192 protein-coding genes, 9 pseudogenes and 1 riboswitch (1 of these 202 cut by a window edge) are annotated in these 198,801 nt (G+C 32.8%); of the genes and pseudogenes, 83 read left to right on the plus strand and 118 right to left on the minus strand.

Annotated elements, in window-relative coordinates:
• The 6 genes from ACQKNR_RS06990 to ACQKNR_RS07015 all read left to right on the plus strand — a co-directional run.
• A protein-coding gene (locus tag ACQKNR_RS06990) for a DUF1835 domain-containing protein (RefSeq protein ID WP_427316426.1) crosses the window boundary here: on the plus strand, nt 1-162 show its end. Its footprint begins 843 nt before the window's first position; the window shows 162 of its 1,005 coding nt (coding positions 844-1,005); its start codon lies off the left edge, out of view; its stop codon occupies nt 160-162.
• Between the two features lie 146 nt (nt 163-308).
• Complete coding sequence (locus ACQKNR_RS06995; protein WP_427316428.1) at nt 309-713, plus strand: hypothetical protein; 405 nt, start codon at nt 309-311, stop codon at nt 711-713.
• Between the two features lie 160 nt (nt 714-873).
• Nucleotides 874-2,109 carry a cytochrome P450 family protein gene (locus ACQKNR_RS07000; protein ID WP_427316430.1) on the plus strand — a complete coding sequence of 412 codons (1,236 nt, stop codon included), beginning with the start codon at nt 874-876 and terminating at the stop codon, nt 2,107-2,109.
• A 268-nt stretch (nt 2,110-2,377) separates the two neighbouring features.
• Nucleotides 2,378-3,661: an MFS transporter gene (locus tag ACQKNR_RS07005; RefSeq protein WP_427316431.1), complete on the plus strand. Its 1,284-nt coding sequence runs from the start codon at nt 2,378-2,380 to the stop codon at nt 3,659-3,661.
• Complete coding sequence (locus ACQKNR_RS07010; RefSeq protein WP_427316433.1) at nt 3,651-4,280, plus strand: Vat family streptogramin A O-acetyltransferase; 630 nt, start codon at nt 3,651-3,653, stop codon at nt 4,278-4,280. The genes ACQKNR_RS07005 and ACQKNR_RS07010 overlap by 11 nt, the downstream gene beginning before the upstream one ends.
• Before the next feature lie 74 nt (nt 4,281-4,354).
• Nucleotides 4,355-4,510 carry a DUF1540 domain-containing protein gene (locus tag ACQKNR_RS07015; RefSeq protein ID WP_000046091.1) on the plus strand — a complete coding sequence of 52 codons (156 nt, stop codon included), beginning with the start codon at nt 4,355-4,357 and terminating at the stop codon, nt 4,508-4,510.
• 101 nt (nt 4,511-4,611) lie between these two features.
• Here the strand turns inward: ACQKNR_RS07015 and ACQKNR_RS07020 are convergent, their stop codons facing one another.
• A complete protein-coding gene (locus tag ACQKNR_RS07020) occupies nt 4,612-5,109 on the minus strand; it encodes a helix-turn-helix transcriptional regulator (RefSeq protein ID WP_427316435.1) in 498 nt (165 codons plus the stop codon).
• Between the two features lie 140 nt (nt 5,110-5,249).
• Here ACQKNR_RS07020 and ACQKNR_RS07025 point away from each other — a divergent pair, with 140 nt between their 5' ends.
• The 6 genes and pseudogenes from ACQKNR_RS07025 to ACQKNR_RS07050 all read left to right on the plus strand — a co-directional run bounded on the left by ACQKNR_RS07025 (nt 5,250) and on the right by ACQKNR_RS07050 (nt 12,216).
• Nucleotides 5,250-6,464, plus strand: a complete 1,215-nt coding sequence (locus ACQKNR_RS07025; RefSeq protein ID WP_427316437.1) for a cytochrome P450 — start codon at nt 5,250-5,252, stop codon at nt 6,462-6,464.
• Between the two features lie 112 nt (nt 6,465-6,576).
• The gene (locus ACQKNR_RS07030) at nt 6,577-7,155 is read left to right on the plus strand and encodes a cysteine dioxygenase (RefSeq protein ID WP_427316439.1); all 579 of its coding nucleotides are present in this window, start codon (nt 6,577-6,579) and stop codon (nt 7,153-7,155) included.
• Nucleotides 7,156-7,330: 175 nt separating this feature from the next.
• Entirely contained in the window at nt 7,331-8,182 is an 852-nt protein-coding gene (locus ACQKNR_RS07035; RefSeq protein WP_427316441.1) for a Cof-type HAD-IIB family hydrolase, read from the plus strand.
• A 472-nt stretch (nt 8,183-8,654) separates the two neighbouring features.
• The gene (locus ACQKNR_RS07040; protein ID WP_427316443.1) at nt 8,655-10,442 is read left to right on the plus strand and encodes an ATP-binding protein; all 1,788 of its coding nucleotides are present in this window, start codon (nt 8,655-8,657) and stop codon (nt 10,440-10,442) included.
• Nucleotides 10,443-10,561: 119 nt separating this feature from the next.
• Nucleotides 10,562-10,780 (plus strand): annotated as a pseudogene (gene lepB, locus ACQKNR_RS07045) (signal peptidase I); the annotation flags it as partial.
• 257 nt (nt 10,781-11,037) lie between these two features.
• Nucleotides 11,038-12,216 (plus strand): macrolide family glycosyltransferase, encoded by a 1,179-nt coding sequence (locus ACQKNR_RS07050; protein WP_427316445.1) that lies wholly within the window; start codon nt 11,038-11,040, stop codon nt 12,214-12,216.
• Nucleotides 12,217-12,265: 49 nt separating this feature from the next.
• On the opposite strand, the gene ACQKNR_RS07055 is transcribed toward ACQKNR_RS07050, so the two are convergent.
• Nucleotides 12,266-12,946, minus strand: a complete 681-nt coding sequence (locus tag ACQKNR_RS07055; RefSeq protein WP_427316447.1) for an aspartate/glutamate racemase family protein — start codon at nt 12,944-12,946, stop codon at nt 12,266-12,268.
• A gap of 153 nt (nt 12,947-13,099) precedes the next feature.
• Nucleotides 13,100-13,215, plus strand: a riboswitch (SAM riboswitch).
• A gap of 139 nt (nt 13,216-13,354) precedes the next feature.
• On the opposite strand from ACQKNR_RS07055, the gene ACQKNR_RS07060 reads away from it, so the two are divergent.
• The 4 genes from ACQKNR_RS07060 (at nt 13,355) to ACQKNR_RS07075 (ending at nt 16,641) form a co-directional block, all read left to right on the plus strand.
• Entirely contained in the window at nt 13,355-13,903 is a 549-nt protein-coding gene (locus tag ACQKNR_RS07060) for an ECF-type riboflavin transporter substrate-binding protein (protein WP_427316449.1), read from the plus strand.
• 10 nt (nt 13,904-13,913) lie between these two features.
• On the plus strand, nt 13,914-15,614 hold the full coding sequence (locus ACQKNR_RS07065) for an ABC transporter ATP-binding protein (RefSeq protein WP_427316450.1): 1,701 nt from the start codon (nt 13,914-13,916) through the stop codon (nt 15,612-15,614).
• A complete protein-coding gene (locus ACQKNR_RS07070; protein WP_427316452.1) occupies nt 15,607-16,407 on the plus strand; it encodes an energy-coupling factor transporter transmembrane component T family protein in 801 nt (266 codons plus the stop codon). Before ACQKNR_RS07065 ends, ACQKNR_RS07070 begins: the two co-directional genes overlap by 8 nt.
• Before the next feature lie 135 nt (nt 16,408-16,542).
• Nucleotides 16,543-16,641, plus strand: a complete 99-nt coding sequence (locus tag ACQKNR_RS07075) for a YjcZ family sporulation protein (RefSeq protein ID WP_016115012.1) — start codon at nt 16,543-16,545, stop codon at nt 16,639-16,641.
• Nucleotides 16,642-16,751: 110 nt separating this feature from the next.
• On the opposite strand, the gene ACQKNR_RS07080 is transcribed toward ACQKNR_RS07075, so the two are convergent.
• Nucleotides 16,752-18,059 (minus strand): LytS/YhcK type 5TM receptor domain-containing protein, encoded by a 1,308-nt coding sequence (locus ACQKNR_RS07080; protein WP_427316454.1) that lies wholly within the window; start codon nt 18,057-18,059, stop codon nt 16,752-16,754.
• A gap of 41 nt (nt 18,060-18,100) precedes the next feature.
• The gene (locus ACQKNR_RS07085) at nt 18,101-18,982 is read right to left on the minus strand and encodes a protein kinase domain-containing protein (RefSeq protein WP_427316456.1); all 882 of its coding nucleotides are present in this window, start codon (nt 18,980-18,982) and stop codon (nt 18,101-18,103) included.
• A 127-nt stretch (nt 18,983-19,109) separates the two neighbouring features.
• On the opposite strand from ACQKNR_RS07085, the gene ACQKNR_RS07090 reads away from it, so the two are divergent.
• The 15 genes and pseudogenes from ACQKNR_RS07090 (at nt 19,110) to ACQKNR_RS07160 (ending at nt 35,051) form a co-directional block, all read left to right on the plus strand.
• Nucleotides 19,110-19,619, plus strand: coding sequence for a GrpB family protein (locus ACQKNR_RS07090; protein ID WP_427316458.1), 510 nt, complete (start codon nt 19,110-19,112; stop codon nt 19,617-19,619).
• Between the two features lie 115 nt (nt 19,620-19,734).
• Nucleotides 19,735-20,265 (plus strand): hypothetical protein, encoded by a 531-nt coding sequence (locus ACQKNR_RS07095; RefSeq protein ID WP_427316460.1) that lies wholly within the window; start codon nt 19,735-19,737, stop codon nt 20,263-20,265.
• A gap of 12 nt (nt 20,266-20,277) precedes the next feature.
• Nucleotides 20,278-20,952: a response regulator transcription factor gene (locus ACQKNR_RS07100; RefSeq protein WP_427316462.1), complete on the plus strand. Its 675-nt coding sequence runs from the start codon at nt 20,278-20,280 to the stop codon at nt 20,950-20,952.
• Entirely contained in the window at nt 20,949-22,364 is a 1,416-nt protein-coding gene (locus ACQKNR_RS07105; RefSeq protein ID WP_427316464.1) for a HAMP domain-containing sensor histidine kinase, read from the plus strand. The genes ACQKNR_RS07100 and ACQKNR_RS07105 overlap by 4 nt, the downstream gene beginning before the upstream one ends.
• A gap of 116 nt (nt 22,365-22,480) precedes the next feature.
• Nucleotides 22,481-23,470, plus strand: a complete 990-nt coding sequence (locus ACQKNR_RS07110) for a zinc-binding dehydrogenase (RefSeq protein WP_427316466.1) — start codon at nt 22,481-22,483, stop codon at nt 23,468-23,470.
• A gap of 247 nt (nt 23,471-23,717) precedes the next feature.
• Nucleotides 23,718-24,317 (plus strand): undecaprenyl-diphosphatase, encoded by a 600-nt coding sequence (locus ACQKNR_RS07115; protein ID WP_427316468.1) that lies wholly within the window; start codon nt 23,718-23,720, stop codon nt 24,315-24,317.
• Between the two features lie 342 nt (nt 24,318-24,659).
• Nucleotides 24,660-26,798: a penicillin-binding protein gene (locus ACQKNR_RS07120; RefSeq protein WP_427316470.1), complete on the plus strand. Its 2,139-nt coding sequence runs from the start codon at nt 24,660-24,662 to the stop codon at nt 26,796-26,798.
• Between the two features lie 600 nt (nt 26,799-27,398).
• Nucleotides 27,399-27,680: pseudogene (locus ACQKNR_RS07125) on the plus strand (MFS transporter); the annotation flags it as partial.
• A gap of 770 nt (nt 27,681-28,450) precedes the next feature.
• The gene (locus ACQKNR_RS07130) at nt 28,451-29,155 is read left to right on the plus strand and encodes an alpha/beta hydrolase (RefSeq protein ID WP_427316472.1); all 705 of its coding nucleotides are present in this window, start codon (nt 28,451-28,453) and stop codon (nt 29,153-29,155) included.
• Nucleotides 29,156-29,236: 81 nt separating this feature from the next.
• Nucleotides 29,237-29,704, plus strand: a complete 468-nt coding sequence (locus ACQKNR_RS07135) for a DUF1453 domain-containing protein (protein ID WP_427316474.1) — start codon at nt 29,237-29,239, stop codon at nt 29,702-29,704.
• 79 nt (nt 29,705-29,783) lie between these two features.
• Complete coding sequence (locus ACQKNR_RS07140) at nt 29,784-30,290, plus strand: DUF3189 family protein (protein ID WP_427316476.1); 507 nt, start codon at nt 29,784-29,786, stop codon at nt 30,288-30,290.
• A 199-nt stretch (nt 30,291-30,489) separates the two neighbouring features.
• Nucleotides 30,490-31,296 (plus strand): DegV family protein, encoded by an 807-nt coding sequence (locus ACQKNR_RS07145; RefSeq protein ID WP_427316478.1) that lies wholly within the window; start codon nt 30,490-30,492, stop codon nt 31,294-31,296.
• A 447-nt stretch (nt 31,297-31,743) separates the two neighbouring features.
• The gene (locus ACQKNR_RS07150) at nt 31,744-31,959 is read left to right on the plus strand and encodes a hypothetical protein (protein WP_427316480.1); all 216 of its coding nucleotides are present in this window, start codon (nt 31,744-31,746) and stop codon (nt 31,957-31,959) included.
• A gap of 459 nt (nt 31,960-32,418) precedes the next feature.
• Nucleotides 32,419-33,642, plus strand: coding sequence for a MerR family transcriptional regulator (locus ACQKNR_RS07155; RefSeq protein WP_427316482.1), 1,224 nt, complete (start codon nt 32,419-32,421; stop codon nt 33,640-33,642).
• Between the two features lie 113 nt (nt 33,643-33,755).
• Nucleotides 33,756-35,051, plus strand: coding sequence for an MFS transporter (locus ACQKNR_RS07160; RefSeq protein WP_427316484.1), 1,296 nt, complete (start codon nt 33,756-33,758; stop codon nt 35,049-35,051).
• 59 nt (nt 35,052-35,110) lie between these two features.
• Here ACQKNR_RS07160 and ACQKNR_RS07165 read toward each other — a convergent pair whose 3' ends face one another.
• Nucleotides 35,111-35,827: a hypothetical protein gene (locus tag ACQKNR_RS07165; RefSeq protein ID WP_427316486.1), complete on the minus strand. Its 717-nt coding sequence runs from the start codon at nt 35,825-35,827 to the stop codon at nt 35,111-35,113.
• A gap of 506 nt (nt 35,828-36,333) precedes the next feature.
• Between ACQKNR_RS07165 and ACQKNR_RS07170 the strand changes: the two genes are divergently transcribed.
• Entirely contained in the window at nt 36,334-37,134 is an 801-nt protein-coding gene (locus ACQKNR_RS07170; protein WP_427316488.1) for a GNAT family N-acetyltransferase, read from the plus strand.
• 45 nt (nt 37,135-37,179) lie between these two features.
• Nucleotides 37,180-38,055, plus strand: a complete 876-nt coding sequence (locus ACQKNR_RS07175) for a glycerophosphodiester phosphodiesterase (protein ID WP_427316489.1) — start codon at nt 37,180-37,182, stop codon at nt 38,053-38,055.
• 294 nt (nt 38,056-38,349) lie between these two features.
• Here the strand turns inward: ACQKNR_RS07175 and ACQKNR_RS07180 are convergent, their stop codons facing one another.
• Nucleotides 38,350-38,811, minus strand: a complete 462-nt coding sequence (locus tag ACQKNR_RS07180; protein ID WP_427316491.1) for a DUF2306 domain-containing protein — start codon at nt 38,809-38,811, stop codon at nt 38,350-38,352.
• Nucleotides 38,812-38,970: 159 nt separating this feature from the next.
• On the opposite strand from ACQKNR_RS07180, the gene ACQKNR_RS07185 reads away from it, so the two are divergent.
• Nucleotides 38,971-39,501, plus strand: a complete 531-nt coding sequence (locus tag ACQKNR_RS07185; protein WP_427316493.1) for a DUF4269 domain-containing protein — start codon at nt 38,971-38,973, stop codon at nt 39,499-39,501.
• Between the two features lie 46 nt (nt 39,502-39,547).
• Here ACQKNR_RS07185 and ACQKNR_RS07190 read toward each other — a convergent pair whose 3' ends face one another.
• On the minus strand, nt 39,548-40,981 hold the full coding sequence (locus tag ACQKNR_RS07190) for a PLP-dependent aminotransferase family protein (protein ID WP_427316495.1): 1,434 nt from the start codon (nt 40,979-40,981) through the stop codon (nt 39,548-39,550).
• A gap of 153 nt (nt 40,982-41,134) precedes the next feature.
• Between ACQKNR_RS07190 and ACQKNR_RS07195 the strand changes: the two genes are divergently transcribed.
• The 11 genes from ACQKNR_RS07195 to dnaN all read left to right on the plus strand — a co-directional run bounded on the left by ACQKNR_RS07195 (nt 41,135) and on the right by dnaN (nt 50,119).
• Nucleotides 41,135-42,046 carry a DMT family transporter gene (locus tag ACQKNR_RS07195; RefSeq protein ID WP_427316496.1) on the plus strand — a complete coding sequence of 304 codons (912 nt, stop codon included), beginning with the start codon at nt 41,135-41,137 and terminating at the stop codon, nt 42,044-42,046.
• 186 nt (nt 42,047-42,232) lie between these two features.
• A complete protein-coding gene (locus tag ACQKNR_RS07200) occupies nt 42,233-43,156 on the plus strand; it encodes a nucleoside hydrolase (protein ID WP_427316498.1) in 924 nt (307 codons plus the stop codon).
• Between the two features lie 76 nt (nt 43,157-43,232).
• Complete coding sequence (locus ACQKNR_RS07205; RefSeq protein ID WP_427316500.1) at nt 43,233-43,691, plus strand: GNAT family N-acetyltransferase; 459 nt, start codon at nt 43,233-43,235, stop codon at nt 43,689-43,691.
• 30 nt (nt 43,692-43,721) lie between these two features.
• Nucleotides 43,722-44,060, plus strand: coding sequence for a divalent cation tolerance protein CutA (cutA, locus tag ACQKNR_RS07210; RefSeq protein ID WP_427316502.1), 339 nt, complete (start codon nt 43,722-43,724; stop codon nt 44,058-44,060).
• A gap of 25 nt (nt 44,061-44,085) precedes the next feature.
• A complete protein-coding gene (locus ACQKNR_RS07215) occupies nt 44,086-44,532 on the plus strand; it encodes an NUDIX domain-containing protein (protein ID WP_427316504.1) in 447 nt (148 codons plus the stop codon).
• 199 nt (nt 44,533-44,731) lie between these two features.
• Nucleotides 44,732-44,998 carry a heterocycloanthracin/sonorensin family bacteriocin gene (locus tag ACQKNR_RS07220; protein WP_427316505.1) on the plus strand — a complete coding sequence of 89 codons (267 nt, stop codon included), beginning with the start codon at nt 44,732-44,734 and terminating at the stop codon, nt 44,996-44,998.
• Nucleotides 44,999-45,101: 103 nt separating this feature from the next.
• Entirely contained in the window at nt 45,102-46,130 is a 1,029-nt protein-coding gene (locus ACQKNR_RS07225; protein WP_427316507.1) for a serine hydrolase domain-containing protein, read from the plus strand.
• 432 nt (nt 46,131-46,562) lie between these two features.
• Entirely contained in the window at nt 46,563-47,771 is a 1,209-nt protein-coding gene (locus ACQKNR_RS07230; RefSeq protein ID WP_427316509.1) for an L-lactate MFS transporter, read from the plus strand.
• Between the two features lie 108 nt (nt 47,772-47,879).
• The gene (locus ACQKNR_RS07235; protein WP_427316511.1) at nt 47,880-48,296 is read left to right on the plus strand and encodes a GNAT family N-acetyltransferase; all 417 of its coding nucleotides are present in this window, start codon (nt 47,880-47,882) and stop codon (nt 48,294-48,296) included.
• A 218-nt stretch (nt 48,297-48,514) separates the two neighbouring features.
• On the plus strand, nt 48,515-48,958 hold the full coding sequence (locus tag ACQKNR_RS07240) for an NUDIX hydrolase (RefSeq protein ID WP_427316513.1): 444 nt from the start codon (nt 48,515-48,517) through the stop codon (nt 48,956-48,958).
• A gap of 30 nt (nt 48,959-48,988) precedes the next feature.
• Nucleotides 48,989-50,119, plus strand: coding sequence for a DNA polymerase III subunit beta (gene dnaN / locus ACQKNR_RS07245; RefSeq protein WP_427316515.1), 1,131 nt, complete (start codon nt 48,989-48,991; stop codon nt 50,117-50,119).
• A gap of 111 nt (nt 50,120-50,230) precedes the next feature.
• Here the strand turns inward: dnaN and ACQKNR_RS07250 are convergent, their stop codons facing one another.
• Nucleotides 50,231-51,193 carry an MBL fold metallo-hydrolase gene (locus tag ACQKNR_RS07250; RefSeq protein WP_427316517.1) on the minus strand — a complete coding sequence of 321 codons (963 nt, stop codon included), beginning with the start codon at nt 51,191-51,193 and terminating at the stop codon, nt 50,231-50,233.
• A 293-nt stretch (nt 51,194-51,486) separates the two neighbouring features.
• On the opposite strand from ACQKNR_RS07250, the pseudogene ACQKNR_RS07255 reads away from it, so the two are divergent.
• Nucleotides 51,487-52,204 (plus strand): annotated as a pseudogene (locus tag ACQKNR_RS07255) (LAGLIDADG family homing endonuclease).
• Between the two features lie 156 nt (nt 52,205-52,360).
• A complete protein-coding gene (locus ACQKNR_RS07260; RefSeq protein WP_427316519.1) occupies nt 52,361-52,756 on the plus strand; it encodes a RidA family protein in 396 nt (131 codons plus the stop codon).
• Between the two features lie 730 nt (nt 52,757-53,486).
• Here ACQKNR_RS07260 and ACQKNR_RS07265 read toward each other — a convergent pair.
• The 5 genes and pseudogenes from ACQKNR_RS07265 to ACQKNR_RS07285 form a co-directional block, all read right to left on the minus strand.
• Nucleotides 53,487-54,302, minus strand: coding sequence for a YwqG family protein (locus ACQKNR_RS07265; RefSeq protein ID WP_427316521.1), 816 nt, complete (start codon nt 54,300-54,302; stop codon nt 53,487-53,489).
• A 78-nt stretch (nt 54,303-54,380) separates the two neighbouring features.
• Nucleotides 54,381-55,484: pseudogene (locus tag ACQKNR_RS07270) on the minus strand (DnaJ family domain-containing protein); the annotation flags it as partial.
• Nucleotides 55,485-55,589: 105 nt separating this feature from the next.
• Nucleotides 55,590-55,955: a hypothetical protein gene (locus tag ACQKNR_RS07275; RefSeq protein WP_427316523.1), complete on the minus strand. Its 366-nt coding sequence runs from the start codon at nt 55,953-55,955 to the stop codon at nt 55,590-55,592.
• Between the two features lie 260 nt (nt 55,956-56,215).
• Nucleotides 56,216-56,587, minus strand: a complete 372-nt coding sequence (locus ACQKNR_RS07280; RefSeq protein WP_427316525.1) for a YxiJ-like family protein — start codon at nt 56,585-56,587, stop codon at nt 56,216-56,218.
• A 12-nt stretch (nt 56,588-56,599) separates the two neighbouring features.
• A complete protein-coding gene (locus ACQKNR_RS07285; RefSeq protein WP_427316527.1) occupies nt 56,600-57,451 on the minus strand; it encodes a patatin-like phospholipase family protein in 852 nt (283 codons plus the stop codon).
• Nucleotides 57,452-57,630: 179 nt separating this feature from the next.
• Between ACQKNR_RS07285 and ACQKNR_RS07290 the strand changes: the two genes are divergently transcribed.
• On the plus strand, nt 57,631-58,008 hold the full coding sequence (locus ACQKNR_RS07290) for a PH domain-containing protein (RefSeq protein ID WP_427316529.1): 378 nt from the start codon (nt 57,631-57,633) through the stop codon (nt 58,006-58,008).
• Nucleotides 58,009-58,128: 120 nt separating this feature from the next.
• Here ACQKNR_RS07290 and ACQKNR_RS07295 read toward each other — a convergent pair whose 3' ends face one another.
• The 5 genes from ACQKNR_RS07295 to ACQKNR_RS07315 all read right to left on the minus strand — a co-directional run bounded on the left by ACQKNR_RS07295 (nt 58,129) and on the right by ACQKNR_RS07315 (nt 61,916).
• Nucleotides 58,129-58,602, minus strand: coding sequence for a GNAT family N-acetyltransferase (locus tag ACQKNR_RS07295; RefSeq protein WP_427316531.1), 474 nt, complete (start codon nt 58,600-58,602; stop codon nt 58,129-58,131).
• A gap of 1 nt (nt 58,603) precedes the next feature.
• Nucleotides 58,604-59,125 (minus strand): YfiT family bacillithiol transferase, encoded by a 522-nt coding sequence (locus ACQKNR_RS07300; RefSeq protein WP_427316533.1) that lies wholly within the window; start codon nt 59,123-59,125, stop codon nt 58,604-58,606.
• A 16-nt stretch (nt 59,126-59,141) separates the two neighbouring features.
• Nucleotides 59,142-59,669, minus strand: coding sequence for a GNAT family N-acetyltransferase (locus ACQKNR_RS07305; protein WP_427316535.1), 528 nt, complete (start codon nt 59,667-59,669; stop codon nt 59,142-59,144).
• Between the two features lie 63 nt (nt 59,670-59,732).
• Nucleotides 59,733-61,055, minus strand: coding sequence for an FAD-dependent oxidoreductase (locus tag ACQKNR_RS07310; RefSeq protein ID WP_427316537.1), 1,323 nt, complete (start codon nt 61,053-61,055; stop codon nt 59,733-59,735).
• An 81-nt stretch (nt 61,056-61,136) separates the two neighbouring features.
• Nucleotides 61,137-61,916 carry an undecaprenyl-diphosphate phosphatase gene (locus ACQKNR_RS07315; RefSeq protein WP_427316539.1) on the minus strand — a complete coding sequence of 260 codons (780 nt, stop codon included), beginning with the start codon at nt 61,914-61,916 and terminating at the stop codon, nt 61,137-61,139.
• Nucleotides 61,917-62,048: 132 nt separating this feature from the next.
• On the opposite strand from ACQKNR_RS07315, the gene ACQKNR_RS07320 reads away from it, so the two are divergent.
• Nucleotides 62,049-62,255 carry a hypothetical protein gene (locus ACQKNR_RS07320; protein WP_427316541.1) on the plus strand — a complete coding sequence of 69 codons (207 nt, stop codon included), beginning with the start codon at nt 62,049-62,051 and terminating at the stop codon, nt 62,253-62,255.
• A gap of 58 nt (nt 62,256-62,313) precedes the next feature.
• Here the strand turns inward: ACQKNR_RS07320 and ACQKNR_RS07325 are convergent, their stop codons facing one another.
• The 10 genes from ACQKNR_RS07325 to ACQKNR_RS07370 form a co-directional block, all read right to left on the minus strand.
• Complete coding sequence (locus ACQKNR_RS07325) at nt 62,314-62,694, minus strand: nucleotide excision repair endonuclease (protein ID WP_427316543.1); 381 nt, start codon at nt 62,692-62,694, stop codon at nt 62,314-62,316.
• A 77-nt stretch (nt 62,695-62,771) separates the two neighbouring features.
• Nucleotides 62,772-63,335, minus strand: coding sequence for a GNAT family N-acetyltransferase (locus ACQKNR_RS07330; protein ID WP_427316545.1), 564 nt, complete (start codon nt 63,333-63,335; stop codon nt 62,772-62,774).
• A 152-nt stretch (nt 63,336-63,487) separates the two neighbouring features.
• Entirely contained in the window at nt 63,488-64,060 is a 573-nt protein-coding gene (locus tag ACQKNR_RS07335) for a hypothetical protein (RefSeq protein ID WP_427316547.1), read from the minus strand.
• Nucleotides 64,061-64,255: 195 nt separating this feature from the next.
• Nucleotides 64,256-65,686 carry a PQQ-dependent sugar dehydrogenase gene (locus ACQKNR_RS07340; protein ID WP_427316549.1) on the minus strand — a complete coding sequence of 477 codons (1,431 nt, stop codon included), beginning with the start codon at nt 65,684-65,686 and terminating at the stop codon, nt 64,256-64,258.
• Nucleotides 65,687-65,886: 200 nt separating this feature from the next.
• On the minus strand, nt 65,887-67,002 hold the full coding sequence (locus ACQKNR_RS07345) for an NAD(P)/FAD-dependent oxidoreductase (RefSeq protein WP_427316551.1): 1,116 nt from the start codon (nt 67,000-67,002) through the stop codon (nt 65,887-65,889).
• Nucleotides 67,003-67,128: 126 nt separating this feature from the next.
• Nucleotides 67,129-67,782 (minus strand): YdeI/OmpD-associated family protein, encoded by a 654-nt coding sequence (locus ACQKNR_RS07350; protein ID WP_427316553.1) that lies wholly within the window; start codon nt 67,780-67,782, stop codon nt 67,129-67,131.
• 293 nt (nt 67,783-68,075) lie between these two features.
• Complete coding sequence (locus ACQKNR_RS07355) at nt 68,076-68,843, minus strand: arylamine N-acetyltransferase family protein (RefSeq protein ID WP_427316555.1); 768 nt, start codon at nt 68,841-68,843, stop codon at nt 68,076-68,078.
• A 231-nt stretch (nt 68,844-69,074) separates the two neighbouring features.
• Nucleotides 69,075-69,578 (minus strand): MepB family protein, encoded by a 504-nt coding sequence (locus ACQKNR_RS07360; RefSeq protein WP_427316557.1) that lies wholly within the window; start codon nt 69,576-69,578, stop codon nt 69,075-69,077.
• Between the two features lie 119 nt (nt 69,579-69,697).
• Complete coding sequence (locus tag ACQKNR_RS07365; RefSeq protein ID WP_427316559.1) at nt 69,698-70,066, minus strand: DUF4180 domain-containing protein; 369 nt, start codon at nt 70,064-70,066, stop codon at nt 69,698-69,700.
• A 167-nt stretch (nt 70,067-70,233) separates the two neighbouring features.
• Nucleotides 70,234-70,911 (minus strand): HAD family hydrolase, encoded by a 678-nt coding sequence (locus ACQKNR_RS07370; RefSeq protein WP_427316561.1) that lies wholly within the window; start codon nt 70,909-70,911, stop codon nt 70,234-70,236.
• 651 nt (nt 70,912-71,562) lie between these two features.
• Between ACQKNR_RS07370 and ACQKNR_RS07375 the strand changes: the two genes are divergently transcribed.
• Together ACQKNR_RS07375 and ACQKNR_RS07380 are read left to right on the plus strand one after the other, a co-directional pair.
• Complete coding sequence (locus tag ACQKNR_RS07375; protein WP_427316563.1) at nt 71,563-72,228, plus strand: response regulator transcription factor; 666 nt, start codon at nt 71,563-71,565, stop codon at nt 72,226-72,228.
• The gene (locus ACQKNR_RS07380; protein WP_427316565.1) at nt 72,221-73,693 is read left to right on the plus strand and encodes an ATP-binding protein; all 1,473 of its coding nucleotides are present in this window, start codon (nt 72,221-72,223) and stop codon (nt 73,691-73,693) included. The genes ACQKNR_RS07375 and ACQKNR_RS07380 overlap by 8 nt, the downstream gene beginning before the upstream one ends.
• 515 nt (nt 73,694-74,208) lie before the next feature.
• On the opposite strand, the gene ACQKNR_RS07385 is transcribed toward ACQKNR_RS07380, so the two are convergent.
• The gene (locus ACQKNR_RS07385) at nt 74,209-75,282 is read right to left on the minus strand and encodes a patatin-like phospholipase family protein (RefSeq protein WP_427316567.1); all 1,074 of its coding nucleotides are present in this window, start codon (nt 75,280-75,282) and stop codon (nt 74,209-74,211) included.
• Between the two features lie 381 nt (nt 75,283-75,663).
• Between ACQKNR_RS07385 and bla the strand changes: the two genes are divergently transcribed.
• Nucleotides 75,664-76,599 (plus strand): class A beta-lactamase, encoded by a 936-nt coding sequence (bla, locus tag ACQKNR_RS07390; RefSeq protein WP_427316569.1) that lies wholly within the window; start codon nt 75,664-75,666, stop codon nt 76,597-76,599.
• A gap of 243 nt (nt 76,600-76,842) precedes the next feature.
• Here the strand turns inward: bla and ACQKNR_RS07395 are convergent, their stop codons facing one another.
• The 6 genes from ACQKNR_RS07395 to ACQKNR_RS07420 form a co-directional block, all read right to left on the minus strand.
• Nucleotides 76,843-78,003 (minus strand): Ger(x)C family spore germination protein, encoded by a 1,161-nt coding sequence (locus ACQKNR_RS07395; RefSeq protein ID WP_400531396.1) that lies wholly within the window; start codon nt 78,001-78,003, stop codon nt 76,843-76,845.
• Complete coding sequence (locus tag ACQKNR_RS07400) at nt 77,990-79,468, minus strand: spore germination protein (protein WP_400485245.1); 1,479 nt, start codon at nt 79,466-79,468, stop codon at nt 77,990-77,992. Before ACQKNR_RS07400 ends, ACQKNR_RS07395 begins: the two co-directional genes overlap by 14 nt.
• 56 nt (nt 79,469-79,524) lie before the next feature.
• The gene (locus ACQKNR_RS07405; RefSeq protein WP_427316571.1) at nt 79,525-80,604 is read right to left on the minus strand and encodes an endospore germination permease; all 1,080 of its coding nucleotides are present in this window, start codon (nt 80,602-80,604) and stop codon (nt 79,525-79,527) included.
• 576 nt (nt 80,605-81,180) lie between these two features.
• Nucleotides 81,181-81,867 carry an ABC transporter ATP-binding protein gene (locus ACQKNR_RS07410; RefSeq protein ID WP_427316573.1) on the minus strand — a complete coding sequence of 229 codons (687 nt, stop codon included), beginning with the start codon at nt 81,865-81,867 and terminating at the stop codon, nt 81,181-81,183.
• 11 nt (nt 81,868-81,878) lie between these two features.
• Nucleotides 81,879-83,309: an ABC transporter permease gene (locus tag ACQKNR_RS07415; protein ID WP_427316575.1), complete on the minus strand. Its 1,431-nt coding sequence runs from the start codon at nt 83,307-83,309 to the stop codon at nt 81,879-81,881.
• A gap of 351 nt (nt 83,310-83,660) precedes the next feature.
• A complete protein-coding gene (locus tag ACQKNR_RS07420; protein WP_427316577.1) occupies nt 83,661-83,804 on the minus strand; it encodes a hypothetical protein in 144 nt (47 codons plus the stop codon).
• A 194-nt stretch (nt 83,805-83,998) separates the two neighbouring features.
• Between ACQKNR_RS07420 and ACQKNR_RS07425 the strand changes: the two genes are divergently transcribed.
• Entirely contained in the window at nt 83,999-84,955 is a 957-nt protein-coding gene (locus tag ACQKNR_RS07425; RefSeq protein ID WP_427316579.1) for an alpha/beta hydrolase, read from the plus strand.
• 112 nt (nt 84,956-85,067) lie between these two features.
• Here the strand turns inward: ACQKNR_RS07425 and ACQKNR_RS07430 are convergent, their stop codons facing one another.
• From ACQKNR_RS07430 to ACQKNR_RS07470, 9 genes are all read right to left on the minus strand, one after another.
• Complete coding sequence (locus ACQKNR_RS07430) at nt 85,068-86,522, minus strand: pyridoxal phosphate-dependent decarboxylase family protein (protein ID WP_427316581.1); 1,455 nt, start codon at nt 86,520-86,522, stop codon at nt 85,068-85,070.
• A gap of 55 nt (nt 86,523-86,577) precedes the next feature.
• On the minus strand, nt 86,578-93,588 hold the full coding sequence (locus tag ACQKNR_RS07435; protein WP_427316583.1) for an amino acid adenylation domain-containing protein: 7,011 nt from the start codon (nt 93,586-93,588) through the stop codon (nt 86,578-86,580).
• 32 nt (nt 93,589-93,620) lie between these two features.
• Entirely contained in the window at nt 93,621-94,598 is a 978-nt protein-coding gene (locus ACQKNR_RS07440; RefSeq protein ID WP_427316585.1) for a SagB/ThcOx family dehydrogenase, read from the minus strand.
• 815 nt (nt 94,599-95,413) lie between these two features.
• Nucleotides 95,414-97,984 (minus strand): type I pullulanase, encoded by a 2,571-nt coding sequence (pulA, locus tag ACQKNR_RS07445; RefSeq protein ID WP_427316587.1) that lies wholly within the window; start codon nt 97,982-97,984, stop codon nt 95,414-95,416.
• A 488-nt stretch (nt 97,985-98,472) separates the two neighbouring features.
• Nucleotides 98,473-100,176 carry a M4 family metallopeptidase gene (locus ACQKNR_RS07450; protein WP_427316589.1) on the minus strand — a complete coding sequence of 568 codons (1,704 nt, stop codon included), beginning with the start codon at nt 100,174-100,176 and terminating at the stop codon, nt 98,473-98,475.
• An 895-nt stretch (nt 100,177-101,071) separates the two neighbouring features.
• Nucleotides 101,072-103,024 (minus strand): bifunctional metallophosphatase/5'-nucleotidase, encoded by a 1,953-nt coding sequence (locus ACQKNR_RS07455; RefSeq protein ID WP_427316591.1) that lies wholly within the window; start codon nt 103,022-103,024, stop codon nt 101,072-101,074.
• A gap of 967 nt (nt 103,025-103,991) precedes the next feature.
• Nucleotides 103,992-104,507, minus strand: a complete 516-nt coding sequence (locus ACQKNR_RS07460) for a DinB family protein (RefSeq protein ID WP_427316593.1) — start codon at nt 104,505-104,507, stop codon at nt 103,992-103,994.
• Nucleotides 104,508-104,668: 161 nt separating this feature from the next.
• Nucleotides 104,669-104,950 (minus strand): FtsK/SpoIIIE domain-containing protein, encoded by a 282-nt coding sequence (locus tag ACQKNR_RS07465; protein WP_427317011.1) that lies wholly within the window; start codon nt 104,948-104,950, stop codon nt 104,669-104,671.
• A 36-nt stretch (nt 104,951-104,986) separates the two neighbouring features.
• Nucleotides 104,987-105,475: an AraC family transcriptional regulator gene (locus ACQKNR_RS07470; protein WP_427316595.1), complete on the minus strand. Its 489-nt coding sequence runs from the start codon at nt 105,473-105,475 to the stop codon at nt 104,987-104,989.
• A gap of 437 nt (nt 105,476-105,912) precedes the next feature.
• Here ACQKNR_RS07470 and secY point away from each other — a divergent pair, with 437 nt between their 5' ends.
• Nucleotides 105,913-107,217, plus strand: coding sequence for a preprotein translocase subunit SecY (secY, locus tag ACQKNR_RS07475; RefSeq protein ID WP_427316597.1), 1,305 nt, complete (start codon nt 105,913-105,915; stop codon nt 107,215-107,217).
• A 379-nt stretch (nt 107,218-107,596) separates the two neighbouring features.
• Here secY and ACQKNR_RS07480 read toward each other — a convergent pair whose 3' ends face one another.
• The gene (locus ACQKNR_RS07480) at nt 107,597-108,514 is read right to left on the minus strand and encodes a DMT family transporter (RefSeq protein ID WP_427316599.1); all 918 of its coding nucleotides are present in this window, start codon (nt 108,512-108,514) and stop codon (nt 107,597-107,599) included.
• 148 nt (nt 108,515-108,662) lie between these two features.
• On the opposite strand from ACQKNR_RS07480, the gene ACQKNR_RS07485 reads away from it, so the two are divergent.
• On the plus strand, nt 108,663-110,093 hold the full coding sequence (locus tag ACQKNR_RS07485) for a PLP-dependent aminotransferase family protein (protein ID WP_427316601.1): 1,431 nt from the start codon (nt 108,663-108,665) through the stop codon (nt 110,091-110,093).
• Nucleotides 110,094-110,231: 138 nt separating this feature from the next.
• Here the strand turns inward: ACQKNR_RS07485 and ACQKNR_RS07490 are convergent, their stop codons facing one another.
• The 7 genes from ACQKNR_RS07490 to ACQKNR_RS07520 all read right to left on the minus strand — a co-directional run bounded on the left by ACQKNR_RS07490 (nt 110,232) and on the right by ACQKNR_RS07520 (nt 116,377).
• Nucleotides 110,232-110,897, minus strand: coding sequence for a type 1 glutamine amidotransferase family protein (locus ACQKNR_RS07490; RefSeq protein ID WP_427316603.1), 666 nt, complete (start codon nt 110,895-110,897; stop codon nt 110,232-110,234).
• Nucleotides 110,898-111,220: 323 nt separating this feature from the next.
• Nucleotides 111,221-111,847, minus strand: a complete 627-nt coding sequence (locus ACQKNR_RS07495; protein ID WP_427316605.1) for a class I SAM-dependent methyltransferase — start codon at nt 111,845-111,847, stop codon at nt 111,221-111,223.
• 295 nt (nt 111,848-112,142) lie between these two features.
• A complete protein-coding gene (locus tag ACQKNR_RS07500) occupies nt 112,143-112,640 on the minus strand; it encodes a DUF421 domain-containing protein (RefSeq protein WP_427316607.1) in 498 nt (165 codons plus the stop codon).
• Nucleotides 112,641-112,706: 66 nt separating this feature from the next.
• Entirely contained in the window at nt 112,707-113,564 is an 858-nt protein-coding gene (locus ACQKNR_RS07505) for an NAD-dependent epimerase/dehydratase family protein (RefSeq protein ID WP_427316609.1), read from the minus strand.
• Nucleotides 113,565-113,749: 185 nt separating this feature from the next.
• Nucleotides 113,750-114,628, minus strand: a complete 879-nt coding sequence (locus ACQKNR_RS07510; RefSeq protein WP_427316611.1) for an SDR family oxidoreductase — start codon at nt 114,626-114,628, stop codon at nt 113,750-113,752.
• 10 nt (nt 114,629-114,638) lie between these two features.
• Nucleotides 114,639-114,986: a carboxypeptidase regulatory-like domain-containing protein gene (locus ACQKNR_RS07515; protein ID WP_427316613.1), complete on the minus strand. Its 348-nt coding sequence runs from the start codon at nt 114,984-114,986 to the stop codon at nt 114,639-114,641.
• Nucleotides 114,987-115,006: 20 nt separating this feature from the next.
• The gene (locus ACQKNR_RS07520) at nt 115,007-116,377 is read right to left on the minus strand and encodes a PLP-dependent aminotransferase family protein (protein WP_427316615.1); all 1,371 of its coding nucleotides are present in this window, start codon (nt 116,375-116,377) and stop codon (nt 115,007-115,009) included.
• Nucleotides 116,378-116,504: 127 nt separating this feature from the next.
• Here ACQKNR_RS07520 and ACQKNR_RS07525 point away from each other — a divergent pair, with 127 nt between their 5' ends.
• Nucleotides 116,505-117,443, plus strand: coding sequence for a DMT family transporter (locus ACQKNR_RS07525; RefSeq protein WP_427316617.1), 939 nt, complete (start codon nt 116,505-116,507; stop codon nt 117,441-117,443).
• A 17-nt stretch (nt 117,444-117,460) separates the two neighbouring features.
• Nucleotides 117,461-119,152, plus strand: a complete 1,692-nt coding sequence (locus ACQKNR_RS07530; protein WP_427316619.1) for a M3 family oligoendopeptidase — start codon at nt 117,461-117,463, stop codon at nt 119,150-119,152.
• Nucleotides 119,153-119,273: 121 nt separating this feature from the next.
• On the opposite strand, the gene ACQKNR_RS07535 is transcribed toward ACQKNR_RS07530, so the two are convergent.
• The 20 genes and pseudogenes from ACQKNR_RS07535 to recQ all read right to left on the minus strand — a co-directional run bounded on the left by ACQKNR_RS07535 (nt 119,274) and on the right by recQ (nt 134,957).
• Entirely contained in the window at nt 119,274-120,467 is a 1,194-nt protein-coding gene (locus ACQKNR_RS07535) for a macrolide family glycosyltransferase (protein ID WP_427316621.1), read from the minus strand.
• 93 nt (nt 120,468-120,560) lie between these two features.
• Nucleotides 120,561-121,238, minus strand: coding sequence for a formylglycine-generating enzyme family protein (locus ACQKNR_RS07540; RefSeq protein ID WP_427316623.1), 678 nt, complete (start codon nt 121,236-121,238; stop codon nt 120,561-120,563).
• A gap of 60 nt (nt 121,239-121,298) precedes the next feature.
• Nucleotides 121,299-121,805 (minus strand): DNA topology modulation protein, encoded by a 507-nt coding sequence (locus ACQKNR_RS07545; protein WP_427316625.1) that lies wholly within the window; start codon nt 121,803-121,805, stop codon nt 121,299-121,301.
• The gene (locus tag ACQKNR_RS07550) at nt 121,802-122,728 is read right to left on the minus strand and encodes a phosphotransferase enzyme family protein (RefSeq protein ID WP_427316627.1); all 927 of its coding nucleotides are present in this window, start codon (nt 122,726-122,728) and stop codon (nt 121,802-121,804) included. Before ACQKNR_RS07550 ends, ACQKNR_RS07545 begins: the two co-directional genes overlap by 4 nt.
• A gap of 25 nt (nt 122,729-122,753) precedes the next feature.
• A complete protein-coding gene (locus ACQKNR_RS07555; RefSeq protein ID WP_427316629.1) occupies nt 122,754-123,140 on the minus strand; it encodes a DUF2809 domain-containing protein in 387 nt (128 codons plus the stop codon).
• Between the two features lie 65 nt (nt 123,141-123,205).
• Nucleotides 123,206-123,913 carry a class I SAM-dependent methyltransferase gene (locus ACQKNR_RS07560; RefSeq protein WP_427316631.1) on the minus strand — a complete coding sequence of 236 codons (708 nt, stop codon included), beginning with the start codon at nt 123,911-123,913 and terminating at the stop codon, nt 123,206-123,208.
• Nucleotides 123,914-123,934: 21 nt separating this feature from the next.
• Nucleotides 123,935-124,288, minus strand: coding sequence for an MmcQ/YjbR family DNA-binding protein (locus ACQKNR_RS07565; protein WP_427316633.1), 354 nt, complete (start codon nt 124,286-124,288; stop codon nt 123,935-123,937).
• Nucleotides 124,289-124,303: 15 nt separating this feature from the next.
• Nucleotides 124,304-124,675 carry a GNAT family N-acetyltransferase gene (locus ACQKNR_RS07570; protein WP_427317013.1) on the minus strand — a complete coding sequence of 124 codons (372 nt, stop codon included), beginning with the start codon at nt 124,673-124,675 and terminating at the stop codon, nt 124,304-124,306.
• A gap of 68 nt (nt 124,676-124,743) precedes the next feature.
• A complete protein-coding gene (locus tag ACQKNR_RS07575; protein WP_427316635.1) occupies nt 124,744-125,160 on the minus strand; it encodes a GNAT family N-acetyltransferase in 417 nt (138 codons plus the stop codon).
• 34 nt (nt 125,161-125,194) lie between these two features.
• Nucleotides 125,195-125,566 carry a hypothetical protein gene (locus ACQKNR_RS07580; protein ID WP_427316637.1) on the minus strand — a complete coding sequence of 124 codons (372 nt, stop codon included), beginning with the start codon at nt 125,564-125,566 and terminating at the stop codon, nt 125,195-125,197.
• On the minus strand, nt 125,563-126,339 hold the full coding sequence (locus tag ACQKNR_RS07585; RefSeq protein WP_427317015.1) for a serine hydrolase: 777 nt from the start codon (nt 126,337-126,339) through the stop codon (nt 125,563-125,565). Before ACQKNR_RS07585 ends, ACQKNR_RS07580 begins: the two co-directional genes overlap by 4 nt.
• Before the next feature lie 152 nt (nt 126,340-126,491).
• Nucleotides 126,492-127,004, minus strand: coding sequence for an N-acetyltransferase family protein (locus ACQKNR_RS07590; protein WP_427316639.1), 513 nt, complete (start codon nt 127,002-127,004; stop codon nt 126,492-126,494).
• A gap of 74 nt (nt 127,005-127,078) precedes the next feature.
• A complete protein-coding gene (locus ACQKNR_RS07595; RefSeq protein WP_427316641.1) occupies nt 127,079-128,086 on the minus strand; it encodes an HAAS signaling domain-containing protein in 1,008 nt (335 codons plus the stop codon).
• On the minus strand, nt 128,073-128,420 hold the full coding sequence (locus ACQKNR_RS07600; RefSeq protein ID WP_427316643.1) for a PadR family transcriptional regulator: 348 nt from the start codon (nt 128,418-128,420) through the stop codon (nt 128,073-128,075). Before ACQKNR_RS07600 ends, ACQKNR_RS07595 begins: the two co-directional genes overlap by 14 nt.
• Nucleotides 128,421-128,590: 170 nt before the next feature.
• Entirely contained in the window at nt 128,591-128,923 is a 333-nt protein-coding gene (locus ACQKNR_RS07605; protein WP_427316645.1) for a DUF952 domain-containing protein, read from the minus strand.
• An 89-nt stretch (nt 128,924-129,012) separates the two neighbouring features.
• The gene (locus ACQKNR_RS07610; protein WP_427316647.1) at nt 129,013-131,082 is read right to left on the minus strand and encodes a HelD family protein; all 2,070 of its coding nucleotides are present in this window, start codon (nt 131,080-131,082) and stop codon (nt 129,013-129,015) included.
• 240 nt (nt 131,083-131,322) lie between these two features.
• Nucleotides 131,323-131,610: a hypothetical protein gene (locus ACQKNR_RS07615; protein WP_427316649.1), complete on the minus strand. Its 288-nt coding sequence runs from the start codon at nt 131,608-131,610 to the stop codon at nt 131,323-131,325.
• Between the two features lie 331 nt (nt 131,611-131,941).
• Nucleotides 131,942-132,210 (minus strand): annotated as a pseudogene (locus ACQKNR_RS07620) (class I SAM-dependent methyltransferase); the annotation flags it as partial.
• A gap of 226 nt (nt 132,211-132,436) precedes the next feature.
• Complete coding sequence (locus ACQKNR_RS07625) at nt 132,437-132,814, minus strand: gamma-glutamylcyclotransferase family protein (protein WP_427316651.1); 378 nt, start codon at nt 132,812-132,814, stop codon at nt 132,437-132,439.
• Nucleotides 132,815-132,839: 25 nt separating this feature from the next.
• Complete coding sequence (gene recQ / locus ACQKNR_RS07630) at nt 132,840-134,957, minus strand: DNA helicase RecQ (protein WP_427316653.1); 2,118 nt, start codon at nt 134,955-134,957, stop codon at nt 132,840-132,842.
• Between the two features lie 164 nt (nt 134,958-135,121).
• Here recQ and ACQKNR_RS07635 point away from each other — a divergent pair, with 164 nt between their 5' ends.
• The 4 genes from ACQKNR_RS07635 (at nt 135,122) to ACQKNR_RS07650 (ending at nt 137,706) form a co-directional block, all read left to right on the plus strand.
• Complete coding sequence (locus ACQKNR_RS07635; protein ID WP_427316655.1) at nt 135,122-135,274, plus strand: hypothetical protein; 153 nt, start codon at nt 135,122-135,124, stop codon at nt 135,272-135,274.
• A gap of 581 nt (nt 135,275-135,855) precedes the next feature.
• Nucleotides 135,856-136,479, plus strand: a complete 624-nt coding sequence (locus ACQKNR_RS07640; protein WP_427316657.1) for an acetylglutamate kinase — start codon at nt 135,856-135,858, stop codon at nt 136,477-136,479.
• A 282-nt stretch (nt 136,480-136,761) separates the two neighbouring features.
• The gene (locus ACQKNR_RS07645) at nt 136,762-137,118 is read left to right on the plus strand and encodes a cytoplasmic protein (protein ID WP_427316659.1); all 357 of its coding nucleotides are present in this window, start codon (nt 136,762-136,764) and stop codon (nt 137,116-137,118) included.
• Nucleotides 137,119-137,253: 135 nt separating this feature from the next.
• Nucleotides 137,254-137,706, plus strand: coding sequence for a hypothetical protein (locus ACQKNR_RS07650; RefSeq protein ID WP_427316661.1), 453 nt, complete (start codon nt 137,254-137,256; stop codon nt 137,704-137,706).
• A 51-nt stretch (nt 137,707-137,757) separates the two neighbouring features.
• On the opposite strand, the gene ACQKNR_RS07655 is transcribed toward ACQKNR_RS07650, so the two are convergent.
• A complete protein-coding gene (locus tag ACQKNR_RS07655; protein ID WP_427316662.1) occupies nt 137,758-137,946 on the minus strand; it encodes a hypothetical protein in 189 nt (62 codons plus the stop codon).
• 1,072 nt (nt 137,947-139,018) lie between these two features.
• Between ACQKNR_RS07655 and ACQKNR_RS07660 the strand changes: the two genes are divergently transcribed.
• The 4 genes from ACQKNR_RS07660 to ACQKNR_RS07675 all read left to right on the plus strand — a co-directional run bounded on the left by ACQKNR_RS07660 (nt 139,019) and on the right by ACQKNR_RS07675 (nt 144,412).
• Nucleotides 139,019-139,981 carry an AAA family ATPase gene (locus tag ACQKNR_RS07660; RefSeq protein WP_427316663.1) on the plus strand — a complete coding sequence of 321 codons (963 nt, stop codon included), beginning with the start codon at nt 139,019-139,021 and terminating at the stop codon, nt 139,979-139,981.
• Nucleotides 139,981-141,195, plus strand: coding sequence for a DUF58 domain-containing protein (locus ACQKNR_RS07665; RefSeq protein WP_427317017.1), 1,215 nt, complete (start codon nt 139,981-139,983; stop codon nt 141,193-141,195). The genes ACQKNR_RS07660 and ACQKNR_RS07665 overlap by 1 nt, the downstream gene beginning before the upstream one ends.
• Nucleotides 141,192-143,420 (plus strand): transglutaminase TgpA family protein, encoded by a 2,229-nt coding sequence (locus ACQKNR_RS07670; protein ID WP_427316665.1) that lies wholly within the window; start codon nt 141,192-141,194, stop codon nt 143,418-143,420. Before ACQKNR_RS07665 ends, ACQKNR_RS07670 begins: the two co-directional genes overlap by 4 nt.
• Nucleotides 143,421-143,863: 443 nt before the next feature.
• Nucleotides 143,864-144,412, plus strand: coding sequence for a site-specific integrase (locus tag ACQKNR_RS07675; RefSeq protein ID WP_427316667.1), 549 nt, complete (start codon nt 143,864-143,866; stop codon nt 144,410-144,412).
• Between the two features lie 24 nt (nt 144,413-144,436).
• Here the strand turns inward: ACQKNR_RS07675 and ACQKNR_RS07680 are convergent, their stop codons facing one another.
• Entirely contained in the window at nt 144,437-144,886 is a 450-nt protein-coding gene (locus ACQKNR_RS07680; protein WP_427316669.1) for a DUF6884 domain-containing protein, read from the minus strand.
• Between the two features lie 292 nt (nt 144,887-145,178).
• Between ACQKNR_RS07680 and ACQKNR_RS07685 the strand changes: the two genes are divergently transcribed.
• Nucleotides 145,179-145,367: a DUF4017 family protein gene (locus ACQKNR_RS07685; protein WP_427316671.1), complete on the plus strand. Its 189-nt coding sequence runs from the start codon at nt 145,179-145,181 to the stop codon at nt 145,365-145,367.
• A 153-nt stretch (nt 145,368-145,520) separates the two neighbouring features.
• Here the strand turns inward: ACQKNR_RS07685 and ppaC are convergent, their stop codons facing one another.
• The 3 genes from ppaC to ACQKNR_RS07700 all read right to left on the minus strand — a co-directional run bounded on the left by ppaC (nt 145,521) and on the right by ACQKNR_RS07700 (nt 148,053).
• The gene (ppaC, locus tag ACQKNR_RS07690) at nt 145,521-146,450 is read right to left on the minus strand and encodes a manganese-dependent inorganic pyrophosphatase (protein WP_427316673.1); all 930 of its coding nucleotides are present in this window, start codon (nt 146,448-146,450) and stop codon (nt 145,521-145,523) included.
• A 161-nt stretch (nt 146,451-146,611) separates the two neighbouring features.
• Nucleotides 146,612-147,277 (minus strand): lytic polysaccharide monooxygenase, encoded by a 666-nt coding sequence (locus ACQKNR_RS07695; RefSeq protein WP_427316675.1) that lies wholly within the window; start codon nt 147,275-147,277, stop codon nt 146,612-146,614.
• 272 nt (nt 147,278-147,549) lie between these two features.
• A complete protein-coding gene (locus ACQKNR_RS07700) occupies nt 147,550-148,053 on the minus strand; it encodes an N-acetyltransferase family protein (RefSeq protein WP_427316677.1) in 504 nt (167 codons plus the stop codon).
• A 136-nt stretch (nt 148,054-148,189) separates the two neighbouring features.
• On the opposite strand from ACQKNR_RS07700, the gene ACQKNR_RS07705 reads away from it, so the two are divergent.
• The 3 genes from ACQKNR_RS07705 to ACQKNR_RS07715 all read left to right on the plus strand — a co-directional run bounded on the left by ACQKNR_RS07705 (nt 148,190) and on the right by ACQKNR_RS07715 (nt 149,794).
• The gene (locus ACQKNR_RS07705) at nt 148,190-148,828 is read left to right on the plus strand and encodes an HD domain-containing protein (RefSeq protein WP_427316678.1); all 639 of its coding nucleotides are present in this window, start codon (nt 148,190-148,192) and stop codon (nt 148,826-148,828) included.
• Nucleotides 148,829-148,933: 105 nt separating this feature from the next.
• Nucleotides 148,934-149,452, plus strand: a complete 519-nt coding sequence (locus tag ACQKNR_RS07710) for a GNAT family N-acetyltransferase (RefSeq protein ID WP_427317018.1) — start codon at nt 148,934-148,936, stop codon at nt 149,450-149,452.
• A gap of 69 nt (nt 149,453-149,521) precedes the next feature.
• Entirely contained in the window at nt 149,522-149,794 is a 273-nt protein-coding gene (locus ACQKNR_RS07715) for a hypothetical protein (RefSeq protein WP_427316680.1), read from the plus strand.
• A 220-nt stretch (nt 149,795-150,014) separates the two neighbouring features.
• Here ACQKNR_RS07715 and ACQKNR_RS07720 read toward each other — a convergent pair whose 3' ends face one another.
• The 6 genes from ACQKNR_RS07720 to ACQKNR_RS07745 all read right to left on the minus strand — a co-directional run bounded on the left by ACQKNR_RS07720 (nt 150,015) and on the right by ACQKNR_RS07745 (nt 157,226).
• Nucleotides 150,015-151,505 (minus strand): alanine/glycine:cation symporter family protein, encoded by a 1,491-nt coding sequence (locus ACQKNR_RS07720; RefSeq protein WP_427316682.1) that lies wholly within the window; start codon nt 151,503-151,505, stop codon nt 150,015-150,017.
• Between the two features lie 153 nt (nt 151,506-151,658).
• On the minus strand, nt 151,659-153,143 hold the full coding sequence (locus ACQKNR_RS07725) for an aldehyde dehydrogenase family protein (RefSeq protein ID WP_427316684.1): 1,485 nt from the start codon (nt 153,141-153,143) through the stop codon (nt 151,659-151,661).
• 16 nt (nt 153,144-153,159) lie between these two features.
• Nucleotides 153,160-154,056 carry a 4-hydroxy-tetrahydrodipicolinate synthase gene (gene dapA, locus ACQKNR_RS07730; RefSeq protein ID WP_427316686.1) on the minus strand — a complete coding sequence of 299 codons (897 nt, stop codon included), beginning with the start codon at nt 154,054-154,056 and terminating at the stop codon, nt 153,160-153,162.
• A 22-nt stretch (nt 154,057-154,078) separates the two neighbouring features.
• Nucleotides 154,079-155,020 carry a proline racemase family protein gene (locus ACQKNR_RS07735; RefSeq protein ID WP_427316688.1) on the minus strand — a complete coding sequence of 314 codons (942 nt, stop codon included), beginning with the start codon at nt 155,018-155,020 and terminating at the stop codon, nt 154,079-154,081.
• The gene (locus ACQKNR_RS07740; protein ID WP_427316689.1) at nt 155,017-156,054 is read right to left on the minus strand and encodes a proline racemase family protein; all 1,038 of its coding nucleotides are present in this window, start codon (nt 156,052-156,054) and stop codon (nt 155,017-155,019) included. Before ACQKNR_RS07740 ends, ACQKNR_RS07735 begins: the two co-directional genes overlap by 4 nt.
• Nucleotides 156,051-157,226 (minus strand): NAD(P)/FAD-dependent oxidoreductase, encoded by a 1,176-nt coding sequence (locus ACQKNR_RS07745; protein ID WP_427316691.1) that lies wholly within the window; start codon nt 157,224-157,226, stop codon nt 156,051-156,053. Before ACQKNR_RS07745 ends, ACQKNR_RS07740 begins: the two co-directional genes overlap by 4 nt.
• A 181-nt stretch (nt 157,227-157,407) precedes the next feature.
• Here ACQKNR_RS07745 and ACQKNR_RS07750 point away from each other — a divergent pair, with 181 nt between their 5' ends.
• The 4 genes from ACQKNR_RS07750 to ACQKNR_RS07765 all read left to right on the plus strand — a co-directional run bounded on the left by ACQKNR_RS07750 (nt 157,408) and on the right by ACQKNR_RS07765 (nt 160,974).
• On the plus strand, nt 157,408-159,069 hold the full coding sequence (locus ACQKNR_RS07750) for a sigma-54 interaction domain-containing protein (protein ID WP_427316693.1): 1,662 nt from the start codon (nt 157,408-157,410) through the stop codon (nt 159,067-159,069).
• A gap of 71 nt (nt 159,070-159,140) precedes the next feature.
• The gene (locus ACQKNR_RS07755; RefSeq protein WP_427316695.1) at nt 159,141-159,413 is read left to right on the plus strand and encodes a (2Fe-2S)-binding protein; all 273 of its coding nucleotides are present in this window, start codon (nt 159,141-159,143) and stop codon (nt 159,411-159,413) included.
• Nucleotides 159,410-159,742 carry a (2Fe-2S)-binding protein gene (locus ACQKNR_RS07760; protein ID WP_427316697.1) on the plus strand — a complete coding sequence of 111 codons (333 nt, stop codon included), beginning with the start codon at nt 159,410-159,412 and terminating at the stop codon, nt 159,740-159,742. The genes ACQKNR_RS07755 and ACQKNR_RS07760 overlap by 4 nt, the downstream gene beginning before the upstream one ends.
• Complete coding sequence (locus tag ACQKNR_RS07765) at nt 159,739-160,974, plus strand: NAD(P)/FAD-dependent oxidoreductase (RefSeq protein WP_427316699.1); 1,236 nt, start codon at nt 159,739-159,741, stop codon at nt 160,972-160,974. Before ACQKNR_RS07760 ends, ACQKNR_RS07765 begins: the two co-directional genes overlap by 4 nt.
• A gap of 108 nt (nt 160,975-161,082) precedes the next feature.
• Here the strand turns inward: ACQKNR_RS07765 and ACQKNR_RS07770 are convergent.
• The 4 genes and pseudogenes from ACQKNR_RS07770 to ACQKNR_RS07785 all read right to left on the minus strand — a co-directional run bounded on the left by ACQKNR_RS07770 (nt 161,083) and on the right by ACQKNR_RS07785 (nt 163,250).
• Nucleotides 161,083-161,543: pseudogene (locus ACQKNR_RS07770) on the minus strand (hypothetical protein).
• 52 nt (nt 161,544-161,595) lie between these two features.
• Entirely contained in the window at nt 161,596-162,108 is a 513-nt protein-coding gene (locus ACQKNR_RS07775; RefSeq protein ID WP_427316701.1) for a DUF6609 family protein, read from the minus strand.
• 396 nt (nt 162,109-162,504) lie between these two features.
• On the minus strand, nt 162,505-162,813 hold the full coding sequence (locus tag ACQKNR_RS07780) for a YxcD family protein (RefSeq protein ID WP_427316702.1): 309 nt from the start codon (nt 162,811-162,813) through the stop codon (nt 162,505-162,507).
• Nucleotides 162,801-163,250, minus strand: coding sequence for a hypothetical protein (locus ACQKNR_RS07785; protein ID WP_427316704.1), 450 nt, complete (start codon nt 163,248-163,250; stop codon nt 162,801-162,803). Before ACQKNR_RS07785 ends, ACQKNR_RS07780 begins: the two co-directional genes overlap by 13 nt.
• 257 nt (nt 163,251-163,507) lie before the next feature.
• On the opposite strand from ACQKNR_RS07785, the gene ACQKNR_RS07790 reads away from it, so the two are divergent.
• Nucleotides 163,508-164,272, plus strand: a complete 765-nt coding sequence (locus ACQKNR_RS07790) for a DUF1836 domain-containing protein (RefSeq protein WP_427316706.1) — start codon at nt 163,508-163,510, stop codon at nt 164,270-164,272.
• A gap of 217 nt (nt 164,273-164,489) precedes the next feature.
• On the opposite strand, the gene ACQKNR_RS07795 is transcribed toward ACQKNR_RS07790, so the two are convergent.
• From ACQKNR_RS07795 to ACQKNR_RS07805, 3 genes are read right to left on the minus strand one after another with little or no spacing between them, the layout of a single operon-like run.
• Entirely contained in the window at nt 164,490-165,329 is an 840-nt protein-coding gene (locus ACQKNR_RS07795; RefSeq protein ID WP_427316708.1) for a metallophosphoesterase family protein, read from the minus strand.
• Between the two features lie 42 nt (nt 165,330-165,371).
• Nucleotides 165,372-165,866: a GNAT family N-acetyltransferase gene (locus ACQKNR_RS07800; RefSeq protein ID WP_427316710.1), complete on the minus strand. Its 495-nt coding sequence runs from the start codon at nt 165,864-165,866 to the stop codon at nt 165,372-165,374.
• 36 nt (nt 165,867-165,902) lie between these two features.
• Entirely contained in the window at nt 165,903-167,018 is a 1,116-nt protein-coding gene (locus tag ACQKNR_RS07805; protein ID WP_427316712.1) for an HD domain-containing protein, read from the minus strand.
• Nucleotides 167,019-167,293: 275 nt separating this feature from the next.
• Here ACQKNR_RS07805 and ACQKNR_RS07810 point away from each other — a divergent pair, with 275 nt between their 5' ends.
• A complete protein-coding gene (locus ACQKNR_RS07810; RefSeq protein ID WP_427316713.1) occupies nt 167,294-167,899 on the plus strand; it encodes a DedA family protein in 606 nt (201 codons plus the stop codon).
• A 63-nt stretch (nt 167,900-167,962) separates the two neighbouring features.
• Here ACQKNR_RS07810 and ACQKNR_RS07815 read toward each other — a convergent pair whose 3' ends face one another.
• Nucleotides 167,963-168,415: a DinB family protein gene (locus ACQKNR_RS07815; RefSeq protein ID WP_427316715.1), complete on the minus strand. Its 453-nt coding sequence runs from the start codon at nt 168,413-168,415 to the stop codon at nt 167,963-167,965.
• Nucleotides 168,416-168,564: 149 nt separating this feature from the next.
• Here ACQKNR_RS07815 and ACQKNR_RS07820 point away from each other — a divergent pair, with 149 nt between their 5' ends.
• Nucleotides 168,565-168,789, plus strand: coding sequence for a hypothetical protein (locus ACQKNR_RS07820; protein WP_427316717.1), 225 nt, complete (start codon nt 168,565-168,567; stop codon nt 168,787-168,789).
• A 38-nt stretch (nt 168,790-168,827) separates the two neighbouring features.
• Here ACQKNR_RS07820 and dltD read toward each other — a convergent pair whose 3' ends face one another.
• From dltD to ACQKNR_RS07855, 7 genes are all read right to left on the minus strand, one after another.
• Nucleotides 168,828-170,009 carry a D-alanyl-lipoteichoic acid biosynthesis protein DltD gene (dltD, locus tag ACQKNR_RS07825; protein ID WP_427317020.1) on the minus strand — a complete coding sequence of 394 codons (1,182 nt, stop codon included), beginning with the start codon at nt 170,007-170,009 and terminating at the stop codon, nt 168,828-168,830.
• A 270-nt stretch (nt 170,010-170,279) separates the two neighbouring features.
• Complete coding sequence (locus tag ACQKNR_RS07830) at nt 170,280-170,807, minus strand: GNAT family N-acetyltransferase (protein WP_427317022.1); 528 nt, start codon at nt 170,805-170,807, stop codon at nt 170,280-170,282.
• Between the two features lie 121 nt (nt 170,808-170,928).
• Nucleotides 170,929-172,551: a peptide ABC transporter substrate-binding protein gene (locus tag ACQKNR_RS07835; protein ID WP_427316719.1), complete on the minus strand. Its 1,623-nt coding sequence runs from the start codon at nt 172,549-172,551 to the stop codon at nt 170,929-170,931.
• Nucleotides 172,552-172,571: 20 nt separating this feature from the next.
• Nucleotides 172,572-173,573 carry an NlpC/P60 family protein gene (locus ACQKNR_RS07840; protein ID WP_427316721.1) on the minus strand — a complete coding sequence of 334 codons (1,002 nt, stop codon included), beginning with the start codon at nt 173,571-173,573 and terminating at the stop codon, nt 172,572-172,574.
• 44 nt (nt 173,574-173,617) lie between these two features.
• Nucleotides 173,618-174,664 carry a dipeptide epimerase gene (locus tag ACQKNR_RS07845; RefSeq protein WP_427316723.1) on the minus strand — a complete coding sequence of 349 codons (1,047 nt, stop codon included), beginning with the start codon at nt 174,662-174,664 and terminating at the stop codon, nt 173,618-173,620.
• 148 nt (nt 174,665-174,812) lie between these two features.
• The gene (locus tag ACQKNR_RS07850; RefSeq protein ID WP_427316725.1) at nt 174,813-175,139 is read right to left on the minus strand and encodes a DUF3870 domain-containing protein; all 327 of its coding nucleotides are present in this window, start codon (nt 175,137-175,139) and stop codon (nt 174,813-174,815) included.
• Between the two features lie 299 nt (nt 175,140-175,438).
• The gene (locus tag ACQKNR_RS07855) at nt 175,439-175,795 is read right to left on the minus strand and encodes an FtsB family cell division protein (protein ID WP_427316727.1); all 357 of its coding nucleotides are present in this window, start codon (nt 175,793-175,795) and stop codon (nt 175,439-175,441) included.
• Nucleotides 175,796-176,079: 284 nt separating this feature from the next.
• Here ACQKNR_RS07855 and ACQKNR_RS07860 point away from each other — a divergent pair, with 284 nt between their 5' ends.
• Nucleotides 176,080-177,006, plus strand: a complete 927-nt coding sequence (locus ACQKNR_RS07860) for an aldo/keto reductase (protein WP_427316729.1) — start codon at nt 176,080-176,082, stop codon at nt 177,004-177,006.
• A 24-nt stretch (nt 177,007-177,030) separates the two neighbouring features.
• Here the strand turns inward: ACQKNR_RS07860 and ACQKNR_RS07865 are convergent, their stop codons facing one another.
• Both ACQKNR_RS07865 and ACQKNR_RS07870 read right to left on the minus strand, forming a co-directional pair.
• On the minus strand, nt 177,031-177,627 hold the full coding sequence (locus ACQKNR_RS07865; RefSeq protein ID WP_427316731.1) for a DJ-1/PfpI family protein: 597 nt from the start codon (nt 177,625-177,627) through the stop codon (nt 177,031-177,033).
• Nucleotides 177,624-178,115, minus strand: a complete 492-nt coding sequence (locus ACQKNR_RS07870; protein WP_427316733.1) for an ankyrin repeat domain-containing protein — start codon at nt 178,113-178,115, stop codon at nt 177,624-177,626. Before ACQKNR_RS07870 ends, ACQKNR_RS07865 begins: the two co-directional genes overlap by 4 nt.
• 185 nt (nt 178,116-178,300) lie before the next feature.
• Between ACQKNR_RS07870 and ACQKNR_RS07875 the strand changes: the two genes are divergently transcribed.
• Nucleotides 178,301-178,732 (plus strand): cytidine deaminase, encoded by a 432-nt coding sequence (locus ACQKNR_RS07875; RefSeq protein WP_427316735.1) that lies wholly within the window; start codon nt 178,301-178,303, stop codon nt 178,730-178,732.
• A 260-nt stretch (nt 178,733-178,992) separates the two neighbouring features.
• Here the strand turns inward: ACQKNR_RS07875 and ACQKNR_RS07880 are convergent, their stop codons facing one another.
• From ACQKNR_RS07880 to ACQKNR_RS07900, 5 genes and pseudogenes are all read right to left on the minus strand, one after another.
• Entirely contained in the window at nt 178,993-179,223 is a 231-nt protein-coding gene (locus ACQKNR_RS07880; protein WP_000789036.1) for a hypothetical protein, read from the minus strand.
• 160 nt (nt 179,224-179,383) lie between these two features.
• The gene (locus ACQKNR_RS07885; RefSeq protein ID WP_427316737.1) at nt 179,384-179,884 is read right to left on the minus strand and encodes an invasion protein; all 501 of its coding nucleotides are present in this window, start codon (nt 179,882-179,884) and stop codon (nt 179,384-179,386) included.
• A 234-nt stretch (nt 179,885-180,118) separates the two neighbouring features.
• Nucleotides 180,119-180,382, minus strand: coding sequence for a hypothetical protein (locus ACQKNR_RS07890; protein WP_427316739.1), 264 nt, complete (start codon nt 180,380-180,382; stop codon nt 180,119-180,121).
• Nucleotides 180,383-180,524: 142 nt separating this feature from the next.
• Nucleotides 180,525-181,077, minus strand: a pseudogene (locus ACQKNR_RS07895) (shikimate kinase).
• A gap of 114 nt (nt 181,078-181,191) precedes the next feature.
• The gene (locus tag ACQKNR_RS07900; protein ID WP_427316741.1) at nt 181,192-181,953 is read right to left on the minus strand and encodes a class I SAM-dependent methyltransferase; all 762 of its coding nucleotides are present in this window, start codon (nt 181,951-181,953) and stop codon (nt 181,192-181,194) included.
• A gap of 204 nt (nt 181,954-182,157) precedes the next feature.
• On the opposite strand from ACQKNR_RS07900, the pseudogene ACQKNR_RS07905 reads away from it, so the two are divergent.
• A pseudogene (locus ACQKNR_RS07905) lies at nt 182,158-182,433 on the plus strand (hypothetical protein).
• A gap of 81 nt (nt 182,434-182,514) precedes the next feature.
• Here ACQKNR_RS07905 and ACQKNR_RS07910 read toward each other — a convergent pair.
• The 3 genes from ACQKNR_RS07910 to ACQKNR_RS07920 all read right to left on the minus strand — a co-directional run bounded on the left by ACQKNR_RS07910 (nt 182,515) and on the right by ACQKNR_RS07920 (nt 186,535).
• Nucleotides 182,515-184,311 (minus strand): Xaa-Pro dipeptidyl-peptidase, encoded by a 1,797-nt coding sequence (locus ACQKNR_RS07910; protein WP_427316743.1) that lies wholly within the window; start codon nt 184,309-184,311, stop codon nt 182,515-182,517.
• Nucleotides 184,312-184,518: 207 nt separating this feature from the next.
• A complete protein-coding gene (locus ACQKNR_RS07915; RefSeq protein WP_427316745.1) occupies nt 184,519-185,895 on the minus strand; it encodes an ATP-binding protein in 1,377 nt (458 codons plus the stop codon).
• Nucleotides 185,888-186,535 carry a response regulator transcription factor gene (locus ACQKNR_RS07920; RefSeq protein ID WP_427316747.1) on the minus strand — a complete coding sequence of 216 codons (648 nt, stop codon included), beginning with the start codon at nt 186,533-186,535 and terminating at the stop codon, nt 185,888-185,890. The genes ACQKNR_RS07915 and ACQKNR_RS07920 overlap by 8 nt, the downstream gene beginning before the upstream one ends.
• A 121-nt stretch (nt 186,536-186,656) precedes the next feature.
• On the opposite strand from ACQKNR_RS07920, the gene ACQKNR_RS07925 reads away from it, so the two are divergent.
• On the plus strand, nt 186,657-187,073 hold the full coding sequence (locus tag ACQKNR_RS07925) for a hypothetical protein (protein ID WP_427316749.1): 417 nt from the start codon (nt 186,657-186,659) through the stop codon (nt 187,071-187,073).
• A gap of 48 nt (nt 187,074-187,121) precedes the next feature.
• Here ACQKNR_RS07925 and ACQKNR_RS07930 read toward each other — a convergent pair whose 3' ends face one another.
• The 7 genes from ACQKNR_RS07930 to ACQKNR_RS07960 all read right to left on the minus strand — a co-directional run bounded on the left by ACQKNR_RS07930 (nt 187,122) and on the right by ACQKNR_RS07960 (nt 193,411).
• Nucleotides 187,122-187,619 carry a DinB family protein gene (locus tag ACQKNR_RS07930; RefSeq protein ID WP_427316751.1) on the minus strand — a complete coding sequence of 166 codons (498 nt, stop codon included), beginning with the start codon at nt 187,617-187,619 and terminating at the stop codon, nt 187,122-187,124.
• Nucleotides 187,620-187,718: 99 nt separating this feature from the next.
• Nucleotides 187,719-188,177, minus strand: coding sequence for a GNAT family N-acetyltransferase (locus tag ACQKNR_RS07935; RefSeq protein WP_427316753.1), 459 nt, complete (start codon nt 188,175-188,177; stop codon nt 187,719-187,721).
• Nucleotides 188,178-188,258: 81 nt separating this feature from the next.
• On the minus strand, nt 188,259-188,933 hold the full coding sequence (locus tag ACQKNR_RS07940) for an HAD hydrolase-like protein (RefSeq protein WP_427316755.1): 675 nt from the start codon (nt 188,931-188,933) through the stop codon (nt 188,259-188,261).
• Between the two features lie 19 nt (nt 188,934-188,952).
• Nucleotides 188,953-189,654 (minus strand): 5'-methylthioadenosine/adenosylhomocysteine nucleosidase, encoded by a 702-nt coding sequence (locus tag ACQKNR_RS07945; RefSeq protein ID WP_427316757.1) that lies wholly within the window; start codon nt 189,652-189,654, stop codon nt 188,953-188,955.
• 71 nt (nt 189,655-189,725) lie between these two features.
• Nucleotides 189,726-190,424 carry a WecB/TagA/CpsF family glycosyltransferase gene (locus tag ACQKNR_RS07950; RefSeq protein WP_427316759.1) on the minus strand — a complete coding sequence of 233 codons (699 nt, stop codon included), beginning with the start codon at nt 190,422-190,424 and terminating at the stop codon, nt 189,726-189,728.
• Between the two features lie 12 nt (nt 190,425-190,436).
• The gene (locus ACQKNR_RS07955) at nt 190,437-192,026 is read right to left on the minus strand and encodes a M3 family metallopeptidase (protein ID WP_427316761.1); all 1,590 of its coding nucleotides are present in this window, start codon (nt 192,024-192,026) and stop codon (nt 190,437-190,439) included.
• A gap of 86 nt (nt 192,027-192,112) precedes the next feature.
• Nucleotides 192,113-193,411 (minus strand): APC family permease, encoded by a 1,299-nt coding sequence (locus ACQKNR_RS07960; protein ID WP_427316763.1) that lies wholly within the window; start codon nt 193,409-193,411, stop codon nt 192,113-192,115.
• 142 nt (nt 193,412-193,553) lie between these two features.
• On the opposite strand from ACQKNR_RS07960, the gene ACQKNR_RS07965 reads away from it, so the two are divergent.
• Complete coding sequence (locus tag ACQKNR_RS07965; RefSeq protein ID WP_427316765.1) at nt 193,554-193,988, plus strand: Lrp/AsnC family transcriptional regulator; 435 nt, start codon at nt 193,554-193,556, stop codon at nt 193,986-193,988.
• Nucleotides 193,989-194,077: 89 nt separating this feature from the next.
• Here the strand turns inward: ACQKNR_RS07965 and ACQKNR_RS07970 are convergent.
• Nucleotides 194,078-195,341, minus strand: a pseudogene (locus ACQKNR_RS07970) (helix-turn-helix domain-containing protein).
• Nucleotides 195,342-195,789: 448 nt separating this feature from the next.
• Between ACQKNR_RS07970 and ACQKNR_RS07975 the strand changes: the two are divergent.
• Nucleotides 195,790-195,993: a hypothetical protein gene (locus tag ACQKNR_RS07975; RefSeq protein ID WP_427316767.1), complete on the plus strand. Its 204-nt coding sequence runs from the start codon at nt 195,790-195,792 to the stop codon at nt 195,991-195,993.
• Between the two features lie 52 nt (nt 195,994-196,045).
• Here the strand turns inward: ACQKNR_RS07975 and ACQKNR_RS07980 are convergent, their stop codons facing one another.
• The gene (locus ACQKNR_RS07980) at nt 196,046-196,906 is read right to left on the minus strand and encodes a DegV family protein (protein WP_427316769.1); all 861 of its coding nucleotides are present in this window, start codon (nt 196,904-196,906) and stop codon (nt 196,046-196,048) included.
• A 225-nt stretch (nt 196,907-197,131) separates the two neighbouring features.
• Here ACQKNR_RS07980 and ACQKNR_RS07985 point away from each other — a divergent pair, with 225 nt between their 5' ends.
• Nucleotides 197,132-197,563 (plus strand): GNAT family N-acetyltransferase, encoded by a 432-nt coding sequence (locus tag ACQKNR_RS07985; RefSeq protein ID WP_427316771.1) that lies wholly within the window; start codon nt 197,132-197,134, stop codon nt 197,561-197,563.
• A 212-nt stretch (nt 197,564-197,775) separates the two neighbouring features.
• Here ACQKNR_RS07985 and ACQKNR_RS07990 read toward each other — a convergent pair.
• On the minus strand, nt 197,776-198,801 hold a 1,026-nt coding region (locus ACQKNR_RS07990; RefSeq protein WP_427316773.1), incomplete at its 5' end, for a BC_2427 family protein.

A 198,801-nucleotide genomic window follows, 5' to 3' on the forward strand; every position in this document is an offset into this window, starting at 1 on the left:
AAGGCTCCGAGAGTAATAGGTGAAGCACTTGGCCTAGTGGAACAATTAGTCGGCGATACGTTTTTAGAATATCGCTTGAAAGAATTAATCAAAGACGAAGTATTTGAATGTATTGGTTCATTAGAAGAGATGCGTTTTTATAGTGTGAAGTTAAGGAAATAATACATGCATTCCGTTTTTGAAAAACTCGTATTTTTAATAATACGAGTTTTTTTGAGCTGAATTTGGGCTATACATTAGCTTCCTATAGAGAGTGTATGACATATGAATGTTAAAGGTCATGAATGAAAAGAAGGTGATTTGTTAAAATGAATAACCAACAAAACTATCCATATGATCAGCAGATGTATTATTACCCGCAACAATACGGATATGAAACTGTAGATGAATGGAGAGATATTGAACAAGAAGATTATAGACCAGATGATGCGGAAGATGCTCCGACATCACCACCACCGTCACAAGCTCCGTCTTTACCGTCTACATTTGCATCTCCAGCACAAGTAGGCAATATGAAATCGTGGATGTGTAACTGTCTAGGAAGATGGGGATATTTAAGGTTACATCGACCTGGTCCTTTCGGAAGAGACTTATGGTTCTTTCCGACGGAAGTTAGAAGAAATGGGGTCTCAGGGTACACATGGCAAGGTGGTCGACGTCGTAAAGTAAGTTACCGTTATCAACAAATTAGTAATTTCATGTGTTTCGCATGATAGGAAGTGAGAGAGTTGAATAAGTTTACTCTCTCACTTTTTTATTTTTCAATATAGGAAGTAAGATTTTGGTTAAAAATTTACAATTTTCATGTTTTTATTGGAGTATAATGCAAATGTTAGGTTGGTTTTCAAAAATAAATGAGAGAGAGGGAATGCAATGTCAATGAAAAATAAAGTTGGCCGAAGAATAGAAGATGGTATTAATTTATCATCTGCTCAGTTTAAAGAAGATGCTTATGAAATTTATAAAGAATCGCGAAAAATGCAACCTATATTATTTGTAAATAAAGTAGAGATCGGTAATGAATGGCTCATTACAAGATATGAAGATGCTCTGCCACTTTTAAAAGATAATCGTTTAAAAAAAGATCCGGCCAATGTGTTTTCTCAAGATCCCATGAACATGTTACGTTCTATTGACAATAGTAATCATTTAACAACGCATATGTTAAATTCGGATCCGCCTAACCACAATCGTTTACGTTCTTTAGTACAAAAAGCTTTTACGCCAAAGATGATTACGCAATTAGAAGGCAGAATTCAGGATATTGCAGATGATTTGTTAAATGATGTCGAGCAAAAAGGTTCATTAAATCTTGTTGATGATTATTCATTCCCTTTACCAATTATTGTGATAAGTGAAATGCTCGGCATTCCAAAAGAGGATCAAGCTAAATTTAGAATTTGGTCTCATGCTGTCATTGCTTCTCCAGTAACGCCAGAAGAAATAAGAGAAACTGAAAAGCAACTATCAGAGTTTATTACATATCTTCAATATTTGGTTGATGTAAAACGCCAAGATCCTAAAGACGATTTGGTTAGTGCTTTAATACTTGCGGAAAGTGAAGGACATAAACTTAGCGCTCCGGAACTATATTCCATGATTATGTTACTTATCGTAGCGGGTCATGAGACGACAGTGAATTTAATAACAAATACGGTATTAGCACTTCTTGAAAATCTGGATCAGCTGCAGTTATTAAAAGAAAACCCTAATTTAATTGATTCCACTATTGAGGAAGGATTACGCTATTATTCTCCAGTTGAGGTTACAACTGCAAGGTGGGCAGCTGAGCCGTTTCAGATTCACGAACAAATGATACAAAAAGGTGACATGGTTATTATTGCATTAGCTTCAGCAAACCGTGATGAAACGGTATTTGAAAACCCAGAAGTATTTGATATTACACGAGTGAATAACCGCCACATCGCTTTTGGTCATGGTAGTCATTTCTGTTTAGGCGCTCCACTTGCTCGGTTAGAAGCAAAAATTGCTATTTCTACTTTATTTAAACGAATGCCTGAACTACAAATAAAAGGTGATCGTAAAAAAATTAAATGGCAAGGCAATTATTTAATGCGTTCTTTAGAGGAATTACCATTAACATTCTAGAATATTTATTTTTAGACATGCATACATAGAAAACGATTTACATAGAGTATGTATGTGTTATTCTAAATTCGAAACGGAAGGGTGAAAACATCCCAATGATCAACTAATTCTATTTGTAAGAGATCTTCGTTAAAAAACGAAATATTCTTCTGAATAGGATTAGTATGTACATTTATAGAAAAGGGATGTATTTCGCACTGCGAATATATAGTCTTTTTATATGATTTGTGCTGCCTCCTGTTCAGAACATGAAATAGGAGGCTTTTCTATGACGACAAATGTAGAAACGAAACAAAATAATGGGGCATCACAAGTATTAAAAAATCGGTTTGTACAAGGAATTCTCGCATCAGCATTATTTTTACAAATTGGAATATGGGTTCGAAACTTTGCGGTTTTGTTGTATGTTATGGAAATGACGAAAGGTGATGCTTTCGCTATTTCAATGATTTCAGTTGCTGAATTTGCTCCGATTTTTATTTTTTCCTTTATTGGTGGAACTTATGCTGATAGGTGGAAGCCGAAGAGGACGATGATTTGGTGTGAAACGTTAAGCGCTATTTCAGTATTCGTTGTATTAATTACACTTATGTTTGGAACGTGGAAAGTCGTGTTTTTTGTGACGCTCATTTCTGCAATTCTATCACAGTTTTCCCAACCATCTGGAATGAAATTGTTTAAACAGCATTTATCAACAGAACAAATACAATTAGCTATGTCTATTTATCAAACGATATTTGCAATATTTATGGTGCTAGGTCCTATTCTTGGAACATTTATCTTTCATAGTTTTGGAATCCATATTTCAATCATCATAACTGGTATCGCATTTTTACTTGCAGCAGTTGTATTGTTATTTCTTCCGAAAGATCTTGAAAATGAAGTTGAAAAGAAAGATATCACACTATTACAGGAAATGCTAGATGGCATAAAGTACGTCAAAAAGAAAAAAGCATTAACTTTGCTGGGGTTATGTTTTATGGCAGCTGGACTTGGCATAGGATTAATCCAGCCACTCGGTATATTTATAGTGACAGAGCAATTAGGTTTACCAAAAGAGAGCTTACAATGGTTACTAACAGTCAATGGTGCGGGAATGATTGTTGGCGGCGCTTTAGCGATGATGTTTGCGAAAAACGTTGCCCCGCAAAAGATGTTAATTATCGGTATGATCGGCCAGGCAATCGGTATTGGTATTATAGGTTATTCCACAAATTTATGGGTGACACTTACAGCACAATTATTTAGTGGTTTAGCTCTTCCATGTATCCAAATTGGTATTAATACTCTCATTATTCAAAATAGCGATACCGATTTTATTGGTCGTGTAAATGGTATTTTAAGTCCGCTATTTACCGGCTCAATGGTAGTAACGATGAGTATAGCTGGTTCATTAAAGGAGATGTTTTCCTTAAGTATGATGTATGAAGGGACAGCTTTACTATTTATAATTGGATTATTATTTATTTTACCTATATACAATTTAAAACCAGTAATAGCTGTAGAAAATGAAATGAATGGTAAAGGAAGTGCTGTACAACATGAATCCTAATCCAAATGTTAAATACCCTATTGAAGGAAATCAAAATGTCCATTTTATAAAAAATACAATAACGAAAGCTAATATACTCGTTGGAGACTATTCATATTATGATGCGAAAGATGGAGAAACATTAGAAGATCGAGTATTACATCATTATGAATTTATTGGAGATCGCCTTATCATTGGAAAGTTTTGTTGTATTGCATCTGGAGTTACCTTTATTATGAACGGAGCGAATCATCGGATGGATGGATTTTCAACTTATCCATTTAATATATTTGGAAATGGGTGGGAGAAGTATACACCTAGTTTGTCTGATTTACCATACAAAGGGGATACAGTTATAGGAAATGACGTTTGGATTGGTATGGATACAACTATTATGCCCGGAATAATAATAGGAGATGGTGCAATAATTGCAGCTAAATCTGTTGTGACTAAAGACGTCGCACCATATACAATTGTTGGTGGAAACCCTGCAAATAAAATAAAGGAAAGATTTTCAAATGCAATAATAGAAGAATTATTGCAAATTCAATGGTGGCATTTTGACATTGAGAAAATAACCGAAAATATCGATGCTATTGTACGAGGGGATATAGAATCATTAAGAAAGCTAAAAAGGTAATAAAAAAATGAATGACAAAGAGTATCACACCTCCGAATTCTGTTAATGATAATAGAACAAGGAGGTGTGATACTATGGCACAGGACGTTTTATGTGAAGTAAACAACTGTAAATTTTGGGCTAACGGTAATAAATGTAGTGCAGATGCAATTTATGTAGTTAGTCATAAAGGGAAACAAGCATCTACAACGGAAGAAACAGATTGCAAAACTTTCGATCCAGAAGTGTAAATTTTTGAAGGGTAGCCAAATCGTGGTTGCCCTTTTATTAATACTATTATTGATAATAAATCTCATTTTCATTCATTGTTTTTAACTTTTCTTTTTATTTTTTATATTTTCTTCATAAGTGATGTAATCCAATTTAATTCATGTTCTATACGTGATTTACTAAATGCAATGACTTCATTAATAAAAGGTGAAGTAACATCTAGGGATTGAATAGCAGTAAACTGTTTATGTAGTACGTCCTGGCGCATTTTCAAAATTTCTTTTCTAGCATCATAATCCAGTTTTTCAAATAGTGCGATACGCACAAGGAATTCAGCATTGTTTGTCGCAAGTTTTTCGGGAAACTCTCTTAACATTTCAGAAAAAATTTCTTCTCCTGTTTCTGTTATGTCGTACATATTTCGGTTTGGTTTTCCAACTTGTGTATGTACTTTTTTCGTTATAGCCCCCATATTCTCAAAGCGACGTAGAGAAGGATAAAGCATGTTATGATTTAATTCAAAATTCTCTCCTAACCGATTTTGAATATTTTTCTTTATTTCATAGCCATGCTTTGGACCTGTCGTTAATTCTGCAAGTAGTAAAATGTCAACATACATAAAAATCCCCCTTATATATTTCTCAAGTTCTCAAATGCAACTTCTGCCTTGGTATATGTTAAAATAACATATGTTAGTTTATACAACTTTGAACTGCCGACCTATCACTTTTATTGTAAAAGAAAAGGGAGGAAAGAACTATGGCTACACCTGAAAATGTTATTTTAGTTCATGAAATTTCAAAGCTAAAAACAAAAGAAGAGTTATGGAATCCGTATGGATGGTATCAATTTATGAGAGATAATCATCCAGTTTATTATGATGCGGAGCAGGATGTTTGGAATGTTTTTTTATATGATGATGTAAATCGGATTTTATCAGATTATCGCTTATTTTCAAGTAGAAGGGAACGGAGACAATTCGCAATCCCTCCTTTAGAAACAAGAATTAATATAAACTCCACTGATCCACCAGAACACCGCAATGTACGTTCGATTGTTTCTAAAGCCTTTACTCCAAGAAGCTTAGAACAATGGAAATCTCGAATACAGGCTGTCGCAAATGAACTTGTACAACAAATAGAAAAGTGTAGTGAAGTGAATATCGTTGAACAGTTTGCTGCACCTTTACCTGTTACCGTAATATCCGATTTATTAGGAGTGCCAACAACAGATCGTAAAAAAATTAAAGAATGGTCTGATATTTTATTTATGCCGTATAGTAAAGAAAAGTTTAATGATTTGGATACAAAGAAAGGGATTGCCTTAAATGAATTTAAAGCATATCTTCTACCGATCGTTCAAGAAAAAAGAAATCAATTAACTGATGATATTATTTCGGATTTAATACGAGCTGAATACGAAGGTGAAAGATTAACAGATGAAGAAATCGTCACTTTTTCATTGGGGCTCTTAGCTGCTGGTAATGAAACAACTACTAATTTAATTATTAATAGCTTTTATTGTTTTTTAGTGGATGCACCTGGGACATATAAAGAATTACGAGAAAAACCAAATTTGATTTCAAAAACGATAGAGGAAGTATTACGGTATCGCTTTCCTGTTACACTAGCCCGTCGGATAACTGAAGATACGAATATATTTGGATCTAATATGAAAAAAGACCAGATGATTGTGGCGTGGGTTAGTGCAGCAAATTTAGATGAGAAAAAATTTCCACATGCTTCTAAGTTTAATTTACACCGAATAGGAAATGAAAAGCATTTAACATTTGGTAAAGGTCCTCATTTTTGTTTAGGGGCACCACTTGCACGTCTTGAAGCTGAGATAGCATTAAGTACCTTTATAAATACTTTCGAAAAAATAGAGTTATCTTCATCTTTCTGTTTAGAAGATTGTATACTGGAAAATGAACAAACATTAAAGTACTTACCTATTCGCTTAAAAACTCAATAAAACGTTCAGCAAGGTACATTTTATTGTACCTTGCTTTTTATTTCTCAATTGTAAAATTTCAGTGTGTGCTATAGTGTGGAAGTGTGCGAAAAAAGAGTAGAGGAGGATGCTTATGTTAAAGTGCAATGGAAGTAAAACGTTTCAAACATTTATTAAAGCTGTAACTGATTTAATAGAAAGTGATTTATTGGAAAAACAAATTGTATGTGAAATTGAAAAATTACTAGAAGAACTTTTAGAAAAGAAGACATGGCTTCCGTTAGAGAAACAGAAGGCGAATTCGGCTCAATATGCACGACACTTACTGTATGAAGATCCCTTGAAACGTTTTGAAGTATTGGCTCTTGTATGGAAAGATGGACAGTCTACACCTTTACATGATCATGATGGTACATGGGGAGTAGAAGGCGTTTTTTCTGGAAGGATAATGGTGCAGAACTTTATACAAACTAAGCAGCTTGGAAATTCACTATTTTATTTAACACATACAGGAAATCTTTATTTGGGAGAAGGCGAAACGGATAAAGTAATTCCACCAGCTGACTGTCATATCCTTGAAATTAGCATAAATGAAAGCGTTATCACTGTTCATATTTACGGAAAATGTTTAGAAAAGTTTAAAGTATATACCCCAACTGAAGAAAAAAACGTGTACTTGTGTGAGACAAAATATATTAGTTATAGTTCATAGTTTAAAATCCAAAGCTTTTTTAAAAAGAAAAGCTTTGGATTTTATTTATAATTATTTCTTGACCTGAAACGCTTTTCATAAATTATAAATAAGAAGTACTTCACGAGAGATTTGTGAAAACGATACCTTATAATCGAATGGAACTCGTGTATTTATAGAAAGTGGTGAAGAAATAATGAAATTAATCGCAATTGATTTAGATGGAACCCTTCTTTCTGGGAATAAAATGATTAGTAGAGAGAATGCAGAAGCAATTCGAAAGTGTCAGGAAGCTGGCCATGTTGTCGCAATTTGTACAGGCCGTTCTATTGTTGATATTGAACGATTATTGTTAGAAGTAAATTTAGAGTGTCCGATTATTGCAGAAAATGGTGCACTTATTTATAAAGATAAGAAAATGATGAAGAGATATCCAATTCAAAATATGCAGGCACTTGAGATTGTAGAATATCTTGAAGAGAATGGCTTGTATTATCAACTTTATACAGATAAAGGTGTATATGTTCCCACATATGGTGTGGAAAGTGTCCGTAGTGAAATTGAGAATGTGAAGAAGTCAAAAACAAATGTTGATTTAAAAGAGTTAGAAACGATTGCAGCATTATACCTTGAGCATACAGCGTTTCATAGTGCGGAAAGTTGTAAACCAATTGTAGAAACAGAAATACATGTGCATAAACTTTTACCATTTTCATATGACATAGAGAAATTAAAAAAATTAAAAGAAACGTTTCTGCATAATACTGATTTAGCAATTACATCTTCGTATTGGCATAATTTAGAGATTAATCACCGAGATGCTCAAAAAGGAAATGGATTATATACTTTAGCAGAACATCTTCATATTCCATTTGAAAATACTGTTGCGATAGGTGATGGCCTAAACGATGTTTCCATGATGGAGAAAGCGAACATATCAATTGCAATGGGGAATGCGGTTGAAGAAATTAAAGCGATGTGTCAATACGAAACGTTAACAAATGAAGAACACGGTGTCGCACATGCTCTATATAAGTATGTTATGTAATAAACAGAAAAAAGAATCCGAATGGGATTCTTTTTTCTGTTTATTAGGGGTAAGGTATTCTATGCGAATCATAGAAGCCTTATTACATTTTATTATATAGAATATATTGGAATAAATGTTTATATTTTTCATAATAATTGTGAAAAATTTATGAACTTTATATTTTTATACCGTAATTAGTGGTCCGTAAGATTCCAAACCCAAAATTCAGAAAAATGAAAAGTGAGATAGGTGAAGGGAGGGCCACCCAGTAAAGCCCATTTGGTGTGAGCCAATATGCACTGGGGAATGGACAATCCTTGACTAATCAAATTTTCACTCTCTACGAATATTAGTTTCTGTTTTTGATTGAAAAATAAAATTTGTTCGAATAATTATTCTACAGCTATATACCTACACCCACATTCTTCGTATAATGGAGAAGTATGAATTTTGAATTTGTATTAATTTTACATATTGAGGTGGAAAAAGAATGAATGCGCGGCTAATGGAACTTATTGATGTGAGTACAATAGAAACCATGGCAAAACAATTTTATAAATTAACCAACATATCACATCAACTTCTTGATGCTGAAAGAGAGTGTGTTTTTTCATTCGGATTGAATGAAGTAAAAAAGAGTCAACTTCCAAAGGTTGAAATCCCCATTTTCTTATACAACCAACATTTAGGATCTTTTGTTGTATGGTCTAAAAAAAGTGAAATATTCAATTGTCAAAAATACTTTGAAATGCTTTCTAATCTTATAGTAGATGGAGTGAAAAAAGGATTTCAAAATAAAAATACAACGTTGCTCACCCGAAAAGAGGAGGAATTACATACGATTTTACAAAACATGCCTGTTATGGTTGATGCGCTTGATTATAATGGAGATTTTGTTCTGTGGAATCGAGAATGTGAAATTGTAACAGGCTATACTGCCGAAGAGATTATCGGTAATTCAAACGCACTTCAATTATTATATCCTGACGATAATTACCGTCACCAAATACAAAATAAATTTTTGAATCGTGGAAAAAATTTCAGAGATTGGGAAATGCACTTAACATGTAAAAATGGTGAGATCAAAACAATCATGTGGTCCAATATATCGGAACAGTTTCCTGTAACAGGATTTAGCTACTGGGCTGTTGGTGTAGATATTACACATTTAAAGGCGATAGAAGAGCAGTTAAAACAGCAAACATCTGAATTAGAATTAATTTTTAAAGCTTTACCAGATTTATGTTTCTTAACAGAAGATGATGGCACAATTATAGATTATAAAGCAGGATCCCCTACAAAATTTTACGTACCCGCAGAAGCTTTTATGGGAAAAAAGTTTTACGAAGTATTACCATCTCCAGTAGCACAACAATTTCAAGAGGCAATTTGCCAAGTGAAGGAAAAAGGAACGAATGTAATTGTAGAATATCCACTTACACTTAATGCAAGTATTGATTTCTTTGAAGCTAGGTGCTTACCATTATTACATGATAAAATTATGATTATTGTACGCGATATAACCGAGCGGAAAAAGACAGAAGAATTGCTAAATAAATCAGATACACTTGCAGCAATCGGTCAATTAGCAGCTGGTGTAGCTCATGAAGTAAGGAATCCATTAACTGTAATTAAAGGGTTTATACAGTTATTCCAAATTAATAAAGAAGATCAAGAAAAATATTTTGATCTTATGCTTTCTGAAATTGAAAGAATAGAAGCAATCCTTCAAGAGTTTCTTTCAATTGCTAAAACAGACGAAATAAATACAGAAAAGAAAAATATTTATCAGATTTTTAAAAATGTCGTATCACTAATTAATACAAAAGCAATTATGACAAATATTCAAGTTGAACTACATACAGATTCCAAAGAAATAATCATTGAATGCTCAGAAAATCAATTGAAACAAGTATTTATTAATATTTTACAAAATTCAATCGAAGCAATGCCAGATGGCGGGAATATTTCAATTCATATGAAAGAAATACATGAAGATGGTGTCATTATTAGTGTAATTGATGAAGGAATAGGAATACCTGAAGAAAGAATTAAGAGATTAGGTGAGCCTTTTTATAGTACGAAAGAAAAAGGTACCGGTATTGGATTGATGTTAAGTTACAAAATTATTGAAAGTCATCAAGGTATAATAAGTATTATGAGTGAGGTTGGTGTCGGGACAACTGTAACTATTTACTTGCCGAAAATTCAGGGGCAACAATCTTTATCAAATTGTGATGATAGACTCATATCAATACGCTCTATTATTAACTCTTAAATCATTAAATACCCAATAACAAAAAGCTGATTTTTTTGTTATTGGGCATTTTTTATATTTACTTTAGTAAACTTTACCTTTGTTTTAATTTCAATTTGGTAAAGTAGTGCATGCAATAGAACCAGTCGTATATAAAGTTAGGTATGTCACAAGTATCAAATCGTTTTTCAAACTTTAGAGAAATAAGAATTCCCTCGCATAAATTATTTGTACTCGGAGATAATCGTAATCACAGTCAGGATAGTAGGAATACGCTCGGACTTATTGATGAGTCAAATATAATAGGTAAAGTAGAAATAGTATATTATCCATTTGATCAAATAAAACGGATAAAATAATTCTATTAAGTAATCACATTTTATAAAAAAATTCATATATTGATAGCATAGGACAAGCCGAACAGCTTGTACCTTACCTCACAGAACACTCCTTATCACGGTTAGGCATCTACTTATGTGGATGTCTTTTTTGTTGATGACTGACAATTATTTATCAACCTAAAGTAGCAAACGTATTAGGACTATTAGTGGCAGATTGCCGGTAAAAATAACAGTATGCTTAATAAAAACTTTGAAATATAAGGAGTGAGAGAGTGGTGCTGAATATTTTAATGGTTAATTTTCCTGCAGAGGGACATGTAAATCCTACTTTAAATTTAGTAAAGGCCTTTACTGAACGGGGTGATAACGTACACTATATTACAACGGAAAACTTTAAGGAAAGGCTTGAAGTTTTGGGAGCTATTGTACATTCTCATCCAGATTTATTAAAAGAAATCTCTATCGAAACTGATTCAACAACTGGATTAAACGCATTTTTTCATGTTCATGTTCAAACTTCTTTATATATTTTAGAAATTACAAAACAATTGTCTAAAAGCATAAATTTTGATTTTGTAATTTATGATATATTTGGCGCTGGAGAATTAGTAAAGGAATATTTACAAGTTCCAGGCATAGTATCCTCGCCTATATTTTTAATTCCACCAGAACTTTTGGAAACCCTGCCTTTTCATCCAAATGCAGAAACACCATTCCAACCTGATAAACTCTCTGAAAAGTTACTTAATCAAATGGAACATGAATTTGGAGTGAAACCAAAGAATTATCTTCAATTTATGAATAATAAGGGAGATATTAGTCTCGTGTATACAAGCCGTTATTTTCAGCCTAATAGTGATTCGTTCGGAGAAAATAATATTTTTATTGGACCGAGTATTTCAAAGCGTAAAAAAAATGTAAAGTTTCCACTTGAATTGCTTATAGGTAAGAAAGTTATTTATATTTCAATGGGAACTCTTCTTGAAGGACTCGAACCATTCTTTAATACTTGTATTGATGCTTTCTCAGATTTTGAAGGGGTAGTCGTATTGGCAATTGGTGATAGAAATGATATTTCTAAAATTAAGCAAGCGCCAGATAATTTTATAATTGCTCCATACGTACCTCAATCAGAAATATTAAGTGAAGCAGATGTTTTTATTACACATGGCGGCATGAATAGCGTCCACGATGCAATTCATTTTAATGTCCCATTTGTGATAATACCGCATGATAAAGATCAGCCTATGATCGCGCAAAGACTAACTGAGCTTGAAGCAGCACATAGATTATTAAAAGAGCATGTTAATGTGCAAACTTTAAAAGAGGCGATAACAGATGTTCTTTCAAATGAAAAGTACGAACATGGCATACGAAAACTTAATGATAGTTTTTTAGAGTGTGGTGGTTCAAAAAGGGCCATTGCAGTTATTGATTCTCTTTTAAATAAATAGTTTGGACAATATAAAAGCATAGAGGCTCCACCTTTATGCTTTTATATTATTATCCAGCAAATTGTACAGCAGTATTTGCATGTAAAAAAGCAGTATCAAAAACAGGAACAGTTAGATCGTTTTGAGAAATGAGTAAAGGGATTTCAGTGCAGCCAAGTAATATACCTTCCGCACCGTTTTGAATTAATGAATTTGTAATTTGTAATAGCTTTTCTTTTGCCGTTTTTGAAATAATCCCTTTACTTAATTCATTTAAAATAACATGATGAATAAAAATTCTTTCCTCGTCATTTGGAATAATTGTCTCAATGTTATAATTTGCTAGTCTTTTTTTGTAGAAATCTTGTTCCATCGTTTGTTTCGTTCCTAAAAGTCCAATACGTTTTATATTATGTTCTACTATTTTTTTAGCACTTACATCACCAATGTGAAGGAGTGGTATTGATATTGCCTGTTCTACTTCTTCAGCAAATAAATGTACCGTATTTGAACACATTAATAAACATTCAGCCCCAGACTTTTCCACTTTTTTTGCAACTGTGATTAATTCATTTTTCACTTCTTCATATTGATGATTTTGTAATAAAGTAGTTACTTCACCAAAGTCCATGCTATATAAAACTAGCTTCGCATTTTGATCGTATTGAGAGAGTGTAAGTGTATTAATATGTTTATAGTATAACGTTGTAGATTCCCAACTCAATCCGCCAATTAAACCAATTACTTTCATTATGCATTCCTCCCGAAACAATTTTGAACTTATTATTTCATAATTCCGATAAGAATACAATGATTTAAATGAACTATTTAATGAAAAATAAAAATAGTTAGAAAAGTGTTGAATTTTTCTCTTCATAGTGCCATAATACAAATTACAAATTAATACTTATCCAGAGAGGTGGAGGGAACGGCCCTAAGAAACCTCAGCAACCCCTATGTAATTTCATAGGAAGGTGCTAATTCCGCAGAGGACACGATGTGTTTTTTGAAAGATAAGAGGATTCTTGAACGTGAAAGAAAATGACCTCTTATGTAAGAGGTCATTTTTTGTTGTATAGAAAGGGAGTGTCGATGCATAATTCATTTTTTTAATAAATATAGAGTAATAAAAGTTTACTAATATGAGAGGGGAATTGTCATGAACAAATTATCAACAAAGTTAGTAGTAGCAATTGGAATTGGAGCAGCCTTATACGGGATATTAGGACTTTGGGGATTTTCTATTGCACCAAATACATTTATTAAACCTGCATTAGCTATATTAACTGTTTTTGGAGCGTTATTTGGTCCATTGGCAGGACTGTTAATAGGTCTTATCGGTCATACCGTAACAGATACGATTGCTGGATGGGGTATTTGGTGGGGATGGGTTATTAGTTCAGGTATTATCGGTTTTACGATGGGGATCATTCAAAAAAGGGTGGGCTTTAGTGTGAAAAACGGGACGTATAATAAGCGTGATATTTCATATTTTGCAGTTGCGGGGTTAGTTGGAATTGTTATTGCTATTTTATTTGCTGGGGCATTCGATATTATTGTGATGGGAGAACCATTTGACAAAATTGTTATACAAATACTAGGTGCAATAATTGCTGATATTATTGTATTTTTAGTTCTTGGATTACCGATTACAATCGGCCTAGCTAAATCAAATAAGAAACATACACATTTAAAAATTGAAAAGTAGGGATATTAATATGCATCCAATTATTTCTTTTGAACAATTCACCTTTCAATACAGGCATGCTGCGCAGCCTACTTTAAAAGACATTACCTTTCATATATATCCTGGGGAAAAAGTACTAATTGCTGGGCGAAGCGGTTCAGGAAAGTCGACATTGGCTCATTGTATCAATGGGCTAATCCCATTTTCTTATGAAGGGATTAGTACTGGCAAATTTTTAATTGCAGGAAAAGATCCAAGGAAAGGCAGTATTTTTGAGCAGAGTAAACATGTAGGAACAATTTTGCAAGATCAAGACGCTCAATTTATTGGTCTGACAGTAGAGGAAGATGTAGCATTTTATTTAGAAAACGAATGTGTTAATCAAGATGATATGAAAAAGATTGTATCAGACTCATTAACAAAGGTAAATATGAATACTTTTCATAAACAAAGTCCACATGAATTATCAGGAGGTCAGAAGCAAACGGTCTCTTTAGCAGGACTGTTAACAACAAAAGCCGATATATTATTGTTTGATGAACCGTTAGCAAACTTAGATCCAGCAAGTAGCTTACATACGATAGAACTCATTAAAGATGTACATGAACAATATAATAAAACAATTGTAATTATTGAACATCGTATAGAAGAAATTTTAAAGCTGAAATTAGATAAAATCATTTTAATTGATGATGGCGTAATTGCTAGGATAGGGACACCAGAAGAGATTTTAGCATCTCGTATATTACCGCGTATTGGCTTAAGAGAGCCTATTTACATAGAAGCACTAAAACGATTAAATTTTGATAGTAATAATGATGTAATATATCCACTTGAAAATCTAAAAAAAGAAAGAGTATGTAACGTTATTAAAGATTGGCTGAAAAAGCAAGTTGTATTAAAAGGTACTACTAAAAACAAGGAATTACTTAAAGTGGAGAATTTATCATTTTCATATCCTAATAAACAAAAAGTATTAAAAAATGTAAATCTTTCGATACGTGAAGGGGAAATTGTAGCACTTTTAGGCCACAACGGAGCTGGGAAATCAACTTTAGCTCATAGTCTTATTGGCATAAATAAAACAAAAAATGCGGAGATTATATTAGGTGGAGTAAATATCAATTCTTGGTCTATAGGTAAACGTGGGGAGCTTATATCTTATGTGATGCAAAATCCAAATCATATGATTACACAACCTACCGTTTTAGAAGAAGTTTCATTTACATTAAAATTAAAAAAGTTTTCTATGGAAGAAATTAAGAATAGAGCAGAAGAAACTTTAAAAATTTGTGGTTTATATCCATTTCGAAATTGGCCAATTCAAGCATTAAGCTACGGACAAAAAAAGAGATTAACAATTGCATTTGTATTAACAACAAATCCAAAACTTATCATATTAGATGAACCGACAGCTGGACAAGATTATTATCATTATAAACAGTTTATGTCGTTTATTAGAAAACTAGCTAAAAAGAGAATATCATTTATTTTTATCACACACGATATGAATCTAGCATTAGAATATGCCGACCGAGCGGTAGTATTACATGAAGGAGAAATCATTGCGGATAATACTGTGTCTACTGTATTAGGACATCAAGAAACGTTACAAAGAGCTAATCTTAGAGCGAGTTCTTTATTCAATCTTATTAAATTTACTGGGATATCACATCCAGAAAAGTTTATAGAACTTTATTTAGATGTTAATAGGAGGGAGGAAGATGCATAATACATACTTTCATCGGATGGATGGAGTAGTTAAATTGCTTTTATTCATATTTTGTATGACACTTACTTTTTTGTTTTTTGATTTTCGTATACTGCTAATTTTATTTCTTATTGGATGTATCGGACTCTTAATTGCTAAAATTCCGTTTCGTAAAATTATTATTGTTTTTACTGTTATCTTTACATTTAGTTTATTAAACTCTGCTATGATTTTATTTATTACACCAACATATGGATCTGAATTAACTGGATCATATACTCCGTTTTTACATATTGGTTATGCGACAATTACATATGAAACATTATTTTATGCAGTTACGCTTTCATTAAAGTATTTTACGTTATTACCTTTTACACTTCTATTTATTTATACGACAGATCCAAGCGAATTTGTGAGTAGCTTAAGTAAACTTGGCATTCATTATAAAATTACATATGCAATAAATATTGCATTGCGTTATATCCCCAACATTCAGTCTGAATATAAAGTTATTAAACATGCGCAAGAAGCAAGGGGAGTAGCTTTTGAAAAAGGAGAAGCAAGTTTATGGATTCGCATGAAAAATCGCATCTTAATTTTTTGGCCTCTAATCATTCATTCTCTAGAAAGAATCGATACGGTTTCAAATGCAATGGATTTAAGAGGGTTTGGAAAGAAGAATAAACGTACGTGGTTCTACAAAAATAAAGCAAAAAGTGGAGATTTCATCGCTTTATTTACAGGTGTTTGTATTTTAATTGTTGCGGTATATTTAAAACTAAATGTATTTCAATCCTTTTGGTATCCATTTTAAAGCACTCGTTTGTGAGTGCTTTTACTTATTTTTATATAGACATGCTCAAAAAAGGGATATACACATAATGTATAATACGAACCAGTTAAAATGATTAACTGCTTATTAGTTTTCAAACCAAAAGGAGGAGAAAATATGAGTTTCGGTGGTTCTTGTGGTTTTGGTGGAGGTTTCGCTTTATTAGTTGTATTATTCATTTTATTAATTATTGTAGGATGCAGCTGCTGGGGCTGAGGGTACTAATTTCTAATTAGTTTCCACAAATGTAAACTAAAAAAACATAGAAGATACTTTTGTATCGATATAAATAAAAAAGGAGCCTTTATGCTCCTTTTTTATTTATATTAAGATAGGGTATTATTATATTTTGGTAATGTGATCATCAAAGTTGTGCCTTTATTAACAACACTTCGGATTTTTAAAGTACCTTGCATCGTTTCAATGATCTTAACAGCAACCATTGTACCTAAACCAGTACCTTTCGTTTTTGTACTAAAATACGGTTCACCGAATCGATTGATTTGCTCTTGTGACATTCCAACTCCGTTATCTTCAATTCGTATGATAACTTTATTATTACTAATAGATGAGGAAATACTTAAGGTACCACCATTAGGCATTGCTTCAATACCATTTTTTATTAAGTTTAAAAAACATTGTTGGAAGTGCTGTTTATTACCAACAATTATTGCCTTTGAGAAATCTTTTGTAATATGTATCGTATTCATATTACATAATGGCAATATCATATTAATGACTCGATTTAACTCTTGTTCTACTGAAATATGATCTAGTTTTTCTGGTGCTGGTTTGGCAAACGTTAAATAATCATCAATAATCTCCTGGGCACGGTTTAACTCTTCAAGTATATGTTCAATATATTCGTTTCTTGATTCAGGAGTTAAGTTTGGTGTTTTTAAAAGTTGTGTAAATCCTTTTATGACAGTTAAAGGATTTCTTACTTCGTGCGATATACTAGCCGCGAGTTGGCTAACAATTTCCATTTTTTCCATTTTAATTAATTTTGAGCGCATAAATACTGCATCTTTTAAAACCTCATTAAAATAAACAATAAATAGCATTAAAGTAGTCGGTAATAGAATGAAATAAATAATATACAAATTATTCACCTCAAAATCTGATAAAGTTAATACAATTACAGTTGTAAATATTGCTAGGAAAAACGTTAAAAACATTGCAGAAACTACTTTAATTTTTCTATTATATGTATTAAATTTTGCAGATGCGAATGCTGTAATAATGAACATTATACCGTAAACAATGACTGTTAACACGTTAAATCCATAAAATAAAAATCTTGTAATTAATAGAATAGTAAATAATATGATACCGACAGGAAATCCACCATAGAGTGTACCAATTATGACTGGAATTTGTCTTAAATCATGAATATAATTTCCATCCATATAAATAGGATATCGCATACATAAAATAAGTGGGATGCTCGTACAAAGGATAATAAGTAGGTTTTTATATTTCTTCAAATGGCGCCCACTATCATATATGAAATAAAAAACAAATATACTACTTAAAATGTAAAGAAGATTATTTAATACGTTTTGATTAATATAAACAAAGTTCATGATATTTGCCTCGTTATTCTGAATTTCCATTACATATGTATTATACATGATAAAAGTATAAACTCTATATTTGTTTGAATCATATAGAGTTATATCTTTTCAGTATGTGACACTTTTAACCACGCTTTATAAAATTCATTAACTGATGCATAACGTTCTTCACGGTTTTCATTTACAGCACGATATGTTACCTCATATAATTCTTTACTTGCTTCCCATTTTATAAAGGAACGATCTTTTTCACCGCCTAAAAGCGCGAAAGCCATCGCCCCCATATTAAATACATTTGTTTTTTCATCAATCATAGCGTTTAGCTCAAATTCCTCAGGAGACATAAAACGTGAGGAACCCCATAATCTTCCCATTTTATTTATGTATGGTTTTTTAGAATATAAATCAATATCACAAATTTTCGTCTCATTTGTATTGAAATTATATAAAATACTACCGTCATAAAAATCTATAGCTATATAGTTTTTCTTTTCTACATATGTATGGAAAGAAAAAATGGAATTCAATGAATGAATTCGTTCCATAACAGATAAATGCTTAAATTTATAAAATGGAGAGTTTGGATTCTTATATTTCTCAGGAGGTGAGAAACTCCAATGCGGATGAAGACATTCACCATCAAACCAATCAAATATTAAAACATATCCATTTTGTACAGGAAAGTGTTCAATTAAAGTTATAAGTGATTCGTGTTTTAATTCATTATAAAGGGGAACTGATTTTTTTAATCTTTCAATAGCGACCTCTGGAATTCCGTTATATGCAATTGTTTGTGCCCCTGCATATTTAATAAATTTCTTATGACCATCTTTTTCTACACCAAAACATATATTACCCGAATCCTGCTGGTCAAAAACTGCAAATACGTTCCCTAATTTTATAAGCCAATCAAAATTATGATATTCTTTTAATTGGAAAGTTACATGATTTAACTGGATTTCAACTGGAATATCTTTCATAAGTTACCTCGCATTTAAAATAATAAAATTCTATATTTCAGTATTCGACATATTTTTTAAAAATCCTATGTTAATAACATGGAATTTTATAAATATAATGATGAACACTTATAAAGAGGGGAATAAAATGGACCAACAAATTGTTATTAAACCATATCAAAAAGACTGGGATAAAGAGTATGTAAGAGAAAAAGAAAAATTCTGTTCTTTGTTAGGACAAGAAATAATCGCTATTGAACATATAGGCAGCACAGCCGTAGAAGGATTAGGAGCGAAACCTCTTATTGATATGATGATTGGCGTAACGGATTTACAAATTACCGAAAAGTGGACTGAAACTCTTTCAAAAATTGGATATGAGTATGTTCCAAAAGAAAGACCTAATTGGCGTTTTTTTAGAAAGGGAAAATGGAGAGCGGGTACCCACCATTTACATGTTTATATTTATAATAGTGAGGAATGGAAAAACAATCTCTTATTTCGAGATTTTCTCATCAATCACGAATGGGCACGAAAGGAATATAAAGAATTGAAAGAAAAACTGGCTATCGTATTTCCTTTTGATCGTGTGTCGTATACAAATGCAAAAGCACCCTTTATTCAAAAAATATTAAAATTAGCTAAGAAAGACTTATAGAAAGTTCAAGTCATTTTGAAATTCTCATTTTATTTTAATCTTTTTTTCATGTTCTTTTCTTTTTTATTTGATAGACTGCTTCTCAAGATTATAAAAAGAGAGGAGATTAAATAAAATGGAGAAAATACTTAGAAATAAATATTTCCATATGTATGTTAAAATAATAGGCATTACAATGATAATTTGTAGTGTAGCATTACTAGTGATTAATGTAATATACGGGAACGTATTAAATGTTAAATGGTTAAATAAGAAATTAGGTTCTTTCGGTGAATATGGAGCAATTTTAGCTGCATCGTTGTGGCTTTTACGTCAAGTATGGCTATTTTTTAAGAAGAAAAATATACTTGGTTTTAAATTGATAAAGGAGTTATATCTTTTCATTAAAAAGTTTCACGTATTAATTGGATATACTGTATTAGCTGTATCGATTACTCACGGTGTTTATTTTTTAATAAAAGGAAGTCGTCATATATTACTAATATATAGTGGTATCTTTTCTCTTTTAACTTTAATCATTCTAGGGTTTATCGGATTTTTTTTACAACATCCTAATAAAAAAACAAAATTGATATTGTATCGAAAAGCACATCAGATCATTGCAATTATATTTGGAATAGGATTACTCATTCACTTAACCGTATAGGAGGAATTACCGTTGCAACACATATTAATTATTGAGGATGAGGAAAGTTTAGCAGATTTTTTAGAATTAGAACTAAAGTATGAAGGGTATAAAGTAGATACTCAACTTGATGGAAGAAAGGGATTAGAAGTTGCGCTTGAAAAGAATTACGACCTTATATTACTTGATTTAATGCTTCCAGGATTGAATGGTCTGGAGGTATGTCGTCGATTAAGAGCAACTAAAAAGACACCCATTATTATGTTGACTGCTCGCGATAGTATTATGGATCGTGTAACAGGATTAGATAGTGGAGCTGATGATTACCTTCCAAAGCCATTTGCAATTGAAGAATTGTTAGCACGTATGAGGGTTATTTTTAGAAGAGAAGAAAATATAGAAAATAAGCCTGTCACATTCCTTACATTCAAAGATTTACAGCTCCAGATTGAATCGCGAACTATTACAAAAGGAAATGAAGAAATTGTACTTACAAATAAAGAATTCGAGCTATTGTTTATGTTTATGAAAAATACTAATCGAGTACTTACCCGTGATGTTTTATTGGATCAAGTATGGGGATATGATGCAATGGTTGAGACGAATATCGTGGATGTATATGTTCGTTATTTACGGAATAAGCTACATAGTTTTGATAAGGAGGAATATATCCAAACTGTCCGAGGTGCGGGATATATAATGAAATGATAAAAAATATGATGTTTCGAATTCGAAATCTACCTATAAAGTGGAAGTTAACACTTTGGTCCACTGCATTAGTATTTATTTTATTCATTTTATATAGTACTTTGCAATTTATAGTAATTAATAAGTGGACTATAGATTATGAACAGAAACAAATAAATAGACAAGTGACAGAAATAGCGGCATATTTCCAAGATAAAAATGATAACCTCTCGAGTAAAACGTTTGAAAATAGTAAAGATTTTCTAAATAATATGATTGATAAGCATCAAATGATTCGTATTATCGACATTAATGGGAAACCGATTGTTTCTGTTTCAAGAGATTTTAATGAAGCTTGGATAAAACCGAAACATGTTACAGAGGATGAATCTTTTATAAAAAGACATCTAGAAGATCGAATATTAGTTGAACGCATACCAATTCAAACAAAAGAGTTTACTGGAACGATTGAACTTACGAAAAACTTAGAGGCTTTTGATCATTTATTAAAAATTATTTTAGTAGTAATGGTTATTGCCGGGATTTGTGGATTGTTGTTTAGCTTTTTAGGTGGGATACTTATAACGAAAAAACTATTATCAAGTGTTCAAAATATAACAGATACGATGAAACGTATTAAGAAAAACGGACTAAATGAACGTGTTCCAATACGAGAAAATAATGATGAACTTGCAAAATTATCATTTCTATTTAACGAAATGATGGATGAAGTAGAAACTTCATTTACACAACAGAAGCAGTTTGTGGAAGACGCATCTCATGAACTAAGAACACCATTAACAATTATTCAGGGACACTTAGCAATGTTAAATCGATGGGGGAAAAATGACCCAGCGGTATTAGATAAATCCCTTCAATCCAGTTTAAAAGAAGTAGATCGTTTAAATAAATTGGTTTCAGAATTGCTAGAACTATCAAGAGCTGAATCTGAACAGATACATCCAATAGCGACTGAGCCAGTCCATGTAAATAGTGTATTAAAACAAGTTACACAAAATTTTGCAGTACTTCAAACTGATTTTCAATTTGATATGAAATTGGGTGGAGATGCAGCATATGTGTCAATGCCATCATCTTACTTAGAACAAATCATTATTATCATAATGGATAATGCAGTTAAATATACAAAAGAAGTTAATAAGTATATTTGCATAGAATCCTGTTTACAATCGGGGGAAGTTAAAATTCGTATAATAGATCGTGGAGCAGGAATACCTGAAGCGGATTTACCTTTTGTTCTTAACCGCTTTTATCGAGTTGATAAAGCGAGAAGTAGAAAGCAAGGGGGCAATGGGCTAGGGTTGTCTATTGCAAAACGAATTGTAGAGAAATACGACGGAGCTATTCAAATAGAGAGTAAAGAAAACGAGGGAACAATCGTTACGATTACAATACCTTGCATCATAAAATAAGTGCTCAAAAGTATTGAAAAGAAGGGATGTTTAGTACAGTTCTTCTTTTTTGTAATCAAATCATTTTGTTTATTTCGAACTTTCTAGTACATTAGGATTATTAAGGGGGAATAAAAATGAAAGCCATTGTACATCAATATAAAACAGGATTTGACGGTGTAGAATTTAAAGTATCATCTGAGGTCACACCTAATGCTGGGGAAGTTAAAGTGAAACTAAAGTCAGCAGGTTTGAATCATCGGGATCTATTTATTATGAATAATAGAAAAGAAATGGCATTACCTTTAGTTTTAGGATCAGATGGTGCGGGTGTTGTTACGGAAATTGGAGAAGGTGTTTCCAATAACATTTTACATACAGAAGTTATTATGAATCCTAGTATTGGATGGGAAAATGCTGCTGAAGTACCGGCGCTACCTGAAGTGTTAGGTGGACCGAAAGATGGAACGTTTGCTGAATATGTTATTGTACCAGCTGAAAATGTAGTGGAAAAGCCGTCATATCTTACTTGGGAAGAAGCAGGTGTTTTATCTTTATCGGCATTAACTGCATATAGAGCGCTTTTTACAAAGGGTAGATTGAAGTGTGGAGAACATGTTTTAATTCCGGGAATAGGCGGTGGTGTAGCTACATTTGCCATGTTATTCGCGAAAGCAATCGGCGCTAAAGTGAGTGTTACATCAAGGATAGAGAACAAAAGAAAGACTGCCGAAACATATGGCGCAGACTTTTCTTTTAATAGTGCTGGAAATTGGGAAGAGAGCTTACAAGGTGAAAAAGTAGATTTAATAATAGATAGTATAGGTCCGGCAACATTCTTCAAATATTTTGATGTATTAAAACCAAATGGGAGAATTGTTAATTTTGGTGCAAGCTCAGGAGATAAAATTGAATTACCGTTACGAGCATTATTTTATAATCAAATTGATATTATGGGAACATCTATGGGTAGTCGCGAAGAATTTAATGAAATGATTAAGTTTATTGAGAGACATAAAATTATACCAATTATTGATAAAGTTTATTCGTTAGAAGAAGCAATTCAAGCGTTAAGCCGGATGGAACAAGGAGAACAATTTGGTAATATTGCACTTCGTATGTATTAAAAAATATGATTTTGCAACTAGTATATTTAAATACATATGTTATGTATTCTATACATGAAAAGTATGTAAATTGTATAATATTAAAGGTATTTCGGCTTTATACATAATTAGCTTATAAAATTAGTTTCATCATTGTAAGATGAATAATCGTAAAATGAGAATTAGATGAGAAAAGCTTAAGCCCATTTTCATAATGATGTTGTATACTGTGTAAATCAAGAACACTTGTATGTAAGGAGAGAGTATTATGAATTACACAGTATTTCAATGGTTTAATCATTTTGCTGGATCGTCCAAGCTGTTAGATACGCTAATGATCGCTATTACAAATAGTGCTGCGTATGTGGCGATTCTGTTTATGCTTATCTTATGGTTCAATAACGGAAAGAAAGAGAATGCAATTAGAAAACAATATACAGTTTTATATACGACGCTTTCAGTTATTATTGCATTACTAGTAAATGTTTTCATTCATGCGGTATATTACCACCCGCGTCCTTTTGTATCACATGATGTACATCAATTAGTACCACATGCAGCAGATTCATCGTTTGTTAGTGATCATTCTGTGCTTGTATTTTCCATTGCGTTCGTATTTATTCTTAGAGGAGAAAAACTTAAATATATCGCACTTATATGGGCAGTGTTAGTTGGCATATCACGTATGTACGTAGGCGTCCATTATCCTTTAGATATACTTGGTGCAGCTTTCTTAACATTTATTACGAGCGGATTAGTAATGCAAAGTACACGCATGTTTGAACCGATAGCGAAACTTGTTTTTAAAATGTATGCGTTGGTAGCAAAGCGAATTCCTTTTTTAGCAAAATATAACCATATAGCTTAGTCTTAAAAAACGACTATGTGTAGATTTAGTTTAAAAAGTTCCCACCTTATATATAGGGGGAACTTTTTTATATTGAATAAAAGAATGGTAGCGAAATTGAGATAACCGCTAATTTTCAATAGGTTATACAACGTTAAACAATCAGATTTACATTTGAATATTCTGTAATTTCATGTACCGAATTTAAAATAGATAAATAAAGAAAAAAATAACGATAGCTACTTGCAGTCTGTTTTAAAGGAGTTAAAAAGAAAACTTCGAAACATATAGTAATGAAAACAAAAACTACATATTTTAAAGCGCATCTTCGCACGAATCAATTACAAAAGAAAGGAGATAAGTATGCATAAACTTCAAACGAATAAAGGCGCTCGATATATGATGATTGCTTTTATTGTTTTGTTTCTTACTATGCTTTTGCGTATATTCTATATACAAGCAGTAGGAGTCGTGCATAATGTAAATGTGAAGGATCTCGCGAATGAACAACATAATAAAAATGGGGTTTTAGAAGCGAATCGCGGCACAATTTATGACCAAACTGGAAAGGTGCTAGTACAAGATTCAACAACGTATCGTGTTGTTGTAAATTTAAAAGGAAAAGATAAAGTAAAAAATAAAGATGAAACCGCGCAACAATTAGCTAATGCGCTTGAAATTGATAAAGAGGACGTATTAAAAAAATTTCATGAGGGACGTACGCAAGTTGAAATTGGAAAAGTTGGTCGGAATTTATCTAGAGAAGTGAAGGAACAAATAACAAAATTAAAAATACCGGGTGTATCTTTTATGCCAGAGAAAGCAAGAGTATATCCAAACGAAGATTTTGCATCCTATATTCTTGGATTTGCTAGACCAGATGATAAGGGGAATACTGAAGGTAAGTTTGGACTTGAAAAAAGTTTGGACAAATATTTGCGCTCTACAAATGGGAATATAGAATATGTAGGCACGCGAAGAGGTATTCCGCTTACAAATGATATAGGTAAAGTAGAACCTGCTAAAAATGGAAATAACGTATATCTTACGCTTGATAAACAAATTAATAGTTTTTTAGAAGAAGCAATGAATAAGGCACAAGAACACTATGATCCTTCTATGTTAGTAGGAATCATTGCTGACCCAAAGACAGGTAAAGTTTTAGCGATGTCTAGTAAACCGAGTTTTAATCCTAATAAAGGAGATATTGAATACTTTTTAAATGATCCAATTGCAAACGCATATGAACCAGGTTCAACCATGAAAGTGTTTACGTTAGCTGCTGCCATTAATGAAGGGGTATATAACGGGAAAGAATATTTTCAATCAGGAAAATATTCAGTTGGTTCAGCAGATATAAAAGATCATAATGGTGGATTTGGATGGGGCTCAATTACATTTGATGAAGGGTTTGAAAGGTCCTCAAACGTAGCCTTTTCTATTTTAGAAGATCAGTTATTGAAACCGAATAAATTTAAGCAATACATGAATAAATTTGGATTCAATCAAAAAACAGGAATAGATTTACCTGGAGAAAGTAAAAATACATTATTATTAAACACACAAATTCAACAAGTTACAACTTCTTTCGGGCAAGGTTCCACAGTAACTCCTATTCAATTAATTCAAGCAGCTACAGCTATAGCAAATGACGGGAAAATGATGCAACCATATATCGTTGATAAAGTTGTAAATCCAGCTAACAAACAAGTTATTATAGAAAATCAACCGAACGAAATTGGAAATCCGATAAAAAAAGAAACGGCAGAGAAGGTAAGAAGCTTAATGGAGCGTGTTATTACGTCTTCAAAAGGAACTGGTACAATGTATAAAGTGGATGGTTATCCGATAGGTGGGAAAACAGGAACAGCACAAATCCCGAATCCTGAAAATGGCCGATATATGGAAGGGAAAGAAAATTATATTTTTTCATTTTTAGGAATGGCCCCGATTGATGATCCGGAGTTAATCGTATACTTAGCTATTAAGCAGCCAAAATTAAAGGGAGACGAGTATGGAGCTCAGCCTCTTGCTGAAATATTTAAACCAGTTATGAAAAATAGTCTTGAATATTTAAAGGTGAAACCATATACAGAAAAACAAATTGCAGATGCAACGAAACGATCTCAATTAAAAGTACAAAATTATGTAGACCAATTGATGGATACAGTAGAGAAAATTGCAGAAAAAGAGAAACTTCAGCCGATAATTTTAGGAGAAGGAAAAATTATGAAACAATATCCACAGTCTGGTGAAGTAATGAGTGAAGGAGATCGTATATTTCTATTAGGTAATAATGCAACAATGCCAAATGTAAAAGGTTGGTCCATGCGTGATATTATGTATTTCTCCAAGCTTTTGAAATTAGAATTAAAAACTTCAGGTACGGGATATGTAACGAGTCAAAGTATTGAAAAGGGACAAGATATACAAGAAGGAGATACATTAGAACTAGAATTAGAACCACCGTTGCAACCGTTAGCAGAGGCGAATACGAATTAATTAAGATTTTGAAAGAGCCAATTAATGGCTCTTTTTTTATTAAAGGTACAAGTAATTTCACGCACCGCATTTTAAGTCATAAAAAATATACTAATTCATAAAGGACTACCGTTCTTTTTATTGAAAACTGATTATTCTGTCTTAATATTTACACTTTAAAATCTCTATTTAGCTGAAAAGGAGTAAAAATTCTTTATTGAACTAAGCCTCTGAGCAACACATCAGAACCTTTTATAAGGGGGGGTGTGACGGGAGCTCTCGTTATAGAGCTAAGGTATAAGCATGAAAAAAATGCAGTACCTGATAAGGTTAATATGGCGACATATTAATAAACTAGGGTGGCACCGCGATGATAAATCTCGTCCCTAAGACTATAAGTCTTGGGGGTGGGATTTTTTTATTGCTTTAAAACAATTTGGAAAGCGGGGGCCTAAAGTGAAAAAAATACTTAAAGATTGGAATATCCTTTATTACTACTGTCCGGAGTTGGTATTGCGAATTTAGGTGTATGGATTTACTTAATAGCACTGAATGTACTTGTCTATAATATGGGTGGCTCAGCCTTAGCTGTTTCCATTTTATATGTGATTAAACCATTATATTGGATTCTTTATTTTATCTTTCTCTATGGCTTATGCAAATACAGGTTTTTATACTTTTTACCAAAATAACGTTCCCGTTCATATGATGGGACGGATTGGGAGTATATATGGACTACTTATTGCCGTGGTAACAATTTTTATTACAATACTGTCCGGTATTGCAACTCAATTTATTTCTATACAACTTGTAGTTATTGTAGGAGCCTTAGTAATGTCACTTATTACTGTCATATTATGTGTGTTTACTTTATTGCCATCACAGTCTAAGGTGTATTTGTGAAGAGATAATAAAGTTGTTTAATTTACAATAAAGGCATTTAAAAAATAATATAGTTGTTTCTGTAGTGCTTTAAGAAAAGAATGTACTTTTTAATAGAATGCATGCTACTAATTTAAGTCTTTAATTTATAGCTGTAGAATAAATAATAATGAATAAAGAGAATGATCAATATATAATTTAAGGAGAACTAATGTACATTTATTTTTAAATGTGAGTTCTAAAAAATAAAAGTCTTTTCTCAATAATTTACATTTAAATTTATACTACTAGAAAGGATCATTGCATAGATAATTGTTCCTTTATTCAACTAAGGGGTGCGATTGTGGCATAAAATAAATAAAAAATAATCAAACTTTATTTCAAATCCACAACGGATGATGGTCCTATTAGCAATGAATTGTATTTATCTTCCTAAGTCTATTAAAACACCATAATCCCCTACTCTTGGTTTAGAAAGTAGGGGATATTTTTTGTAAAAGATTTATCCTTTTTTCTCAAAGCACTACACTACATTTAAAAATCCTTCTTCCACTAACGGTGCAGGTTAGCTCAATAAGGAATCAAAATAAGAGAACTTGTAAGCTTCTGAAGAGGTGGACAAAAAAAGATTTAAAATATAAAGCAGACTATATTATACAGATATAGAAAGATATTATAATTAATTTGTGGTAAGTTATGAATAGTTTGATTTATTTAAACTAAGTAGAAGGATATAAAATGTATGTGATTTTTTGCAAATCCCATACGTCTTATTCTATGGAGGAAAAAATATGCTTAAAGACAATTTTAAAATTAGTAATATTCCCGCAGTTTTATGGGGAGAAAAGAGTGAAAAAATTTTCATTGCAGTACATGGAAATATGTCAAATAAAGAAGATACAGTGATTCAAATATTAGCTGAAAAAGCCAATCGAAAAGGTTATCAAGTATTAAGCTTTGATTTACCTGAGCATGGAGAAAGAAAAAATGATAATACTCCTTGTAAAGTACAGTTTTGTGTTAGTGAATTATCTATAATTATGAATTATGCAAAAGAACATTGGAAAGAAGTAAGCGTGTTTGCATGTAGTATGGGAGCTTATTTTAGCCTTTTAGCTTATCAAAATGATATGCTAAAAAAGGCATTATTTTTATCACCGGTATTTAATATGGAACGAATTATCGAAAATATGATGAAATGGTTTAATGTAACACCAGAGCTTTTGCAAAAAGAAGTGACTATAGAAACACCTATTGGTCAAAAATTATATTGGGATTATTTATGCTATGTAAAAGAACATCCTATTAATACATGGAATACAGATACATATATTATGTATGGAGCCAAGGATGAACTGTGCGAATTTGAAACTATTAACTATTTTACAAAAAAACACAGTTGTGAATTAGAAGTCATGGAAGCAGGTGAACATTACTTTCATACTGAAGAACAGTTGAAAATATTTGAGCAGTGGTTACACAAGCACATCGATTAACAAATTATCGTATTTCAAGTATGAAATGAAAAGAGGCGAATATAATTTTCAAAGGTAAACAAGCATATAGGAGGACTCTAAATGGATATTCTATTTGTAATTCTACTTGTTATTCTTATAATTATATTAATGCAAGGTAAGGAATATAAAGTGAATATTAATCGTATTTGGATCATTCCGGCTTTGCTGTGCTTTGTAACAATCCAGTCCATTCTTCATATGGGACAATTAAATATATTGCAATTACTACTATTCGTTGTAATGCTCGGTATTGGATTGGGTCTTGGAGTTATTAGGGGAAAAGCTTTAACATTTCGATTAGATAGTGAAACAGGTCATGTATTACGAAAAGGAAATTGGTTAAGTACAATTATTCTACTTGTTATTTTAGGTGCAAAAGTTTTGATTAAGCAAAGTATGTTTTCTGGCAGTACGCACCAAACATTAACGGTTGTAACGAATGCCTTCTTATGTATTACATTAGGTACCGTGATTAGTAGACGATATTATATTTGGAAAAAATATAATGAATTAACACAAAAAGCGTAAATACATTCGTCCCTTGTTTAACAACGCTGTGAACGGTAATACTAAATAACATTGAACTTTTACAGCAAGGGATGATAATATGATATTCATTTACACAGACTTCGGCGGTACACATACAACTTCACTAGCTGCAGCTTATCATTTGAATAAATTACCAACTGATCGTAAGCTAACGAAAGAAGAAATTTTAAATGTAGATTACTTCAATAAATTAAAAACAGAAGATATGGGGAAAATCATTTTTCATGGAATAGACGAAAATGGTAATCCTGTATATACGATTGGATGCGGCGCATCAAAAGTCGTTGTACCTGCAATGAAGCATTTAGGAGAGATTTTGCAAAAACATTATGAAAGTCATGAAAAGATTATTTTTTCTAATACATCACCAACAGTACCTTTACCAATGACTTTCGGGGGGCTGTTTTCTAGAAGGTTCCATATCGACTTTATCGGTGTACCGTTACTCGTATGGGGAGCAAAAATTTGCTGTGATAATATACAAAGGCTTGTCAGTTATACGAAAGAAGCTGGGCGGTTGACGAATGATTATGTTGTAATTTTAGAAAATGAAACTTTTAAATAATGTATGATAAAAAGAAAATCGAGCAAATGCTTTGATTTTCTTTTTTATTAGTGAAATAGACAAGAAATAGTCACATTTAATATTCATCCACTATAGCCAAAACAATAAAGTCCTGTTACTATTACAGGGATATTCTCTTTTCATAACATAAATATATAGAAAAATTAGAAAAGAGGAATTGAATTAAGGGAGGAACAACATGAAGCCTGTTGCTTGGATTACTGATAGTACAACTGCGAATTTTACAACAGAAGGAGATAACTTTGTTATCCCAATTGAAGTTATTATTGATGGAGTGTCTTACAAAGATTGTGAAGAAGGTGTACGTGAACGTGTTTATAATGCGTTAAACGAAGGTAAAACTGTCACTACATCACAACCTAATATTGGGGAAATGGTAGAGTTATTTACGAAATGCAAAGAAGAATACGAAGAAGGATTTGCAGTTGCTATTAGCGGAAAAGTAAGTGGAACTTATCAAAATATGAAACTTGCTGCTGAAATGGCAGGGTTCCCTTTAACTGTGTTAGATAGTGAATCGACAAGTTATCCAATGGATGAACTAATTAGAAAAGCGAAATCGTTATACAATGATGGTATGACTTTACAAGATATACACAAAATATTAGTTGATGAAAAAAGAAGACCTTTTCATGTGTTTCCAAAAAGTTTAAAAGGTCTATACGCAAGTGGACGTGTAAAGGGAGTTCAATTTTTACTTGGAAGTTTATTAAGTGTTAACTTGATCCTAGAAGTAAAAGGTGGAGAACTTTTACTTGAAAAGAAAGTGCGCAAAATCCAAAAATGTAGAGAATACATTAAAAATGAACTAGAAAAAGAATTACCAAAAGTACTCCATTTGTTCCATGCCAACGATAAAGATGGAGCTGAAGAATGGATTTCAGATATAAGACAAGCATTCCCTGAAATGGATTTCAAACTATATCCATTGCCAATTTCATTTGCTGTTCATGCAGGTGAAGGAACAATTGCGATTAGTTATTAGCAGCAAAACCCGTGAATCATTCGCGGGTATTTTTATTTAATTAAAATAAAAATGGGACCCTGCCAAATGTCCATCAACTCAAGAAAAATAATTGTTCCAAAAACAGAAAGTGAGCTGACTTTTCAGAGTAACTATCTACACCTGCTTCCTATAACAATTAATACTTCACAATTACATATCTAAATGAGTTCTACAGAAATAGTTGAGATGAATAGAATGGTTATTCAAATCGTACCATTATGGAGACGATCGGAATTAAAAATGTTGAATAAATTTGACAATGAATATCATTTTCATTTAATATGAAGTCGTTACATTTAATTGGACATGATCTTTGTAAAAAAAGTCTACTTTTTTATTAATGTAATAGATTCCCATTAAGGTGTCCCTTTCAAAAAATATCACTGATTTTTTATGAATTTAAACGTAGGAAGGAATAAGATAAAAATGAACTGGAAAAAAGGCGGATTATGGATTGTTATTTTTTTCATTGTAAAAGGAACGATTTCTACACTTTTAATTGTTACAGGTGCTAAATATTTTGATTTATCATACATGCAATTGTTAGTACTAATACTGATTTTATTTCTGATTTCTCTAACAGGTCGTAAATTCCTTTATAGATATAAACAAACCAAAAAGCAAAAAGAGATAAATATATAATAAAGCCCCAGAGACCTTTGGATTTCTGGGGCTTTACTTCGACAGTCTTTTTTATTGAACTAACTGGCAGTTTAGCTACACAATAAATATCACTATTTGGTACAGGTTAGTCAACCTTAAGGCAATAACTATAAGGTCTCTAAAACAAACTAGTGGATCAAACCTATTTGTTGGTTCATCTAAACGGACGAAATTCGCGAAATGTTGGTGCTCTCCCATGCCCGTCAACTTAAGGTTTTGGTGTCCACCCACAATGAAAAAAATACTTTCCTTGAGGTATTAAATGAGGCGTATACTAGTGACACAAGTAACCCTAAAGATTGAGTTATTATTTATGGATCTGATGCATAATTAGCAATTCTAATTCATGCTATAAATAATTTTGTATAGAGAGATGAAAGGATTTTCAAAAATAAAAAAGAAGTATGTATAAACAAATACATAAATGGTAGTGATAGTATGAAAATCAGTAAGTTTGCAGAAGTAAATAATGTAAGTGTAGATACGATTAGACATTATTTAGAACTAGGGCTCATTATTCCTGAAAAAAGGGGAGGTCACTATTTTTTTGACGAGTATTGTCAAAAAGATATAGAACTTATATTAAAGTATAAATGGCTAGGGTTTAGCTTGAATGAAATTAAAGAACTGTTTCTTTATAAAAATTTAGGGAAATCTATAGATTACGAAAAAGATACTTTATATCAATCTTTATTTAAAGTGAAATATGAAAAGTTTGAACATGAAATAAAAACTTTAGAGGAAAGAAAAGATAAATTAAAGGAAACGTTAAATAATTTATCTACAGCAAATGAAATTTCAAATTCAGTTTTAGGGGTAGATTTAAAAGTACTTAATTTGTTTACATGTTTTAAATGTAGCGGAAATTTAACTCTTGAAGATGGCATTATCAATAAGAATCAAATTATTGAAGGAAAGTTAATTTGTAATTGTGGTGAAGAATACTCGATTACTTCAGGGATTTTAACAGCCGGAAAATTATTTAAAGCGTATGAAAGGACATCACTTGAAGATTCTATTTCAAATTATATCCATGAAACAGATACTACTTTTTTGGAAAATATACAAAGAGGCGGAGAATGGGCGAAAAGGAAATTAATACAGCTAAATTTAAATGATAAGATACTACTTGATTTAGGATCGGGTCTTGGGTTCTTTTTACGAAATATTTATGAAGAACTACCAGAGGATTGCTTATATATAGCTGTTGATCGAGATTTGAATAAACTTTTATTTTTAAAAGATGTAATTGAAAGAAGAAACCCGAAAAGAAACATTTTATTTATTTGTGCCGACTTTCTAAACATACCTATTCAGAATTATTCTGTTGATATTGTAATTGATCAGTCAGGTTCAAGTAATTATTGTTTTGAACATGAGGATTTTTTATTATACGAGTTAAATCCCCTTTTTAAACCAGATTGTTATTTATTAAGTTCATTTATTTTATTTAATAAATTCAGCATAAATAGCCAAATTACACCTAGATTTCGAGATAATTTTACGTTTTCAAAAGTTAAGGGAGAAATCCAAAAGCTACAGTTTCATTCCATTGATGAAAGAACTTCTAAATATTTGGAACGAGGCGGAAAATACGAAAATTTCTTTGTCCAAGGAGAAGAAATTTATACATATTCATTTTTCGGAAAAAGATGGGGTTAACCCCATCTTTTTTTATTTTTCTTTTAAAAGTTTTTAATACAAGTATATTGATATTGGGTTGACCCGAGAACTTACACTATACGTAATAAGAAGTTAAGTGGGAGGAATAAGTAATGGGGAATTTACGCATACATTTAGAAAATAAAAAAAACAATCAAGAACTAAGAAATATTTGGCTCTATTCAATTGCGAAAACAGTATCTATATTTGGTAGCTCTATTTATAGTTTCGCGTTAGGATTATATGTTTTACAGATAACCGGATCAGCATTAAATTTCGCGATTACGCTCATATTAGGAACGATTCCTATGATTGTTATGAATCCATTTGCCGGTGTAATCGCAGATAAGGTTGATAAAAAGAAATTAGTTGTTTCTATGGATCTGCTAAATGGAGGGGTATTAATCTCATTTTATATATTTAGCAGTAATTATGGATTAAACTTATTCATCATTTATGCTACTACCTTTCTTATAACGGCATTTACAACATTTTTTGGGATAGGATTAGAATCCGCAAAACCCAATATCGTCTCTAAAGAGAGATTAATGAGTATTAATTCTATAAGTAAAATTATCGATTCTGTATCTTTAATTCTCGGTCCTATGTTAGGTGGTATCGTTTTTGCTGTCTTAGATATAAAAACTTTTATAATTATAAACGGTATTTCATTCATCATTTCAGGCATATTCATAATGTTTATTCACTTTAAATTGTTCGAGCATAACATAAATGAGGAATGTTCAATAAAAGAAATTAATTTTATTAAAGATATAAAGGAAGGATATTCTTACTTAATTGAGAAGGAAACTTTAAAGAATACGTTTAGTATTTTAATTTCACTTAATTTCTTCTTAGGATTTGCTGTAACTGTCCCATTACCATACATAATAAACACGGTTCTCAATCTTAGTGCGAAGCAATTTGGTATAATTCAAGGGACTTTTCCAATAGGAATGATAGTTGGTGCAATAATAGTAAAAAAGATAACTGATCGTTTTTCTTATTCCTATCTTTTGAAAAAAATAAGTTTTATGTTGGCAATTTTTATGATAGTTTCAGGAATTCCTGTTTTATTTAAAAGTATTGAAGTAAATAATTTTGTATACGTTACTATATATTGCATGATTATGTTCTTTTTAGGGCTAATGATGGCGCTAATTGATATCCCTTTAATTTATTTCATGCAAAAAGAGGTTCCTGATAAATATAGGGGAAGAGTGCTCAGTATTGGATTAAGTATAGGTAAAATGATGCAGCCAATAGCACTGGCATTATCAGGTCTATTATTAAATCATATTCCAGCCTACACGCTTCCCATTGCAGGAGGGATAGTATTTCTTATGTTGAATAAGGTTTACTCAAATAAGTTGAATTTAGAAATTCATTCAAAAGATTATAGTGTTTAACGTAACTAAATGATATTGTTACATGTTTAAAAAGCGCAGGATCATCATCCTGCGCTTTTCTATCGTAATTCAGCTGTTTGTCTAATAACAATCTTATCAATATCATCTTCTTCATCGCCAATAAATAACCCTCGTTCTTTTAAATAAGCTTCAAAATATAAATCTGCTTCTGCACGTTCATCATATGGCTTTACAGATAGAACGAAACCTAATTTGTTTTGCTCCTCTAAATGAGAAGTGGAGATGTAGGCCGGTACATTATGGCGTAAAAAGAGTTCTTTAACTGGAATAATCATATCTTTCATTAATTTCGTTAACATACTCATTTCAAACTCGAAATTAAAGCGATCTATACTAGATAAATCAGCAAACACTACACCAATAAAACCTGTATTAAATACTTCTTGATATTCAATGTCTCCTTCATGATTTCCGTAAAAATTCTTTTCGATTAAATAATTTACAAAATAAGCAACGCCGTCACTTTTTTCAAATGGTTTCGTTGAAAGAACAAAACCAATTTTCTTCTGTTTATGTAAATACACACATGACATGTATGCTGAAATGTTATGTTCTTTAAATAGAGAACTTGTTGCTCCAGAGAGACCATCTAAAACGTGATGGACGATTTGGAGTTTTTTACGAGCGAAGTAATAGGATTTCTTTTGTAACTCCAATATATCAATAAAGACAGAGCCGATAAAGCCTGTATTTGAAATAATAGGTGCTTGCTTTTTTCTTCCTCTGCGCTTTGCTGGAGCCATTGTTAAAATCATCCCTTCATGTACAATTAAAATAAAAAGAACGTTTGTTCGTATATTTATATTTTACTATTAAAACGCTATAAAGTAAAGGCTTTTTGGTGAAAAAACAACAAAAAAGACACCTATAAAAGGTGTCTTAAACGCTGTAGGGAATAGGGTTCATCCCGACTATTTATATTATGATACAGAAACAATTTCTTCTGTATCTTCTACATCTAAATGACAGTCCATAGTACGAACATCTTGATCTTCATGACTTCCGAAATAAATAGTAATTTTCATATGTATCGCTCCTTTATTCTAGGAATACCTAAAATAATTACTAGTAATGTTAATATTTATTATATACCACTTTTTTCATTCCGACAACGTTATATCATTTTTAATTCTTTCATACTACAACCTGTCATATAAAGGTGTCAAAAAGGGCGTTTTCAAAGAATAAGTAAAATTTCCTATATGTTATATTTAATATGAGGGGTATTAAATCATTACTTTCTATGAAAGGGGAACAATCGATGAATTATCAAAAGTTACTTATAGATAATTTCAAATATAAAACTTCATATGTTGCTCGTCATGTGCAAGGGATGAGTGTAAAAGAAACGAAAGACTATATTGCCATTGACTGCGGATTACCTGCTGATACATTTAATATTATTACTTTACTAAACAATAATTTAACGGATGGTAGCGAGAAATTATATGAGGCGGTAGAACACTATAATCGAAAGAAATTTCCAATGAGTGTTTGGCTTTGGGATGCGGAGCAAGAGCAGACTATAAAAAGCGAATTAATCAAACTCGGTTTGAAAGAAGCAGAACATAATATTGCGATGGTTGCAGACTTAAAAACAATTTCTCCAACATTAGATATGCCAGTAGGTTTTAAAATACAAAAAGTATCCTCATCAGGACAAATACAAAGATTTGGAGAAACGTTAGCAGATCTATTCGGTACATCAGATGAAGGTATAAATGTACAAGCATTCTATAAGCAAATTTCTTCTTTCGATTTATGGAATAGTGAAAATATGAAACTGTACTTAGGTCTTTATAAAGATGAAGTTGTATCTGTTGGTTCATTAGTATGCACGAAAGATAGTGTTGGTATTTATGACATAGCAACTAAAGAAAAAGTGAGAGGACAAGGATTCGGATCTACTATGTTCAATTTCCTGCTGCAAGAAGCAAAACAACTAAAAGATACTTATTGCGTATTACAAGCTTCATCTGACGGGATCAATATTTATAAAAAGTCTGGCTTTCAAGCTGTAGGAAAAATGGCTGTTTTTGAAAATCGACATTTATTTGAATGAAACACCCAAGCTAAATTTCTTTCGTGTAGGAGTTAACATATCGCTATGAAAAAACAATCTATCATTACAATCGTTTGTTCCTTTATTGTAGTAAGTATATTTGTTTTTTATCAAATAAATGAACATAAACATACAAAAGCTATTATTCAATCAAATCATATAAAAAATATTGCACATAGAGGTGCTTCTGCATATGCACCGGAACATACAATAGCAGCCTATAAATTAGGGCAACAATTGAATGGAGATTACATAGAAATTGATCTCCAAATGACAAAAGACGGACATTTAGTAGCTATGCATGATGAAACAGTAAACCGTACAACAAACGGTACGGGGTTAGTAAAAGAACATACATTAGAAGGAATAAAGCAGCTAAATGCAGGTTCTTATTTCAATGAAAAGTATCCAAGTTTAGCAAAGAAAGAATTTGAAAATGCTAAAGTTCCAACGTTAGAAGAAATAATTGAAACGTTTGGGCATAATGCAAACTATTATATTGAAACAAAATCACCTGATGAATATCCAGGAATGGAAGAAAAGTTATTAGAAATTATTAATCACTACGAAATAAAGGATAAAGTTATTATTCAATCATTTAGTGAAGAAAGTCTACAAAAGATTCATAGCTTAAATGTCAATATACCCCTAGTACAATTATTGTCATATAAAAAAGCAGTTCAATTAAAAGAATCAGAGATAGAAAAGTATAAAACGTACTGCATAGGTCTTGGTATGAATTACAAATATATTGATTCAGCCTATGTAAAGAAAATAAAAAAATATGGATTAGAAGTTCATCCGTTTACAGTAGACAATGAAAAAGACATGAAAAAGTTACTTTCATGGGGCGTCGATGGGATGTTTACTAATTATCCGGATCGTTTACATGCAATATTGGATTTGAAAAGTCATGGATAAAAGTATTATTCTTAAAGAAATAATTTACAGATGTTATTAAAGAGGGGTGCAAGTACTAACGGGTATGAAAATGATAGTTCGTCACCCGGATGGTAACATCATTGGATACATTGATCCGAATTTTAAATAAAATGCGGCAAAGAAACTAAAAAGAATCCAATAAACATATTGGATTCTTTTTAGTTAGTTCTATGCATCCAACTTTAAACAATATGATAATGAATTTCTTTATATATATTAGTACGTATTATTTTTCATAACACTAGTCAGAAAGTAATCAAAATGTAATTAATTTTACCTACGCTTTTTATATTTTTTTGATACACTGGCTACGAGGGGAATACCAATTAAGGTTGGTAAAAACCAAAACCATATTGGCGGAAGTAAATTTATAATGGGAATATGAATGCCGATGTTTACTAATAGTGCGGTAACAGCACCGATATAGGAGCCTAACATACCCCTAATATGGTGGTGGAGCCAATTTTTCCAACGCTTTTTTCTTGCAAGGTAACCATAAATCGCAAATGAATAAGAAAAAATTGCTACATAAAATAAATAGGCGATTTTATCCCAGTTCATAATGGATAGTATTATCGCAGTAATTGTGACAACAACGTAGGATGCATGATATATTTCGCCCCATTCTGTATGTTTGCCTTTCTTTTTTGGAGCAACCATCGCTATAATGCCAGTAATTAAGCATATCGTGCCAAATAATATGTGGATGGTCAAAAGAATATTAAAAATACCCATATTAATTTCTCCTTTTTATTTTTATAGTATTGCAGTATAGGAGAAAAGTTGAAAAATATAGTTAGTTCAGCTTAATATATTGAAATGAAGGTACTTCTAGAACAAATTATTCTTAAATTTAGTGAGACACGTATTACGTGAAATGAAGGAGAGACTTCAATGTTTACATCAATTACATATTTACAATCTGGGAATGACAAGCAACAAAAAGTATATGATGTTTTAAATAAACTAAACATAATGGAGGATTTATCTTTATATAGTCCAGTTCTTTGCGGGACAATCCCTTTAAGAATTGATACTCCTCAATCTGACTTAGATATTGTAATGGAAGTACATAACTTTAATGCTTTTGAACAGGAAATGAGATCTTTATATAGTTCTTATGAAGGATTCAAAATAAAAAAGAAAAAAATTAAAAATACCGAATCGATAAAGGTGAATTTTAAATTCAAAGGTTTTGAATTTGAATTATTCGCTCAACCTAAGCCAGTGCGTAACCAAAATGCATATAAACATATGATTGTAGAGTACATGTTATTAATGCAGTATCCACATATAAGGGAAGAAGTAATTCACTTAAAAGAAAATGGTTTAAAAACAGAACCGGCTTTTGCTCACGTATTAAAGATTGACGGAGACCCTTATGAAGAACTTATCTTAATGGGGCAGGAAATGAGATTGTGGTAAATAGTATACATAAAAAATCCTCTTATAAATAAAAGAGGATTTTTTGTTATGTCATTAGCTTACGAATCAAATCACTCAATATATAAATTCCTCGAGTGATTTGTTCTGGAGAAGCATACCCATACGATAAACGTATACATTGATCTGATTCTTCTTCATAAATACGTCCCGGGTTTAAAAGGACCCCTTTTGATAGTGCCTCTGAAAATAATTTTTTCATCGGAATGTGAGGTACAATCTTTAGCCATATAAAAAATCCGCCACTAGGAATATCCCACGCTGCAATATCTGCACAATACTTATTTAAAGCTTGTACCATCATTCGTCTCCGTTCTTTTAAGTGAATTCTTACATCCGCTACATGATCCTCATAAAAACCTTTCTTTATCCATTCTGCAGCAACTCTTTGGGATAAAGAGCTCGATCCATAGTCTGTTTGCATTTTTATATCTGACAATCTATCAATAACAGGCTCTGGTCCGATGATCCATCCTATTCTAAGTCCAGGGGTAAGTGTTTTAGAGAGACTGCCAATATATAATACATGTCCATGTTTATCTATCGATTTTAAAGGAGCTGGTGGTGGTTCATCAATCCATAACTCGCGGTAAATATCGTCCTCGATGATAGGTAACTGTTCCTTTTCACATATTTTTAATATCTCTTTTCTTCGTTCTTTGGACATTAATATGCCCGTTGGATTTTGAAAACAAGGAATCGAATATAAAATATTTTTCTTTTGACTATATTTAGTTCGTTTTATTAGGTCGTTAGGTAAAATACCGTTATGATCCATCGATATACCAGACAGGTGTATATTTGCTGACTGAAATACATGAAGTGAATATACGTAAGAAGGTTGTTCAAGTAAAACTGTTGATTTTCTATGTAAAAGACCAATTGATATTAATTGTAACGCTTGTAAAGCACCAGAGACGATTAATATAGAATTGGGCGATGCGTGAATTCCAAATGATTTTACGTATGTACTTATTGCTTCACGTAAAGGGAAAAAACCCTTTTGTTCCTCGTATCCGAAATAATCTAATTCCTCACATACGTTTTTCATCAGGGACTGCATAGTTTCTAACGGAAAAAGTTGAGGTGAAAGTTCACCTTTACTAAGATGAATAAGTGTTTTATTTACTTCTGCTTCATTTATTTCTCGTACCATTAACTTGCTTGGTTTATGAATACCAGCCTTCACATATTCACTCCAATCAGGCGGGGGATTCGTCGCTAATAATGACCATGTATTATTCGTTACAATTGTTCCTGCTCCCATTTGTCCTTGAATTAAACCGTCTGCCATAAGTTCTTCTAGCGCAGTTATTACAGTGCTCCGATTTACTTGGAATAATTTTGCTAATTGCCGCTGACTAGGAATTTTACTTCCAATTGGCCATTCTCCGTTTTCAATTTTTTCTTTCATATAGTCTATTATCTGCCGATATTTGGGCAGTTTTTTATTGATTGTCATATAAAAAAACTCCCTCATTCATTTTAAAAATACAAACTGGTTGGTTTTTTCATTAAATAACTGGTTGAAGACATTGTATCAACTATTAAATATGATGAAAAGAAATAATTGGTAATAAGAACATGGTTGATTTATTGGAGAGGGAGTGGAATTATGCATAATAAAAAATGGGATTTTCGAATTATATGTGCTCACGCTTTTACGATTCTTATATGGGGAACTGCTTTTCCAGCGATTCGTATGGGACTTGAATCTTACACGCCTGAACATCTTACTTTACTACGATTGTTAATCGCTACTAGCATACTTCTTTTGTTTTCGTTTATATATAAATTACGTTTACCTGATTTAAAAGATATTCCAGTAATTTTTATATTTGGCGCTTTAGGATTTACTATTTATCATATCGCATTAAACTATGGTGAAAAAACTGTAAATGCTGGATCTGCAAGTTTAATTGTTTCAGTCACTCCTATACTAACGGCAATTCTTGCTTCTGTTTTTATGAATGAAAAAATGAAATTAAATGGTTGGATCGGTGGTGTAATTAGTTTTGTAGGAATTGCTTTAATATCATTAAGTCAAGGAGATTCTATTCAATTGAATAGCGGGGGATTATTTATATTATTAGCAGCGGTTTCAGAAAGTTTATTTTTCGTTTTTCAAAAATCGTATTTAAAAAAGTATGGCTTCTTGCCATTTACGATATATACAATTTTGTCTAGTACTGTATGTATGCTAATTTTTTTACCAGGAATTTATCAAGAAATTATAGCAGCTCCAATTGAAGTGAATTTGAGTGTTATATATTTAGGTGTCTTTCCAACAGTACTCCCTTATATTGCATTGGCATATATTATATCTCATGCTGGTGCTTCTGAGGCAACAAGTTCTCTATATTTAACGCCAGTAACTGCGTGCTTTATCGCTTGGATATGGTTAGGAGAAGTGCCAACTTTTGTTTCGGTAATTGGAGGGGGAATTACTATGCTTGGAGTTTTAATTGCACATTTAACAATTAAAAAAGAAATTGAAAGTGAAAAGTACTGCAATACGGTTAGGTAGATTTGTTAGTCTTTGCAAGAGGTTTAATTGAACCATTTTCATTTGAGTAAGAACTAGTTTGATGCTAGTTCTTTTTATTAATATAATGCTCACTATCAATATTCGTATAAAATTGTATAGTTTAATTTTATTTTTACATATACATGATTATCATCTTCTATTTTCCCTATGAGAGGAGAGCATCTTTTGGAAAAAGTATTATTTTTCGGAGACCCAGGAATTGATGACTCATTTGCCATTATGTATGGTTTACTGCATCCTGAAATTGAAATTGTCGGTATTGTAACGGGATATGGAAATGTTCAGCATACTCATGCCGCACATAATGCTGCGTATATTTTACAGTTAGCAAACAGACAAGATGTGCCTGTGATTAGCGGTGCAACAAAACCACTTACAGAAGAAATTACAACGTATTATCCTGAAATTCATGGTCCAGAAGGATTGGGATCCATCCATGTACCAGAAAGTGTGTTATCCATTCCAATATACAATTTTGGGAGTATTGCTGCGATTCTTGTAAAGTACGGAAAAGATTTAACGATTGTCGATGTAGGAAGGTCTACATCATTAGCGATTGCTTTTAATTTATGGAATGAATTAATGTTAAATGTAAAAGGAATATATTTCATGGGTGGTGTCTTTTTAGAAGCAGGGAATGTTACTCCATTGGCAGAGGCAAACGTATACGGAGATCCTATAGCTAGTAAAATTGTTTTTCAGCAGTCTAGAAATTTATCCATATTCCCTTTAAATGTAACGAACAAAGCTGTTTTAACACCAGATGTATTTAACTATATCCAAGCTAATACAAAGAATCCATTCCAAACGATAATGAAACCAATGTATGACTACTATTTATTCGCATACCAAAAACTCAATCCATTTATTGAAGGGCCATTGTTACATGATGTACTCGCTATAAGTGGACTTGTAAATCCGGATTTTTTTAATTTTGTGCATCGTATAGTGAATGTGGATACTTTCGGAGATACGAAAGGACAAACGTTTGCCGATTTTCGTCATAGCTCGAAATCTGAAGGACCTCGAATAGCTTTAGATGTAGACGCAAAAAAATTTATTCAAGATTTTATAAAAATAATGTTATAAATCACTGTCGAAAAAGGGAATTATTTCACTATGTTGAATATAAAAATACATCCTCTTTATAAAGGAGCTTAAAATATTGAATGTCCAGTTAAAGGTTGTTACAAGAGAAAATTGGGAAGACGCACTAAAGTTGCAAGTTAAAGAAAATCAAATGAAATTTGTCCCATCTGTAGCGGTTTCAATTGCTAAAGTATATATAAAGCCAGATGGTGAGAATGTTGGGTACATACCATTTGCTATATATGATGGTGATCTTATGGTTGGTTTTATTATGCACGCTTATATAAGAGAGACATCAGACATGTATTGGATTAACGGATTTATCATTGACCAAAAGCAGCAAGGAAATGGTTATGGTAAAGCAGCATTAAAGGAAATCATTAATGTAATACAAAATAGATTTAAAGAGTGTAAAGAAATTAGATTAACTGTACATAAAGATAACATCTCTGCAAAGAAACTTTATGAACGTTATGGTTTTCAACCATTAGGACACGATTATGATGGTGAGCAAGTATATCGTTTATTAGTTTAATTTTTATTAAGTAAAGGTGTGAAATGAAATATGCAATTTACAGAAGTAAAAATCGAAGTGTTTATTCCCGAAGAATACATTGTATTATTACGAGATGAATTAAATAAAATTGGCGCTTGCAGAACCGGGAATTATGACAATTGTCTTTCCTATGGCTCTGTTAAAGGGTACTGGAGACCATTAGCTGAGGCATCACCTTTTAATGGGGAGATTGGTCAAATATGTGAAGGGCAAGAATGTAAAATTGAAATAAAGTGTAAACGAGAACTTGTAAAACTTGCTCTTGAAGTCATTAATGAAATCCATCCGTACGAAACACCTATGATCTATATTATCCCGATATTGAATGACTATTTTGAGCAAGTATAGATTGAATGACTAGGAGGAATATTCATTGAAAAGTAAATTCCATCATATTGTACGAGCTGTCATGATAAAAGATGAAAAAATACTAGTTGCAGAATACATAGGACATCACTATTTTTTACCCGGTGGTCATGTTGATATCGGGGAATCTGCAGGAAACGCATTAATAAGGGAGCTACGAGAAGAACTAGGAGTAAAATGCAGTATAAAACAATTTTTAGGAGTCATAGAAAATCAATGGCAAGATAAAGAAGTGCTTCATCATGAAATCAACCACATTTTTGAAGTGGATTCACAAGAGTTGTATATTGATATAACACCAAAGTCTAGAGAGTCTCATTTAGCGTTTCACTGGATAGATTATAATAAAGAGGCTTTAAATACTTATAAAATCATGCCAACGCCTTCAATTAAAGAATTACTAGAAAGAAAATTAAGTGATGAACTATTAAATTGTTGGATTAGTAATTTTTAAGTCACTCTATTTATAGTAAATACGTCCATCAAAAGGATATAAAGAAAATAGGCAAAAAAACAAGGTACATCACCTAATGTAAAGTCATATTTTGTTGATGTACGCATTTAGTCTATAGCCTCGTTTCTACTTTATTTACAATAATATTTAAACTTTAAAATTTGGCCGGAATTTATATTTATAAATGGAGGGTTTCGAAATGGATCAATTTCAACATGAACTACAATCGTTAAACCTTAATGATTATCAATCTGGTAATGTTGTGTATTGGGATCAACAACAAAATCAATATCCATATTACTACATTCAAGACGATGCGCGTCGTTGTGGCGGATGTGGTGGACGCTGTGGTGGCTGTGGCGGCTGTGGCGGCAGATGTGGTGGTTGTGGAGGTCGTTGCGGCGGGTGTGTCGGTTGCGCTGGATGTTTCGGTTGTTTTAATTGCTGGAACTGGTGGATTATTTAAGTATAGTAAATCACTAATATTTCACATGAAAGAAAGGTATAAATACTGTTTCTACTTTTCTTTCATGTTGTTATGTTTAAAAAGTTTAAGGGAGGGTATGTATTTGTACGAATATGAAAAAATAATTTCATGGGTAGAGAATATTAAAAAAGAAAATTATAGTTCAGCAGCGGCACTTTGTATTATAAAAGATAACAAAATTGTACTAGAACATTATAGTGGATATCATTCTAATACAGCTACAAGTAAAAAAGTAACAGCATCTTCACAGTTCAATGTCGCTTCCGCGAGAAAAAGTTATTTAGGATTAATGGTAGCGTATGCGCTTTATGAAGGGAAAATAAACTCTATTGATGATGAGGCAATAAAGTATTTTAAAGACTTCGATCCTTTATTACTCGGTAAAACAACGATAAGACATTTAGTAACTCATTCACACGGTCTAGGAGAAACGGATGACGGTACAATTTTCCGTGAATTTGAACCTGGACAAGCTTGGGCGTATAGAGATATTAATGTGCGAATGATGACACGTCTTATTTATCAGTTATATGACAAAAGTTTTTCTGAATTGTTAAAAGAGCGTGTATTTAAACCTGCTAATTTCCAAGAAACCGGATGGAGAATTCAGCAAGATGAAAATTTAGTTAAAGTTGTAGATAATCCAAATGAAGACGCGATAAGTAAAATCGGTTCAGTAGATGACGGTACTGAAAAAAATCTGTTCGTCTCAGCTAGAGAATTTGCTTATTGGGGTAACCTTCATTTAAATCAAGGGATAATAAATAGTAAACAAATTGTTCCAAAAGAAGTTTTTGAAATTGCTACGAGTTTGCAAAGTCCGGCGTATAAAAATAATAACCTGCCACAAAATGGGGTGTTTTGGTTCGTTCAGAATGAACCTGCACGATTAAGTGAACTTGGTGAACGCGTTCCAAAAGGGTCATATCAAATATTAGGAATTACTGGACCAACCATTTTAGTAATTCCTGAATATAATGTAGTTGTTGCAAAAATGTATAATAAAAGATACAACTATGGCGGTGATAATTACTTATATTATTTACGTGAGTTTAGCAATTTAGTCGCAGATACATTTAGCAGCAGTAAAAATAAAACGATTAGGGCATAATTACTCCTATAACAAAAAGGAGTGAACTAAAATGAAAAAGAAACTATAAAAGATACAATTACAGAACAAAATGCGATTTACAGTGATCCAAAAGATGCAGCTAATATGCAAACTGTACCGCAGCCGAAAGATTTTGAGGAAATCGAATATTAATTTCTTCTCCGACTATTTTATGAAAGAAAGATACGTCTTAAGTCCCATCACATTTTAGAAATCATTTGATAACATATATACATAAGCATTTGAAAATGTCTTATCTTAACAAAGTTTTCTTTAAATATATCTGATATAACCTGCAAAAAGGCACTTCTTAATGAAGTGTCTTTTTGTGTATATGAACTTAATTTCCATTTTTCGCACTGTATCCTGCATTTTATGATGGATATACTAACTGTGAAATTCATATCTAGATAAAAGAAGGGGACAGTTAGTATGAAACAAACTTCTATAAATCCGCTATTAATTGTTCTAGGTACAATTATTATTCAAATTGGCCTTGGAACAATTTATACATGGAGTTTATTTAATCAACCCCTTGTAAGTAAGTTTGGATGGAACCTTAATTCCGTTGCGATAACTTTCTCCATAACAAGTTTTTCTTTATCATTTTCAACCTTATTTGCAGGAAAGTTGCAGCAAAAATTAGGACTTCGTAAACTTATTGCTACTGCAGGTATTGTATTGGGACTCGGCTTAATACTCAGTTCACAAGTTTCTTCATTACCATTACTGTATTTATTAGCTGGTGTTGTTGTTGGTTATGCGGATGGAACAGCTTATATTACGTCACTATCCAATTTAATTAAATGGTTTCCAAATCGTAAAGGGCTTATTTCTGGTATATCTGTTTCAGCATATGGAATGGGTAGCTTAATTTTTAGATATATAAACGGAAATCTAATCGATACTCTTGGTGTATCACAAGCATTTTTATATTGGGGTATTATCGTTTTACTTTTAGTATTAATCGGATCGTTCTTCTTACGTGAAGCAATTGTAAGTAACACCGTAACTGAAACATTACACAATGACTATACTCCGCGTGAAATGATGCGAACGAAGCAAGTATATCTCTTATTTTTTATGCTATTTACATCCTGTATGGGTGGTCTGTATTTAATCGGTATGGTAAAAGACATTGGGGTACAGCTCGTTGGCCTTAGTGCAGCAACCGCAGCTAACGCTGTTGCAATGATTGCAGTCTTTAATACTATAGGTAGAATCATTCTCGGAACGTTATCAGATAAAATAGGTCGATTAAAAATTGTATCTGCAACGTTTATTATTATTGGATTGTCAGTCTTTACTTTAAGTTTTATACCACTAAATTATGGGATATATTTCACTTGTGTAGCAAGTGTCGCCTTTTGTTTCGGCGGTAACATTACAATATTTCCAGCTATTGTCGGCGATTTCTTCGGTTTAAAAAATCATAGTACAAATTACGGAATTGTTTATCAAGGTTTCGGATTTGGTGCACTTGCAGGGGCATTCATTGGAGCACTACTTGGTGGATTTCAACCAACCTTCATTACAATTGGTGTATTAAGTATTATATCTTTCGTTATTTCTATTTTAATCCGTCCACCAGATGTAGAGAAGAAAAAAGAAATAAAACAGTTACACCGAAAAACAGCTTAATTCTAAAAAGAGTCCTTATGCTAGGACTCTTTTTTACTTACTCAGTAAAGACAGGAAAATACAATTATGAAATTGAATAGAAAATATAAAAGGAGCGTGATACTTAAAATGAAAATAGTAAAGCAATGGATACAAAAAGATAGTGATTACATAAGAGAAAAAGTAATTGAATATAATCAAAAATATCTTTCAGATGAAGAAAAAACACCTTCAGAAAAGGTTAGTTTTATAGTAAGAAACGAAAAAGAAGAAATAGTAGGTGGGATAACGGCAATAACATTTTGGCACCATGTACATGTTGATTTCCTGTGGGTTGCTGAAGAATATAGGCAAGCGGGATTCGGAAGCCAATTAATAAAGCTTATTGAAGAATTTGCAATTGAAAAAGAATGTAGGCTGATCAACTTAGATACGTTTAGTTTCCAAGCCCCTGATTTTTATACGAAGCTTGGATATAAAGTAATCGGAGTAAGTGAGGATCATCCGAAAGGACACAATCATTACTATTTAGAGAAAAGGTTATAAAACATATTGAATTTAGAATCAAAAAAATAATTGGAACGTACTTTGAATCATTTTTTCAAAATGCGTTCTTTTATATGTATCAGTAGCTATTGCTTATTACCTATTGAAATAGCAAGTAAATGAAATACTCAACTAACTTATATATATATCAAAACGAGTTAATGTTAGAATGAAATAAAGACAGAAAATTCCTTTTATTAAAATTGAAGGGGGTACATATGAAAAAAGTAAATGTTACATACGCGCTTTTGTACGACAAAACTTACGAAAAGATCTTAATGGTAAAAAACAAAGGGAAAAATGGTTCTTATTACACGTTACCAGGCGGTGCAGTTAAATTTGGAGAAACGTTAGAAGAGGCAGTAATTCGGGAAGTGAAAGAAGAAACAGGGCTAAGTATATCTGTAAAAGGGATTTGTTTCATCAGCGAAGCTTTTTTTGAGGAAAGAGGACATCATGCAATTTTCTTTAATTTTTTAGGCGAAATAACCGGCGGAGATATATTTATATCAAGGCCAAAAGAAATTGAAGAAATTACTTGGATGAAATTACATGTAGCAGCACCGTATTTACGTATACCAAAACATTTACTAGACATTTTACAAAGAAAAGAAACAGTACCTTACATTTTTAATGGAACAATCGTTCATCAATCTTCATAAAAATATCATTTCACATAAGGCGGGGGAAAAATGGAGTTTATCGTTAATCATAAACACTTCACTCAAGCACTTTCAGAAGTAAGTAAAGCCATATCGACAAAAGCTTTAATTCCTATTTTATCCGGTATCAAAATAACAGCAGATCAATCTGGAATTACTTTAATCGCAAGTAACTCGAATATTTTTATCGAGAAATTTATCCCTATTTCAATAGAAGACAAACAAATTGCGACCATCTTAAAAACAGGAACTATTGTTGTACCTGCAAAATATTTCATTGAAATTATAAAGAAAATGCCAAGTGATATAATAATAAAAAGTAAGAATGAGCAAATAATTACCATACAATCAGAAGAAATCATTTTAAACTTAAATGGCTTTTCAGTAAATGAGTTTCCGAATGTACCACGTATAGACAATCATGCAGAAATACAAATAGAAACAGAACAATTGCTTGAAGTGTTTAAACAAACTGTCTTTGCAGTAGCTAAAAATGAATCTAGACCTGTTCTTACTGGAGTACATATAGAGTTAGATAATACTAAATTAATTTGTGCTGCAACTGACTCACATAGACTCGCTATACGTGAAACGCTAATTTCTTCAGATGCAAAAGCAAATTGTATAGTACCAAGTGCAACTATAAGTGAACTTCTAAAACTAATGAACAGCAATTCGGAATACGTATACATCTATCTTTCAGAGAGTCACATTATTTTTACATTCGGCACAACTACGTTATATTCAAGATTAATTGAAGGGAAATATCCTAATATATCTGGTCTCATTCCAAATGAATTTCAAACGGTTATTAACATAGATAGAAAAAAGATTTTACAAGGGGTAGATCGATCAAGTTTATTAGCAAGTGAATGGGCAAATAACAACGTCAACTTAGAAATCATCAACAAATCCACAATTAAAATTTCTTCTAACGCTTCTCAGATTGGTAAAATATCTGAGACACAACAAATAGATGTGATTCGTGGCGAAAAACAATTAAATATATCTTTCGATGGCCGATTTATGATAGATGCTTTAAGAGCAATAAAAGAAGAAACGGTTACGTTAAGTTTTGGTGGTTCTATGAGACCGATATTAATTGAAGCAGGAGAGCAATCTGCAGCAGTACATCTTATATCGCCAGTTAGAGCTTATTAGGAATAAAAGAAGGAAGTACATTATGTACAAGCACACTGTAGAGAAATAAACTTAAATACAAATAAAGAGCGAATCCCTTATAAGAAGGTTCGCTCTTTATTACATTGATTATTAAACTTCTCGCCACCAAGCTGATGAGGGATAACCTGTAGATTTTAACGTAATAGATTCACCAATTTGTGGCGTTGCAACTGTAACTCCTAAACGCTTTGCTTCTTTCGTAACACGTTCAATAGGATCACTCCATTCATGTAACGCTAATGTAAAAGCACCCCAATGAATCGGAAGTAGTAATTCTCCTTTAACGTCAATATGAGCTTGTACCGTCTCTTCTGGCAACATATGAATAGCAGACCATCGTGTATCATATTGTCCACATTCCATTAATGTAAGATCAAATGGACCGTATTTATCACCAATCTCCTTAAAGTGAGGCGCATACCCGCTATCACCACTAAAGAAGATTTTAGTTTCTTGACCAAGGATAATCCACGAACACCATAACGAACGATCTCTATCTGTCATACTTCGTCCTGAAAAATGTCTTGCAGGAGCACATACTAACTTTATAGTGTCAAACGTAATTTCATCCCACCAATTATGCTCACTAATTTTACTAGGTGAAACACCCCACTTAATAAGATAGCGTGCAACTCCCATCGGAACGTAAAAATGCTTCGTGCGATCTTTTAATTCCATAATACTTTTGTAATTTAAATGATCATAATGGTTATGAGAAATGATAATCGCATCAATTTCTTGAAGGTCTTCACGTTCTAAAGAAAAAACGCCACTATAACGTTTACTAGTAAAGACAGGGAATGGGGAAGAGGCATCTCCAAGCATAGGATCTAACAACAGCTTTTTACCTTCTATTTTTAAAAGAGAAGCAGAATGGCCAAACCACGTAACACTCTTTAAAGATTCATTATCTTTATTCGATAAAACGATAGGTAAATTCTTTATAGGCCGCAGCTTTGATTTCATTTTAAAGTAATCAGTCATTAAACCTATAATATCTTTCGGTTTAAAATTCACATCAGTAGGAATTTGATTTATATATTTCTTTTTCATTAGTTCTCCTTTTTACGTTTAACAATATACGTATGTGGTTATTGTAGCTATTTGTAGTTTAAACGATATCATTTTACCTTTCATCTTAAATGCAGTACATTTCATAAATTCGTCAAATTCATTATTTGTATCTATAAAATGTAAACCATATAGCAGCTGAAACAAATTTTAAGCAAATGTAAATTGTTTTAATTAAGTAAAATCCTTCTCGCAATCAACAAAGAACATACGTTTCGTTTTATATTAAAGAAGCAGGTAGATATTTAATCATTTAAAGGAAGGAGAGTTTGTAAATGTATAGGGAAAGTAAAAAGAAGTCAAAATGTAAACTATTAAAATCTGAAATAATTCATCTGTATGCAGAAGGGAAGAGTACCTCAGAAATCGCCTTACTTGCTAACGTGTCAGCTAGATACATCCGTATGGTTTTAACAGACAATAACGTTCCAAGGCGAGCTATAGGTAGTTGGAAGAGAAAGTATGACATAAAAGAAGATTATTTTAAAACTTGGTCAAATAACATGGCTTATATTTTAGGATTTATAGCAGCTGACGGCGTTATATCAAAAGGAAATCAATGTGTCAGTATCTCGCAAAAAGAAAGTGACATTTTAGAAGATATAAAAAAGAACTAAACACAAACCAGCCACTTTACCAAAATAAAAATACAAGTGTATATATGTTAAACATTGTAAATCATTCGATATACAATTTCCATACGTCCCAGATGAATATTTACATCACTTTGTTCGTGGTTATTTTGATGGGGATGGACATGTAAACCCTTATAAATATTTTGTTAGCTTTGTTGGAGGCTCATATAGTTTTATGAACTTTTTTAAAGGCATCCTTGAGAGTAATAAATTCCAATTGAGTTTTGTTGACAAAGAAAAACAATATCGCATATATCTAAGTGGTAAAGATAATGTTAATAAATTTTCAAAGTGGATTTATAAAGATAAAGGATTGTATTTAAAGCGTAAATACAATGTTTTTCAAGAAAAAGAATAAATGTATAGGAATATGTAAGAGTTTAAGGTATTTCAAATATATATACAATACAGAGAGTGTAGGTAGAATATATATGGTATAAAACATTTGAAACTTCAGATTACTTACTGGATAATTGAGTATACACATATAAAATTATTAAAGGAGGAATATACATTGCAAAAGAAATTTTTGAATCCAGAAACCATGCCAGTAACTTTAGGATACTCACATATAGTCGAGGTTAGCAACGCCAAACGGACGGTCTATATATCTGGACAAATCGCAATAAATACTGATGGTCGAATAGTTGGAATTAACGATTTAACTTTACAAACAAGACAAGTTTTTGAAAATATAAAGGCTGCTTTAGAGTCTTCAGAACTAAACTTTAATGATGTTATAAAATTAACATTTTTCTTAACAGACATTTCACAAATGGCCATAGTTAGAGATATCCGTGATCAGTACATCAATACAAACAATCCACCAGCAAGTTCGGCTGTAGAAGTTAACAAACTAATTCACGACGAATTATTAATCGAAATCGAAGCAATTGCTGTAGCAAACTAATATATAAACATATTATTTAATCAATCTCAAAGCAACTTGTTTAAAATTAACGATTAAATAAGTTGCTTTTTATTATTTTAATTAAAAAGCATTTACGGGAATATAAATTATGAATACCAAAGTTATCAAATTACACCGATTCAAAAAACAACGAACTAACCACATACAAACAAAGAAAAGGGGAGTATACCAACAACAACTAATATATAATAAGTTTATTACTTTTTTCTAGTTGACATAATATATATTATAGGCAGTTATAGAAACAAAGTAATCCCGTGTATCAAAAACCAAGTAAACTATACTTAATGAGACGAAACGGAGATTTTTAATGAGATTCATACAAATTCTTTATTACATGAATTTCTGTTATTTTTATTGTTAATTTTACAATCAATCATTTATAGCAATTCAAACTTAAAAAGTTTTGATCAAATCTGTATAATGAATCGCGAATAATTTTTCAGCATAAAAATTATTTATATGAAATAAATTTTTTCTTTATAAATTAATTTATAAACGTATTTTATGAGTTACTTTATAATTTTATTGCTATTTATATGCGTTTTATCAAATGTGCATTTTTTTCGTATTTTTCTACATAAACACTTGACTTCTAGTCTATATAGCATGTGTTATCTTAGTTAACATAACGTTTATTTTTAACGTAAAAAAATCCTCCCCACCTTCAGGAAGATTTTTTAGTTTGCTATTATTTTATTTATATCTTTTAGTAACAATCCCAATTGTAAATGACGTTGGAAAAATCTAGATTTAACAAATCTTCCTTGCGTACAAAGAAATTTGCAACACCGGAATCTCCCCACATAATGTTTAATGAATCGTCTGTATCAATTTGTAACAATAATATATCATGCTGTTGGTATTTTTCTTCCCATTCTCTTGGATCTGTCTGAGTGAAAAACGGATAGCCGCCAATTTTATGTCCTTGATCTTCACATAGTTCATCATATAGTTCACCTAATTCTGTTTCGTTCTCTTCATCAACAATTTCTTCCCAATCAATGTTATCACTAAAAATCTTTTCAAATCGATAATCTCTTGATGTTACTGGTTGATAATCCAATTCAAACTTTAGTTTCGCTACTTGGGGTATGATGAAATGCTCTAATTCTAAAGTGTTTAAATAACTAAAATCAGTAATAACCTTAGTTAAATCTTCTGTAATTGTAGAATGATAAATAATTCGAAAGTCTTTTTGGCTTGTTGGATGATCAAAATCTGCTCCAAAAAGCTCATCATCAGCACTTACGAAAAACTGTAACATGCCGTGTTGAGGTATATATTCAATATGCGGAATTTCTTCAAAGTTTAACTGCGCAAGTAGCATCATAGGTTGTCCATTTGAGTCTGTAGGATGTTCTTGATTTATAGGTAAATACGGATAGCCGCCAAACTTACTTTCAAAAAGAGTTGTCTCGGCTTGCGTTCCAGACACTTTAATATACGGTTTCACGCTTTCTTCTAAAATACTACGATACTGTTCTAGTTCTTTCGGAATTTGAAGTTGATACGTATCCTTCATCACTTTTGCCTCCCTATAGTAACTAATTGAAAACGCCTTACTTAATTATATAGCAAGAGATAACTTAATTGAAAATCGTTAAAAATCCGTTTTCACCCTCGTTTTTTGCGCACTTGGCGGACAAAGTAAATTATGCTCTAAAACCTTTTTATTTATAGTTCGAATTAAATCCGCTGCTTCCGCTGTATTTGTATTTTCTTTTAGTCTTTCTTTTAAATCATCAATTTCTTTTGAAAGCTCAATCCACCTAGGTAAAACGTGATTATTTTTCAATGTTCTATAAAGTTGCTTTTCAGGGTTGTACGAAAGATCTTTATCAAGATTAAGAGGTTTCCCTTTACCAGGTAAATTATCAAAAGTCCCTTTCTTTTCTGCCTGTTTAATGATAGAACTAATATGATCCTCATACGTATAGGACCAAACTTTCTCATCTTTCACTAAAATTTCTTGTTTTTTTAATTTTTTATCTAGTTCTTCTTGATTCATAGATTTTCGCCCCTTTTTATTTTATAGTGTGGTTTTTGTATGTTTCAAAGCTCTTAATCCATCAAATAACTTTTCTCGCCGCCACACACTGTCATGATCGCCTTGAAACTCTTCATAAGTGATTAGTTATCCCTTATCTTTTAAAGCTCTATATAAACGCTTATTAACCGTTAAAAGAGGTTCATTTTCAAGTTGTCCTGTTATCATATGAAATTTAAGATGAGATGCGTTCAGATTACTAGATAAAATCTGATGCTCAGTCCAAGGAACTTTTTCAAATCCATCCTTTTTCCAATGGACGAATTCAGACAGAGACAACACATTGCCCAAAATATAAGGATTTCGAAGTGCTGCATAAAAAGCTGCTAAACCACCACGCCTGAAACCAGCAATTGTTGTATGCTTCGCCTCTTGATATACATGATATCTAGCTTGCAGCCATGGAAGTAATCTAGCTGTTAAAAATGCATTCGCTCTATCGTTATAAGTTAGCTCATCTAACCGATTAACATGATCTATAGCAACAGTAATACAAGGTGGAATTTCTTTTTCGTAGATTAAATAATTGAGCGTTCTTTCGATTGAAAGATTTTTAATAAACGACTCCCCATCAAACACAATGAGAAGTTCTTGAAGGTGTGAAGTGTGAGAATAATCATGAGGTATATAAATATGAATCTTACGTGTATTATTTAAATTTCGATATTATTATCCAAGAGCCTTGCTACACTTTTTTGTAATAAGGCTCTTTAAATTCATTTCATTCATATTGAACTAATAAAATATATGTAGTTAAATGAGTTATTTATTAGAAAGTTTATCAATTGCTTGAATAGAAAGTTCCAACGCTTTTATTCTTCTTTCTAAAAGCGTTCTTTGAGGACTCCCAGCCCTTGACTTATCATAAATCTTTTCGATTGATGGAAGCAAACCAATAAGAACATTTCGAGCTTCTGCTAAATCTTCCTGAGTATAATGATGAGTTTCTTGATTCCAAACACTTTCTAACATCTCTAAGCCGATACAAACAGCTTTGAGTCTTTTTTTCACTAAAGTAGTGTTTGAGCCTTTTTGAGTCATCTGTGACAAGGCATTTTCAAGTTTACGGATTGTTGACTGTAAAGATTTTACTGATTCTACTTTATCTACATTTGATACATTTTCCATGTTAAAACTGTCCCTTCTTCGTTTTTTAAATTATTTTTCTTGATATTTGATAATATCATTAAGAAGCGGATTTTACTCGAAATATTTGAGTTGGGCATTAATTTAAAGGAAAACAGCTACCAAACTTCTCTCTCCTCCCCTACATCATTCTATATGTACTTCTTTTTCTTCATTAGAATTCCTATATAAATAAGTTATTAATATTGAATGTTTTATGAACAAAAAAACGCACAAGCAATGTAACCTGTACGTTTTTATCTTTATTCAGTAAGGTAATAAAGTAATAATTTCCGGGCCTTCTCATAATTCATGAAATCGCTATACAAAATGGGATACTTCACAATTTCTGTTTCTATAAAACGATATTGCGGAAACCATTCAAAAAACGATTTCCTTAACCACTTTATTTGCTGAAACGAAATATTCTTTTCTTTTTTATTTAATACAGAATTTAAAGTTGCTGCTGTATGCATCCAATAATGATTAAAATCAGCATTTATCACGTCATCTTCTGTAAATTTACTTTTTAAGTCTCGCTGCAATTTTCGTGTATCGCGATAAGGAAACGGTTTATGCAGTGGCCTATGCAATTTCATCAATTCATTAAAAATAATTTCTTTTCCTAATATCAACTTTCCACCCCTTTATTTCTCCATCCAATTTAATAAGTTCTTATAATGATGTTGAGCATCGTTATACCCAAGGTTATATAGATTAACGAGCTTTTCCTTATTTCTTTCTATTCCACTTATCGGAAGCTGTACACTTGGCTGAATTACATAAAAATTATCTTTTTGTTCCTTATGATTCATATAAGATATCGTTTCATTATAAAAACGATAATGTTCTACTAAAGACTCTGCTATTTTTGGATATTTTCTATATAAAATTTTAGCCAATCCAGACAATTTATTACGCTGCTTTTCGTATCCATCTGGCTTTGTCATAATAACAACGTTCTTTTGATAACCATCTTTTTGTGCTTTAAAAATGGGAATAGGATCTATAATCCCTCCATCTAACAATTTTCGATTATCATATTCTACAGCAGGTGCTATAAAAGGCACTGAGCTTGATGCACGAATGATTTTTAAAATATCATTTCCGTGTTCTATTTTATTGTAATAAACAGTTTGTCCCGAATGACAATCAGTCGTTCCTATTACAAACTGTTCATTTGAATTTAAGAAAGTTTGAAAATCAAATGGGACAATTTTGTTCGGCACTTCATCAAATAAAAAGTCCATTCCAAATAATTCACGTTTTCGAATTAAATTTCTATAAGATATATATCTGTGATCTGAAACTAGCTCTGTATTTACTTTCTTATTTCTCCCTTTTTGACGTGACAAATAGGTTGCTCCCATACAGGCCCCAGCCGATACGCCGATTACATAAGGAAAGAATAAGTTCTTTTCCATAAAATATTCGAGTACTCCTGCAGTATATAAACCTTTCATTCCTCCGCCCTCTAATACTAAACCGATATTCTTCATGCTATATCCCTCTGCTTCTTTTTTCTTACTTATATGTTAGCACAAGATTTTAGGATGAGGTTATATAAAATAATTGCAATAAGCAGAAAAAACTATAGATGCAATGTCATAATGTATTTAGGCATAGCATGTTACAATATAAGAAACTCATTCCACATATGATAAAGGAGGTATTTCAAATGGGTTTATTTAGCGGTATTTTAGGAAATGCATCAAATACAAGTTCTGAAAGTGTAGAACGTGATTTAGAGAAGATTATGCTAGACGATGAGAAAGTTGAGCATGCTTATAAATTAATTCGTGATTTAATTGTATTTACAAATCGTCGTCTTATTTTAGTAGATAAACAAGGGGTAACTGGCAAAAAAACAGAATACCATTCTATCCCTTATAAAAGTATTACACAATTTAGCATCGAAACAGCTGGGCATTTTGATTTAGATGCAGAACTTAAAATTTGGGTGTCTAGTATGGAGGATCCAATCACGAAAGAATTTAAAGGTGACGATAGTATTTTAAGCATTCAAAAAGCGCTAGTAATATATACAACGAAATAGCGATTTTTGCATGTTTATTCATTTAGGAAAATAATAACCCGAGTATTTTGGAAGAATATACATTATTATTGCATGTTTAATCTGTATTAACATAAAAAGGTAAAGCGTATTTCAAATGCTTTACCTTTCTTTTTTGTAATAAATAAGTGTAGTTTTTTCACTTAATTTCTTTTCTAATTGTGTTCTTTTATAACCCATCTTTTCATATAAAAAACAATTTCTCTCTTCTTCTAAAATAGTAGCAAGTTCCCAACTCATTGCTTCAGGAAACATTCCTTCGATTAAAATAAGTATCTTTTGAGCAATTCCTTTTCCTTGATAACTTGGATGAATAAACATTGGACTGATCCAAAATTTATAGGGTACTTCTTTTTGTGATATGCATAGCGCTCCAACAAGATTCGAATCCACTATTATTTTATAGAAGCCACCGTCAGGATTATTTATTCTTAAAATAGTTTTTTCGATTGCTTCATTTCCCGGACTTGTTTCATAGTCCTTATATTTATTTAATAAGGGTTTGAATGAATCTATTTGCATCTGAAATATAACTTCTGCATCAGTTTCTGTCGCCTTCTCTAATTGAATCTCCATGTTACCAATTTAGACGCTTTCTTAATGAAGTTATATGAGCTGTATGATGACGGCCATGCCATGCGTATAGTCCAATTGCAACAGCAAGTTTTGTTTCACCAGATTCAGGATGATTAAATGTCTTTTCTAAATCTTCAAGTTCTAGAGAATATAAAAGGTTAACCCATCTTTTATGTAATGAATCTAGCATAACAAGTGAAACATCTACTGGTAATTTCGAATCAGGTAACTCTGCCCACTTTTCTTCTTTATACGGTTTAATAGTTGGGTTCTTCTCTGTTAGTGCTAATTTAAAGCGTATGTAGCTATTCATATGGCTATCAACAACGTGATGAACAACTTGGCGAACCGTCCATCCGCCAACGCGATACGGTGTGTCTAACTGCTTCTGATCTAAATCTTTAATTGCCTTTGTTAGTTCATTAGGTAAATCTTCAATTTCTTGAATCCATGTATCAATCATTTCTTCAGTTATAGGACGTTTATATGTAAATTGCCCAATTGGATAACGTAAATCATTCATGAATAAGTCCCCCCTATTATTTTGAACACGAAGTAGTTCTCCAAATATAATGTACAAAATTTACACGTTCTCCGTTTAATTCTACAGAAGTTATATCTGCTTCGTCTTTATAAGAAAATCCGCTTTTTTCTAGTACAATTTGTGATGCGAGATTATTAGTCGTTGTTTTAGCATGAACCTCATTAATTTTATTATTTTTCGCTACGTCTAAAATTAATTTTACAGCTGCTGTTGCAACCCCTTTTTTAGTAAACTTTTCTCCGACTCGATAACCTAACGAACTGATTCGAGTTTCCGTATCTATATCTACTAAATTTATTCGTCCTACAATTTCTTTTTCTTCATTACGAATTAAATAAAAATAAGAATTTCCATCCGCCTGTTCTATTAATAAATCGTCTAGTAGTTTTTGGAAATATTCAAAATCAAAATATTGCGAACCACGATTTGGTACCATTGTTTCAAAAAAAGATTTATTCGTAAGTTCAAACGCAAATAATTCCTCAGCATCTTGTTTCTTTAGTTGTTCTATGTATATCTCCATCACGTATACTCCTTCTTAATTTACTAACTGTAATACATTCTTTGTTAATCAATTATTTTCCTGCTATTTCTTTCGATTAAGTAATACAGCAAGTAGCACTTTCGGATGGAATAGATGAAATGGACTACGAATCAAATTCATCACTCGTACTAATCGAAGATAAACGTCAGAATCACTTGCAGATAGTCGATATATTTGTTTCGTATACCATAGCTGAAATTTTTGTTTCGTAGTTAACTCTCCCTTTAGCTGTGGGTGACGCGATATTTCCGTTGTTGTCATATCCCAAGGGGTTTGTATGATGTTAGCTGTCTTTTTATAAAATTGTCGTGTAAATGTTTTATCAAGCTGTTTTCTACCTTGCAGAAGTAATTGCAACTGGTGAGCTTCCATAGCTGCAACTGAAACACCTTGACCGAAAACGGGATCAAAACGACATTGTGCATCTCCAACTACTAACAATCCTTCTGGTAAATTATTAACTAAATCAAATCGCCGACGTACTTGATAAGGAATTTTGTATGTCTTTATATCAGTAATTCCCTCAGCTTTGTTTAGAAAATCTGTCACATTAGGGATTGATAGATTTTCAGCGAAATCATAAAACTCATCATCTGTTTGTGGTGCCTTCTCATTTGCATATCCACTGAAAGTAACAAAATAACGATTATCTTCAATCGTTTGAATAAGAACACCATAAGGATTTTCAGGAAAACTTGGAGACATTAGCATATTACAACAGTCTAACTCCTCATTTTCTTTAAGTTTGAACATTTTCGTTGCGTAAAATAAATCAATACGAACTTTCTCTTCTTGCACTTCAATTTCGTATTCTCGTAGCCACTCTATACTTTTCGAACCAAATCCACTCGCATCAACAACAATATCTGCATGAATTTCTTCTTGCGTACTTGTCTCTAAACGTTTAACTTTTACTCCGCACACTTTGTTAAGTTTTCCATCTACTAATAACCCTTTAACCAATGTTTCATATTTAATGGTGATATTTGAAATTTGATCAATTCGTTTTTGAATATGCCATTCAAGTAAAGGACGACTTTGTTGAATCATATGTACTTCTCCTATGAATGGCTGTTTCCATAAACCAAATTGATGCCATTTTAAATCACGAGTAAAGTTATTTACGATGCTGCCCGCTTCTATTAATTCATTAGTAATAGTTGGGAACAAGTCTTCAATTGCTTTTTCTCCGCCTTTTAATAACACATGAGGATGATTGCCTTGTGGAACTCTTTTTCTCGAAGCTTTTCCATCCCATCTTTCTCCAGATTCTAAAATGATTATTTCTTTAAAAGAAGTTGATAATGCTTTTGCTGCAAACTTTCCCGCCATACTTCCACCAATAACAATAGCCTTATTAAACATATTTTCCCCCTTAATGAAAAGAGATCCTGTCGTGTATAAATGAAACAGGATCTTAACTAAATTGCTTCTTTATCATTATAATTAAAACACATGAGTAAATTGCAACGTTAAAATTATAATACCTAATCCCCATACGTAATACGCGAATCCTTTTAAGGAATGACGTTTTAAATATTGTATCATCCATGAAACTGCTATATATCCAAAGAAAGCTGCTGATAACGTTCCAACAATTAATGATGTACTAGAAATAGATTCTGCTTTTCCTTGAAAAACATCTACAAATTGCAAGATGATAGCTCCGACAATGGCTGGCGTTGATAATAAAAAAGAAAAATAAGCAGCTGTTTCACGGTCTAGCTTTCTCCATAATGCAGCGACAATCGTCATACCAGAACGAGAAATTGCTGGGAAAATAGCAGCCGCTTGAAATGAACCAATGATAAATGCATCTTTATATGTAATGTCGACCATTTTTTTACGACCATTTTTGTGTTTATCGGCCATGTATAGAAATAAACCTGTCACTAAAAACTCCCAACCAATGGTGATACCTGTTTTTGAAATATCTTCAAAGAAGTCTTTAAATAGTAAGCCGATTACAACCGCAGGTATCGTCCCAACAATAAGTAATAACATTAGCTTTGAAAATGGATTTTTAATTAAATATATAAATTCTTTTTTGTAATAAATAAATACTGCAAGCAAAGTCCCAATATGCAGCATCGTATCTAAAAACAATCCTGCTTCATCTAATTGAAACAAATGCCTTCCCAAATAAAGATGCCCTGTACTACTAATCGGTAAAAACTCTGTTAAACCTTGAATTATACCTAAAATAAAAGCTTCTAACCAATTCATGATGGTCTCCTTTCTCGTTTGCTTGTACCAATATATGAAGGTTAAATTTTCGATATGAAAAAAACTATATTTCTCTATGAATTTACTTTTATTTTATGGATATATATGTAAGGAGAGTCGAGGTGGGTTAATATGTGGAGGCATACAAAATTCGGCAATGTATTACTTTGGGTGGGGCCTATCCTTGTGTTTTTAGGACTATGTATGACAAATGTTATTTCAGACATTCCTTTCTTTGAGGGGAAACATAAAACGCTTGGAATTGTACTTATATTTATAGGTGTATTCTGTTTTATTGCTGCTAATCATTTAAAAAAAGGAGAAAAATATGAAGAATGAATCTAAATAAAAAACAATCCTGGCGTATTGGCTAGGATTGTTTTTTATTTAATGTTGATTATTTGTAGAATACTTTATCAACGTTATATTTCGCTTGGTATTCATTAATGATATATGTTTCGTAAATTTCTCTTTCTGTTGGATCTTCTACGATACATGCATCAATGCGGTATACTTCATCACGATGGTTTTTGATTGGTGAAACATTGTCTTCAAAATGCTTTTTAATACGTTGTCTAATTTTACGAGCTTTACCTACGAAAAGAAGTTCGTCATTAATATTGTAAAACATAAAAATGCCGCCTTTATCTCTAGGGAACAAGTGGAAGTCGATAAAACCATTGATTGGAGTAATTCTTGGCTCGTCTCCTTTAATAACTTGTTTACGTTCAGTAATTGTAACATCAACTTCAGGGATACTAATTTTAATCAAGTTCATTCACGTCCTCTTTTATTATAAAGATAAATAATAGCATACATACGTAAGAAAAGCTATGTTCAGAGGCATATTTCATTTTATAATTCAAATATTATAGGTGTATCATGTAAACTCTTCTTCCAAATCATATGATCACTTGATTCTCCCCAATAATCCCTTAGTACATAACTAGGTTCTCCAAACTTCTTCGTCCATATACTTTGTGCATTTTTGTATCCACTATCTAAACAGTATTCTGTTATTCCTCTGCTAAGTAATGTAAGAAACATTGTATTTAGTAGTAAACTCCCTATACCCTTTCTTTGATACTCCGGAAGTATAAATACAGTTCCTATTTCATACAAATCCTTAAGTACACCGCCTGTACAACTATTAATCAACGTACTTGCTGGACCAATTTCAATTGTTCCGATGATTTTATCGTTATTTGTATCTATCGCTAATAAAAAGTAACGATTTTCTCCATTACTATCAAAATCATTTTTCAAATATTGCTTTTTCGAGTTAATTTCATTTTCTATGTCATCCAATAATTGTGACAATCCTTCATTTTTATATGTATTCGTAATAACTATACGGAAAAACAAGTATAGTTCATCTATATCATTCGAATTCGGCCTTCTAATCGCAAGGTTAGTCATGAATTAATTCTCCAATCTATGAAAATATCCGGGAAAAGTTTAGATTGTAAATTATTTTGGTATTAAACAGTAGCCTTATCATATGTACTGATTCTTTTCGAACTTATATCGCATCACAGCATATACTCGTTCAAAAATATTTTATGACATTATTAATACAATACTTTATATAATCTATTCATCATTATTCTACAAAGACCTGCATATATCCAGCAGTATAGAAAGCTCAGTATGAATATTAATAAAATAACTTTTATATCCAAAGTTGTATGAACAGTAGGACCAAGTACTGGAAAACGGAAAATATCGAGAACGATCACAATACCTATCAGTAGACATGTCGCTGAAAATGAAACAACCCAAATTCTCCTCTTTAATTGTAAAAAGGATAGTCCTAAGGCTATACCTAATAAGCCTGTAGTAAAGGGAAAAACAATTAGTTCACTTGGCTCAATAATAAATAATAGGCAAATAGTAAGAATATAAGAAAGTACTCCCTCACGAATAGAGTAGCAAATAGCCAAAAAAATCGGTAACGTCGCAAAAGGACTAATGAATAACCCTATACCAGGAATTAAGTTCCCCGCTGCTTGAAAAATGGTGGCCAAAGCACTCATTAAAGCTGTAATCACTAACTTATTTGCTAGGGACAATTTTCTTTTATGAACAAAGTTCGCATCATTCTCTATCATAAGTTGACACCAATAGCTTTTAAAGCGATTCATTAAAATCCCCCCTAAAGATACCTCATTCATCACTTTCTATATTATTCTTACACTTACGGTTTATGAGTTACTTTCTGCTTGTTATGAATCACTATACAATAGAAGTTTATACATAGAAGACTTTTAGGTGGACAAATTGTGTTTTTTGAAACAAAATGAATTCCTTATATTTTTAAACTGCGAGTGTATATCGTATCAAGGAATAATTTCAAAAATGGTACCTTTGTTAAAATCAGTTACTTTCATAGAACCGTAAACTCCTAAATATAACCTGGTTTGATCCAAATTTGTTCCTAAACTCATATAATAAGCTGCTTGCGTACCAAAATCATAATCGGTTTCAATAACATGAAAGTCAGTATGTTTACCGTCTGTACCTGCTCTAGTATACGCTAACACACCTTTAACGGGAGGTCGAGAATCTTCTTTCTCAGCAAGGTCAGTAAATACAACACTACCATTTAAATTCGGGATTGCAGTTCCCATATATGGCTGAACTCCTGTAAGTGAAGTTCCTCCAAACTTATCCGGTCTGGGGTCTTTATGAAAATAACTAATTAGAGGCTGAATTCGCTTTACTGATGTTTGTATTGTTTCATCATAATAAGCCATTGTCCTCTCATCCAAAGTAGGATTCTCAGAACAGTGCCTTATAAAAGAAGTAGGTAATTCTCCTTCCCATCCCCGCCAACCAAAATTAATAAATCCATCTTGATTGGGAGTGAATCTCATTACATGCATTTGAACAAGTTCGGTAACCGGTATTGGTTTATATTGAACAAATGAAAAAATAGACTCTACAATATCCTGCCCGACATTTCCGGTGTATTTGATATATTGATTATAAAACCTTTGGAATGAAATACCGGTAATATTACGAACCCCTTTCGCCATTACTGTAAGTGTTTCTTGTATAGATAGAGGAAGTTCATTAAAGCGCGTAACTACTGGAGGATTATTTATGAATGTATTTTTACTTACATCGATTTCAATTATTTTCCCTGCTATTTCTAAATCATATTGGCTTAAATTAAATGGATCATAACCTGATCCACCATCTCCATTTGTAAAAACAAGTTTTCCAGTCTCCGGTGAAAAATTTAAACTATTAACGCCGTTATGATTAAAAAATGGCCTTCTTACGTTCAGTAATGTTCGTCGTTTTTGAGGTTGACCATGTGATTGTACAACCCATTCTTCAACTGTATCAATATGATCATATTGCGTATTTCTATTAACCCACTTTAAGTTTAACGTTTTAGGGTCACAAGGATTCGGTTTAAATTGTTCAGAAAGTGCACCCGACCCTTGAGTTCCAGCTACTGAATAATGAAGATAAAATAAACCGTTTTGATGAAATTGTGGATGAAACGCTAGTCCAAGCAATCCTCGTTCATCATAGCCACTACTAGAAACACCTTCTTCAGATGTGCCTAATTTAATAATCCGTTGACGAATATCTAAAAATGTCTTTATAGCTCCGTCTCCTATGTGAAAAATCTCTCCTAATTGCGTTGCGATAAATAGTCTTTCGGTCGATTCACCTGGAAGTATAGTTGTTTTCAATACAGTTGGTAAATTTATATTATGAACAATGGGTCGTAAACGAATCTTAACTTTTGTCAATTAACTTTACACCCCTTTTAATTCTTTTTTAATAGAAGAATATGATGTGTGTTGTTCTATTATTATCAAAATTAAAGGCGGGAAGTCGGGAAGTTTTGACCATTTCATTTATTCATAATGTCCCGTTTTGGAATTAATTGTGATATAAACGCCCGGAAAAACAGCAAAAAAGATTAGGAGCAAATCCTAATCTTTTTTTGCTATTTTATTGCCCCAGCAACATCATAATCATTTAAATCTAATTCAATAGGTTGTCCGAGCGCTAGTTTAGCAAGTTCTGATCCTAAGTATGGACCAGCAGTTAGACCAGAAGCTCCTAATCCATTTGCAATAAGGATACCTTCAAAGTTAGGTAGCGGTCCAATGACAGGTAAGAATCCTGGCGTAAATGGTCTGAATCCAACTCTCGTTTCAAGCATTGTAGCATTTTCTAAGCCAGGTGCAACTGTTAATGCTTTATGGAATACTTCATGTAAACCACCAGCCGTTACACGGTGATCGAAACCAGTATCATTCTCATGTGTTGCACCAATTACGACATGACCATTGTCAAACGTTAAAATATATTGATCGTTTGGTGGCATAACAACTGGCATATTTCCTGTTGCTGTATTTTCAATTTGTAAATGAACAATTTGTCCTTTTTGGAATGTAACTAAGAAATTAATTCCTAATGGATTCAAGATTTCGTTCGCCCATGCGCCTGCAGTTACAATAACCTTTTCTGCTAAAATTGTTTCATCGTTTACTGTAACTCCAGTAATATGATTTCCTTCACGTACTAATATGGCATCTCCTTTTATAAAAGTTGCACCATGTTTTTTCGCAGCGCTTATTAAAGCATTGCGTAATAATCTTCCATTTACTCGTGCAGCACCACTTATATGAACAGAACTATATTCTTCTGATAATGCTGGGAATAATTTTTTCGTTTCTTCAGCTGATAAGCGAGTGATTTCACCAATCTCCGGAGCATCTTCACGGCGTTTATACGCTCGCTCTTCCATTTGATCTAGTTTTTTCTCGTCAGTATGTAAACTAATTGCACCTACACGGTTGTAACCTGTATCTGTTTCACCGTCTTCTTCTAATTGCTGAATTAACGAAGAATAGTAACGTGCACCGCCTTTAACGATTTTGTACCACGCTTTATTACGACGTTGTGAAAGCCATGGACAGACAATACCTGCTGCTGCATCCGTTGCTTGCCCTAATTGTTGGCGATCCACGATAGTAACGTTCGCACCATCCTTAGCAAGATGATAAGCAGTAGACGCTCCTAAAATTCCAGATCCAACTACAATATATGATTTCATTTCAAACACCTTTTCTCTTTTGCTAATTATATAAATATAAGAACATTCCTTAGTATAATGGAAGGAGTACTTTTTTCAATGTACGCATTGCAATTAATTGTTGCATCATTGTGACTTTCCTAATCGTTATTTTTTCTTCTTACGGAATAATTCAATTGTTTTATAACCTTGTGAAAGGATTTCAATCATTTTCTCAAGACGTTTTTCACGTGTTTTTTCTTGTTTTACAGAAAAAAGATTACGCGCCCAATCTTTTTGGTATCCAGGAGTTAAATTTTGATAAAACTTAAGTTCAGTTGGATGATTAGCCAATAATGCTTCAACATCTTGAATACGATCTGCATAATCAGCCACACATTGACTCGCAGCAGGTGTTTTCTTCGCTTTTTTCTTTTCACGTTTTAAACCAACAACAGTAAAGACATCATCCATACTTACCATTCGTGCGAATTTAATATCGCTCTTTCCTACATACCCATCTTCCCCAACATGTAATGCTGGAAACATCTCATCACGATGAATAAAAGTACTGTAACGAGAATTACCTTTTTTCGGATATGCAAAAAACACATAACCTTTTTCAATTAGTAATTCTTCATTACTAATAATAAAATTCGTTTGTTTCACCATTTCATCAAGCGTTTCAACAAAAATAAAAATAGCATCGTGTTCTTTTGAAAATGCAGTTTCTTTACCTGCAAAAATGTCATAATCACTTGGTTCGTTAATAACGACCATATTTGTATACTTATTAAGTTTCAATTTATCGATAACTGACATAATAATCTTCCTTTACATTCAATTGTACATACTTTTTATACTGTTCTAGTGTATTATATCTATTAAGAAAATCAAACATTAAATGGTATGATTCTGTTTCGAAAGAACAAAGTTCAGTGGTTTTATACCCGTATGTACCTCTTAATTAAGGGGAAATAACGCATTTTTAATATATGAAGAAGCGGCAGAAACGTTTAAAACATTATCTATACCAAATTTCTAACAACATATTAGTTTCAAATCAATAATTATAGAAATAGCCGATTCCGAATAAGACCCGGCTATTTGTTTATTCACAACTCAATAGCAAATAAAGTATATAAAAGCTCTCTATATTGATCTTCTGTAATTTCACGCTTAGTTTTTGCTCCATAAATAATTTCAGTTAAACTAGTATTCGTTAAAGAGACATGACCAGCGTTCGTCAACTTTACTGCAATTGGTCCTTTATTGAAAATAGACTTCTCATCTTCTACCACTCTTCTTTGAACATCGTTTACTACTGACTCATCAATAATATGATTATAAAAAGCATGACAAACTTTCCAGTCTCCATCAACATCTATTCTTTCTAGAACATAATTTCCTTTACTTGTATCTTTTCGTCTCACTCGATACGAACCATTTTTTGAAGAAACAGACTCACCAGTAAAAGGTACAGGAACAAGAGGTACTAATGAAGCAATACCTACATCAATTAAGTGCAGTACGTTATCATAATTTAAAATAATTGTTATATGCCCGTCCTCAAGTGCCCAGGCGTTTATATCATTTTTATAAACAGTACCTAATGCTAGCTGTACATCATAACCACAATCTTTTAAAAAATAGTAAAAAAGAGTATTTAATTCATAACAAAGTCCGCCACGGGAGTTTCTTGAAATTTTTTCCTGTAGGTTTTCCATAGAGATTTTATTCGTATTACCTGCTATAACATCTAAATTCTCAAACGGTATTGTGTGGGCAAATGCAAAAAGTATTGTACTTAATTCTTCAAATTTTATTTCAGTACGTTTTTCAAGGTTCAATCTTGTAAAGAGTTGGTCTTGTAAACTTGTCATATTCAGCACCCCTTAATAGTTATTAGTCAAAATAGTATATGCTGATTGTATATTTGATGGGGTACTGTAACAATGTACATTTCATTTAACTGTACCGGTACAAAAATTCTAATTCACAAGATAACTTAATATGGAGAGTACAGAAGAGGCATCATTACAAATGCCTCTTCTGTACTCTGGGACGACAACGATTACTTCTTTCGAAACCGCATACAAAACTAAAACAAGAAGCTACGAATATAAATTTAATAGCTTGTCTATGGATAAATTATTAGTATCACTTAAATCAACAAAATATTGAAGTTGCCACATTTGGCTCTTTCTAGCTTGATTACTAACAGGGGTATCCCAAACAGGATAAATTCTCATAGCCATCTTTCCTTTTTGACTTTGAGTTTTCAATATTTTTTCTTTAAGAAGAATCCCTTTTGGGAAAATAAATTGCCCTAGTTTATTATTGTCAATACAAGTGATAACTAATAAGTCAGGAGCAGAGTCATAAGAAAATGCTTGATTTTGCATGTTTTCATTTTTCTCCCAAAAAGAAACAAATTGACCAATTTTATTAGGAGTAATTTTTGATACTCTAAAACGTATCGTTTTGTTATTTAAGTGAAATAACCACCCTGCATACTTAGAATTTTGTTTTTCTTCTTTTAAATTAGTGATCATTAAGTTATTAGGTTTATATACTATGTTATTTAAATTTTGGATTATATCATTAAAATTGTTCAAGTAAACGCCCCCTTTATCCATCTCTTAGTTTATCGCGAACGTTAGTTCTCGTATATTGTATAGATAACTTATAGTAATAAACGACGTGAAAAAGAGGGATATTTAAGTGGATATGATTATTACTTCAATGTACTTAATTTTTCAATTGCTTGTTTTTCAGTTGCTAAGTAAAAAATATCAGTTCCTTTATTACACTCATATATGAAGTCCTTTAAGCTTTCGCTAGCGTACATAGAAAAATCCCCAATGATAGCAATCTTCACCTTGTAATTTATAAACTTTTGAAGAATTTCACCCGCAAGACGTGTTTTTAAGTCAAAGAAGCTTTCATTTATTAATGATTTGTGGATAATAATACGTTTCGCATCTGCCTCATATTGAACTGTGGCCATAAGATCCAATGCAGATTGAACGTCGGATATCACTAGCGTATCATTTCTTATGACCGCAATATTTATTTCGCTGATTACTACTTTCTTTATTTCCACAGTCTCACTCCTCTATAATTTATAAGGCATATATTAAACATGCTTTGCAGCTCTTCATTAACACACATAAATGATTTGCCCTGGCTCAATACTCTCCCTATGCCGTTGTAAATGAATAATATTGTTAAACTTCCCATACGGTCAATGAAATTAAGGGTAATCTATCACTATTTTTGAAAATGTATCTCTCCACAATAACTTAATAAACTATCAAAAGAAGTAATCTCGGCATATGGTTTTTTGTCGGTATTATTCTTAATCATATTAGGATTGAACCATATACCCTTTATATTTGCATTATGACAGCCACCAATATCTTTTTCTAGGTCATCACCTACAAACAATGTATCTTCCGGTTGTACATTTAGCTTATTTAATGCTAATTCAAATATGCGTTTATCAGGTTTACTACATCCCACTTCTTCAGAAATAATTATCGTATCAAAACAACTATTTAAATTAGTATTTATAATTTTCGCTTTTTGCCTCTCCGTTGAGCCGTTTGTAATAATTGCAACTTTAACATGCATCTTTAAAGTATTTAAGATATTTATAGTATTTTGGTTTATAGAAAAACAATAAGGGAAATTATTATTCCAAAAATCTTGAATGTAATTGCGTGGTAATCTATATTTCGGTGGGAATTCATCAAAAAATGATTCCAAGACTTTTACTTTGTCATTGTGGCCATAGCTTTTTTTATCATATTTCTTGAATTTCTGTAACATTTCGTTTTTTACTAAATGTTGTTTAACATCTCCATAAAACTTCTCTAAAATAATTGAAAACAATTTATCTACTGCCATATCCCTATCAAGTAACGTATCATCTAAATCAAATAACATTGCTTTATAACCCCTCAAATATTTTCACAACCTTTCTCGCATGATATAAATAATCCCTAGTTCGTACCTTCAAACTTTTGGTTTACCAAGAGAGTTGTTATTTAAATGGGAATAACGATCCAACAGAGAAAAGGATTTATTTTCACCTTCCCGGAGGATAATTTCTAGCCTTGGAATCCAATTGTTTTTCTCCATATCAATTAGATGCTCAACCACTTTGAATGTATTCCAAGTTCCTTCCTCTTCATTACAATATAGCCATTCGCCGGATAAATGAGATAAAAAACTCCCCAGTTTGTGGCGCACGCTCCAGAATTTCAGTTGCTTCTTTTATATTGAAATTCATTTCCTTTTCACCTTCTAGTAAAGAAGCGAAAATATATTTTCATACAGTTTAAGAAATCACATCCAATTTACATTATTATACATTAGTTTTTCGTAAATATTAATCGTTCATTTTTTTATACGATGAGTATTTTTAAGCACACAATTATTCACCCCAAAAAAGTAATATGGCTATTTATATTTATTAGCTGCTAACACACAATCTTGAACGTGGAGTTAACACGATAAACTTCCTATGAAGTCTCCTAATGAATCTCCACATAAACTACAGATAGTAAGGCTATAATGACTACCAGAGGTGATATTATGAGGAACTATCATATTCTCGTGGTAGAGGACGATCAAGAAATTCAGGAATTAATTAAACAATTTTTAATGACACAACAGTATACAGTTGTAGTTGCATCAGATGGATTAGAGGGTATGACACAATTTAATAAGCAATCCTTTGATTTAATTCTTCTAGATGTAATGATGCCCAATCTTAATGGATTTGAAGTTTCCAAGATGATTCGAAGTCAGTCGAACGTACCAATTATTATGCTAACTGCATTAGAGGAAGAAGAAGATCAAATGAAAGGATTTGATCTTGGAATCGATGATTATATAACAAAACCCTTTTCGTTTCATGTTTTGATTAGACGAGTCGAAGCTGTACTAAGAAGAAGTTATGATAACAATGTAAATAATCATTTGGTGTTTAAAGAAGTGTGTGTCGATGTTGATGCATATAAAGTATATGTAAATGACATTGAAATTTTATTAACGACAAAAGAGTTTGAAATTCTACAACTACTATTTCAAAATGAGAGAAAAGTACTCACAAGAGAAAATATCGTAGAAAAAGTTTGGGGATACGATTATTTGGGAGAAACACGAATAATTGATACACATATTAAAAACCTGCGTAAAAAATTAGCTATCCCTTACATTAAAACAATAAAGGGTATTGGTTATAAAATTGATGAATAGAATTGTAAAAATCATGAAGATGAAGCAAATTACTTATAAACTCTTTATGACTACATCTCTCATTTTGTTATCCTTTGCAGTATTGATTTATTTGACTTTATATTTCTTTCTCCCTACGTTTTATGAACAATACAAAACAGATCAACTTCAAACAGGGATAAAAGAAATAATTGATAAGTCTAAAGATCTTACGTTTCAAGATGCGATACCACTTTTTGATGAATACGCAAAAAAAAATAATGCGATGCTTTTGCTTCAAAATAAAGAGGGGAAAATTATTTACTCTCCTTCAATTTCTTTTATTGAAAGTGGTATGCAAACAACAGTGGTTACTAAAGCCACACGATTCGAGAATGCAGATACACTTAGCAATTCATATAACGTTACGAAACCAATTCAATTCCAAGATGGTAGTTTAACGCTTGTAGTCTTTGCTACATTTCAACCGATTGATGAAGCTTCACAGGTTTTAGTACGCTTTCTCCCCTATATTAGTATCATTGTACTCGTAATTGGTGTAGGGAGTGCTTATTTCTATTCTAGGTTTATTACAAAGCCACTTATTTATATTAATGAAGGTGCACAAAAGATGGCAAATTTAGATTTCTCCGAAAAAATTGAGGTTCGCTCTACAGATGAGTTGGGAGAATTATCCAATAGTTTGAATGACATGTCTATTAACTTACAACAAGCTATGTTTGATTTAAAAAAAGCAAATCAACAATTAAAAAATGATATTGAAAAAGAAAGAGAAATAGAAACAAAACGCAGAGAGTTTTTTGCGATTGTAGCACATGAATTAAAGTCCCCTCTTACTGTAATGAAAGGATACTTAGAAGGGATGATATACAATATAGGCCCTTATCAAAATCGTGATCAATATTTAAAGAAAAATCATCAAATTATTGAAAGTATGGAACAATTAGTTCGTGAAATTTTAAGCATGTCGAAATTAGAACAACACACCTTTAAACTAAAAGTAGAAGAAATTAATCTTTCAAAGTTGATAGGTACAATCACAAAAGATCTCGAATTTTTCGCTTCTCAAAAAAGCATCCAAATAATAAAAGAAATTGATTCTGACCTTTCTGTTTATACAGATCGTGTTCTTTTTGAAAAAGCATGTAAAAATATTATCCATAATGCGGTTATGTATTCACCACATAATGAAAAAGTCTATATAAAGTTAAGTGAGGATTCTAAACAAGGTCAAATCAAAATGCAAATTTTAAATACAGGTGTCAATATTAAAGATGAAGATATACAACAAATTTTCAAACCATTTTATCGAATTGAAAAATCAAGAAATCGAAATACTGGAGGAAGTGGTTTAGGTTTATATATTGTTAAACAAATTCTTGAAACACTAGATATAAAGTATTCTATAAAAAATATGGAACATAGTGTACAATTTTGCATGAACATTCCATTATCTAAACAAGAAACAAACAAACTCCCCTCTTAGTAGGACGAGTTTGTTTGTTTTTGTGGTAAGTATAAACTTATTAGGAATCAATAGGGTGGATTTTTGTTTTATGACGTATGCTATGTTCTAAATGGCGACCGCAATAAGTAGCGATAACAATTAAGGCTCTCCCAATCCACTGTATCCAACTTAAATATTTTCCCCTACTATAACAGCAAAAAGATGACATATTTGTAGACTTACAAGAGGAGAATGAATATTACTACCTTGCTACGAACATGTAATAGCTGCTGATGTTACTATTAGTATATGGCAACAAGGCAGCGAATGAAACATATATTGTATTGAAAACTAGTGAACAACTAGCTTTCCTTTTTTATTATGGTATTTATACCATAGTATTACTAGGGTTGAGAAAGGACGATAGAAAACGCACCAGCAGTTGGCCTAATATCGGATTATTGCTTTACATTTTCTATCACTCGAGTATTGCCTACTAAAAAATAACAAATTTACAGGGTGATTGAAAAAAGCCACGTGCATTGCACTTGTCTTTAGGGTCGATTAAACAATTCAACTTCAGATGTATTGAACTGAGCAAGATAGTCCTTTGTACAAGTATAGCCTGAATCAATGAGTGTTTTCTTTTCTTTTTCTGTGATATCAAAATTAATCGAAGACGTAAAGAACGTATTGATAAATACAGTACGGGCGGCATCTTCTCTTGTTGTTTTTCCACTCTCATGACCTTTGATCATGGTTTGAGACAAATTCCATGCAAAATCAATAAGAGAATGGCCAATATGATGTTCTTTTGGACTTGCTATATGTTTCAACATGGCAATCTCAGCCTGAGATTCTAAACGGAAACCTAGTGTTTCTTTGTTGTAGACAATTTCATCTGCAGGATCAAGGAAAGATATATTGTATTTCGTATGTAAGCTTCTTAGTGCAAAATGATGATCCGTATTACTTATCAGTTTATTAACCTCATCAATCGTGTCTGTAGTCGTGAAGTGTTCTTCTTTACTCACAAAACTTTTCCGATCAAATAAACGGATTGGGTAGTTATCCAGTACACCTCCGTCTACATAATAATCTTTATCCCATTCCACAGATTTAAAAAAGAATGGAATGGACATCGAAATACGCACGGCGACTACTAACGGGACATCAGGTGTAGTCTCACGAGAGAACGTGCGAAGCTGATGTGTAGAAACGTTTGTTCCTTGGAAAAACACGTCTTTTCCTGTTTTGTCATACAACTGCTGAAAGGTTGTGTCCTTACTCCCTGTCCACTTTTCAACTATCTTCCCTACCCACTCAGTAAAGAAATCACCTTTATAGATGCCAAAACCATCAAAAAACAGACGAATGTTATCTCGTATAAGCAAAAAGTCATCATCTTTAAACGCTTTGAAATTCATGTCTTTGTGGATTTTTACGATATCTGCGAATGGAATGGAAAGACCTAAAAGTAATGCAGTAATAGCTCCTGCTGAAGTCCCCCCAAATCGTTGTATTTCTGGTAAAATCCCTTCTTCACTTAGTGCGCGGATTGCACCAATATAAGCGCTCCCCTTTACCCCGCCTCCTTCAAATACTAAATTACGAAATGGATATGTCATCATATACCTCCAGTAGAGAAATTATTAATCTGTTTTAGTATTAGGATTAACTTGAAAAATATTCCAAATAGTGTTGGGAAGGTTTAATGCCACGCGATAAGTATAGTGGATTTGTCTTTATTCAATGGATGAATTGTTTGAAAGGTGAATTTTGCGATTCTTAAAAACAAAGTTAATGAATATATTAAAAACCTTACTCATAAATGGAACAAATGCGTTACTTAGATTGTCTATTACGTATAAAAAAGGTGTTCTTGGTAGTTCTCTCCTTTTGTAATGCAAGAAATACAAGATGAGTCCTATCCTGTACATTTGTTAATTGTATCGGTATGTAAAATACCTATACAAAATCCATAATTTCTTGAAAGAGGTTGAAAATGTATGATAGTTTCAAAGAAGTTTTTTCACATTGCACATTATAAAAAGATGCTACCTGTAGTATTACTTTCATGTGTAACGCTTATAGGCTGTTCCAATAGTAGTATTCAATCCGAACCACCGAAACAAACCAAACAAGAAAATACAAGTAATCATTCTTTTGTTAAACTTGAAAAAGAATATGATGCTAAACTTGGTATTTATGCATTGGACACAAGTACGAATCAAACTGTTACTTATCGTTCAAATGAACGTTTTGCATACGCATCTACCCACAAAGCCCTTGCTGTTGGAGCACTGTTACAAAAGAAATCAATAGAAGATTTAGATCAAAGAATTAAGTATACTAGCAAAGATCTTGTGAATTACAATCCAATTACTGAAAAATATGTAGATACAGGTATGACTCTGAAAGAACTTGCGGATGCTTCCATTCGATATAGCGATAATACTGCACAAAATCTTATTCTTAAGCAGTTAGGTGGGCCAAGTGAATTCAAAAAATCACTGAGAGCAATAGGAGATACTGTCACAAATCCTGAACGTTTTGAACCAGAATTAAACGAAGTACAGCCAGGAGACACTCGTGATACTAGTACCCCAAAGGCATTAGCTACTAGTCTTCAAGCTTACGCGCTAGGCGATATACTTTCAATTGAGAAACGGAACTTTTTAATAGATTTGATGAAAAGAAATACTACGGGGGACAACTTAATTCGTGCTGGAGTTCCAGGAGAATGGGAAGTAGCCGATAAGACTGGCTCTGGGTCTTATGGAACAAGGAATGATATCGCAATCATTTGGCCACCAAATAAAAAGCCAATTATTCTTGCGATACTTTCTAATCATGCTAAAGAGGATGCGAAATACGATGATAAGCTTATTGCAGATGCAACTAAAATAACGTTAGATGCTTTAAAAGTAACGAATAAAGATTAAAGAATAATAAATCATAGAACTGCTCCTATTTTACAGCACATATAGTTTTAAAGATTTGTACTTATCTAAACGCTAAGAATTATAAGCGTGTTATCAGGCAACTAAGGAGGCAAAAGCCTCCTCTGATCTGACCGAACTCTCATCTCCAGTTCTAAAGAAGGTGTCGCCGCATCGTAGTGGCTTTTCACGTTCGAATCTCCTATTTAGGGTTAATATTATACGTTCCTTTCATTTTCAACTATTCTAATGCTCGATGATATTACGCATATTTTTAGATTTTCCATTTGTAGCTATATTAATCGAGACATTAAAATCTATTTCTTTATTTTGAAGGGATATTCTCCCCTCTTTTTTATATTTTTTCCACAAATTAAAATTCTGACGATATAATGTTTGTGATAACTGATACGTGTCAATCCCTTTTTCGATTCCTTTTCGGTACGTTTTTTTAATTTCTTTTTCAACTTGGTCCTCTGCAATTTTTTTTAAATTATTTACAGGCATAGAATTTATTAATTGATAAATATCAGCATCAAAATGGATGTTCATAAGTATGTGCAACTTCCCTTTTTTCGCAAAAAAATTTGTATCTATCTTTGGATTTTTTAATATTATTTGTCCAATTATTTTTTTATTAAATTTTAATAGTAATGGAGCTCGTTTCGTATTTTCATCCGTCCATCGAACCCCAGCAATATCGTGGCTATTTAAATGATTTATATAGGATTTATCACTTATAAAACCATAACCATTAAATTTTAACATCGGAAATGATGTATGCCCTTTTTTCCAATTTGTTTTAGTCGTAGCTAAGAAAGGAATTCGAGTTGTCATCCCGGGTTCATAATAATTTCTTTGGAATTTATATAAAGGTAAAGGATCTATAATTGAATATTGCTTGGTTATTTCTTGTGGCAAATTAATAATTGTATATAATTGAGAAATATTTAAAATATTATTGCTCGCTAATATATTTTCTAAAGGCTCCTTAGTTCCAAATATCCACATAGTATCTCGAAACTGAAAAAAACGAGAGAAAAAATCATTAAATTGATTAAAATCACCATGTTTTAGAAATCTCTCTGTTACAACAATCGTTTTGATATGTTCCCATGAGATCTCTTGTTGAGCACTCTTATAAAAATCAAATGTTGCCTCATCTAAAATAAGTCCTTTTCCCTTTCCAATATAAGCCGGGCTATAATTACGGGTAGTGCTCCCTTCTTGTTTAGCTATGTTAGAAAAATTAATAAATTGTGGACGGATGATATAATTATTATCTTTAAAATCGATGCCTAGACTATTTATATACAAGACGTGATGCAACTCTCTTTGATCCCAACACCCTGTTAGAAACGTACACAACATAAAAAGAAATAAAACAATTCTTTTATTTTTTTTCATCAGTACTCTCTCTTTTCCTTGTATTATCTTGAGTATGCAATTCTTTAGGTCTTCTATTCATATACGTGAAAGGAATTCTAAATGTGGCTGCTAGCATACTTTTAAACACAGGGGGAGAATATGGTGTAAAGAAAGGAACTCCAAAAGAACGTAAATTTACTACATGTATCACAATCACAAAGATACAGAATATAAATCCTACTATGCCTAATAAAGAAGATATCAAGAATACTACATATCGCAATATGCTTATTATCCCTGTTACTGACTGATTAGTTAAAGCAAATGTCGAAACAACCGAGATTGCTATTATAATGACCATAGATGCTGAAACAATTCCTGCACTAATAGCAGCTTGTCCAATAATTAATCCCCCTACAACAGATAATGTTTGACCAAATACAGCAGGAACACGCAATCCTGCTTGCCTCAAAACTTCAAATAAGGTCATCATAATTAGCCCTTCTAAAGGAGCAGGAAAAGGAATCCCTTCTCTTGATAAACTTAATGTAGCTAACAATGTATAGGGAATCTGATCTGGATGATATGTAATTAGTGCTATCCAAATTCCTGGAAGAAATATAGAAATTGCTATCCCCAAAAGACTTACAAGTCGTACAAAGCTACCGAATATATAGAAAAAGTCTTGATCTTCAGATGTATTCACAAAAAAAGGAAATGTAACTGGTGCAATAGTAGCTGTTGGTGACCCTTCAACTAGTAAAATAAAACGCCCATACAACAAACAATTCACAGCATAATCAGGCCGCCCTGTATATTCAACTAAAGGAAATACACTAAATTGATTGTTTGTGATTAATTCTTCAATTTGTGCACTTGAAACAATCCCGTCTATTTTAATTTGTCTTAATTTTAATCGAACTTGATTAATGATATCTTGGGATGCGATATCTTTTAAATACAAGAGTGCTACTTTAGTTTGTGTTCTTTCTCCAATAATAAATTCTTCATAACTAAGAGAACTCGTTTTTAGTCTTTTTCTAATTAATCCTATATTTGTGTTTAACTCTTCAACAAATCCATCACGTCCACCACGAATGGTCATCTCTGTATTTGTTTGTTCAACGGATCTTGTAGGTATTTGGGCAATATCAACTATATATCCTTGTTTAGATTCTTCAAAAATAATGAGGAGGTTACCTTCAAATATAATCTGAGAGATAGTTTCATTCGAATTTACTATATCTAATTTCTTTACTGATAACTGGGGAATTAATGTTGAAAGGTTAAATTCTTCTATCGAATTACTTAAAAGCTCTTTGCAAACTTGAGATGATGTGGCTTGTTTTAATTTTGTATTGTCAATTAAGTTTTGACAATACATAAACAATACTGACCTCGTTTTTTCTTTCTCATCCAATTCACGCTTTATTACTTTTACATCGTTGCATCCTTCAAACCACTCTAGTATTATCTTCTCGTTTAATTCTACTCGTTTGTTCATCTACGTTGTCTCCTTCAAACTCAGCAACCTTATATAAAATACATTCTCATACTCTTTCAAGAGCTTTTCTTATATGTAACAACCCATACAAACACTATTAGTAAGATAGAAAACAAAAATAGCCCTAATGCTGAAACTGGTAAAACAATTTGAGATACAAACCAATAGAAACTAGAGTCACTGATGGGTAGTATACTTATTAATAAAATACATGAAAGTATTGCAAGCATAACCCCATTTTTCATTTTCCGCTTTGTAATTGATAACAAATCTGGAATAAGAAAAACAACAAGTGACAGACGAATAAAGATCCCTACAAGCCACTGATACACGGAGAGAAAGTCTAAATTTTCAATATACCTTCCTATTGACACAAGTCTCCATTCTTCAAATGCTGGATATCGTTGGTTTGCTGCTACGAAAGGACCAAATTCTATAATAGCTGCCATAACTGGGCCTATTGTAATACCAATAATAACAATACCCAAAGCTATCAGTTGATATAATTTGACTTTTGAACAAATGTGATGTTGTAAAAAAAGAATAAAAATTAACTCTAGAAATCCTGCTGCAGGATAAACCATCCCCTTAAATACTGGGTTCATTCCATTTTCCATCATTGGCTGAAGTAAAGAATAATCTTTATGTGGAATATTTGCAAACATTACAAAAAAACCAAGTAGAAATACAATAGGTAACAAAACACCTGTTGTAAGTGCAATAGATTGAATTCCTCTTTCAGCATTGTAGAAACAAATCATTGAAAAAAGTATTCCTAATACAAACCGAGGTGTTTCTGGTAAATAAAAAGAGAAAAAGGTTAATGTTTCTTTTAGTGCAACGACACCAATTGTTATCAAATAAAGTACAACTATGAATATTATTGGATATATAATGAATTTCCCAAAATTAATTTTTAACCACAAAAACAAATGTTCATTTTTTATGTTTTTATAAATGATGAATATTAATGAAATCCAAATCAAGTATATAACGCTTACTAATAAGATTGAAATCCACGAATCTCTACCCGAGCTATCTAATAACATAGGAATCATAATGACATGATTAATTATCCCAATACTACCAATGAGTATCATAGAAACTTGAAATAAAGTAATTGTTTGCTTAGTCATACTTACCACCATATTTTGTAATGAAGAAATATTACATAGTATAACTGATACATTACTTCTTTATTCCAAATGGTTAGTGCTTAGAACCATGGAAAATCAAACGCCCTTACTTATAATATCTATCACATAAGATGTAAGTTAGTCCGTCCCCGGGTATATTTATCTACAATTGTTCAATCACCAATTAAAAGCATCCCTTGATAAAGATTTACTATGTTTTATATGAGCATAGACTTTAGAATACATAGCTTTTGAGTAATCGAATTTTAGCTTTTTGAAATATAGTATGCTGTACTGAAAAACAGTATTGGTCATCTGAAAACGATAATCTAAAATCCTTAACAGGAATAGTTGTTCAAAACATAATTCGACTTGAAATTGAAAGAGCAACAAAAAGAACTTGTAGAAAATCCTACAAGTTCTTTTTTTAAAATTGTTAAAAAGGGAACAACAAACTATCTTAACATTCAAAACAGGGAGACCATTTTGATTATGGCTTGGTTTTATTATATATCAAATATAAACATTTGAAGAAATTGATTTTCGAAAATTATGTGAATTCAAGAGCTATGGTGTTTAGGTATTATTAATTTCGTTTACTACCAACTTCTTCTTACTTAAATACACTGCACGATCCGATTTTTTTGCAACTTCCTGTGAATGCGTCACAACAATAATACATTTATTCTCTTTATGTGCAAGTTCTTGAAACAGTTCTATTATATCCATTGCCGTTTCTTCGTCGAGGTTTCCTGTTGGCTCATCCGCAATCAATAAATCAACATTACAAGATAGCGCTCGAGCAATTGCTACACGTTGCTGTTGTCCGCCACTTAGTTGCAGGACGTTTCTTTTCGCTTCTACTTCTGTGAGTCCTACCTTCTCTAATAATTCTAATGCCTTTGCCGTCTTATTTTGCACTTTAACACCTGTAATTTCCATTGCTGTTAGGACATTTTGAAGAGCAGTCATATAGGTAATTAAATTATACGATTGGAAAATTACAGATACATTTTGATTACGGTATCGATCCAAACCAATTTTTCGAATATCCTTGCCATTGTACAGTACATAACCATTTTTAGGGACATCCAGCCCACAACCTAAACTAAGAGTTGTGGTTTTTCCAGATCCAGATGGTCCTAAAATCGTGTAGAAATGCCCTTTTTGAAAAGAAAAGTTAACGTTATCTAGTATCGCTACATTTTTCCCATTACTTTCATAATAATAATCCAGATTTTTAAATTGTAAAATCGTCTCCATATCGAGCCTCCTCATTCATCTTTTAAAAGAATTTGTTTTGGGTTTAAGCGTAGAATAGATAATGCTGGAAGAAGCGTTGCTATTATAGCAATAGCTAGCCCAATCCCTCCCATTTTTCCTACATCCTCTCCCGTTACACTTACATCAATCTTATCAATTGGTTCCTCTGTCTGGTTTTGTATAGCACCGCCAGGTCCAGACACCATTACAGTACTACTTTGTGGGGTTTCTTTTTCTTCGCTTGCTGTAGCAATTTCATTAGAAAGTAAATTATCCCCTATGATTTGAGAAACTTTAGCTCCTGTTGTTACGGATAATCCAAATGCTAAAATAGCAATGCATACGACTTCTACTACGAACTGCGCCATCAGTTTCCATTTCTTTTCTCCAATGGACAGTAAAATCCCCATTTCCTTACGGCGTGCTTTAATCGATAACATAATGATTAACCCTAAGATAATCGCACCTGCAATAGATACAATATAAATAATCACTTGAGAAGTAGATGAGATATTTTCGATAGGGCCAATCATTTGTTTGTACAATGAATCATGTGCATCTAACTTAAAATAATTAAAATCAATATCAGATTTTTTTGCTTCTTTTTTAAATGAATCAATGTCTTGTGGATCTTTCAAGAAATACACGACTTGAATGCTACTCATACCTTGATCTGCTTCTAATTTTTTCATAGTAGAGTGCGGCATATATAGCTTATTAGCTGGATCCATTATAGGAGGGGCCTGTTGACCCAGTGCTTGTTCATTCGTTTCGTAAATACCGATAATTTCAACTTCAAGAGTTTCCTTCTTATCCCCTGATTGAATTTTAACTTTGTCTCCTACTTTCAAATTGTTTAGTTCCGCTAATCGTTTTTCCATTAAAGCTACATTCTGATCTTTCATCTGTTCTGTAATTGGTTTCCCATCAATGATTTTACTTTTTCCGTTTTTAAAGCTTTCTTGTAATGCAGTCTTGCGAACTCCCTCTATCATAAAAGAAGAATTCATATCTATTTCTGTACCTGAGCTTGAACCGCCGCGTACACCCGCCATTCCCGCTTTACCTTTTCCTTCTTTTTCTCCTTCTGAAACTCCTACTAGTTTCAACCCATCAGAAATTCCGAAAGTATTGGTTATGTAATTATAGTCTTTTACATACTTTGACTTCGCTAATTGATCTGCTTCTTTTGTATTGAGCTGCGGCGGATTAGGCATCTCTCCAGTTTCCCTAGCTTGTTGACCTAATTTGTCAAAATCAAGACCTAAAGTAACATCTGCACCCAGTTTTTTTCTTGCTGCATCAGCAGCTTTTTTTGATGCATTTTGGATTGTGAATCCTGCCAACACTAAATTTGTAACAATTAGGAAGACTGCCATCAAAATTAATGATGTTCCTACTCTTTTTTTCATACTGAGAATTGCACGTTTAATAAAATTCATTTTTTTCTTACCTCCTTGATAACTTGTATTCTATATAAGTTATCAAGAGTCTATATGGAGCTAATCGGTAGTTTATCTAGAGCTATCTGGAGTTTATATGTAGTTAGTTATGTATATATTTCTTGCAACGCCTGTTCCAAAGTTTTGTATCATCAATACAGGTGAAGAAATTGCGAAAACATGTTATAGGAAGAATGCAATGTAACATGTAGCTGGAAATAAAGAGGGTTCAGCGGATGGAATTCATACAGCTATTCAAGAATTAATAGCTGTATGAATTCCCCATTTATAACACCTTTAAAGAGACTGTTAATAAAATAAGACCTAACTCTTATACAATTCCCCAATTAATTAACCTTCTTTTAAAGAATACAAATGTTTTAATCCTTTCCGAGTATGAATTCGAACAGGTATCACTTGCAATATGTCATTAAAATAAAACGGATCATCACTTGGTTCAATTAGAAAACTAAGTGTAAATAAATAAAACGACATGAAAACACTTTGCTCCTAAATCAACTACCTGTATTATTATGAAACTCCTTTTTGAGAGAGGTTTTAATTTCCGAACATTCTGTTGACTGTTATAACATATCCAATTTACAATTTAATTGTGATGTTTTTTCACAATTAAACTACTTAGAATACACTTCATTTATTTGAAAACAATTACAAATAGAGGTGCTAAAATGAAAAAAAGAGTAAATCCAGAGTTATTACAAGGGTTAGAGATGTTTCCAGATCTCGATTTACGCCCAGAAAACTTGCAATCAATCAGAGAAGGAATAGCTCAAATGAGACCACCTGCAGTTGTTGATGAATCCCTTTCGTTAACAGATGAAGTCATTGTTGGACCAGATGCTAATCCGTTACCATTAAGAATTTATAGTCCAAAGTCAAATAATGAATCTTCACCTGTCTTATTATGGATACACGGTGGTGGTTATATGTTAGGGTCTATAGATGATAACGATGATACTTGTATGAGGTTTGCAAAAGAAGCTGGCTGTGTGGTCGTGTCTGTAGACTACCGCTTAGCTCCTGAACATCCTTACCCAGCAGCAATTGAGGATTGTTATTCAGCTTTAAAGTGGATTGCTGATAATGCAGAATCATTAAACATTGATTCAAATCGAATTGGGGTTGCAGGAGCAAGCGCTGGTGGTGGACTAACAGCAGCATTATCATTATTAGCCCGAGATCGAAAATATCCTTCGATTTGTTTACAAATGCCACTCTATCCAATGATTGATGACCGAAATAATACACCTTCAACGAATGAAATTAAAGAGGGATTTGTTTGGAATCAAAAGGCAAATGAAGCTGGTTGGAAAATGTATTTAGGAGAAATGTATGGAACGGATCAAATCCCAGCCTATGCAGCGCCTTCTCGAGCAGAGGATTATAGTGATTTGCCATATACTTACACATTTGTTGGTCAATTAGATCCATTCCGCAGTGAAACATTAACCTATGTAAGCAAACTAGCGCAAGCTGGTGTTGATGTCGAATTTCATTTATATCCAAATGCCTATCACTGGTTTGAAGGATTAAATCCAAATGCCGATGTATCTATTTACGCTGTGAACGAAATGGTACAAGCAGTAAAGACTGGTTTCAAAAGAGTATCTAAGGTTGAGGCTTAATCCCTTTACAAGAGAAACACTCATAAATAGTATAGAGTGTTATTATCATTTAAATATAATAGCCGATTCTCGTTTAGAATCGGCTATTAATATGTAAAATCCACCTAATATATCAAGATTGAGAAACAGAAATAAGGTGTTTAGGCGACGTGTTTATTTCCTCTGCCAATGCCTTAATGTTCATCATGATTTGAAGTATTTCTTCTGTTGTTGTCCTCGGATTGATAGAGCAAAGTCGAATTACTACTTTTTCTTTCAATCTAGTCGTACTTAGCATAGCAAATCCTCTTTGATTAATTTCTTCCACCAGTTTTTTGTTTATTTCATGAATTGTATCTGTAGACGTTAGCTTACAAGGAATATAACGAAAAGTAACAATTCCTAATTGGGCAGGTGTTACCACTTCCCAATCTTTTTCTTTCCTTAAAAACTCTTCAACTTGTTCAGCCAACATAATGCCATGATCAATTGCCTCACGAAAAGCTGTAACTCCAAATACTTTAAAAGAAAGCCATACCTTTAATGCCCTAAATCTACGAGAAAGTTCAATTCCACGCTCCCCAAAATTCACTTTTTCTTCTATATTAGTTTCCGTATCCTTAATATACTCAGGGATCATACGGAACGTTTTACTTAAATATTGGCTATTTCGAATGAGTACACAACCAACATCATAAGGCTGAAAAAGCCATTTGTGCGGGTCTAACGTCAAAGAATCCGCACGATGAATTCCTCTTAACAACTCACTTCCTTTTTCACTGAGAATTGCTGCAGCCCCATAAGCCCCATCCGCGTGTAGCCATACATCTTCATCATTACAAAGATCAGCCAATTCATTGAGGGAATCAACCGCCCCACAATTCGTTGTCCCTGCATTAGCAATAATACAGAATGGTTTTTTCCCTTTTAATCGATCTTCTTTTATTTTCTTTTTTAAAGTACTAACTGAAATTCTTAAATCTTCATCCGTTTCAATTCGGCAAATTTGATGATGTTTAAACCCTAATACTTTAAGTGCTCGATCTACAGAAAAATGAGTTTGGTTAGAGAAATACACAACCGCATTTTCTATGTCATTATTCAGCTTGACCTGTCTCGCTACAGTAAGTGCAGTCAAATTAGCCATGGAACCGCCACTGACAAATAGCCCTTCAGCTGAATCAGGGAATCCTATCATTGATTTTAACCAATTGATTGTCGTTAATTCAATTTGTTCAGCACCTGCACCTACCATCCAAGCTGTAGGAAATACATTAAACCCACTTGCTAAAAAATCTGCTACTACACCAACATAATTATTAGGACCTGGCACAAAAGCCATAAAATGAGGATGATCCACATGAGTAATTTGATTAAACACATTGTTATTAAGAAAATGAAGTAATTCTTTTGGATTGGATCCGTTTTCTGGAATCGTTTCAATTAGCTTGTCTCTAAAAATATTACTATCAATCGTTTCCGAAACTGGTTTACTTTTTAAATGATTCATATGATCAACAATCAAATCAACCGCTTGATATCCTAACTGACGCATCTCTTCGGCTGATAATTGCAGGTTTTTTGTCATTTGGTTTACTCCTATTCTATTTAAAAAGGCGAGTTCTTGCTCGCCTTTTCATTTTTTATAATTTGTAATCACCGATTGCCTGTATTGGATTTTGAAGAATCATTTTGATTAACTGATGGATGTGATTCAATATTTCCTGTATTTTCTCCGCTTCATATACGGTTTGATCATATCCAAACTTTATTGTAAGTTTCTCTTCAGGGAAGCACATAATTCCATACTTTACATGCGGCTCATCAACAACTTCGTAATCTGTGATGGCAAAATTTCTGTTTTCATTTGAAGAAAAGATAGCTGGGTTAGTTGGGTAGTTTTCAAAAACCCAAAGATGATCAGTCAACTGATTTTTTAATTCACTTTGTTTTTGTATATCAACAAATGAATAGTATGCATACTCATTACATTTCAATGTTTCTAGTTGTACTTTTTGCAGGAAGTCCACAAAAGATTGCGTTTCTGTCCATGCTAGTCGGATAGGCAAAATATTTGTGAACAGACCGAACATATTTTCAATCCCTTCTACTTCGGGAGGTCTGACTGATACTAGATTAGGTAATACTACTTCTCTCATTCCGTTGTATTTGCCAAACAATATTCCCCATACAGCTAGTAATGCCGAATTCATAGTTATATTGTTTTTAGTTACAAATGTCTGTAACTGATTAGTCAAATCCTTATCCAATGTTAAATCCATAAATGTAAAGTTTAACCCTTCACTTTGAGTTGGTACTTTCTTTTTAGGAATACTAATTTTTCGATTGTATCCTGATAAATAATCCCGCCAAAAATGACGTGCTTTCTCATGATCTCGTGCTATAGTCCAATCTATGAATGTCTCAAAAGGTTTTACCATAGGTAACTCCACCGTAGTTCCCGCATTTATTGTTTCATAGAGCTGGAATAATTCGTCTATCAAAATGCTGACGCTCCATCCATCACATAATAGATGATGGGAACTCCAAACTACCTTATGCTCGTTATTACCTAGTTGGAATATACAGAGACGGGTCATGAGTTCATCATTTTTGAATCCTTGACTTAAATTTTCATTTATCCACTGATCTAGGAATTCTTGCTGTTCTTGTTTCGTCATCTCAATCAAGCTTTTTATCTCTGAAATCATTTGAACATCATGTAGAACAGCTTGCCAAGGTTGTGCTTGTTCATCTTGTACAATTATCGTTCTTAAAGAATCATGACGATCAACTAATTGTTGGAAACACTGAATAAAGAGATTAATATCCAGCTCCCCCTCAAGTGTCCAAATTGTTTGTTCAAAATATGCATTTGTATCAGGCTCAGTTGCAGCATGTTCATAAATAACTTCCTGGAAAGGTGCCAATGGGTAAATACGTTCTATTTTTATTTCCGGCATTTTTTCTTGTATTTTGGGCAGTGTATGCTGATTAAGTTGTTTATCTTTAACATTTAGTGATGTAACTTGATTATCATTCATTTTGTTTACACCACTTGTTTGTGAACTTGAAAGATGGTCAAGCTTTTTAACAAATCGAGCCATGTCTCCTAATATAGGAAATGAAAATAGATTTTTTGGCTCTAGCTCAAATCCTTGTCTATACAGTCTGACGGAAACTTGAATCGCTTTTATCGAATCTCCACCTAAGGCAAAGAAATGATCATTTACTCCAACCCGATCTACTTTGAGTACTTCTTGCCAAACACTAGTTAATATTTTTTCCATTTCAGTTTTTGGAGCAATAAATACTTCATTTTTTTGTTTCTCCGGAGTAGGGAGCGCTTTTCTATCTAATTTCCCGTTTGGAGTCAAGGGTAATTGTTCCAAATAAACAAAATAAGAAGGAATCATATAATCTGGCAAGTGATCTCGCAAATGCTTTCGTAGTTCTGTTGTGCTAATATTTTGCTCAGTTACCACATATGCGACTAAAAATTTTATTCCATTCTCATCTGTCTGATCAATCACTACAGCATGTTCGACTTGTTTGTAAGTGAGAAGACAATGGGCGATTTCTTCTAATTCTACTCGATATCCTTGAATTTTCACTTGATAATCTTGGCGTCCTAAAAATTCAATATATCCCTCAGGATGCATTTTTCCACAGTCTCCTGTCTTGTATATAAGACCAAAAACAGGATGTGACACAAATGCTTCATTCGTTTTTTGTTCATCATTTAAATATCCTTTAGCAAGGCCCGCTCCCCCGATATATAAATCCCCAATTACACCAACAGGACACATTTTCTTTTCATAGTTCAACACATAATACGTTTGGTTTGCCAAAGGCATCCCATATGGAATACTATTCCAATGTGATTTCACCTGTTTGACCGGATAATAAATTGACCAAATCGATGCTTCTGTTGCTCCTCCTAGTGAAATTACTTCTGCAATCGGAAAATGTCGTTTTATTTTTTCGGGTAAAGAAAGTGGAATCCAATCTCCACTATGTAAAACTAAACGCAAGGAAGAATGTTCAAAATGAGAACCTACTTGCTCCAATGCCAAATCCATGATTGCAGGCACTGTATTCCAAATTGTAATTCCTCTACGTTCGACGGTACGGATTAATTCTTTCATGTCTCTTGGGTCACGAATCATTACCAACATTGCACCTGTGCTTAACGTTCCGAAAATATCGTATACAGATAGGTCAAAACACATGGAAGAAATACCAATAATACGATCATCTTCATTTACCTGATATTTTTGATTAATATCTTGAATGGTATTTGCAACCGCTTGGTGAGTAATAATTACTCCTTTTGGTTTTCCTGTACTTCCTGAAGTGTAGATAATATAGGCAAGATCTTCTGGACCAGCAATAGCAGGCATATCTTCTGTTGTATATAATGACAAATGTTTTTCTTTATAAAGACTCGATTCTAATAAAAGTTTGCATGAGCTATTTTCTAAAATATATGTTTGGCGATCTAAAGGATGGTCGGGATCAATTGGAACATAAGCGGCACCTGCTTTTAAAATACCTATCATATTAGCAATTGTGTCAACTCGTCTTTGTGCTAAAAGACCAACTTTGTCACCTAGACCAATTCCTTGTTCTTTTAAAAAGTGCGCAACTTGATTGGAGCGCTTATGGAGCTCTGAATATGTTAACCAGTCTCGTTCAAAAACCACTGCTACTTCATCCGGTGTACGTTTTACTTGGTCTGTAAATAATTGATACAGAGTAGTTGAAGATATTTTTTCTGTTGTCTCATTGTATTGCGCAATTAAAGTTTGATCCGATTCTTTCATCTGCAAAGATGTTACATCACTTCGTTTCATCAATTGTTCTAACAATTCAACAAATTGAGAAAACATTACTTCTATCACCTCAACATCAAACAACTCTTCAACATAGTTCCAGCTAATTAATAACTCTCCATTTTTTTCAATTACCACATTATCCAAATAAACTTGTGGAGTCCGAGCATGAATATGGCGAAGAGAACCAAGCTGTTCCCAAGCAAAAGCACCTGCACCTGCTAGCATCGAGGTGAAAACAATTGGCATAACTGCTTTTGGAGTCATTTGGTGATATCGAGTAAAATCTCGAATAAAGTTAACTCCATCGTAATGCCGATGTTCAAGACCATCTAATAAAGTAGATTGCGTTTGTTTGACTCTCGTAAAGAAAGATTGATCTGGATTCACATCAACATCCAACAAGATAAGTGAGGTGAAATCTCCCACAATTTGTTCTACTTCTTCATGAACAGGATAACGGTTAAATACAGTCAAATTAATTGCCAATCGACGTTGATTACTCCAATATGCCAACACATCACCATATATTGTACAAAGTAGAGCGGAAGGAGTTACCTCTTTCTCCTGTGCTAACTTTCGTAGCTTTGTCCATTTTTCATTGTCCACGATCTTAGTAAGTGATTGGAATTTAGGAGTAGCAATCTCTGCCGGATTCTTTTTTAACAGCAAAGAAGGCGCAAACGGAAAGTCAGGAAGCTTACTTGTCCAATAATCTTTTGCTGTTTTATATTCTGTACTTTGTTCCATTTCATCATAGATAAACATGTAATCTTGAAAATCAAAAGATAGAGGTTCTAATCTTTGCTCTGGTTTATAATAATAATGAAACAAATCCTGTCCAACAATGTTCATACTAGCTCCATCCATTAATAAAGCATCATATCGAAAACATAATAAATACGTGTCTTCTTTTAAAAGAAAGGCTTTTAATTCAAACAAAGGCCATTGCCCCAAAGGGAATACATGGTTAGTCATTCGAGAACGTTCTTCTTGCAAGCGAGCATTTTGTTTCACACCATCTAAATCTATGAGACTCACTATTTCAATCTCGTAATCAGGAACGCTTTGTAATATTTGCTGTTTTCCTTCTGGTAAAATTACAGCTCGCAACATTGGATGACGATGAATTACCTTTTGAAAACTTTTTGAAAGACGATTGATATCCAATTTTGATTCATATTCAAAATATGTTTGAGGTGAAATACCACTTAATTCAAACTGTGAATTCCGTCCTAACATGTACGCTGTCTGAACCTCTGTTAAGGGAAATGGCTTAGACAAATCTTTAACATGAGTTGGTCTATTTTCAAAGTTTTCCTCTTTATGCTCTACCTCTACACAAGAACTAAGTTGAGCAATCGTAGGATGTTTAAAAAAATCTGTTGTACTTATTTTCAAACAGTCTTTTCTTAATAAATTAATTATTTGTAGTGCTTTAATCGATTCTCCTTTTAAAGCAAAAAAATTATCATAAATACCGATTCCCTCAATCTCCATAACTTTTTCCCATGCATGCACCAATTTTTGTTCAATTTCATTGCGCGGAGCAACGTATGGAATTGATACATAATCCGTTTGTGTTATATCCAATAACCTTTTCCTATCTACTTTCCCATTTGGATTCAATGGAATCTCTTCCACCTGAATCATTTTTTCAGGAATCATAAACTCAGGTAATTTATCACTTAAATATTTTCTGATTTCACCAAAAGGGACCTTATTATCCGATACATAGTAAGCAGCTAATAATTTCCTATTTCCATATACTTGATCAACAACGATAGCTTGGTTTATTTCTGGATGTTCCCTTAACTGGGTTTCGATTTCTCTTAATTCAATTCGATACCCCCGAATTTTTACTTGATGATCCATTCGACCTAGATATTCAAGTTCTCCATTAGGCAACCAACGAACGAGATCACCCGTATGATACATCATTTCTCCTGCCGTAAAAGGACTCGGTACAAACTTTTCATCTGTCAGTTTAGGTTTACCAAGATACCCTCGTGCTACCGCCACGCCAGCAATGCAGAGTTCACCCGGAATGCCAAATGGTTTTAATTGGCCATACTTATTCAATATATAGGAATGATAATTCGGGTTGGGATTTCCAATCGTAACTTCTTTGGCGGAGCTCAAATCCTTTACTGTTGCACAAATGGTTGTTTCTGTAGGACCATAAATATTTAAAATTGTCGCTTCACTGATACATCGAATTTTTTCAATCAAATCAATGGAAAATGCTTCTCCTGCTAACAAAATAGATTTTAAATTTTTTAGAAAATTCGCCCCTTCTGGATCACTCAAAATCACTTCCATTCGCGATGGCGTTGATTCCCATAAATCCACCTTATGTTCTTTGACCAAATGTGCCAATTCTTTTGTTGCAAACTGGTCCTCTGTAGCAATGACTACTTTCGAACCTTGCGTTAAAGGAAGACATATTTCTAACAAGGAAATATCAAAAGATACACTAGCAAGAAACAAGAATGACTGATTATCTTTTACTTTTTCTCTCATTACACTTAAAAAATGGACAAGAGATTTCTGCTCCACCATTACACCTTTTGGATTTCCTGTCGATCCTGATGTGTAAATAACATAAGCCAAATCATTAGGATCACTTTCTCGCACTAAATTACTTTCTTCACCTTGGAAGAGATATTCCTCATCAAGATATAGCACTTCACCAGCAAATTGTGGAAATTCTACTTCGGTTCGCTTGCTAAGTAAACATTTTGCTTGACTATCTTGTAACATATATTCAATTCGTTCAGTTGGATAATTAGGATCGATTGGTAAATACGCTGCTCCTGCTTTTAAAATCCCCATCATACCAATGATCATTTCCAATGACCGGTCTACCATAACTCCAATAATACTTTCTTTCGAAACACCTTTACTTTGAAGAATAGAAGCCAATTGATTTGCTTTCTTATTCAATTCTCTATATGTCAAAGATTGATCATTACAAACAACCGCAATTTGATCTGGGGTTTTTAACACTTGCGCTTCAAACAAATCTTGAAATGTTTGAGACAAGTCTATGCCCGTTTGAGTGTTATTCAATTCTTCTAGCAGCTCTTTCTCTTCTTCTGAAATGATACAAATATCTTTCACAGCTAAATTCGAATTTCTTGACACTTGCTTTAAAACATAAAGATATGAATTTGCAAACTGTTGCAAAGAAGAGAATGAATGAGACTTGAAAGAAATTTGAAATTCAAATTCATTATGTATTTCATTCCATTTTCTTTGTATCCAGATGGCTAAATTATTCTCTGCATATTCTTCTATCGAATTTTTATTATGTAATCCTTCCATCCCAAAAACAATTTGAAAAGGAGTTAAATGGTGTTTCGCTAATAACTCAGAAAGTGGATACCCCTGATTGTCATATCCGAATAAAGTCGTTTGTTCAATCTGATTTACTACTTGTTTAAAGCTGTGATGCGGATGGATTTCACTTCCTAAAGGGATCAATTTATTAAGATTCTCGCTTTGTTCAAGATTTTTTTCGATTACAGGAATACCAATAGTAATTCTTTCTTGATCTGTATAGTGTGTCAAACAAATCCTTAACGCGGCCTGTAACCAGCTAAATAATAATAAATCTTGAGACTTATTTACTTTTTGTATACTTTTACTAAACTCTGCATTCATTATGACTTGAACGTGCTCGCAAGGATTTTCTTTATTTAGTTGGTAACCGCTATTAAATACAGAAAAATCGAGAACCTCGGAAGATAATTGCTCCTTCCAAAACGCCTCTACCCCTTTATTTTCATGAATCGAACTTCGATCTTTAATGTGCATTTTTATCTTTATCCCCCTAATATTCATTTCATCTATTCGTTAATTTTCATGCCAACTTCAAGCCCATGGAGAAATACTTGATGGTTATCCAAACATAAAAATTGCTGAATCTCTTCAAATTTCATATGACCAACTGAACAAACTCCTAAATTTAATGTCTCAGCCACCATATTTAAGGTAGCGGTGATGATGCCTGACTCAATACAAGCAAATAAATATCCATCTGAACCGTATTTCGGGATGGAAGCGTTCGCATTATAGACTAAATAAACTGAAAAGGCAGACTGAGTAAATAAATCTTGGTTAATTAGCTCATGATCACTTTTGATTACTTGATCAATATTGTTAACAACCACCAGACTATTTTTCGATGGGTTATAATAATAAAAACCAGCTTTCATACCTTCTATACGTTTTGGTTTTATATAAATAAAGATATCAATTGGGTATAGTCCGCCTGCACTTGCGTAATGATAGTATATTTTTTCTTCCTCAACCTGTTTTAGAGTTGATATGAATTGGGAAAATTCTAAAAAACTAATATGTTTTTTCATATCAAATTGGCGACAAGACCTACGCTCCTTGATTATAGTAGGTAGCTCATTTGTTGTTTCAAGTTGAATTTCGGTTGACCGCACAGCATGGTGCGTTCGATTCAATTGTTCACTCATATACATATCTAAATCTTCTTTAGAAAAGCGAATCTGGTCGCTATATGGATTCGGAAAAATCTTTTCTTGTGTAGAAAATATTTCTCCTGGGTGTAATATGTTACTTACTAACACACGATTTTTTATCATAAGCTCTATTATTTTTTTTGTTTCTTCCTCATTACCTAACGAAAAGCGGTCTACTAGTTCATTAATCGTCACACCTTTTTGAGTCAAAAAATAAAACTCAGGAAACCACCCAGATAGAACACCTGTAAATTTCGTTTCTCCTATCAAAACTTCATTATGCAACATCTCCCAATGCTTAATAGGAGACCAGTAATAAATTTGCTCGCTCATATAACCCTCCATAAACGTTTAACTTATTTTTGAAATACAATTTTCTAATCTACAAAAAATAATTTTTAGATTCTACCCCTTGTCTCATAGTGATTATAAGCACATGTACTTCAACGAAGCTTGAGAATAATGAAATAATTTTTTCTTCATTAAATTTTTTTATTTCATCATAAAAAATGATTTTTCATTAGACATTTCACATCCTTTCCCATAGTAATCCTATAAGGTATAAACCTTTTAGAACATTAGGAATATTCATGTATTTCCAATGTGAAATTATTGTAATGGATTGGAAAGCAGATGGATATAGTTATTAAACAAAATAATATTGAGAAAGTTTTATTTGTTATAGCGATAAAATTTTCTAATGAGATTTATTACATATAGATTAAGAAAAGAATTTTAAATTTTTCTTTAGAAGTTAGTGTAAAATGTAACATACTATTACATACAAGTGAGTTACTAACATATCGTAATTAAAATAGAGAAAAGACACCTTGAATGGTGTCTTTTCTCTATTTTAATTCCATATACTTTTACGCCGATGTTCGAATGTATAATAAAAATTATATAAATTAAGAATGTATTTCAGATAATTTTATAAATAAATGCAAAGATATCTCCTCGCCATACTGTTACAATAGCAATAATCTCTTGTCTATTTCTTTAATTAAATTGTAATATAATTACAGTATGTGAAATTATATTACATTAACTTTAAAAAGCGAAGTGAAAACAACTTTCACTTCGCTTTTTTCATTTGCAATCCTTATTCAATTTACTTAATTCAGTATACACTTTCACATTATTTTCTTTTATTTAATCGGTTTCTCTGTTTTTAAAACAAATGAACTTAATGCAGGAACTTTAATTTTATTGTCATGGACAACATAAAGTGTTTTACTTCCCGCTTGTTTACCATCTACTAGTACTTTCCAAGGACCTTTCGATGGAAGCGTTATGTCAACGGATTCTCTATTTGCATTGTGAGCCACTGTAAAGTATTCGCTTTTATTCCCATTGCCCTTCCCATCTATTGTATAAGCTACAACATTTTTTTGAGCATCAATAAAAGAGACATGTTTTTTAATTTGTTCTACAGATGTCATTCGAAAAGCTGAGTACTTTTTGCGTAAATCTATTAAGCCCTTCATATAATCTACTTCATTATTAAACGCTGCACGGCGCAACCAATCCATTTGGTTAATTGAATCAGGAGATTTGTAACTATTATGATCACCATACTTTGTGCGCATAAACTCTTGTCCTGCATGTAAAAATGGAATACCTTGCGATGTTAATAAAATAGAAGAAGACAATTTATGCATTTGTTTTCGCACTTCTTCGCTTTCACCTGAATTAGTTAGCTCAAGTTTATCCCATAATGTATGATTATCATGTGCTTCCACATAAGTTAGCACCTGCTCTGGATCTTGATAGGTAGACGAATTTGTATCGTAGTCAATACCTGCCGTAATGCCTTTTTTAATGCGGTCTTCCATGTTTTGCTTTCCATTTACAAAACCATTATCTTTATCCTCAAATACACTGCCTTTCAATCCGTCGCGTATATTATCGTTAAAATGAGCAATCCCTGTCATTTTCTCCGCATTTTTTTGATTTGCTTTCAACTCAGCTGCAAGAGGGGTATTTAAATCCCAGCCTTCTCCATGCAGAATAATAGAAGGATCGATTTGATTAACACCTTTACGTATCTCATTCATCGTTTCAAAATCATGAATACCCATTAAATCAAAACGGAACCCATCTAAATTGTATTCTTTTGCCCAGTATGTGACGGAATCCACCATGAATTTCCTCATCATTTTTCGTTCTGAAGCAGTATCATTTCCTACTCCAGTTCCATTTGCAAATGTCCCATCTTCATTGTAACGATAATAATAACCAGGAACTAGCTTATGAAAATTAGATTCAGTGGCATTATACATATGGTTATATACTACATCCATTACAACACGAAGATTATTATCATGCAGTGTTTGAATCATTTGCTTTAATTCAGTTATTCGAACAGTCGGCTCATATGCATTTGTAGAATAGGAGCCCTCTGGGACGTTGAAATTTTTCGGGTCATATCCCCAGTTATATTGTGGTTCATTTAAATTCTCTTCATTTACTGAAGCATAATCAAATATCGGTAAAAACTGAACGTGAGTAACACCAAGATCTTTAATATGATCAAGTCCTGTTTTTACACCTTCAGGCCCTTTGGTTCCTTTTTCTGTTACACCTAAATATTTCCCTTTCTGCTTAATACCACTTTCAGGTTGGATGGAAAGATCGCGTACATGCAATTCATAAATAATAGCATCTTCCGGATTTTTAATTTTCGGCTTTTTATTCACTTTCCATTTTTTCGGATTTGTTTCTTCTAAATCAACAACTGCACCTTTATCTCCATTTACAGAAGCAGCACGCACATACGGATCGACCGCTTCAGTCCACTTATCACCAATTTTCACCTTATACGTATAAAAGAGACCCTTTTGGTTCCCTTTAAGTTCTGCTATCCAAGTTCCCTTTTCACCTTGTTGCATGTTTATTTCAGTACCTATTTTATCGTTCCATTTTTTATATGTAACTAACTTCGCTTCACTTGCAGTAGGAGCCCATAAACGGAACTTTGTATGTTGCGGAGTATATATATTCCCTAAATCATTACCACCATAATAAAATAAATTATCAAATTCCTCGCTACGGATGACTTTACCGATTTCAGTATTCACATCTGCTAAGTTTGCTATTTTAACTTTGTATGTTTGTTTTAAATCAATTTTCTGTTCCGTAATTATTTTCACCTTATTAGTAATATCTCCACTATTTGTATCATAAGGACTAATTCCCTTAATTTTAACGCCTTCAATTTCAATTTTCTGCTCTTGGATATTAAACGGGACATTAGTAGTTACAGTGATTTCATTGAAACTATCAATAGTTGCTTTTTGAATAGAGAGTTCAGAAGAGGGCTTAGAATCATATACTTTTTCATCACCCGAAAGAATCCATACTTCAGCACGACCGTCCTTTATATTTTCAATCCAACGATCACCACCATCTTTTTCCCACTCATTCGTACGAATGATAAATCCTACGCGATTATAGTCACCATCTATTTTTATCTTAGCGTACTTTCCAAATTCATCTTCACCAGTAAATTCATAAGATTTACCATTTGCATTTTCTCCCCATATCCAAAGATTCCAGTCTTTTGTATTTCCAGATTTCTCTTTGTAATGAATGATAATTTCAGTTGTTTTCGAATTTGAAACTGCCTTCACACTCTGAAAAGAGAAAACAGATGATAACATAACGATTATGGTAAGGAATAAAAATGATTTGTTAATTAATCTTTTTGTAATTTGCACCACATACACCCTTTCTTTAAATATTACAAGCGATTTATTATGCTCATACTAAATAACACTGCTTAAATTAATCTAGAAATCTCTTTTACTTCACCTCCATATTGGCTATTTTCACGTATGTATTTCAATGATCTCTTAATACGAAAGCGTTTGCATTAAAACTTAAAAAAATAGATTTGTTTATGCCTTCTTATATTTGTAAATAATAAAAGATCAGGGAAATCATTTTAAAGCAATCGTTTGTTATCGCTTTCATTCTATAGCACTTACTATTAAGAGGTCAATATATTATTAATTTTCTGTTTTTACACACTTTAAATTTTATATATTTGTTGCAACTTATTGAAGATAGACAGCATGAATATCGCTTAATAAGTTTATTTCCACTAATGCATTGCTACGTTACAAAAAAACAGCTAATATCTTAATATGATATTAGCTGTTTTTTTGTAACGTATTAATATATGAATAAGAACTATATTTCTAACTTACTTAATTTTTGCTGCATCAAATGCCTTTTGCACTGCTTGAACTTCAGCTGTATTCGCTCCATATTTATTAGTTGCCACTCGAATACATGCTGATTTCAATTCTTTGAAATTAGAAGTCATGTTTAATTCATCTGTATTTGCATAATAGAAAATATCAAACATTTTATCTTCACCAATTCCTTTAACAGTTACTCCGTTATGAGTTCCGCCTTTTGCAATGAGATACGCAACTTTATTAATAATGCTTGAGTTAAAATGAACACCGCCTTGATCCCATCCATTAAAATCGTTAAATTCACTGTAATCATCTGGATAAGGTACTCCAAGTGAAGATGGAACGGAAGCTGGGTTTTCCATATCACGGAAAACAGATCCAGTTTGTTCTCCCATTGTCCAGTTAAATGTTCCATTATTTACGTATTTCTCAATAGATGTTCCCATAATATCAGATAACGCCTCATTAATTGCACCAGATTCACCGTAATATTCAAGATTAGATTCGCTAGAAGTAACAGCATGTGTAAATTCATGTCCAGCTACGTCATATGCCTTGACAATAGGATCTCCATATACAAGCATACTTCCATTATTAGCACTTAATGCATTTTGCCAATTTTTCGGATCGTTCGTATCTTCAGAATCCCAAGCATGTACAACTGAAACTACCTTTTGTCCCTTATTATCAAAACTATTACGCTTGTATTTATCTTTATAAAAATCAAATACCTTTGTTGCTAAGTAATGAGCACTTACTGCTTTTGGATCGTTAAATGTTGTTGAAGTACTAGTTGCTAATGTACCAGGATAATAGCTTTCTTCTTTAGTAATATCTCTGTAATTCACATCATATGTTTCAATTCCTTGCCCTCTTGTATAATCAGCAAGTGCATATTTGCCATTGCTTTGTTTAGAGATACCAAATGAACGAGAAATACCTAAATCATCTTTTCCAGTTCCAGTTAATGATGTAAGACTGCTTTTTTTACTTTCCTTTAAAGCTCCAACTAGTTTTTCACTTGCTTTTAAGTTAGATTCTTGTACCATATTTTTTAACATATCCCCATTTTGGGCATTTACTAAATAAGTTCCAGAAATATAGTTTGGTGTTGCCGCTTCAAATGTAACTTGGTATGCATTTGAAGCTTGTCCATTATTTTCATCAACAAAAATAACTTCCTTAACTTCTGGTTCAGAAATAAACTTGATATCGTTCCCGTACTTCGTATAAATATGTTGTTTGGCTTCTTCTTTTGATAGCTTAATAGGCTTTTTCAAATCTTCTTGTTTTAAATTTTGCGCGCTATCGCCTGAAACACTTTTAATAACACCCTTATTATCTACGTGTGCAGTTAATTGGTGGCCATATACTTCTTTTCCTTCATATGTTTGCTGCATACGTACAAGTGTAGTCCCATCATACGAACCACGTTTTTGAAGAACTTTATAATCTACCCCTGTTTCTCCATTGACTTGTTTTGGAGAAAGAGCTTGTTCTGTTTTCTCCTTAAGTGCATCTTTTACTACATTCTCTGGTGCCTTTTGTGACGGTTGTGTAAGTTCACCCGAACGGAACGATTCCTCTTGAATTTGAACTTGTAGTTGATCTGTTTCCTCTGCATGACCTATTCCGTATGGTGCGACAGCTGTTAAAGCTAGTCCTGTTGTTAATGCTACCTTAGTTAATGTCTTTGTGTTTTTCATTTTTTCACCTCGTATAATTTTTAAAATAGAAAGCTTGTACAAAGTATACTGTCTATTTATGTCAGAAAAAAGGGAAAATACAAAATTTATGTAACATTATGCAAAATTACATAATATGTGGTCGATGATATAAATAAAGAACAACTCATATAAGTGCATTAATTTCACTAAAAAAAGAGCCCTATTATGCGCTCATCCATTTGGTTAGTTGTTAATTAACTGTATTTATTCTAATCAAAGTACACTTACATCTGAATAACAACATAAAAACCCACTCTTAACTATTTTAAGAGTGGGTTTAATACTATTAAAATAACAATTATTATAGGACATCTTATAATTTGAATTATTTATTTAAACTTATATTTCGGACATGAAGTTGGTTTAGAATAAAGATTGATCAAATTAATACTAATGGCCTTGATAAACAAGAAAAAAGAAAGTGAGCGTTTTGTATTATGGTGTATATAGTAGGTAAATACTTTGGTGAGGCAGCGTATCTACAAGTTAGATTTCTCAATGTAATTTTGTTATTTATGTCTATAGCTGCATGGATTGTAACGTTATGAGATAGCTGAAGTCTTATATGAGTTTCAGGCTTTTTTATCTTGTCAAAAATATCTCTTAAAGATAAATTTTTCTCCCCATTTAAATATAGAAAAAGACACATCTATTGCATGTTATTAGCTTAAGATATGTTCTTTTAAAGCATATTATAAATATACATAGTAAGAAATGAAACAATAATTATTCAAATAAAAAATCCCCCGGATCATTAAACAGATACGGGGGATTTTTTTATCTATAATTCTCTATATTTCCATATCAATCACAAACTTTTTTAGGAGAATAGTATGTCCAAGTTTGATAGATTTTTGCATCAGAGTCATTTTTCTTATATTTTTTTAATAATCCTACTAAGTTTTTTGTAGAATTCACCTTTTGTTTTTACATGATTAAATTGATTTGGATTAATATTAGCTTTTTGTGAAAGTGCTACAATCTCTTCTTTTGTAATTGAATCTTTAGTATTTATAGATGCTATATTTGTATATTTCCCATCTTCTGTTTTGGGAATTTCTAAAATCCCTTTATTTACAAGATCAACTACAGCCTTATGCTCTGAAGAATGTGTGTCTACACCAGTAATTTTCCAATTATGCATAACTTTTGGTGTGTACACACCATTCTTTACCTCTTTTAAATATGTAATAGCAAGGTTACGAATGGTTCCACCTGTTTCTCCGAATGCATTCTCTTGTTTAGATGACCAAATTTGTTCAAACTTACGTCCCTCTAAAGCTCCCCCTTTTGCCTGAAGAGCCTCCATTCTATATGCATTCATTCCCAACGTCATAACATCGCTCATTTTGATTGGTTTATTTGTACGAATAGAGCGTAAATTTGTAATTCTACTTCCATATGGTTTTGTTAAGTCAATTTCGTATTTTACGCCTCCAAAGAAATCGTTCGTACTATATTTAGACGCACGACGGTTTCTATCAAAGCTAACTGTTACATCTCCGGCACGAGATGAGTTAAAATATCCTGCTGCCCATTCCATATAATCTTTTAAATCTTTTCCAGTTATCTTATATACTGTAATTTCTCCCAAAGCATATTGGTAATTATACGCAATATCTTTCTTCTTAATAGGACCTATATCCAAACGGGCATAATCATTATCAATTTGATGGGCTACTACATCCGCTTTGCTGTAGTAGAGCATGACTTCATGGAAGAAATCTGATAATGGTGTCTCTTGAATTTGCACACTTGGAATACCCTTTATTTCATTTTCCGGAACAAGATTTCTCCCCTTTAATTGAGCGACTACAACATTTGCATCTCCTCTTGCATACTCGTGAAAAGGTGTTAGTGTTTCTTCAAGTGTAGGATCAGATAATACCGTTGTTCCATCAGTATTTTTTACAGGTATAGCGGTAGCAGTTTTATCTTTTAAAACCATCTTTCCATCTTGCTTTGTAAAAGTAAGGTCAATACGTGAGATATGTGTTCCATATTTATCTGGTTCTGTAATAACAACACCATTTACAACTTCTTTTTTTACAAGTTTATGCATATGAGCCGCAAAAATAGCGCTTAGTTCCGGACAAGCATTCGCAATATCTTGAACCCCAGTACCAGGGATGCCATTCTCATTTTCTAGTCCCATATGCATAACCCCTACCATTACATCTACTTTACCTTCTAATTCTTTAATCGCCTTTTTTGTCTCTTCTACTGGATTTTTCACCACTAAACCATCCAAATGATCTGTCCCTTTTTCAAAATCACTAATCATTGGTGTATTCATACCAATAATCCCAACTTTAATTCCACTTTTTTCAACAATTGTATACGCAGGAAGAAAACGCTCTCCATTTCCCTTGTAAATATTTCCTGCTAACGTCTTTCCCTTATATTGCTCACTAACTTTTTTCAATGTATCTAATCCAAAGTTGAATTCATGATTTCCAAATGCCCAGGCGTCATATCCCATTGTATTCATCGCTACCATCATTGGCGATTGTGGCTTATCGTTGAATAATTCTACTGAGTTTCCTTGAATTGTATCCCCGGCATCTACTAATATGGTATTTGGATTTTCTTGACGTACCTTCTTTATAACCGTATAAAGCTGCGTCAAACTTCCACTCATATTTGCTCCATCAAGCGCATAATCCCAAGGCATAAATCTACCATGAATATCTGCAGTACCTAACAATGTAATATTAACTTCAGATTCCTCAGCTTTAGAGATAGCTGGTTTGACTGTTACTGCTGTTCCAAGAAGTATAAGAATGACAAAATAACATACATAGTTCTTCCATTTCATTTTTTGCATAATAACAATATTTCTCCCCTTTTTGTACTGTCATAAAGTTGCTTGAACTTTAAAAATGTAACACTTGTTTACCTCTCTATAAAAAGTATATTCCGTATCAATCTCCTCATGGGCATAAATAGGTGTATCATGATTAGGCGTCTCCTGTATTACATATTCAGTAGGTAGTAGTTTGTCTTTTTTAATATGAATAAAGTATTTATCATTCGGTCATGGCGACCATAAAAACCATACTATATTCGCACCAGCTAGCACTCACTATACAGACCTTTTTAATAAAGTGTTTGTCTACTTCTTACCTCATTAGAAAATGATATGCACAGAATGGAAAAGTAAAAACACCGACTGCAGCTACCAACTTATCCATTACCATATCATTTATCCAAAAAATCACCCCAGCAAAGCTTATAGTAGCGTAAAAAAAATGAGAAGCGAAACTATCGACGCCACCTTATACAACATCTTTGTCATTACTCCATCCCCTATTAAACCCTATATGTAAAAAATTGTATCAATCATATGAACCATTGTACTATACCATTAGAAATTAGTATATTTAACACAATAGACTTTTAAAATCTACTAATAAATTACTATTTTATAAACAATATAACTAATTAAACGGAATCCATCTTCTTTTAACTATCACTACATATTTTCGGAATAATAAAAATACATTTGACCAAAATTGTAATTTATTGTAAAGTTATATCCATTTAAACTAGTTCAAAAATTTGATGATGAAAATAAACTTGTTTATATTGATTTGAATACGACGAAGTGATTGTAAGCGAGTATCAAGGGCTCTCTTTTATGTGTACAGACGTCACAAAACGCTATCTTTACACGTTTAAGGGAAATAAAAAAACAGTAGTGATTTAACACTACTGTTTTTTTATTTAAATTGTTTGAATTCTTTTCTATAGAATTTGATAGAACACATTGCTCCAAAAATAGAAAATGATTTTTACTTTTCAACTTCACAAAGCAATTTTATTTCTTTGATTTGTTCTATATGACGCTGTTCATGCAAATAGATCAGTTCTATCCACTGATCAAGAAGTAATTCTCCAAGAGCAGGATGCATCACAGATTTTTTCGTTAATATAGATTCATCTTCTATTGTGCTCAGGAAACGCATCAATTCTTTTCTCGATTCATTTAACAAAGTAATCATTTGCTGCACTTCAAATGGTTCTAGGCTTGGTTCAATCATTTCTGGGGCTATAAATTTTATTGATCTATCTAAAAGTATAGATTGAATCTCTTTACGCTCATTTTGGGCACTATCCATCTTTTTTAATCCTGTCGAAATTACTGTTATAACTCTCTCATCTAATAAAACTACGTGGTGACAAACTTGTGCTATACTCCATTTATCCTTATCTGGTTTCCTATTAAATTGAGCATCACTCAACAAAGTAATTTCCTCAAACAATTGATTTCTCGTTTCATAAAACTTGTCATTTACAACTGTATTCATGAGAATTCTCCTTTCATTTGAACCTACATACTTAGATTCCTACGCTAGAAATATTCTCTACAGAAAAAAGATTTTCCTTCACTACTATTTCAATCAAATTTTTTCTTGCTTTAGGAGTTTCTCTAATTCATAACGAAATGTATTAGCTTGTTCAACATCCTTTACTCATGTACTACAAACTCTCTTTCAGTAACTATTTTTTGGACATGAAGGAAATCTTTAAACTTCTTAAAATCAATACGCTTTGGATCTATAATATAAAAATGCAAATCATAAGACGTTTTCAATAAACTTAAGGACAAAATTACTCCAATTAAAACATAAGTTTTTCCACTTCCAGTTACCTCGGCTATTAACATGTGCAAAGTATCTGTTAAGTCCTCAAAGAGTGGTTTTCCATGTTCATCTAAACCAATGTTGAAAGGAAATCTTGCTTTTTTTATAAATTATCAATCTTTGTTTTAAAGCCACACATGAAGTTATTTGTTTTTTTGTATATTTTTAATCGGCACAAATAAGTCAACCTTTAAATTCCCTTCTAAATCTTCGGTTACATTATTCATACAAAATTCTAGATTATCTCTATCATAATCTGCATTATACTCATTATTCGGTAGCCACTCTTCATATACATATTGATACGCTATATTCAATTTATGTGGCTTATCATAAAAATGGTATAGAGCGTATTGACCGCCATCTAATCTTTTAAATTGCACATCATGATGCCTTTCTTTGTCAAAGTTTTCAGGTATAGTAACGCAAGCGTCATGTCGGCACTTACACCCTTCAATAAGTTCAGGATTATCTAGTGAAATTCCGATAAATGATTGCTTTGGTGGATAAAGTTTATTTTCATTTGCCCAATTCAGTAATTTTCCCCAGTGATCTTGCGGTTCAAAGTAACTTCCAATTCGTCTTATAAATGCCACTTCGAATTGTGGCAAATTTTTTATTACAACTTTCATTTACGTCATCCTCCCTATAAATATCTACTTTATTTATTTAGCGTTTATCAATACTTATTCCTTCACAAATAAAACGAATTCCCAAATTGTAAAAACCTCATTATAATGCTTTCCCCGGAAGCCTTTAAATACAACTGCATAAAACGTTCCTAACTATCAATCTAACATTAAATAAATGTGAAAAATCACCCTATTTATTCATTTTTCATGCGTATGTATGTACATTTGTTAATTTATTCGATATATTATGGGTATTGAATGATTACGAAAAGTTTATAAGCCGTTTGTATAACACCTTATATTTTTATATCCATGAAAACTACAAAGTGTATAAACATCCATTTGTCAAATGAATTTAATGTGGAAGGAGGTTTGTGGTTACTTCATCGGGATATAATAATCAGTTTTGAACTGATAAAAATATAGGAGGCGACATAATGTTTCGTACGATTTCAAATTTCATGAGAGTAGCTGAGATAAGAAACAAAATTCTTTTTACACTAGCGATGCTAATTGTTTTTCGAATTGGCACGTTTATTCCAGTTCCTCATACTAACGCAGAGGTATTAAAAGTACAAGATCAAGCCAACGTTTTAGGTATGTTAAACGTATTTGGCGGAGGAGCACTGCAACACTTCTCAATCTTTGCTGTTGGTATCACACCATATATTACAGCTTCTATTATTGTACAATTACTACAAATGGACGTTGTACCTAAGTTTACAGAATGGGCAAAGCAAGGAGAAATGGGTCGAAAGAAATCCGCTCAATTTACTCGATACTTTACAATCATTCTCGCATTCATACAAGCTATTGGGATGTCTTATGGCTTTAATAATATAGCAGGTGGACAATTAATTTCAGATCAAAGCTGGACTACATACTTATTTATTGCGACAGTTTTAACCGCGGGTACTGCATTTTTACTTTGGTTAGGTGAACAAATCACTGCTAAAGGCGTTGGTAATGGTATCTCAATGATTATCTTCGCAGGACTTGTTGCTGCGATTCCGAATGTTGCAAATCAAATTTATTTACAACAATTCCAAAACGCAGGCGATCAGTTATTTATGCACATCGTAAAAATGGTTTTAATTGGACTCGTAATTTTAGCAATCATTGTTGGTGTTATTTACATTCAACAAGCAGTTCGTAAAATTCCGATTCAATATGCTAAAGCTGTATCAGGAAACAATCAATATCAGGGAGCAAAAAACACTCATTTACCTCTTAAAGTAAATAGTGCTGGTGTAATTCCAGTTATCTTTGCTTCCGCATTTTTAATGACGCCGCGTACAATTGCGCAGCTCTTCCCTGATTCAAGCGTATCAAAATGGTTAATTTCAAATCTTGATTTCGCACATCCAATCGGAATGGCGCTTTATGTTGGCCTTATCGTTGCTTTCACATACTTCTACGCATTCGTTCAAGTAAACCCTGAACAAATGGCCGAGAATTTGAAGAAGCAAAACGGTTATGTTCCAGGTATACGCCCTGGCAAAGCAACAGAACAATATGTAACCAAAATTTTATATCGTTTAACATTTATCGGCGCAATTTTCTTAGGTGCAATTTCTATATTACCGCTCGTATTTACAAAAGTTGCTACATTACCACCTTCAGCTCAAATTGGTGGTACAAGCTTACTAATTATCGTTGGTGTAGCATTAGAAACGATGAAAACGTTAGAAACCCAACTTGTGAAGCGTCATTATAAAGGGTTTATTAAAAAAGTAAATTAATGACAAAAACACACTAGAAGTCACAATAAAGACCTAGTGTGTTTTTTATTATAAAAATAATCTATCAAAACAATAAAAACAGAGTGCCAACTGAATAGCAATCTGTTTTTATTCAAGATACGTTTATTTTTCAGATTGCAGGATTTCTTGCAAAACAACTTCTAATCCCCAGCGAAATCTTTCTTCTCCACCCGATAACATATCTTCTTTTAGACTTACAATCATCGGATACCTTGCTATATCTAAAGTCTCATACGAATCACGAATTGCATCAAGAGTGGTACCTTTTTCTTTGTGAGCTGTTTGCTCATAATACAACTAATAATAAAAAGCATGTTACAAGTTAGTAGTAGCATGCTTTTTTCAGTTAATAAAGTATTTACATCTCTTTCTTCAATAACTTCCCTTGCTTAAAGTAAACACCCAGCGTAGAACGATTTGCTAAAAATACACCAATCAAGATTAAACAAGCTCCAATACCCATTGCAGGATTTAAAGGCTCCCCTAAAATGAGATACCCCACAACAACAGCGATTAATGGTGATACATATAACCACGTTGATGGAAATACTGGATTTGTTTTTGATAAGAGCCAGTAATATAAACCATGTCCACCAATAGATCCTATAAATATAAGATATAGAATTGGCCATTGTACATCCCAAGATGTTAGGATTGTTAGATTTGGCTGTTCAAATACAATAGATACGATTAATAGCAAGATTCCTCCATAAAACATTTGAATACCATTAATGAGAAATGGTGATACATCTGGTAAATCTGAAAGTATTTCTTTTGAATGAACAGAACCAATTCCGTAAAATAACTCTCCTACTAATATAACGAAGCAAGCGATACTCCATATAAATGTTAGTTCTTGATGCATTCCAGGTAAAGAAATACAAAAAACACCTACAAGTGCTATAACTAAAGCAACAAGTTGCTCTTTTTGTAATTTCGTTTTATTTCGTCTTGATTGCAATAACAAAATCATCATTGGTCCCGTTGCAGAAAGAACAGCAGCTAAGCCAGAAGAAATATGTTGTTCAGCCCAGTATAATGTTGCGAATGTCATAAATGTTAGACAAAAGCCTGCGTACATAATACGCTTTGAAAATAAATGTGGTATAATTTCTTTTCTCTTCAACTTAAATATAACAATAAGAATGACACCCGCTAAAAAGAAACGAATTCCTGCTGAAAACAAAGGTGGTGCCCCAGCTTCTATTCCGAGCTTTATCGTTAAAAATGTTGTTCCAAAAATAATACATACTAAAATGTAATTGAAAATAACCATTTAGCTTCCTCCTTTTTACTCTTGAAATGAGTATAGAGGATACGGTGTATAACAGTGTATTAGCGAATATAACAGTTGCCCAAAGTTATTGTTGATTGCACGCAATTTTTTCGCTTTAATTAAATTAAAAAGAAAAATAGGTGATGCCATGAAGTTTGTACTACGCAAAGAATCCAATATACCGTACTACCAACAAATTTATATGCAAATCGTTGAGAGAGTGCAAAACGGAATGCTTTCACATGGTGATTCCCTCCCTTCTTTACGTACCATGGCTGATGATTTACAAATTAGTTTATTAACTGTTCGTAAAGCTTATAAACAGTTAGAATCAAAAAATTATATTCGGATTGAGCAAGGGAAAGGCGCCTATATTCATAGACGTATAAAAAAAGATTTCAAACCAATGCCGTATCAATGGCAACAAACGAAGTCCATTAATGTTATGCGCTCTCAATATGTAATGAATCAACACCGAAAATACTTTGATTTTTCACAAGCTATCCTATATCCACGTTTATTGCCAAACCCATTTTTATCAGATGAAATGAACAAATTACTTAATAAAGATCGGATGATACTAGCGACTTACGGACCTGTTCAAGGCGATAAAGAACTTCGAGTGGAAATAGCACATTATTTAAAAGAGCACCAACAATTAGTTACTGATCCATCTCAATTATTAATTACAAGTGGTGCCCAACAAGGAATTAATTTAATTGCTCAAACATTATTAAAGCCCGGGGATATTGTATTGGTAGAAAGCCCATGTTATGGCGCTGCACTTGATGTTTTTGTTAATAAAGGAGTTCAAATTATTCCTGTCTCTCTTGATAAGCATGGTATTCGCTCAGATTTAATCGATGATATTTGTCAAAGAAAGAATCCCTTATTGTTATATGTGAATCCAACTTTTCAGAACCCGACAGGTACTGTGATGAGTAAAGAAAGAAGAATGGAACTTGTAGAACTAGCAGAGTTATACGACTTTTTCATCATTGAAGATGACTCTTTTGGAGAAATCTATTTTGAGGACGCTATAATACCTCCTCCCATAAAAAGCTTTGATATGAATGGGCATGTTTTATATTTAAAAGGATTTAGTAAAACATTAGCACCTGGACTTCGGATTGCGGCACTCGCAGCTGAAGGTCCTATTTTTGAATGGCTATACGCAGTAAAGGGTTCGATGGATATCGGCAGTCCTTTATTAACACAAAAAGCACTCCTTCCTTTTTTACGTGCAGAGCGTATGAAAAACCATTTAGAAAAATTACGTACAGCTTTACAAATTAGACGCGATATAACAATTGATACATTATCGCCATTAAAAGAAATACAATTTGAAATACCTAATGGCGGATTTAATTTATGGATAACACTCCCTAAGTCAATCGATCCTTTTACATTATTACAAAAAGCTAATGAAGTAGATGTTTCTTTTCTACCTGGCACAGCTTGTCTATTAAACAATGAAGCAGAAACTAATCAATTACGAATTAGCTATTCTATGTTGAATGACAAAGATATGTCGATTGGATTAAAGAAATTACATGATACAATAAAAAAATTTATATAGCCCTTACATGTTATAACATGCTAAGAAAAACAAATACCCCAAAACAAGGAAAATGTACACTCTCTTTGTTTTGGGGTATTTTAAAATTGCTAATGTAGTAATTTGTAACTTTGATATCATCTAAAGCATGGTTTTTATTCAAACTAATTTGTTAACGCAGCCATGTATTGAATTCATTAACTGAAAGAAGTATTCAGGGTTAGTCTTATTTAGGTTATACCATGAATGAAGTGTATCTGGTGTAAAGACATCTAATTTTTTCAGTACTTCCATCGCAAATTCCAGAGGAGCTACTCCTGATGCAGTAACTAAATTCTCACCAGACGCTACAGGCCCCATTTCATAAAAATTTTCTCCTTTATAATTAGGACAAACCATTTTAATATACTCTAAGCTTTTGCTAGTATGCTTTCTAGAATTTAAGTATCCGAAATTTGCAAGACCTACATTTGCACCACAAATTGCAGCAACGGTAGTACCAATATTCAAGGCCTTACCAACTTTTTTCAAGATAGGTTCATGCATATTTTCACTCCAAGTATTCCCACCGGGTAAAATTAATAGATCTTTACTCTCAAATGTACATTCATCAAGAGAAATATCTGGTTTTATACTTAATCCTCCCATCGAAGTAATCGTTTCTTTATTTGCTCCGACTGTAACTACTTTTAAAGGCGTTACATCTTTTTTGAAGTATCTTCCTGTGTTTAATTCAGCAATTAAATATCCGTATTCCCAATCTGACATTGTATGAAATACATATAGATAAGCTTTTTTGTTTCCATTGATTAACACTCCAATCATACCTTATATCCTCTATTACAATATAACTATTAATTTCAACAAGCTTTCAACAAGTCTGTACATTAAGTTTAACATTTTAAATTATATTTATGGTTTAAAATTCCAAATTAACTGAACAAAAATATTTAAAACTACCTTTAATATACATGAAAAATAAAAGAACACTTGTTTCCGCAAGTGCTCTTTTCAGGGATTTTGAGATACCCAAATAACAAAAGTTAAGGTTACTTAAAGTTAATGGGGTATTTTTAATATATGCTTGTCCTTTTTATTTGTGCATAATTTATACATAAAGATTGTAATTAGCATCTCCAAACTTATCTTTACAGTTGTTTCTTACATTTTATAATTGAAAAATGTATGGAAGGTTTATTTTTCGCGTTCTTATTTGGCTCTTCAATTTCTGAAAACTGTACAAGTCCATATTCTTCAAATTCTTGTTTTATGGATTCAGAATCATAGAAAAACATTTTTACGCCTTCCATTATCTCAAAATAGTCTTTATCCAATTGTTTCCCTTTTCCGAACATCGGAGCTTTTTTAGAAACCGTTGTAAAAACCATATATCCACCGGGTTTTAGCTGATTATAACAATCTTTAATAAATTTCTCTCGCTCTTGCTTATTCAACAAATGAATAAGTGCATAGCAAAATATACCATCATAAAGTTTGTTATCAAAAGGCATGTCAGTTACCGAGCCATGAAAAATGCTAATATCCATTCCATTTTGCTTCGCCAAATCAATAGCTGTTTTCGAAATTTCAATACCGGTTACATGTATTTCATTCTCAATAAAAACCTTTGCATTCCTACCATACCCAATACCTGGTAGCAATATGTCCTTAACGTTCTTTTCAAGAAAAAAGTTCTTTATCAAGATTGCAGATTCTGTAGGTTCAAATCCCCACATTGTTTGTTTTTCTATAAAACTTAATTCCCAAAACTCCATTATGTTTCTATCTCCTTATTCCTAATCCGATTTTAACGCTGCAATAAGTGCAGTCTTTTTGCAAATCTAAATTTAAAAATCCCTGTGCATTGTTACTATAAGGGTAATTTTCTCTTTTATACATACTGTCACCTTAGCTCCATTGAATATAGCATATCACTAAGAGTATATCTAATTAAAAGATTGGTTTAAGACTTAGCCTTTTTTTATGAATCCTTAAGTTTGAGACTAAATTATTTGTAAACATGAGAAAAGCCAATACTTGAATTGAAGTATTGGCTTTTCTCATAATAAATCATCTTTTCATATTGTACTGATCTAATATCTTTTCTAACGTATCCAAAGTGACTGGTCGCGCTTTAGTAATAAGTTGATAACCAATACGCCCATTCGGTTCCGCTGTAACTTGCTGTAAGCTCTTTAAATCATGAATCCCTTTTTCTCTTAATTGCATATATAGTTGTTGTTCTGACATTTTTGCCTGCATCAAATTCTCTTTTACAATTTCTCCGTTTTCAACAATTACAATACTACTTCCATTTAAGAATTGTTCCACCTTCCGTGATTTCAATTCTAAGAAATGAATAATAAGTAGTATACTTGAAAATATTATAGCTGCAAAAATAGATGGGACTACTTTCCTACTTAATACAGGTTCTACAATAATGCGTCCAATAGAAACAACGATTATAATTTCAGCTCTGGTCATTTGGCTAACGGACTTACTACCTGTCATTTTTAAAACAATAATCCCCGTTAGGATTAAAATAATACTTTCAAAAAGAATATTCATTACAGCCCAACCCTTTAATAGTGAATGTTACTAGCATTCCCATTAAAGGGTTACTTTTATAATGTTTTACATACTTATCAAGTTCTTAAATCCTTCAGACCATGATAGAAATAAAGGCGTCCATCCATACTCTTTACGTGCTTTATTATTTGAAGCCCCTCTCTCCCAACTATTTTTCCCAACTTGAACTTTAGGTTCAGGTGCTCCTATTGTAGCTGCATATATTGGTAACCACTCTTTACTAGTGGCTGGGGAATCATCTACAATATTTACGATTCCTGAAGGCCAATTAAGAGCTAACATAGCTGCTCTAGCGGCATCCTCCACATGTATAAACGAACTTATACCATCTGTTGCGATAATTTCATTATTACGAACTCGATTCGCAATCACCCCATTTTCTGCATACCAAGTTCCTGGTCCATATAACATACCGTAACGAAGTATAACCGTTTCGGGTAACTCAGAAACTGCTTCTTCTAATTTCAATATGCCATTAATTGTAATTTGTCGGGGCATAGGAGAAGTGATATCTAATGAATCTTTTTCTGTTGCAAATGTCTCTCCTGGCTCATATGCCCATGAAATACTTTGAGCAATTATTTTCTTTACATCTACATTTTTAGCGGCATCAACAAGATTACGAGTGCCTTCAATTCTAATTTTTGCATTATCCTCAAAATTCCATAAAGACAATGACGTTAATTGATGAATAACTACATCAGGATTTGTTTCTTCTAATACAGAAAATACAGCATTACGATTAAATACATCGGCTATTACTGGTATAGCACCCAACTTCTTCATTGCTTCTACTTGCGATTCATTACGAATCATTGCATACACCGCATGACCTTCTTTTATTAACATTGGCAATAAAGAACGTCCTATTACACCCGTTGCACCAGCTACAAAAATTTTCATATATGTTCCTCCTCATTCTGTTATCATAATTGTGACGAAACATATGTGAGGTTTGTGACAATTACTTATGCTACCCAATATGTAAATTACGATAAAAATCACTTTAACAAGATGCTAAGTAAATATTTACATTAATAAAAAAGAGCACTCTTCTCTAAGAGCGCTCTTAAAAATATTATACTGCCTTAATTTTGATTTAAAACGTTCTCCTCAAAATATTTTCCCCAATCCGGTCGTCTTCCATCCATATCTGTAAATCCATACACTCTTCCTAATTCCCATGAACTTAGCGCTCGACCAGTTTTTTCATGAACATTTGTATCACTTGCTAAAGCTGCAATTGCTCTCCCAACGAAGAATGGAGTTTCTGATGCGATAAAGTGCGGGTCTTGCTTAGCCCCTTCTTGCCAATTCTCCTCTGTTACACCAAATATATCTAACATCGCTTCTGAACGAAGGAACCCTGGACTGACTGCGACTACTGTAATGTTGTGTTGCTCTAAATCTTTCGCCATTGCTTCTGCTAAATGAGTTGTTGAGATTTTTGCTAAACTATAGTATAAATTTCCGCGATACTGATAATCGACACCGTCCGTAATTTCTATTACAAGTCCTTTTTTATTTTTCACCATTAAAGGTACACCGTAATGACTTGTCATTATATGAGAATGAACCGCCCTTTGTTGCATAAGTAGCCCGTTATGTAGGTTGTGTTCCCAGAAAGGTTTTTCCCATTCCGTTAAAGGATCGCCACCCCAAACGTCATTTACTAAAATATCAAGCTGTCCATTTTGTTCTTCTTGAACCTTTTTAAATAACGCTTTTATCTCTTCTTCTACCGTATGGTCAACACGAACTGCTATTCCGATTCCGCCTTGCTTTGTAACAAGCTCTGCAGTTTCTTCGATCGTTTCAGTTCTCCCCATACAGGATAAATTACCTTTTGTACTTCTTCCCGTTACATATACAGTTGCACCTGCTTCACCAAGCATCATCGCAATACCTCTTCCAGCGCCTCTTGTTGCTCCGGCTACAACTGCTACTTTTCCTTGTAATGGTTTCATGTGATTCTCCTTACTTTTTATAGTTCAGCTTGATTACTTCTGGTATATTTTCACTATCATATTTTCTCGTATAAATTTCGCTATCTGGAGTAACCAATTGTAACGTAATTTCACCACATACGCCATTTGCAATTTCAAATTCACCTTGTGCATTTGAAATACTACGTTCCTTACTCTCGATAGAATCTTCATAAATTTTCACATTAGATATAGGTTCGTTATTATGATCTACGATAATACCTCTTGAATACATTGCAACCGCTATGCATTGATCATCTTCTTTATAATTTTTAGTAACTACCACCGCTCCAATTACTATAGCAATACATATAAACAAGGCTATTATTTTGCTTCTCACAACAAACCTCCTTATTTATATTATTCTTTTTTAAATTGAAAATTTAGACGTTCCGATTGTTTGATTTCCTCAATTACCTTGCGTATGCCTTCTTCTATCTGATCTACTTTTACATTCGATACGTTTAACTTTAACAGTCTTTCTTTAGGAAAACCCCTTACATAATTTTTATCAATAGAATCAATATTTATTTGAATGTCACTCAATTTTTGTAAAAACATTTCCGAAACAATGGTTTTCTGTACTTCTAAACAAGTATGGATTCCTATTGTATTTTTCCTTTTATATGTAAATAAAAATGGGTTTTCATTATGCACTTTTTCTAATGTTTCTGCTAGTTTTTTTGATCGATTGTAATAGGAAGATTTAATTTTATTTTTATGGCGTTCGAACATGCCGCTCTTTATATAAATTTCTAAAGCAGCTTGAGATATCATTGGACTATCGATATCTAAAATCTTTTTATATTTATGAAAAGCATTTGCAATAGTCGGTGGAATAACTGCCACACCGACTCGTAAACCTGGAAAAATAATCTTTGAGTAACTTTTCAAATATATTACATGATTACAATTATCAAAGCTATATAACGGATCTGCTTTTGAATCATTTTCTAAGTCTGCTAAATAATCATCTTCCACTATAAATACATTATATTTCTTGGCCAGTAGCACGATTTTTTCTTTCTCATCCTTAGAATAAGAAGTCCCAAGCGGATGATGATATCTCGGTATCGTATAAAAGAATTTTATTTTTTCAGTTCGAAATATACGTTCCAATTCATTCAAATCGATGCCTTCATTCGTACGTTTAATACCGATTACAGGAATTTTATTTATTTCTAGATATTCAATATATAAATGATATGTTGGCTGTTCAATTAATATCGTTTCATTTTCATTCGGAAATGGTATAGAAGTTAGTATAGCAAGCGCCTGCTGCACACCTGACGTTATAAAAATATTTTCTTCTTTTGTAAAGACTTGATAGTTTGCCAGTTGTTTTTGAATAACTGGAATTAATGTTGGTAAACCTTTTGGCGTTCCGTATACGAACAAGTCATTTTTATATGTGTCAATGGCCTTATTAATGCAATGTTGAAAATCTAAATACGGGAAAACATCTGGATCTGGTGCTGAGGAAGCGAAATCAATTATCTCATTATATTCTATATAACTCCCTGATTTTTTAACAACGTAATATCCACTTTGAGGTACAGAATAAATAATATGGCGTTTCTCTAATTCCTGTAACGCACGTATAACTGTCGCCTTATTGCATTCATATTGCGTAACAAGTGTCCGAATAGACGGTAATTTCTTCCCTTCTTTTATCTCTCCATTTTGAATCATATTTTCTAGGTTGTTTAAAACATGTAAGTACTTATACATTATGACACCTCTTACGTTTATTTTGTACCGGTACAGTTTGTATTTATTCACATTGTAGCACTAGATCAAAAAGATTACTATGTACGTATACTGGCCAGTAAGAAATCAACTACTATGAGGTGAAATTATGAAAAATACAACAAAAGCATATATATCAGCATTACTCTATTCATTTATTATTGGATTCTCCTTTATGTTTGTGAAACTAGCACTAACCATTACAAGCCCTCTTGATACTCTGGCTCATCGTTTTACAGTTGCTTTCATAGCAGCAAATATTCCCATTATTTTCGGATTCGTAAAGTTAAATATATCATTCAAAAACATACTTTCCCTTTTACCAATTGCAATCTTTTATCCAGCACTATTTTTTGCTTTTCAAGCGTTTGGCTTAGTGTATACAAGTTCATCTGAAGCAGGAATTATACAAGCGGCGATTCCTATATTTACGATGATCTTAGCTTCCTATTTTTTAAAAGAGTATACGAATACATCGCAAAAAATCTCTGTACTCATTTCTGTCATCGGTGTCATTTATATATTTATCATGAATGGTTTAGGGACTCATGAAACTAGTTTTATCGGTGTTATTCTTATTTTGTTATCGGCATTATCATCTGCTTGCTATAATGTATTAGCACGAAAAATGACAAAGAATTTCAAACTAATGGATCTAACTTACACAATGACAGCGATTGGTTTTATTAGTTTTAATTTAATTGCTATCGCCAGCCATATAAACAAAGGCACATTAACTATATACTTTAGGCCATTTATGAACGGAACATTTCTTATTTCCATTTTATATTTAGGATTACTATCTTCTTTACTGACCGCATCGTTATTAAACTATTCATTATCTTATATTGAAGCAGCTAAAATAAGTGTTTTCAGCAACTTATCTATACTTATTACCATTATCGCGGGCGTTGTATTCTTACATGAACAAATCGCATACTATCACATCATCGGCACAATTCTGATTGTTCTTGGAGTAGTGGGCACAAACTTTTTAGGTAAAAAAGGGATTGTAATAAAGAAGAAGAATACTTCCTTAAGCAAATAAAAAGTGAGGGATATATAATGCAGCGCTTAAATACGATTGATATTAGTAACGTACTAGAATTAGAAAAAGCTCTTTCTACTTTATTAAATAAAGTGATTTCTTCAAAACAAGACCTTGAAAATTGGTTAAAAGAGCAATCTACATTAACTTGGGAAATCGAAGAACAATTACGATCACACTATATCGCCTTTCAATGCAATACAGATAATAAAGAAATAAAAAATACTTTTGAACATGATCAGCAATTTGTAAAACCCCTTTTAAAACGTTATCAAAATTTATTTAATAACGTATATTTAGAATCGCCTTTTCGAATGGAATTAGATTCTAAAGACTATAGTTTATTGGATACAAAAATTAAAAATGCTCAAACTTTATTTTGTGAGGAAAACATTGAATTAGAAATTAAAGAAGATAAATTAGTCACAGAGTACTTTGAAATTACAGGAAGTTTAAGTGGAACTTGGGATAATGAAGAAAAAACGATAACAGAATTAAAATCCTATTTACAAGATTCGAATCGTGACATCCGTAAAAAGGCAAAAACAATTATTTCTGAACAGTTTTTATCTGTTGAAAAAGAACTCCAAAGCATCTTAAATAAATTAATTAAAATTCGCCATCAAAAGGCAAAAAACATTCAAGTAGAGAATTATCGTGATTATATGTTCAAAAAATACGAGCGTTTTGATTATACAGCAGCAGATTGCTATGAACTGGCTGAGTCAATACGCAAGTACGTTGTGCCACTTAAAGATAAAATATTACAAGAGAAAAAAGAGAAACTGCAAGTGGATACGCTTCGTCCATGGGATGTAACCGCAGTAGCACCTAATCAAAAAGTACTTAAGCCTATTGCAAATGAAAAAGAGTTAATTGAAAAGAGCACTCACATCTTCAATAAACTAGATGTTGAATTTTCAGCACTATTAAAACGAATGCATGAACATGATTGCTTAGATTTAGGAAGCCGCAAAGGAAAAGCAGCTGGCGGTTTTTGTGAATATTTACCTGCTTCTCAATTATCCTTTATTTTTATGAACCTTAACTATACACAAGATGATATTATCACTTTCATACATGAAATGGGTCATAGCATTCATAACAAGCTCATAAAACCATTAAAATTGCACCAGTATGTAGAAATTCCCGCTGAAACGGCTGAACTAGCTAGTATGACAATGGAATTATTCTCAATTGACTACTGGGATACTTTCTATACAGACAAAAAAGATTTAAAACAAGCAAAAATCAACTACTTTAAGGATGTTATTTCATATTTACCAGGCATGCTTATCGTAGATCAGTTCCAGCACTGGCTATATGAGAATCCTAATCATACTTCTGAGGAAAGAAATAATAAATATTTACAACTTCAAAAAACTTATCAGTCCAGCGTATTACATATTGATGGTTACGAAGACTGGATAGCAACGAGTTGGCTACCAGTACTTCATATTTTTGAAGTACCATTCTATTATATCGAATATGCAATCGCACAACTTGGTGCACTACAAATGTATAAACAATATAAGGATAATCCTAAACAAGCACTAGAAAATTATAAAAAGGCTCTATCTCTAGGTAGCTCAAAATCTATAAAAGAAGTATATGAAACAGCTGACATTCGCTTCGATTTTTCTGGTAAAACTATTAAAGAATTAATGGCATTTGTAGAAGAAGAGTTAGATTTACTTGAACGAATTTAAGTAGAAAGCAGCACCTTAAGGTATAGGTGCTGCTTTCTACTTATATATAATCAATTCCTCGCTTTATATAACACAAAAGTACCTATAATATCTTATATAGACACTTTTTATATTTGAAATTTTAACGATTTATAAATGTAAGAATTTCATCAACTGCTTGCTTATACCCACCTGATTTTCGGAAAGACTCCTTCATATTCAATGCAGATTCTTTAAACGACGGATTATGTAATACTAACTCTACACTTTCACGTAATTGATCCTCGCTTAATTCTTTCATATGCAGCTTAACTCCTGCCCCGAGATTCTCCACTTGTTTTGCGATTACTGGCTGATCTGCACTTTGTGGAATTACAACGAGTGGAACCCCGTTATAGAGTCCTTCATGCGTACTGTTCATTCCCCCGTGTGTAATAAATAATTTCGTATATGCAAGAATTTCAGTTTGTGGTACATAATTTTTCACAATGCAGTTTTTCGGAATATCCCCTAAATCACTTATTTTCATTTTACTCCCAATAGACATCACAATTGTATGCTCACTATTTTCAAATGCCTTAAAACAAAGTTTATAAAAATCAATTGCTTCATTAAAAACAGTACCTAGCGAAATATAAATCAGGCTCTGCTCTTTAATTAAATTAAAATCAAAACTATCTTTTCCTATTGGTGAAGAGATTGATGGTCCTACAAATTTAAATGTTTCATCGAACGTATCCTCAATAGGTTGAAACTCCTTAATTGTATACACAATAGTAAGTGGTGCTGGATTACAAAAAACTTCATATGGTGATTTTATTTCAACACCATATTTTTCTGCAATTCCCTTTGTTAAGTTTTGAAAATCATTATGTATACTATCATGAACTTCCACTGGGATGTTTCTCGAAAGATGGTCTAACATTTGTTTAAATGATTTTTCATCCTGTGCAAAAGATGTACATGAATTAATTGCTGGAAGCTTAAGAATTTGAGCAATGAAATGGCCACAACCAAACATGGAATCGTGAATGATGTAATCAAAATGTTCACCTTCAATTTGTTCTAGAACACTAGGTATTACAACATCCGCTGTATGTAATAGACCGTTTATTCTTTCATGCAAGTAATTTCGTCCACCGGAAAGAAAAGCTTTTAAAAATTTTTGATCATCAATCGTTCGTACAGTAGCACCTGTCTTCTCAATCCGCTCTCTGAAAGCTTCTATTGAAAAATAAACGACCTCTTCACCTCGGGAAATCAGATCTTCTACAACTTGCAATGTTGGATTTATATGTCCTTCTGATCCAGCGTTAATAAATAAAACACGCGCCATTATAAACACACTCCTTAAGTTAAATCATTTCTGTATTGTTAAGAGTATGGTTACTCTCCGTACCCTGTGCTTTGTTACCTGCATCATCTTTTATTAAATTGACCTAGCAAGCCTAAAACCAAGATCATCTATATGAAATGTAGGGTGGCTACGACGGCGACAAGTAGCCCCGCAACCTCTAGCTGCTTCAGCCCAACTGCCACCACGAAAAATTCGGTACGATCCGTACACTTTTTCATCATACAGATCATAGCACCATTCCCAAACGTTCCCTAACATATCATAAAGTCCCCATGCATTCGGTTCTTTTTTACCGACGTCATGAATTTGTCCACTTGAATTTTCATTATACCATGCTATATCATGAAGTTCCCCATATGTATATCCCGACGTACCTGCTTTACATGCGTATTGCCACTCTGCCTCAGATGGTAATCGATAGCCGTTGGACCCTAAATTACAACTAACCTTTTGGCCGTCATCACTAATAGAATAATACTCTGTTAATCCCGCTTTTTTTGAAAGTAAATTACAAAAAGCAATCACATCGTTCCATGAAATATTTACAACTGGTTTATGATTTCCTTTATAATTATTCGCTGTACTATTCGTAATAGCGTAATATATTTCCATCGTTACAGCATACTTTGCAAGAAGAAATGGTTTAATTTGAACTTTCCATTCTTTTTTTATACGATCATCTCTTAATACTACCTCTCCAGCTGGTATTTTCACCATATAAGAATCAATCGAGCGAATGAATTTATTCAATACTATCCCTCCATTTTACACCTTTTTCAAAAATCCAACTTTTCATCTAGCTATTTATACTTATCGTATTTCTTTTAAAAATCGTTGCACTTCATGTGGAGATTTTAAAATAATTACTTTTTTATCTTTACTTAATTGATCTAGTCTTTTTAAAATTGTAGGTTTTTTCGTCTTAGGATACTCCCATATCCATTTGAAGAATTGTAAGTCGAACCTTTCCTCGCAGCCAGCACCTATGTCCGGTCTAGTTTTATTTCGAAATTGTACAATTCTTTTAAAAACACGATAAACGCAAATCGTTCTATGTATATCAAGGAAGATAATTGTGTCAGCTGCATTAAGTCTTATATCCATTGTCCCCCCGTAATTCCCATCAATAATCCAATTCTCATTTTTAATTAAGTTATTTTGAACTGTTCTTTGTTCCTCTCTTGGAACACCTTCCCAATTCGGCTTCCAAAATAATGCATCAAGATGGTGCACCTTAATATTTAGTTTATTTCCTAACTGTTTTGCTAATGTTGATTTTCCTGAACCACCAGAACCAATTATTATTATTTTTTTCATATCTTTACGTTACCTTCTATAGCTTCTTCTATATCTTTCTTATTAGCAAAAATCCAGAAGAACATCTCTTCATTTAGCTTTAATAAATCTGGTAACTGGACAAAATAAGTAATAAAGATAACTTGAATTGAAAGCATAACATACCAAATGGATTTTAGTTCTTCCCTCATTAAAATGTTTTGTTTATAATATCCTTCAAAGACTTTGCTGACGATATGTAGCCATTTCCCTTTTAGAGTTTCATCACTATATAGCTCACTTAAAATACTCGTACAGCAATAGCATAAATCAAATACTCTTACATTGCTTTCTAAAAGCTCAAAATCTATAAATCCTTCCAATTCATCATCTTTAAAGATTACATTCGATAAATGCATATCACGATGAATAATTTGTTTCGGTAATACTTGAACCGTTTCTTTGAAAACTGTATGTATTTGATCCATTTTTTGAATTACATCCCGATGAACATGCTTTTTCTTTTCTAAAATCGGCATAGCCCACTCGTATACCACTTTATACAGATCTCTTTCAATTAACTCGTTGGAATTATCCACCAAATTAAGAGTTTGATGTAGATTAGATATTGCTTCTCCAATAGTGCTTGCTAGTCTATTCAGCTTGTCGGTATCCTTTATTTCAATAACGTTACCTGAAATATATTCGTACAAACAATAATATTTTTCTTTATACAATACATACCTTTCATTATTTCTCGTTTTTATTACTCTTTGCACTTTAATCCCTTTTTCATCAAGCTGTTCTAATATATTTAATTCATTTAGAAGCTGCTTTATTGAGCCTTTTTCCTTTAAAATATACGCTTTATTATTACAAGTAACCTTCGTGACTTTCAATTGAATGACCGTAGCTGTCACATGTTCATTTTGAAACCAAAACTGTGCAATTAATGCATCCTCCATATACAAATACCCCCTTTAAAAATTCTTACTTCTTACGTAACATAAACTCAAACAGTATTCCTATCCCCACACCAATTGTATAAGCAACTAAATCACTCCACAAAAAACCGTAACCTAATACGAGTCCACCTAAAGTCGTTGCACGAATACTATCAATCCAAGGTACATGGTACAATTGGCTAATTTCAATCCCGTAGCAAAATAGCAAACTAATACAAGCTAATTTCTTCGTTTCTATTTTAGGAAACAAAAATCCGAATCCAGTAAAAATCATTAATGCCCATAAAGCATCACCTAAGTAATCATTTAATAAATTAGGTAACGCAAAAGCAAATTTTCTTGAACTAAGACCTAAAATAATAACAACTATAGTAAACACTGCATATAATAATCTATTTCGTTTCGTATTCATTTCAAAATCTCCTAATATATAATGTAAAACTGCAAATAGCTAGTAAAATATAGTCATTTTACTAGCTATTTATTAGTTGCTTTAATAATAAGAAAATGTGGATTTGTATTTAAATAGTGGTAAGATTTTTCGTTTACTTCTCTCATTTTTTCAACGGCCTTCGGTTCCACTACCTTTTCTAATATAAAATAATTTGTAGTTTCATTTATTATGTCTTGAAGTGACCTTCTGAAAAACTTAACTTCAATTGTAATGTTTGGTTTAACCCAAGTATCTACTAATAACTGTTTTTCAAAATAATTTTCACATGTGAACTTTGTGAAATCCATAAAAGGATGATGAATAGAATATATAAGTTCTCCACCTGGCTTCAATACACGACGAAATTCTTGAAATACTTGATTCCAATTTTCTAGGTAATGAAGGGTTAACGAACTTACAATAACATCATATGTATTATCTTCAAATGGCAATGTTTCTTGCAGATCATGACAAAGAAATATTGCTTTATCACCTATGCTTTCCTTTGCTGCTTTTACCATTTCAGAACTTATATCAATTGCAGTAACGTTTGCTCCTCTTCCTACGAATTGAGAAGTATACCATCCAGCTGCACATCCAGCATCTAGTATTCTCTTCCCTTCAAGTTCCTTTGGAATAATCTCCATCATCGCAGGTCTTTCATAATAACTATTATATGGATTTGCCAAATCTAGATTCTTTTTATATGTACTTGCTAATTTATCATACGTATCTTTGATCGATTCTTTCATTACATCCACTCCTAATACATATTAATCCATTAACTCTTGCTGCTTTTTCTTTGAAAATGATTGTAGTACTAAATCATACGACCAATCGATCATTTTATTAATTTGCTCCTGTTCTACTCCCTTATGTATATACACTGTATTCCAATGTTTTTTATTCATATGATACCCTGGAATTATTGTTTCTGGGTAATCTTCTCTTATTCGTAAAGCGAGCTCTGGATCACATTTTAATGTAATCGCAGCTTTTTCACCTTCTTCATGGTTTACAATTGCAAATATTTTATTATTAAGTCTCATACATGTTGCACTCCAGCCATCTGGAGAATCTTCTGTCGCTTTTCTTTTTGATAAACAATATGCTCTCGTTGCATTCATTTTAAATGCCACCTCTTATTCTTTCACTATTTGATTGCGATGCATCACAATTTGCTTCGTCGCTTTAAATTGCTGTTCACCATAAAACTTTATGAGTTTTTCTCCGCAAAATAGACTAACAATATCAATATGAGCTATTTCTCGAAGTAACATTGTAAGCATATTCTCTCCAATACCTGTATTTCTTACACTCTCATGTACGACAACATCTTCTATGTACGCGCGAAAAACACCGTCAGAAACGACTCTAGCAAATCCAATTAATTTGTTTTCTGCCCATACTCCAATTGCTATACTATTATTTAACATTTTTTCAATATCGACTTCTTTTCTTTCTGGCCACCAACCGACAGAATCGTATAACTTCTTTATTTTTCCTGCACAGATTGGTTATTCATGTTGAAATTTATACGTGTACATTTTATTACTCCCGTCATTTAGTCTACATAATATTATTATAATCTCTTTTCTAAAAAATGTTGACTATGCCCTTTAGGGTGATCTTCAACAACACCATATTCTCGATATCCGTGCTTTTTATAAAATTCTGGTGCTTGGAAACTAAATGAATCTAGCAATATTAACCTACACCCTTTTTCCTTCGCAATTTCTTCGATTTTATGTAACAATTGACTTCCATAACCATCATGACGCACCGATTCGTCAACCCATAAAAAGTCAATATGAAGATGATAAAAATACATCGTTCCTGTCACTCCGCCAAAGATTTTTCCATCCTCGTCTTTCACTACGAAATTTACTTGTTCCATCGGCTGTTTTACTTCATCTTTTAAGATGGACATATTATATTGAATTACTTTATTTTTAACGTATTCTCCTTCAGTGCGAGTACCGTTCTCTATACGTTTCATATATATTTCTTCCTTTCAAGTTCGTAAACTACATTTAATTTTTATTTCTTCTCTTTAAAAGACTAATGAATATAAACCCGCCATATGTAACAAAGCATGAAAATCCAATTATCCCTGGTATAGAGACATCGCCTGTTCTTACATAACTTATAACTGCAAAACTAGCGATTAATAATAAAATAGATGGCCAAAATATAAGAGCCGTTTTTCTTCGTCTCTGTTTCGATGTACTTTCTTTCTCTTCAGAAACACGAGTGCCAAAAAGCAATACAATACAAATAAGAATCGCTGCAAAGTAAATTGTATCTATTGACAAATTGTGATCGTATAGTGCGATTCCAACTTCAAGAGCAATAATCGTAAAAATTAAAATGATGATTGTTGAAGTCCTTAAGTTTCTTTTCAATCGCTCACTCCTAGCATGCTTTCACTATATGCTTTGTATATGTATTTAAAAGCTGTTGTAACGGTTTCATCAACCTCTTTATTATGAAATCGATCAGGTAAATCTTTACCCCCAATAACATAAAGAAACGGAAATTCATTAAACATTCCCATTATACCAATATTTATTGTAGCTGTGGGCAATCCACCTGTCATATGAGCTAAATGATAATACGGTATACTTTCATAAACACCTTGTTGTCTAACCATTCCATTAATAATTGGTTCCCATACTGCTGGTTCTAATTTATAGCCTTGAAAAATATGTACTAAAAGCGAAAGAACTTGATTTAATTCTCCAACATTTTTCTCATCTCTAGCATTCTCTTGTATATAAATTTTTGAAAAGTACGTTTGGGCATTTATTTTCACAGCATCCCATCCACCGCAGTGCTTTACAACCGAGTGAGCGATATAACTGTCGTGACAAGCTATCATCACTTCTACTGCTTTACTAAGTGTTAAAGTACTTCTTCCTTGTAGGTGTGGATATAACTGTGCACTATCTTCATCCGGATTAAATTTAATGTGATGAAGTATATCATTCCAATTAAGTTTATTTTCCTTCACCATTTGTGCTGCTACAAATCCAATTACTACTTTTGCTGCCGATGCTAATGGAATATATAATTCACTATTATATGAAGCAACTATACGTTCGTTTTTTGTAGAATAAATAGCTACTCCTACATGACCAACTTGTATCTCTTTCATTTTTTGAATGACAGTTTCCATTCCTCTTTTCACATCGTTATATCACCTTCTAATAATTCAATATAGAATATAAAAAACCTTTTTTGGCAAATTATATTTGTTATGACAATAAGAAAAAGGTAGCATGAATTACTCCTTGCTACCTAAAAAACATAAATTTTCACGAAAAACTGCTATTCTTCTATAGGATTTCCAGGACCATTAAGTTCCAATTGATAAAAAGCTAAATCCAGCCATCTATTAAACTTATAACCAGCTTTTTTTATTGTTCCGGCATGAACAAATCCATAATTTTGATGCAAGGCAATACTTTTCTCGTTTTCCGCATCAATTCCAGCAATTAAGGTCATATATTCTCTTTCTTTTGCAATTGCGATTAATTCTTCCATCAAAGAGGACCCAATACCGTTTTTTCTATATTCCTTATCAACATACACAGAATGTTCAATTGAATATTTGTAGGCAGGCCACGCTCTAAATGGGCCGAATGTCGCAAATCCTACTACTTTATTATCTAGTTCGTATACGAAAATTGGATAGCCATCAGCCTTTTTTTGTTCAAACCAATCTATTCTATTTTCAAGGGTTACAGGTTTATACGCATATACAGCTGTTGTATAAAGTATTGCATCATTATAAATGTCTAAAATATATGCTACATCTCTTTTAGTTGCTTCCCTTATCATTGTTTTCTTCCTTTCATAATGTTAATCTTCTTTCACTATTTTTTTAACAATTTTATTTTACCGAAATTTCTGTTTTATTTCCACATACGAATACTAGCTTTTCGGAAACCATCAAATATATTAAACGCAGCGGACAACGTATAAAAGATAATTCCACCGCCAACAAACCACGTTTTAAACCCCTCTGGGGAAATAGTAAACACATTTGCCATATACGTAATAAATCCTTCGTTAAATAAATGCGGATTTACTACAATTACAATGAATACTATTGTTCCGGCTACTTGAAGAATAGCATTTCCGATTGCCAATCTTTTCGTCCATTGTCCTTGTACTAACTTATAAAGAGATATAACTACTTCGAAAACGATCATAAGCAAAATAATTGGCCAATATTGAAGTAAAACATCTTGATTAAACGTTGGCGCGATAAACTTCAGTCCGTTTTCCGTACCATTATATACGCCTACAAGATGATTCGCATAAAAATAAAGTGTAGCCCATATTGCTGTCCACATTAAACCTCCAAAAACTTCAAACTTCGAGATCGCCTTTTTCTTTGGAACATACGAAATATTTTTCAAATCATCAGGAGTCCATTTTTTTAACCTTGTCGTCAACGGTTGGGTACCTTTGTCTTTATCTGTTCTTTCTAAAATAGCAAATACAAGTGTCAACCAGAAAAATACATGGAGGCCTACTTCGACAATTTCCCCAATGCCTTTACCTATCAATTTTAAAATAACATCTAATACTGCTTGATCACCAGTATAGCCTATAAAATTTTCTGCAACCATTGCAATGAGTGCGATAACAGCTGCAATTGGTATAATCATTTTTAATAACGTCGTATATACATCAAAATAACGTGGTCCAATTAAATGCATCGGTCTATCCAAATACCCATTAGCCAATGAAACCGGACTCCCCAATTTTTCGAGTACGCTCTTCACATCATCCTCATTATAATCGTCTGGTAACATATCCTCTATTGTTGACCGTAGCTCAAGCGTAATATCTTCACGATTTTTTTCAGGTAATCTCTTCGCAACTTCTTGGACGTACATATCAATCAAACTCATTCTCGTCCTCCTCCTTTAATAGGTTATAAAGTTCTTTCGAATCCTTTATCCACTCCTTTTTCAATTGTAAAAATATCTCTAGTCCATATCCACTTAAAACATAATACTTACGAGGTCTACTCTCCGTTTTATCCCAACTACTCGTCACTAGCTCCTGCTTTTCTAATCGACGAAGTAGTGGATATAAGGTGCTTTGATCAATTGTAATCCCTGATTGCTCCAATAATTGGACAAGTGAATATCCATACTGCGGCGTTCTTAATTGGCTTAAAACCGCTAATGTCAATGTCCCTCTTCTTAACTCAGTAATTAATGAATTTAATAAAGTATCCATTCACCCACCTCATTTTTATTACTATATGTCATACAGTATGTGTTTTATACTATGTATCGTACAGTATTAGTGTGACAAAATTATTGATTTTTTCACCAAAAAATAGATAATAAAAAGCACAAACTATATGATTTGTGCTTTTTTAGCTAACTTATATATCTATAACACTCTTAACTTTGTACCTCTGGTAATATAAACTCTTCTTTTTCTTTAGGAAATGGGATAACCTCCACAATCGACTCAACATTGATTACTCCATATACATGCGGGTATTCTTGACCGTTTGAAGCAAGTTCATATTTTATTTCTGCTTTTACCAGGGATGGATTAATTGTAAGTAATAAAACCTCTTCTTCGTGACTGAAATGTTTCTGAGCAACCTTTAAAGCTTGGTCTAATAATGAACAATGAATAAATCCCTCTTCTATAAGTGACGCTTCATTAATTTCTCCAGTTGTTTTTGCGATATCCCAATTTCTTTTTGTTATTATTTTTATAATCATTCCTATCTTCTCCCCACGTATCTTTATACAGAAAAACAAGAGGTTTTCTGTTCATTACTAGAAAAGCCTCTTGCATTTTTTATTTATTTTTATCTTTTAATTAACGGAGATGCTTGCCCACCATGGAAAACCCATAAATCATGAAGCGATCTCGTACATGCGACATACAATAACTTCGCATCATGTTTTGTATTTTTATAATGTTCTTCATCAACATCCATTAGAATTACAGCGTCAAATTCTAAACCCTTCGCTAAATATACAGGTACCACTGAAATACCGCCTTCATATTTGCTTTGATCTGCTTCAATGACGTTTACAGTTAATCCTGCATTTGCTAATTTCTCATACATATCGCGGCACTCATCATCTGTTCTTCCTATTACCGCAATTGTTTTCACATCTTCATTTTGTAGATGTTTTAATGTTTTCACAATTTCAGTGAATTGGTCTTCTGTATGAATCACTTTTACGTCTTCACCGCTACGGAAAACTGGTGTTGCAAGCCCCACTGGTATTTCTGCATTTTTAATTATTTCATTTGCGAATTCAATAATTTCTTTTGTGGAACGATAACTTCTTGTCAATTCAAAATAACCTGTTTCTTGGAACACTTCCTTAAAAGCATTCCAGTCTTCAATTCCTTGGTAATCATAAATTGCTTGAGATAAATCACCTAATATAGTGAAAGAATTACCTAGTGTAATTTCTTTTAATACATATACTTGAAAAGGTGAAAAGTCTTGCGCTTCATCAATAACGACATGATGAAACTTCTGCCCGATTTCAATACCTGTTATGCGATGATGTATATATATTAAAGCTGGTAAATCTTCTACATACACTTCTTTTTTACGGCAATTCTTTTCTGTTTCTTGAACAAGTTCTTCAGGTAATACTTCGAGTATTTCTTTACTTTTTAATATTGAACTATATAGTGAAAGAGCGCTCATTTTTGGCCAAAACTTCATATATGCGTTCAATCTCTTAGTTGCTTCTTTTTTGAGTAGTTTTTTCTCGTTTGTTTCCCCGAACTTTTTAAGTTCAATTTCAATCCAGCGCTTCATACGGCCGACTAATCGTTCTCTTCTTTTCTTTAATGGATAATGTTTATATTCAACTTGCATCCACTTTTTAATGTCTTCTACCGAAATAATTGCTTTATCCCACGCCTCAAAATCTTTTGTCGGCACTAAATCTTTTTCGAATTGAAGCATTCTCTCTTCAATAAACGACTTAAATTCCAACGTACCCTTTAATTTCCCGAGCATTACCTTGTTTTCATCACGATTCATTGAAAATGCTTCTTTCAATTTTTCTTCTGTCTGCTTTAGTTTCACCGAATCATCTAACGTGCGCAATACCCAATCCGGAAACGTTGTTTGACTAATATTCCCTACACCTAGCTCCGGAAGCACACTCGAAATATAGTCTAAAAACAAGCTATTCGGAGCAAATACGATCATTCTTTCTGCTTCTAACTGTTCACGGTATTCATAAATTAAAAAAGCAAGGCGATGTAAAGCGATCGTTGTCTTTCCGCTCCCTGCAACCCCTTGAATAAGTAATGGTAAATTTCTTTCCGCTCGAATAATATCATTTTGTTCCGATTGAATCGTTGAAACAATATCCTTTAGTTTATTATCTTTATTCTCCCCTAATCGATATAGAAGAAAATCATCGGCATGCGATACATCTTCATTTCCTTTCACATATGTATCAACAACACGTTCAAGTTCTCTTTTTCGAATGGAAATGTTTCGTTTTAAATAAACATCACCTTCGACTAACCCATCTGGTGATTGATAAAATGCTAATTCTTCACCACCGGTAAATGAATAAAACATACTTGCGACAGGCGCTCGCCAATCTATAACAATTGGTTTCATCGTGTCCTTATCTGAAACACCTACTTTACCAATGTAAATCGGCATAACTTCTTCTTTTCCATCCTCTTGAAAGTCTAGTCTTCCAAAGTACGGCTCTTGCACACCGATACGTAAGTTTTGTCTATTAGACTCCCTCATACTTTCAAGAATTTGCTCTTTAAAATCTTCTCCATAATAAACTGGGATTTTTTCAAGCTGCTCTAATTGATCATCCATCGTACTTAATGTATCTTTCATTCTTTGTAACTCTTTGTCAAAAATGTTATTCATTTGATGATTCCCTCCTGTCCGTTCTAATTTTTCAGTCGAGATACAATTGTATTAAAAATCCATTCGTAAAGTCAATAGTTCGATCGAGAATTTTCTGAAATGAAGTAATATACAAAAAACACACCTATTTATCTAAGTTTTGAAGTATCCTTAAAACAAAATTTTCTCTCTCTTTATTTTCTTCACTTCATAGATTGCTTACAAAAAACCTAGATGGTACTGTATTTGAAAATAATCATTCTAGTTATCCGAATCATTCCACTGACGACTTATTTCAAGGCCATAATCCATGTCGTAAACTTCTTTTATAGCTTTAACTTTTTCAAGACTTTCATCGCTAAACACAGGTTTATTTTCAAATGAATGTAGAACGATTCTTTCAAGAAGAACACCTAGTGAAATATCATGATATTCTGCCATCGCTTTCAAAACTTTTACCATTCTTTTTTCCATCCTAATTCCAGTTTGCACACGTTCAACTTTAATTTTTGTATTTTTTTCATTTATTTGTTCAGTATTTTGTTTCATAATTACACACCCTCACCATATAATGTTACTTTGTTACCTTTATAACAAAGTAACATTATAACACCGGTATATATTTTGTCAATTTTATCTTTTTATTATTGATTAAACATAATAAATTCTCGTTCCATTACCATTATCAAGATAATAGTAACTTGTATCCACATAACGAAAAACGCCATTCATTTTATAGAAATATACAAAAAAGGATGGCGTTTTTAATATAAATTTATCAATTTCTGATGAAATAGAATTAGTTTCTAGAAAATTGCAATGATATATGTCACTTAATACTTTGGAATGATTAGTTAAATGATCTGGCTCATTTAACTAATATGTGAATAAAACTCACAGAATGCTTCTTTGCAAATTCAACTAATTCAGATACAAGCTCCACAGTTGTCATTGTTACATTTAACCTTGACATTGCTCTTGCGCAAATCCACCATTTCCAGCACCAAGTTCGAACATCGTTGGAAATGAGTGACCAACTTGTTCCTGTCCATCTTTAGCAACTTGCTCTAGCCAGCTTTCCTTATTTATATCATAATTCGACGGTTCAAATTGTTTTTTGTAAAATTCCTTCACATTAAATTCATTTATTATTATTCGCCTCCTGCAATAGTTTTTTCTACTACAGGTGAGAAACTAAGTTTCTGATACCCATAAAAGATCACCCTTAATTATTACCTATACCGTCAAAATAAACAGAATGTTCAAGCGAAATCTAATCTTTATTAATTTGAGAAGTTCAATTGAACACATAATAAAAAGCAGATAATGAATTATTCCATTATCTGCTTTCCGATTTTTCATAGCTACTTTTATTTTACTTTTGATATACAACCCAATCCCCAGAATTAATAACTTTCTTTAACATCTTTTTATCCTGAGCAATATACACATAGGCTTGTATTTCCCTATCAGCAGCATACACTGTTTGCGTGATTCTGTCGTATAAATCAGTCTCTGCATTACCTGTATATTCTTCGAGCTCATCTAATTGTTGCAAAACATCATCATTTACTTCATAAACTTCCCCATATACCTTTTCTTCATTTGAGCAAATCATTGCCGGATATCCTTCATTTGTATTAAATAATTTCCCATACGTCCATGCTCCGTCTGCGATGCATGTTGCACCTTGCATATAATGGGCATTCGTTTGTCCTCTTCTTAACGTGCCATACACGAAAACATAATACATAAATCCCAATCCCCTTTATATGTCTCTACTTTCTTATTTGTAAATAAGCACGAATCATAAAGTAACTCACTTCATTTGGAAGCTGTTCTTTAATAGATTTCAGACCGCCTTCTGCATTTTGTACGGCGGTTTCAATTAGAGATTCATATTCTGCTGGAACAAAGCTTTGCCAATCCACTTTCATACCATCTTCATAGCAACGAATTAAATGGTTTTCGATTGTTTGCCTTGATAGACCTCGTTCTTTCGTAATCTCACTTAAATCAATGCCTTGCTTATACATTTCATACGTTTCTAAATGAGAATTTGCTGACGCCTTTCCTGATTTTTTACGCTCTGAAATAACTTCTGTCTTAATTGTTTCAGCATAGTTTGGGTTTTCCTCAATAAAGTGCTGAACAGCTTGTAAGAAGTGAGAACCGTACTTCACGAGTTTGTGTTCTCCAATTCCTTTTACAGTTAGAAGTTCGGAATCATTTCGCGGCATTTTTGCACACATATCTTTTAATGTTTGGTCAGAGAAAATAACAAACGGAGGTACACCTTCTCCTTGTGCAATTTCTTTACGTACGTCTCGAAGTACTTCAAATAAAGGATGATCTTGAACGATTTGTCGCGTTTCTACTCGTTCTTTACGTAAAACATTCTCTTTACCAAGTAATACTTCTTTCCCTCTTTCCGTTACTTTTAATGTCGGGTATGTACCGTGCTCAACTGCGATTAACTCTTCTGAAATTAAAAACTCAATAAACTCACTAACCTCTTTCACGCTACGGTTTGATAAAAGACCATACGTTGGCAAAGTATGAAAATTAAATTCAATAACTTTTTTATTTTTCGATCCAGTTAACACCTGTGCAATCATTTGTTTTCCAAATCGCTGATTCGTTCTAATCATACATGATAAAACCATTTGTGATTCTCTCGTCACATCGATACTTTCACGGTCGTCAGTACAATTACCGCAGCGGCCACAATCTTCCTTCGGCTCTTCTCCAAAGTATTGCAAAATAAATGATTGTAAACATTGCTCTGTATGACAGTAATCGGTCATATTTTGCAATTTTTCAAGTTCATTTGAAAAACGAGATTCTCCAGTTGATTGATCAATTAAAAAACGTTGTACTTGTACATCTTGAGAAGAATATAACAATATACATTCACTATCTAATCCGTCACGACCAGCACGACCAGCTTCTTGATAGTAACTTTCCATATTTTTTGGCAGTTGATAATGAATAACGTAACGAATATTCGATTTATCAATACCCATGCCAAATGCAGATGTTGCAATCATTACACTTACTTCATCTCGTAAAAAGAGTTCTTGTTGTTCATTTCGATCGGAATCGCTCATACCAGCATGGTATTTTGATACCGAAACTCCCGCTTTCATTAAATCCTCATACAACTGATCAACTACTTTTCTTGTAGCTGCATATATAATCCCGGATTCCTTTTGATTTTGACGAATGTAATCCGCTAAATACGCATTCCGATCTTGTCCTTTAATGACAGAAAACGATAAGTTCTCACGCTCAAACGTAGTCATTATCGTATTTTCTTGATTAATTCCAAGCGTGTTACAAATATCATCACGTACTTGTGGTGTTGCTGTCGCTGTTAATGCTAATACGAGCGGTTTTTCTGGAAGATAGTCTAATATGCGATGTATATGTAAATAACTCGGACGGAAATCATGTCCCCATTGCGAAATACAGTGCGCCTCATCAATTGCAATCATCGGGATTTTCATATCGATAAGTTGGTCAACAAACTCCATCGAATCAAGACGCTCAGGCGCCACATAAAGTAACTTGTAATGTCCTTGTTTCGCTAATTGTATTCTATGATTTGCTTCTGTAATAGAAATAGAACTATTAATATATGTAGCGGAAATACCATTCTGTACTAATGTATCTACCTGATCTTTCATAAGCGAAATCAAAGGTGAAATAACTAACGTTGTTCCTTCGAATACTAATGCGGGAATTTGATAACAAATTGACTTACCGCCGCCCGTAGGCATAATGCAAACTGTATCTTTCCCCTCTAATACATTTTTAATTGTTTCATCTTGTCCTCTTCGGAATGACGAATAACCAAAGTAAGATGCTAAAAGTTCTTGTGCTTTTGTAAACAAAAAAGAGTCACCTGCTTTTCTTTATCTATCATCTATTTATATTATATATCAAAAAAGTGACGAATGTGGAGAACGTGAATTTTTCAGAACGATCTAAGGAGAGATTTTTCCTATTTTTATCGAATATATAAATGGTGTACATATAATTTGAGGAGGTTATGGAAATGAAAAATCGTTCTATCAAAATGAAAGCTAAAAGTGAACATCCCAAAATTTTAAATAATGATGTGTGGAAATATGAATCTTTTTACAAGTATCAGCCTTTATTCAGTTACAAAACGCTATATAATTTCCTTTCTGACCTTTTCAAACGATAATATTAGCAATATAAATATAACGTTCATACAAACTTTCTCAACATATACCTCTTTATATTCTCCTACTTAACTAAGCAGTTATTATTATTTTAGAGACATTTTCCAGACAAAACAAATAATCAGAATTTGAAAAAACAAAATACAAATCTGCTATTTTTATGAGAGTAATTAATATTTCTCAATACACAAATTACAATTAACTTGTTACTATAAAAATACTCCAGATGAGTTTTTGCTCATCAACATTATCTAGTCAAAGGGATCTGCCGCGGGAAGCAGATCCCTTTGACTTTTTTATATAGAGTCATTCTCAATTGGACACATTTACCAGGTTTTTTTAAAAGGATTTTATGGTAACATTACGTGGTCGAGTCCGACATCTCGGCAATACCCTTTTGAGGCTCTGCAACTTCCCTTGCAGAGCCTCTTTTATTTTATATTCCATTAATTCATATATGACACAACATAATTACCTGAATTTTTAAACTATATATAATCGCTAAAAAAATTAGGGACACGTAACTAAAAAATAATCTTTATCATACTTTGAGATATACATGTTCAAAGGAGTGTTACTATTTATGTATTCTTATTGGCAATCGTATTACCCCTCCCATTCTAATCCTTATGTAAACTATAATGTATCCATACGTAATTACCGAATTAGTAAAAACGAGAACTTTTTAAAAGGTTATATGCGTGCTTTATGGGAACAACACGTCGCTTGGACGAGATTAGCTATTATTAGCATTATCTTTAACTTACCCGATGTAAACGTTACTGTTGCACGTCTTCTTCAAAACGCAACACATATGGGACTTTCACTTGAACCATTCTATGGTGAGGATGCAGTGAAAAAATATAGTGCACTAATTAAAGACCATTTAGTAATTGCAGCTGATCTTGTGAAAGCTGCAAAAGCTGGTGATCAAAACGCAGCTGCTGCTATAGAGAAAAAATGGTACGCTAATGGTGATGAGATTGTTGAATTTCTCAATAGCATCAACCCATATATAGAAAAAGAAGAATTTAGAAAAATGTTTTATGAACATTTAGCACTAACAAAAGCGGAAGCACTCGCGATTCTAAATAAAGATTATGAAGCAGGAGTAAAACTTTACGATAAAATTGAAAAAGAAGCATTAGAAATGGCTGACACTATAACAAATGCAATTGTAAAGCAATTCCCACAAGTGTTTCAATAAAGTGAAACTTTAATCAGTGGAGTTTTTGTCCATCCCCACTGATTATTAGCCCACACAAATCGGACTTTTACGAGCAGTTGATCCCCCACCTAACTTCTCTGCTTAAGCTGAATTTCGAGTTGGGAGTCTTACTGCTCGTATATAGCAGGATAAAAATAAGCCGGTTTGAAAAAACAAATCGGCTTATTAAGCTTTCTATCAATGATATTTCAGCTCTCCTCTTTACATTTAGCTTATATCGATATATTTTATTAATAGCCGTTTTTTATAGGAGGAAGTAGTTTGATTAACGCCATTGGTCTCGTTTTTATTCTCACAAATAAGCACGAGAAAAAGAAGAAAGTTTATCTAAATGAAAAATTCGCATTAATAGACATTATTGATTCTAAAGAAGTATTTGATGATGAAGGCAATCCATTAGTAGAGCTAACGTGTAAATACAGTATATATTTAGATGAAAAATACTACTGTAAATCTCTCGATGATTATACTGGACAAGTATTCCCCTTTTTAAGCGCAAAAATAGGAAAAGGCCTTCTTAGAAACTTAAATTATTACTTTTCTTACGTTGATGCATATGATAAAAAACCACCTGTTAAAGAAATAAGGCCACTTATGAAACGAGTAACTAACAGATAGTGGAAACTATTCAAAAAGAAAGCATCTATATTCAGATGCTTTCTTTTTGAATCAATAACTCGTTACCTTTCATCCTCTTCTAAATGTATGTATCCAGGCATACTTTAAATTAAAAACAATGGAGGATTCGACTGAATGAAATACTCAGAAACAATTGTAAGTAAACGGCTTCGAAGATTTAGAACAGCTTGTATATTTTTTATACTAATTTTAATCACCTGGCTTGGCTATACAAAATTCCTTTATGCAAATGGTTTTCTTTTCGGAAAGAAAAACTCTGTCGAAGTAATGAATACTAACGTTACTGGAGAAATTGAAAAAACTTTCCATGTAAATTTACAAGGTTTTCGTAAAACGAACCTTGATACATTAATAGATGCGAGTAAGACCGATCCCAGTGAACTATCATTAATTGAGATAGTCAATACATCTTGTTCGCGAGACTGCATTGGTGAACCATTAGCATATGTGAACTCAAACAATGGTTATATCTTTTATAAGGAATCTAATGGAAGCAATATAACTTTAAAAATTAAAAAGCAAGACACATGGGAAATTGTAAAAAAATCAGTTTATATTGGAATATAAAAGTTTCACAAAAAAAGAGTACTTTATTTCAAAGTACTCTTTCAAAAATATTTACCACTTACGACATTTATCGTCATCATCGTCACGTTTACGATTGCAACGGCAATCATCACAATCACAATGACGTTTTCGTCTACAACAACATTCATCACAATCTCTACGTCTACATCTTCCAAACATTAAGTCATCCCAAAATCTATTACAATCTCGGAAATGTCTACAACGACAATTAGTTCCCATGAATATGACTCTCCCTTCAATATCATCCATCATATTCTATGTTTGAAAGTATAAAACGGCTTGTATACTAATCTATTTTCCAAGTTTTATAAGTAGAGTAATAAGTATTGTAATTTCTTAATAATTCTTCCTTATATATTCAAAAAAAGCCCATTACTCAGCCTTTACATTCATGTGTATTTTCTTTCTTCTCGCTCACAATAATATGTAACTGCTAAGTTCACTAATATTGAGCCAAAAGCAAGTGCGCTCGTTGTTAGAAAAACGTATTCTAATATCGATAAGTTGTTAAAATCAATTAATATTAACAATATACCTATACAAACAAAACTAGATAAGTTACTTTTAAGAACCCTTTTCAATTTTAATCACCCTCATTTTCATACCTTAATTATACAATAGTTATCTATTTTCAAAAGAATATACATTGTAAAATAATTGTTAAATCAATCAAGCAAATATTAGTAAAAACAGATAGATACATTATATCAGCCTTTTTTTCTAATAAACTACATTTGTTTATCACCTGAGATAAACTATCAAATACAAACCTTAAAGTTCTTAGATTAATTTTCTCACTTATAATATTAATTATCTGTAAGATTGTATTGTAGTTTCTTTCATAAAATCCAATAATTTTTCATTTTTTTCATAATTAACCTTCATAAATTCTGGTAAAACCTCATTTGTACCTCTATTATATTGTATGGTTCTTCCAATTACTTTCTCCTTAATTTTATAAAATTCTATACTCTCTTTACTGTTTTTCCCCTGGTTACGGCAACAATTATACTAGATGTAATCCGAATATATAATCTGAATATTTTCAAAATTAAGAGTAGGATTTCCTTTAAGGACATAGAAATTATAAAGTATATCACCATGATTTTTTAACATATAAGTTTCTTCCTATTTATATAAGTTCTCAATATGAACTTATATAATACCATTACTAATTACCTCTTAGATTACTATCATACTGCAATAAAATGAAGGAACTCCTTTTCTTTAACATAAATTCTATTTTTCACTGAATGAATTAGAAAACGATAATAAAATTAGGAGGATTACGATGACCCAGCTTGATTCATTACATCCCATTGTAGAAAAAATAATCAACAATATTGAAAAATTAATGGTCGGAAAACGAAAAGAAACGATTTTAGCTTTGACAGCTCTCTTAGCTGAAGGTCATGTACTATTAGAAGATGTTCCCGGTGTCGGGAAAACAATGCTAGTACGTGCTCTTTCTAAATCAATTGATGCCGATTACAAGCGAATTCAATTCACACCTGATTTACTGCCGTCAGATGTAACAGGTGTTTCTATTTACAATCCAAAAGAGCTCCAATTTGAGTTCAAGCCAGGACCAATTATGGGGAATTTTGTACTTGCTGATGAAATTAATCGTACATCTCCAAAGACACAATCTGCCTTACTTGAAAGTATGGAAGAAGGCAATATCACAATAGATGGTATTACAAGACCGTTACCAAAACCGTTCTTTGTAATGGCTACACAAAATCCGGTCGAATATGAGGGAACATACCCTTTACCAGAAGCTCAGCTCGATCGTTTCTTGTTGAAGCTAAAAATGGGATATCCTACACCAGAAGAAGAATTTGAAATTTTAAACCGGATGGAAAAAACAAATCCACTCTCCCATTTACAAGCTATTACTACAATAGAAGAATTACTTTATTTACAACAAAGCGTACGGGAAGTAGGCATAGACAAAGCAATCAAGCATTACATTGTAAAGCTTGTTAATCAGACTCGTTCTTATAGTTCTGTACAGCTAGGTGCAAGTCCACGCGGCTCAATTGCTTTAATGAAAGCTTCACAGGCTTATGCATTCATTCATGGCAGAAATTATGTTATTCCAGACGATGTTAAACTTTTAGCTCCTTACGTTTTAGTTCACAGACTCATTCTAAAAATGGAAGCAAGATTTGAAGGAATAACAGGAGAACAAGTTATCGCCAAAATCGTTGCACGAACTACCGTGCCGACTCAAAGGACGAAGAACCTTTGATGAAACGACTACTACGAGCACTATATCACGTTACGAAGTTTTTGCTAATCCCTTTATGCCTATTCTTAACCTTTGTGTACGCTATGCTTCAAGGAGGATTTGTAAGTTGGTTTTTGTTTTACAGTACGATTCCTATTGGCCTTTATTCACTACTACTCCCCTTCTACGCTTTACGGGACGCTGAAGTAAAACGAATAACAAACCAAAACGAATATGCAGCAGGAGAACAATTTTTAAGCACTATTACAATAAAAAGAAAATTTCATTTTCCCTTACTTTATTTAGTTATAGAAGATGAACTGCCACCACAATTTACAAGTTGTAGACAAATAAAGATGAATAAGGTCATACTCTTTCCAGGATTAAAACGAAATATTTCGTTTCAATATGTTATTGACACAATCCCTAGAGGAGAGCACACTTTTTCAAGCGTACGTGTCAAAACTGGCGATTTATTCGGTATGATAGAGAAAGAAGTAACTTTTTCAGTTCCAGATACATTTTTAGTCTATCCCCAGTATGTAGATATAACTTATCGACAATTGGAAAATCATTTCGAACAAGGAGCGCTTTCAGCAAATATAAATTCAGCAAAAGACTCTACAGTCTCTGTCGGTGTCAGAGAATATAAACCTGGTGATCGCTTTTCATGGATTGATTGGAAAGCAACTGCTCGAACAAACAATATTATGACGAAAGAGTTTGAACAACAGCGCAGCCATAATATCATGATATTTATGGACAGAACCCAATCCCCTCTATTCGAATCAGTCGTAACGTTTACTGCCTCTATTGTGAGGGCGGTCCTGAAGCAAAATTCACCAGCTTCATTCGTGTCTGTCGGAAAAGAACGAACTATTTTCCCATTAGACAATGGAGATACTCAGTTGCAACAAATCTTTTGTCATTTAGCGAAAGTACAAGCAGACAGTGTATTCCCGCTCTCTCGAAGTGTAGAAATGGAATTAAAAAAAATTTATCAGCCCGTCACGATTATACTCGTGACAAGCAATCTTTCTCCCGATATTCAAAAGGCGGCTGACTGTGCTGCTATAAAAAATAGAAAATTAATGGTGTTTGTTGTGAAAGAAAAAGCGAATCAACTCTCACATCGAGAACTAAGTATACTAGAAACTCTACAAAAACGAAAAATATTTGTAAACGCGGTTTATGAAAACCGGTATACAAACGTGTTTTTTGAGGTGAGCAAATGATAACATTACAAACAAAAAACCAATGGGATATGAGCAGATTCTTCATGCATGTATGTGTACTTCTTCTTTTACTAGAATGGCTAAGACCCCTTATAGGTATTACAAACGTAGGTAGATTAGATATTTTTGTAATATTTATAGGAATTTGCTTCACTCTCTCTTTTTTTCAAACAAGGTGGCAGTTTCCAATAAAGATCGTCACGATCTTATTCATCATTCATTCCCTGTATTATAAAAATGCTTTTATAAATCCATCTTGGCTAACAACATTTTTTTCTGATATTTCTCGAAATTCCTTCCTGTTTTTCCAGGGGAATTTGCTAGATATTTCTCCAGTTTTTCCAATATTTTTATTTTTTCTATCATTTTGGTTTTTGAGTTCCTTCACCTCTTTTTGGATGATTCATAAAAAACGTGGGTTGTTATTTCTTGTATTGACTATTATTTATATCACAACTTTTCATAACTTACATTTATACAATGCAAACTACGCTATTATTCGTACTGTTGTCATCGGCTTTTTTATGCTTAGTCTTCTTCAAATAGAACGAATAAAAGAGGTTGAACACTTACAAAATTATGCTAGAGAAATCTCAAAATTACTTAGACCTCTTACAATATTTATTGTATTGTCAGCAACCATCGCATACTTTGCTCCAAAATTTGGCCCTCAATGGCCAAACCCAATGAATTTTTTAAAATTCAACACATCCGAAGCAAGTAAAGAACAAGAGGTTTCTAAAATTGGGTATGGTTTAGATGACTCGCAATTAGGCGGTCCTTTTAAAGCGGATAATACAATTGTTTTTACAGCACAAACGCAAAACAAACAATATTGGAGAGTAGAAACAAAAGATTTTTATACAGGAAAAGGCTGGGAGATTTCTGAAAAGCCAAAAAAGGTTTCTTTTAAAAATAAAAACGACATCGTGAGCTGGTACGAACAAAATACAAAAACGGAGACAACTGAGGCAACAATCACCATGCAAAAAAGTTATCCTCACCTTACCTATCCAGCAGGATTAGTATCAGTTGAGGCTTCTTCTGATGTATCATATAGCGTTGACCCATTTTCAGAAAAAATTTATACGATGCACGGAGACTCTTCTACTACTTTAAATTCGTATAAAGTAACATATGAGATCCCAGAATTTCCTATAGAAAATTTGAAAGCTGTAAAAACGAATGAAGGTCATGAAACAAGTCCTTATTTCATGACAAAGTACACACAGCTTCCCGAATCATTACCGCAGCGAGTAAAAGACTTAGCTGTTAATCTTACAAGTGATAAAGACAACCGATATGATAAAGTATTAGCTATTGAAAATTACTTCACAGACCATTCTTTTGTATACGAAACAATGAATGTCATGATTCCTGCCAAAAACCAAGATTATGTAGATCAATTCCTTTTCGATACAAAAAGCGGCTACTGTAATAATTTTTCGACGTCTATGATCGTGTTACTTCGTTCTGTCGGGATTCCCGCTCGCTGGGTAAAAGGCTATACAGAAGGAACTCTTGAGAATACATTTGCTGGTACAGAAAGTGAGAATATTTATAAAATCGCGAACAATAACGCACACTCTTGGGTTGAAGTATATTTTCCAGGATATGGATGGATTCCGTTCGAACCAACAAAAGGATTTACCAACCCCTATAATTTTATAAATAATACTCCTGCTTCTACTTCACAAAATCGCGAAGAAAATAATTCTAAAAACGAGAAAATACACCAACGGAATAATGAAGCAAAGCTCAAAAGTTTAATAGAAAATACAGAAGAAGCCTCTACTAAAAAGATCACAAATTCTAAAAATAGGTTTTCTTGGTGGTACGTATTCCTCTCTACGATACCGATTAGTATCATGGGATACATTTTCTTCACCACTAGAATGAAATGGATTACATTTTTTATTATTCTTTTCTATAAATACCGAAAAGATGATGCTGTTTATCTAAAAGCTTACGGTGCACTTTTAAAACAATTTGCGAGAATCGGCATACCAAGGGGTGAAAGTCAAACATTCCGAGAATACGCTCTCCGCATCGATACACTTTACAACTCGACTGATATGCAACAACTTACTTTCAGTTATGAGAAAGCTATGTATCAAAAGGGACAGGCCGTAGCCGAATGGAAGAAATCCGTACACTTATGGGAAATGCTTATGAAAAAAGCAGCTTCTCTGCCTAAATCAAATGACTTCGATGCAATGATTTAATTTTGATAATGTGAGTTTAAAGAAAACACCTCAAAGACTAAGAGCTACTTTGTTCTTTGAGGTGTTTTTTAATAAACATAATAAGAGATAGCTAACTCCTAATCGCCTCCGCCATCTCCCACACCATCTTCTGAACTGCCACATCCGCTATCACCCCCATTATCATTTTCACTATCCCAATTACAGCAAATTCAACCAATGCATATCCAAAATACCATCAATGAAATAGTTGCTGATAATCATTATGCTCTTCGGACAATCCGTTTAATTTTTCAAATTATGAATGGGTCTTTAAAGAGAGCCAAAACAATGAAACTAATTAAAGATAACCCTGCTGAAGGAACAAGATTGCCTAAGATTATGAAAAGAGAGCTAAACATTCGGACCACAGGCCAGGTAAATGAATTTATTAATAAATCTCGTACTTTAAAGAGAATTACTAGATGTCGTATTGGCTATGTCGCGATTGCCCTGAGCGGATGCGTCAAGGTGAAGTCTTATATCTTAGATGGAGTGATATAGACTTTACAAATGGCGTAATTTACATTAGACAGACAGTTACACAAGATGGGCAAATAAAAACTGGAGCAAAGAATGATTCGAGTATTAGATCCATCCATATCCCTTCTATACTTATTGATGAATTGCTTGCTCATAGGGATAGAATTGAAAGTGAGGAGCAACAGCTTGGAGCAGAATATAATGATCATGACTTAGTTATATGTACTCAGCATGGTAAACCTATCAATCCACGTAACTTTCGGAAATTTTTTTACGAGACAACTAAACGTATTGGTTTGCCACAAATAAGAGTTCATGATCTTCGCCATACACACGCAACAATGTTAATTGGGCAAAATGTGAATGTGAAACTAATATCATCCAGACGCGGCCATAGCTCAATTAAAACTATGCTCGATATTTATTCTCATGTGTTACCGAGTATGGATAAGTCAATATCTGATGAACTTGATAAGATTATCAAAATGTGACCAATCACATTCAGCGAACTAAAACTATATTTCCTTCCCTTCCTTCACAGCACTCTTTAATCTCTGCAACATATACCCAATTCCTTTACATCCTTCTAACGGATATGTAATAATTTCTTCCTGATATAACTTCGTCACTACTTTTTTATGCTTTTTTCCTGCAAGTAAAACAATTTCATCAAACCGAAGTAAATTTTTATCAACCATCTGCTTTTGTAATTTCTCTATACTAATAATCTCATCACTCTTTGAATCAAATGCAAGATCATAGTTTTCTTGTACAACATCATTCGGTCTTAAAAATCCATGCTTCGCTGATAATATAACCCAGTTCTCAAAAAATTCAGTTGCGTAGGCCTGACATGCTTTTCCAAATGGACTAATATATACATCTTTTGCCTCCGCCTCTCCGTAATCCGGATGCTTATCCCAAATTTTCTTTTTTCCACACGGAATTATGCATAACCTTTTCATATATATTTCTTACCTCTTTCATATGTAAAATTAATTATTTTGTAAATTTTTCTCACAAAATACTATATAATGATCTCGAAAATTTAAATTACATCTTTTACCATATCCATATCATTTTTCACTCCTTTTAAAGATCGTACCCCAATTTCTTTCATTCAACATCAACGTATTACTCTCTTTTTAAATATTATAATACTTCGTGAAAATTTACGCGCCTAGTATTCAAAACGTTCCAATTATCCCTTGATATAAAAATATATCAATTAAAATATTTTTTAGGAGGTGACCAACAATGAAAAATATTATCCCTGCACTATTAGTCTATATTATCGTTTGTGTTATTTCCATTATCATTCCAGCATCTGATGGCTATAATACTGTTGGTTGGAAGTTGTTTGTTGGGCAAATACTCGCAATACCTATTTTCCTCATTACTGCTATTATTACATTTTATGTGAATAAGAAGCGGTCTTATGAATAAACGTTCAAACGGGTAGCTAATGCTATCCTTATTTTCATTTAAGTATTTTGATAAAGTATTAACCGTCTTTGTATCTTTTTTTAAAATTTAATAATAAAAAAGACAAGTAGCCAATCGACTACTTGTCCTTTCTGTTATCTGTACTCAACCATATTAAGCTTGGAATGCTTCTGTTAATACTGGTACGATTTGTTTTTTACGAGATACAACACCTTTTAAAGTTGCTGTGTTGTTTTCTAGAGATACGTTGTATGCTTTCTCAACAACGTTTGCTGCTTTACCGATCGCAAGACCGACAGAATCGTTAGTTAAGATGTCAGTTACAACGAATAAGAATAGGTCTAAACCTTTTTCTTCTACTACTGCAGAGATAACTTTTTCAAGTTCCGCTTGGTGTACAAGAACGTCGTTTGTATCAACAGCGTTAACTTGTGCGATTTCAACTTTCGCGTTACCCATTTGGAATTCTTTCGCGTCAAGAGAGATTAATTGCTCCATTGTTTTTCCGCTTAAGTCTGCACCAGCTTTTAACATTTCTAAGCCGTAGCTATCTGCATCTACACCAGCGATTTCCGCTAATTCACGAGCTGCTGCTACGTCTTGTTCTGTGCAAGTTGGAGATTTGAATAGTAAAGAATCTGAAATGATCGCAGATAACATTAAACCTGCAACTTCTTTACGAATTACAACGCCATTTTCTTTGTACATTTTGTTTAAGATTGTAGCTGTACAACCAACTGGCTCACAACGGTAGTAAATAGGATCGCTTGTTTCAAAGTTAGCAATACGGTGATGGTCAATAACTTCTAACACACGAACAGATTCGATATCGTTAGCACTTTGTTGACGCTCGTTATGATCAACTAAAATAACGTTGTCCACTTCGTTTGCAACTGTCTCAACAAAACGCGGTCCTTCTACTTTAAAATAATCTAACGCAAATTGAGTTTCACCGCTGATTTCGCCTAAACGTACAGGCTCAGCATTCATTCCTAATTCTTTTTTTAATTCTGCATAAGCAATTGCAGAACAAATTGCATCTGTATCTGGGTTTTTATGCCCGAAAACTAGTACTTTTTCCATGTTTTCCACCTCTTCATGAAAAGGATATCTTAAAGAAGCAAATATGACAATATTTTAAGCGTATTTTTTTATAAATAATTGCACTTTCTTCTATATTTTTCATCATTTTCATAAAAAAAGATCATCTAAAAAGAATTAGATGATCGAAGTATATATTTAATTTAAAATAATGTAGGAAATTGCACTACATTATTAAAAGCAAAATTTGAAGTTAAACCATTATTTACAAGATTTACATCAATAACTTGATAAAACGCATTTCCAGTGTCTGCAATTTCCCAGACAGCTAAAATTAGATGATACCCATTTCTATCAGTAGGTACATTTGCTTCATGCATTACTGAAGTTCCTGGTCTTACTCCCCCATCATTTTTCACATAGAATGGCACTAAATCTAAATCAGACCGTGTTAATGGTTTATTTGGATTCCAATCTTTTTTCGTAATGTAGTATTTCCACTCTTTCGTACTATGAGGGGCCGTTAGCTTCCATTTAAACACATTCTTGCCACCGTTAATCGTTACTTTCTTCCACCTATCTACAGTTTGAACATCTAGATCTGGAAAATGTCCCGCTCCTGCGATTTGACCATCAGATGGTCCTAATTGTGGAAATCCACCTATCCCTTCTACACTTTGTGGTTCATATTGAATCGGACCACAATTTACATTGATTCCTTGCTTACATAAATAAGCTCGGCTCGCTGGTGATTCTATATATCCATGAGCTGAAGCTTTTTCTGAAAATCCAAATGTTAATAATCCCGTAAGTAATATCCCGCCACTTAACATAACCTTCTTCATCTTTTGTAAACTTCTCTTATTCATTCTTCCATCCCCTTCCCCACAATGAAACGAAAATAACTATAGTTGCCTAGTCATCTTCTCTACATTCATTATAAGTCGAGAAATATGGTTAAAAGAACCCTTTAATAACTTTCTCAAATTTGTTTAACAACTTAAATAACATTCATATTCAACATATTGATATATATAACACCACTTGAAAATATAGACGATATTAAAATAGTTGCTTAATATTTTCATACTTGCAATTGCTCATTTTAAACAAAACACTTAATATATCGTTTAATGGCAGCTTAAATCATTTTATAATAAATAATCGTTGCATCTAATTCACCATTTGGAGAAATTGCATAACACGGTATTTTTCCAACCTCTTGATAGTTTAATGATTTATACAATCTATTAGAAGGGTCTTCTTCTCTAGTATCTAATACTAAAAGAGACCTATTTTCTTGTTTCGCTCTTTTTTCTGCTTTTTGCATAAGTGAGCGTCCAATACCGTTACGTCTTAAGTTTGGATGAGTCATTAACTTACAAATTTCAGCTCTATGACTTCCGTTTGGCTTTGTGACTAAATGTAATTGAACGCTACCTGCCACTTCATTATTTATTTTAGCAACATATAATATCACTTCTGGTGCTAATACAGTTTGCCAATACTTCGTCGCTCTTTCTCTTTCCATTGGCGGTAGAAATCCTATTGACGCTCCATCATCTACTACTGTTTTCAAAAGTTCAGTAAGCTCATTAATATCTTCATCAAGTATTTTAATCTCTTCTATTACTACATTTTGCATTCCTTTTCCCCCTTTTTTCCACTTAATGTACACTTGTATATTACCATTAATTATAAGAGAAAAAATTCAAGAAGGAATAATTACATTCGAAGATGAAATTATGTAAAATATAATTTTTTAAAGAAAGGATGACTTCATGAAATATATATTAGACAGGATATACGCAAGAGAATTACTTGAATGGGCATATCAACAAAACCCAGGTCCTTGGTTCGAACATTCAATTCATGTTGCTCATGCAACTGAGAACATCATTGTAGAACTAATAAAAAATGGGTATGACCTAGATATTGACATAGCATACAATGCTGCCCTCCTGCATGATATAGGAAGATATAAGGGTTTTACCAAATCGGTTATTCATTCCTATGATGGTTATATGCATATGAATGATTTAGGATATACAGGAAACGCCATTATTTGTGTGACCCATTCGTTTCCTTGCAAAAACGAGCATATAGATATCGCAGCAGAGTGGAGCCTTGTTCCCGATCATATGGAAAGTCGGTTGATTGGAATATTGAATGAACATAGTGACTATGACTTATACAACAAAGTAATTACTCTTTGCGACGCTCTCGCTGACGCAGATGGCTTTACTACTCTTGAAAGAAGATTGATTTCAGTTGGTTTACGTCACGGAACAACCGCCCATACCTCTTTACATTGGAAAGGATTCTATACGATTAAGAAAGAATTAGAATCTTTAATCGGTAAGAGCATATACACACTTCTCCCAAATGTAGAGAAATCAATTTATAAAAATGTTGAATAGTAGGATGTAACCTATCTTCAATAAGCAGGGTTACATTATTAATGAAAGTGATCGCCTTCAATAAAAGATTTAAAATGAAAAGTACAGTTTAAGGTGGTGGTGTATATTTACGAAGAAATTGGAGAACGTGAAATACAAATTCACACTTGGAATGATAAAAATCTTGATCTACTTCATAAAATAAATACCCCAGAAATGATGAGACATCTAGGAGGACCTGAAACGAAAGAACAAATTTTAAAACGACACCAACGCTATCTTAAACTTGGTGATAACGGGAAAATGTTTAGCATTACTCAATCTCCTGATTTTGTGGATGTTGGCTCTGTTGGGTATTGGAAAACTACTTGGAATGATGAAAGTGTTTATGAAATTGGATGGAGTGTACTACCACAATTTCAAGGGAAAGGAATAGCAACTCTCGCAGTTAAACTGGCAATTGATGCAGCAATGAAAGAGAACAAATATAAATATATATACGCCTTCCCTTCCATTCATAACCTTGCTTCAAATGCGGTTTGTCAGAAGCTTAACTTTACATTTATTTCTGATTGCGAATTTGAATACCCACCTGGTAACTTAATGCACTGTAACAACTGGCGTTTAATAATAGCTACAAATTAAGAACGATCGAGTATATATGTAAGATTCTTATAAACAGTTTCGAAAACGGAGGGATTACTTATTAGTAAAATGGGATTTGACTTAATAAATCATGAAGGTAACTTAGATAATGGATATGAAGACATCGTTAGTATATCTGGAAAATGTAAATTCTCTAACTGTTCACATACAAATGAACCAAACTGTGCGGTTAAAAAAGCCATCTCTGACGGCATACTTTCTGAAGAGGTAGTTAATAGTTATTATAGAGATTTAAACGAGGCACAATATGTTTCTAAACAGAGGAATAAAACAAAAGCTCTCGACTATATGAAACAATTGAAGCTCTTTCGAAAAGATTAATAAAAAATCTCCTTAAAATATTATTTTTTAAGGAGATACCTATTATATTTAGTATTTTTGATTCCTAAACTAAATTTATCATATAGTACTTTTTCCTTTTCAAAAATGCAGCTTAAATACAACTAAATTCCAAAGATTCTTTACTTAACTAATCTGGATTGATTTAAAACCATTGTCTAAGTTAAAAAGATCGAATTTTCAGTTTTTAAACTTCGTAAATTTATAATTTTACACTATCATCCACAGATACTTTCTCCTTAGAGCTTTTCCTTTCCCCCTCTTTACTTATCTCTTCCCAAATCACTAATCCTTCCATCCCCACACTTTGAGGATCAAAGACTGGATCTTTCCCTTCTTTTTTCTGCGCTTCATAATCTTTTAATACTTTTAATGCTGTTTTACTTAATAGTAGAATCGCAATAAGGTTTAACCACGCCATACTACCTATTCCTAAATCCCCAAGATTCCATAAAAGTGAAGCTGATTCTATACTACCGATATAAACCATAATTAAAAATCCAATTTTTAAAACTGGCTTCAACCAACCATATTTTAGCCCACGATCTAAATAAGTGAGCGTCGTTTCAGCGATATAGTAATAAGCAAGCAAAGTTGTAAATGCGAAGAAGAAGATTGCGATTGAAATAAATAATGGTCCAAACCCTGTCATAACAGTTTCAACTGCTTGTTGCGTATAGATTGGACCTGCCTCTACATTCCCTATATTTTGTACAATGGCACTTTTCCCTTCAGGTATAACATTGTACATACCTGTAATTAAAATCATAAGCGCCGTCGCAGTACAAACGACGATTGTATCAATGTATACGGAAAAAGCTTGAACCAATCCCTGCTTTGCAGGATGCGATACTTCCGCTGCAGCAGAACTATATGTCGCTTCTCCAACACCAGCAACGTTTGAAAATACAGCTCGTTTTACGCCCCATGCAATAGCTGCACCGACAATTCCACCAAACATTTCATTTACACCAAATGCACTTGAGAAAATTAAAGCAAACATACTTGGAATTTCCGTTACATTCGCAATTAATATAATACATGTAACAATTACATAACCAATTGCCATAAATGGAACAAGCATTTGAGAAACGCCAGCAATTCTCTTTACGCCACCGAAAATAATCGCCGCTAGCAATACTACTAAAAATATACCTGTTATATATTTACTAATTCCAGAAGAATTTTCAAATCCAACTGCGATACTACTTGATTGAATTCCTGGTAATAACACGCCGTATGATATTGTAACAACGATCGCTACAATGACGGCAAACCATTTCATTTTTAAACCCTTTTCAATAAAATATGGTGTACCGCCGCGATATTCATTCCCTACTTTACTTTTATACACTTGAGATAATGTTGATTCAACGAACGCACTAGCTGCTCCTAACAAGGCCATTACCCACATCCAAAACACAGCTCCTGGCCCGCCAAAAGCAATTGCTGTTGCTACCCCGGCGATATTACCTATTCCAACTCTTCCCGATAAGGCTAGACAAAATGCTTGGAAAGATGATATTCCATTTTCTGAACTTTTCCCTTCAAATAGTAATTTGATCATCTCTTTAAAATAACGGATTTGCAAAAAACGAGTCGCAATTGTGAAGTACACTCCCGCTCCTAAAGCAAAAACCACTAAGCCGATACTCCACACTTGACCTACTAACCATTCTACTAACTTCTCCATAAAAGTCCCCCTCCTAATTGTTTTGAAAAGGAAAATTTAAATATAGAAAACGGACAACCTTTGACTTGCATTACAGTTGTCCGCTTCTCTTTCTATTTCATCATTCTGTTATCTCACTTTTAATAGACAGTTAGACTCCTACTGACTAGTGTATTACTTAATATTGACCCAAACACTCTTCACTTCTGTATAATTATCAAGTGCATATGAACCTAACTCACGCCCAATACCAGATTGTTTATATCCACCAAATGGCGCAGCTGCATTTTCCAAGTTATAATCATTAATCCACACTGTTCCTGCCTTTAATTTATTGGCAACTTGATGTCCTATTTTAATATTTTGTGTCCATACACCCGCTGCAAGTCCGTAAGACGATCGATTCGCTCTTGCAATTACTTCTTCCGTTGAATCAAATGGGAGTACAACTACGACTGGCCCAAATATTTCTTCTTTAACGATTGTCATATCGTCTGTAACGTTCGTGAATACTGTTGGCTTGACGAAGTAACCTTTTTCAAACGCACGTTCTCCACCAGCTGCAACAGTAGCGCCTTCAGCTTTTCCTTGTTCAATGTAATTTAGCACACGCTCTTGTTGCTTTTTAGATACGAGTGGCCCCATTTCAGTTTCCTTCTCCATACCTGATCCAAGCTTCACGTCATTTGCCATTTTCACAAGTTCATTTACTACTGTTTCATAATGTTTCCGATGAACGAATACGCGAGACCCAGCACTACAATTTTGACCATGATTATACATAATACCTTGGAATGCACCATTAATCGCTTCTTCTAAATCAGCGTCTTCTAAAATGATATTTGGTGATTTCCCACCTAGTTCTAACGTTACATGTTTAATTGTTTCTGCAGATTGACGCATAATGTATTTTCCTGTAACTGTTGAACCTGTGAAAGCTACTTTATCAATATCATGATGGTTTACAATCGCTGCACCTGCTTCTTGACCGAAACCTGGTACAAAGTTTACAACACCGTTTGGAAAACCAGCTTCTTTAAAAAGCTTCGCTGTATATAGTAGAGATAAAGGTGTTTGCTCTGCTGGTTTTAATACAATCGTACAACCTGTTGCAAGTGCCGCTCCCATTTTCCAAGAAGACATTACGAGTGGAAAATTCCACGGAATTATTTGGCCTACAACGCCAACAGGTTCATGGCGTGTGTAATTTAAGTAATCTTTTGAAATCGGAATCGTTTGCCCGATAATTTTTGTAGCCCACCCCGCATAATAACGGTAATTTTCTACTGTCGCTGCAATGTCATCCTCAAGTGCTACTTGATATGGTTTCCCATTATCTAAAGCTTCTAACTGTGCTAATTCTTCTTTATGCTCTTCAATTAAGTCTGCTAATTTATAAATAAGATGCGCTCTTTCAGCAGTGGTCATTTCTGCCCAAGGGCCTGATTCAAATGCGGATCTTGCCGCTTTTACTGCGACATCAATATCTTCTTCTTGCGCTTCACATACGACCGCAAGAACATCTTCTGTCGCTGGATTGTAAGTTTCAAACGCCTTTCCACTAATAGAAGGAACAAATTCGCCATTAATAAACATTTTAACTCCTTCATTTAAAAACGCTTTCACTTTTGGTTTTAGCTCAATGTTTGTCGTTAACATATACACTCCTCCTTATTTAAACAGCTGCATGAGCTGCGATATTTGATAATATTGTTTGTAGCTTTTGATCTTCTTCTACAGTCAATCCTAGTCTCGGATAACGAGAAGGCCCGCCAGCTTGCCCGTGTAATTCCATCGAACGTTTAACGATTTGTACATATTTCCCTGATCCTTCAAGAAACTCACAAAGAGGTAAAATAGCATCGTTCATTTTCCACGCTTTTTCTAATTCACCATTTTGAAAATGCTCATACATTTTCGTAACGAGACCTGGAACGATATTTCCTGCTACTGAAACCCATCCTGTCGCACCAACTAAATAAGATTCCATCACTAAATCTTCAGATCCGCAGAAGACTTGAAAAGCCTCTTCGCCTTGTCTTACTAAATCTCTCGCTTTTCGAATATCTCCGCTAGACTCTTTAATATGTGTAACATTTTCACATTCTTTTCCGATTCGAAGCATAAGCTCTGTACTCATATCAACTCCAGAAGTAAATGGGTTATTATATAGCATAATTGGTATATTCACAGCGCTAGAGATTTCTTTAAAATGAAAATAGATTTCTTCTTCTTTCGGTTTACAATAATACGAGTTTATAATTAATGCACAATCCGCGCCGTGTGCTTCTGCATGTTTCGTATATTCAATCGTTTCTTTCGTCGTCTCTGCTGCAGTACCAACGATAACAGGAACACGACCATCAACTTCTTTTAAAACTGTTTCTACCATTTTAAATCGTTCTTCTTTTGATAAACTTACAAACTCTCCTGTACTTCCATTAATGATGATACCTGCAACATTTTGGTTGATAAAGTAATTTACGTTTTGTTTTACCCCATCCCAATTAATCTCCTGAAATTCATCCATCGGTGTTATTAGTACTGGAAATGCCCCTTTAATTTTTTGCACATTTATCTCTCCTCTTAACATTTTATTTTAATAAGAAACCTGTTGGAAATGGATCCGTAGGGTCTAATAGAAACGTCTGCATTCCTGTAATAAATCCTCTACTTTCAAAGCGGAAAATGTATCCTAATTCTTCCTTCTTCACTTTTTCCACTGTTATAAAGCTATTAAATATACTTTCATTTTTAAAAGGTTTATTCGTTTTAAGATTATTTTTAAATAAAGCATGAACATAAGACACAATGGTAGAAACAAATCCTGGTGAACGCATAATAAAGTTATCTTCATGAAATGTAATTGTCTTTATATTGTTCTCTTCTTTTTGTGAAGAATCTACTAAAATAAGTCTTTTAATTAGAGAGTGTTTTTGTATAGCTTGAAGTGTAGCTTCACCCCATTTTTTCAATTCAGATATATTTCCAACACAAATTTCAGGCGAATACGTATCCTTTTCTACAACTGCATAAACTTTATCTGCTTGTATAAGTGAGTAATTTATATTACCAATCTTCAAATCTTTCTCAACCATATAACAAAGTTTGCTTTCAAACGAAACAGATACAACTTCATCATGCTCTACATAGGCGTGAACTGAAAAAATTCCAGACAACGTTTCAATTTTGTATTGATTAGACTCTCTCTTTTTTAAATATCCACTTTCTAGTAACATCGTTATTACCGCGACAATACCACCATAATGAAGAGGAATAGATCCTTTATGATTAAAAAACAATACAGCTGCATCGACTTCCTTATGAATAGAAGGAACGACAATACATCCATTTAACCCGATAAAACCACGTGGTTCATTTAATAAAAGCTGCATTTCTTCTGCTAATTCCCCTGAAATTTGTTCATTTAAATGTTCTAAACTGTAGTAGTATTTGCATGGTACGTCTTTTATTACACGAAATGCTTCGCCAGCTACGTGCACATCTACTGCTGTATACATTTTTTGAATGTTCATTTTACATCCTCCGTTTCATGTTCCATCGGCGGAATTAGCAAAAAGCCTTCTTTAAGTGGATCCTTTTCATTGTAAAAAAATCTATGCATCCCCATAAGCCAAGCTGAACCAGTAATCTTCGTTACTACAGCCTCAATATTTTCTACATATGTCGTATTCATGACACATCCTTTAAATAGAGAGCCCACAATACTCTCATGAACGAATTCTTCAGTGATGTCGATTTTTTTATGAGCGTATAATACAGCTAACTTCGCTGATGTTCCTGTACCACATGGAGATCGATCAATTCCTCCTGGTGGTACGACAACTGTATTTTTCACATGCGCACTTTCATGAGTAGGATCTGTATAAAATTCAACATGGGTTAATCCTCTTATAAACGAATATTGCGGATGAATGATTTCAAACTTCTCATTAATTGTATTTCTAATATGAATCGCCTTATCAATGATTGTAGATGCGTTTTCTGGTATTAACTCTAGTCCTACTGACTTCGCATCGATAATGGCATAAAAATTCCCTCCATACGCAATATCGGCTTCTACAGTTCCAATTCCGTCGACGTATACAGAAATATTTTTCAGTAAAAAGGCTGGTATGTTACAGAAGGAGACTTCTTTCGCCTTACCATTTTGAACAGTAATATCTACTTCAACTAAGCCAGCTGGTGTATCTAGCTTTAAAGAAGTAACCGGTTCAACTACGGGAATTAAACCTGATTCAACTAAAGCTGTACATACACCAATTGTATCGTGACCACACATCGGTAAATATCCACCTGTCTCTATGTATATAACGCCTATATCAGCTTCCGGATGACATGGATCTGTTAATAATGCCCCTGACATAACATCATGACCACGCGGTTCATTCATTAGCAATTTGCGAATCCAGTCATACTCCTTTTTCATATGTAACATCTTCTCTGCCATCGTCTCTCCAATTAACTTAGGAAGTCCGCTAATTAATGTCCTCGTTGGATTTCCGCCCGTATGTGTATCGATCGTCGTAAAAACTCTTTGTGACCTCATCCGTTTAACACCCTTTCTGTAAAACGACTCAAACGAAGTGGTTCAATAGGAATGATTGTTTCTTTTTCATTTAATAACTCTTCAATCACTTTCCCAGTAACTGCAGCAAGACTAATTCCATCACCTTCATGTCCTGCTGCAATAAAGTAATTCGGTATATGATCCACTCGTGAAATGATCGGCAAATGGTCTTCTGTCCACGGACGTAAGCCCGCATATGAACGAATCACCATCATATCTGCCATTTTCGGATAAAAACGAATTGCTCTGTTCGCAATGCATTTAATAACCTCGTTATTAATTCTCGTATGAAATCCTACAAACTCTCTACTACTACCAATTAAAAAATTCTGGCTTTCTGTCGGTTCAAATACAAGTGCCACCCCGTACTTTTCAGTTAAAGCATCCACTTTTCGTTTTCCACCAAACTTTGAGATCAAATAACCAAATTCCATTACTTTACGAGAACCTACGTGTTGCTGTCTTGAAGCTACAATAATATGCCCCTTTCTCGGTTTGATTGGAATATGTAAGTCTAACATTTGACCGATCTTAGGAGCCCAAACACCAGCTGCATTCACAACTCGCTTTGCAGAAAACGTTCCATTTGTCGTTTCTACAATAAAGGAGCCGTCTATTTCTCTTTTCATTTCCTTAACTTCCGTATGGTTGAAAGCTTTTGCACCAAATTTTTTCGCCTCTGCTAAAAGTGAAAAAGCAAGAAGGTATGGATTTACAGTCGAATCCGTTGCACATTCTAAACCACCTAATAAATCATCCGCAAAAAAAGGTGATTCCGCTCTTATATCTTGCCTGTCTAGCATTCGAAACGGTAACCCTACTTCTTTTTGCCGATTCACCCATTGCTTCGCAGCTTCCATCTCTTCGTCTGATTCACAGACGAGAATGCTTCCAGGTGCCCTATATTCAAATGAGTGCTCCAACTCTTCACTTAGTTCTGTTACTAATTTTTGACTTACTAATGACATTTGACTATCAAATCCTGGATCTTTATCAATCGCTAAAATATTTCCGTCACACCGTGAAGACGTCCCGCTAACAAATTCCCCTTTTTCGATTATTGTTACGTCTATTCCATATTTCGAAGTGTAATAAGCAATCGAACAGCCAATTATACCGCCACCTATTATTAAAACGTCACAGTGCCTCACATAGCATCCTCCTTTCTCTTAAATCTCTCACTTTCTATTTATGCAATTGGTGTGCCAACTCTACATCCAGAAAATATTTATATAAAATAATTTTATTTGTAAAAATATTTTAAATTTATCGTAAATAGGTGTATTATTTTTTTATCACTGTCTAAATTTTTATACATTTCAGGAGGGCCATATGTCATTTTCATTCCCAACAATAAAAGAATTCATAACCATTTTGTCAATCGATCATCAAAGTAACATGCAGCACATCAAACAAGTAGAAGAAAAATCATTTTACTTTCTTTCATCTTCTGAAGAATACAGTTGCGCAGTTATATGTGAAAATGATTCTTTCACTGCTTTAATCGATGTATTTTCTCAAGAACAAGCCGTTGTTATCGTTAACGAAAATCGAGAGCCTATATGTTGTATAACCGCAAAGCAAATGATTCCGTTTCTTTATAAGTCTCACAATAATCTACAAGCTTTCTATAACACTGTAATTCAAACGACTGATTCTTCTGTTACAGTCATTGATGAGAAAGAATATGTCCGTACGTGGACAGATGGCGCTGAAAAAATCTTTTCGGTTAAACATAATGAAATTATCGGGCAACCAATTACTCGTTTTTTTGATTATAAAGATTTAGAAATCTTACAATCATTGCATGATGGAAAAAGTATAATCGCTCAATTTCATCAGCCTCGTCCAGATTTGTTCGTATTAATTAATTCCAATCCTGTTTATTGTAACGATGAAATTATAGGGGCAGTCGTTTCCGAAACGGATGTTACAAATCAAGTTGTATTAAATGAGAAATTATTTAATATGTCGCATGAAGTACATCGCTTAGAGCAAGAAGTTGCAAAGTATAAAGATACATCCGATCCTTTTCTTGCAATGAACGGAAAAAGCCCTGTCATACAAAGAACGATACAATTAGCTCGAAAGGTTTGTTCTGTGAAATCGACTGTTTTAATACTTGGCGAAAGTGGTGTTGGAAAGGAAATATTTGCGAAAGCGATACATGAAGCAAGTGAAACAGCAAAAGCCCCTTTCATTTCAATCAACTGCGGCGCAATTCCAGAAGCGTTATTTGAAAGTGAATTATTCGGTTACGAACGCGGGGCGTTTTCTGGTGCAAATAGTAAGGGTAAGAAAGGTAAAATTGAGCTCGCGCAAGGTGGCACTTTATTCCTTGATGAGATAGGCGAAATGCCACTCGATATGCAAGTAAAACTATTGCGTGTACTGCAAGAACGGAAGTATTACCGAGTTGGTGGAGAAAAAGAAATAAATATAGATTTCCGCATCATCGCTGCTACAAATCGTGATTTACAAGAAGAAATGAGAAAAGGAACTTTCCGAGAAGATTTATACTATCGCTTAAATGTAGTTAGCTTGCATATTCCGCCACTGCGCGAAAGACGAGAAGATATTATCGAATTAACGTACTCCTTCTTAAACGATTTTTCAATAAACTATAACAGACCAGTTCGCGACTTACCTTCAAGTATTATGCATGAACTACTTCATTACAATTGGCCAGGTAATATTCGCGAGCTCCGTAACGTAGTTGAAAGGCTCGTCGTATTTGCGACAGACGGTATTATTAAACAAGAATATTTGCCATTTCACACAAATGATACTTTAGAAAATGAAACGTCTCATTCCCTTTTACTCAGCAACAATAACACAATTCTATCTTTACAAGAAGAGATGGATGAGCACGAGAAAAGGATCATTGAAAGAGCTTTACAAATTTTAAATGGGAATAAATTAGAATGCGCGAAACAACTTGGCATAACGAGGGCCACTTTATATAACCGTATAAAAAGACTTGGACTACAATAACACCCCCTCCTCTATGTTGGCATAGTTTTTGCATCTTAATTTGTGCATATCGAACTAGAGGAGGAATACATATGACAAATAAAGAAAATTTAATCGTTTGTCGTTGTGAAGAAGTTACTTACGGACAACTTCAATCGACACTCACTGAGTATAACTGCTCGGCAAGAGAACTAAAACTAAGAACACGTGCTGGCATGGGTTTTTGTGGTGGTCGCACATGTAGAATGATGATAGATCGAATGATTGAAAGTACAAATCCTGATGCAAACCCTAATGAGATTCCATTAAAATATCAGCCACCCGTGCGAGCAATTACTTTCGGAGCGGTAGGTGAAAATAAATGAGCAGAATTACACATCACCCTATTTTAGGTAGTTTAAATAATAGTCAACGCATCACTTTTCAATTTAACGGTCAAAAGTATGAAGCATATGAACATGAAACAATTGCTGCTGCCTTGCTAGCGAACGGAATACGGACGTTAAGAGTGCATGAAGATAGTGGGACTCCGCGAGGCATTTATTGTAACATCGGGCATTGTTCTGAATGCCGAGTGACGGTAAACAATCAAACGAACGTACGAGCGTGCTTAACTGTTGTAGAAAACGATATGGTTGTTGAAAGCGGAAAACAGTATCCAAATATCGTGAGAGAGATGGTGAAAAAGAAATGATCGATGTAATTATTATTGGGGCTGGACCAGCAGGATTATCAGCTTCCATCTCTTGTGCACAATTTGGACTAAACGTACTTGTTATTGATGAATTTATGAAACCTGGCGGTAGATTATTAGGACAGTTACACCAAGAGCCTACTGGAGATTGGTGGAACGGAATAGAAGAATCAAAACGCCTTCATAAAGAAGCAAAATCACTTTCAGTCGATATTCGGTGCGGTGTTTCTGTCTATAATTTAGATAAAGATGAAAGTTGTTGGTTCGTACATACAAATATAGGTACATTAGAAGCGCCGTTTGTTCTAATTGCTACTGGGGCTGCTGAGTATGCTATTCCCCTTCCTGGCTGGACACTTCCAGGGGTTATGTCAATTGGAGCAGCTCAAGTTATGACAAATGTTCATCGAGTTCAAGTTGGAAAAAAAGGAATTATTATTGGGGCTAACATTTTGTCATTCGCAATATTAAATGAATTACAATTAGCGGGTATTACAGTGGAGCATATTGTAATTCCTGAAAAAAGCGAATTAAGCCAAAAAGCTGGCGAGCCTGAGGAAGTATTGAGCTCCCTTTTACATGCTGCTCACCTCGCTCCTTCCGTTTTCCTTCGTTTTGGAAGCAAGTTCATGAAATATGATTGGATTCGAAAAGCTGGATTAACTTTTTATCCAAATAGTGGAATGAAAATAAACGGGACACCTCTTCATCTCCGTAAAGCTGCACTAGAAATTATCGGAACGAACCAAGTTGAAGGTGTTCGCGTTGCTAGTATTGATTCTAAAGGCAATATTATTAATGGATCAGAAAAGATATATGAGGCAGATTTCGTTTGTATTGCTGGAGGTCTATATCCACTTGCTGAGTTAGCCGCAGTAGCTGGATGCCCCTTCCAATACATTCCAGAATTAGGTGGGCATGTTCCACTTCATTCAGAAGAAATGGAGACCACACTTCCCGGTTTATTTGTAGCTGGCAATATTACTGGAATTGAAAGCGGGAAGATCGCAATGGCGCAAGGAACAGTTGCAGGGCTATCTATTGCTAAACATGCCAGTGAGAAACGTGACGTAGTCGACCAACTATTACAACAAGCCATTCAAAATGTTCACTCCGTTCGTCAGAATGCAGCGATCCAATTTAATCCAATGGTCGATGTTGGTAGACGGAAGATGAATGAGATTTGGCATGATTTTCAATCATTTGAAGAAAATCAGCAAATGAAAGCATGAAAAACTAACATCTAAAAAAAGCGATGGATTCATTTCCACCGCTTTTTTTATAATTTTTAGTACTACACCTAGTATTTCTGTTATGTCAATTACAGGAACCAAAAGTAATTACCTATTTTTCATTCCGACTAAAATTCCCGATATCGACATCCATAAATTTACAAACATTAAAATTCCGCAAATATTAGCGACAACTACATATAGTCCAATAAATTGGTTTTCAAAGTGGAACAACGGAGTGTAATAAATGGCCATTATTAAGGCTATAACCATTGAAAACAGAAGCAGTTTTTTCTAGTTATCATATAAACACAATACAAAAACGTATAATAGGCCCAAAATTGCGCAGCATACCATGCATGAGATAGTCGGATACCTGTTTTCATGTGCAAAGTTGTTAATACCAGTATGCATATTACAAGTACTGCAATTAATAGCGCAATTCTAACAAATCGTAAAAGATTTATTAAAAAGCGTTTTTTTGAAATTAGGTCATTTACTTCATATTTAAACATTTGTTTCGTTATATAATGAACAAAAAATATTAATCCTACACTAATAGCTAACATAAAAAAATATCATTACTACGCCTTCTTTTCTAATGTATTAATCAACTATATTTTAAAAATCAATAGGACTTAACCTAATAAAAATTACACCAAATAAAATTTTTATCAAACCATCAACTACAAAAAAGACATCTAGATTTACGTTAGTAATGATTAAACCTATGGATGAATTGATTATTAAAATAATGGATAGAAAAAACATCATTTTTCCATGTACGGGAATAAACATTAAGAAATGAATACCTACAGCTAAAAGAATTAATAGCCAGCAATTTCTATAATCATCGCCAACAAAATGAAAAATGAGAAAAACTAAAATAGCCAATAGAATCATTGAAAAATTAGCCCACTTTTTTTGTTCCGGGGTTCCAGAACCAACCGCTAATTTCCTCCTAGTTTTAGGGCTCAATTGCCATATCATTCCTAATGTATAAACAATAATAAAAGGCCACACATTTGAATATCCGTTATGTTTTATTAAAAGTAAGAACATTGCTATTCCGGCAATTATTAGCCAAATTCCATTAATCTTTTGCCTAGGATATTTATAAGTTTTTGTTTCCATGTTCCGCTCCCGTCTGAATATTTCTGATATTCACAATTGACACACTCCTTTTTTCAAGAACCTCTATAAGGAAATCCAGCTAAATTCACACCATTATTCATCTACCTCGCTTTGAATAACAAAGTATAAGATTGCTAAAACATTATATCAAATATAGTTGTAATTCATTTGTCGTAATTTGTCGAATAAATGAATAAAAGTCTTTTTACGTCAGAAAAACCATTCTTCCATGAAATTTACGATTTATTTAGAGAGCCAACTTTGGACGAGATAGTTAAAATGATGCAAATACTAGATTGAAGATACATGAAATGCTGGATTTTATCCTCAAAGAAGAAACATACTAACAATATCAATCCAAATAAAAAACTGTTAGAGCATACAGCTCTAACAGTTTTATTGTTCATCATTATTAAATTTCGCTAATGCATAAATGCCTTCTTCATCATCTAATTCAAGTTGTAATCTTGCTGCAAATGAATTGACATTGTATTCTCGATCAAGCAACAAGCGTAGCGCTTCGATTAAGTTCGCTTGAATTAATATTTGCTGGCGACCATTTACCTCTACTTCAGCAGAGAAACCGTAGTCATCATCAAACATTAGTTCAACTAAAACTTCTTCTGGTCCAACTTGTCTTTTTTCAGCGATATATACACAAAGTGCATTTATAAGCTCTTGTTCAGAAATTTTTATTGTTTCCATGCTACTTCATCCGCCTTTTTCTTACGTTGGTCTTTGAAGTATTTAAATGCACGAACTGCTAACATTATGATACCAGCCATTACTAACATATTTACCATAAACGCTAATACAGAACCAAGAGCTCCCATATTTGCAAATAAGCTACCCATTAGTAAACCACCAAGACCACCAAGTAATAAACCTTTCATAAAGCTTCCTTTATTACTTTTTGGCGCTGTGTTTGTTGCTTTTGTTTTTGAATCTGGAGTCGTTTTTTGAGAATTTACATTAGAGTCTTTTTTGTTTAAATCAACTTTTGACTTTTGACCTGAACTTGGTGTATATGATTTTTTACCAGATTTGTAACTTTTCGCTGCCGCGTGATCTACGAACATAAAGCTACTAGCGCCAAATATCACCATAAACGCTGTCATTACTGCTACAAGTTTTTTCAACATATTATATCCATTCTCCTTTTATATAGATATATGTGAAATCTACCTTTCTTGTAAATTTAGAATGATAGATTTGTTTTAAAACCATTTTAAAGGTTCTTATGAACTTATTATATGAACTTTTGTCGAAATATGCAAGCATTATTTACATACGACAATTTCATGACATAGGAAAAATTAAGCAAAACAGAATTGACTTTAAATGAAACAAAACATATTATAAGTTCATAAGAACTTTTTATAATTTTGGAGGTGAAAAGATGGAAACATTTCATCTCACACGAAACGAAATGGCAACCCTCCTTCTATCACTAAGAGGATGGAATACGAAAAAGCCTCTCGGTATTTTACAAGAAGCTTGGGCAAAATCACATAAAAAAGATATTGAAAGCGGACAAAGCGTAACTGCTTTTATTACTACCGCACTTTCACCTATTTTTGAAAAACTAATTAAGATTGACGATACGGACGTTGGTTTTTCTTTAAATGAAATTGTTGCGCTTGGTAATCAGATTGAAAACACGAGTTTCTCTGTAACTGCGATGCAAAACTGGGTGAAACGAGATATAAAAGAAATGATTGGCTCTCCTCAAAAAGGAAAGAAATATTCAATCGAACAAGCAGCCTTACTATTCATTGTTGAAGATTTAAAAACAGCTCTTGATTTTGAATCCATTCGTAAGCTATTACGCCTTATCGTAAATGATCCAGCCGATCGAAGTGATGATTTAATCAATCCTGTTCATTTATATGTAGCTTACTCTTCTTTATTTGAAGAGTTAAATCGCGGAGATTGCCTACAATTAAATGCGACAGATACAGTCCATACAATTGAAAATATTGTGAAGGAAAAAGCTGATAAAATTGCAAGCAAGTTCGACCAAATTAATAATGAACAGCGTGAAGCAATTCGTAACGCTATTATTATCGCTACCCTATCTGTTCATACCGCATATGTACAAATGTTAGCGAAACGTTACGTATCAGCAACATTATTTTTACAAAATTTAGATGTGAAACCGTAAAAAACAGGAGCAGAAGTGCTCCTGTTTTTTTATAGCAAAAGATTATTAATTTTAAAGATGACAGCAAGCATAACCCTGTCGTATATTGAGAGCAAGGTTATGCTTGTTTTTCCTCTTCGTTTTAAATTTAAGTTTCATTCCACGATAGCTCTCGCTAATGAAATATCATACTCACCTATCATCAATTTAACAAAAGTCATTTCATTCTATTATATTCCTAACAGATTTTCTCGATAAACTTAATTACATCATCCTTGTAATTATATTTATCATTAATCTCTTGCAATAATTCAATATCATGAGTATGGTTTTTTCCTGTCTCGAGCAGCTCGCGATATAAATCAATATAAGGAAGTTTTCTACTAATCGCTTTTTTTAATTCCTTTTCAACATCATAAGAAATTTTTTTAAATCTTACCTCAGCAATCCCTGCCTCATCAATTTCAAGAATTGCATATTGAGCACGTAAGTCAGAGTTTAACTTGTCCCATTTATAAAAAGGTTGTCCAATAGTTCCTGGATTAATAATTAATTGATCATTGCTACTATAGCGTAACAATTGGTGATGAGTATGAGCGTAAATCGCAATATCATAATCAAGATTAAATAACTGATCAAAATTTTCCTGATTATTAGTGGGCCATAAATCTCCTCCGTAATTTTTATTTTGTAGATTATGACTAATACTAATAGATAAATCATTAACCCGTTTTGTTATATGTAATGGCAAATTTTTAATACGATCAATATAAATTTCATCCAAATTTTCACATTGATAATAAACTAATCTTAAAACATAAATATCAGTTGCGTTATTAATATCAATGTTTTTATTAAGCACGTCAAGAAAGCTATCTTCCCAGTTTCCTTGAACATAAGTATCAACGTTAATACTATCTAACATTTCAAATAAATCATTCGATCCAGGCCCAGGCATAATTAAATCTCCTAAAAACCAATAATCAGTCACACCTTCTTTAATAGAATCTTCGATAACTGCTGTTAAAGCAGTTGCATTACCATGGACATCTGCCAGTAAAGCAATTTTATGTTTCATGTATTTCATTTCTCCCTCTGAATTAAACGTATGTATTTTTTTCTATATTTCCTCTTTCTTAACTCTATGCATATCATACACTTTCATTTGATTCTCTTCATACGATTTTACTTTTTCAAATCCAGCTTTTTCATAACAGCGAATTGCCCTCTTATTATCTTCCCTAACTTGTAATACAACCGCTTGTATATCAGTGTCTAAAAATGATTTAGTTACAAAATACTTTGTAATCTCTGTTCCAAGGCCTTTTGAATATAAGTTTGAAGCGCCGATGAGGATAGAGTATTCTATCGCATATGCATCGTCATATTTCTTCTTTTTTAATCCGACTCTACCTATTACTTCACCCTTCACTACTATTACATGATAACTTGCATAAGATCGCGATAATTTTTCAGTCCAATACTTTCGAAGTTCTTCAATTGTATATCGTTTGAATGGTCTCACATCTGCTATGTTATGTAAATCTTCGTCGTTATACCATTCTAATATAATTGGCAAATCATCCAATTCTAAAAGACGTTCTTTCCAATCCACTTTTCCACCTCATTCATTTTTTATTTTCGAACCAAATCAAATTGAATACGCATATTCTTTTTTAGGCAATTTTACTATCTCCTGAATGAGAGTTGATTTTTCTATAATATCCTCTAACTGCCCCTCACTATAAATATAAATACCACCTACGTATGAACTGTAAGCCTTTTTCTCGGTTATTACCGCTAAGGTGCTATTTTCCTTTTTAAAGTTACCCTCTAGTCCTTTTTCAAATGATAAACTTTTGTCTGCTGAAAAATAAAGCTGAATTAACGCCGCTAATTGTACGTCTTCTGATTTTGCAAAGTACTTTATTTCATTTAAAATCATTTCATCTTGTAACGGAAGAAAGTCCTCTATTTCTAACTTCTCTCCTTTATGAAAGAAATTTTGTAGCTCAGGAATATAGAACGAAAGATTTTTCTCCTTTATCTTTTGAAAAATGGATTGCAGCAATAAGTCTTTCCCTATTACAAACGGATGGCCAAAGCCATTATTGTACAGCCCTTCTTTCATTTTCATTAGTTTTTCGATCAAAGGGATTCCTTGTTCTTCAATAACAAGTTTATCGTTAATAAAACGCATATTAGCAATCAATTCTTCTATCCGTAAACCGTCTAATTCAAGTGATGAATAATATAAATCTCTATTCCAAAAATCTAATTGGTCCATTCCTAATGAATTAAATAATAACTCATCTATTATTGGAAAAACTCCATCATCTGTTAAAGCTTTCGTTACATCATCTAATAATCCTGAAGTCTGCTTTAAAATCTTGCGTATTTCTTCATCCTCTTGAATGATTCGTATAGTCCAATCACCATGATCTTCACCTGATATTTGTTGAAAGCAATGCGAATATGGACCATGCCCAACATCGTGTAGAAGAGCTACAACAGATACTAATTTTCGCTTATATGCAGATAAATGAATATCACCAATCCCTGTAAGATGTTCTATCACTTTATTTACCAGTACATATACACCTATTGAATGTTCTTTCCTCGTATGTATTGCGTCCTCATGTAAAAAATATGTATGGCCTTGTTGTTTAATATACGCCAACCTTTGAAATGCTTTTGTATCTATCAATCGAAGGATATCTCTATCACAAATAGAAATTGGTCCATAAATCGGATCTGTAATATGCATACATTATCCTCCTATTTTTTAAATTAAAAACCTATACCATTATACTTAATTTTCAGTCTATTATCATTAATATATGAGAAAATTTTAATAATCTTTTCATTATCTCTTCATGAAAACTCAACTTATTTCCTTTACTATATTACTTATAGGAGACATAAAAGAATTGAAATAGCAATCCCCTATATAAATAAGGTATAATCTACATATAGTGAACCTTTTATGTTGTTAAATAAAGGGACACATATTCAAAAATTCATGAATTAGAAGGTGCAACAATGTTAAGTAGTTTTATTCACTCAGTATTAACGTTTTTTGAAGGATTAGGTTATTGGGGCATTATGCTTGGACTTATGATTGAGATTATTCCAAGTGAAATTGTCCTTGCTTATGCGGGATACTTAGTATTCAATGGTAGTATCTCATTTGTAGGCGCAGTTGTATTTGGTACAATTGGCGGCGTTATTGCCCAAATCTTTATTTATTGGATTGGCCGATATGGTGGTCGCCCTGTATTAGAACGTTATGGAAAGTATATTTTCATTCATAAAAAACAAATTGATGCTGCTGAAGATTGGTTTAATCGTTACGGAACTGGCGTAATTTTCACAGCGCGCTTTATCCCAGTAGTGCGTCATGCGATTTCAATTCCTGCTGGTATTACAAAAATGCCATTATTACGTTTCACTACATTAACAGCACTTGCAATTATCCCTTGGTCTATCATTTTCATTTATTTAGGTGAAAAACTCGGCGAAAACTGGGAGAATATTAACGATATTGCTGGACCGTATGTGAAATCGTTCGCAATCGGTGGCGTCGTACTTATTCTTTTATACTTCGTCATAAAAAAATGGACAAAAAAACGTAAAAATCTTGCTTAAAAATACAAATAAAACCGCTGTAAATTCATTAAGAATTATAGCGGTTTTTTATTATAAGCTCGATTATGTATTAGAAATTGCATTATTTCTTAAGTCATGCTGAATGAGTGATGAAAAATAATTATCTAATCTCACTTTTTTTGTGCAAAATTGGTAATCATTATAAAAATATTGGGCGGGAATTCGTTTAATTTGGTCTACTAATTGTTTACGAATACAACTAAATTGATCTATCAGTTCTTCTTTGGAAATACCAGACCTTGCATATATTATTGCTCCCTTATTCATTTCCTCCACATCTGTTGGAACATTAAATATAGGTTGTGCCTTTAGAAAACATGGAATTCGATACTTCATTAAAAACTCGTCCCAAACGATAAAATGTGAAATCACATCCGCAGTTGCCCATGCCCCTTTTTTTAATGGTTGAAACCATATATCATCAGATACACCCTTCAATGTTTGACACCATTCTATTAGGCTCGACTTTTCTTCTAGAATACATTCTTTTCCCATAGTTCATTCCTTCCTCTTCCACACTTATAATCCATTCATATTAATAATTTCTAGATATTGTGTTAAATCCCTCCAGTTTGAGATTTACGTGGAAAAGCAACTATTCAGCCATGAAACTCGTATAGTAACTTAAAAGGAGTGATTTCCTCATGCATTGGCAACAAAAAATACCATTCTTAATCGGACGCCCTATCGGTATTTCCTTCATTAACGGACAAGGAGCTTCTGGGGTATTATGTTCAGCACATGATGGTAAATTATATGTTTATGAATACCTGTACCAATCTCAGTTCGCAATGAAACATTATGATTTTAGACAAATTCAAGATATCCACGCGTTTCCAAATTGCCCACATCAAAATCCTCAATACTAAAAACAGGAACGGCTTATAGCCATTCCTGTTTTTATACTTTATTTTTCAGAATAAAATTTCTGCACTGCTTCATCAAAATAAATCCAACCTTTCCAACCTAAATGAATTGTATCTTTTAAGAAATACTTATCATATTCATGGCTAGAGAAATCGACTACTGGATATCCTGCCTTCTCCACTTGTTCTCGAACTTTTTTATAATACACTTCACGGCGTTCTTTCGGGAAACCAGTATAATCATACCATGGTCCGTTTACGGGTACAGAAATAAATAGTGGTTTGACGTTTTTTTCTTTGAAAAGATCTAAAATAATTTGCAAATCATCATATTCTGGTGATTCATCGTACGATTCATTTACTCTAAAGTTTTTTAGACCTTTTAATTTTCTCTTTAAATTATGTTTATAGTAATACGGATTTTCAATTCCAAATGTATTTGTAGTAGACTCCGCTATCCCTTCTTGTTCCGCATATTTACGTGCATCTTCCCAAGAGATTGAACGTAGTCCCATATTTGTTTTCTCTTTCATCGGTTCAATCTTAAATAAAGAGTTAAATAAATCTCTATGATCTAAAATGTTTCGATGCATATAAGCGAATGGTTTGACTAGACCCGCTTTTATGTTATGTTTTGTATCATCATATACAATACCTTCTAATGAATTTTTTAATATATCATCTTTACGAACAACTTTATAATCTAGTAAACGTTTCGCAATTTTCTTCTTCATTTCTGGATTTATTTCGTCATTAAAAATAAAATGATATGCCTGTTGTTTGGAAAAATTATTAGTAAAATCTCCTTGCTGAACACCAGCCTTTGTAAACCACTGTGGTGAAAGAACAAACACGACTTTTTTCCCTTCCAAATCATCCAATGTAGACGTCATATTTAAAATATGAGCCAAACTTTGCGTACCACCAGTCCCGATTAGAAATGGAGTAAAACCTGCCGGGTTTACTTTAAAATAATTGGACGGATGATATGCATCCATTCGTAAAAATTCTGATGAACCGTACATCGGTAAATACTGCGAATTCTCTAACATTTTTTGTTGTAAGAAAACACTTTGTAATTTCTCTTTTTGTAAGGAAGTTGCCGCATCTTCTACCTTTTTATCGCTTATTAGCGATACTAAACTCTTTGAGGGAATAAGCAATACAATGAAAAAGAGTATACAGGCTAAAATAATTGGTCCGAAAGCATGCTTCATCTTCATCTTCATCTGTTATTCCTCTTTCTAGTACTATTCAATTGTAACCCTTGTTTTTGACACGCCATCTTTTCTCTCCTTTTTCTTTATACATGATCCATTCTATTTATCTATTGCATGTATGTATTTCCTTCTTTCGCTCTATTAAGTTTTATAATGATAGAGAAAGAAAATGTTTCCAAAGAAACACGTTAATTATACAAGATTCTACATAAATTTCACACTGGTATTTTAGTAATAATTTTATTTTTAAACAGTGAAAAAACATATAAATGTCTATAATCCATCAGATGATGTATTAAGTTCAAAATATGATAATATACGCCCGCTATGATCAACATTATGAGTATATGTAAAGCCTAACTTTCGTAAAAGTTTTTTCGAATTCTCATTTGCTTCTTTCACTCTAGCAATTATTCTTTTTAAATTCATTATCTCTGTTGCATACTGAATAGATGCCTGAGCTGCTTCTGACGCATATCCATTCCCCCAATACTCTGGATCAAGTAGATACATAATTTCTGTTTCTCTTGTTTCATCTACCTTTCTTAAACCACAATGCCCTAAAACCTTTCCTGTTTCACTATTACATAACAACCATACACCAAAATCATTCTGTTCCCAATGCGATATAAGTTGCCTGATATAGTCATTTACTTCTTCCTTTGACATCCCTCTTGATTTAGCCAGCCATTTGCCAACAGCTTCTTTCTTTAATATGTTATAAAATTGATCAACATCTTCTATTGTTGGTTTCCTCATTAATAATCTTTTTGTATGTATTACTTTCTTTTCTTCATACATAGACATCATTCCCCTCCAAATACTGTTTACAGACTAGTAAATTATACCATGAACTATTTATCTAGCTTTAACTAAGAAAAAAACAGACTATCACTTACGTGAAGTCTGTTTCTCCGTCACTTTATTTTTGTACATCCGCCCATTTTAAACTTGTTGCTGGACCAAATTGATGTACGTATAAATCTTTCACGTACGGCTTTTGTAAGTAAGATAGTCCACGCTGGAATACCGGTGCGATTACCGCATCATCAAGAAGTACTTTTTCAGCATCTTGCAGTGCCTTCCAACGTGCTTTTTCCTCATTACCTAATTCTGTTTTAATCTTCTTAATTAACGCATCATATTCTGGATTTGCATATCCTGTATTATTAACACTACTTCCAGAAAGGAATACTTCTAAGTAAGTCATCGGATCTGGATAATCAGGTAACCAACGTGATAACGACATTTCATACTCTTTTTTCTTCTCAAGTGCTAGTTTTTGAGTATGTGGTTGTAATTTTACATTTACTTTTAAACCCGGTAAGTTTTTCTCAAGCTGCTCTTTAATGTACTCTCCTACTTTTTTAAAGTTTTCTAAGTCATAGTTTAATAACTCAAGCGTTACTTCGCTTGTTCCCGTCTCTTGCTTTGCTTTTTCCCAATATTCCTTTGCCTGTTTTACGTCTGTCTTATTAAACTCGCCTGCTGTATCTCTAAAATCTTTCTTATCTGGACCTTTTAAAAATCCTTTTGGTACGTAGTAATTCGCAGCAACAGAACCATCATTTAAAAATGAAGTCGCAAGCCCTTTCTTATCAAACACTGTACTTAGCGCCAGACGTGCATTTTTATTTTTAAGAATCGGTACATTTTCATTGAAACGGAAGAAATACATTACCGGATCTGTATATTGTTTCAGTTCCTTATTAGTTTTATATTTATCTACGAATTCTGTAGAAATGACCGCTCTATCAACCTTATCTGTTTCATATAAATTTACCGCAGTTGAAATTTCTTTAACGATTTGATAGTTTACTTCATCTAATTTCACTTCTTTTTTATCCCAATACTTATCATTTTTCTTCATTGTAAAGCTAGCTTCATGCTTCCACTCTGATAATGTAAACGGTCCATTATATATCGTTTTATTTGCTTCTAATCCGTATTTATCACCTTGCTCTTTTGCGTACTGTTCATTAATTGGATAGAAGGATGGTAAAATGAGTAGTTTCGTAAAGTAGGGTACAGGATGTTCTAGCTCTACAACAAACGTTTTATCATCATTTGCTCTTACTCCTAACTCATCTAGTCCTAGTTGTTTCTTATTTATCTTCTCCGCATTTTTCACATCGTACGCAATGTATGCATATTGAGAAGCAGTATCTGGATTAATAAGCTGCTTCCAAGCGTATACGTAATCGTGAGCTGTTACTGGATCTCCATTAGACCATTTCGCATCACGAAGGTGGAATGTATATATCTTTCCATCTTTACTTACTTCATATTTTTGTGCTCCTGCTTGAATCACTTCATCATTTTTCGATAAACGGAATAGCCCTTCCATTACGTTATTTAAAACGTTAAACGATACCGCATCTGTTACTTTTCCTGAATTTAATGATGGAATTTCCCCCGTTTCTAGTAGCTGTAATACTTTCTTCTCATCTTTCGGCTTTGTCGTTGTTTTTTCTTTTGCGCAGCCAACTAAAAATGAAGAAACTAATAGAGTGCTAACTAATGAGTAGCGAACTACCTTTTTCATTTCAAAACCCCCTCTATTCTTTAAGGTAAGTAACGACGAGCACCAGCGTATTCTTCTATATATCCTGGTGTATTTAGCGGTATAATTTCTACCGATCTTTCCGCTCTTGGTGAATGAATCATATTCCCATCACCAATATACATTGCAACATGGTGAACACTACCTTTTCCTTGGTTATGAGCGAAGAAGATTAAATCTCCCTTTTGTAAATTTTCTTTATCAACTGCAACTCCCGCTTTTGATTGCGGTCCAGAATCTCGCGGGATTGTAATACCGTGCGCTTTATAAATCGTATGTGTAAATCCGGAGCAATCAAATCCAAACCCACTTGTACCAGCCCATATATACGGTAACCCTAAAAACATTTTTCCTGTGTTTATTAAATCATCGGCTGTCGGAGCCGGAATATCATTTTGAGAACGGTAAACCGTTCCATCATTTTTTCGTAGCCATGCCTTCTGACCATTTGGCAACAACACGCGATATGAAATTGTATCTTCACTAAGTAGCGGTAAACGCGTGTTATAACTAACTTCAAGTGCTTTTTGTTTTTCAGAAGGATTTATATATAAAATAGCTGTCGGTTTCGTTATTAATACGAACGGTTGGTTTGTTTTATCTGCAAATTCTTGATTATACGTTAATTGTTTTTCGGGCATCCATCCCGGGTAACCTTCTTCATTTCGTGGTGTCGGCTGTCCGTGAACTAATACTTTCACCCAGTCACCTTTCTTATCAATAACTGCTACTTCTTGACCGAGTAGCGCTTGCGTTTCTAATTTATTCGCACTCGTTAACCATAACTTCTCATCAAGGGTCATTGATTTCGTCCATTTCCATAAATCAACTGGATTTGTTGCGCTTGGTGCATCGATTGGTCGTATTGAATCAGGTGCAGTCCATAATGTAGCTGCAGATACATCTATAAACGCTTTACTATCTTTCTTCTCTTCAGCATTTGCCGATGTAAACGATGAAAATATAAATAAAGTTGTTAAAAATGCAGTTCCTACTTTTTTCATAAATATCCCCCTCAAAAGATAGTTTTAAATCACTTCTTCTAAGATTAAATATTCACTGTAGAATGAAGGTTTACCTTTGATCCGGAATAAGACATTCCTTCTGGTTCTTCCATTAACCATAACGGCGCATCAAGATCGAAATAATGAATATTTGGATGAGCTGCCGCTAAATGTGCAACAGCACTAACGGAAAGTGAAGATTCCATCATGCTGCCAACCATACATTTTATACCTGCTGCTTCTGCAATATCTGCAATACGCCATGCTTCACGTATGCCACCACATTTCATTAATTTAATATTGATTAAGTCTGCATATTTTCCTTGAACGAGTTTTAATGCGTCACTTACTGAAAATATACTTTCATCAGCCATAATTGGCGTTTGTACATTTTCTTTCACGTACTTTAACCCATCCCAATCTTTCGCGTGTACCGGTTGTTCAATAAATTCTATATTTAAATTACGATTTTCCATCTCTTTAATGATAGAAACAGCTACCTTTGGATCCCATCCTTGATTTGCATCTAATCGTAATGTTGTGCTTTTTGGTACGCTATTTCGAATTGCCTCAATTCGTTCTAAGTCTAAATGAGCAGATTTCCCAACTTTAATTTTTAAAATTTGAAATCCTTTTTCTACATGTTGTTTTGCCTCTTTCGCCATAATGAAAGGCTCATCTACACTTACTGTAATATCTGTATAAATTTCTTTCTTGCCGCCTAATAATCCGTAAAGTGGAACATTTCGATATTGGCAAAAAACATCGTATAAAGCGATATCTACCGCTGCTTTCGCACTTGTATTTCCAATACAACTCCTTTGAATGTCCTGTAGTAACTGTTGAAATTGAATTAAATCTTGACCAATTAAACATGAGCGCATCGGCCCTAATATCGCTTCCTCAATCCCACTAGCGAAGTCACCGGTAATAACTGGTGTGGCTGCTGCAGCTCCTTTTCCAACAATTCCTTCATCTGTTTGAATGAGCACATCAATACTTTCAATTTCAGTTACTGTACGGAGTGCGGTCTTAAATGGAGTATGAAGCTTTATATAACGACGCTTCACTTTTATATCAGTAATTTTCATGTCATTCATCCTTTCGTTGTCCAATAAAGTTCAACTAATTGGGCTTTTACGGGCCGTTAATTTCCTATCTCTCTATCTTGCTCTCACTCACTGTTAATGAGGAATAAAAAAATCCAGCCGCAAGAACTTCCTTACGGCTGGATTTTGTCTATGATTGAGTAGACAAAGCAGCAATCTGATTATATTTTTTCTGTGCATCTTTTAGCGCTACTAATAACGCCTTTTGAGATGAACCGAAATAACGATTTTTTATTTCTGTTACTAACGCTGGGTCATTAATATTTTTATGTAGAAATAAATATTTAACAAATTGAGATGTTAATGCAATTGTCGCTGAGCAATCTGCATCTACAATTTCCCCTGTCTCCTTCACAAGTACAAATGCTACAAAATAGCTTTTAAACTTTTCGGTAATGGGATTATTTTGGGGTGCCTTCGCATCCCCTACGACATAAATTGTATTTGAAGCGTACACAGCTATCTTCCTTTCTTAAACGAGGATATCGGTTTTCTTAATAGTCGTATGAGCGATAAACTCAACGTTGATTAAAAAATGTATCCACTTACGAATATTATATAAAATTATCAGAATTTTAACAACATTTATTTTTACATATATTTCATAATTAAGGATATTCATGCATTTCATAGATGTAAGAGCTTTAACTCTACATCTTACATTATGTTATAACTCCTTGTACCATGTTAATTAGCTTCTCTTTTTCCATACTTCCTTTACAAATAAAAAACAGTTAGCCATCGCTAACTGCTTCATTACTTTGGTAATACGAAAATTGTTTCATTTGGCTTAGAAAACTGGTACTCTTTTCTCGCAAACTTCAATATCTCTTCTTCATTATCTGTTAAATTTTCTATGTTAGTCTTTAAAGAACCTTTATCTTTCTCTAAAGATACTAATTGTTTTTTTTGACTCGTAATTGTATCTTTCTTTTTATTAATTACTTCTTGTTGTTTCGTTAAAATATATTGAACGTACAAAGTAGTCACCGCAATAAAAATAAACATTAATATAAAACGCCTTATTTTTTTCTTATTAATAGCTCGATTCTCATTAGGCTGTGATAGTTGCTCTGGAATATTAGGAACATTTACTCTCTTGAGTTTCCTCATAATCAAATCCCCCTAACCCATATTTCTTCACCGCCACCGGCAAGATCTTACTAACTAATTTCTATTCTTATAAAATAAGCTCCTTCACAAAAATATCCCATAAATTAACCAATTAAAGATAGCATTCGACGACATTTCCGTATTTCCATTGAAATTTTTTATGTATGCTGCAATAAAATAGTAGTTTATGTTATTCTTTTTCTACTATTGTAGAAGAGTTTTTTTACATACAAAATTTCCTACCTACATATCGATGTTATAACATGCTTACAAGGAGGGGAAATATGCATTACCGTACATTAGGTAAAACTGGAATAACTGTTTCTGAAATAGGTTTTGGGGCATGGGCAATCGGTGGTGATGAATGGGGACCTGTAAACGATGAACAATCTATAACAGCTATGAAAAAAGCATTTGAGTGCGGTGTGAATTTTATTGATACTGCGGATGTGTATGGTTTAGGACATAGTGAAAAGTTGGTAGCTACCGCAATTAAAGGACATCGTAATGATATTATTCTATCAACGAAAGGTGGTTTAATTGGACATCACTACGACCCTAATGGAGCCCCTGTATATAATACTGCCGAAAAAATCATCGCCGTATTCGAAACAAGTTTACAACGTCTTCAAACAGATTACATTGATCTTTATTTTTGTCATATTTGGTGGCATAACCGTAGAGAAACAGAAGCATTTTTACGTGCATTTGAAATATTAAAACGTGATGGGAAAGTAAGAGCGGTCGGTGTTTCGACTCATGATTTACAATACATTCACAATTTCAATAAAAATGATGAAATTGACATCGTACAACTTGATTACAATATATTGAATCGAAAACCAGAAAATGATATATTGCCATTCTTACAGGAGAAAAATTTAGGAGCGGTTATTCGTGGTCCATTAAAAATGGGCATTTTAACTGGGAAATTCACAAATAAAACAACTTTTCCAGATGGAGATTTACGCAAAGATTGGCCAAACGAAACTTGGTTTCAAGAAGACTTACAAAAAGTGGAGAAACTTCGGTTGCTCTCAAATAAAAATCAGACCCTAGGGCAACTTGCACTTCGCTATGTACTCTCTCATCCAGCAGTAAGCGTTGCAATCCCTGGTGCAAAAACAGAAAAACAAGCACAAGAAAATGCGAATGCGTCTGTTCGTCCTATTTTGAGTGACGAGGAACTTATCTATATTCATTCAATATAAGAAAAAAGCCCAACTTGGGCTTTTTTAATTTTGCAAATCAATATCATATTCCATTCTTTTTGCAGTTTCCTCAGCAATTTCCACCCCTAGTAAGTTTTTCACAATATGAAATGACATATTAATTCCGGCCGAAATTCCTGCTGATGTAATAATATGGCCCTCATCTACAAACTTTACATTTTCTAAAACCTGTACATTTGGAAACTCATTTTTAAAATTATCAATACTACCCCAATGTGTTGTCGCTTTTAATCCTTCCAGTAAACCTGCTTTCGCGAGTAATAGCGCACCCGTACAAACTGAGGTCATTAATTTCACTTCTTTCATTTGTTGGCGAATCCACTTTATTACTATTTCATTTTTCATTTCATATTCTCTAGCACCTAGCCCGCCGGGAATTATTAAAATATCCACTGGCGGTAAATCTTCAATACTATAATCTGGCTGTACCTTTAATCCGTTTCTTGCTGTAATCCTTTCTCCATTTTGGCTAACTGTATAAACAGTAAATGGTTTTTCTTCATTCACCTCAGTTACAGAAAAAACTTCAAATGGTCCAGCAAAGTCTAACACCTCTACTTCATTAAATAAAAATATACCTACACTCCATTTATTCATCATAAGTTCACTTCCTGTTGCAAATGATGTAAAAGGTAATCATATCCTTTTTCTAATGCAATATCATACGCAGTTTTCCCATCATTTTTCTTAATCGTTTTATTAGCACCATTTTTAAGAAGTAATATAATGATTTCTTCATTCCCTAATAATGCTGCTTCGTGTAGTCCCGTCCACCCGCCACTTTGCATAACATTTACATCCGAACCTTTTTCAATTAAGAACGCTACAAGTTCACTTTGCTTGTTCGCAATTGCCGCTTGTAGAGGTGTATTTTCATTTTCATTCTTTGCTCTAATATGTATATTTGCACCGCTTTCTAAAAGAAAACTCGCTAGTTCTTTCTGTCCAAAATAAGCCGCTAAATGAAGTGGTGTCCAGCCATCTTCACTAAATTCGTTAACAACACTTGGATTCGTCTTTATAAACTCCACTACTTTTTCCTTGTTACCACTTATGACGGCTTGTGCTATTGATTGTAAATGCTCCATAATAATCCCTCCATCTTTCAAATTATGTGAATATCCCCTTCTATAATGTTCTATTAATTATCATATTTCCCTTTTAAAATTTAACAGTTTACATAATAATATTATTTATTTTTTTGATAATCATGATTCAAAGCTATTAATTTATATTAAAATAACGTTATTATTCTTAATAAGGGGGAGAGAATATGTTGCGAGTAATGCCTTTAAACACTGAAGACTATGATTTAATTAGAGCTGCTGAAAAAGTAATCGAAAAAAACTATACATATGGTCGTCATCATATCGGTTCAGCTGTACGAGCTAAAACGGGGAATGTGTATGCAGCAGTACATGTTGAAGCGAATGTCAGAAGAATAACAGTATGCGGTGAAGCTATGGCAATCGGAAAATCTATTTCAGAAGGTGATCATGAATTTGATACCATTGTAGCAGTTGCTCATCCACACCCTCATGAAGATATAGAAAAATGTTGGGCTGTCGCTCCATGTGGTATGTGCCGGGAATTAATAAGTGATTACGGAAAAAATATGAACGTTATACTTTCTTATAATGGCGAACTTGTAAAATGTAACGCAATGGAATTATTACCTGAAAAATATTCAAGTGAAGTGGAATGATTTTTAATGCTTACAATTTACAAAATAATATTATTCTAAAAAAAAACAATCCACTTTTAAAACGGATTGTTTTTTTATTTCCTTTTTATGCAGTTTATTTTATTTTTCTGTTTTTAATAATGATAGAATCGCATTAACAAAAATGAAATTCAAACATATTTGTACATTTCTCAATCGGTTTTATCATTTGAAAATAAAAAATACATTTTACCCTTACGTTTGAAAAAACGTGTATACACTTTCTAAACTCAACAACCTTATCATACCAATCTATAGCAATTCTGTCTTCTACCCTTACCTGTTTCCTTTAACACATACGATTTTAAAACAAGCGCAGTTAACGAATCCGTTAATGTTTTATATGATAAATTAGAAAGTGCCAATAGATCGTTTGTATATAACATTCTATGCTTCTCTAACAATAATAGTACTAATCGTTCAGACGGTTTTAATGTCTCGTCACTTTCTAGTATAAAGTCTATATTTTTCATTTCTCTAATTATTACTCCTTATATAAAAAAATACTTTAAATACTGATTTAATATAAAAATAATACACAACAAAATTTGAAATATATTAAAATAACATCATCTTAAAACACTATTATACTATAACATAGAAAAAGCATTTCCCGAAATAGGAAATGCTTTCTTAATTTGCTTTTTTATATTGCTTATACGACTCTTCCAAACGCTCATTATATTTCGTATTTTTATCCGTCCACTCTTCCCCTAAATTACCTGGCCAACCTGATGTATTAGCGACGTATTTAAGTAAATCCCATTCTTTCAATCCTTTTTTTAGACCTCGTTCATATGATTTAACCATATTAGAGATTGCTATTGTTGCATTGGTTTGTGAATCCATTAAACTCTCTTCAGATAACCAAGCTGGTGCCAATCCCCCTCGGTGTAATTGGAATAATCCAAATGATGTTCCATTATCTCCTATCGCTTTTCGATTAAATTTTGTTTCATGATCCGCAATGGATAATGGTATCCAATCCGGAATTCCATACCTACTTGCAATCTCACTAATTATTTGTTTATTATTTTTCATTTCTTTATACTTCTCATATTTCGTATAACAAGTATAAGTGAATGTAACTAATGTAAGTACTATGAATATATATTGTAACGCTTTTTTCATCATTTCATCTCCTGCTTTGTGTATGTTTCACCTTCTACATACACTATAAGATCTTTATGTGACATTCATTTGACAAAATGATATTAATTATACATATGTAGTTACATTTTTAACGATTAATCTAATACTCAAGTTCTTCAAAGATCCCTTCAATTAATAAAAACGGTTCGTCTTTCATGAGCTAAACATGAATAGCTAACCGTTTTTTCAGCATCTTCTCAATTCACATGTTCTACCTTAAATATTTCTTGCAATATGCGGTTTGCTGTAATGACTTGTTCCGCCACCACCTACTACTACTTTTCCGCCTTTTTCAAAGATTAATAATTTACTTGAACCATCTGCAAGAAGTACTATTACTTCCGCATAATCACTTGTAGCTACATAAATTACATATCCACTTTTTGAAATACACGTTTCCCAATTCTCATCAAATTCCGATCTAACTACCCGATTAGAATACACTTGATTTTCAATTCTTCCTTGTTCTTCGTTTTCCAAATTTATTCCTCCCACTTCTCCAAAATGTAATTTATAGTAAATAATAGCCACATTTAAAATAGTGACTGACTTTAACATAAATAGTATATGTAGTTAGTAGGAGAACGCTTGGACAATAAAGACGTAACAAAATTTAAGGATTTTACAATCGAAACTTCTCCTTAATCATTTCCGCTACTTCTTTAGCACTCAAATGAGTATTATTAATTTTTATATACTCTTCTTTTTCAATTTCACCATGAAGTGCGTTTAATCTATGTTTTTCCATCGTCTCTTTTAAAATTTTTTCAGACCATTCAATATCTCTTTTTTTTCGGTTTATGCTCTAATCTATGTGGGCGCTCTAATCTTTCATCTATTTCTGCTTCCAGCTCTACAAAATATACTGTTCCACCTTTTGATTCCAAAATCCCCACTATATTATGTATATAATCCCAATCAGATTGCAGGTCAAATGCCCATACATATGTAAAAATCATTCCGTATAAATCACTATTAGACATTTCTTCAAAAAGTTCATTGCGAAATAAACTTACTAACCGTTTTGCTTCCTTTGTACTGTAATCAAAGAATTAGCTTACTAAATCAATCGTCATATGATTATGAAATAACTTTAAATCAGTTATTTTTTCTAATTCATGCCCGACCGTCATTTCCCCAACTGCTTGTGGGCCAAATATTATTATAAATTTCATTTGTTTTTCTCCAATCCCTTTCTATATAAACAATTCCATAAAACATATCGTAAAATTGAAAATAAGGCAGTCGATGTTGTGTCGATTGCCTTATTTTCATTAATAGTTCCTGTACTATTCGTTTCGTACAGCTTCAAAAGTAATCATTTGATTTGCATTTGACGGTGCTTTTTCATAAACATATTCAGCAGAGCAAGTAATGTTAGAGAAACCTATACTTTCTAAAAGGAGTTTAAACTCTTCTATTCCATACCACCGCATTGCAAAGCGTTGTAATTCTGTTTGTACTAACTGTCCTTTTCTCCATTTTTCATATTTTAAATACGATATAGTAACTTGGTTACGCCAATCTATTTCAATTGATTTATTTTCTAATGTAATCCCTTCCCCGCTTGGCAAAGAAAAAGTCGATGTATGAATTTCACCCGTCTTCCAATCATACGGAAGCGCAAGATCTACAATTAAGCGCCCACCTGGATTAAGATGTTCATAAAAACATTTCAAAGCATCAATTGAATCATCACGATTTTCAATTAAACAAAAGGAGCCCGTAGGAATGATAATCGCCTCATACTTATGTGGTAGTGAAAATTGGTGTAAGCTTCCTTCATATAAATTAGGATGTAAGCCTCTCTCTTTACATCGCTTACGGCAAGAATCTAGCATTTCAGGTGAATAATCTATCCCATCAACTTTAAAACCAGCTTCAAGAAATGGAATAATGACACGTCCTGATCCTACTGCTGCTTCGAGAATTCTGCCCCCACAATTATTTAAACGTTCTTGGTAATACTCAATATCACCATTTAAAGAATAACCGACAGGTTTTGTATAATCATAAAGTTCCGTACAAAGTGTACTATAAAAACTAAACATTTATTTTCTCCTCCGTTTTATACGTACGGAAGATTTCAATTCAATTAATCTTCCTGTACCTTTAATTTCAATGAAAATTCGAAAGAGCTGACTGTCATAATATATCACTCGCTTTCCATAGAATATAATCATATTGTATAATATTTCCTTCAAAACGAACATATAAAAATCGAAAATTCAAACTTATCCTGAAAGGAGGATATGATGAATTCATTAATTAGATTTTTTTATTCTTATCACTTTTAATGCACTAATTTTCTTTATAGCAAAGAAGTAGAAACGAATATGGAAAATAGCCAGTTGTATTTTCGTACTTTCTTCCCCTATTGTTTTCTTCACCACTATGCACGTAATTGGTAAAAAAGTAGAAAATGGATTCGCTGGAGGTGTTGCTTGGTTTACCTTTAGTGGACTTTTAATATTAATGCGATAATTTTATTTGTTGTAAGTATTTTTGTTTCTACTTATAGAACTTCATAATCCCGCCCTTTGTATTGATAAACAATTACATCCCAAAATTTAAAGAGCTTACTATATAGTAAGCCCTTCCTTAAAAACCATTTATTTCACAATCGGCAACGTCACTTCACTTAATTTTACTGTTGACTTTGTACCTGCTTTCGGCCTAATTGTATAATCATAATCGCTTGCAATTAAAACAACTCCTATTTGATGTCCTGCTTTAAATACATAATCATCTGGCTGCATGTCCCATGTAAATGTATAATCTTTCCCCGGTAGAAGTGCTGTTGAATTTTTTATGCTATTTAAGTTTTGTGGATCCATCCAACCTCTCGTCACGATTTCAGGCTTCTCTCCGCCATAATCTACAAGTAATGCCGTTAAATTAGAAACAGAACGGTCAATATTTCCTTTAAATGAAATCTGTGGTGTACCGCTTATTCGTGTATCTTTTTGCAATACTGGCATTGTATACACTAATCGATTTGCTACTTCTAATTCTGGATTTGCTACTAATTGATTTGATTTCATTTTTGCATCATCTACAAATGAGAAAACCTTATTAGCAGATCCCATACTTAATGGCAAATTGACTGCTTTATTACTTAAATACATTCGAATTTTTGACGGCACAGCCGCTGGATCCGGCCAGTTTTTTAATTTTTCCCAAGTTTTATTTTCACGTTGTACATCAACCATTGGTTCATCCATAATTCCATTTTCAATTCCGTACAACCAGTAATCGAACCATTTATTTTGTGTTCTTTGCCAGTCATTAGTTGATGTTCCACCATGTCCACCTTGATGTAACCACATTTTACGAGGAACATCGTTTTCTCCAAGTGCTTCCCACCATTGTGAAAACTGCTTCGTCTTTACGTTCCAATCGTTTAAACCGTGAACGACAAATACGCTTGCTTTTACATTTTTAGCATCTTTTACATAGTTTCGTTTATCCCAAAAATCATTATAATTACCTGTTTTTCGATCTTGTCCAGCAGTTAGTTCTTTTATGATTGGTCCACAAACTTCAGGATTTTCCCTTGTTAGTACTGCTTCTGCCATATTATCTGTATCTTCCCCTTGATATCCACCTGGTGCAATGACTGCACCATTTGCACGATAATAATCATACCAACTACTAATTGCTGCGATTGGAATAATTGTTTTTAAACCTTCCACTCCAGTCGTTGCAACAGCATTTGGTAACGTACCATTATAGGAAGCTCCTGTCATACCTACATTTCCAGTAGACCAATTTGCATTTACTTCTTTCCCATCTTCTGTATATGCTTTCGCACGCCCATTTACCCAATCAATGACAGACTTCGTCCCGAGTATTTCTTGTTCGTCTCCAGTTGTAGGGCACCCATCTGATTTTCCGGTACCGATACTTTCTCCTAAAATAACTGCATAACCCCTTGGCACGTAATAATTTCCGTATGAACCAAGATTAACCGCCCCATACGGTTTTCCTTCATACGCATACAATTCTTCATCTACATTATAAACAGGAACATCTTTTAGCCCAGCTCGATATGGGCTCATTTCATAGATTACAGGAACTTTTACATTTTGATCTGTCTTTGGGCGCATAACCTTTATTGATACTCTGTCCTTTTTACCATCTCGATCACTATCAACTTCTGTTTCTACAAATAAATTTTCAATAATTGCTTCATCAAGTGAGTAAATCGGTTTTGTTATCCCATTTTCTAATTCAATTTTCGTGTTCGACTGTAATGCTTCTGAAACTTTTCCATTTAACTTAACGCCATTCTTATTTAGGTAGTTCGTTTCTTTATTTTCTGCATACGCAGTTATACTAGAAACCCCTGATGTAATTGATAAAGATAATATAGCTGATAGTGTAATTGCTATTTTCTTTTTCCCCATGTTCTTCCCTCCCCAAATATTTCTCCTTTTACTATACGATAAAATTATTGAAAATTCAGTTTATATTTTATACAATAACTTGAGAAATTTGTAGAACATTCTCCCGATGAGCTTTCAACATTATATATTTCCACTTAATACTGTCTTGTAATCATAAAAAAACATCGCCTATCAATGAGAATAGACGATGCTTTTTATAGTTTTTAATTAGTCCTTCTTCATATAAATATAAAATTTTATCTCTCCATCTTTAATAGAAACTGCATATTCAAAACCATGTCTTTCTAAAATGCTTTTTACTATCGCTAATCCTAATCCTGTACCTGATTTTTCTTTACTACGAGAAGATTCTAAGACGTAAAAAGGTTCCCAAATTTTATCGATATCTTTAATATGTTCAGCATTAATACCATTTTGAATTTGAAAAGATACACTTCCATTTCTATCTTCTAAAGTAATTATTATGTTTTGATTTGATGTATATTTTATCGCATTAGAAATTAAATTTTGAAAGACCATTCTCATTTTATTTAGATCTGCATAAACAATCGTATCATCAATATTATAGTTCAATTGCAAATTGATTTTTTTCGACTCCAGTTCAATCTTATGCTTATCTATTATACTTTGGACTAGTGGTTCAATAGGGAATTGTTCTTTTTGTAAAACATCTCTTTCTAGTTTAGAAAATCGTAATAACTCTTCAATTAGATTTGATATTTGATCAGTTTGTTTAATAATTGTATCTACGTACGTACCATCGTCTAAACCATCTTTTATTCCCATAGAATATGCTTTTACTAATGCGATTGGTGTTTTTAATTCATGCGTCACATCACCCATAAATTGTTTTAAATGTTCATTTCGATCTGTTAAATCTTGATGTGCTTCATGCAATTTATCACTCATGATGTTGATGCTATTGGCTAAATCACCTATTTCATCATTCGTTTTCACTTTTGTCTTTTTAAACTTTAAACGTGAAATATCTTCTGCGATATCACTTAATTCTTTCAGCGGTGTAGTGATTGTTTTTGAAAGTATCCACACAAGTACAATGATAAGAAAGATCGTAAAGCCTAAAATGTATAAATAAAATGAGTTAAGCGTTTTTATCACTTCATTTGAATGTGCGATAGAAACTCCTACTAAAATCAACATATCGTCTTTCGCAATATATTTCACAAAAAAACTAGATTTAATCTTTTCTTGATCATATATTTTATTCGATTGTCCGAGATTCTTCACTTTCATTATCTCTTCTTTTGTAATCCAAAGTTTATTAAGGGCAACGCTCTTTCTTGTAAGTTGCAAACGTAACTCATCATTAATATCATCTTCTGAATTTTTTATGGATGTATACGCAATCGTAACATTCCTCTCATTTTCAATGCTATTAATTGCTTCATCCAGTTGTTCGCTCGGTATTGACTGTATTTGCGCTGTAATGCCTTCTAAGCTTTCTCTTGTTTTGTAAATATTATATTTCGGTAAAAGATAATTAATTAATAATAAAGAGATCGTAAAGATAAGAATAACAGTTAAAGAAATACTGAGAAATAGCTTTTTTCCAAGTTTATTCACTGTGTTCCTCCAAACTATACCCTAAACCACGATGAGTCTTTATAATATTTTCTCCAATTTTTTTACGCAGTCTTCTTACGTGTGTATCAACAGTTCTCTCTTCTCCAAAATAGTCAAATCCCCATACGATATCTAACAATTTTTTACGAGTTAAAATCATTCCTTTATGATTTAAAAAGCACTTTATTAATTCTAGCTCTGTTTTTGTAATATCTAACTCTATATCATTTTTATATACTTTATTTTTAGTGAAATCTATTTTTAAATCTTGCACTTGAATAATATCATCATGCTGTACAAGCTTTTTCGCTCGAGTAATTAGCACTCCTGGATGAAATGGTTTTTTTACATACTCATCTGCCCCACTTTGAAGCGCCGCTAATTCATCTTCACTTTCACTTTTCGCCGTAAGCATTAATACTTTTACGCTTGAATTCTTTTTTATTTCCTGACAGACAGTAATGCCATTACATATAGGCATCATCCAATCTAAAATAGCTAAATCAATTTTCTCATCATAAAATATTTGGAGTGCTTCCTCTCCATCTTTCGCTAATAAAACTTCGAAGCCTTCTTTTTCAAAATAAGCTTTTAAAATCCTTAACATATCTTGTTCATCATCTGCGATTAATACTTTCATACTTTTTCCTCCATTGCTTTTAAACAAAAACCAATTGTATCATACAACTTCTTTGTTACATGTATGTGACAGAAAAATATTTACAATATTTGAGGGTATAGTAATTAGGAGGTGTTGTATTATGATTAAAAAAATCGGGGTCATTTCTCTTCTTTGCTTCTTATTATCAACAAATGCGTTCGCAAATACAAATCAACAAATTGAAGTGTTTGATTGTCAAAAAGAAATGGTCGTTCAAAAACAATCTTTAGATCCAGCTATTCAAAAAGAAGCAGTTCAATTTGCTAAATCCATTACTGGTCCATTCAAAAACTTAAATGTCGTTCCGAAAGATGGCCATATGATAAAAATCCCTTTATCTAAGCCAGTTTCTATTACAAATCAATGGTTGGATACAACTATTGATGAAGTACTTATTCTCCTCCCGCTTAATGAAAAACCTTATATTATGCTTTACGATGATGAAAATAATCCACATTTTTATTATGTAAAAGGTAAGCCAGAGTTATTATTGAAACAAATGAATGTTAAATTATAATTTATTAAAAAAAGATCCCACAAGTATCATTCGTGGGATCTTTTTTTATCAGTTAACAACTTGATTTCCATTTAAAAAATTGATAATTTGTCTTTTATGATGGTTATCATGATCTACAAATTCTTTAATAATATATATAAGAGAATACGGCGTTCCAGTATGAGGGCAATGCGATGCTCCATTGGCAGTCAAAGGATTCTTTAGACTTCCAGCGGGTAGTAATCTAAGTTCTTTTACGAGTAACTCTCTTTTAGCTTTTGCTTCTTCAAGAAGTTTCATCATAGATATGCCCGACTTTGCATAATTAGAGGCTAGTTTATTATATGTATCAAAGTCAGGGAACTCCATTCCCTGTCCACCTCTCACTGATGATAATGTCTCACGTAAAAGATAGTCATCCCAGTTCATAATATGAGATACGATCTCACCAATAGTCCATTTCCCCTCTGATATTGGTGTCATCCACACTTCTTCTTTCATATCTTTCAATGTATTTATCCAAATTGAATATTCATTGAAATCATTAATAATTTTATTTTCTCCCATCATCCAATTCCCCATTCTAATAATAGATTCAAATAAATTATACCATCAATTCACATAGAACAGAACAAAAGTTCCCTTCGGGAGGTAAATAATAATTCACTACATCCTTTTATATAAGTTCAAATAATGACTCGATCCTACATATATTGTCCCTTTCACAAATCCATTCGAAGTATAAAATTGGTCACCCTGTTCTGTATCTGTATTTAAGACAACAATAGTAAAATATTTTTTCGCATCGCTTAGGATTCTCCCTAACAGTAACCTCCCTAATCCTTTCCTCCGGTAATTTTTTGCAATATAAAATCTCCTTAGCCTACCAATCTTATTATCTTCTGTATATGGATCCTCATTTAAACCTCCAATCCCAATTAACTTTTCCCCTTGAAAAATGCCATATAAACATTCACCAGTTTTATTAAATATGTTTATTTTATTTTCATATTCACTTATTAATTTTATTAGGAAATTAAATCCTTCGTCTTTGTTTTCTTGGACAAGATAATCGTGTTCGCATGTCATTAAATCTTCTATTTGTTGAATATGTGTATCTTTCAAGTAAATTCCCCCTTAATATGAAAATACATAAAAATGCTCTAAAATCATTTATTCTGAGCATTTTTATGATTGTTACTTTATTCAATTCGTAGTACACGTATTCTTCACTTCAGACAATATCCCCTTCAACTCCATTAAATCATCTATTACTATATCCGCACGAACAAGTTCATCTTCTTGCGCAAAATCAAAATTACATCCAATTGCGATTAAACCGTTTTCTTTCGCTGCATTTATATCAGATAGTCGGTCCCCAACTACCGCTGCCTCTTTTATGTCATATTTCTTCATAATACCTTTAACTAAGTCGCCTTTATTTAACGATTGTATTTGTTCAATACTAAACGTTTCAGTAACCCACTTGTCCAAATCATAATAAGTTACGATTGCTTGTAAATATTCTTTTAAACCATTGCTAGCAATGTAAATTGAACAATTATTTTCTATTATATACGTAAATACTTCTTTTACATTCGGATATAAAGCACCTTTTCCGCTTTTTATGTTTTCAATTAATCTTTCTAAAAAATATGCATCTGTTTGTTCTCTTACTTCTATAGAATGGTCTGGTAATAAAGCTTCCCAAACTTTCGGTAACGGCACACCCATAATTTCTCGATACTTATCAATTGGTGTTACTGTATCCCATAATTGTAGTGACCGTAAATGATCAAATGTATCATCTAGCGATAATTCTAAAATTTTATCTGTTTGAAATAACGTTCCGTCCATATCAAAAATTAATGCTTGTAACATGTCAATCTCTCCTTTTGAACTATAATACAGTTTTAATCGATATATTTTTAAGTATTTCAACGATAATTTCTGAACAATAATTTGCTGCCGTTTTCGCGAAATCATCATAAGAAACTTGAGCTTCATCGTCTGCGCTGTCAGAAATACATCTTATAACGAGAAATGGTACTTCATTTATGTACGCAACATGTCCAATTGCTGCACCTTCCATTTCTGTACAATATGGTGCATATTCATCTATTAATTTCGCTTTTAACTTTGAGTCCTCAACGAAACATTCACCGCTGACAATTCTTCCTTCATGAACTTGAATATGCAAACTACTACTATTACAAGCTATGCGTGCTAACTCTATTAGTTCCTTACTTGCAATAAATTCTTCTTGGAACGGGAATAAGTTTTTCATTTGATTTTTACTCACATCATGATGAGTAACGTTAGTTGAAATAACTACATCACCAACTTTTACATCTGTATGTAACCCGCCAGCAATGCCCGTATTGATAATAGCATCTACATCAAATTTATGAATTAATGTCTGTGTACATGCGGCTGCATTTACTTTTCCCACACCACATCTTGTAACAACCACTTCAGTTCCCATGAATTCTCCAACGTAAAAAGGCATTCCCGCAATTGTCTGTTCCTCTTGTATAACTAGTTTTTCTACAAGTAAGTCTATTTCAATTTGCATTGCTCCGATAATGCCTATTCTGTTCATGTATGTAGTCCCCTTTATTAATTTGTAATCCCTTTAACTCTCTCCGCTATAACCGATAATAAAAACTTCGGTTATACAAGTTGTCTCTTTATTCTTTTCGGCTGCGACATTAGTCTATATAACCATTCAGTTCCAGTATCTCTCATTATTTTCGGAGCTCTTTTTACAGTGCCAGATATTATATCAATCATGCCTCCTATGCCAATAGATAGCGGAACATTTAATGCTTCTATGCCTTCATAGATGAATTGCTCTTGTTTTGGTGAACCCAATCCTACTAGAAGTAAATGTGGCTTGAATTGCTTAATTTGAGTTTTTACTTCTTCTATTTCTTCGCCGTTTACAAATCCATGCTGTCCTTTAAACTGTGCTCGTGGGAACTGCTCTTTTAATTTTTCTAATGCTATTTCATTACTTTCCGGTGCAGCTCCAAAAAGAAAGAGGCGATATCCATTTTCATTACAATGTTTTATTAAATCGTGAGTTAAGTCCGCCCCAGTAATACGCTCTTTCAACATTCCTTTTAATATTTTCGAGCCAATTATGACGCCAATCCCATCAGCTGTTATTAAATCCGCAGATAGTAATATCTTTTTAAACTGCCTTGATTTAGCCGTATGCTCCTTCGCTGACATAACAATTTCAGGATTTGCAGTTACTACAAATCTTGGTTTCTCTTGTTTTTCATATAACCAATCTTTTAATAAACTGATAGCTTTTGCATATTCTAAAGTTGAAAACGGTATTCCCTTTATAAGCTGGTGATCCACTATACTCCCCCCTTACATCAGCTGCAAATATTCATCAATGTCTTTAGAGATTTGAATAAAAGCTTTATTCCAAAATTCAAAGCCTGTTATATCGATTTGAAAATGTTTTTTCATGAGCTCTTCTACTGGAGCTTTTCCTGTTTCTCGTAAAAACTCTTTATACTTCGAATGAAAAGTACTCTTACTTTCTTGAGCTATTTCTAATAAACTAAAACTTACTAAATATCCAAATGTGTATGGATAATTGTAAAAAGGAACATCCGCTATATAAAATTGAATATATTTCATCCACACGAACGGCTGATATTCACTTAAAGCATTTCCATATACTTCTTCTTGTGCCATTATAGATAATTTCTCAATTTCATCAGCACTTAAAGGACCCTCTTTACATTTTTCATAAAAATTCTTCTCAAATTGAAACGATGCTCGAATTGCCATTACATAATTAAAACTGTTTCTTATTTTCCAACTAAGCAATGACTTTTTCATATCTATACTATCTGTTGTTCGAATTAGATAATTTATGAGCACGGTTTCAAAGAAAATAGACGCTGATTCTGCTGTACTCATTGGCAAATAATCATCTAAAAAAGAAGTAGATTGTTCAAAACTCATATTATAAAAATGCCAAGCATGTCCTAGTTCGTGGGCAATTACTCTTACACTATCGATACTTCCGTCATAACGCATAGAGATTCGCGATTCTTTTTCACTGAAAAAAGGAGCGCAAAACCCACCTGGCGGTTTACTGTCTCTTGGTTCCGCATCTATCCATCCACCTTCTATCGCATTACGTGCAAATTCTGCTAATTCTTTATCAATATTTTTTAATGCATCATATATGTTTTGTACTGCTATTGAAAATGGAATAATAGCCTCATTATTTTCCTTTACTGTCATAAGTTCATGCCATGTAATCGATGCTTTCCCTTTCTTATACACGTTTAAAACACTTACTAATTTATCAAGATTTTCTTCTGTCGCATTCCACATTTGTAATAATACAGTTTCAGAGATTCCATTCGCTTTGAGAGATTGTGTTAAAATCTCTCTATCTTCTATTTCATTACTCTTTGTATTACGCAATCTTCCTATTTGATTTAATACAGTAGCAAAGATTTCTTTTTCCTTATTTAACGCACTTGTTAGTAACTCGAATACTTCTAATCTTTCCTTTTCATTATCACTATTTATTGCAATATTATTTGCTTGTCCAAATGATAAGTGTTTTTCATTGTGCTCTATTTCTATCCTATCCCTTAATTGTATGTACATATTTTCCCACGCATTAAGTTCATCTTCTATTAATCCAGTATTAGTATTATTGGAAGTTCCTACTTCACTTTGTGGTATTAAATTCTGTATTTCTCTTTTTTGTTCCTTTACTTTCGAAGTCAGTAAAGGAATTTCAGATGAAACACTTTCTTCAGTCGCTCGGCAATACAAATAGTATTCTGCTTTTTCAATTGCTTGTATTAGTTTTGAAAGAGTTTCTACTTCTTTTGTTACTTTATATTCTTCTTTCAACTTCACTATTGGCAATATAATATCTTCATACGAATACAATCGATCTAAATCCCATTGAGCAATTTCTTGCATTTTTATAGCCGCCTCCTATTTTTACAAATAGTTACAGATAGTTCTCCCTACACTATTATATATGAAAAGAGAATATTTAAATATCTTTAAATATTACGTTTTTTATAGATGGAGTCAGATTTACATTCTTTACTTCTGCTATTCAAACGTAAATAACATAAACACAGGAATGATACAACCACTGGAATAAGTATCATTCCTCCTATAAAAGGGTAAACCACTACACAACATGTAAAAGCTATTATAGAAAATATTTTACCTAGCCTATTCTTTATTAATTTAATTCCTGCCGCAGTACCGACTATATATGTAACAATTCCTAACGAATTCGGTATTAATACAATTCTATCTATACGAATATGAAAAACGAAACTTACTAACAAACCTATTATTGCAATAAAACCGACAACTTTTACTGCATTTGTTGGCGTTTCTCTTTTTTCATTAATATGTGCTAAATAACGTGGTGCAACTTTTTCCTGCCCTAGTGAATAACCTAAACGCCCCATACTTGCGATAAATGCATTTGTCGTTCCTAAACAAATGATAAAAGCTACAAATCCAATTATCCATGCAAATTGGTCGCCTAATATTTGCTTGATTACAAGCACTAGAGCTGTAGTATTATCAGCATTAATATGATAGGATTTCGTTCCAATTACTGATAATGCAATACCAATATATAAAACTCCAATAATAATAATCGCAAATCCCGTAGACAAAATAATATTTCTTTTTCTAGGCGTTTTAAATTCTGGAGCTAAACTTGCAATGGCTTCCCAACCGAAAAACGACCAAAAAATTAATAATGATGCTTCTAAAATCGGATTTATTTCTTTCATAGAAATATGTACATTTATATTTTTCATTTCAATATAAGGTAGCGAGCTTATAATTGTTACGATTAAAATCAAGAAAGTTAATACACCTATACATATTTGAAACAAGCCACTCATTTTTAATCCACATAAATTGAAACCAATTGAAATGCTCAAAATAATTAGCGCAATAACGTACGAAAAATATGATGGTAAAGCAAACACTTTCACTATATACATTCCACCAGTCAATGATACAACGATCTGCCCAACGCTACCCGCGATAAAAAAACACCAGCCTATCATTGCACCCATATTTTTTCCGAATGCTTTTTCTGAAAAAGTAGCAATTCCACCTGCACTTGGATGCTCAATCGATAAAAAAGCGAATGTGAATGCAAGTGGAATACTCAGTGAAATCATCACAAGCCAAGAAACAACCGCATTCCCTTCTGCTACACTTGCTGTCATACCAGGTAATATAAGAATTCCTGATCCTAAAACCGCTCCGACGTACAAAGATGTTCCCTTTTTAATAGAAATAGTTTCATTAAAATGATTAGACATTACATGCACCTCCATTTATATTTTAATTATAGAAAGTTATCAGTCTATTCAATATTCAAAAATGCATGTAATTTAACATAGGATTTTATATTATGTATTTATTTCAGAAATTCACTTTCAATTTTGCAAAGGAGCATAATTCATGGATGAAATCGATAAGAAAATAACCTTATTATTACAAGAGGATGCCAGAATGACAATTACAGAAATGACTGAGCACTTACACCTTAGCCGCCCTAGTGTCACAGAAAGACTAAAAAGGTTACAAGATGCAGGAATAATTGAAAAGTATACAGCTCGAATATCACTTGATGCCATAGGAAAATCAATTCAAGCATTTTTAAGAATCGAAAATTTAAAGATTCCATGCAAAAAATTTGAGGAGAAAATATACGAAGAACATAGAATACTCGAATGTCATCGAGTAACAGGTGAAAGTAGCTATTACTTAAAAGTAGCAGTTCACTCTATGAAGGAATTAGAGGAATTAATTGATATCGTTATTCCGTTTGGTACAGTGAAAACTTCAATGATTTTATCTTCACCAATACCATATCGACCGGTAATTATAGAATAGCAATCAAAAAAGGTTATCCAAAAAGTATAAAATATTCTACTCTTTTGGATAACCCTTTACAATTTATAAGAACTTTTAACTAAACTTCTTTATAAATCCATTTTATTTTCAGCTGATATTTTATAATACTTCGCAGATAATTTATATGAGCGATTTTCATTATAATAGTTACCTAATTCATAGGATAATTCAGCAACTAAGCGATGTTGCTTTTTTTCTACTCCCACTTCAATTGCTTTTTGCATATTTTTCTCATATTCATAATAATCTCCACGTATTTTGAATATTTTAGCTTTCAAACCATATAGTTGGACATGTGCAATTGGTACATCATAAACAGATAAAAAATGAAATGCTTCATTCATAACTTTATTAACATTTTTCCAATCTTTAAGTTCTATGTACACCTCTATCATGTTTCGTAATGCATATACCTTTTGATCTTTCTCCGATAAAAATTCACTTAATTCCAAAGTTTCTTCATAGTATTTAATGGCATTCGTATAGTCTTTCAAACCTTGATAAATTTTCCCATAATCATAAGAAATTATAGGTAAATACTTTGAATCACCATTAGTAGCCAAACTATTTTCTACTTGCTGTAAAATTTCAAGTGCCTTTTCATATAACTCATCCATAATATACAATACTGCAAGCATTAAAAGTGTATTTATTACGTTTTTCTGCATACCATTTTTTCTGTATATATTGAAAGCTTTTAAGGCATACAAACAACTAATACTTTTATCCTTATAAAGCTCCTTATATACATTAAATTATAGTATATATGAGCTGTTCAGTTTCTTCTACTCCAAGTAAACTCTCAGCCTGTACATAAATATCATGCGCAGCAATGTAGTCTTGTTTATTATAAAAATAAAAACCTCGAGCTTTTAAATAATAAATATAATCTTCAGGATCTTGCATTTCGACCTGACTTGGTATCATTTGTGAAGCTTGATCTACAAGCGACTTCACATATAATATATTTTTTTGTCGGGCATGATAGTATATAAGTACACCATATACCTTTAGTAATAAAGGGATTGGATCCACTTCACGAACGTATAATTCTAACAAAGATAAATCAGCTTCCGTTATACTTTTATCTTTTTTATATTTATTACATATTTCAAGAATAGTAAGCTTTATCTCCTCGTAATTGCCATCTATCAGATAATTACTATCAACATCTAACTTCTTAGAAACTTTTTTTATAAAAGAAGATGACGGTTTTATTTTTCCGCCTTCTATTCTACTTAAATATGTTATTGAACATATTCCTGATACGAGCTCTCCCTGTGTTAATCCTTTATGTATTCGAACAAGGCGAATACGTTCCCCTATTTCCATCTTCCTACTCTCCCTGTTTAACCATTTCATGCTTTTTACTAAATAAGTCATTATGTATTTCTTAATCTTTCATGCTAAATAAAATGTAAAAAAATGTATCACCCATTTTAATTTTACATTCATACTATGATTATTTCTAGATAGCTTGTTAAATTTAATGGTTAAAATTTGGTTTTTTCGACCATTTTTTTCATACAATTTTACTACTTGTTATTAACAAAGATAGCTCCATATACTTGAATTACGATAAACTTAATGAAAAGGATTTAACTACATGTAAACAATCATTCTTTAATCAGATCGTGTGGTTAATTACATTTACCTAGTACATGGAAGACATCTATTGTAAATCAAAATAAATTAAATGAGCTTAATAGATGAATTATCCATATCACATCCTAGAAATTAGTTTGTCGAATTATTTAGTAAACACGCAAGGATGATAAACATGATTGTAAGACTTAAAGATGAATCCGCACGAAAAATAGTAAGATATGTTGGAGGCGCTGTTTTACTTTTAATAATCGCTTCTTTCCTTTATCAGTGGAAAAATGACTTAGTAATTGATCATACTGAAAGGATCGGCTTTGGACTAGCTCTCATCACTTTCATATCTACCTTCTTTCCTATAAAACAAAGCACTCATAAATAATAAATTCTATATTTTATTTAAAGAAAAAAGGATTGATCAAAAGATCAATCCTTTACTCTACTTCATTTAAGAAAAATAACGTTATAACGCCAGGTCCTGTATGTGCTCCAATTGCTGCACCAATTGTATTTACTATAAATACTTCACAGCTAAATCTTTCAGTAATTAATGCTTTTAATGCTTCAGCTGTTTCTAAATCGTCACCGTGTGTAATACCGATTGTTTGACCTTTAATGTCTTTTCCACGCTCTTCCATAATATCAACAATTCGGCCAAGTACTTTCTTTTTCCCTCGTACCTTTTCAAGTGGTACAAGTTTTCCTTCTTCTACGTTTAAGATCGGCTTAATATTTAATAAACCGCCGATAAAACCGGCCACTTTACTTAAACGTCCACCTTTCACTAGGTACTGCAAGTCAGCTACAGTGAAGATATGTTCCATATGGTTCATTAGAAAAGCGACACGATTTAAAATATCTTCTTTTGATGCGCCTTCTTTTGCCATTTTAGCAGCTTCTAATACAACAAGCCCTTGACCAAGCGAAGCACATTTCGTATCAATAATTTCTAAATCTAGATCTACATATGTTTCCTTCACTTCTTCTTTAATAACAACTGACGATTGATATGTACCAGACAGTTCAGATGAAAAAGCTAAATATATACAAGGGTTACCTTCTTTTGCATATGAAACAAATTTTTCTTGGAAAGTTTCAAGTGAAGGCAAAGACGTTCTATAAACAGCGCCCTCTCTCATATTTTGCAATAATGTAACTGAATTTAATGTAACTCCATCTAAATACTCTGTTTCTGCTTCATCATATACACGGAGTGGAATTAAATCAATATCATATGCTTGCAGTAATTCTACTGGTAAATCCGCCGCACTATCCGTAATGATTTTAACACCCATTTTTAAACCTCTATTCTGTTATAAATATAAAAAAATAAAATAATAAATAGTACTTTTAAATTATATACGTAAAACTTAAATGAAGAAAGGAAAAGACTTTATATTGTATGCACTATTCTTCAAAACTTGAACTATTAATAAATATCATCCTAATTCAGCCACTTTTTCTCTGCCAATACATTCTGTATAATGAAAATAGTACAATTTTTCTGAAGGAGGATCCGTATGAGTATTCAACTAGCTACATCTAATGATTTAGAATGGATTACTAACCAATATGAATCGATAGGTTTTGTACCAAGTGATTTAAGAAAAGATAAAGTTGCAATCATTACTTATAACGATGAGTATGCAGGAGTGGGACGATTAGTCCAAATAGATGAAAATACGATTGAAATTGGCGGGATTTTTATTCTCCCTAAATTTAGAGGTCTACAATTAGCTGGGGAACTAGTTTCATTTTTAGTACAAACTGCGAAAGAATTACAATTACAAAATGTATATTGCCTTCCTTTTGAGGAACTAGAAAGTTTTTATAAAAAATACGGTTTTAATGAAGTTGATAAGACGAAAGAAGTTGTCCATCCAATTATTCTAAAAAAATATAATTGGTGTTTAAAAACTTATGATAAACATGTATTACTTTTTAAGTTGTGAATTCTCTTTAATTAAAGGCGCTACACATTATATTATATCTCATATGTTAACAAAGATTTTTCCGCTCCACCGCTCTTAACAACTAATATTTCCAATCGATTTATCAGTTTTATTTCACATCTTTTCCCAACCCTTATTAGCTAGCACTTTTTGTTTTTCTCTATTACATACTCCTGAAAAAAAATTCAGCTGATTGATGGAGATATAATCAGTTATGTAATCCGCACACGAACTTCTTGTTCTTGCAATAATTGGATAGTCAATTCCAATACAATATTTTGCATTAACTGACTTAGCTTATCACGAGATGTACTTTGTTCTGCTATAAATTCAATACATTGAAATATATAACCTTCTACAAGTAAGCTCCCTTTTTCAATTACCGATGGATCATTCCCTTTTTTTATCATTTTTGGAAATGAGAATTCTTTTTTTGTCAAAACAATTTCCTGTGATACCTCTTTTATTTCTATAACTTTTTCTTTAAATACAACCTTTTCTTGTATGCTAATTTCACCTTTATATCTCCCTATTTCTATTAGTAGTTTCGCAGATATATAATTATTTAAGTCTACTTCATCTTCCTTCTCTAATATTATACCGTGGATAGGAATCCACGAAGATGTGCCTACCCAATTCTCTTCCATATTCCCTTTTACTTTTTGATTAGAAAGTTCTAAAAGCACTCTCTTTTCATAAAGATTTGAAGAAACTAAATTACAATTAACTTCTCCATGATAATGTTGGACTGTAGTTAATAACTTAGCATCCAGTTCAAGACCCCTGTCATCTTTTTGATTCCGAAATACAAATGCTTCTTGATTTTTGACATTAATATTAGGAAATTTTATAAAACTAGTCACATCCGAAATAATAGAAAATGGGGTTTTCACTACTATTGAACGCACTGAAGTCTCTATTTTCGACCCTGAATCTATACTTTTTTTCTTTAATTCTGTTTCTTCACTTTTTTTCTCTAATTCATTTGCTTCTTCTTCTTTTTTTGTTTCTTTTTCTTCACTTTCTTTCTCTAATTCAATTGCTTTATCTTCTTTTTTGGACTCCATTTCTTTACTTTCTTTTTCTGGTTTAATTGCTTTATCTTCTTTTTTTATTTCTGTTTCTTCACTTTCTTTCTCTGATTCAATTGCTTTATCTTCTTTTTTGGACTCCATTTCTTTACTTTCTTTTTCTGGTTTAATTGCTTTATCTTCTTTTTTTATTTCTGTTTCTTCACT

It is taken from the genome of Bacillus sp. NPDC094077, from assembly GCF_050279465.1.
Lineage (GTDB): Bacteria > Bacillota > Bacilli > Bacillales > Bacillaceae_G > Bacillus_A.

Coding starts and splice junctions, on each gene's coding strand:
- ACQKNR_RS06995 (WP_427316428.1), top strand. CDS start 309: ATGAATAACCAACAAAACTATCCATATGATCAGCAGATGTATTATTAC.
- ACQKNR_RS07000 (WP_427316430.1), top strand. CDS start 874: ATGTCAATGAAAAATAAAGTTGGCCGAAGAATAGAAGATGGTATTAAT.
- ACQKNR_RS07005 (WP_427316431.1), top strand. CDS start 2,378: ATGACGACAAATGTAGAAACGAAACAAAATAATGGGGCATCACAAGTA.
- ACQKNR_RS07010 (WP_427316433.1), top strand. CDS start 3,651: ATGAATCCTAATCCAAATGTTAAATACCCTATTGAAGGAAATCAAAAT.
- ACQKNR_RS07015 (WP_000046091.1), top strand. CDS start 4,355: ATGGCACAGGACGTTTTATGTGAAGTAAACAACTGTAAATTTTGGGCT.
- ACQKNR_RS07020 (WP_427316435.1), bottom strand. CDS start 5,109: ATGTATGTTGACATTTTACTACTTGCAGAATTAACGACAGGTCCAAAG.
- ACQKNR_RS07025 (WP_427316437.1), top strand. CDS start 5,250: ATGGCTACACCTGAAAATGTTATTTTAGTTCATGAAATTTCAAAGCTA.
- ACQKNR_RS07030 (WP_427316439.1), top strand. CDS start 6,577: ATGTTAAAGTGCAATGGAAGTAAAACGTTTCAAACATTTATTAAAGCT.
- ACQKNR_RS07035 (WP_427316441.1), top strand. CDS start 7,331: ATGAAATTAATCGCAATTGATTTAGATGGAACCCTTCTTTCTGGGAAT.
- ACQKNR_RS07040 (WP_427316443.1), top strand. CDS start 8,655: ATGAATGCGCGGCTAATGGAACTTATTGATGTGAGTACAATAGAAACC.
- ACQKNR_RS07055 (WP_427316447.1), bottom strand. CDS start 12,946: ATGAAAGTAATTGGTTTAATTGGCGGATTGAGTTGGGAATCTACAACG.
- ACQKNR_RS07060 (WP_427316449.1), top strand. CDS start 13,355: ATGAACAAATTATCAACAAAGTTAGTAGTAGCAATTGGAATTGGAGCA.
- ACQKNR_RS07065 (WP_427316450.1), top strand. CDS start 13,914: ATGCATCCAATTATTTCTTTTGAACAATTCACCTTTCAATACAGGCAT.
- ACQKNR_RS07070 (WP_427316452.1), top strand. CDS start 15,607: ATGCATAATACATACTTTCATCGGATGGATGGAGTAGTTAAATTGCTT.
- ACQKNR_RS07075 (WP_016115012.1), top strand. CDS start 16,543: ATGAGTTTCGGTGGTTCTTGTGGTTTTGGTGGAGGTTTCGCTTTATTA.
- ACQKNR_RS07080 (WP_427316454.1), bottom strand. CDS start 18,059: ATGTATAATACATATGTAATGGAAATTCAGAATAACGAGGCAAATATC.
- ACQKNR_RS07085 (WP_427316456.1), bottom strand. CDS start 18,982: ATGAAAGATATTCCAGTTGAAATCCAGTTAAATCATGTAACTTTCCAA.
- ACQKNR_RS07090 (WP_427316458.1), top strand. CDS start 19,110: ATGGACCAACAAATTGTTATTAAACCATATCAAAAAGACTGGGATAAA.
- ACQKNR_RS07095 (WP_427316460.1), top strand. CDS start 19,735: ATGGAGAAAATACTTAGAAATAAATATTTCCATATGTATGTTAAAATA.
- ACQKNR_RS07105 (WP_427316464.1), top strand. CDS start 20,949: ATGATAAAAAATATGATGTTTCGAATTCGAAATCTACCTATAAAGTGG.
- ACQKNR_RS07110 (WP_427316466.1), top strand. CDS start 22,481: ATGAAAGCCATTGTACATCAATATAAAACAGGATTTGACGGTGTAGAA.
- ACQKNR_RS07115 (WP_427316468.1), top strand. CDS start 23,718: ATGAATTACACAGTATTTCAATGGTTTAATCATTTTGCTGGATCGTCC.
- ACQKNR_RS07120 (WP_427316470.1), top strand. CDS start 24,660: ATGCATAAACTTCAAACGAATAAAGGCGCTCGATATATGATGATTGCT.
- ACQKNR_RS07130 (WP_427316472.1), top strand. CDS start 28,451: ATGCTTAAAGACAATTTTAAAATTAGTAATATTCCCGCAGTTTTATGG.
- ACQKNR_RS07135 (WP_427316474.1), top strand. CDS start 29,237: ATGGATATTCTATTTGTAATTCTACTTGTTATTCTTATAATTATATTA.
- ACQKNR_RS07140 (WP_427316476.1), top strand. CDS start 29,784: ATGATATTCATTTACACAGACTTCGGCGGTACACATACAACTTCACTA.
- ACQKNR_RS07145 (WP_427316478.1), top strand. CDS start 30,490: ATGAAGCCTGTTGCTTGGATTACTGATAGTACAACTGCGAATTTTACA.
- ACQKNR_RS07150 (WP_427316480.1), top strand. CDS start 31,744: ATGAACTGGAAAAAAGGCGGATTATGGATTGTTATTTTTTTCATTGTA.
- ACQKNR_RS07155 (WP_427316482.1), top strand. CDS start 32,419: ATGAAAATCAGTAAGTTTGCAGAAGTAAATAATGTAAGTGTAGATACG.
- ACQKNR_RS07160 (WP_427316484.1), top strand. CDS start 33,756: ATGGGGAATTTACGCATACATTTAGAAAATAAAAAAAACAATCAAGAA.
- ACQKNR_RS07165 (WP_427316486.1), bottom strand. CDS start 35,827: ATGATTTTAACAATGGCTCCAGCAAAGCGCAGAGGAAGAAAAAAGCAA.
- ACQKNR_RS07170 (WP_427316488.1), top strand. CDS start 36,334: ATGAATTATCAAAAGTTACTTATAGATAATTTCAAATATAAAACTTCA.
- ACQKNR_RS07175 (WP_427316489.1), top strand. CDS start 37,180: ATGAAAAAACAATCTATCATTACAATCGTTTGTTCCTTTATTGTAGTA.
- ACQKNR_RS07180 (WP_427316491.1), bottom strand. CDS start 38,811: ATGGGTATTTTTAATATTCTTTTGACCATCCACATATTATTTGGCACG.
- ACQKNR_RS07185 (WP_427316493.1), top strand. CDS start 38,971: ATGTTTACATCAATTACATATTTACAATCTGGGAATGACAAGCAACAA.
- ACQKNR_RS07190 (WP_427316495.1), bottom strand. CDS start 40,981: ATGACAATCAATAAAAAACTGCCCAAATATCGGCAGATAATAGACTAT.
- ACQKNR_RS07195 (WP_427316496.1), top strand. CDS start 41,135: ATGCATAATAAAAAATGGGATTTTCGAATTATATGTGCTCACGCTTTT.
- cutA (WP_427316502.1), top strand. CDS start 43,722: ATGCAATTTACAGAAGTAAAAATCGAAGTGTTTATTCCCGAAGAATAC.
- ACQKNR_RS07220 (WP_427316505.1), top strand. CDS start 44,732: ATGGATCAATTTCAACATGAACTACAATCGTTAAACCTTAATGATTAT.
- ACQKNR_RS07230 (WP_427316509.1), top strand. CDS start 46,563: ATGAAACAAACTTCTATAAATCCGCTATTAATTGTTCTAGGTACAATT.
- ACQKNR_RS07235 (WP_427316511.1), top strand. CDS start 47,880: ATGAAAATAGTAAAGCAATGGATACAAAAAGATAGTGATTACATAAGA.
- ACQKNR_RS07240 (WP_427316513.1), top strand. CDS start 48,515: ATGAAAAAAGTAAATGTTACATACGCGCTTTTGTACGACAAAACTTAC.
- dnaN (WP_427316515.1), top strand. CDS start 48,989: ATGGAGTTTATCGTTAATCATAAACACTTCACTCAAGCACTTTCAGAA.
- ACQKNR_RS07250 (WP_427316517.1), bottom strand. CDS start 51,193: ATGAAAAAGAAATATATAAATCAAATTCCTACTGATGTGAATTTTAAA.
- ACQKNR_RS07265 (WP_427316521.1), bottom strand. CDS start 54,302: ATGAAGGATACGTATCAACTTCAAATTCCGAAAGAACTAGAACAGTAT.
- ACQKNR_RS07275 (WP_427316523.1), bottom strand. CDS start 55,955: ATGGAAAATGTATCAAATGTAGATAAAGTAGAATCAGTAAAATCTTTA.
- ACQKNR_RS07285 (WP_427316527.1), bottom strand. CDS start 57,451: ATGAAGAATATCGGTTTAGTATTAGAGGGCGGAGGAATGAAAGGTTTA.
- ACQKNR_RS07290 (WP_427316529.1), top strand. CDS start 57,631: ATGGGTTTATTTAGCGGTATTTTAGGAAATGCATCAAATACAAGTTCT.
- ACQKNR_RS07295 (WP_427316531.1), bottom strand. CDS start 58,602: ATGGAGATTCAATTAGAGAAGGCGACAGAAACTGATGCAGAAGTTATA.
- ACQKNR_RS07300 (WP_427316533.1), bottom strand. CDS start 59,125: ATGAATGATTTACGTTATCCAATTGGGCAATTTACATATAAACGTCCT.
- ACQKNR_RS07305 (WP_427316535.1), bottom strand. CDS start 59,669: ATGGAGATATACATAGAACAACTAAAGAAACAAGATGCTGAGGAATTA.
- ACQKNR_RS07310 (WP_427316537.1), bottom strand. CDS start 61,055: ATGTTTAATAAGGCTATTGTTATTGGTGGAAGTATGGCGGGAAAGTTT.
- ACQKNR_RS07315 (WP_427316539.1), bottom strand. CDS start 61,916: ATGAATTGGTTAGAAGCTTTTATTTTAGGTATAATTCAAGGTTTAACA.
- ACQKNR_RS07320 (WP_427316541.1), top strand. CDS start 62,049: ATGTGGAGGCATACAAAATTCGGCAATGTATTACTTTGGGTGGGGCCT.
- ACQKNR_RS07325 (WP_427316543.1), bottom strand. CDS start 62,694: ATGAACTTGATTAAAATTAGTATCCCTGAAGTTGATGTTACAATTACT.
- ACQKNR_RS07330 (WP_427316545.1), bottom strand. CDS start 63,335: ATGACTAACCTTGCGATTAGAAGGCCGAATTCGAATGATATAGATGAA.
- ACQKNR_RS07335 (WP_427316547.1), bottom strand. CDS start 64,060: ATGAATCGCTTTAAAAGCTATTGGTGTCAACTTATGATAGAGAATGAT.
- ACQKNR_RS07345 (WP_427316551.1), bottom strand. CDS start 67,002: ATGAAATCATATATTGTAGTTGGATCTGGAATTTTAGGAGCGTCTACT.
- ACQKNR_RS07350 (WP_427316553.1), bottom strand. CDS start 67,782: ATGTCAGTTATCGATAAATTGAAACTTAATAAGTATACAAATATGGTC.
- ACQKNR_RS07355 (WP_427316555.1), bottom strand. CDS start 68,843: ATGACAAGTTTACAAGACCAACTCTTTACAAGATTGAACCTTGAAAAA.
- ACQKNR_RS07370 (WP_427316561.1), bottom strand. CDS start 70,911: ATGTTATTTGATTTAGATGATACGTTACTTGATAGGGATATGGCAGTA.
- ACQKNR_RS07375 (WP_427316563.1), top strand. CDS start 71,563: ATGAGGAACTATCATATTCTCGTGGTAGAGGACGATCAAGAAATTCAG.
- ACQKNR_RS07380 (WP_427316565.1), top strand. CDS start 72,221: ATGAATAGAATTGTAAAAATCATGAAGATGAAGCAAATTACTTATAAA.
- ACQKNR_RS07385 (WP_427316567.1), bottom strand. CDS start 75,282: ATGACATATCCATTTCGTAATTTAGTATTTGAAGGAGGCGGGGTAAAG.
- bla (WP_427316569.1), top strand. CDS start 75,664: ATGATAGTTTCAAAGAAGTTTTTTCACATTGCACATTATAAAAAGATG.
- ACQKNR_RS07395 (WP_400531396.1), bottom strand. CDS start 78,003: ATGAAAAAAAATAAAAGAATTGTTTTATTTCTTTTTATGTTGTGTACG.
- ACQKNR_RS07400 (WP_400485245.1), bottom strand. CDS start 79,468: ATGAACAAACGAGTAGAATTAAACGAGAAGATAATACTAGAGTGGTTT.
- ACQKNR_RS07405 (WP_427316571.1), bottom strand. CDS start 80,604: ATGACTAAGCAAACAATTACTTTATTTCAAGTTTCTATGATACTCATT.
- ACQKNR_RS07410 (WP_427316573.1), bottom strand. CDS start 81,867: ATGGAGACGATTTTACAATTTAAAAATCTGGATTATTATTATGAAAGT.
- ACQKNR_RS07415 (WP_427316575.1), bottom strand. CDS start 83,309: ATGAATTTTATTAAACGTGCAATTCTCAGTATGAAAAAAAGAGTAGGA.
- ACQKNR_RS07420 (WP_427316577.1), bottom strand. CDS start 83,804: ATGTCGTTTTATTTATTTACACTTAGTTTTCTAATTGAACCAAGTGAT.
- ACQKNR_RS07425 (WP_427316579.1), top strand. CDS start 83,999: ATGAAAAAAAGAGTAAATCCAGAGTTATTACAAGGGTTAGAGATGTTT.
- ACQKNR_RS07430 (WP_427316581.1), bottom strand. CDS start 86,522: ATGACAAAAAACCTGCAATTATCAGCCGAAGAGATGCGTCAGTTAGGA.
- ACQKNR_RS07435 (WP_427316583.1), bottom strand. CDS start 93,588: ATGCACATTAAAGATCGAAGTTCGATTCATGAAAATAAAGGGGTAGAG.
- ACQKNR_RS07440 (WP_427316585.1), bottom strand. CDS start 94,598: ATGAGCGAGCAAATTTATTACTGGTCTCCTATTAAGCATTGGGAGATG.
- ACQKNR_RS07450 (WP_427316589.1), bottom strand. CDS start 100,176: ATGAAAAACACAAAGACATTAACTAAGGTAGCATTAACAACAGGACTA.
- ACQKNR_RS07455 (WP_427316591.1), bottom strand. CDS start 103,024: ATGCAAAAAATGAAATGGAAGAACTATGTATGTTATTTTGTCATTCTT.
- ACQKNR_RS07460 (WP_427316593.1), bottom strand. CDS start 104,507: ATGAATACAGTTGTAAATGACAAGTTTTATGAAACGAGAAATCAATTG.
- ACQKNR_RS07470 (WP_427316595.1), bottom strand. CDS start 105,475: ATGAAAGTTGTAATAAAAAATTTGCCACAATTCGAAGTGGCATTTATA.
- secY (WP_427316597.1), top strand. CDS start 105,913: ATGTTTCGTACGATTTCAAATTTCATGAGAGTAGCTGAGATAAGAAAC.
- ACQKNR_RS07480 (WP_427316599.1), bottom strand. CDS start 108,514: ATGGTTATTTTCAATTACATTTTAGTATGTATTATTTTTGGAACAACA.
- ACQKNR_RS07485 (WP_427316601.1), top strand. CDS start 108,663: ATGAAGTTTGTACTACGCAAAGAATCCAATATACCGTACTACCAACAA.
- ACQKNR_RS07490 (WP_427316603.1), bottom strand. CDS start 110,897: ATGATTGGAGTGTTAATCAATGGAAACAAAAAAGCTTATCTATATGTA.
- ACQKNR_RS07495 (WP_427316605.1), bottom strand. CDS start 111,847: ATGGAGTTTTGGGAATTAAGTTTTATAGAAAAACAAACAATGTGGGGA.
- ACQKNR_RS07500 (WP_427316607.1), bottom strand. CDS start 112,640: ATGAATATTCTTTTTGAAAGTATTATTTTAATCCTAACGGGGATTATT.
- ACQKNR_RS07505 (WP_427316609.1), bottom strand. CDS start 113,564: ATGAAAATTTTTGTAGCTGGTGCAACGGGTGTAATAGGACGTTCTTTA.
- ACQKNR_RS07510 (WP_427316611.1), bottom strand. CDS start 114,628: ATGAAACCATTACAAGGAAAAGTAGCAGTTGTAGCCGGAGCAACAAGA.
- ACQKNR_RS07520 (WP_427316615.1), bottom strand. CDS start 116,377: ATGTATAAGTACTTACATGTTTTAAACAACCTAGAAAATATGATTCAA.
- ACQKNR_RS07525 (WP_427316617.1), top strand. CDS start 116,505: ATGAAAAATACAACAAAAGCATATATATCAGCATTACTCTATTCATTT.
- ACQKNR_RS07530 (WP_427316619.1), top strand. CDS start 117,461: ATGCAGCGCTTAAATACGATTGATATTAGTAACGTACTAGAATTAGAA.
- ACQKNR_RS07535 (WP_427316621.1), bottom strand. CDS start 120,467: ATGGCGCGTGTTTTATTTATTAACGCTGGATCAGAAGGACATATAAAT.
- ACQKNR_RS07545 (WP_427316625.1), bottom strand. CDS start 121,805: ATGAAAAAAATAATAATAATTGGTTCTGGTGGTTCAGGAAAATCAACA.
- ACQKNR_RS07550 (WP_427316627.1), bottom strand. CDS start 122,728: ATGGAGGATGCATTAATTGCACAGTTTTGGTTTCAAAATGAACATGTG.
- ACQKNR_RS07555 (WP_427316629.1), bottom strand. CDS start 123,140: ATGAATACGAAACGAAATAGATTATTATATGCAGTGTTTACTATAGTT.
- ACQKNR_RS07560 (WP_427316631.1), bottom strand. CDS start 123,913: ATGAAAGAATCGATCAAAGATACGTATGATAAATTAGCAAGTACATAT.
- ACQKNR_RS07565 (WP_427316633.1), bottom strand. CDS start 124,288: ATGAATGCAACGAGAGCATATTGTTTATCAAAAAGAAAAGCGACAGAA.
- ACQKNR_RS07575 (WP_427316635.1), bottom strand. CDS start 125,160: ATGAAACGTATAGAGAACGGTACTCGCACTGAAGGAGAATACGTTAAA.
- ACQKNR_RS07585 (WP_427317015.1), bottom strand. CDS start 126,339: ATGGAAACTGTCATTCAAAAAATGAAAGAGATACAAGTTGGTCATGTA.
- ACQKNR_RS07590 (WP_427316639.1), bottom strand. CDS start 127,004: ATGATAAGGGAAGCAACTAAAAGAGATGTAGCATATATTTTAGACATT.
- ACQKNR_RS07595 (WP_427316641.1), bottom strand. CDS start 128,086: ATGAGTTTGATTGATATGTACGTCCAAGAAGTTGCGAAGAGATTACCT.
- ACQKNR_RS07600 (WP_427316643.1), bottom strand. CDS start 128,420: ATGGATACTTTATTAAATTCATTAATTACTGAGTTAAGAAGAGGGACA.
- ACQKNR_RS07605 (WP_427316645.1), bottom strand. CDS start 128,923: ATGATTATAAAAATAATAACAAAAAGAAATTGGGATATCGCAAAAACA.
- ACQKNR_RS07610 (WP_427316647.1), bottom strand. CDS start 131,082: ATGAATAACATTTTTGACAAAGAGTTACAAAGAATGAAAGATACATTA.
- ACQKNR_RS07615 (WP_427316649.1), bottom strand. CDS start 131,610: ATGAAACAAAATACTGAACAAATAAATGAAAAAAATACAAAAATTAAA.
- ACQKNR_RS07625 (WP_427316651.1), bottom strand. CDS start 132,814: ATGTATTATGTTTTCGTGTATGGCACGTTAAGAAGAGGACAAACGAAT.
- ACQKNR_RS07635 (WP_427316655.1), top strand. CDS start 135,122: ATGAAAAATCGTTCTATCAAAATGAAAGCTAAAAGTGAACATCCCAAA.
- ACQKNR_RS07640 (WP_427316657.1), top strand. CDS start 135,856: ATGTATTCTTATTGGCAATCGTATTACCCCTCCCATTCTAATCCTTAT.
- ACQKNR_RS07650 (WP_427316661.1), top strand. CDS start 137,254: ATGAAATACTCAGAAACAATTGTAAGTAAACGGCTTCGAAGATTTAGA.
- ACQKNR_RS07655 (WP_427316662.1), bottom strand. CDS start 137,946: ATGGGAACTAATTGTCGTTGTAGACATTTCCGAGATTGTAATAGATTT.
- ACQKNR_RS07660 (WP_427316663.1), top strand. CDS start 139,019: ATGACCCAGCTTGATTCATTACATCCCATTGTAGAAAAAATAATCAAC.
- ACQKNR_RS07665 (WP_427317017.1), top strand. CDS start 139,981: ATGAAACGACTACTACGAGCACTATATCACGTTACGAAGTTTTTGCTA.
- ACQKNR_RS07670 (WP_427316665.1), top strand. CDS start 141,192: ATGATAACATTACAAACAAAAAACCAATGGGATATGAGCAGATTCTTC.
- ACQKNR_RS07675 (WP_427316667.1), top strand. CDS start 143,864: ATGTCGTATTGGCTATGTCGCGATTGCCCTGAGCGGATGCGTCAAGGT.
- ACQKNR_RS07680 (WP_427316669.1), bottom strand. CDS start 144,886: ATGAAAAGGTTATGCATAATTCCGTGTGGAAAAAAGAAAATTTGGGAT.
- ACQKNR_RS07685 (WP_427316671.1), top strand. CDS start 145,179: ATGAAAAATATTATCCCTGCACTATTAGTCTATATTATCGTTTGTGTT.
- ppaC (WP_427316673.1), bottom strand. CDS start 146,450: ATGGAAAAAGTACTAGTTTTCGGGCATAAAAACCCAGATACAGATGCA.
- ACQKNR_RS07695 (WP_427316675.1), bottom strand. CDS start 147,277: ATGAATAAGAGAAGTTTACAAAAGATGAAGAAGGTTATGTTAAGTGGC.
- ACQKNR_RS07700 (WP_427316677.1), bottom strand. CDS start 148,053: ATGCAAAATGTAGTAATAGAAGAGATTAAAATACTTGATGAAGATATT.
- ACQKNR_RS07705 (WP_427316678.1), top strand. CDS start 148,190: ATGAAATATATATTAGACAGGATATACGCAAGAGAATTACTTGAATGG.
- ACQKNR_RS07715 (WP_427316680.1), top strand. CDS start 149,522: ATGGGATTTGACTTAATAAATCATGAAGGTAACTTAGATAATGGATAT.
- ACQKNR_RS07720 (WP_427316682.1), bottom strand. CDS start 151,505: ATGGAGAAGTTAGTAGAATGGTTAGTAGGTCAAGTGTGGAGTATCGGC.
- ACQKNR_RS07725 (WP_427316684.1), bottom strand. CDS start 153,143: ATGTTAACGACAAACATTGAGCTAAAACCAAAAGTGAAAGCGTTTTTA.
- ACQKNR_RS07735 (WP_427316688.1), bottom strand. CDS start 155,020: ATGAACATTCAAAAAATGTATACAGCAGTAGATGTGCACGTAGCTGGC.
- ACQKNR_RS07740 (WP_427316689.1), bottom strand. CDS start 156,054: ATGAGGTCACAAAGAGTTTTTACGACGATCGATACACATACGGGCGGA.
- ACQKNR_RS07750 (WP_427316693.1), top strand. CDS start 157,408: ATGTCATTTTCATTCCCAACAATAAAAGAATTCATAACCATTTTGTCA.
- ACQKNR_RS07755 (WP_427316695.1), top strand. CDS start 159,141: ATGACAAATAAAGAAAATTTAATCGTTTGTCGTTGTGAAGAAGTTACT.
- ACQKNR_RS07760 (WP_427316697.1), top strand. CDS start 159,410: ATGAGCAGAATTACACATCACCCTATTTTAGGTAGTTTAAATAATAGT.
- ACQKNR_RS07765 (WP_427316699.1), top strand. CDS start 159,739: ATGATCGATGTAATTATTATTGGGGCTGGACCAGCAGGATTATCAGCT.
- ACQKNR_RS07775 (WP_427316701.1), bottom strand. CDS start 162,108: ATGGAAACAAAAACTTATAAATATCCTAGGCAAAAGATTAATGGAATT.
- ACQKNR_RS07780 (WP_427316702.1), bottom strand. CDS start 162,813: ATGGAAACAATAAAAATTTCTGAACAAGAGCTTATAAATGCACTTTGT.
- ACQKNR_RS07785 (WP_427316704.1), bottom strand. CDS start 163,250: ATGTTGAAAAAACTTGTAGCAGTAATGACAGCGTTTATGGTGATATTT.
- ACQKNR_RS07790 (WP_427316706.1), top strand. CDS start 163,508: ATGGAAACATTTCATCTCACACGAAACGAAATGGCAACCCTCCTTCTA.
- ACQKNR_RS07795 (WP_427316708.1), bottom strand. CDS start 165,329: ATGAAACATAAAATTGCTTTACTGGCAGATGTCCATGGTAATGCAACT.
- ACQKNR_RS07805 (WP_427316712.1), bottom strand. CDS start 167,018: ATGCATATTACAGATCCGATTTATGGACCAATTTCTATTTGTGATAGA.
- ACQKNR_RS07810 (WP_427316713.1), top strand. CDS start 167,294: ATGTTAAGTAGTTTTATTCACTCAGTATTAACGTTTTTTGAAGGATTA.
- ACQKNR_RS07815 (WP_427316715.1), bottom strand. CDS start 168,415: ATGGGAAAAGAATGTATTCTAGAAGAAAAGTCGAGCCTAATAGAATGG.
- ACQKNR_RS07820 (WP_427316717.1), top strand. CDS start 168,565: ATGCATTGGCAACAAAAAATACCATTCTTAATCGGACGCCCTATCGGT.
- dltD (WP_427317020.1), bottom strand. CDS start 170,009: ATGAAGATGAAGCATGCTTTCGGACCAATTATTTTAGCCTGTATACTC.
- ACQKNR_RS07830 (WP_427317022.1), bottom strand. CDS start 170,807: ATGTATGAAGAAAAGAAAGTAATACATACAAAAAGATTATTAATGAGG.
- ACQKNR_RS07835 (WP_427316719.1), bottom strand. CDS start 172,551: ATGAAAAAGGTAGTTCGCTACTCATTAGTTAGCACTCTATTAGTTTCT.
- ACQKNR_RS07840 (WP_427316721.1), bottom strand. CDS start 173,573: ATGAAAAAAGTAGGAACTGCATTTTTAACAACTTTATTTATATTTTCA.
- ACQKNR_RS07845 (WP_427316723.1), bottom strand. CDS start 174,664: ATGAAAATTACTGATATAAAAGTGAAGCGTCGTTATATAAAGCTTCAT.
- ACQKNR_RS07855 (WP_427316727.1), bottom strand. CDS start 175,795: ATGAGGAAACTCAAGAGAGTAAATGTTCCTAATATTCCAGAGCAACTA.
- ACQKNR_RS07860 (WP_427316729.1), top strand. CDS start 176,080: ATGCATTACCGTACATTAGGTAAAACTGGAATAACTGTTTCTGAAATA.
- ACQKNR_RS07865 (WP_427316731.1), bottom strand. CDS start 177,627: ATGATGAATAAATGGAGTGTAGGTATATTTTTATTTAATGAAGTAGAG.
- ACQKNR_RS07870 (WP_427316733.1), bottom strand. CDS start 178,115: ATGGAGCATTTACAATCAATAGCACAAGCCGTCATAAGTGGTAACAAG.
- ACQKNR_RS07875 (WP_427316735.1), top strand. CDS start 178,301: ATGTTGCGAGTAATGCCTTTAAACACTGAAGACTATGATTTAATTAGA.
- ACQKNR_RS07880 (WP_000789036.1), bottom strand. CDS start 179,223: ATGAAAAATATAGACTTTATACTAGAAAGTGACGAGACATTAAAACCG.
- ACQKNR_RS07885 (WP_427316737.1), bottom strand. CDS start 179,884: ATGATGAAAAAAGCGTTACAATATATATTCATAGTACTTACATTAGTT.
- ACQKNR_RS07900 (WP_427316741.1), bottom strand. CDS start 181,953: ATGTTTAGTTTTTATAGTACACTTTGTACGGAACTTTATGATTATACA.
- ACQKNR_RS07910 (WP_427316743.1), bottom strand. CDS start 184,311: ATGGGGAAAAAGAAAATAGCAATTACACTATCAGCTATATTATCTTTA.
- ACQKNR_RS07920 (WP_427316747.1), bottom strand. CDS start 186,535: ATGAAAGTATTAATCGCAGATGATGAACAAGATATGTTAAGGATTTTA.
- ACQKNR_RS07925 (WP_427316749.1), top strand. CDS start 186,657: ATGATTAAAAAAATCGGGGTCATTTCTCTTCTTTGCTTCTTATTATCA.
- ACQKNR_RS07930 (WP_427316751.1), bottom strand. CDS start 187,619: ATGGGAGAAAATAAAATTATTAATGATTTCAATGAATATTCAATTTGG.
- ACQKNR_RS07940 (WP_427316755.1), bottom strand. CDS start 188,933: ATGTTACAAGCATTAATTTTTGATATGGACGGAACGTTATTTCAAACA.
- ACQKNR_RS07945 (WP_427316757.1), bottom strand. CDS start 189,654: ATGAACAGAATAGGCATTATCGGAGCAATGCAAATTGAAATAGACTTA.
- ACQKNR_RS07955 (WP_427316761.1), bottom strand. CDS start 192,026: ATGCAAGAAATTGCTCAATGGGATTTAGATCGATTGTATTCGTATGAA.
- ACQKNR_RS07960 (WP_427316763.1), bottom strand. CDS start 193,411: ATGTCTAATCATTTTAATGAAACTATTTCTATTAAAAAGGGAACATCT.
- ACQKNR_RS07965 (WP_427316765.1), top strand. CDS start 193,554: ATGGATGAAATCGATAAGAAAATAACCTTATTATTACAAGAGGATGCC.
- ACQKNR_RS07975 (WP_427316767.1), top strand. CDS start 195,790: ATGATTGTAAGACTTAAAGATGAATCCGCACGAAAAATAGTAAGATAT.
- ACQKNR_RS07980 (WP_427316769.1), bottom strand. CDS start 196,906: ATGGGTGTTAAAATCATTACGGATAGTGCGGCGGATTTACCAGTAGAA.
- ACQKNR_RS07985 (WP_427316771.1), top strand. CDS start 197,132: ATGAGTATTCAACTAGCTACATCTAATGATTTAGAATGGATTACTAAC.